Genomic DNA, 230,686 nt, shown 5'->3' with positions numbered 1-230,686 from the left:
TGCGCATGGGAACGAGTGATATGCTTAACATCATCAATCAAACCGACCATACCGACGATCGGTGTCGGGTAAATCGCCTGACCTCCGAATGATTCGTTGTACAAGCTGACGTTCCCACCGATGACTGGCGTTTCAAGGTTACGGCACGCCTCGCTCATGCCGTCGACGCTTTTTTCCATCTGCCAAAAGATTTCCGGATTTTCCGGTGATCCGAAATTGAGTCCGTCTGTGATTCCCAGTGGGCGACCACCCGAGCAGACGATATTTCTTGCTGCTTCAGCAACTGCGATTTTCCCACCGACTTCAGGGTCTACATAGAGATAACGGGAATTGCAGTCGGTCGTCATCGCAAGCGCTTTGTTTGTACCGCGTACGCGAAGCACAGCCGCATCAGATCCTGGTGTGACGACGGTATTCGTCTGGACCATGGAATCATACTGATCGTACACCCATTCTTTGCTGGCGATTGTCGGCTGTTTCAATAGATTCACCAATGTCTCCCGGTAATCTGTTATTTTCGGAATATAATTTTCCATTCTTTGAAACTCTTCATAGTACGCAGGGATACGGGACGGCTGATGGTAGACCGGTGCATCCTCAGCAAGGGAATCAACGGGAACGTCAGCAACAACTTCCCCGTGGTGCTCGAGGCGGAAGCGTTTCGTATCCGTCACTTCACCGACCGCTACCGCTTCAAGATTATACTTACGAAAAACTCTTGCAATCTCTTCTTCGCGTCCTTTTTCTACGACGAGCAGCATCCTTTCCTGAGATTCAGAGAGCATCATTTCATAAGCCGTCATATTTTCTTCGCGCTGCGGGATATGGTCGAGATTCATCGTCATTCCTGTGCCTGCTTTACTCGCCATTTCACTTGCGGATGAAGTCAGTCCTGCCGCTCCCATATCTTGAATACCGACAAGAGCATCGTGCTGGATGACATCAAGACAAGCTTCGATGAGCAGTTTTTCCATGAACGGATCCCCGACTTGTACGGATGGACGCTTTTCTTCGGACTCTTCCGACAATTCTTCCGATGCGAAAGTAGCGCCGTGGATGCCATCACGCCCGGTCTTGGCTCCGACGTACATGACCGTGTTACCGATACCGGCCGCAATTCCTTTTTGGATATCTTTATGATCGATCAACCCGACACACATCGCATTGACGAGCGGATTGCCATTGTACGCATCATCGAACTGGACTTCTCCGCCGACCGTTGGGACACCGACACAGTTGCCATAACCGGCAATGCCGCGGACGACTTCTTCAAAAAGGTACTTCACACGTGGTTGCTGCAACGAACCGAACCTGAGCGAATTCAGAAGCGCGATCGGGCGTGCGCCCATCGAGAAGACGTCACGCAGAATTCCACCGACGCCAGTTGCCGCCCCTTGATACGGTTCAACAGCAGACGGGTGATTGTGGCTTTCGATTTTGAAAACGACGGCCTGATCATCACCGATGTCGATGATTCCCGCTCCTTCCCCTGGACCCTGGAGCACGTGCGACCCTTCAGTCGGGAACTTTTTCAAAAGCGGTTTGGAGTTTTTGTAGCTGCAGTGTTCCGACCACATGACCGAAAACAAGCCGGTCTCTGTGTAATTCGGACGACGCCCGAGAATCGAGCGAATCGATGCATACTCGTCATCCTTCAGCCCCATCTCTCTATAGACGTGCTGTTCTTCGATTTGTTCTGGACTGATCTCAAGCATTGATGGCATGGTGTTCCCTCCAGTGTGTCAAAATCGATTGAAATAGACGAAGACCGTCATCGTGACCAAGAAGAGCTTCGACCGCCCGTTCCGGGTGTGGCATCATGCCGAGCACATTTCCTTGTTCATTGGTGATGCCGGCAATATCTCCGACAGATCCGTTCGGGTTCTGGTCATACGTAAAGACGATCTGCTTGTTGTTTTGGAGCTTCTGAAGCGTTTCTTCGTCACAAAAATAATTGCCGTCTCCGTGTGCAATTGGAATTTGAATTTTTTCCTTTTCCTCGTATTGACGGGTAAACATCGTGTCAGCATTTTCAACCGTCAGGGTTTCAAAATGGCACATGAACTTGAGCTTTTCATTCGGAAGCATTGCACCAGGCAGAAGTCCCATTTCGAGAAGGATCTGGAATCCGTTGCACACGCCAAGCACTGGCTTTCCTGCCTCTGCTGCTTCGCGGATTTGTGTGATGACATCAGAAGTAGAGGCAATGGCACCTGAGCGCAGGTAATCGCCATAAGAGAAACCGCCCGGCAGTAGAATCCCGTCATAGTTTGCTAGATTTGCTTCCTTATACCAGACAAGATCCGCTTCTGCTCCGAGTTGACCTTTAACAGCAAAGTACATATCACGGTCACAATTCGATCCTGGAAAAACGATGACAGCGAACTTCACGTTAACCCGCCTCCTCAATCGTGTAGCTGTAATTTTCGATGACAGGGTTGGCAAGAAGCTGGTCACACATGCGGTCGATTTCCGCTTCAAGATTGTCACTGTCTTCAACCATCACTTCCATGTATTTTCCGACGCGTACGTCCTGGACGTTGTTATATTCTAACGATTGCAGGGAGTTGTGGACAGCTTTTCCTTGTGGATCAAGGACCCCTTCTTTCAACGTGATGTGAATCTTTACTTTGCGCATACGCTCTCCTCCAGTCGATGTAGTATTTTGGTGTACGTATCGATCAAGTCACCGGTACTTTCCCGGAAGACGTCTTTATCCATTTTCTCGCCTGTTTCTTTGTCCCAAAGCCTGCACGTATCCGGGGAAATTTCATCAGAAAGGACGATAGTGCCGTCTTTGAGGCGGCCGAATTCCAATTTGAAGTCGACAAGTGTCAGCCCTGCCGAACGGAAAAGCTTTTGAAGTTCAATGTTGATGTCTAAGGCTTGCTGTTTAATAAACGTGAGTTCTTGTTCCGTGATGTCCGTAAGATGATACGCGTGGACATCGTTGATGAGCGGGTCATTCAATTCGTCTTTCTTGTAAAACAATTCAATGATCGGTGGAGTAAAGCTCGTTTTTTCCTCGATGCCGAGCCGGCGCGTAATACTGCCAGCAGCCTGGTTGCGGACGACGACTTCAAGAGGAATGATGTCCGTTCGTCTGACCAGCTGTTCGGTATCGTTCAGAGCTTTGATAAAGTGGGTCGTAATGTTGTGCTGGTGTAAGTATTGGAATACTTTCGAGGTAATCAAGTTGTTGAGACGTCCTTTGCCTGCGAACTCGTCTTTTTTCTTGCCGTTAAATGCTGTAGCGTCATCTTTATAAGATAAAACGAGCTGATCCGACTCATCCGCCGTATGATACACCCGTTTTGCTTTCCCTTCGTACAATAAAGAACCCTTCATACAGAAACACCTCGCTAAGGAATTGGGATTTTTTGTATGACCTGGTACACCAGATTCTGGTGTACCAGGTCATACAGTATTTTCCATTATCTGTCCGTCATCTTTCGTTACAGCGTTACAGTCCGATGCGGTCGAAGATGCGGTCGACTTGTTTCAGGTGGTGCTTGTAGTCGAAGCAGGCATCCAGCTGTTCTTCGGACAGGGTGGATGTGATCTTGTCGTCTGCTTCAATCAGTTCACGGAACGGGATGCCGCGCTCCCATGCTTCCATGGCTTTCGGCTGGACGAGGTCATAAGCTTCTTCGCGGACCAAACCTTCATCGATGAGCGTGAGCAATACACGCTGGGAGAAGATGAGTCCGTATGTTTTCTCCATATTTTCCTGCATCCGTTCAGGGAAGACAGTCAAGTTCTTCACGATGTTTCCGAAACGGTTCAACATGTAATTCAAAGCAATCGTTGCATCAGGCAGGATGATTCGCTCTGCGGAAGAGTGAGAGATGTCACGTTCATGCCATAGCGGTACATTTTCAAATGCCGTCAGCATGTTGCCGCGCAGGACGCGTGCCATTCCGGTCATATTTTCAGAACCGATTGGATTCCGTTTATGCGGCATCGCAGAGGAACCTTTTTGACCTTTCGCAAAAAATTCTTCCACTTCACGTGTTTCCGTTTTTTGCAGGCCGCGGATTTCCACAGCAATTTTCTCAATCGAAGTCGCAACCAAAGCAAGTGTGGATACATAATGAGCATGACGATCACGCTGCAGGGTTTGTGTCGAAACAGGTGCTGGCTTCAGGCCAAGCTTTTCACACACATACTCTTCAACAAATGGATCGATGTTCGCATACGTTCCGACCGCTCCAGAAAGCTTTCCGAATTGGATGTGGTCCATTGCAAGATCCAAACGCTCGAGATTACGCTTCATTTCTTCATAATAAAGGGCAAGCTTCAGTCCAAACGTCGTCGGCTCGGCATGTACACCGTGTGTACGGCCCATCATAACCGTGTGTTTGTGTTCCTTCGCTTTCTCACCAAGGATCTCGATAAAGTTGACGAGGTCTCTACGGATGATTTCATTCGCCTGCTTCAATTGATAGGACAGCGCCGTGTCCACAACGTCTGTTGAAGTCAGTCCATAATGCACCCATTTTCGCTCTTCTCCCACCGTTTCAGAAACGGCACGGGTGAAAGCCACAACATCGTGGCGTGTTTCTGCTTCAATTTCGTGTATGCGGTCGATGGAAAAGGATGCATTCTCGCGTAATTTCTTCACGTCATCTTTCGGGATGACCCCAAGTTCACTCCACGCTTCACAAGCTAAAAGTTCAACCTCGAGCCAAGCCTGGTATCTATTTTCTTCTGTCCAAATTGCACCCATTTCCGGGCGTGTATAACGTTCAATCATTGTCTTCCTCCTACCATAAATGGATCTGATTTTCTGTGATGACTTTGTCGATTTCTTTTAAATTTTCCCCCACAAAGGTTATGTGCCCCATTTTACGGGTCTGACGGGCTTCCTCTTTTCCATAGTCGTGAAAATGAAAGCCATGATAATATTCCAGACGATCCAGCAAAATGCTTCGATGTTTCCCGAGCACGTTCACCATCACCGCTGCCCCGAACGAATGGACCGGTAACAGCGGGAGACCGCAAATCGCACGGACGTGCTGTTCGAATTGTGACACGCTGCACGCCTCAATCGTATAATGCCCTGAGTTATGAGGCCTTGGCGCCATTTCATTGATGAAAATGTCCTTTCCTTTGACGAACATTTCAACAGCAAATGTACCGACCACTCCGATTCGTTCAGCTAATACTTCAACAGCTTCACGAGCGCGCTCTTCCACTTTCCCAGGAATGGTTGCCGGAACTCTTGACTCATGCAAAATGTGGTTCTTATGGATATTTTCCGCAATCGGGAACGGGATGATACGTCCATCCATCCCTCTAGTAAACACTTGAGAAATTTCAAGATCGAATTCAAGCCACTGCTCTACAATGTAGGTGCCGCCTTCTTTCATGAAAGACCGGACATCTTCGAGATGAGTTTCGCCTTCGATTTTCTGCTGTCCCTTGCCATCATAGCCGCCGCTGACCGTCTTGATGACAGCAGGATAGCCTGTGACTTCCATCGCTTCTTCCACCTCTTCAAAAGTGGTCACGATACGATACTCAGGAACGGACAGTCCAGCATCGACGGCAATCTCCTTCTCTTTGGCCCTGTTTTGGGTCACTTCAAGCGCAAATGCTCCTTGCGGCAGCTTCCCTTTTTCTTCGAAAAGCCGTGCCACATCGAGGTCGACGTTTTCAAATTCGTAGGTGATCACATCACTGACCTCACTCAATCGTTCCGCTGCTTGCAAGTCATCATATTCAGCGATGATGTGTTCCTCAGCGATTGAGGCACAAGGGCAATTTTCTGCAGGATCAAGCACAGCGATTTGATAGCCCATATGTCTTGCCGCGACAGCCATCATACGACCGAGCTGGCCGCCTCCTAAAATCCCGATCGTCCTTCCTGGTCGAATCACTTCAGGTTTCACGAAGATCCCTCCTCATTCCGTCGACTTTATCTACCATCTGCCGGCGATAGTCTGATAGTTTTGAAGCTACTTCCTGATCGAAAGCTCCAATCATTTCCGCTGCCAGAAGACCCGCATTTTTCGCGCCTGCCTTCCCGATCGCAACGGTAGCGACAGGAACGCCCCCTGGCATCTGCACGATGGATAAAAGAGAATCCAACCCTTGCAATGCTATCGATTCCACCGGAACGCCGATGACCGGTAGTGTCGTTTTAGATGCGACCATCCCAGGTAAGTGAGCCGCGCCCCCTGCCCCTGCAATAATCACTTTCAACCCTTTTTCCCGGGCCGTTTCCGCGTATGTGAACATATCTTCAGGTGTACGATGTGCTGAGATGATTTCTTTTTCATAATCGATTGAAAGCTCATCCAAAACGCTGCACGCTTCTTTCATCGTCTCCCAATCTGAAATGCTGCCCATGATTACGCCTACACTTGCCATCGAATCCCTCTTTTCTTTCGTAGCATGAAAAATGCCTGCTCGACGCCCCTCAAAAGATGAGAGGAGTCGAACAGGCACACGTGTGTCCGGTCTGAGAAAGCTTTTTCACAGCTTAAACTCCCCTCATAGTCCGGAAATTTACGGTTCCCAGGTAGAGACGTACGGGCCATATCCCCGTCATATATGAGGTCGTCTATGCAATTCTGCCTTCATCATATCAATTTCTGTTCCAACATGTCAACGCAAATATCGAACATTAATAAAAACGTTACAATTGATCGTTCGGTTTTATTCCTTTACCGCATGAAATACGATCGTTTTTCCTACAGGTTCCATCACTTTTTCCCCATTACGGGTTTCTTCACGGAAGACAGGCTCTTCCGCGCGACGGATCGGCGTGTATCCTTCTTTTTTCATTCGGTCGAGACATTGCCCGATCGATTCCTTTTCACCGACTTCAAAGCGCTTCTTGCTGTTCTTGTTCTTTTTGGGCATCACGAATCTTTCCTCTCTTAACGGATTTCGCCCAGAATCCACCATGAATCTGCTTCGGTTCATACGCCACGATAAAAGCTTTCGGGTCGATATAACGGATCGTTTCATACAACGCGAGTTCGTACTTCCGTGGTGTCAGGATCTGCATCGCCAAGCGGTCGCCTTCCATGCCATACGCGTACCAACTCGTAACACCATATCCCTTTTCACGAAGTCTGCGGGTGAATTCGATGTCTGGGTCTGAAGATATCACATTAACTGTAATATACCCGAGAGCAAGCTTCTCTTCAATCTTCATTCCGACAATGACACCGAGACCATACCCGACGGCATAGGCAATGACGTTTTCAATCTGATCCAGGCGGTCGAGGACGAGCCCCAGCCCGTAAATGTACGTCACGATTTCGAACATGCTGATAAACGCAGCAAAATAGCGCTGTCCCTTCAGCGTGAAAATCATACGGAGGGTAAAAAACGAAACATAGACAATATTGACAGCTAAAATAATCCCAACGAGCAATAATGGGTTTTCTAACATAGTTGAGAGCCTCCTACGCTAGGGTTTGCACAAACCGTGACATTCACCTAGACGATGTACTTTGCATACACTATAAACCATGAGAAGAGACGTGCACAACAAGTTTTTAACGCAATCTATGACATTTTTTGGAGGACGATGACATGAATCAATTTAAAGATTGGAAAACCAACCTCGACCGCTTCTTCGGGCAGGACTTCTGGGGAGACTTCGACGGCATGATGAAACCCGCCGTTCCAGCAATCAACATGTATCAATACGACAATGAACTGCTTTGCTTCGTCAACATCCCTGGAATGAATCACCCGAAAAATGTCGACGTTCTTGTTAACCATTCGACATTGACGTTAAGTGGAAAAATTGAAATCAATAACCGTGGGGGCCATCAGATCAAATCAGAGATCGCCGATGGAGCATTTGAAAGAAGTATCGATCTTCCCTTCCCCGTTCGGCATGACAAAGTGGAAGCGACGTATAAGCATGGACTGCTTGTGATCCAGCTCCACCGCTATATTTCAGATTCAACGAAACAGCGTCCGATCACGATCCGCCATTTGGAAGATGAATAAAACCGGCAGCCGTTTGGGCGACTTGCCGGTTTCTTTTTTTGCCGATTGAGCTGGGTAGCTCTAGCTTCTACTGACATATTAGCAGGTTCATCGAATATATTAGCAACTTTCAGCATATATTAGCAGGTCATCCTACTAAATTAGCCACTCCACCCATATCAACGGCTTCAGCTATTTTAACGGTAGCTTTGCACCATTTATCAGTCGGTTTCAGCAGTTTATCAGTGACTTCCGCATATTTATCGGTGAGATTCGCTGTTTTATCAGTATCTCCCTATGCCAGGAAAATAAAGTACAACACAAAGATAACAAACAGGAAGTACATAATCGGATGGATCTCTTTTCCGCGCCCCTTCAAAAGCATCGTAATCGGATAGAAAATAAATCCGATGGCAATCCCTGTTGCAATGCTGTAGGTCATCGGCATCGCTGCAATCGTAAAGAATGCAGGAACCGCGATTTCAAACTGATCCCAATCGATATTTTTCAAAGTGGAAGCCATGAGCACACCAACAATGATCAACGCAGGCGCCGTCACTTCTGCGGTCACCACAGATAATAATGGCGAGAAGAAGAGCGCCAAAATGAAGAATCCAGCTGTGACAACGGAAGTGAACCCTGTACGTCCACCAGCTCCGACACCAGCCGTAGACTCTATATAGGATGTCGTTGTGGACGTACCGACAGCGGCACCGACTACGGTTGCTGCTGAATCAGCAAATAACGCACGGTTGGCACGCGGCAATTTATTATCTTTCATAAAACCAGCTTGTGTCGCTACTGCTACAAGCGTTCCAGCTGTATCAAAAAAGTCGACGAATAAGAACGTTAAAATGACGACAAGCATTTCAATCGTGAAAATTTCACCGAAATGGGTAAAGGCAGCACCGAAAGTCGGCGCAACGCTAGGAGCTGTGCTTACAATATCTCCAAAGCCAGCCGGCGGAGCAATCAAACCTGTCACCATACCTGCGATGGATGTCAGGACCATTCCGTAAAAAATACCGCCTTTCAATCCCATCGCCATCAGCATAACACTGACGATGATTCCGAAAATGGAAAGCAGCGTCGGCCCTGCCGTCAAGTCGCCAAGCTGTACTAATGTCGCATCACTGTTCTGCACGATCCCGGAATTCTGGAAACCGATGAATGCGATGAACAAACCAATCCCGGCACCGACCGCGAGCTTCAAGTTCGCAGGAATCGCATCGATGATCATCGTCCGCAGGCCTGTCACGGTTAATACAATAAAAATAAGTCCAGAAGCCAAAACACCTGCGAGCGCTGTTTCCCACGGAATCCCGAAACCTAAAACGACGGTGTACGCGAAGAACGCATTCAAACCCATTCCCGGAGCGAGGGCAATCGGATATTTCGCGAACAATCCCATAATGAGTGTACCAACAGCCGCTGCAATCGCCGTCGCTGTAAACACTGCTCCTTTATCAATCCTTGTCACACCCTCAGGAAGCTGCTCAATTCCATCAAGTGCAAGTGTGGACGGGTTAACAAACAAAATGTACGCCATCGCAAGGAAGGTCGTTAAACCTGCCATAAACTCTCTGCGATACGTCGTCCCAAACTTTTCAAACTTAAAAAACTTACTCATATACGTTTCCTCCCCTTTTCCCTCTATTCATCTCACGCCGTATCTCTATTCGCACCCGGTACACAACAATAAATTTTCCATACCTGGCACTACGTTCACCTAGATCGGTACCGGGTACGCTTTCTCTTTTTTTCGTACCTGGTACCGGCCTGAGGCCATCTGGTACCAGGTACACATCAAGCATGCGGATGTACCTGGTACCAAAAAAAGACACTCTTGGAAGCTCCAAGAGTGTCTACATCTATACGAAGGAAACGGACGAAAGGTGAGACTATTATACAGGTCTCCCTCATCGTCTATTCACCAACGTAGTCAGACCGATTTACGGTAGTCTGGTAGAAACTCATGGGCCTTATCCCCAAAATTATACGACGGTGTTGCTTTATTCATTTGTCTCTATCTTACATGGTTCGACATCATTCGTCAACCCAAAATCCGAACATTAAAATATAAATATAAACTAACGTTCGATTATTCCCACTCAATCGTTGCAGGTGGCTTACTCGTCACATCATAAACGACCCGGTTGATGTGATCGACTTCGTTGACGATTCGCGTAGAGATCTTCTCTAGGACGTCCCATGGAATACGGGCCCAATCCGATGTCATTCCATCAATGGATGTCACCGCACGGATACCGATCGTGTAATCATACGTACGCTCATCGCCCATGACCCCAACGGAACGGATGTCCGGAAGCACGGTGAAGTATTGCCAAATGTCACGGTCAAGACCTGCTTTTTTAATTTCATCACGAAGGACATGGTCTGACTCGCGAACAATCTCAAGCTTCTCTTCTGTCACTTCACCAAGCACACGGATGGCAAGTCCCGGTCCTGGGAATGGCTGGCGCCAGACGATATGTTCAGGTACTCCAAGCTCTGTTCCAAGCGCACGCACTTCATCCTTGAACAGCGTGTTCAGCGGCTCGATCAATTCGAATTGCATGTCCTCAGGAAGGCCGCCGACATTGTGGTGAGACTTGATCGTTTGTGCGGTCTCTGTACCACTTTCGATAATATCCGTGTAAAGCGTTCCTTGTGCTAGAAAGTCGATGTCTTTCAATTTCTCTGCTTCGTCGTCAAAAACATAGATGAATTCATTGCCGATGATCTTCCGCTTCTTCTCAGGATCCGAAACACCTGCAAGCTTGCTCATGAATCGGTCTTTCGCATCAATTTTAAGGATGTTCATGTTAAAGCCGTCTCCGAGAGTGCGCATAACGTCATCCGCTTCATTTTTACGAAGCAGACCGTGGTCGACAAAAATACATGTGAGCTGATCACCGATGGCACGGTGGATCAAAGCAGCGACGACAGAGGAATCTACGCCACCACTCAAGGCGCACAACACTTTACGGTCGCCGACTTTTTCACGGATCTTCTCCACTTCCATTTCCACAACATGTTCCATCGTCCAATCATCGGTCGCCTCACATACGTCAAAAACGAAACTGCGGAGGATGTCGTTTCCGTATTCTGAATGGCGGACTTCCGGGTGGAACTGGACGCCATACATGCGTGCTTCATCGTTGCTGATGGCGGCTACTGGACAGGACGGGCTTGTCGCATCCACTTGGAACCCTTCAGGAGCTTCAATGACTTTGTCGCTGTGACTCATCCAAACCGTTTGTTCTCTCGGTGTTTTAGCAAAAATCACCGGCTCTTTCGCCACGTTGATATCCGCTTTTCCATATTCACGCTCTTTAGCACGTTCGACTTTTCCACCAAAATGATGGGTCATCAATTGCATGCCATAGCAGATCCCAAGGACTGGAATGCCAAGTTCGAAAATCTGCTCGTCACAACGGAAGCTTTCCTCCCCGTAGACGCTGTTCGGTCCACCGGATAGGACGATACCACTCGGGTTCATGTCTTTAATCTCTTCGATGCTCATTTTGTGAGAGTGAAGCTCACTATACACACCGAATTCACGAATTCTTCGTGTAATCAATTGGTTATACTGGCTCCCGAAGTCCAGCACGAGAATCATGCCTTGTACTTGTTCCATCTGTTCCACTCCTTGATCTATAGACTTTTATTTTCATAAAAAAATGGATGGATTCCCTGCCTCAAATCTACGACGACGAAGGCAGAAATCCATCCATGTACATACATGTCACGTGATTCCCACCTTCATAGTCAGGGCGTTTACGGTGCCCCGGTAGAGACTCTCGGGCCATATTCCCGAGGATATACGAAGGAAGAATGCATCTGATAATTTTCATTCATTCTACCAACCGCATGAAAAGGAATCAAGACAATGTCTTTTTGATTAAATTTTCCCATAATTCAGTGACTTTAGGCCAATGTGTACTTTGAGCATCATTTCGGTAGATGACACGTTCATAATGGTTGGTCAACCGCCGCATGTCATTCGACTGATAATGCTGATCGACCGATAGCGCAAACTCACGCAAGGTTTGTTCCGGCTTACGCTTGAATCCTTTATGATCAAGCACCTTCAAAAGGTAATGATAGGCTTTTTCGTACGTTTCTTCATCTTTGTTTTTCCTATACTTACGAATGAGCAGCGCCGTCATCCAACGATACCTTGTTAAGTAAAGAATGATCACTACTACAAGGATTGCGCTCAATAGCACCCATAACCATGTGTAACTTTGATCGGAAGAGCCTGCTGCGCCTGCAGCATCAGAACTTTCTTCCTCTTCCATTTGCTGTGGGTTCCCCATTTGATCTTCCGGTGTCTCACTATCCGGGGCTGCTGCTGGATCTTCCCCTTCTTCTGTTTCCACATCGGTATAGAAGTCCGTGTTGTTCGTAAATCCTTTGGTCGGCTCAAAAGGCACCCAGCCGATTTCAGGGAAATAAACCTCTACCCAGGAGTGGGCGTTTCCGCTTGTGACTTGATAAACATTTTGCAAATCATCACTAAGTCCGGTTTCACGCGTGTCTATACGCTCTCCTCCGGTAAATCCTTTCACCCAGCGGGCAGGAATCCCTTCAGAACGGAGCATGACGACCATGGATGTAGAGAAGTTATCACAATAACCAAGCTGGGACTCAAATAAGAACTGATCGACGTAGTCTTCATTTTCATCTGGCACGGGAACGTCGGTCGTCGAGTATTCAAAGCCATTGGAAGAAAAATAAGACTCGATCGCTTTGGCACGATCATATCGATTGTCTTCGGCCTCAACGATTTGAGCTGCCAAGTTCCTCACCCGGTTCGGCAATCCATCTGGAAGCTGAAGGTATTGATCACGAATTTCTTGAGGATCGTCATCTCCCGCTTCCCGTAATTGATTGTATTCAAAGGAAGGATACTCATAATTGGCGACGAATTCATTCACCTTCGCCGGAGAATCTCCTTTTACGGTATCCATCTCTCCCGTGTTCTCGTGGACCCGAAGCTCATAGTCATTCGGGAACCTTACAAGGGAAGATAAACCATAGGGATAGACCAGCTTTTGGAAAGAAGCCTGCCGTGACATTTCAATCATGACCGTCTGTTCTTCCACTTCCACATTGTCCGTATACAATTCGTAGCTGATGTTTTGCGGGTCCATGTTCGTCACTGGCTCTTCCAGCGTATCTTCCCACCCTTTTCCTGTGTACGTATCCTTCGACTCGATCCGCCAGTAACGTTGACCATCCGCTGTCGCACGGAACATCGGGGTATCATCTTGAATAAAAGAACCACCAAGCCGGCTGTCGTCTTCTCCATATCCGACTTTTTGAACGGTTCCACTGCCACTTCCACCTGGCCCAGCCCCGCCTGCTGCACTTTCGATATAAGGAACAGGGTCCGGCCATTTCGGATCAAGCTTCGGTGAAGCGTAAGCGGCCGCAGAGGAAAACAAAATGATCGCAAGAAGTGGGAGAGCCCACACCTGCGCTTTTTGCAATCCTTTAAAAGAAATCGATTCTTGATCCATCACTTTGGCGAAACTCGATAAGCCAAGCGCAACCATGCCCAGGATGAACGTTCTTACAATCGCCCATTTGCCATCAAAGATCGTAAACGTATCGACGACTGTGACGTAAATGAGTGTCAATACGACGAAAAAGAACATGCGACGGGCAACGACGAACCAATAATAAAGCAAATAGCTCATCAGCCATAGAAGAATCAAAAACAATAAACTGCGGAAAAGTGGCGTCATCTGCCACCATTCCTGTGACTGGATCATCTGGATGTTGAATAACACCTGTTCATATAAAACAGAAAACCAGTCACGTGAAAAGATGCGTTCCGCGATATAAAGTCCATCAATGATGAATGCAAGCCCCAGTCCTTTCAAGGGAATGGATAGATACCACGGCACTTGCAAAAAGGATATAAAAAAGCAGAACGTCGCGTAGATGAAGAACACACGCACATCATTCGTATCGGAAATCTGCTCCATCGGGCGCATCCATTCACAGAACAACAGAAAGCCAGTAATATAGAGAATCAGTTTATAGATGAACGATTGTCTCTCTTCCATCATGTGTTCACCTCAAATTGTTGTTTCGTCAACTGTTCCTCATTCAGTACATTGACAACGACGCCCTGACTTTTCATCTGCTTCACAGCTTGATGATCCTGGAACGACATTTGTCCATGAGGACGTACATAGAAAAAGACAACACGCTTACTCCTTTTTGCCAGTTTACTAATCGCAACCTGGACCTCCTTGTCCAAATGATGACTGACGATCATGAGCATCACACCACTTGGAATCAATGATTTTTCCCGCTCCAACTGTTGTGCAAAAGGAATACGCCCGACAGGACGGATTCTGGCCAAATGTCCTTGCATTTGCTGCTGGTGAGCGTGGTCCTGATGAAAAGGAAAGTATTTACGTCCGTCACCGAGGGACATGAAAGATAGCGGGGAAGATGTTTTATGGAACTCCTTCATTAAGGAAGCTGTGAATTCCACCGCCCCTTCAAAACTCAATTCGCTCATCTCCGGATGATAAACGCCATTCAGAATCAGCATCATGTCGACACTTTTTTCCTGTTCAAATTCTTTCGTCATCATCTCATTCTTCTTCGCCGTCGTTTTCCAGTCCACCCAGGCAAAGCGATCACCAGGCATGTATTCACGAACACCTGTTACCATGTTCGTGTTCTTTTCATTCAGCTTGAATGAAGGACTTGCCCCCTGCTCAAAACTGTACACCCGGTCTTTCATTTTCACAGGGCGGGTATATGGAAAAACAAGCAATTTGCTTTCTTGATGATAAACGTGCTCCTTTTTTACAAAACCGAAGAAATCTCCTGTCTTAATTCTGAGTGCCTTCAGCTTATGGTCTCCCCGGGGGACTTTCTCAAGCTGGTAACGGTAAGTGATCGTCTTACTGAACCAAGGAAAAACAACCTTTTTCACTTTACGTGGTTCATAGAATTGATCTGCTTTATCCATGGTCTTGTATTTATCCAAATGCTCGTCCACTTTCTTCAGCGATTCCGGTAAGTGTTCTTCGATAATACAATAATAGATTGGAAAAGGAACTTTCCGTTTCAACTTCACTTCGACATCGATGGTTTCACTTCCCATCGCCATTCGTTTAGAAAGATTCCGTTCGATTTTCCAATTATGGACCGGATAAATGAGGACAGCCGCCATATAAAGGAGAAACGGCAGAAATGCATAAAAAAGGAACCAGCTGACAAAACCACCCTGAAACATGGCGTAGGAAAAGAGGATGACGAAAAGGATCGCTACTACAAGGCTTCTAGCGATGATTCCAAGTTTCCGTCTCATTCACTGATGTTCCTCTTCACTGGAATGGACGTGGAGGATAGCAGGCTGTCAATGATCGCCTCAGCCGTCTGCCCTTCAAACCGTGCTTCCGATGTAAGAATCATACGGTGAGAAAGGACATACGGAGCCATGAATTGAACGTCATCAGGTACGACATAATCGCGGTCGTGAATAAACGCGTAAGCCTTAGCCGCTTTCATCAATGCAATCGATCCACGCGGGCTGACCCCAAGGTAAACGCCGTCATGAGTCCGTGTCCCTGTCACAAGATCGATGATATAACGGTTAACCGTACGATCGACATAGACCTCCAACACTTCTTTTTGCAAATCAACAAGCTCGTCCCTTGTCAGCACAGCGGAAATCCCCTCGATCGGGTGGCCGTTCGATGTCCTTGAAAGCATCTCCATTTCCTGTTTCGCTGAAGGGTACCCCATCTTCATTTTAATAAGGAAACGATCGAGCTGGGCTTCCGGCAGTGGATAAGTCCCTTCATACTCAATCGGGTTTTGCGTCGCCATGACGAAAAACGGATCGCTGAGTGGAACGGTATTTCCATCCACTGTAATACTCGTCTCCTCCATCCCTTCCAAAAGAGCAGACTGAGTCTTCGGTGATGTCCGGTTGATCTCATCCGCTAAGACGATATTGCCGAGAATCGGACCAGGCCTGAATTCGAATTCCATACTTTTCGGATTATATATTGATACACCCGTCACATCAGAAGGAAGCAAATCTGGCGTGAATTGGATGCGTTTAAAGTCACAATCCAGGGATTTAGCCAGCGTTTTCACAAGCATCGTCTTCCCGACGCCTGGAACATCCTCTAAAAGGACGTGCCCTTTCGCAAGTAAGGCGACAAGGCTCAACATCGCTGCTTCTTCCTTCCCGATCATGACCTTCCTCATATTTTTAAGTACTTCCGATATTTTCGGCTGATACAAAAATGTCTGCTGAGTCATTTGGTGTACCCCTTTCTCCCTAAAATACTATTTTTCAGAAAAATCAAGCTCATTTTAACTATACTATAACGCACAGGCATGAACAAAGGTTGTGAACCGTTGGATATTAAAGGAAATGGCGTCATTACAGTTTTTTTACTTTATAAAAAAAATTGTCGAGAGAAGAAGAAAAAGATTATCAAAGACTCCCCTTTTTCTGCAAAAAAATGGTTAACTTTCATTACTTTTTATGGTATCTTGAATTTGAGCCATCTTAATTAAAGATAAAAGAATTCAAAGAGACGAAAGTTTGTATAGGTATAGGTGGCGGGGCCTCAGCGTTGAGCTGGGGCTTTTCATATGTTTGAGTTTGTGAATGTATGAGCAGGAAGTCTGGCACCGTCGAAACCGGTTGTGGTGCCTGGCACCAGAAAGATCGAAAGCGATGAAACCTCACAATGCTGAAAAACCCCTACTCCGCCCAACAAAAAAAGCGCAAACTTTTCGTCTACGCTTGCATCGGTAATGTTATAGAAAAACAGTGATTCCGGCCGTCTGTTTCCAATTGAATCTGACCACCATGTCGTTCAACGATCTGTTTACTGATTGAAAGCCCGAGCCCAGAACGGCCATCTGAACGGGAACGATCCACGCGATAAAAGCGATCAAAAACTCGATCCTTTTCATTTAAAGGAATCGCTTTTCCTCCTCCTTTTACCTTGATCACGTATTTTTCACCTTCTGCTCTCCCTTCGATTTCCACTCCATCTGTGCCCTCATGGTACTCAAGAGCATTCCTCAATAAATTCGTCAAAACCTGCTGGATGCCTTGTCTATTTACAGACACTTCCGCAGCTTCAACCTCACTCTTCAACCCAATGCCCTTTTTCTCAAATTCCAACGTGAACATCTGACTTACTTGAGAGATCACCTGTGTCATTTCCTCTTGGCTGACCTCCAGTGGCTTCGAAGGGGTCAGCGTTGTCCAGGATTCCATGTCGTCCAGCCGGGAGAGCAGTTGAGAGACTCGATCGGTTTCTTCTGCAAGAGAACGGTAAATCGTCTGATCCCCTGAAATCACCCCTTTTTCAAGGGCCTCCAAATAACCTTGCAAATTGGATAATGGTGTACGTAATTCATGAGATAAGTCACGAAGCATTTGGTGACGAGAGCGCTCCTGTTGCTGCAAACGACGGTTCATTCGATTGAAGTGGTCCACAAGTTCTCCTATTTCATCATTGGTATGGACGTTCAAATCTCCTGGGTAGTTCCCGGATTTCATCGTTTCCATGGCCGAGCTCAACTCTTTAACAGGGACAAGCACTTTCCTTGTCACGGTTGAATATAAAAAAGCTCCCATCACGATGACGACGCCGCCGATCACCCATGCGTAAATGAGCAAAGAGTTGTTGAAGGTCAACTGGGCTTCACGCTCGACGCCTGTAATATCAGCAGCCAGAAAACAAGCCGTCTGATAGAGTGTCATTCCTGTAACGATGACGACTCCAATAAGAAGCGCAATGTTTACGATTGTCATCTTCACCCAAAGTTTCGGCGGCAGGACCCGTTCAATGAGACGCATATTTATACCCCATTCCTCTTACCGTCACAATTCTCTTCGGATCAGAAGCATCTGTTTCTATTTTTCGGCGGAGCTTTTTAATGTGCGCATCAATGGTACGGGCCATAATGTCCGCTTCGCCGTGCGGATGGATTTGTTCGAGGAGCTGTTCCCTCGTAAACACTTGATCTTTGTGATCCATCATAAAATAAAGCAGGTTGAACTCGTAGTGCGTCAACTCCAGTCGTTCACCGTCCAACCATACTTCTCCTTTCCGCGGCTTCACTTCAAGTCCTTCATGGGAGAGCTTTTGGCACACATGGCCCGTTCTCCGTAAGACCGCTTCCACGTGCGCCATCAATTCTTCCGGGCTGAACGGTTTCGTCATGTAATCATCAGCACCGAGACGCAGCCCTGAAATCCGGTCTTCCGTCGTTCCCTTCGCAGACAACATAATGACGCCAGGGGAGTCCTTGCTTTCTTCCTTAACAAAGCGGCATAACTCTTCCCCACTCCATTTCGGCAGCATCAAATCAAGGATCAGCAGGCAGGGACGGTGCAGAAGATAGAGCTCCTTGCCCTCTTCCCCGTCATAAGCCTGTTTGACGCCGTACCCTTCATTCGCTAAGTAAATGCTTATGAGATTTGAAATTTTCCGGTCATCTTCAACGATCAGTACTTCTGGTTTCATGTAATCACCCTTACATTTCTTCCATCCTTTGTACCATCATATCGTAATTCATCGCCCCAAGCATTACTGAGCTGATCTTCCCTTCTTCATTTACGAAGATAGAGGTAGGAACGGGATTGACCTCATACTGATTGGCTACGGAAACATCTTTATCAAGCAATATAGGGAACGTTAATCCAAATTCGTCTACAAAACTCTGAACACCCTGTTCACTTGCCTCTGTTTCTGTCAAATTGACGGCCAGTACCTTTATATCCTCGTTCTCGGAAAACTTCTGCATGTCCGGCATTTCTGCACGGCATGGCGGGCACCACGTCGCCCAGAAATTAATCATTACTTTTTCTCCACGATAATCAGACAAAGAAACCTCTTCGCCACCGAGCGTCTGCAGCGTGAAATCCGGCGCTTGCTGCCCTTTTTCCAACCCAATGTCGACTTCTTCCGTGGCCGGGCCCTCGGCGACCATCTTCTCGCCTTCAGCAACCGGCTCCTGGCTTTCCCCTTCATACACAAAATCATAAACAGCCCAACCAAATAAGGCGGTTACAATGACAATGAGCCCCCATTTCTTCATACAATCTCCTTCCTTTCTATAAAAAGATCATTCCTAGATTGGCAAGCCATGTATCCTGGACCAAATTCAACAGCAATGTCGAAACTCTCGTCATATAACCGGTATAAAGAAACGCACCAGCTAAAATCATCGCCACTCCACCGATTTTCAAGATCCGCTCACTGTATTTCAAGATTACTCTTGTTGATCCTATAAAAAAGGAGAATACGAGAAACGGCAGGGCAAATCCGATGACATAAACGACGGTGTACAAGATCCCCTGCGTCGGATTGCTTGCGGATAACAAAAGAATCGATGCAAAAATTGGCCCGATACAAGGCGTCCACCCTGCTGCAAAACCCATGCCTGCAAAAAAAGTTCCTGCCAGGCTAAGGGACGTTTTCGGTTTCGTCTGCACCCTTTTCGTTTTCATAAACCAGCCGATCTTCAACCATCCCGCGACGAACAGCCCCATCAAAATAATGAAAACTCCAGCCAGCCGCTGCAGTAGCAGCCCTGAGCTTCCTGTTAAGATATTTTGTGCAGCACTCCCTACATAAGAAGCACCAATTCCTAAACTGATAAAAATCGAAGAAACACCTAGAAGAAAGAGAATAGAATGCGTGAGTAACCTCTTCTTCACCTCAAGACTTCGATTCTCTTTCATCTCTTTCACACTCATCCCGGTAATATAAGATAAATAGGCCGGGAACAAAGGCAGGGTACACGGCGATAGAAAAGAAATGATTCCTGCGCCAAGTGCCAGCCAAAGCGTTACATCAGTCCCCATTTTTCAAACCTCCTTAAAATGTATTCCTCAGAACATCGACTTCCTTATGTCCTCCTATCTATGTAGACATGTTTTCATGCCCGTTTTCTCCCGCTTAAAATATAGCCCCATACCATCAGACTGAGGATGACATAAAACCAAACGCTGATCCTGTATCCCATGAGCTCCGGTGCTTGATACAGCCATCCACAGACCATTCCAATTGTGGATGCCGCGGCGATTTTCACAGCAGGTTTGATCAAAAATAGCACCAGAAGAAAAAAGACAAAAGCAAAAGCCACATCACCCAGATTCCCCTGAGCAAGCACAAGCTGACGTAAGAGCGCAAATGCCAGCAGACTAGTCGCAAGAACCAAAATGGAAGAGCCGGCATAACGACGGTGTACCATCCTTTTGCGCCATTCAAAAACAATAGTCAAACATGTGGCTATGTACAGTTCCTTCGCCCCACCAGGGTAAGAGAGGACTGATAAAGGATAGTCAAACACAAGCTCCCATCTCGTCACAAACTTCGCTCCTATAAAAGCGAAAATCCATGTGGTCAACAAGGATAAAAAGCTTTCGATGCTTTCCTTCTTCTCCTTCTCTTGCAAAATCCATAGAATTAGCACCCCGACGGCAATGGATACCGCCCGAATTACCAGTATAGGCTGTATAATCATAGGTTTCCTCCGCTCGAACCTGTTAAATTTACCGTTCCAAAATCCAGTATAAAACAAGTTTATGAAAATATGATGAAAGACAAAACCCTTTCACCTGGAATGGACCCGGCAAAAGGGGAAGTTTGCTCATCCTTTATCATTATTAAAATACATAAGAGGTCGCTTTCCGAGCCCTCTAATATTATCCGAATAGGTCAAAATCTCAGGCTTTTTAGCTTGCAAGAGATCGTTAATTCCTTTGACCGTATAGCTTCTACAGCCTCCATCTGCCTCTTCAAGAGCAGAAGACTCAATAAAAAGATGCTTGGAATGGGCGAATAGCACCTCTATGACTTCCTCGTAGTTATCGAAATGATGCAGGACACTCAAAGCGAGAATCACGTCAAACTTCTTATTCTTGCAGAGCTCTTTCAATTCCTGTACTTCCACACGCCTGTTGATGAGTGTTACATTCGGGTTTTCATTCATATCGTAAATCTTTCGGGCTTCCTTTTTCTCCTCAATCATCGTTACCGGCACATTAAAATCTTCCGCGATCCGGTAGGAAAAATAGCCGTTGTTAGCTCCGAGATCAAGGACCGTAAAGGGATCACTCCACCCCTTCATCTTTTCCTTTACTTTTTCATACCTGTTTGCACACTCTCTTTGACCCTTTTTGACAAGTTTCCCTTTCACCCATAGATCCTGATACACGAATCGATTCCCCCTAATAAAGTATTTCGTTTCTCCTGATTCCACCAAACCATACAAAGACGCCTTTTCCCTGCCATTGGACTCAAAGTACATATGAAACACGTGCGACGCCACTTCTAATGGGTAAACCCCATTCGCAACTTGCTCCCACTCCTTAATTTCATCCAGGTCTATGACTCTCTTTCTTTTCGGGGGAATTCTCGCCAAAATCGATTGACTCCCCAATACTGAAAGAGCTGCTATACGATGCTGTCCGCCTGTAATCAAAAAACGGTAGTCCTTTCCCTTCTTCAGAAAGTGGCCTTTAATGAATCCATCATGAAATTGTGTAGGTTGATACCCTTCTGTTTTCAATTTTTCATAGACATGAACCAATCGTTTGTACTCTTTTCTTATGAATGTTTTTGTATTGGGGCCATAGTGTTGGCTACCCTCTTTCTGTACGCGCCTATGATTCATCCCCCAAGGCAGTGGCACCCAACGTTCCTGATATATGGGGTTAAAGGCATCGCCACACATAAAGCATTCAAACATCGAGGCAGGTTGATAGAGAGAATAATATTTGAAGAGAAAGGAATCCCTGTAAATCATTTTCGGTTTTTTTCTGTATTCTTTGAGCGTTTCACACAAGTAATGCCAACCCTGCTCCGTATAAGAAAACCCTTGCCAATCCACACATTTGTTCAAAGGGACCTGAACTGTTGGTGAGGAGCTGATTAGAGCATCCTTTCCATAAGGTATAGTCATCTACCTGCGTCTCCCTTTTTAAGAAGTCCATATTTCTCAGCTTTCTCTTTCCCCGTCGTTTGAAAATAACAATGAAACACTTTCTGTGCTGCCCTCACACTATACGTTCCGTTTTTCACTTGCTCCCATTGATCAATATGACGAATATCGATGACCCTTTTCCAGTCCGGCTGAAGTTTTACATCCAAATCCGTTTGCCCCAGAACGCCTAAGACAGCCATCCGATGCTGCCCACCTGTCACTTTGAAACGATAATCTTCTCCGTTCCTCAAAAAATGCCCACGGACATATCCGTCACGATGATTCAAAGGCTGATATCCTTGCGCCCTCAACTTATGGTAAAGAGTAGTGATTCTTTCAAACTCTTTTTTTATGAATGCGTTGGAATTGGGCCCGAAGTGCTGATTATCCAATAATTTTACTCTAAACGATTGGTCCCATGGAAGTGGAACCCATGGCGTTGTGTGATGCTTTGAATTAAACTCTTCCTCACACAGAAAACATTCAAATGTGGAACGAGGCTGATATTTGTCATAGTACTCCTTTAGTATAGAAATGGAGTAATGGAGGTCAGGGTTTTTCTTGTATTCCCTTAATAATGCGCTGAAATAATGCCATCCTTCCTTTGCGTACATAAACCCCTGCCAGTCGCAGCACTTGTGCAAGGGAACATTGACAACCTCTAAAGAACTCTCCAATCCCGTTAGCCCTTTTGGAACAGTCACATCCATCCGCCCCTTAAGTTTCACCTTTCTGTTTGACTTGACGATTGATCTCCGTCCATTGCGGATTCTTCCTTAAAACATCCAAAAGGTCCTGAAAGGTAAACGCCGGGTTGGTTGGATACAGATGCTCGAGAACGGTAGAGACAAATTGGAAATCTTCCAATGTATCAACGGTCCAGCGGTGATGACTTTCATCCGTGTCATGAGTAACCTGCGCAATCCCCTGGTCTCCGACTCTCTTGACAATGAATGGCGTCACATGTTCAAGGTCATGGGGAGAGTTTGCATTCATATAGGCATCTTTTAGAACTTCATAAGTGAAAACTTCTGTATCCAGGCCTCTTGGATAGGAACGGGTCTTTGTGTTCGACACATACAGGTAATTTGGATAGTGATCTTGAAAATACGTGATGACTTTATCGATGACACCCGGATCAATGAATGGACAATCGGCAGTCAGCCTGACTACGGCATCTGCTTTATAATGTTCACATGTCCCATAAAACCTTCCAAGTACATCTTTTTCAGATCCTCTAAAAGTATCCACATTCAAATATTTGCACAAATCAATAATCGGTTCATCCAGGGCTTTCTTTGTTGTGCTGATCACCAGATGATCGATTTTTTTTGAACGCTTCATTCTTTCCACTTGATACTCAAGCAAAGATTTCCCATTGACTTTTTTCAGCACTTTTCCAGGGAGCCTTGTCGACCCCATACGAGCCTGAACAATAGCTATAACTTTCATAATTCCACCTCTTTTATTACCCGATAAGGTTCCACGACATCGGCGTCCCCCTAGGAACATTTTTATTTACTTTTTTACCAAGAAGCAATTCATAATATTTAGGAGACAGACCGAAACCAGGCCGGATGGATCGCAGGTTATCTTCCGTCAAAACGTCTCCTGCCTTGAGGTTTTCTGTAATGTATAAGGAACGCCGGTATTGACCTGACGCTTTTTCACTGTGGGTCGGACCGTAATTCACCGTCCCCAGAGCCAGCCAGGCTCTTTCTGTTTCTTCAACTAACCGGGCCATTTCATCGGGTTCCAATGAAAATTGTGCATCCACTCCACCGTCTTTGCGTGCGAGGGTAAAGTGTTTCTCGACAACGGTTGCACCGAGTGCTACGCTCGCAACTGCCACACCGGTGCCCAGCGTATGGTCGGACAAACCGACCTGGCACTGAAAAAGATCCCGCATATGGGGGATGGTGGCAATATGAGAATTTTCAGGTGTGGAAGGATAACTGCTTGTGCACTTCAACAGGATCAGATCTTTCCCTCCCGCTTCTCTGAAGGCTTGAGTCATTTCAACCATCTCCCCTGCCGTAGCCATTCCTGTCGAGATAATAAGAGGTTTCCCTGTTCTCGCTACTCTCCGAATTAAAGGGAGGTCGGTATTTTCAAAGGATGCGATTTTGTAGAGAGGGACATGCAGGCTTTCTAAAAAATCCACCGAGGATGCATCGAATGGCGTGCTGAAACCGATCATCCCAAGCTTCCGGCATCGATCGAATATCTTTTCATGCCACTCCCACGGGGTGTAGGCTTCCTTATAAAGATCATAGAGGCTCTTTCCTTTCCAAAGACTCTCCGGATCTTCAATTTGAAATTCGTCACCCTTATGCTTAAGCGTCATTGTATCTGCGGTATAGGTCTGGATTTTCAAGGCATGCGCCCCCGTCTCTGCTGCCTTATCTACGATTTCCAGGGCTCGAGCGAGTGACTGATTATGATTTCCCGACATTTCTGCAATGATGAATGGAGGATGATCAGGACCGACCTTTCTTCCTATGATTTCGATTTCCATCATCCTGCCCCCTTTTTAAGATTTCACGCCTTTTGAGCCACCCATCTTTAAATAAACCCATAGGAATAACATCTATGAATTTCCCTTCACGCACTATTTGTTCGATCAGCCGCCCTTCAGGAACGAATCCAAGTTTTTCATGAAACCGAAGACTGGCAACATTAACATCCAGGACTTCTGCACAAACTTTCCGGATGCCGACCATTTCGAACATAAAGTCCAGTCCCAGCATACCCATAGCCGTCCCGGCGCCTTTTGGTGCCTCAGGATCACCAATATAAAAACCCCATTCACACGTTCCCTGTTTTTGATCGATATTGGTGAACCTGACAACCCCGAGCGGGCGCTCTTTGTAAATGAATAACTTGGTGTAAGAAGAAGGGTTCTGCTGATCCCTTTCAAACCATGAAACATGGTCCTCCCAGGGAATCCACTGGTCATGATACATATGAATCCGGATGTGCTCGGCGTTCCGCCACTTCCAAATCATCGGCAGATCCGCACGCTCGACGTCACGTAAACGAAACTCATCCATCGCTTCCATCCCCCATCATCAACCGGGAAACGCCGTAAGGCTTATGGTCTTTCATCAAATGCTTTCCTGTTTCAATAGCCTTCTTTATCAGGTCTGGTTCAGCTATGAATCTTTGTAAATGTTGAGAAAGAAGGTTCACATCTACCTCTTCACTTTTCCCCAAGTAAATGACCACACCTTTTTCCTGGAGGATGGAGATGACTTCCCTTTGATTTGCCGCTGTTTCAATAATCAACGATGGTAGATTCATGTAACAACGTTCCCAAACAGAACTGCCCCCAGCTCCAACCGCAAGATCCGCATGTTCCATAAGCCGGGCCATTTCCTTCGTTTGTACGTGCAGCTGCATACCTTCCTTCCTCTCACAAAAACGAGCAATGTCTTGCCTGCACGAGTGAGAGCTCCCAATTACGATATCAACCATAAGCGGAACGTTTAACTTCTCAAAAGCCTTGAGTGTTTTCAACGTTTCATTGGTAGGATCACTACCGCCAAATGACACGAGGATGCGTCGTACGTTTCCATCCCATTTCCGGTTACACGTAGATTGTAAGAATTCTTCTCTTAAAAGGGTGAAAGACGGACCAAGAAGAAGTTTCGTCCGCTCAGGAACGAGTCCTTTGTACCTTTGTTCCATATTTCTATACAGATTCTGGTCAAGAAGCAGGTCACAATCATGAGGGCGATTCGCAAGATCATCGATGACCATTAATTTTTGAATATGATGTCCTACCGCTTTCTCCCAACGGGCGTCCAGCCCATAATGATCCACCACAAGCCATTCAGCAGTCCCAATGTTTTCTAAAATCTGGATCGTTCTTACTGCGTCTTCTTTCCAGGAGACATTGTAAGCCCCCGTCATTTCATAAACGCGGTAACCACTCTCCTGTATAAAGTCAACTAAATCTCCCGGCCGTCTTCTGCACATAAAAAAAACCTTTGCTCCAAGTGTTCGAAGCTCACCCGCGAGCGTGAGGCACCGCATCACATGTCCTGTGCCTTCTTTTGTAGAGGCATCTACCCTAAATCCTACTCTCATTGACCGGCACCTTCGGCCGTTTCATAATGACAGATCACTTTTTTCACTGCACACACAACATCTGCCACATCACTCTCTGTCATACCAGGAAATAACGGCAGGCTTACAATCCCTTCGTAAACCTCTTCGGCCACCGGACACATCCCTTTAGTATAACCACGGTCTTTGTAGTAGGGTTGAGTATGAACCGGCATGTAATGCACATTCACCCCGATATTTTCTGCACGGAGCGCCTCAAAAATCTCTTTTCGGAGGCCTTTTAGAGTTCCTGTCATGCGTAGAATATAAAGGTGTTGAGAAGAGTTGGCTTCCGGTAGTTGCTCGGGAGTGGTGACATTCTCCATTTGGCAGAATTCCTTGTTATAGACGTTGACGAGAGCCCTTCGCTTCGCTACGAAAGCATCCAATTTAGTCAGCTGACTGCTACCGAGGGCTGCCTGCATATCCGTCATGCGGTAATTGTATCCAAGAAACTGCATTTCATATTCCCATGGATGCCGCCTCTCGAGCATTTGCCCGGCGTCTTTCGTTATCCCGTGCGTGCGGAACATCATCAACTTCTCATAATACACTCGGTTATTCGTAGTAATAATGCCCCCTTCGCCTGTGGTAATATGCTTTACAGGGTGGAAGCTGAACATGGTCATATCACTGTATGATCCCACTTTTTCTCCTTTGTACTCCGCCCCTAAAGCATGAGCGGCATCTTCAATGACGACCAGTCCATGCTGATCGGCCAGCGCTTGAATCTTTTCATAATCCGCCGGCTGACCTGTAAAATCCACAGGAATGATCGCTTTGGTTTTGGATGTCACTAAGGAGGCAGCCGAAGATGGATCGATATTATACGTCTTCGGATCAACATCAGCGAACACCGGCTTCCCTCCGGTGTACAACACACAATTGGCACTCGCAACAAACGTCAGAGGAGTCGTGATTACTTCATCCCCTTTGCCGATTCCCGCAGCAAAACAAGCGGCGTGCAAAGCTGCTGTACCATTGGAAAAAGCTACGGCATACGAAGCTCCTACGTAATCAGCCACCCCTTTTTCAAATGATTCGATGGCAGGACCTGTTGTAATATAGTCACTTTTCAAGGCATCGACAACGGCTTTGACATCCTGATCATCGATGGACTGCTTCCCGTATGGAAGCAGCGAATCACGAACGGGTTCTCCCCCGAAAATCGCTAGCTTCTCTTCCACATTCTTGAACTCCTTTAAATTAAATTCGTGCTGTCAATCCATTCTTCTGTCCTCCGAATCCCTTCCTTTAAAGAAATAGAAGGCTCCCACCCCAGTAGACGTTTGGCTTTGTTATAGTCACAAAGCAGTTTAGGAATCTCACTTTGAGGGTGAATATGTTCGACATGGAGGATATGATCAGGACTCTTTGCAATTAATTCGGCAAGCTCATTAATTGCAATATCTTCCCCTAACCCAGCATTGACTATTTCGCCGTTCACTTCATCCCTGTAGCCTGCCTGCACCACAAACCGTGCGCAGTCTTCCACGTAAAGCAGATCACGGGTCTGCTTTCCATCTCCATAGATTTGCAAAGGGAGTCCGTTCAACTTATTTTTAATAAAGATGGCCACGACACCACCTTCTCCCCCTGTTTTTTGATAGGGGCCATACGTATTGAATGGCCGGATCACCGTTACTGGCAGCCCATACGCATAATAATAGGACAGAACCATATTTTCAGCGGCGATCTTCGCCCCTGCATAAGGGGATGCCGGCTTGATTGGATCTGTTTCAGATATCCCCCGTTCATCTTCTGCCCGGTCATAGACCATGCATGTGCTCATGAACACCATTTTGACCTTATGCTTCCGGCACTGCTCCAATAAATAAAACGTCCCGATCGTATCATTGTTGAAAGTTGTTTCTGGATCATCAATGCTATCCTGGACATTGATGCTTGCAGCCAGGTGATAACACAAATCAATGCCTGGATAAAAAAGACTCTCGACCGTTTTCCTGTCTTTGATATCCCCATGAATGAATGCCTTGAAATTTTTATGCACGAGTAGGTCCTCAATGTTTTCTATTCTACCGTTCGACAGGTCATCGAGCACCCATACATTGTACTGTTCATCCAATAATCTTTTCACGACCCACCGTCCGATAAAGCCGGCTCCACCTGTCACTAATATATTCACGGACACACCCCTCTCTTATATTCCCATTCATATTTTTCTATGCTTGGCCTTATGCTTGCTTTCGATCAAACCCATCTCTTTAATAGATTCATCAATCGTTCCCCTGATGACCGTTTTGCTGCGTAAGCATAAGCAACAAAATCTTTCACTTTCTGCTCCGCATACGACTTCATCTTATCTGCACGAATGTATTCAGAGAATATCCCCGCTAATTTTCCTGGATCCTTTTGAGCGAGATCCCCCATTTTTGTGTAATAACCTGAATAACCCCCAAAGGGACGATCCAGAATAAAGACTGTTTTGCCCGCAAGCATGGCTTCGAGAGCGACCGTTGAAAAATAGGTGACAACGACGTCGGCCATAGCAATGAGATCGTACAGTTCATATCCGACTGAGCTGTGAACGTAGGAATGGTTTTTGATCAGAGGATGATTGGAGCGATTAGGAAAATCTTTGAGGATGATGTTGAGCTTTTGTTTAACGGTAAGTTTTTTCAGAAACTGATCCCATACTTTGTATTTTTTCTGACTGCGGACGATTAACAGAACATTTTTTCTGGAGGGGTGTAACCTGAGTTTCTTCATCATCGAAGCCTGGCTTACTTTCGGGACTCTCGTAATTTCATCAAACCTTGGGTGCCCCACCTCCATGATTTCCTCTGCTGACACTCCCCTCGCCTGGAACCACTCCGTTTCAAAAGGACCGTAAACGGCATCAATGTCTGCAATCTTTGGAATAAAGCCCGATTCCCCTGATATGATGCCATGCTGCATTGAAACCGTCGGTATTCCATACTTGGATGCTACGATGACCAATGTTCTTGATTCAGGATAATGAGTAGAAGGAACCACGATGGCGGATACATGCACACGCTTAAACAATTGCATTGATTCATTGATTCGATTCATAATTTTCACGATCTGAAGCATCCATCGGGTTTGAAAGGTTTTGTGGGTGTACATGGGGTGATCAGGATGAGAGGCTATGATTTCTCTTGCTTTTCTTTTCACTTTTTTCACAGCAGTTGAGATATCCACTTGATAGTCCGTAAAGCATTTGTACTTAAATCCACTGGCACGTGGAAATGATTCTTTCTTCTTCTTCATTCCTTTTTCTTCAAAAATCAGCGTTTGGGATGGGTGAAAATGATTTTTCAGCGTCTTCTCCGGAAAACGAAGGAGGTCATAGACATCGTGAAGAACAATCATCCCGCCTTTTCTTACGCGCTGCATTTTTCTTACAGACGCTCTAAATGTATTAAATTTCTGCTGGACTGCTGCCGTTGACTGGATCTTATTCATTATGGTCCTGGTAAACTCAGGGGATTGTAAATCTCTCATCAATCTCTTATTCCCTATAATCAAACTCCGGTAATGACTCAAATAAGCAATAGGATAACCTTGATAGATCAGTTCTTTGAAGTCATCCAGGAAATCAAGGTACAGTCCCCAATAATTCTTAGAATACGTATCCAATCTCTCCCTCCTCTCTTTTCTTTAAATTAATCCCTGGCTTTTAAGAAGTTCATATAATTGAACAGCACTGATGGGGGACTGCCCGGAAGAACTGTACATTCCCGGAGCAGCTTTCTTGGCGTTTTTATAAGGAACATCTTTTTTAAAGGAATAAGGAATCACGTACATATCATCCAGTTCCCATGCGGTCAATGACTCTTCGTTCGTCATTAATTCTTCGTACATTTTTTCCCCTGGGCGCAGCCCTATTTCTTCCACTTTGATTTGTTCAGGGTCTTTGCCCAGCTGTGTACAGGTTTCTTTAATGACCAATGAAGCCAGGTCATCAAGTGCAACCACCGGCATTTTCAAAACAAAAATCTCTCCGCCGCGCGCTTCCTCAAGCGCTTTTATCGTTAAGGAGGTTGCTTGTTCCAAGGTCATCATGAATCTCGTCATCGTGCGGTCGGTAACCGTAATTTTCCCCTTATTGAGAATCTGTTTCTTGAACAGGGGGATGACTGACCCACGCGAGCCCATGACATTTCCAAAGCGAACACTCGCAAAAACCGTCTGTCCCCACCCTTTGCTGTATTCGGCAGCAGTGATCAGACGCTCAGCGGTAAGTTTGGTCGCACCATAGGCATTTGTCGGGGAAATAGCTTTATCCGTACTGGTGAACACCACCTTTTTCACTCCTTGCGCAAGTGCTGCCCTGACCACATTGTTCGTTCCATGAACATTTGTGAGCACCGCTTCATAAGGATTGTATTCACACGATGGCACATGCTTCATGGCTGCCAAGTGAAACACATAGTCGATGCCCTGCATCGCAGTATGGACACGATCGTAATCCCTGACATCTCCGATTAAATAACGGAGGTCTTCTCTTTTTCCCCATTCATTCTGCAATTCATGCTGCTTATGTTCGTCTCTGCTGAAAACACGGATGACATCCGGTGACTGCCCAAGAATCGTCTTGACGATTCCGCGGCCAATTGTTCCTGTACCTCCTATGACTAATACCTTTTTACCTTTAAAGAACACTTGCTTCCTTCTCCCTCTTCACGTAATCTAGTACCTTCACCCAGGGAAGGCATTCTATTTCATCGTTGCTGATACTATATATATTCAAAAACTAGAATTCGGTGAAAATAATAGGTTCCAACCTATTCAAAGATAAATACCAAGTGAATTCCTTTTCCTTTAAAAGCTCAGAGCACTTAAAAAAAGCGTTGAACTTCCTACGCTATTAGGTGCGTAAAGAAGCGATCAACGCTTTCAAGAGAAGGGTCGATTTTTGATGGGAGGGAATGTAAAACCGCTCACGAAGCTGAACCGACTGTTGTTCGGATCGGTCACTCCTTTTATCTAAAAAGGTTCGCACCTCCTCGACAAGAGGTTCGGCTGTTGAGTAGGTCAATACCGGAAGCTGGGTAAAATAGTCCGTCAAACCCGGCTGTTTCAATTTCCATACAAAGTTTTCTCTTCCATATAACATAGATTCCAACACAACGGTAGACTCGTAACTGATGACCGCGTCTACATTGGGGAGCATATCATAGAGGTGCATCCGTCGGATCAGGTGGACTCTTTTATGCTTGGCATAGCCATCAAAAGCACGGACCCCTTTCTTAATCTTGACGATTAGTTCTACTTCAGGGGCAGTGACTAGTAATAGGTCCAAAATCTGATGGGTCATTTTTTTATCCGTATGATGATCAATGAGAAGGATTCTTTTCCGTGAGGGATGAATCCCTAATGTTTTATTGAATGACGAAGCTCGGAGATTGTTCCTGGTTACCATTTCATCAAAACGGGGATGCCCGAGGATCGGCAGAAAATCAGGATCTACTCCACGACTTTCGTAGAGAGTCTGTTCATATCTCCCGTAAACCCCTTGATAGTCAGCCACTTTCGGCAGATAACCAAAGGGGGAGATGACCGCTCCGTGCTGAAGACAGAGGGTAGGGATCCCTTTTTTCCTTGCCGCCAGGGCGAGTGCTCTCGTGTCTATACTGTTTGTTTCACCAAAAACAATGAGAGAGGTATCCACCTCCATAAGGAAACGCTCGGTTCCTTCTATAAAATACAGGATTTTTTCTATCTGCTTCTTTATAGCTAAAAGGAAATGTCGGTTTCCGAACAACGGGTGGTTTTTATGCTTTCCTGCTATTGAATGAAAACGCTTGATTTCCTTCCTGGCCTCCCCTTCTATATCTACGGCATACTGACTTAATCCTTTTATGACGGCCCCATCGATCTGCTTCTTTTTCACATTGGTGATGTCCGGTTTAAGGATAAGTGATTCAGCCGGTGAGGACAGTTGTTTGTAACTAGAAGGAGGAATACCGAGCAATGGGTCATAGTAAACGACTTTCCCATGATTCACTTTTACTGCTTCTTTTATAGGAAGGAAGGCTTCAAACCGACCTTGAAGAACCTTTCCATCAGACCATGATTTTGCATAGGATGGATCTACAAGAGACTGTTCCAACCCCGCCATCCCATTGATCATGGTGGGAAAGTGTACACACAAGGAAAGAGGGAGGTTATGATACTTCCACTCACGAAAAGCGGTCAGGAAATCCAGGTACAGCCCCCAATAGTTTTTCTCATACGTATTCATGATGATTGCTCCGCTGTCATTAGGAACAAGCGGTCGGATAAAGGAATAATCTGGACAACCAGGTTATTTTGTTCCACTTCATTCACCTTTTGGAAGAATGTTTGAATTTCTCCTTTTGATAGAGAAGGAAAAAGATAACGTATTTTTCGTCTCTTGTCTTTCTGATAGCGGTACGGAATAGATGGAACCACGGCATGCAGGGGAGAATTAATGGTTCTCATTTGATTTAATATATTCTTATACGCATACTCTTCTTTTCCCAAGTTCCCATATGAGTCCATCAACAAGGAAGGTGGGTTTCTTTTTTTGACGGTTTTATCTTTCAATAGTAGAACAAGCGCTTCTAAATCTTTGATGGCTACACTAACGTCCCGTGGAAGGGGGACATCATAAAGAGGGGAAGTCACAGGTTCATAGGAATATACAGGGCGACCAAGAAGATACCCTTCAATACCAGTCGTACAACCATTATGAATCAATGCCTCAGCACCCATGATCCATGGAATGACTGCTCCTTCGTCTTTTACAAGGACATTTCCGTACCCTTTTAAATCTTCCTTATAGCTGTTTTTGCTCTCAGAAGGGTGGGGGCGTAAAATAATCTTCTTGTCCGGCAGCTCCTGGCTGATTCGTTTAATCAAACAAACAAAATGGCTGTAGAGGTCCCGGATGTATCGTGCCTGAGGCGTCAATCCATTCTCTTTCTTACCTTTTATCGTGTTGTACAAAGAGAATCTGGTATTTACCATAATGTATGGTCCATACGTTTTCTTCAGCTGATCCGCTTCCTTTTGATACATTCTTCTGTACTTAGATGTAAGCAAGTCGAAGCGTGGGTTTCCAGTAATCAGGCACCGTCCCTTTAGTGCAGGATACTCTTCTTCAATCATTCTCTGCTGCCTCGCCCCCCAGCAGTACACATAGTCATGATAAGGCACCCACTTCCTGTTCATCCTCGTTTTTAAATAAATGGATTCATCTGTATAAATCAATCCTTCCTCATCCAGATTCACTATGACATGACCGGCTTGTTTTGCCCCTACTACCACACGTTTCATATAACCACTGGGATATCCTTTGCACAGAAAAATACCGGTGGGATAGATGCGGGCCGCTTCTTCTACTTTGCTGTGCTCTCCGAGGATGACACTGTCCCCTCTCAGTAGAGCATGATAGGCAAGGAGGAGCTTTCCGTGCAGCTCCCTCGCCTTTACTTCAACAGGTAAATAGAGCATAGAACTCCTCCTTATCTCGCTGTATGCCGTTCTTTTGTTTTTTCATAAACAAAATTCCGCTTCCTTTACTCACTATTGAAACGTTTACCATCAGAAGCCAACAAAAGGCGTGATGAAGGAGAACCATCACGCCTTTCCCTGTCCTTTCGTCATCTCTGCAATCAGTTCGATCAATCTCTGGCCGGAACTCTTCACATTAGGATAAGCGTAGGCAAGGAACTTCTTCCTCTTCGAAGACTCCTTAGCACGAAACTTCTCACTGACAAAATAGCGATTCACCAGATTCGCAAGTCCTACGGGTTCTTTCTGGACCATCTGTCCAAGCCGGTCATAATAGCCCGAATACGTGGGTGCAGGGATAGATAACAGAAATACAGGTTTACCGGCAATCATCGCCTCTAGTCCTACCGTAGAAAGGTAAGCGACAACCACATCCACATGTGGGAGAAGCGTGTACAGATGATATCCCTTTGATGAAACAGCAAAGTCATAGTTTTCCGTCAAGGGATGAGGCGTTTGAGCAGGAAAATCCTTGATGATGACATTGTATTGATCATGCCCAGCCCATTCATCCAATAACTTTCTCCAATGCTTTATATAGGCATTACCGCGGACAATTAAGAGAATGTTTTTCTTCTTGGGATCAAGGCCCAGTTTTTTTGTCAGCGTCTCTTTTGTTATTGTCGCCTCTTTGTTGATCAAATCAAAGCGAGGGTGACCGATTACTTTCACTCCATCATCGGCTACCCCTATACTTTTGAACCAGTCGACTTCGAAATGCCCATAAACCGCGTCCACATCCGATATTTTGGGCATGTAGCCATTCTCACTTCCCACAATTCCGTGCTGCATGCAGATGGTTGGGATATTATGTCTCGCCGCTACGATTGCCAGTGTACGACTTTGATAATAATGAGTGGAAGAAAAAACGATACAGGAAATGGGTAATTTCTTAATCAAGTTCGTCGACTCAATAATACGATGAGCAATACGTTCCACTTGTGCGTTGAATGCTTCTTTGAAGGTGGGATGCCCGAATAAAGGGTGTTTTTTGTGTTTCTTGATAATCCCGGCCACCTGCTTTTGAATCAACTCTACATGATGGTCAATGGATTCATCGTAATCTATTAAAAAGTAGGCCGGCAGCCCCTCCGCAGTGATCGGTCTGGGTGAGGTTGTTTTCCCTCGAATGTCCCGAATAACAAAACTATGTTCCGGTTTAAAATGTTTCTTTGTAATTTCAATCGGAAAGCGAAGAAGGTTCGCTGCATTGTATAATGCCACTTTGCCGTTCGCTTTCCTTTTCACTTTGTTATTGGTATGCATCTTCTTAAATTCAGTAAACCTTTGTTGAAATAGTTTTTTGTCTTGGACCGTATGGGAGAGCTGCTGACTAAATGATTCCGAGGAAAGGTTCTGCTTCAATTCGTGATGGTTTGTAAAGAGACTTCGGAAATGACACAAATAAGGAATGGAGATGCCCTTATACTTGACCTCACTAAAAGCTTCTAAAAAATCTACATAAAGAGACCAAAAATTCCTCTCGAATGTATTCATCATTTCACCCTCTTATTTTGTAATCGAGTTCACCAAAGCTTTTAGTTTCGCGCTGCTGGTTCCTGATTTGTGTGGATAATGAGTAGCAAGAAACTGCTGCCTCTTTTTCAACCAGGTTTTATTCCTAGGAGCGTTCATAACAGCAATCATGTGATCGACAAGCTTCTGCGGATCATCATGGATATATTCACTGAGGTCTCTGTAATAATTTGTCGAACTCGCGTGCAGGCTTTTCAACCTCCATATATAAACAGGTTTATTCGCAAGCATAGCTTCTAGCACAATCGTAGATTCATAGCTCACCACAGCATCCACATTATTCAAGAGATCATACAGGTGCATGTCATCGGCAAATTTAACCTGGGGAAATTTCTTCTGCAAAGCCAATGTCTGAGATGTTTTCCCTTGTTTTCCATTCCTTTGTTTGATGATGATATTGACAACGCCTTTCCGTTCCAGTTCCTCAAGCATCGCTTGTGGAAAAGCTGTTTCAATATGATGAATTACCATTAATACGGATTTCTTAGTACTATCTAACTTAAAATGACTGGCAAATGCTTTTGGGTCGAGCGTCTTTCTTTTGACTAGTTCATCAAACCTCGGGTGTCCGATGGACTTTAATGACTGCTCAGGCACCCCCTTACTGGTGTACCATTGAATATCTTCAGGTCCATACACCGCCTGGTAGGTAGAAACTTTTGGAAGGTAACCAAATTCAAGCATCACAACCCCATGCTGGAGACAAACACTTGGTATTCCATTTAAGGCAGCTGTTAAAGTCAAAATCCTTGTATCACTGCTGTTCGTTGTACCTGTAACAAGGCAGGAGACTTCATTCTCTTCAAAAAACCCTTTCGCTGCAGCTATTTGTTTCATCATATTGGGGATCTGCTTAACAAACTCCGTTTGAAATCCCTTATTTTTATAAATAGGATGATCTTTCGCTTTCTTAAAATAAGTCCATGCCCGCCTTTGATAGGCCTGAATCGTTTTAGATTGAACTTTGTGATACCTTTCAAGACTGTCGACAGGAATTTCCTTTTGTGACTTTGCTCCATGAACATTCGATTTCCTCTTAAGAATGAGGGATTCAACTGGTGAGAAATTCGACCTCATAAGTAGATCAGGAAAGCGCAGGACATTATCATAGAAAACAACTTTCCCTTCCCTTTTGCTTTCCTTTTTCTTAAAAGCAGAGAAATGTGCATCAAACAATGCCTGGATTTGGTTAGCGCTGGTTATTTTTGCGTTCAACTTTGTGGCCTTATTTTCCAGCTTACTCAAAATATCCTTCTTCCCGTTTACAAGAACATAATAAGGACAAACGAGGGAAAGTGGTATCCCTAAATAAGCAAAATGTTTAAAATCCTGAATGAAATCCAGACAGGAGGACCAATAATTACGTTCGAAATGGTTCATCTTATCCTGTCCCCTCCTCCCACCCCATAAATAAGAATGGTTATTAGCTAACATCTATACTGAATCATCTTATGTAGAAGTGTTCGGAAAAATTAACCAAAGTAAAAAGCCAGGGTGCAACCCTGCACCCTGGCTTCCGTTCTTCCTATTCTTTTTCTATTTCTTTCGTACTCCTCACTGTGTCGATCGGACGTACATAATTCTCGATTTCTGTTCTTTTCGGTTCAAGTTTAGGTGGAAGGGATAATTTCTCTCCAAGAGTTTCATACGGCTCATCTCCCATGAATCCCGGTCCGTCCGTGGCCCATTCAAAGAGAATTTGCGGAGCAACTTTAGCGTATAAAGAACCAAAATAATGACGATTGACGAATCCTGAGTTCCTCAAACCGAACTTCGATAAACGTTCAATCCAAGCCTCCAGTGCCTTTTTATCTTCTACACGAAAAGCAGCATGGTGAACGGTGCCATATCCTTGACGGGCCGGCGGAAGAATCGTGTTGTATTCCACAATTACTGAAGCACCATTTCCACCTTCTCCCACTTCGAACAGGGTGAACGCGCCTTCTTCATCCGCTTCCCTGAAATTCATGACTTTTTCAAGCATTTCCTTGAAGTATTCCTTATTGTCGACTCTCACGTACAAGGGTCCAAGACCGGTAATGGCGTATTCTAATGGAACGGGACCTTTCTGCCATGGTGTACCTGGGGCTACTCCATCATCGTTTTCGTCGGATACCAGCTCATAAGCTTGATCATCAAAATCGACAAAAGGAAGAACCTTCTTGCCGAACCGTTCCTGAATTCCTTTGTGTTTCACTTCCAAACGATCAAATCTCTTCATCCAGTAATCCAAGGCTTCATCACTCGGAACACGGAAAGAAGTTTTCGCAATTTCATTCGTTCCGTGGGAGCCTTTCGGAATGCCTGGAAAATCAAAGAAGGTCATATCCGTACCTGGATTCCCTACATCATCTGCAAAAAACAGGTGGTACGTTTCAATATCATCCTGGTTGACTGTCTTTTTTACAAGACGCATGCCAAGGGTGTAGGTGAAGAATTCATAATTTTTCTCTGCACTGCTTGTTATGGCGGTGACATGGTGAATGCCTTTCAACTCACTCATTCGATCCCCTCCCATTTATTTTTGATTGCAACATAATTATCTCAGTTTCAAGATAAATATATATCATGAACCTTCTATTGTCAATTTATAAAGTTCATACAAGAGCCCCCCTGCTCATACCTTCTGTATATGGAGGCTCCATTTATTATTTTTCATGTTGACAGCTGTTAAATACTGGTGTAACTTTAAAGCCAACCTTTTCCATCGGTTTAATAAGTTAATGTCTAGAAGGAGGTAACAAAATCATGGAAACATTTCTTGTAATCGTCAACATCGCTCTTATTTTTGCGCTTATTCTTGTCCTCATACGTATGCAGCAAAAACACATTTCTTTCAGTAAACGTGTCTTCGCAGGGCTTGGGCTTGGAGTACTCTTAGGTGTGTACTTACAATTCGTATTTGGAACCGATTCCAGCATCACTGCACAGACAACCGATTGGTACAACATCGCAGGACGTGGGTACGTACGCTTACTTATGATGATTGTCATTCCGTTAATTATGGTGTCCATCATCCAATCCATTATCAATCTTGAAAAAACATCACAGTTAGGAAAAATATCCCTATGGATCATCGGTGTACTCGTAGGAACTACAGCGATTGCAGCACTTGTGGGCATCGGGAGCTCCTTTTTGTTCGATTTGAATGCAAGTGAAATTGAAGCCGGTCAAGCAGAAGAAAGCCGGGGGCTATATTTAGAAGAACGCCTGACAGAAGTTCAGGATATGTCCACACCACAAAAAATTCTTGAATTTATTCCAGCCAATCCATTTCTTGATATGACGGGAGATCGCGCAACATCTACTATTGCCGTGGTCATCTTCTCCGCTATTATCGGTATCGCTGTTCTCGGGGTACGCCGCAAACAGCCGGAACAAGCGGAATTGTTCGTCAAAATCGTCAACTCTTTTTACGCAGTAGTCATGCGTATTGTCACACTTGTCCTACGCCTCACTCCCATCGGGATTTTAGGACTGATGGCTACCACCGTAGCTCAGACGGATGTGGGAGGAATTCTGGAGTTAGGGAAATTCGTGCTTGCTTCCTATGTCGCATTAGGGGTGATGTTCATCATCCACCTTGTATTGATTGGGATCTTCGGGTTAAACCCATTCACATATTTACGAAAAGTGCTGCCTGTGCTTAGTTTTGCTTTCACATCAAGATCCAGTGCAGGTACGATTCCATTGAATATATCCGCTCAGAAAAACAGCCTCGGTGTGGAAGAAGGGGTCGCAAACATGTCTGCCTCTTTTGGTGCAACCATTGGCCAAAATGGCTGCGCGGGCATCTATCCAGCCATGCTCGCTGTCATGATTGCTCCTTCTGTGGGAATCGATCCGTTGAGCCCTGGGTTCCTGGTGCAACTTGTGTTGATTGTGGCTATCAGTTCATTTGGTGTGGCTGGTGTCGGAGGCGGAGCAACATTCGCTGCATTAATTGTTCTCTCTTCCATGAACCTTCCCGTTGCTTTGGCCGGATTGCTCATTTCAGTTGAGCCTTTGATCGACATGGGCCGTACCGCATTGAATGTCAATGGGGCGATGACTTCAGGAACCTTGACTTCACGTGTCTTGAAGACTTTGAACCTTGAACGTTTTAACGATAAAAAAGCAGTTGAGAAAGATATTGCTGTGTGAACCTGAAAAAGGTGACCTTATATAAGGTCACCTTTTTTTATTCAGCTTCTACACTTTCCTATTCCATTAAAAACAATGCATGTATAGCCGATTTAATCGGGAAGCATTTGGAGTAGAGGTTCCATTTTGTTCACCCATAATCGATCAATGCTTTTTAGCGTTCTCTTGGTAACAGGATAACCAGATAAAATTTCTTCCTTCACCATCTGAAGGGGGTCAAAGTCTGGAAAGGATGTCTTCATCGTTTGATACATCGGGTAGTTGATATGGATCATTCTCGGCTTATCCTTCAAGTAATGCGTCGGTACAACAGAGTCTCCAAGTCCACGAAACGTTTGCAAATGGCCGTACCCTCTTCCATCCTCTCCTAAAAGAAGACTGGGCTTCCGATTACGAAGGAACCAAATATGTCCATGCAGTCGGAACCCTACGTGAAGGTCAAAATCTTTGTAATAGGAAAGGTGATTGGCATCTCCAGCAAGATCCACCAGAGGGATGTCGTTATGTTTCCATAAGGCCCTTCTTTTTTCACTCCATCTGCTATGCAAGGTAATCGAAACATGACAGGAAAACTCCTGCTTGATTTTTTTCGCTAATTCGTAGGCATAGACAAAATGGGGTGGATTATGCGGCATAGAAACAGCTACTTTTTTGATTTCATCAGGAAGTTCCGGTTTAGCAAATAACTGATTCATATCAAATAGTGCACAGTCTCCTACTGTCCCGTAAGTTTTCACTCCATTATTCATGAGAAGTTGATCTGTCGGGTAATCTCTTGTAGAGAGAACGTTTTGTTGCAGAGGTCCATCCGCATCGCCAAAAGCCCGGACAAGCTGATCTATCTCCTTATCATCCAAATGAAGCGATCGGCTCTGTCCCTTTGTACCCGGATATACCGTCCAGCCCGATCCAAATACAAAGACCGGAATAGATCTTTTCACTGCCTCTTTGAAATAACGGTTACGATATTTTGGCGCCACTCCGGTCCCCTCAATTCGAGGTGCAAATCCTGCAAAAATCACCGCCTTATATTTATCGAAATCCTCCACCTGATCCACATCTTCCTCCGCCAATCGACGAATATCAATCAATGGATTTCCTTTCACATTTCGAATTAATTGCATAAGGCTTTGTGTGATGAAGGCATCACCCGAATTTCCAGAACCATTCGCAGGGAATGTAGAAAGTACTAGATAGGTCATGACATCCCCCTCCTTCCTGACCGCACCCTGTCTCTTCATTACTATTTAGAGAAAGGCGAAGCTATTCATATAAAAGCCCTCGGTGCTTCATAAAAAACGCCCCTCTATAAAAGATCACAAAAAAGCCCCCCTACAGGGAGAGGCCATTTTCATCTATTGTGCTGTACTCACATCATCCATACCATCCTGGTTCCCAATCTGCCATGTTCCTAAACGTCGAGGATCTCCGCCCCCGTACATTTGGAGGACATCCCCGTTCGTGCGGATTCCAAGTCCTTGGATGCCGCCATAGAAAACAGGAGAATCATGCTCAATGACAGAATAGCCTTTCAAATCCCTTAAGCGGGCGATTGGCTGCTGTTCAATCAAGTTTTCAACATGGACAACGTTATCTTCTGTATAAAAACGACTGCGACCGATGGCTTCCTGCAATGTCAGCTGCTCACCAGTGTCTTCATTCAATCCATATTCGTATTGAATCAAGGTTTGAATCAGCATCGCCGGGATCCTTTTCCCACCAGGGGAACCGATGCCGAGGACCGCTTTTCCGTCTTTTTCGAAAACCATCGGTGAGACGAACGACCGCGGGCGTTTGCCTGGTTCATAGGCGTTCATCGAATCTTCCGCTGTATCGAAATTGTTCATTTGGTGGTTTAAAAAGAAACCATCAATGTACAAACCAGAGCCGAAGAATTTCCCTAATGAGTTGGTCGCAGAAACCATCATCCCGTTCTTATCGACTACGACAAAGTGCGTCGTATTGCGGTGATCGGCTTTCTCACCTGGTGCGGTGTACAGGTCCGCGGAACTTGTCAGTGCACCCTCACCGACAGAAAATTCTTCTTCAAACAACTGATTTGTATATTCTGTAGAAGTCAATTTCTCCTGCTCCACTTCCTCAAATGCAGGATCGCCCAGGGTGTACACTCGATCTGTGTAGACCTTGTCGACGATTTTGTTCACAAGGTGGATATAGATATCTTGATATTGTGGATCATTGACAATCTGTTCCATGTTTTCTGGAAGGTTTCCATCCAGAAAAGCCGGCCATCCTCCACCAGGCAGGGCATATTCCTCTTCCAGTACTTCATCCAGGTTAGCTTCCAACTGTTCCAGCATCTTCAATGCCTGAATAACGATGATGCCTGATGTCGGAGAAGATCCGGCATACAAGGTCTGGCCTTTGAATTCTCCTTTTGGTGCAGGACGTTTACCGACTTCATAAGCTTCAAGGTCACCCGGTTGAAAACCGAGCTGACTTGTAAGCGAGTCAGCGATCTCCCCTTCATAGAAAGATTCCGCCCCTTCTCGCTGCAGTTTTTTCAATGTCTCTGCAAGCTCTGCTTGAACAAGGGTATCGTTGATCTGCAGCGGCCGATCTTCGGGGTAAAACATGTTGTAAACGGCCGGGTCTTCATTCCCTGACTGAATGAAACGTCTCGAGTTTTGAAGCTGCTCATTGAAAATTCGTCCGACTTTGATGCCTTCTTCACTATGAGTGACGGCATCTTCAAGCAGCTGATTCCACTCCATTTCATCTCCGTAATCTTCGTAGACTTTGCCCATCCCTTTCACAAAACCAGGCACAGCAATTCCGCGTTGAGGCCGCGCCCCACTTACAGGAGCTGCTTCGCGGTAATCGTACGTGATGGCTCCTTCATCCGGTTCGTGGACAATCATTTGTCCACCCCCGCCAATCCCAGAGCCATAAGGTTCAACGACATTCAGCACAAAGGAGACGGCTATAGCTGCTTCGGCAGCATTCCCTCCCTCGTTAAGCACCTTCATCCCAGCTTCAACTGCGAGAGGATGCACAGCACTGACGCCATATACAAAAGCTTCTTCCTCTGAGGAAGTATCTACTTCAACCGTCTCCTCACGACCTTGGACTTCATAAGGTTCACGGAACTGGTCAAACTCTTCTTCAAAATAAACATTCCATCCAACTAAGCCGACGAAAATGATGCCGGCAAGTATATAGGTCACCTTCAAATCACTCAAACCTGTGAACCTCCTATCCTTCAATGACGCCAGCTTTTTTCAAGTCGACCACGAGTCTGCCGTCTTCCATCCGCCATAGTTCATCGTCCAGTTCTTTCCTAAGTGTCCGGAAAATACGGTAATCGCGAAACGGCTTCAGAATTCCATCTGTCTCTCTCGGTCTCGTATCGGAAATTTGCATAGGTACGAAGGAAAGTTCCGCTCCCCCGTCCTGCAAAAAGTCAAGTTGAGCGAGTGTCGAATCTTTCGTACGCGACCAGCCCTGGTCAAAAACGAAATTTCCGAGACTGTTCATAACGATCGACGTCTTATCTTCACTTTCCGGGTCATCCGGGTCTCTCTCGATATGTACACGAGTGATGGGCTCAAGCACATGAGAGTGGTGGCCAATGATGACATCCGCCCCCATATCGGTCATCAAATACGCAAGCGTTTCCTGTGTATCATTAGAACCGACCTGATATTCATCGCCCCAGTGGGTATGGACCATGACGACGTCCGCCTGTTCTTTCGCTTCACGGATACGGCTTTGCAGCACACCAAGCCCCGCATTCGTCAAAACCCCACCGACGTACTCACTGGCGCTGTATCCTTGAACAAACACATCCGTAAAACCTAGAATGGCTACACTTCTTCCATTCGCATCAAAATAATGAATTTCACCGGCATCGGTCAACGTTTCCTCTTCCTCAAACATCCCCTCAGCAGGATCTAATGCACGGCCGATTCCGAGCAAATCAAGATCAACCTTTTCCATATGTTCCAAAGTTTCCTCTAATGAAAGGTTTCCGTAATCCATGATATGGTTGTTTGCTAGATTGACAGAGTCGAAACCAGCATCCACCAGCGCCTCTTCGGCTCCTTTTTCTGCATACAAATGGATATCCTTATTACGCAGCTCAAAATCTTCCATAACCGATTCGACTTCAGGATCTTCTGCATCAATGACCGGGTTTTCAAAGTTTCCCGTAACATAATCGGACTCTTCAAAATATGGAGTCACATAATCAAATACACGACCAATCGGTTCTCCACTTCTGACAGCGGCATCACGGACGTGACGACCGAGCATCATATCTCCGACCATCGAAATTCTGAAATCCACATCATCGGGGCGTGTATCTTCCGGCATCTCCGGCTTGTCGATCCATTGATGACCAAAGAAAGGCACAGCTAATAGAGCTGCGAGCACCATGGAATGGAGAGGCGCTTTCTTTTTATGCTTCTTCGTCCATACCTTCATCTTATATTTAAGATCTTTTTCTTCCATTGAAAAATCTCCTCTAAATCAAATGGTACGCCGTAATCAATACAAAAGTTGCGAACGCAATAAGGAAAGTGGCACTGAACGTAGGCAGCACTCCCTGCTTTTGTATTGAGTTTGCGATCAATCCGGGCACAATGACTCCGATTCCCCTTAATTCCATGACAGGAAATGGGGTGAGAGGATATAAATAATCCATCGACATCTTCATCAAAACCCCGACGGTCAACATCGCAGCAAATTTACGACGACCGTAAAGAACCGTGAACCTTGATAGAACTTGAGAAACGAGTAAGTATGTAACCAAGCTGATCATTCCAACAGCTAATACGTACATCACTTGATCGAATATCAAAGCTATGTAGCCCGGGACAACCAATCCCGCGGGCACAATCCCTGTTTTCTCTGCATACAACAAACTTAATAAAACACCTATGACAATCGCGATATATAAATCAGTACCGAACACGTGGACTCCAACTCCCTACCATTATTTGTTCGCCTGCAACACCTTACGAGAAAAAGATCGGCTCTCTTCCGACTCTTCTATAACGTCCCAGCCTGTGTCTTCTCGAGATGAAGGACGGAATTCAAGCTCTTCGACAGCGGCAGCCACTTTCTCACCAGCCCCGACGATGTTTCCGATTCCGTAAATGACACTATCATCAGGAAGCTCTTTCAGATGCTCGACAATAACCTCCGTCGATGCTTTTTCCAAGTTTATGAGATTAAGTGGCCTGATTTTCCCTTCTTCATAGGCTTTCGTAATCGGCCAAACACTTTCTCCCATGACAATCAACCGCTCCATTTCAATATGGGGCAGGACATTTTCCGCGAAATCGATGGTCCGCTCAACTCTGTCACTGCGGCAGCTCATGACGATTGTACGCTCCTGATCGGGGTAATCCAACTGTTGGATTCTTTCCCAAATGTTCAACGTTGATGTTGTATCATTCGCGGCAAATCCGTTGAAGAAGTATTTAGGCGCTTCTTCTCTACCGAAACGGTGCACGCGCATCGCTCCCGGATCGACAGGTGCCTGCAGCATTCCCTCAAGCGCGACATCACGATCGATATCCAAAATCTCAGCAACAGCCATTGCAAGGGCCGCATTTTGAGGGAAAATCATGAACGGGAACTTTTGTAAGTACGCTTCATCAATCCAGCTTTCATCCGCAACCACAACTTTTGAGTTCTTGCGGCGCGCGACTTTTTCAAAATACTTCTGATAAGGCGTTTCCGGAATGATGACATATCCGTTTTCCGGAATGGTCGAACCGAAAGCTTCCGCAATATCATCAAGGGTGGGGCCCATCACGTCCATATGGTCTTCAATAACATTGGCAATGATGGTAATATTCGCCTTCACCAGCCTCTCCTGGAAGACCTTCTGATATTCAGGATTCACAGCCATACATTCACTGACAAAAGCATCTGCCCGCCGTTTCACCACTTGTTCCGTAATCCTCATTTGTTCATTAATATTCGGACCTTGCAGACCACGGACAATCGGCTCTTCATCTTCCTGATCCCAATAAAACATCCGCGCTGACGTCCCTGTCGTTTTTCCAACCACTTTCCGCCCGTCATGTTTAAGAATTCCCATCACAAGACGAGTGACCGTCGATTTCCCACGGATCCCATTTACGAGAATCCTAGTAGGGATTTTCTTCAGTCGACGATCAAGCTTATATTTTTCCCAAAGACCTACAACGAGCACAAAAACAAAGAAGATCATCAGGTACGCTAACTCATCCACTAACTTTCACATCCTTATCTAGTTCCAAAGATACCATGAACTCATTCTTTCTAAAACTAACAGATTATTACAACATACGCCAACACTCGGCATAAGTCCTAGTATTCTACCATACCCTAATGCGGAAAATATAATTGGAATTTTCAAAAGAATTTTCGAGAAAATTTCAACTACATAACTTTCGTATCCGGTTTATTTTTTATGACTTCTCAATAACAAGAAAGCATACATCATTTATTTGACTTGAATCTTTCTATACAAAAAAAGAGTTCTGCCTCCTAAAGAAGCAGAACTTCATGACTGAATTTTGACCTTACAGTTACCGCAGAGCTTGAAAAACATTCTTCACTTTCGGCACAACATAGTGACTTCCACCTTCAGCATCTTCGATCATCATCGAAACCATAAGGTCCTGACTTTCTGTATCCCACGCAATGAACCATCCATTCTCCTGTCCATCCTCTTCCTGGGATTGTTTCAATTCCGCTGTTCCCGTTTTACCAGCGAGACTCAAGCCTTCCACAACAGGCTCATGAGCGGTCCCTGCTGGATCCTCGACAACAGCTTTCAAATCTTCTCGTATGACCGAAACCGTATCTTCACTCATCACGTTCTCATGCCATACTTGATCCTCATCTTCAGAAGAAACCAACCTCGGTCTCATTAAGTCCCCACCGGTCACAAAAGGCGTATAAGTGAGGGCTAAGTGAAGACTGCTCATTTGAATTTCTCCCTGGCCAAAGCCAGTGTCACCAAGTAACGCGTCCCGTTCGAATGTTTCTCCATTCAACAACTGGGAATTTTCGATTGGGAAAGTCAAAGGAAGATCTTCCCCAAAACCGAACTCGCGGGCTTCTTGAAGGAAGGTTTCCCCACCGATTTCGAGGATTTTGCGGGCAAAATAAATATTGTCTGAACGCACAAGCGCGTCTTTTAAATTCACTTGTTCATCTTCAGCCGCTCCTGGAACTCTTGTTACTGTGTATCCGTTCTGCTCATATGTCGTTCCCGTAATGGATAGTTCTTCTTCTGGTGTAATGACCCCTTGTTCAAGACCGATGGCAGCCGTAATTGGCTTGAAGGTCGATCCGGGTGAATAGGTGCGGTTGAATTTGTTCAAGGTCGACTTTTCGTCGCGACCGAGGACAACCGCATTTGGATCATAAGCAGGGGCGCTAACAAGAGCAAGGACATCCCCTGTCATGGGGTTTACACCTGAAGCGGCCCCTGATTCACCTGACAATTGTTCATGAAGGGATTTCTGCACTTCCGATGATATCGTGAGGTTGAAATCTTTTCCGTCCGTTGCCGCTGTTTCAGCTAAGGTTTCTTTCGTTTCTCCCGCGTCCGTCTGGATAACGACCTTTCCACCTTCCTCACCTCTCAATTGATCTTCGAGAACACTCTCAAGTCCTGTCTTTCCAAGTTGATCTGCCGCTGTATATCCTTCATCTTTCAACTCTTCAAGTTCCTCCGCTTGAATCGGTCCGACATATCCGATCAAATGAGCAGCTGCTTCTCCTAAAGGATAGCTCCTTGCTTCTTGATTGGGCTGGAACTTCACTCCCCTGGGCAGCTCTTCATCCTTAAGAGCCTCAATTGTCTCTTGATCATTTTCAGCTACAGCTCCCACAGGTACAAACGTATCCGTAGTGACCCAGGATTGGTTCAACTGCTGATCGATTTCCTCTACGGTCGTTTCCAAAATTTCAGCGACCTCTTTTTTCAGCGTTTCTGTTTCCTCTTCCGTGTGCTCTTCCATCCACCCCGGTACGAGACCAACATTAAGGACGCCTCCATTGACAGCCAGCGGGCTTCCATTTGCATCAAAAATTTCACCACGTTCGGGATCCAATGTCCATGCTCTTACCTTATCTCCTTCTTCCATTTCAGGAAAAATCATCGAAGAGTTCCACTGCACAGCCCATCGGTCACTCTCCTCCCCTTCTTCATAGACGAGCGTTGCCGCGTTCGAAAACTCAATCGGTCCTCCCAACGAATCCAGCCCACCTTCAAATTCAAAGGAAGGTGTATCTTCTGTTTCATACTCTTTCTCTTCTTCTGGAAGTTCGTATGTAAATGATAAGTTCGCCATGTCAATTCCCTCATAAATCGTTGTATATCGATCAACAAATTCCTCTTTGCTTATAAGTTGCTTTGAGTTCTCACTGAGAATCTCATACATTTGTCCATACTCACCGCTTTCCCAATGATCCATATAGGATTGAAAAGCATCTTCCGGCTTCGGTTGATCCGAGCAGGCCACTAGTAAAATCAAACCGATCCCAACAAACATGAGTCGCCACCACTTCATATTTACCTCTCCCCTTTACATATATAGACAAAAATACCTTATTTTCATCATAGTACATTCATGACTAAATGAACAGAAAGCCACATCCCATACAAAAACCCCCTTCATGAAAATATGAAGAGGGTTTACGATTCATCTTATATTATTGCTCCACGCACGATCTTCATCGATCATCCGCTTCGCAGCGTAAATGAGGATGAATTGAATGATGATGACAGGGAGACCCATCAATCCTGAAATGACCTCCAGTGGTGCCAATCCACCAATCCTCATCAGAACAAGAGCAAATCCAGTGATAATCCCGGCAATGATAATCCTTAATAGTTTCGGTGGTTCGAATTTACTCATGTCTCTTGTACTTGTGTAGGCGGCTACAGTATAAGTGGTAGAATCCAGTGTTGTCGTAAGGAAAATGAGCGCGACGACCATAAAGATGATGATGGCCAGTTCACCGAATGGAAGAGTAGAAAGAATATCCGGTATAGCAGCCATGCGATCATTTTCTTTAACTAGATTTAAAACGGAAAGATCGCCAGAGAGATAGCGATAGACACCAAGTCCACCAAGCACTCCTGTTGCTATCCAGGAAATCAGCGTAGGCGCAAGCAAGTAAGTCAAAATCATTTCCTTGATCGTGCGTCCTCTGGAAATTTTTGCAGCAAACACACTGTGCAGCATCGCCCATGTCGCACTGTATGCGTACCAGAATACAGTATTACTCTGAATGTGTGAAGCTTCTCCCTGGTGAACGGAGTCTGTATTCAGTGACATATTCAAATAATTGGATAATAAGAAGGATACGCTGTCTGAGAAATAATTGAGGATGAACACGCCAGGTCCTCCAATTAAAATAAACACAGCAAAGAACCCTGCGATATACATGTTCCACGTACTCAACCTTTTGATTCCCCGCTCGATGCCAAGATAGGCACTTAACGAGAATAAAAGCACCCATATGATTGTAACCGTAATCGTCAGTGTGAAATTCACTTCAATCCCGAACAAGTGGGATAAATTTTGCGTAATGATCGGTGCTCCAAGACCTAACGTTACTGATGCTCCGGCAAGAATACTGATCAGAAACAGAACATCCAGGAATCGGCCTCCGATGCCATCTGTAAACTTATCACCGAAAAGCACCCGGCAGGCTTCCGATATTCTCATCAATGGACGCTTACGGACATGGAGAATATACCCCATGGCAGGTGCAATCATGACGAAAATGGCGAATACTTGGAACCCCCATAAAAACATACTGTAGGCATTCCCCCACAGCAATGCCTCCGCAGAACCTGCTTCCACCCCTGCCGGTGGATCGTTAGCGACAGAAGTCCATTGCAGCATCCCTGTCCGCATGATAGTCGAACCGACGCCCATCGCAATTAAAATGGACGCATATTCAAACAGGGTAAAGCGAGGTTTTTCCTTGGGATCACCAAGGACCACCTGTCCATATTTAGAAAAAGATAAATACAACCCGGCTACCACTAAAATCACACCATACCAAAGATAGCCCCAACTGAAATTATTCACGATGGAATCAAAAATGGCATTCAGCAGTTCCAGTGACTCTGCCTCATACAAGGCAAATGGAATGCTGATGCCAATCATTATGATTAATGAAGGAACAAAAATTTTATAATCGATCAATTTCTTCTTTCTCATCCAATCCTCCTAAGTTACGTAAGATTCTCCTCCCCTTCTACCCGCTGGGGCCTTATCCATAACCTAAAAGAAACAATTTTCATATAATTTTTTGACTGGCAGGATACTTTACTTCACTTCACTCTCTTCAATTCTTGAGTGTCTTCCACCGTTTCACCATCTTCTCGTTTCTCTTCTTCCGCCTTCTTGATCTGCTCATAACGCTGGCGCTGTCGGTATCCATAAGTGGAAGAAAGAACCACCTCTTCTTTTTCAAGTGCAGAACCGAGGGCTCCGATAATTGTGGACACACTCGTTGCGGTCCAGGCGATATAAAAATAATTGATGTACCCTACCTCGCCTGTTAATTGTGACTTCAACATCCCCATTGGAATGAAGGCAATCACCGCAAGAGAGAAGATAAAGAACAGAAGCAGATAATATAAACTGACAGATACAAAAAGCGTCAATACTGTAGCCGCGTTATACAGCTTCCGTAAATACGATGCTCTTTTGTCGTTCGGTTTTTCCCATAGCTTGTGAGCAAGGATGATCCACCCGACCATCGCTACTATGGATACTACCGAAAGCATGAACATGCGCCATATGCCGTAATTGTTGCTAAGATTCCATAATGTCGGAAATACCAGGGCATAAGCACCTGTGGTAAAAGCAAAAACGATGACTTTCAGGAAAGCCGGAAACATTGCCCACGGACGATTAGCACGAACCATTCCGGTCAAAAGGCGCAAAGCTCCACTGATACGAGACTTCACAGTGAATCGGACATCAATGTTCGCGTCCTCTTCATGAGGAGTTTCTCTCTGAATCGGTGAAAGCCATTCAAATCCTCTCTTTCCCATCAGTCTTGTTGAGCTTTTATTTCTCAATTCTTCATGTTGATCATCATCTTTCGACTGAATCCTCTGTTCTGCGTGCTCACGATCTTCTTCAGAACTGCCATAATAGATTTCATTCACGAGTTGTAAAATAGACTCTCTCACTCTCTTAATCATAGGAGTCGATCCAAGACCAGGAAGACTGATCAAAGCTACATGGCCTTCTTCATAAGCTTCCGCTACAATTGGAAATTCCCCTTTGAATAAAGGCAAGTCTGTCAGGCATACAGCAAAGTCCCAGTTTTCCTTTTCACTCCTATCCATCGTCGCCTCCAGAACATCTACGGAGTTTTCCGTCACTCCTGTAAGCGCATCGACGGTATATTCCACTTCCCAGTTGTAATTGTCTTCCACATAATAGCTGAGGAGCTCCGGCAGCTCTTGCTCCAAAGCCTCTCCCAATTCTTTCGGATAGCCCGGTGCTGTAATCAACCCCAGTCGTTTCTCTGCTTGTCCCATAACCTTTCCTCCAAATCCCTACAAAACTATTTTTTAAAAATATATAACCGTAATAAAAGATTTTAAACGGGAAAAAGACACACCCTTCAAAAACAATCGTATTCAAGTTAATGGCAGGGTTGTGTAAGACTTGATTTCGAGATGTTAGTGAGACTCTAGGGGCTGGGGAAAAGGGTCGCTTTCCGTCCGCCCCATTGCCAAATGAGAGTCTCGAAACTCATCCTTCCACAGTCGGAAGCTTATACAGAAAAAAGACTACAGCCCTGGTAAAGTTGGGCTGTAGTCTTTTGTTTAAATTCCTATTTGGCAGAAAGTGAGTTTGATCATTCGCCGAATTGTTGAATTTGTTCGAGGAGACTTGTGAGCTCGTTGAGTGTCCGGAAGACTTCCGTATTTTCAAGCACCGACGGATCGAGCTGGCCATTTTCCATATTGGAGAGGTACACCTCAATCCCCTCAAGGGCCCGGTTATTCTGATCGACTACTTGTTGGTGCAAGTCAGAAGCGACTTCAGGGGCATTAAGCTCGTTGAATTCTTCAATATCTTCCTTCATACCTTCAAGCTTTGTTTCCAGTTCCTGCGCCGCTTGTGGATCTGTGATGGCGCGTTCGGCCAGCGCCGGAGCTTCCTCTGCAAATGTATTGGCTTCATTGGCATATTCTGTTGCTTCATTGACGTACGCGAGAGTATTGTTCACTCCATCAATCAGTCCACATCCTCCAAGAAGGGATGCACTTAATAAAACCGTAAGGGCGGCTTTCTTCATACGCCTTCACCTCTTCCCTTATATCCTTCGTGTACCTCTGATGTGAAGCACCCCACTATTTGTTAAACTCAATGATATTTCCATCTGGATCACTGATGTACACTTGATGCCACTCTGTTTTATTCTCAGGCTTGTTCAGCATTTCAACTTCATGCTCTTCCAAACGATGGATGAACGCCTCGATATCCTTCACTCTTACTGCAAAATGTCCGTCCCGGGAATCAATTTCTGTCGTGCCACGGAAAGTTCGTCCTTCTTTATGTACAATCAAATGGATTTGCGTTTCCCCCACCTCATACCATGCACCGGGAAATCCAAAATCAGGACGGTCCGGGCTCTCTTCGAACCCTAATACATCACTATAAAAATGCTTCGCTCTTTCGATATCTGATACTAATAAGGACACGTGGTGAATACCTTCGTACATCCCTTCCACTCCTTTTTACCTTTTCTATCAGTGTAATCGAAAAGAAGACGAGTAGCTACCTGAACCACTCCACAACCCCGATCATACTGAGAAGCCCCAGCAGGAAGGAAAAAGTAGCGAGCCTTTCATATCCATGGCCATGCGTTTCCGGAATCAGTTCTTTATATACGATGAATAACATCGCTCCCGCAGCAAAGGCAAGACCATAAGGAACGAGAGACAAGGCGGTATGAACCATGAAAAAACCAAAAACACTAGCTAAACATTCGATGACTCCTGTTAAAAAGGCCATCGCCACCCCTAAAGATTTACGGACGCCCTGATTCAACAAAAACAAAGCCACAAGAAAACCTTCCGGAGCATTCTGCAGCCCCATCGATAAGGCGACAACAAGTCCAAGATTTTCAACTTCACTCGCCAAACTTGCCCCAACGGATAACCCTTCAGGAATATTGTGGAGTGTCATAGCCGCAACAAACATATGCGCCTGCTGAGGAAGTTTCACATCACTTCGTTCATGATCGAGATCGATGTGAGAAATAATGTATTCCAACACGTTCAATAACAAGGCACCCACAAGAACCCCAAAACACAACACATACAAATTGGTTAACTTAAGCGAAGCAGGAATTAATCCATACGTTGAAGCGGCCACCATAATCCCCGCTGTATAAGCAAGAATGCTGTCCATCCGCCGGTGGGATATGGAACGTATGAATAATACAGGAAGGGCCCCGACACTTGTTGCAAACGCGGACATCACCATCACCCACAAACTCCACTCCATAGCATCCCCCCTGTCATAGACAAAGCTCACCGTTTCTTTTTCACCATATGACCAAGCTGTCCGAATTAGACTCCTCATACGGGCCAGTTCAAAACTTTTTCAAAGAATTCCGCTCATAGATTACGAGGGAAAGCACCTATTTTTAATGCCTATCGTCACTCGTCCATTCACCTTCCTTCATAGAGACATATAGTATTAATGAGTCAAAAGGAACTTGTCTGAAAGAAAGGTAGACTTTTGACAAAAATATAGAAGGAGTGAACAATATGAGGAAAAACACAGGATGCGGAAATGGGTATGGACACGGTAAAAAATGTCCACCTCTATCCAGCGATGTAGCCAAATCAAAGAGTCTCTTCACTGCATCAGAAGAGTTTTCTTCGGATGATACAGAAGAAACAATCATTCTTGGTGATGTGTTGATTCAGTCTCTTACTGAGGCGGACTTCGAACTACCATCGTATGCTAGAGCCATTAAAAACATCGAGAAAAACGTTTCCTTGACACAGTGTAAAGCGATTCCTGTTGTCGGAAACCCTGGGTACGTAAAATTGTTTGTTGAAGGGGTTGTACACAAAAACATCCAGTATGTGGAAGATGGGTATGGATATGTTAAAGATTACAGCATCGATATCCCGTTCAAAGCATACGATCAGGTTGAACTTGCAAACGACGTCCAGTATCCATTCGATTTCCCATACAGCGTGAAAGACAACGTCCTCCAACGCCGTGAGCTTTCTAAAGACGGCATGGGCGCTGACCGTTGCGAATTCGGTTCTTTGACGTTCGAAATCTACAACCAGCCAATCAAATGTAAGCTTCTTGCTTCTGCTGTTAACCAGTGGGACATTGTGCACCATTTTGATAACTGGGGTCGTTTCAACAAAGTGACGGAAAAAATGGACATCAACCTTGTCATCAAGTTGACTCAGAAACAACAAGATCTCGAATTCCCATCAGTCCCGCCAATGGATAATGGCGAAAACGGTGGAGAAGAAGATGCTCAGACTGCAACAACTCAACAACAAGAAACGGTTTACAGCCGCTTTCGAAAAATCATTGGTCAATAACAAATAAGAGATGCTCCTCTGAGGGCATCTCCTTTTTCTTATGATTAGAACTATATGTGTACATATTGTTTCTGTAAAAGGTCATAGACGATATGAGCGGATCCCTGAATATAGAGTCTTCCATCCGTGACAGAGGCATCGCTATGACTGACAAAGCTCACACTTTGCGTTTCTACTTCTACCGGCTCAACGAACGTCTCCACAAACTCATAGTGCACGTTTCCTGTTTCGTCACAGTCGAAGGTGTATTCCTTCCGATCTGAACATGGGATCTGCGGCTCTTTCTTCCAGTCCACGCAAACCGTCTCTTCCCATGGCACCGTCTGTTTGAGCTGCTGCAAGGATTCTCCATTGTCATAAATGACCTCCACCATGAGTACGCCACTAAGAAAAACATAGGAAGATGGCAGAACAACGGTTTCCTTTTGAGAGTGAATAGATAATTGGATATCAATGATTTCACATAGATCATCAGGAATGTTCAAGGTTTCCATCAGATTCACTTCAACCTTTTTAGTAGATAATAAGACAGGGACTTTTACAGTCATATTCCATGCTATGTTTGAAGATTTTTCTTCCTCTTCTTCACAATAGGATTCCAAAGATGAAGAACTCTCAATCATTTCCTGATCTTGCTCACAAGAAGACTCTTCTTCATCCTCCATCATACAGCCTCGGCTTTCATCGAGAGATTCGAGAATAGCTGAGGATTCTTCTTCATCATAAGACCATTCGATTTTTTCTGACCAAGAACTGGATTCATCCAGCATGGAGCAAACCTCATGGAATAGGTTGTCGGATGGGCCTTCATTCATTGATTTTTCTTCTTCTGGCAACATGGAATCCTCATCATCCAAAATGATATTTTTTTGAGCCTGGTAGTGATCTTTAAAACCTTGGCGATCGTCCGAGGACTCTCCCATGGAAGAAACGATATCTGTTAAGATCGAGTAGTCTTCAAACTCATCTTCTATCATTTCTTGAGGCTCATTCATTGAGCTCCAGTCCGGACTAGGCTCCTCTTTTAATAACGCTAGTATTTCTGGTAAGAATGGATTGTTTTTCTTCCTTTCCCTATCGGATCTCACCTGAGGACGATCCGATGATTCCCCAAAGAAATCTTCCCCCTTACTGGAACTTTCAACGATGGACATCGAGTCTTTCCGGAACGAAGACATTCGCTTCCGGTTCTCTGCCAACACATGTTCTTCCGTGTCATTATCCAAAATTTTTGAAGGTGGGGAAATGACGGGTCGAGGCATTTCTCCACCTGAGTCGTAAGGTGAATAGATGTCATGGTGATCTCCTGAAACAGAAGGATTATCCTCAAATTGAAAATCATAGGAATTATTTTCTCTTCTACGCTCATCCTTTGTTTGCGGTGGTTTTGGATGTGACCGTTTCGTCCAGCGTGTTTGATTGAACTTGATTTCATCTCTCTTCATATTACTCAGAAAGGTGCTTGCCCTTCAGCATCCTTTCTCCCCTCCTTTCTGTCCTATACTTGTCACTCAGCAATCATCATTGGAAGCTGAAGCTACGCGGATTTGCTGGTCCTGGAGAACTTTCAGGCAAATGTCGAGCACCATTTTTTCTTCGACCTGCGTGAAGTAGCCTTCATTGAATGGTGAAGATCCTGGAAGTGGTTGGCGGTCGAGCGCTTCATCCCATTCAATGATTTTACTGGTAAGCAATTCACAATAAGGAAGCTCATTATAATATTGGCTGCTCTCCTGATGGTATTGAGAAAGATCACTGCTCAACAGTTCATCCTTTTCAGGGAATCCGGAAGGTAAGGAGTGGGATACGGCAAAATCAAACTCTTCCCGCTTATTATTTTTCGGCATAACCGGCATGGATAAGAAGTCTTTGATTTCAATGACCGTATCGAATGGAATATCTACCGTGAACGAATGGAGATCTGAAGCGACCGTCGTATCTGTGCTCATTTCGATTTCGTTCGATGGGCTTGCATATTGGATGTTTTTACGGACGAATCCTTTAAGGAACAATTTTTTTGTAGGGAGAAGCAATCGACATTGAGTTAAAGCGACTCTCTTCTTAATATCTTTAATTTCAAGAACAGGTTCTGGGAAAGTGATGGTTTCATTTATGTTCAACTGGACATTGAGTTCGGCGAGGACGACTGGCACCTTTGTGATGATCTTACCAATGCTTACGTGAGGCTTGCATGGCTTACAATACCCTTTTTCACACTCATAGGAATCGTTATGTTTATCAGACATTCGATGGCCTCCTAAACGAAAGATATCCCCATCGTATGTAGGAAATCCGCTGATGTCTGGGCTCTTATCTCGATTCCGAGATACGTTCAAGCCAAGGGGGTTAATAAGAAGGAACCGGCAAAGGGCTATAGAATAATATAAAAAACACGATCCCTTCTATGAGGAATCGTGCTTTTGTCTTAACCCTTAGCCATTAAGTTCGACTTGTTGTTTTTGCAAAACTTTCACGCGGAATCTGAGCATCATTTTTTCAACGATGTGGTGGAAGTAGCCTTCATCAACAGGACTGTATGATTGACGATCTGTTGCTTCATCCCACTCGATGATGTCACTCGCGACAAGCTCACAGTATGGGAGCTCGTTGTACGCCTGTGTGCTCTCTTGGTGGTACTGGGAAAGATCACTTGATAGTGCTTGATCTTTCTCAGGGAATCCTTCACCCAAGTCCTGAGCACGGAAGAAGTCAAATTCTCTTCTTGTGTTTGCTACAGGAAGCTGAACGAGTCCTTCCAGGTCTACAGTCGTCATGCAGTCAAAGTGGATCTTTGTCGTCAATGACTTCATGTCAGAAGAGATACATTCGCCTGAAGCACCGTAAACAGGGCTTGCATATTGAATGTTTTTGCGGACATATCCTTTGATGAACAATGGGAATTCTCCACCTGTGAATAAGTCGTCGCTTCCTGTTGACGTACGTGTCATCAAACGACATTGAGTGATTACCACTCTTTTCTTAATATCTTTGATTTCCAGTACAGGGTGTGGAAACTTGATGTTCGCAACAAGGTGAGTCGTAACATCGTAGGCTCCGAGTTCAACAGGAACTTTGATTGTTAGTTCATCTGCAGGGTTTACTGGAGTAGCCGCTTCCGTGTTTGTGCAATTGTCAACTGAGGCTGACGCATTAAGGTTTACACAATTATCGTGACAATTATCTTTTTTCATCACTTTTTTCCTCCTTTATATTAACCTCACTGTATTCTATGCAATCTACTCTATTAAGCATGGTCAGATGAAGGAGTATAAACGTGGAACTTTGAACAAGTTCTCCATTTTTAATAGAAACCCCCCTTTTCTATCTATTAAACATAAGCTCCCTTTAGTTGAAGACTCAGTTTCGAGATAACCGGGTTCGTTTGCCGTATTTTGAGTCAGGGTTGGTTGGGAAGCTACTCGCTTTCCTGTGGGGGAGCGCCGAGCTTCCTCGGACTGCGTCCTGCGGGATCTCGCCTATCTCCTTCTCCCACGGGAGTCTCGCAGCTTCCGAACCACCCCATTCGATTTATTTGAGAAACGAACCCTTTACCAAGCTGGATTGTCTTCCACTATCCCACTGTTAGGAGTATAAAGCGCTCAGTATCAAGCTTTCAGGATTCAAACACCTCTGCACGGGAATTTGATCCTTATACTCTCATCGCTGAATTGTTGCTTATTCGAGAAGGAGGTTTCGAGACACTAATTAGGCAAAGGGGCGGAGGGGAATGGGGAGACTCCTGCGGGAAAAGAGTGCTAGGTGAGACCCCGCAGGACGAAGTCCGAGGAGGCTCACCACGCTCCCGCGGAAAGCGATCCATTCCCCGCAGCCCCATCCACTCAACAAAAGTCTCGAAACTAAGTCTTCCACAATCCTGACATATTCTTTAAGATAAGGCGTGGATTTGATGGGGAGGAAATGGGTATTCGCACAGGGACGGCCTCTTCGACATACGTTGTAGAATGAGGAGGTAGAAAATGAATAGAAATAATTTTCTTGCCGTAGATGTCGGAAACAGCTGGTACAAAGCGTTGGTATCAGACCAGGGAGAAATGTTTGATTATCAGATGCCGAACGCGATCGCATTGTTTGATGAGGAATTTTACGAAAAACCTTATGATGAAGAGGATGTGGAGCTTGAGGAGAATTTGATCGTTGAAATCAAAAGCCCTTCCATCCAGGATCGACGGGAGATCTTTTATATCGGAAAGTCAGCGATGCAGCAGAAAAACGTCAGCTTAACGTCATTCAACAATCAAAAGGTTGACGAAGAGCGCACCTACCTTCTGCTTTTTGCAACCGCTGCGTATCATGCTTTATTGACCAATCCTGCTGAAGAGGATCTCCAATTTACGATCGATCAGCTGGCGGTATCGTTACCAACCACCCAATACAAGGAAAAGAAGGAAATCTTCAAACAGCGATTGATTGGAAATCATACGGTCATTTTTCATAAAGTGCCGGGTATACGAGAACCGAAGGAAGTCGCAATCAAAATACAAATTGAGGATGTTATCGTAGGTGCGGAAGGCGCGCTTGCCTACTTAGCTTTGACGAGGGATCAGGAGACGCTTATGATCTCGGACGATTCACTCGTGAAGGATTCTTCTAAAGGCATTCTCATCGGAGACCTCGGCGGAGATTCGGTGGACTTTGTAGGAATTAAGAAGAATAAACCGGTCGCATCTGTCGAAGGTGAGCCGTTCGGAATCAATCAATTCCTCGACCATATCATACAAAAAGTAAGTAAAAATGAAATGTACAGCTTCAATTCACGTTCGGAGCTTGAAGAAAAACTCGTGGCCGGACAGTCCGAATGGTACGTTGAACCATTCGCAGGAGTAAGAAAAGATATTAGTAAATACATCACGCCACAGCTGCGTTTGATGGCGATCAAGTATCTCGAGCATTTTGACAGAGTGAGAAGCCGCTCCAATGAAATCAAGGGTGCATCCCGATACATTGCGGTCGGCGGAGCCGCTGAAATCGCTGAAAAACAAATTAAAGAAGCAGCCGTGAAATGGAATGAGCGCGGCCGTCCGATTGAATTACTTTTCCCTGAGAACATGTCGCAATTGAATGTCCAGGGATTGATGATTCTTGCTAAGATGCAGTGGATCAGCAAAAACAAAGAATATACGGACGATTATGCTTATACCAAAAGTTAGAGGGTGAAGGAATGTCAAACGTATATCACGATTATTTTAAACAAACCGTGCTTACGATCCCCGATTCCTTCATTGATGTAAAAACAGGGGACCATCACTCTGTCCCCCCTGAAATTTTAGAGGAAATTGCCTATCACTCAGAAAATAACACCCTGAATCATTTAATATTTTCCGCCTTAAGTCACTACTTCCATAAAACAGCGACTCCCCAACAAGAGGGAACAAATGGGGTCTTGTCAGAATTGCTGGAAATAAAGAGACTACTGGCCGGAGGCTCTTTCCAAAGGGGAAGTGTACCATCCTCTACCAACAAACCAACTGTTTCACAGGGAATGGACATTCAGGAAATCGAGGATCTGTTAGAAGCATTCGGCGGGTAAGCACATATGTACAGAAGGTAGACTCATGAGGCTACCTTCTTTTCTTTTACCGACGTGTGCATAGGAAAGGTAAATCGACGTTTCGCCTCATCTTAATCGTTTGGTTTACAAATGAACAGCTGGCAGACAGGTAATCGCACAAAAACAAGATAAATCCACAGTGATGCAGATGCCCGTTCCTACGAGATCATCAAGATTCTTATGATCCAGTTGATGACAGGCGTCCCCGTGTTTGCTGTGACAATGCTTCGGTTGCTTATCTTTCAAGTCTGACTTAAAGTCAAGAAGCTCCAGAACCGCACAGTCTTTATTCAATTCTTTAATTTTAAAAATGTGAGTATGGATACACTTGATCTTCTCTTTCTTAGAGTGACAGGAATAAGTGGCTACCCCTGTGCCTTTGAACGGTTCACATCCGCAATATAAAAGGAATGGAATCGTGTTTTTCTTTACACGCTTCTCTCCTAGCAGTTCATTGATTGATTGCTGGCAAGACGTGTGGCAATCATCTTTTTTTACTTTCTTTTGTGCATAAAGGATCGCCTCTAATACATCTTCTACACAATTTTTATAATGTTTCATTTTATGGTGTTTATCTTTTTTTCCACAGCATCCATCTTTATGGTGGTGATCATAGTCATAATCATAATCATACGCTCGATAACTCATTTTTTTCACTCCTTAATGATTCAGTTACCGTATTATACGTGTGGAAAGGAGTTTCGTTTGATATGTGCGCCCACAGCAAGGGAATTTTCTTTCATCTTCAATCCCTCATGGTTCCTGAATAATACTAATGACCCATTATAGGACTTTTTCATTATGAGCGTATCGTACCTTGGTTCACTTCTTTCCTTCACTTATACTGAGAATAATAGAAAGGAAAGGTCAGTGATTTTCATGCTTTACGTACGGCAGGTTGAAGACATTATTAAGGATACACTGCTTGAACATCAACTGGACATCAATTATGAAATCAATAATAAACTTCCAGCACCCATGAGCTATAATGTATCCACAAATACAGTGAATTTTAACTATCTACAAATCAACGGATATATGAGTAAAATAAAAGTAAATGAACCCGAAGAGAACGTTGTGAAAATCATCCTCTATCATGAAATCGGCTACTACCTCACATTCAAAAAACATAAACACGATTTGCGCACACTCATGTACGGAGGAGATGAGGAGATTGAAGAACTGAAGGCCGTCATTGAAACCAATGCTTGGAACTATGGACGTGCATTAGTCCCCGAACATTTGGTAGAAACTTATGATCTCGTTCGGGAAAAGGACGAGCGTCTTCTGCAAGGATTAAAATAAAAATTCCTTTATTCTACAAATTATCCTTGAAACTGGAAGGTCATCGCATCGATCTTGTAGAAATAGTTATACAGTCACTGCATGATTAGGCTTAATAAAAAAGGAAGGTGAATGGCATGTTCAAGAATCGTTTATTCAAGAATGTTCTATTCCGATGGATGCCACATAAAGAGCAAAGCATTTGTGAAAAAAGATTGATCAAAGTGGTCAAACGCCTGAAGGTTGAGAATTTCAATTTTAATTGGGACCGTAACAGTTGTTTTGTGGAGTTTACATATCAAGGGGAGAGCTATCGTCTCGAGCATTCCGTTGATAAAGCCAAAGAGAAAGGCATTATTTTAAGGAATGGTTTGGATTGCTTGAACGAATTGACACAGTCACTCGAAGACTTGGGATTGATTATCGACCGTGGCATGTACGACTTCGACACTTGGATTGCCGGCATGAAACAGTCACCTTCCGTTGAGGAACCGCCTGAAGTGCAGGATGAGTTTCAGCTCAAGTATAAATCCCTGGGAAAACAAGCTGGGGAAGAAACGATTGCGCTTAAACCGGAAACTTCTTTTAAAAAATACGAAGACAGCCATCCAACTTCGAAACGGACGCAAATCAAATAAAAGAATGACCTGCCTCTTAATCTAAGGAGCAGGTCATTTTTTATTAATCTTTTTCTTGCCGATGTACATCCACATCGCTAGATAACTCGAAAAAAGCAGGATCAAAAACATGGGGACAGATAACACATCACGTATGATCACGGCTGCATGACATCCTTTCTATTTTAAACTGTCCAAGGGAAACGGAAAGAATACGTAGAAAAGGACAACAATGGGCAGAGATACGAGAAGCCCCCGGACAGGGTTTCTGTAATGAAGATAAAGGACGAGGAATAATACGGCATTCAACGGAATGTTAAGCCAGTTGTTCCACCCATGATCATATACGTACATTCCTTTTAGAGAAAACAACCATTCTATTACCGTATAAAACGCGATCCAAACCGTGATATAGACGAATTGGTTGCTCCGGGTTTTGGGAATGCGCTGCAAATAGATAATTAAGCCGATCGGGCAGATGAAAAAAGTGAAAGCCATGTTGATGATGGAATGGTTCAGCCACTCCATCGTCACCCCGCGGAATGCCCACAGTGTGTGATTATAATAAAGGAAATTATAGGTCATGTTCACAGCAATAAAAAACAAGATCGTCGGGTATTGCTTCCCTACCTGCTTCCAATCAACAAATCGATAGGCAAAAAGAATCCATACCACTATGACTAATAATAAATACATTTCCCACCACTCCATGAAATCAATTATCCCCATTCTGCACCCACCCATTCACCTTTATACCTGCGCGATAAATTCCCAAAAATAGCCACACCAGGTCATCCAATATCTGGATGACCTGGCGTGGAAAATAATGTAAAAAATGCACAAGAAAACGCCTGCTTCGTTTTCGCTTGGAAGCGCTGGAAGCAGGCGTTTGTTAAGGGTGTTTCACCTTAGAGAATATTCTTAATAGGCAAGTGCGAATAGTCCCTTGATGTGGGATAGGTAACGCACGTTACTTGCTTCTTTCATGACAGAAGCTGGAAGACCTTTCAATGGTGTCTGGTTGGCACCGATGAAAGCTACCGCGTCTTTACGGCCAAGGCTTGCAAGCGTACCTGAGTTGACAGGTTCAAACTCTTCAAAGCTCTTGTCTTCAAGGTAGGCATATAGGTTATAACCGACAGTCTCACCCATTTGCCAAGCGATTTGTGCTGTCGGTGGTTGTGGACGTTCATCACCTGGTTTGAAATAAACCGCACTGTCACCGACAACAAATACGTCTTTGTGGGATACAGACTGAAGGTAATTGTTTACAGACGCACGTCCGCGATTCACTTCAATACCGGATTCACCGACAAGTGGGTTTCCAGCAACTCCACCTGTCCAAACGAACGTATTGGCTGTCAGCTTACGGCCGTCTTTCAACTCGATGATGTTTCCTTCCACATTTGTGACAGGAAGTTCTGTCAGGAACTCTACGCCACGTTTTTCAAGGCTTTTCGTTGCTCTTTCAATCAAGTGATCAGGAAGCATCGGCAAAATTTTCGGCATGGCCTCTACGAGTGTCAACTTAATTTCATCAGGGTTAACACCATATTTTTTAGCCATTGCTGGTGTTTCATCAGCCAATTCACCGACAAGCTCGACACCAGTCAAGCCACCGCCGCCGATGACGATGTGGGCATCTGCCTCGTTATTCGTCGCTGCATAATCACGAATGCGAGCTTCCACATGTTCACGGATTTTATTTGCATCTTCCGCAGATTTAAGGACCATGCTGTGTTCCTGCAGTCCAGGGATGCCGAAGTAGTTCGTTACACTACCTAGTGCCACGACCAAAGCATCATAGAACAGTTCAGAACCATCTTCTAGTGAGATCTTTTTGTCATTGACAGAAAAGGACTCGATGGTCGCAACCTTAAGGTTGATGTCTTTTCCTTTCAATAACTTCTCAAGAGGAAGCGCTGCCGCCTGCTCAGAAATGTTTCCTGCTGCCAAACGGTGCAATTCTGTAATGATTTGGTGTGTCGGGGTTTTATTAATGATTGTGACGTTCGCTTCTGAAGCGTCCATGTATTGGCGCACAGACAAAGCGGCAAGAAGCCCGCCATAACCGCCGCCTAGAATGACGATTTCTTTTGACATGTTGATTCCTCCATTTCCTACTCTTTGTGATTGCGTTCAGCGGATACTTTTAAGTATGCGTTAACGAAACGGAACATTTTTTGAGCTTGAGGGTCTTTCAACATCTTCATCAAGCCGAATAGTCCGATAACTTCTGAGCTGCTTTCCGCATGATCTTTCGCTTCGATTGCGTTCTGCGTTACTTCTTTCACGGAATGTTTAAGAGGCTCAGCCACTTCTGACATGAACTCAACCGTGTCTTTTTTCAGAACTTCATCCGTCGCAAGCGATTGAACGGTGTCGTAGGAGCTTGAAAGAATCTTCACCAATTCGGTAAGCTTCGGAAGCTCTTTCACAAGAACAGTCAAAGATTCCTGTACTTCTGGTTCCAGTAGTTGGTCGAGCAGTTCACGCTCGTCACGAGCAACGTTTGTCTGCCCGTCTTTTTCTGTTGTGAATGAATCTGCCATATCCACTTCTCCTTTTTTGAGCCCGGGGCTCATTTTTTATAAGTAAATAACTAGTACAAGCAACGAAAGCTCTACCTGTTATAAAACAGTAAGAGTGCCATTTTATAGCTAACGTTACTAGAGTAAAATATAATCTTGTGAAGCACAACACATTCTTACAAAATAAACGCTTTTAATCATAATTTTTTCATAATCCCCGTTCTTTTTACAGCATTTTCAATCAAAAAGACGGATTTATCGCTCTTATTATCATTCGCTAAAGATATTTTCTCATTCTAGAATATACCTATTTTATATGAGAAAAGGTTCTCCATACGAGGAGGAGGCTAACCATGAACCCGATTAGCCCCCTCCTCCAATCATTATTACGGTAAATCGTTACCAGCAGCTCGGTAAAGCTCGTACCATTCTTCTCTAGACAAGACAATATGAGAAGCTTTGGCAATGTCCTGCATTCGCTGCGTATTCATTGTGCCAACGACAGGTTGAATGTTAGCCGGGTGACGCAGAATCCAGGCTATTGCGATGGCAGAATCCGTCACCTCATACTTTTCAGCAAGTTCCTGAAGCTTGGCATTCACCTCTGGGAAAGCGTCATTGCCTACAAAAGGACCTTCGATCATTCCGTGCTGGAATGGTGACCATGCTTGAATGGTCATATCATTCAGTCGGCAATACTCCAAGACATTGCTGTCCCTGACGACGGCAGGATCGTTTTGCATGTTCACATTGAATCCAGCATCAATCATCGGCGTATGGACGAGGCTGAGTTGCAGCTGGTTGACGATTAAACTTTCTCCCACATACTTCTTCAAGAGTTCCATTTGCATCGGGTTTTGGTTACTCACACCAAAGTAACGAACCTTTCCGCTTTCTTTCAGTGCGGCGAACGCTTCCGCTACTTCTTCCGGCTCCATCAAAGCATCTGGACGGTGCAGCAATAAACTATCCACATACTCTGTATTCAACCGCTTAAGACTTCCGTCCACTGACTCCAAAATATGCTCTTTAGAAAAATCAAAGAACCCTTTACGAATGCCGCACTTCGTTTGAAGCTTGATGTCTTCACGTGGCACGCCGGTCGTTTTCAGTGCTTCAGCAAATACAGACTCCGATTCTCCTTTTCCATAGATATCGGCGTGATCAAATAAGTCGACCCCATTCTCGACCGCATTTGTGATCACTTCCGATGCCTCCTTCGTGCTCAGTTCACTCATTCTCATACAGCCGAGTGAAATCTCCCCGACCTCTAAATCACTTTTCCCTAATCGAATTTTCTTCACATTGCTTCCACCTTTCTTAACCTACCTATCCTTATCCTATCACTTTCCCTCAAAACCGTAAGGAATAACGCTTACAATAAAAGGAGTACCAGGTCATCCAGAATCTGGATGACCTGGTACTCCTTTTATTTCCATTTATCTTCAATCCCTTATATAATCCAAGATAGACAGATCATTTCAGAGGAGGAGATATGTAATGGGGAATTTGGAAACACTTCATCAGTCGAATTTTAAAATAGGAGCCTATTCGTTTTACGAAGATCTTCGCGAAGGGCAGCCAATTTTTCCAATGAACAGTGATGGAACGAACCACTCTTGGATGATTACCAAATACGATCACGTGAAAGAGCTATTAAAATCACCCAGTTTCATTAAAGACCAAAGCAAGTTATTCTCTTCTGCTTCTAAAGACACCGAACAAGACGACTTCAACATCTTCCAAAACATGATGCTGGACGTCGACCCACCTGACCATACACGCCTGCGCAAACTTGTCCAACCTTACTTCAATCCTAAAACCATTAAGCAGCTGGAACCAAGAATCTGTGAAATTGCGGATGATCTATTAAACCAAATGAAACAAAAAGAAACGAAGGTCGACTTAATTGATGATTACGCTTTTCCACTGCCCATTATCGTCATCAGTGAGATGCTCGGGGTCCCCGCAGAGGACCGGGATAAATTCAGACAATGGTCCAACACCATCGTCTCTGCCTCCAACGAAATGGACCCTGACTTTATGGTTGATGTAGAAGCTTTTACTACATACCTGACAGAGCTTTTTGAACAACGAAAAGCAGAACCTCAGGATGACTTGGTTTCCCACCTCATCCAAACTGAAGAAGACGGGGAGCAGCTGACAAGGAATGAACTCTACTCTATGATCGTCCTTTTGATCATCGCCGGCCACGAAACGACGGTCAATTTGATCGGGAACACCATGTTTGCCCTGTTTAAACATCCTGACCAATTTGAAAAAGTAAAAGATGATTGTACTCTCATTCCTGGTGCGATCGAAGAAGGACTTCGCTATTACAGCCCTGTCGATTTTTCGACCGCTCGCTGGGCAGATGAGGACATTGATTTCCATGGCCAGCTCATCCGGCGTGGGGATTTCATTGTCGCGTCGATTAGTTCAGCCAACCGTGATGAAGAAAAGTTTGAACGTGCCTCTCAGTTTGATATTACAAGAGAAAGAAATGCTCATGTCGCATTTGGGTTCGGGATCCACTTTTGTCTCGGCGCACCTCTCGCCCGCCTCGAAGGGAAAATTGCGCTGAAAAAATTACTAACGACATTCCCGGATATCGATCTGAACCGCGATGTAAACCCACCCGAATGGCGTTCCGTCTTCCTTTTAAGAGGCCTGGATTCCCTTCCTGTTTCTTTTTGAACAAAAAACAGCCACTTGATGAACGCATCAAGTGGCTCTTATTTTTTTCTGAATCCATATAAAATGGTGAGCACAAGCAGCAGTCCCGCAAGAATAAAAGCGGAGTTCACTACAAGAGGCACGTCGCTGCCCTGATTTTTCACCCCGATGCCGATAAACGCCCAGACAAAAACGAGCGGATACACCCAATCATCCTGGCTTTTCATGAAGTAAATAGCAAGCAGTGTGCCTACAATCATCAACAGTACCGTCCATACAGTCGCGGAAATTCCGAACCCATCCCAGCCGATGTAGGTTAAATAATAGCTGATGTTCGCGATGGTGGCGACGCTGATCCAACCGAGATAAACAGAAAACGGAAGACGATCGAAAAAAGAAGCCTCATTTTTCTGTAAGGTCTGATATAAACGGATCAATGTGAGCAACAATCCAATCATCACCAAGACGGAAATTCCGAAAAATTCATAGTGCCACATAAAGATCCAGAGACTATTCAGCAGGCTGCTTAAGACGAAGAGACCACTTGTCTCTTGGTAGATGGGCAGGTCCCGCCTACTTTTCGGAAACTGTCGAATCACCCAGATGCCTAGTAAAATGTAAATAAGTCCCCATATACTGAACACATACCCCGCAGGAGTGAATAACACGTTCAGACGGTTGGATATTTCACCTGTCGTCTGACCATTCAAGGGCAAAGCATTAGCAAGTCCATTCACAGTGACGACAAGAATGAACGCCAGAACGTTCATGATCCACTTCCCCATAAAAGTTCCTCCTCTATACTCCGATTGATACATAGTATTCCTTTTCATGCTCTGTTAAAACACCTTCCCCCGCATCCACAGTAAAACTCTTCTCCCATTTTCAGGTTATGCAAATCCAATTAAAGGGAACAGTATAAAGGGTAATTTTTCACACTACGAAAAAGGAGTGGAAAACATGAACAACAAGCAATTTGAAAAAGTGAAGAACGGAAATGGATTTATCGCTGCACTTGACCAAAGTGGTGGAAGTACACCGAAAGCGCTGGCCGCTTATGGCGTACCGGAGGATTCCTATTCAGATGAGGATGAGATGTTCGACCTTGTCCACCAAATGCGGACAAGAATCATTACCTCCCCTTCTTTCGATGCCGACCATATCCTCGGTGCCATTCTCTTTGAGCAAACGATGGACCGGGAAATCAAGGGTCAATATACGGCCGATTATTTAGCCAGCAAAGGGGTCGTCCCTTTCCTTAAAGTCGACAAAGGGCTTGCGGAAAAAGAAAACGGCGTGCAGCTCATGAAACCGATTGATGATCTTGATGAAACATTACGCCGTGCCAATGAACGTAACATTTTCGGCACAAAGATGCGTTCCGTCATCCATGAGCCAAATCCAAGCGGCATCAAAGAAGTCGTTCAACAGCAGTTCGACATTGGAAAAAGAATCATCGCTTCAGACCTTGTACCGATTATTGAACCAGAAGTTGATATTCACAGCAGTGACAAGGAAAAGTGCGAGGAACTTCTCCAAGATGAGATTTTGAAACACTTAAACGAGTTGTCTGATAGTGAGAACGTCATGCTGAAGCTTACGATCCCTACTCAGCCGAACGCATACAAAGAACTCGTCGATCATACCCGAGTCGTTCGTGTTGTTGCGCTTTCCGGTGGTTATTCCCGTGAAGAAGCGAACGAAAAGCTTAAGGAAAACGATGGCGTCATCGCAAGTTTCTCCCGCGCCCTGGCCGCAGACTTGAATGCCAATCAGTCTGATGAGGAATTCGACGCAGAACTGAAGAAAGCTGTAGATTCCATCTATGATGCTTCGGTTAATAAAAAATAGAGGACAAAAAAGGTGTGATCCAATGATCGCACCTTTTTTATATTATTTATTTCTTAATAGTCTCATACTGTTGAGAATAACAAGTAAAGCTGCCCCTGTATCACTTAACACAGCCATCCATAAAGTCAGGACTCCCGGAAAAATGAGCATCAAGGCCGCAAGCTTCGTCACTAACGAGAACCACACATTCTGTTTAATAATTTTCATCGCTTTTCTGCTCAAACGGATCGTGTGAGGAAGCTTCTCCAAATTATCGGCCATCAGGACAATATCTGCGGTTTCCATGGCTGTATCAGTCCCTGCTCCTCCCATAGCGATTCCAAGATCTGATGTCGCTAAAGCCGGGGCATCATTGATTCCATCTCCAACCATGGCGACATTCTTTCCTTCCGCTTGGAGCTTTTTCACAGCTGAAACTTTATCCTCAGGTAAGAGCTCAGCGAAATAGCGATCGACACCTGTTTCCCTGGCAATCTTATCTGCTGTTCCTTTGTTGTCCCCTGTGAGCATCACCATTTCCTGCATACCAACCTGCTTCAGCTTTTGAATCGATTGAACGGTGATATCCCGGATGGTATCAGCAACAGCGATGAGGCCTAGAACTTTGGTTGAAGTTCCTACAATGACAATGGTATGCCCCTCTTTTTGCAACTGGTCAATCCGACCTTTAATCTCAGAAAAAGGCACCTGCATCTCTTCAAACAACTTCGGACTTCCAGCAAAATATTCAACGCCACTCAACTTCGCCTTCGCACCTTTTCCTGGGATTGCTTGGAAGTCTTCGCCTTCTATCGCCGTCATGTTTCGTTCTGATGCATACGTCGTAATCGCCTGAGCAATCGGGTGAGTGGAATGTTCTTCAATGGTCCGCGTCACACGGATCAACTCATCCTCGCTCACAACTAATACGTGCACTTCAGAAACCTTTGGACGCCCTTCTGTAAGTGTCCCTGTCTTATCGAAAGCGATGGCTTTAATAGTTCCCGCTTTTTCCAGAAACGTACCGCCTTTGATGAGGACACCATTCTTAGCTGCATTTCCGATAGCTGAAACAATCGCGACCGGTGTAGAAATGACAAGAGCACAAGGACAGGCGACCACGAGTAATGCGAGTCCTTTATACAGCCACTCTCCCCACGTACCAAAGCCAAAGAGAGGCGGAATGATCATGACCAACAGAGCGAGAGTGAAAACAATCGGCGTATAGACACGCGCAAAACGATCCACGAAAGCCTGGGTGGGGGCCCTTTTCTCTTGAGCCTCTTCTACAAGGTGGATAATTTTTGCTATCGTTGTATCTTCTACGAGCTTCGTGACTTCAATCTCTAACGATCCACTTTCATTCACTGTACCTGCATAAACGATATCTCCCGTTTGTTTATCTACAGGCAATGATTCTCCCGTTATCGGAGCTTGGTTGACACTGGATGTGCCAGTCATGACGTCACCATCCAAGGGAATCTTCTCGCCAGGTTTAACGACGACGACCTCACCAATCCCAACGTCTTCTACCGCTTTACGGACGAGTTGGTTGCCTGATTTGACACTAGCTTCTTTGGGTGTGAGGTTAATCAAACTTCTAATCGATTCTCGTGTTCGTTCAATCGATCGGTTTTGGAGTGTATTTCCTAATGCGAACAGCCATACAACCATGGCTCCCTCAAACCACTCTCCGATCAAGGCAGCCCCGATGGCGGCGGATGCCATGAGGACGTTCATATCCAAGGAGCCGCTCTTGATTGCATAAAAAGCACTTCTCGCAGGCTTGAACCCGCCTATCAGTATGGCCACCGCATAAAAGGCAGGAATGAATTCAGCCGGAATATTTGTGAACGATCCAATAAAACCGAGACCAAGAAACAGACCAGATAAAGTCGTCGTCGATGTTCCTTTACCTTTGTCAGCTTTCTGATTTTGGTCGTCATCTTTTCCTTCCAAGGAAGCTTGAAACCCGGCTCTGCCTACTTCCTTTACAATTTCTTTCGCGGAGGTCGTATGTTGAATCTGCATCTTCCCTGTTGAAAATTGGACTTGAACGTCTTGAACGGCAGGATTTTTGCTCAAATGCTTTTCAATCGTCATAGCACAAGAACCACAGTCCACCCCCTCTATTTTATAGGTTTGTTTATTCTTAGAAGAATCCACCGGTTCCGCTTCAAAGCCCAATTTACGAATATGTTTCGGAATCTGCTCATAAAGAGATTCATTCTCAGCATCTATCGTCATCTTCCCTGTCCCGTACTGAACGCTGACCGATTGAACGCCGCTAACCTTCTGAAGCCCTTTTTCAATTGTAGCGGCACAAGAAGGACAGTCCATGCCTTTCACCTCGAATTTCGCCACGTTTAACCTTTCAGACCTTCCAACATCCCCACTTGAGCTACAACTAGAAATCTCTTCCTGCACATTTCCACAACAATGGTCTTGAGTCGCTTCAGGCTCCTTTTCCTCCTTAGCGCTCGAGCAACAATTCGTTTCCGTCTTATCATCTTGCTTAGCGCTGGAACTGGAACAACAGTCGACTTCCACCACTCGTTCCTCCTCCTTAGTACTGGAGCAACAAGACACCACTTCATCTTTTAAAACCTCTTCCGAACTTGAACAGCAGCTCGCTTTTTTCTCCTCACTCATTCCTCTCACCTCTGTTTCTCTCTATACTTCATTCGAGTGTTGAATCGCAATAGAAACCAACTGGTGTACATGCTCGTCAGCCAAAGAATAGAAAACGAGTTTTCCTTCCTTACGGTATTTGGCTAATTTCATATTTCGCAGTAACCGGAGGTGATGAGAAGCGGTGGCAGTCGTTGAACCAATAATGTTGGCTACATCACAGACACAGAGCTCGTTTTCAAGTGTCAGGGCATAAGCGATCTTTAATCGTGTGGCATCGGAAAGGGCTTTGAAAATCAGCTCCACTCCAAGGACTTCATCCATCTTCGGCTGGACTCTTTGGACAAGTTCTTCGTCATAACAAAAAGTATCGCACGTATCTTTCGGTGCTTTCTTCACAACATTTTCACTCAATATATTCACCTTCATTCAAATATTCGTTTTAATGTTTAATTATAGTGTATGCCCTCTTTTCCAACTTCGTCAATGATAATAATCAAACATTTATTTGAATATAAAAATAACCTGTTTTCCAAAAGTAGAATGCACTTTGGAAAACAGGTTTGACCAAAATTTCATTATTTTCTCTTCAACCCTTTGCCCAACTGGTCACGATCAGGAGCTGCAGGAGGCTCTTCCAGCCATTTATTCTTGATCATAATTTCCGCTCCGTCCTGCGCATACTGGCCGACTTCTGCAGATAACCGTTCATAATTCAAAGTGAGGTCGCTCCTCTGACTGGCAGCGGCTGCCGTAGCGTAATTCCCGAACCCTGCAGAGTTAAGAAGGCTCACTTGGAACATCATCAATTTATCAGAAAAAACAGGTGTCGTACTATCTGTAATCGCATGATTTGGAGAAATCGGGGAGGGATATCGTCTTTCATTAACGTCTTCGAAAGAATATCCATATGTTTTTTAGATATTTCTTTTCCGCGTTTCATGTATTGGCTGACCTGGTGAGATTGCGACGACTGCATAAAACTTGAAATGAGCATAATTCCAATTTGGTTTGTTTCGATATTCAAACTTAAATGGGTAATCTCAATCGCGTTAAGGATCCGGTGATTTTTCAGTGGATTTATCCCTTTCAAGTATCCGACATCATTAACGAAAGAAAACTGTTTCGGGTAGGGAATATAGGGCCTTTTTAAAAACAAACCTTTCTCTAAAGCCGTTTCTGAAGCCAATCGATATAAATCCTGCACCTGATGCAGGGCATGCCCGTAGAAATCCTGGATATCCCTTCTTGAAGCCACAGCCAAATTACCCGTATGAACGACCATCCCAACCCGTCCCATGTGTAACATAAAGGTCAGTTTAAAAGTATCTGTATAAAGGTCAGGTGCTTGAAGTTCTACATCCTTCTCCGAGAATCCATAAGGAATAGGTAAGTTTTCCTTCTTGAATATGGACTCAATCTTATAAACATGTTGTTCTGAAATTTTTACCGCCTTTTTAATAATCGGTTTGACATCCTCATCCCGCACTTTTTCATACATATATTTCACGAATTGAAGACTCATACTATCATACAAATAGGTCGTCCATAAGCTTCCTAATTCAGATGCAGTTAAATCAATCTTTTTATTGGTCATGATTAAACCCCTTTTTCTTTTGCCTGATCTACAAATCCTACCCTTAATTTGAGCGTGCAGTAGAGAATTCATACATCACTTCCTATGGTGCGGTGCTCGATTCCTTTGGGGGTGTTTCCCCCTCCTTTGGCGCGTCTCACACCCGCTTTGGCGCGATAACATTCTCTTCAGCACGGGGGTGTTCCTCCTTGGGGCAGTAAAAAAACCTCCTCTCAACAAAAGTTAAGAGAAGGCTTCCCGTTATCTGAACAAATCCAACAAGCGATCCCAGAAGCTTTTTTCCTCTTCTTTCTCTGGAGCCTCTTCTTGTTCTTCGTCCTTTTTAATGCTTTCTGTTTTAATGACAAACTGCACCGATCCAACCTTTTTATTCTTCTCTGAAACGAAGGAAGTTGGTTCGAAATCGGATTTATCGTATTCTTCAACCATTTGTTCAATCTCTGAATCCATCTGTCCAGGTAAATCGCTGGTGTTGGCTGCTAATTGGGATGTGCCGTCATGAAGTTTTGCGGCTCCATTCTCGAGCTCAGCGGTTCCGTTCGTTAGACTTCCAATACCGCTGTGGATGTCTGCATAGGATCCTGCCAGCCGGTCAACACCACTTGTGTATTCCTTGAGTCCAGAATGAAACTCCCCATACTTCGATGAAAGAGACTGCAAGCCTTCTTGCAACTGTTTAAAAGATTCGCCGATATCCATATTTTCCATGCTGCTACCGATTTGGTCTGACATCGTATTTAGGTTTGTACTCATTTCATTCAATGAGCCGGCACTCTGTTCCAATGCCGGTCCGACCGCCTGATACGCTTCTTTCACATCGGCATACGTTCCTTTAGCCGTCTGAGCGGCCTCGTACGTTTCTAACAGCTTGTTGACGACTTCCGGGTTGGCCCCACTTTCATGTAATGCCTGGATTTCCTGTCCCGTAATCTCATACTGAGGGATGGCTTCGATCGACTGACTCAATGCCTGATGAGCCTGACCATACTGTTCCTTCAAGTTTGTCAGGCCTTTTTCGACTTCACTCAGACCTCCAGCCAGTTGGCCCAGCCCCTCTTCCATTTTGGCAAAATCGCTCACGTTCACTTCGCCAGATCCTGAAGCGACAGCCTCGTTCATCTGTTGCAGCGCATTTTTGATCGAAGCTGATCCTTCCACAAGCTCTGAGGAACCATTACTCAACCCCTGGATGCCGTTATTGTATTGTTCTGATCCATCATAAATGCTTGCTGCGCCATCATTCAGTTCAGCGATTCCATTTTTGAGTTCTCCGACACCATTATTAATTTCGGCGGTGGCATTGGATAACGAGCCCATGTCGTTCTTCATTCCGCCGATATCCGGCGCGTCAATGGACATAGAGGATGGAATCGCTGCAAATTCAATGCTTTCCATCTCCAAATCGCTGACGTCCGCGGTCAGAGTGAAGCTCCCTTCTTTTTCCGGCATGACGGTGAAGGTCACTTGCCTGTTTTTTCCGGCGTTCGCGACCGTTCCTTCAGGAGCCTGAATGTTTTCGTAAATCATAGAGTCCAACTTCATCGTGATCTGCATCAAGTAGTTATTGAAGAAGCTCTCATCAGCCCCTTCGTTTTTTGTTGTATCAATGCTCACTTTGAGCTTGCCGTCTTTTCCGACTAGCTCTTCAGGTTTCATGGCTTCTCCATCTAATTGATAAGAAACATCTATATTCCAAGGCAGGGGCTTGCCTTCCAAATTCCCTTGATAGTAATACTCCTCTTCTTTTGCAGTCAACTCAATTTTTTCATTCTGCTGCTCTATTTCTGTGACATCTGTTAGATTTTGAACACTCGTATAAGGTCCATAATCAACGATTTCACCAGGCTCGTCGATTGTAAAATTGTTGACGACGTACATTTCTTCTTGATCCCCGGTAGCATCGAGCGTGGTGTACACGACTTCATGCTTTTTCGAGTAGGATCCTTTCGTTGCCGGTTCAGTTTTTCCATTTTCTTCTGCCGACACAGGAACGGTCGGCAAGACGAGAAGAAATGCTGTGAACATCGCTGTCGCACGTTTAAATTTCATACTCACTTCTCCTCCTTATAAAAGTTAGCTTTCCAAGTCGTTCTTTTAATCACACGGTCAAAGATGACAAGCAGGGCCGGAAGCACAAATACAACCATAAAGAAGGCAAGCAGAGCTCCTCGTCCTAATAACAATCCGATGGAGGATACAATCGGATTAGAGGATGTAATCCATAAAATGAATCCGACACTCGATAAAATGGCCGCTGATACGAAAATCGCAAAAATTTTATCATCAATCGTTTTTTTGATTGCCTTCAGGGCAGGCATTTCTTTTCTCAAATGATTATAGTTTTCCGTAAACAAAATCGCGTAGTCCACCGTAGCCGCCAGCTGGATGGTACTGATTAAGAGATAGCCGACATAAACAAGCGATGTATCCATAAAGTACGGGAACGATAAGTTGATCCATACAGATGCCTGAATCGTCACAAGCAGGACGACAGGGATGGAAATCGAACGGAACGTGAGCAGCAACACGAGGGCCACGGTCACAACCGTCAGAATATTGACGAGCTTGTTATCGTCCTGGACGATATTTTTCATATCATACAGGGTGACACTCTCACCGAGCATGTGCGCTTCTTGATAATAATTGTCGGTGGTTTCTTTAATTTTCTCTATGAGAGAAAAAGCCTCTTCCCCTTCGGCATCTGTTTCGGTGTACAGGGTGATCCGTGCATAGTTCTCCGAATAAAACGACTCCGTGATCGACTCTTCCAGGTAAGCTGGAGGGATCGCGGGGCTGACCATGTTGACGTAGGAGATGACACTGGAAACAAGCGGAAGGCTTTCCAACTCCCGTACAAGCTCCTCCTCCTTGGCCCGGTCGCCTCCAGGTACGAGCAGAACCATCGGCATGTTCTTTCCGAACTCCTCCTGAATCGCTCTCGCATCCTGCCCTGCCCTTGTGCTTTCAGGGTGTTCACCTGTTCCATAAATGAAAGAAGTTTCACTTTGCGCCAAAAAGGCAGGAACGATGATCAAGATAACGAAGATCAAACTAGGAATACGGAATTTCATCACACGTTTTCCGATCCCTTTAAAATCCGGAACAAACGGACGGTGCTGTGTGCGGTCAATCCAGTGATAGAACATCAGCGTCAACGCTGGAAGGAAAATCATGACACTGAGGAAGCTCAGCAGAATTCCTTTAAGTAAGTTGAGACCTAAATCTGCCCCGATGCCGAAATCCATGAACGTGAGAGCCGTAAACCCGAAGAAGGTCGTCGATGCACTGGCGATGATCGCAGGGAACGACCGTTTCATCGCAAGGAGCATCGCTTCCTTAGGGTCGGACACTTCTTTTCGATAATCAGAAAAGCTATGCAGTAGGAAGATCGCATAGTCGAGCGACACCGCGAGCTGTAAAATGGGAGCGACCGATTGCGTGACAAAGGATACTTCTCCAATGAAGATATTCGTCCCCAAATTGATCAGGACAGAAACTCCGATCGCCGTCAAAAAGAAGACCGGTTCCATCCACGACGTCGTGGACAAAACCAAAATAAGGATGATGATTGGAACAAGTAAAGCCGCCGCATACATCGACTCACTGCCTGCCATCTTCTGAGAAACCGCCGTGTTGACCGCTTCGCCTGCGACCGCATTTTCTTCTCCTATCAAGTCATAAATGGCATCGGTCGCTTCCACTTCGTAACCTTCCTCAATCGTTACAGAAAAAAGGGCTGAACGATCCTGGTAATACGTTTCGACGGTGTTTGAGTCTGCCATCTCGAGCGGTACTTTCAAATCGATGACATCATCGAGCCACATCACATTGGTGACACCCTCGATCGAATCAAGGTCTTCTTTATAACTTAATGCCTCAGTAACAGAGATGTCCTGGATCATGACCCGGGTATTTTCCACCGGCTCATCAAACTCTTCCTCCATCAACTCCATCGCCTGCATGGATGGAGAGTTTTTCGGCAGGTAATCGACCATGTTGTAATTGACCGATACCCCGAACTGCGCCACCGTACTGAGAATGGTTAAAATCATAAAAATGATGACAATGCTTTTCTTATGTTTAATTATTCTTGATGCCCAGCCAATAAGGCCTCACCTCTCTTGCAAATGACATTCATACATTCTATCATTTTATTAACACCGTGTTGGATATTCAACAAACAGTTTCTTAACTAGCGTCAGTTTCCCAACACAACTTTATTTTGTGTTGGATTGTCACAGAAATGTAACAAAAAGGGGCCAGAACTATGAACGAAAAACTTGACCGCAGAAAAAAATATACAAGGAAAGTACTAAAGGAAAGTTTAATCAGCCTTCTTGCAGAAAAGCCGATTTCCGACATTACTGTAAAAGAATTGTGTGCTCTTGCTGATATTAACCGCTCAACCTTCTACACCCATTACTCCGACCATTACGACCTGCTCAGCAAAATCGAAGAAGAAATCACAGAAGATATGAACCGCTACCTGCACAGCTATAACTACGAACATGAAGAAGAATCCATTCAAATGACAGAAAAAATATTAGAATATGTCATTGAAAACAAACTCATGTTCCAGACCTTGCTCAATAAAGAAGCTGCTCCGACTTTTGAAAAACGAATGATGGACTTGACACGGGGGTTCATGAGGAACAATTGGATGGACGAACATATGGCAAATAAGCATGAATCGGAGTACTTAAGCTCCTTCGTCATCAGTGGAGCCATCCATGTCATCAAAGATTGGATTGAAAAAGATATGGATCAGTCGCCGAGGGAGATGGCGGTCATGATCAATCACTTTATTAATTATGGTTTTTCTTATTTAGATTGACGCAGGGGCGTACGCTACTTCAGGACTTCATGGAATAGAATGTTCAAAAAAATAGACTCTCTGAAAGTACAAAATCCTACTCCCATTGAGCCCCCCCTTTTTTTCTAGCTTCTATACTTTTATTCATTTAGAATACAATTTGAATAAAGGTTGACTTTTATTGGTTTCACCTATATATTTTGCATCAAGGAAACTTTTTAAGTAATCTTCAATTTTGTCAACTTTCTTTGGTATCCCCCATATAGTAAAAGGACTATTTTTTTACCCAAAAAGTTGCACTAGGGAAAATTAAATGACTCGCACAAATTTTTGTGATAATACGACAAAACCATGAGTATATCTAAACCTTAAAGTAAGGAAAGATGATATTCATGTCAAAGGAGGAGAAAAGATGGCGAATGCTGCCCTATCCATAAAGAACCTGCACGTTTCGTACTATGGGAATGAAGCAGTGAAAGAAGTCAGCTTAACCGTGCACCCGGGAAATCTCGTCGGAATTATCGGTCCAAACGGTGCCGGAAAATCCACATTTTTAAAAGCCATGCTGAACTTGATTCCACGGGATAAAGGAGAAATCAAACTTCTAGGAAAAACGGTGAAAGAAGTACGGAAGAAAATCGCTTATGTCCCTCAGCGGAATGATATCGATTGGGATTTCCCGATCACCGTCCTTGATGCCGTACTGATCGGCACCTTTCCTAATTTAAAATTATTCAAACGCCCGAAAAAGAAAGACAAAGAGTGGGCCATGGAATGTCTCCGCCGGGTCGGTATGGAAGATTTCAGTAAAAGACAAATCGGTGAATTATCCGGCGGTCAACAGCAACGTGTCTTCTTGGCCAGGGCGCTTGCGCAAAAAGCCGAGTTGTTTTTCCTTGATGAACCGTTTGTGGGTGTGGACGTATCGAGTGAAGAAACGATTGTACGCATCTTAAAAGAATTGTGCTCTCAGGGAAAAACAGTCATTGTCGTCCATCACGACTTGAGTAAAGCCAATGATTATTTCAACCAGCTCATTCTTTTAAACAAAGAATTGATTGGTTTCGGCTCCGTCCAGGAAGTCTTCCAGACAGAAATCATCGAAAAAGCCTACCAAGGACAGTTTGCTTTCATGAAAGAGATAGGAGTGTAAGTCATGGCTTTTATTGAAGCGGTTATGCAATATGGATTTTTACAAAAGGCGTTATTAACGTCGATCATGGTCGGAATCATTTGTGGAGTGGTCGGTTGTTTCATCATTCTCAGAGGAATGGCCCTCATGGGGGACGCCATCTCTCATGCGGTCTTACCTGGGGTCGCGATTTCTTATATGTTCGGAATCAATTTCTTTTTTGGCGCTGTTTTCAGTGGTGTCCTCACAGCAATTGCCATCGGATTCGTCACTCAGAACAGCCGGATTAAACACGACACATCCATCGGCATCATGTTCACGGCGGCCTTCGCTGGAGGAATTATCATCATTACAATGTTAAAAAGCAGCACGGATCTCTATCATATTCTGTTTGGGAACGTTCTCGCGGTCAGAGCCTCTGATATGTGGATTACGCTCGGGATCGGAATCGTCATTTTAGCCGCTGTGTACCTTTTTTATAAGGAGCTCCTGGTCACCTCTTTCGATGAAACGATGGGAGCGGCTTACGGGTTGCCCGTACGACTCATTCATTATTTCCTGATGACCCTGCTTACGATGGGGACTGTCGCTTCTTTACAAACCGTAGGAATTGTCCTGGTTGTGGCGATGCTGATCACCCCGGCAGCGGCTGCTTACCTTTTGACCGATCGTTTGTGGGTGATGATTTTTCTTGCTTCTGGTATCGGTGTTCTTTCATCTGTTATCGGTCTCTACTTCAGCTTCACCTATAACCTGGCATCAGGTGCGACAATCGTCATGGCAGCAACAGCAATCTTCATCCTTACCTTCCTGTTCTCACCTAAACACGGATGGTTATGGAGAATGTTGAAAGTCAGAAAGAAAAAAGCATCCCTTGTCTAAATAGAAAACTTTCATATATAAAAGAGGAGGAAAATTTTCATGATTAAGAAAAAGTTTTTATTGTTAGCAGCCACCCTTTTCACCCTGCTCACGCTAGCTGCTTGTGGTGGAGAAGAAGCGAACGGAAACACGGAGCAAGAGGATGGGAAAGTCCAAGTCGTAACGACGTACTCGATTGTGTATGACATTGTAAAAAACGTCGGCGGTGATCTGGTCGACATTCACACCTTAGCCCCTATTGGCTCTAACCCCCACGAGTATGATCCGCTGCCGGAAGACGTGAAAAAGACTACGGATGCGGATGCTGTCTTCTACAACGGCTTAAACCTTGAAGCAGGGAACGCCTGGTTCAACAAATTGATGGAAACCGCAGAAAAAGACAGCGAAGATGCGCCCGTTTTCCTGATGAGTGATGGGGTTGAAGCGATGTACTTAACGTCAGAAGGGAGCGAAGGTGAAGAAGATCCTCACGCCTGGCTGGATATTCGGAATGGAATCAAATATGCCGAAAATGCAAGAGATGGCCTCATTAAAATCGATCCTGAAAACAAAGAGGTTTACGAAGAGAATGCGGAGGAATACATCGCCGAACTGCAAGCGTTGCACGACAAAGCTGTCGAACAGTTCAATGAGATTCCTGAAGAAGAACGTGTGCTTGTAACAAGTGAAGGGGCATTCAAGTACTTCAGTGATGCCTACGGGTTCCAAGCGGAATACATTTGGGAGATCAACCAGGAAAATCAAGGAACTCCAGAGCAAATTACGAGGATTGTAGATATCATCAATGAAAAACAAATCACAGGGTTGTTCTTAGAGACGAGTATCGATGCGCGCAGCATGGAAGCCGTCTCGGAAGAAACCGATGTTCCCATCATGGGCGATGTTTTCACTGATTCCTTAGCTGAACCAGGCGAAGAAGGCGATACGTACATTTCTATGATGGAGTCTAATATTAATACAATTAAAGAAGGATTGAGCAAATAACTCAAAAGCTGCCAGCAACTGTTTCAAGTTGGCAGCTTTTTTCACGTTTTTTCTTTTGCTATTATTTTTCATACATATATGGATTTTATTGGAATAACCTGGTATAGTTAAACTACCTTGCATAGCAAGTTATTTTTTACCCCCGCTACCTTGTTATGCAATATAGGTTAGAAAGTGGTGAAACTTTGTCTTCTAGTCAAATATTAAAAGGTATTTTAGAAGGTTGTCTACTCTCCATCATCGCTAAAGGTGAAACCTACGGCTACGAAATGATTGAAAAACTCGACCATTATGGATTCACGATGGTGAAAGAAGGAAGCATCTATCCCCTGCTTTTACGAATGAAAAAACAAGGTCTTGTCGAGACAAGTCAAAAACAACTCCCTTCCGGTGGTCCGAAGCGAAAGTATTACACGATTACAGAAAGAGGACGTGAAGAACTGGAAGCATTCAAATTACATTGGGATGCCATCTCCAGCAGTGTTGCCGAATTAATGAAGGAGGAGTTCCATGGAAACATTGTCAAAGAAGAGTGAAAGGTTCCTGGAAAGTCTGCACCTGTACCTGATATCAAGTGGGAAAAAGGAAGCCGAAGCCTATGAGATTGTTGAAGAGCTTCGCGATCATTTAACAGAGGCGGAAAAGGAAGGAAAGGATGTAAATGACATCATCGGTCAGTCCCCAAAAGAATATATGGAGCAAGTATCTAAGGAAATGCCATTTGATTTTCGTACGCTCATCAGTGCCTTTACCGTCTTTCTTCTCGGCACCCTGTCCTACCTTTTATTAGGGGATGTCATTCATGGAGGCGCACAATTGTCGTTGATCCAAATCATCGGCTATCCTGTTCTTATGATTGTGTACCTTCTTTCTCTTACTGCGCTCTTACGCTATACGGCCCTACACCAATTTGATAAAAGAAAAGAGTATGTGATGATCGGCATTTTCGGCTTTCTGAAAATTTCACTTTTCATCAGCGTCATTACTCTTGATCAAGCGATTGACTCTCCAGTTATTGTGCTGTCACCACTGGGCAATGTAATTGCTGCCTTATTGACCATCAGCTTCTTTATCGGAGCATCCCTCTGGGCAAAAACATGGGTGATGATCATCATTGCTTTGATCCTGGTAACGCCTGAAATTCTTGTTCAGATCCTCCAATTAAGCGAAGAAGCAAGCCTTATTACGAAAAGCATCTTAATCTTCGGTGCGCTGTTTGTTTACTTTTGGACGATCAATCGGCGTGAAAATGCAAGTAAAGCTTTCTCCTCCTAATGAAAAATGAGCCTCCACATGTGGAAACATACAGAGGCTCACCTTCTATTCCTGCTTTCTTGCTTCTCTTTCCTCCGAAACTTGTACGACTGGTTCATCCCACGGATGGTTCGGATAAATCCCTTCCTCAATCACCCTTCTTAATAAGGATTCATCCCTTGGAATAGAAAATTCAATCCGAAGCGAAGTGAGAGTCGTTTTTTCTCCGGACTCCCCCTCTGAAGGAACGGCTTCTTCCCCGGGGACAAACTGCTCCACTCCATCCTTCGACTGCCACATCACGTTTTTGTAATTTCCTACTCTCAAGTCATCAATGCTTAGTACTCCCTGTACCACTGCATCCACATATTCTGGAACCACAAAGGTTTTAACACGGTATATATCCACCAATTTCATTGAACCCAACCTCCTCCATACTTCTTTAAGAGTATTATCCTCCAGGATGAAGAACTTACCCTATCCACGGTTACTGAATGGAACTTTTCCTATTCTTAACCGTATAGAAAAGTATAACGTAAAAAGGAGATCATCAAATGACAACTTTACGCAGGATGTCCGAAGAAGAGTTTGTACAATACAATGATTTTTCAATTGCTGCCTATGCGAAGGAAAAGGTGGCTGCGGGAAATTGGACAGAAGAAGAAGCGCTTGAAAAAGCCAAAACCACCCATGCAGAATTGCTCCCTGAAGGAAGACATACAAAGGATCATTTTCTTTATACCATCCTGAATGAAAAGGGCGAAAATGTAGGGACCTTGTGGATTTGTAAACAGTCCCCTGATAAAGCCTTTATTTATGACATTCGAGTTTCAGATGATTATCAAGGTCAAGGACATGGAAAGAAAGCGATGATCCTGGCAGAAGAGGAAGCCAGAAAAATCGGGGTGCAGAGAATAGGTCTTCACGTATTTGGCCATAACACGGTCGCAAGAAAATTGTACGAGAACCTATCTTACAAAACGACAAATGTTGTAATGGAAAAAGACCTCCCTGCCAAAAATGAAGAATGTACACAAAAGAACCCTTGATTAAAGGGTTCTTTTATTGCTATTTTGCATTCTCGTCAGGTTGATGGACGCCGAATATATTGCCTTCTGTATCTAAATAATATCCCTGCCAGGCCATTCCAGACAGGGCGTATTTAGGCAAAGCGACCTTGCCGCCGTGTTCCAGGATTTTACCTTCAACCGTATCGTAGTCTTCCACTCCCATTGTACAGGCATAGCCATTCAACGCCTGGTTCAATTCTGGTGGTGCACTTTTCCGTTGCATTAAAGCTCCGTTGATCCCAGGCTCATCTTCTCCCCCTGTCACTACGCCGAAATAAGGCATTCCCGCGTACTCACTCCAGTCTTCGAATTGCCAATCAAAGATCTCACTGTAAAAACTCTTAGCTCGTTCCATGTCATCGACATGAACTTCAAAATGTACAACTCTCCCCACCATTTCCACCTGCTTTGTTTAGATTTTGATCCTCACTAGAAATTGCTCTACGCTTACATATTCGCCTAACCATGACCTACTCCTTCTTATTTTTCTAAGAACGTTATTCAATTAACTGGCAGAATTGTGGAAGACTCGATTTCGAGACTTTTCGGGGTTCGTTTGCCGTGTGGAGCGTCAGGGGTGGTTGGGAAGCCACTCGCTTTCCTGCGGGGATGACGGCAAGCCTCCTCGTGCTTCGCACTGTGGGGTCTCGCCAGCCAATCCATTCCCGCGGGAGTCTCGCAGCTTCCCAACCACCCCATTCGATGAATGTGAGAAACGAACCCCATTACTGTGTGGGGGGTCTTCCACTATCCTTGTGTTATATGCATAAAGCGCTACATAAAAAGCTTTCCGCACCCAGAATAGAGTGCCTACAAGTTCGTATCCTCCATTAAATCTGTGCATAAAAGCAACTTATTCTATAAGTGGTTTCGAGACACTTATATGGCAAAGGGGCGGAGGGAAACGGTGAGACTCCTATGGGACGTGGGGGACAGGTGAGACCCCGGAAGGCGTAGCCTGAGGAGGCTCACCGCCCGCCCCATGGAAAGCGAACCTTTTCCCGCAGCCCCTAAACTCACACAAAAGTCTCGAAACTGAGTCTTCCAGAAAAGTGAGCTTATATGTAAGAGGAATAGTGTTTTTAAAATAAAAAAGCTTGCAGAGAAACAGGTCGTTTCTCTGCAAGCTGGTGATTTATTTCTTCTCTTTTGAAGAATCCTTTTCTTCAATCATCTCAATTTCATCAAGGTAACGAAGTAAGTCTCCGTACACGACGGAATCAGATAAGGCAAGCTCTTCTTCTGCCTGCTTGAAGCCAGGCGCACATGCCTCTCCTTCTACGGGTTCCCCTGATTCTCTGTCATAACAGTTTCCATTCACACCGACATACTTTTCATTGGCGAAGTTTCCATCACGTGTGATCATCATTTCTCGACGATTTTTACTGAAGAGGTCCTGTCCGAATTGAACAGGGTTTTCATCTTCGACGCCTAGAAGGTTCATAAGCGTCGGGCGTAAATCGACCTGCCCACCAACGGTGTCGTTTTCCTGCGGCTCAATGCCTTCTCCTAGAACAAGGAGCGGCACACGCTGCAGTTGGAACTGTTCGTATTCATTGATGTCTTTATCGAGATACTCTCCCATCGCTTGCTTGTGGTTTTCGGAAATACCGAAGTGGTCCCCATAGATGACGAGAATTGTATCATCATAAAGATCGGATTTTTTGAATTCCTCGACAAATTGTTTCAGTGCTTCGTCCTGATAGCGAATCGTCTGGAAGTAACGGTTCAAGGTTTCACTGGACGTATTTCCTTCTTCGATGAATTTCTTATCTTCAGGCAATGTGAACGGATGGTGGTTCGTCAGCGTAATCATTTTGTTGTAGAAAGGCTGTTCCATCTGTTCCATTTTATCCAATGAGTCACTGAAGAAATACTCATCCAAATAGCCCCAGCCATAGGACTTCTCTTCGGTTACATCATAATCTTTCTTAGAGAAATATTCATCATAACCAAGAGAATCATACATGACGTTACGGTTCCAGAATGTTTCATCATTGGCGTGCATCGTTGAGGAAAAATATCCTTTTTCACCTAGCACTTCAGGAGTCGCTTGATATTCGTTTCCTGAATGGGTAAAGAAAGCCGCTCCACGGTTCAGTCCATACAATGAATTATCAAGTAAGAATTCAGAGTCGGACGTACGCCCTTGTTTGACCTGGTGATAGAAGTTGCTGAAATAAGCCCCTTCTTCTTTCAACTCATTAAAATAAGGCGTCAACTCTTTCCCGTTCACCGTATTATCGACAACAAAGGTCTGCGTACTTTCAAGGGACAACGCAATGACGTTTTTCCCTTCTGCTACGCCTGTCATCTCACTGTTCGGCTCTGTTTTCTGCTCATTAATATAGTTCAGAACAGGTGAAAGTTCGTTACTATCGGCAAATGTTTTCTTCGCTTCTGTCTGACCTTGCAGGACGATATCATACGCGTGGAAGTTCAGGACACCGATATACTTCACGAGCATGTTACGGTCAAAAGCACGTTCCAGTAGTTCTGTACGCTCGGTTGTCGCCCAGCCTAAGTTCACGAGGAACAGAGGAATCGCAAGGACAGCCAAAATCAAGCCTTCTTTACGCTTAGGCATGAAACTTTGGAAGCGTTCCGGCTTCAAATAGAATAATAGGAACGTAGCAATCAATACATCGACAAATAAGAAAATGTCTGTCACAGATAGAATTTTAGTGATACTCCCACCCATACCAGCCAAGTTCGCGGCTTGCCCTAACATCGGAATCGTCAGGAAGTCACTGTATTCTCTGTAGAACAGAACGTTTACATATAATAGAAGGGAACCAAATATATACGTGGCCAACATCCCTTTTCGACCTGCCAGCATAATCCCCACTCCGAATAAGAGGAAAATACTGCTCAATGGGTTAAAAGCTAGTATAGCCGCTTCATTGGCGTTTTCAATATCAAGCGTAAAAATACCGCCTTGAATGAAGTACATCTTCGCCCAGAAGATAGCCATCACTGCAGCGTAAATCATACTTTTCTTCTTAACCGCGGGGTCTTTCATTTTCATTTTTAATTTTGAAAACATGATCAAACCTCCGTTGATTTAACCTTTATCTAATTTTTTATCAGTCTTTCCATCATTAAGTCTCGTATACTATCATTTTTTCAAATGCATGTAAATGACGACGAAACTTATCATAACACATGTTTGATAGAATTATCCCATTATCATAAAACTGTTAAACTCATTTAAAGAGATGACATAACCGTTACATAGAAGTTAAAAAACAGACAAAAAATCCCACCAACAAAGATAAAAGGTCGGTAGGATTTCCTAATAAGTTCTTATGAATGCTGCTTTCACGCGTCCCTCTTTAAAAATTCAAACCACTTTTCATCACTAGGATCTGCGTTTTGCACCTCTGAGTTCTCCAATGACTCATCTTTTTTCGGCATGGATGCTCGTAAACTTTTTTGGATTCCATTTGCAATAGCAATCAAAGATAATACGAACAAGACGAGGAAAAGGAGTGGCACTCCAATCAGCCACGGCATGTTCGTCATGATTGTATCGTAGTACATGCCTATAATCGAAGCCCAATCAAAAGTAATCGGTGATGGAGGTTCAGCCCCAAGTCCATAAAATACACGCGTCCCTCCGAAGAACATCTCAAACACACCTAAATGAGTGAGAATCAAGGTAGCCTGAATCGACTGCATCAAAAGGAGACGAATCCAACTTCCCTTTAACTGAGGAGTCAAATGATTTTTGAAAAGGTGCCACCCCCTGCCTCCAAGCACACGACTTGAGGTGACATATTCCTTTTTCAGGATTTCACTCGTTTCGTTGGCCATCAAGATTGCTGCTGGAGGAACGAGCAACAAGGCTAAAACAATGACCTCTATCATAATCCGAAAAGTTAAGGTCGTATAAAACCCATCATAAGGTTCCATCATCATTGGTTTAAGAAATTTATAGGCGATCAAAGAAGCCGGAATGAAATACATCACAGAAATGACTTGCTCGGACCCATGAAAGAATTTCGCTTTTTGAACGAACCCTAAGGGAATCCCAATGAGAAACGCCAGACCAAAGCTGAGAAAAGCAACAGCCAGCGTCCCAAGTATCGTGTATTTAGCCCCCATTAGAATGTAAAAAAACAAATGATTCCCCGCCATATCCGTTCCTAAAAATGAATGATCGAACGGGGCAAAAGGCGGTGCTCCTTCCAATTTTCCATTCTCACCATAGGTGAAAGGAGTCTTCGGTATAGTCGAATCAAAGAAAAAGGCATGGATGAAACTACCAATAAGCATCACCATAATAAACAAAAAACCTAGCAAATACGTCGGTTGTTTCCAAATACGCTTCATTTAGAGAGAAACCTCCTGCTGTGTCGTAAGGTAAAGGATCCACTCGATGACTTTCAAACCTAAGTAGATAGGTAGAAAGAATAAAACCGCGGTCACAAAAAATACGGGAGGCTGGGTGTAATTCAATAAGAAAACAGTCATACCGAAGTTATTGAATAAATATTCGACAATCAGCAAGTTACTGATCATCAAACTGATAATGAATTTACTTTGATAGGCAAGACGGACCAACAAATTTCTAAGTATATGTACGCAAATGACCCGTAGTTTATGGAGACCTTTGCTTGTCGCTAAATCGACATAAGGTTCCCCTTCTTCTTCCTTCATCATAGCAAGGATGGTTTTTAAGAAATAGATGAAAGGCAAGATGGATAGGACCAGCCCCGGGACCAATAAAGCTTCTTCTGTGCCTGTTCCTGTAAACTTAGCAAATTTCACGCCCGTTTGTATGTACACCCATACGAGGGACATTTGTGAAACAAGCACATAAACGACATCCGGAATCGTTTGGAAAACCGAAGCGGTCGACATGATTCCTTTATATAATTTCCCTGAAGCAAACTTTAACAAAATGCTGAGCAACAGCGCCGAAGCCAAAGAAACAATGAGTGTGATCCCCAAGACAGACATTGAGCTCCAAAAGGGCTTAAAGATGATAGGAAACAAATCGCGCTCTACCCCTGACATCGGGTTGGTGTATATCAAGGAACCAGGGCTCAGAATTTTCTCTATGACCTCCCTTATTGCTGATAAACCCGGCCACTGCAGTCCAATAACTGAGGTAAACATCGGAGAGATGCTCACTAGGAATATACCGAACAACAAATAGAAAGGTCGGAGTACCTCACGGAATATGTAGGATAAAGACATCAGACTCTCCTCCTGAAAATATGAACTAGACGGTACATGTATAGGTATAAAGACTCTTCGATGTATCCACCTCATATCCTACCATTCAATTTTTAAATTGTAAAAAAATTCTAACTTATCCTTTAAGTTTTCTCCCTCCCCTTCATAGACATAAAAAAACACCGCCTGCCCAGACGGTATTTTCTCATCGCTTAACTAAAAAAACGTTTAACTTTTTCTAATGTTTTTTCAAGGTCTGAAGATGATTCATGGAAAGCTACATGACCATCAGGGCGGATAAGAAGGGCATGTCCTTTACTCATACCGAGCTTATTACCCAGATGCCGGTGCACGTCGTAAATGATCGGAAGCTCATCCCCATCTGTTCTCACCGTACCACCTTTCGCCACGAGGAAGACCTTGATTAGGCCTGCATACGTTTCGTCAACCTTTTTGGAGAAATTATAAGCTTCATCAATCAATGACTCATCCTGTGCGTCTATATAAATGAAGCAGACGTATCCATACGTTCGGATCAAAGGGTACACACTTTTATCGGTGGAACCATCAAAGAATAAAAGATGATCAGGCACCCGCTCACCTGCTCGTATCGCTTCCTTAGAAAGAGAAGAGTCTTGCAAGGCTTTGTTTTTGGAGGTCTCTTCATATTCGTTGTAAATATTGGAAAGGTGATTGGCAATCTTTTTTTGAACCCAGTCCTGCGTCAATGCTGCTTTTCCCGTCCAGTTCCGTATTTTCCCTTGGGCACCTTGAAGGTCGATGATTTTAAGCATGCGCGACGTTTCTTTCAGTACATCCAATCCGATCGGTGCTCGTTCGTGATGGTAGCTGTCGAGGAAAGAATCTTTTGCATAGCCTTTAAGAACGACATCCAGCTTCCAGACGATGTTTGCTGCATCCTGCAAACCAAGATTCATCCCCTGCCCCCCAATTGGATTATGGATATGTGCTGCATCCCCAACGAAAAACACATGCCCCTTCCTGTAGTTGGGGACCTGCCGATGGGCGGTTCCAAAGTAAGAGAGCCATTTAGGATTTTCTACTTGGTAAGGGTCCGACAAAACCGTATTCAAACTTTCTTGCAAATCCTCCAAAGACAATTCATCTTTTTGAGGCAGCCCTTGTTTGGCTCGATTCATTCCCACCACCCGGTAACTGCCGTCCTTATATGGAAAGAAAGCGACAGCACCGCGGTCATTCAAATGCATGTTAATATAAATTTCGTTTAGAGCAGAAACATCAACGTCCCCAAGGAAAAACGTGTACCCTTCATCTTCTCCTTCAAAAGGCACATTCAAATCCTGACGAACTTTACTATGAGCACCATCACAAGCAAGAAGGTATTTTGCAACATATCTCTTAAGCTCTCCATTATGTTTCGCTGTGACATATGCCCCCTCGTCAGCTTCTATCACCTCCACCACTTCGTGTTCCCTGTTGACACTCCCTCCTAATGAGGAAAGATGGTCTTCTAATATACTTTCGGTCTCACTCTGAGGAATAATTAGTAGATACGGATATTGACTATTGATATGATAGAGTTCCACCACAGAAGGATTTTCCCCACCGAGATGCAGCTTAGAACCAGGTCCCGGATAGCCTTTTTTCAAAAATTCCTGATGAACGCCTAAGAGTTCAAATATTTCAAGCGTCCTCGCCTGGATGCCGAGAGCTTTTGAGAGCTCTGAAGGACCAGATCTCTGCTCCAGGCAGATAAAATCCATGTCCCGTTTTTGCAACTCATTGGCTGCCATCAGTCCAGCCGGCCCTGCTCCAATAATCAGAACATCGGTTTCAATGACAGAAGTCATCCCTTACACCCCTTTCAATCTTATCTTCTGCACAACATGAAACAAAGAATGGCTTTACGATAAAAATAGATCCTCATTTACCTTACCCTTCTCCCTCTTACTAAACCATGTACAGACACATCCCGAAGCTGATTTGTGCACTGAAACTAGGGGTCATTCCTGGTCCGCTTTTTACACATAAAAAAGCAACCTGCATGATACCAGGCTGCTTTTTAACTCATCTATTTATTTTACAGGGAGTTGATCGCTTCTTTTACCGATTTCGTCCCACCTACGACCTGAAACTCTTTTCCAATCGTTGACTCATTCTCCAATGCAGACAAGATCACGCGTGCTACATCTTCTCGAGGAATTTCACCTCTTTCGACGGTTTCAGCAGCCTCGACGTTCCCGCTTCCCTCATCATTGGTAAGCATACCAGGATGAATGATTGTATAATTTAAGTCCGTTCTTCTCAGCCAATCATCCGCATAGTGTTTCGCTACGACATAGGGAGCGAATGACGAAGGGGCCCCTTGAATCGCTTCACGTGTCGTATCAAAGGAACTTATCATGATGTAGCGGTCCACACCTTTTTGTTTTGCTGCTTCTATCGTTTTCACTGCGGCATCCAGGTCGATCAGAACGGTCTTATCCGGTCCTGTATTCGGTCCGGAACCAGCCGTGAATACGACTGCATCCACACCATTATAGGCTTCGGCTATTGTTTCGGTATCATCCTCAAGATCCACCAAGACCGTTTCTGCCCCGAGTTCCTTGAAGTAAGAAGCTTGTTCTTCCTTGCGAATCATCGCTTTGGCTTCCATCCCATCCGTTTCTTGAATAAACTTGACGAGATGTTTCCCTACTTGACCATTTGCACCTACAACGAGTACTTTCATTTTCTTCATCCTTTCTATGCCTCTCGATTGATTGATTCTTATTCCTATCTTAAATGTTACCCAAACCGAAAGAAAGAAAACCAACTTGCGCTTTCAAGTACTTCACAAACGGAATCTCTCTACTATTATTTCAGAAACACAACTAAGAGACTATTTTATCCAGAGAAAAGGTTACAGGTGGGTAGAACGGGTATGAGCTTACTAACGGAAATTAAAGGAGGATACTTATCATGGATAGAAGAATCATAGGCGGTGTTTTCTCAAAAGTTGGACATGCAGAAAAAGCGATTACAGATTTACAGCATCACGGATATGGCTCGAACGACATCTCTGTTTTTGCCAGAGACAAAAGCAAAGTGAACGTGCTGGAGGAAGAAATGGATACATCGGTCACATCCAATAAAGGCGGCCGAGGCAAGAATGCCGGAAAAGGAGCAGGACTCGGGGCCCTATCTGGAGGGGCCTTAGGCGGTATTGGTGGATTAATTGCAGGATTAGGACTTCTCGCCATTCCTGGAATCGGACAGATTGCTGCCGCAGGCCCCATTGCTGCCGCTCTTACGGGGGCAGGCGTAGGCGCTGGTGGTGGTGGAATCGTCGGTGCGCTTGTTGGAGCAGGCATGTCCGAGAAAGATGCCCATCAGTACGAGAGCCATTTGAAAGATGGAAAAATCATTGTCATCGTTGAAGCGACAGAAAAATTACAGGACAAAGTTTACCGTACGTTCCTTTCCAATAAGACGGAAAACTCATCCATGTACCCAAATCATTATCAGAACCATGATCACTCTACTCGTCACGAATCCGTTTCGCGAGACCATGACCATCAAAGTAAAACAGATGTAGTGAAAGAAAAATCGTATGCCAGACATTCATCTAAGGATTCTACACCTAACTCAAACGAAACCCGTTCGCGAACGGCCAAAAGACACCGTTCCACCAAACACACCTGACTCGCAGCTTAAGCATTCGTATAAAAAGATTTTCTCATTAGAAAGTTGAACCTTTTCCTTCTGTTCTTTCGTATAATCAAAAGAAGGAGGAGATCCGCATGTTCAAAAAATTATTAGCGAGTGTAGGCGTAGGCGCTGCCAAAGTTGATACACAATTAGAAAAAGACCAATTCATCCCAGGTGAAACCGTCCACGGAAAAGTGGTCATCCAGGGAGGAGACGTTGAACAATCCATCGACTCCATCCATATCTTTCTCATGACCGAAGCCATCCGTGAATTGGATGATAAGAAAGTGAAAGAAAAAGTGGCGTTGCAAAAGTACCCGATCGCCGATCAGGAGACCATTAAGGAAGGGGAAACGAAAGAAATCCCATTCTCTATTCAGCTTCCTTATCACGTCCCCGCTTCGCATGGGAGACTTCCGATCTGGTTCGAAACAGGCCTCGACATCCCGATGGCGTTGGACCCGGAGGACCGCGATCCGATCAAAATCGCCCCACATCCATACATCGACCAAGTGCTGCAAGCTTTAGAAAGCCATTTGGGTTTTCATTTAAGAAAAGTCGAAATGGAATACTCCAAGCGCTACGGATATGTACAGGAATTTGAATTCGCCCCTGGTGGAGAATACCGTTCCTATTTGGATGAACTGGAAGCCATTTTCTTCCTACATGAAGACCGTATCGATGTGATGCTTGAAGTCGATCGCCGGGCACGCGGACTCGGAGGATTGTTTGCCGAAGCTTTGGAAATGGACGAAAGCCGTGCGAAAGTGTCGTTCACTGATCGGGAACTGAACGGTTCATTAGAAACAGTAGCCCGTAAGTTGCAGCAGACCATAGATCAATATAAAAAGTAAAAAAAGCGGATCCTCTCCATTTTTCGGTGAGGATCCGCTTTTATAGTTTCATTGATCAAGACAGAGCAAGCCTTTAAGGCTGTTGCTTTTCAGGGTGATATGTTTTTGTTCTTAGAATGAGGACCGTGAAGAAGACTCCACCAAAAATGAAACCAGCTCTCAACAACGGATGGGATGTGATATAAAATGCTGAAAACAGAAAGGAAAACCAAATCATAATGAGTAGCGATACCTTTGCCCGCACAGGAATTCCGCGTCCAGCTTTGTAATTTTTGATATAAGACCCGAACCATTTATTCGACATGAGCCAGTTATACAAACGATCCGAACTCCGTACGTAACAAGCTCCTGTCAAAAGTAAAAAGGGGGTCGTGGGAAGAAGTGGAAGCACGATTCCTAACACGCCCAGGACCAGGGATATACTTCCGATTATAATGAGTAATACTCTTTTCACTTGCTTCATAGATAAACTCCTTAACGCATCGTTACTCCTTTAAACTCCCCTAAAATCCCCACTGGTGATGATTGCTAGGGCAGCAAAGGCTCTTTTCCTTCTTTTCAGCTTACTCTACATTCTGCTCGTTGTTCAACCAATTAAATTCCATTACTGCTATTGATAACGTTTAGAGATAAATACAGCAGGGAATTTGATACTTGCTTGTCACCACTTATTACACAGAATAATTCTTTAAAAAGTAAGTACATAAGGAGGATCTGAACATGGTCGTATCTGGAAAGATTCATTATAAACATCACCAGATTGATTTTGAAGTACGGGTGAATCATGAGGACATAACAGAAGGCGAAATTGCCTCTGAAGAAGCAAAGCACGAACTTATTCATGCCATAAACCGCAAATTCCGAGTGAAATATCCACTCTCAAGTACCATCGACCCCGTTCATGTGCGTATGTTTTAGTCCATCTCTTTCAATGATTCTGAAAAAAGAGGTCAACCAGCGAATGGTTTGACCTCTTTTTTTAACCCCTATATTTGATCGTTAAACCTTTTAAGAAGTTTCTGGCGTATTGATCACCGAACTGTCTATAATTTTTATGACCTTCTTTTCTCAATAAGCCACTCAATTCCCCTTTAGTGATTTTCACGTCCGCTGCATCCAAAATATCAATGACATCCTCGTTCGTCAGCTTCAGTGCGATTTTCACTTTTTTCAACATAACATTATTCACACTGGAATAATTCTTGATCGAACGATCGGGTTTATTCGGTTGACCAGGCTTAGACGGTTGAGGCCCTCGCTTGAATGTGATGAACCCATTCAAAAAGGACTCCAGCATGCTGTTCGTGCATTTGATATGATCTTCGTCTTCATACGCTTCATCGTCATATTCTTCATCTTCGCTGTCTGACTTTGTGAGAACCTTTTGAACTTCTTCTTTCGTCATGTCGACGCCGCCCAGCTTAAAAATTTCAATCATATCTTGATCTTTAATATCGAGGGCGTAGCGTAATCGAATCAGTATATCATTATTATCCATATATAAACCTCCAAGCTATAGCCTTCACACTACAGTAATTTCAGAAAAACTTTCAAGTCCTAATCATAACATGTTCTACTAAAAGTTAGTGTAACCGAACGGGATAAGTTCTAAGCGGATGATGGATTGACCATCCACTGCGTGCCTTCTAATGAAAGGCGTTCCAAGAAAGATCCCTAACCTTCATATCTTCCATTAAAAAGAAGCCCCCCATTTAATGGAAGGGCCCCTTTTGCTTACCTTGAACATTCATCTAAACCTTACCCTATCTTATACACCCTTGCCTCAAACGGTTGTAAAAGGGAGTGCTCCAATGGACCAGTGTAATTACATAAAAGCACTTGATTCGCTGCAAATTCATCCGGCCAGTTAAAAAAGGCCCTTTCAGATGATAAATTAGCTAAAATCATGTACTTCCCTTCTTCACCCGAACGAATATAACTGAAAATCTGATCATGTTCCTCTAAAAAAGGTGTATAGTCTCCATAAATAAGTGCCTTTTCCTGGTTCCGTATTTGAATCATTTTTTGATAATAATAGTAAATGGAATCGCGATTATTCTGCTCCGCAGCAACGTTGATTTCTCTGAAATTCGGGTTCACTTTTAACCACGGTGTCCCTGTAGTAAACCCAGCTGAATCCTCGGCGGACCATTGCATAGGGGTCCGGGAATTATCCCTCCCTGTCCTCCATATGACGGACATCACTTCCTCATGAGGTACTCCCCTCTCCGTTTCCTTCTTATAAAAATTCTTTATGGCGACGTCATCATAATCTTCAATGGATGGGAACTGGACATTCGTCATTCCGATTTCCTGCCCTTGATAAATGAAAGGCGTTCCTTGCATAAAGAAGTAAAGAGTAGCCAGACATTTACTTGACTCTACTCGATACGTCCCATCGTCTCCGAGGATGGAGACGGTTCTCGGAAGATCATGATTTTCCAAAAACAAAGCATTCCATCCTTTCCCGTTCAAAGAGGTTTGCCATTTGGTGAAGATTTCTTTTAATTCATGGATGTCCACCTTTTCCTTGCTTCTCTCCCAAAGTCCAACATGCTCGAACTGGAAGATCATATCAAACTTGCCTTCCTTTTCACCGACCCACTGATCAGCCTCTTCCACAGTGACCCCATTAGCTTCTCCAACGGTCATGATGTCATATTGGGAAAATGTCTCTTTAACAAGCTCCTCAAGGAAAACATGAATGCCTTCACGATTCCTGTGGCCGTCATGGGAAGGAACAAAGGTCTGCCCATCCAATTCTGGTAAATCCGGGTAGCCAGGCACTTTTTTGATGTGGGAAATGGCATCGATTCGAAAACCATCAATCCCTTTGTCCAACCACCAGTTGACCATTTTGTACAGTTCTTGACGCACTTCAGGGTTTTCCCAATTCAAGTCCGGCTGTTTTTTAGAGAACACGTGCATATAATATTCTTCTGTATATTCATCGTACTCCCAAATCGATCCTTCGAAAATCGATGCCCAATTATTTGGTTCCTTCCCATCTTTCCCGGGATGCCATATATAGTAATCTCGATATGGATTCTGCTTGGAAGACCTGGACTCCTGGAACCATCTATGCTCATCAGAAGTATGGTTAATGACTAAATCCATAATCAACTTCATCCCCCTGTTATGAACTTCTCTCAAAAGTTCATCAAAGTCTTCCATCGTACCGAACTCATCCATGATTTTTTGATAATCACTAATATCATAGCCGTTATCATCATTCGGAGATTGATAGACAGGAGACAGCCAAATGACATCGATTCCAAGATCCTGCAAATAATCCAGCTTGCTTAAAACCCCAAGCAAATCTCCCGTTCCATCTCCATCTGCATCCTTAAAACTTCGCGGATACACTTGATAAACAACCGCTTCTTTCCACCATTGCTTCTCCATCCTTCTCCCCCTCTAAATCTATTTCACAGCGCCTTCCGAAACACCGTTGATGATTTGTTTTTGTGCAAAAAAGTAAAAAATGATAACCGGAATGACCGCAATACTAAGTCCCGCCAACGCTAGATGCCACTGTTTGGTGTACTGTCCGAAGAAGTAGAACATCTTCAACGGAATCGTAGCATTCGATTCTCCAAGGACAAGAGAAGGCAGTAAATAATCATTCCAAATCCAGATGACATTCAAAATAGCGACCGTAACTGAAATCGGTTTCAGCAAAGGGAAAATCACATACCAGAACAATTGGAAACGATTCGCTCCATCAATAATCGCCGCTTCGTCCAACGCTTTCGGTATACCCGTTAAGGCTCCGTGGTACAAGAAGATGGACAGGCTGCATCCAAAGCCTAGGTACATGAAAATAAGACCGGGCGCATTCAACATATTCACGGATCCAAACATGGAAATCAAAGGGATCATGACGGACTGGAAAGGAATTAGCATAGCCGCTACGAATACAAAGAAAAATACGCCACTCAGCTTACTTTTGTTTCGGTTCAACGCATAGGCAGCCATCGAAGAAAATAAAATGATGACCGCGATACTCAATGTTGAAATGAGAATCGAATTGAACAATGATTTCAGGAAAGTAAGCTCCTCAAAAGCTTGGATGAAATTCTCTATCGTAAACATTTCAGGCAGGCCCAGTACACCACTGAAAATTTCTCTTTTCGTCTTGAATGCATTGACGATCATCAAATAAAAAGGAGCAAGCCAAACTAAACCAAGGATGATTCCGAACACTTCCAGGCCTAATAAATTCCGACGCTCTTTACTTCTTCCCATTTACATTTCCACCTCTCGTTTCTTGTTGTAAAACACTTGCGTCAATGCGATGACAGCTACAATCAAGAAGAAAATGACCGCTTTTGCTTGTGCATAGGCCATTTCATTATCTGAAAAAGCTGTTCTCACAATTTCCATCGCCACCATCTGCGTCGAATTGAAAGGTCCTCCATTCGTTAAAGAAAGGTTTTGATCGTAAATTTTGAAACCCATCGATAATGTTAAAAACATACTTACAGTAAAGGCTGGTGCCACCAACGGAAAAGTGATATTTTTGAAACGCTGGACACTGCTCGCCCCATCGATCTTAGCCGCTTCAATCAACTCTTTTGGAATATTCTCTAAATAGGCAATATAGATAATCATGATATAGCCCGCCATTTGCCAAGCGGTCAAAATAACAAGGCCCCAAAATCCTGTACTCGTCGTAGATAGCCATCCTTGTAAAGCTTCCGACCCAATTCTATTTCCGATATCAGAAAAGACATTAATGAAAATAAACTGCCAGATGAAGCCTAAAATCAACCCTCCAATCAAGTTCGGCATGAAAAAGATCGTTCGAAGCCAGTTATTGGAGCGGATACTCCTTGTGACTAACAGCGCCAGTCCTAACCCCATGGCATTTAATAAAAGAACGGTGACGACCGCAAATTTGACGGTAAACCAAATCGAATTTAAAAATTCGGCCTCTTGAAATAACTGCACATAGTTTTGGAAGCCTACGAAAGAATTCGCTACAAGACCATTCCAATCTGTAAAAGAGAAGATAAAACCATAAACAAAGGGAACGACAACGACTAATAAAAGACTTAAAACCACAGGACTAAGGAACAACCAAAACCAAGGACTCCGATTACTCATACATTTCCTCCTCCTCTTTTTAAAAAAAGAGGCTAACATCTCAGATAAATACCGAATGTTAGCCGTTCTTAAATAACCTTCTATTGGTCCATTCTCGTCCACTCTTGCTTCGAATCTTCAACAAGCTCATCCCATGTCATTTCTCCGTCAATATATTTCTGAACGTTTGATCCTACATAATCGCCCCACGTACCAGGATATCCAAGAAAGACCCATCCAGTCGTTTGATCTTCAGAAGCGTATTGGTAGATCTCTTTGGACAATGGGTCAGAAATTTCGTCTGTATTATAGCCCTCATAAGCGGGTATGAATTTGAACTCGTTAAGCACGTAGTCCTTCCCTACATCGGAAGTGTACATCCAATCAAGAAAGTCTTTAGCCGCTTGAATCGTTTCATCATCACTGTTGTTATTGACCGCCCAGTAGTTCGGAACACCTACCGGAAGCTTGCCTTCCTCTCCATCTACAGGGATAGGGAGAATCCCCATTCCTTCTTTCGCAAAATCGGAATCCATCTGTTCAACAGATGGGTACACCCAATTCCCTTGTTGAATAATAGCTACTTCTTGGAGAGAGAAATATTGTTCTACTTGTTGTGAATAGTCCAAGCTCAACGTTGGTTGTATCGAATAATTATTTTGTAAATCAATCATACGCTTGAATTCTTTATTTCTTTCAAATTGAACACCTTCCGCCTTGTATGCCTCCATTACCATATGATTGAACTCTGGAGCAAGGTAAACATTTGATAAGTGATTGCCTGGCACCCACTTCTCTTTCGCAGGGAAAGCGAAAACTGCTTCGATACCCAGTTCATCCTTCTGGCTGTCCAGGGTTTGTACGGCTGATTCCAAATCCTCATACGTTAAAATTTCAGATGGATCAATTCCAGCCTCATTGAACATAGCCTTGTTATAGATCAATCCATATCCTTCTTGGTTAAAGGGAAGGCCATGTAATTCCCCGTCTTTCGTGACCGGGTTCAATGTTCCTTCTAGAGCTAAATCAGCGAGTTCCGTATCCGAGAGGTCCGCTAAATACTCTTCATAATTGGCAGCCTCCGTTGGCCCAGCAATACTAAAAATTTCAGGCTCATCTCCGGATGCAAACTTCGTCTTCAGTGACCCAGCATAGTCAGACCCTCCACCGACACTCGTTATTTTAATGTCGACCTCTGGGTTTTCTTCTTCGTACTTCTCTGCAAGTTCTTCAAACTGATCATTGAACTCAACTTTCCCTTGGAAGATTTCTATTGTCGTTGCATCCTCAGAGCTTTCAGACGAAGAATCAGCTCCAAAGGAACAACCAGCCAGAACACCAGCAAATAAGACAGACACCAACGCAGCACCTTTCTTTTTCATACCATCCACTCCTTTGTGATATCGGTTTCATACATAAGTAAAAAAATATTGCGTGAATCCAACAAAAAATCAAGACCAACAATTCGGCAGATGTGATATCGGTTTCACAAACGATCAAAATAAACGACTGCTTCCACCTGTTTACAAAATCTTACTATGCGCATCTTTATTAATTCGTATTATACACATATATGATAACGGTTTCAACAGTCGTTTTTATATTTTTTATGTGGAAGACCTAACGACTAGTTCCACGGAAAGTTCTTGGTCGGTTTGATCTAAGGGGTGATTTTTCAGTAAGCGCAAAAGCGTATCTACTGATTCCCTCCCCATTTCCTTAATCGGCTGCCGGATCGTTGTTAGCGCTGGATCAATCATTTCAGCAATCGGTTGGTCATCAAATCCTATGACAGCTAAGTCCTCTGGAATGTTCAGGCCCAAAGATTTAGCTTCCCTTAGTACACCCGCAGCAATTTCGTCACTTCCTGTGAAGATGGCATCAGGTCGGTCTCTCATTTCAGCAATCTGACGCATGACTTGTTTGCCGTCCTCAATCGTATGCTTATTGATGAAAACCCAACTCGTATTGATTTGGATATCATAGTCGTTCAGCGCCTTTTGAAACCCAACGTTCCGGTCTTTATCCTTTCCATCATCGACGAACAATCCACCGGTACAATAAGCGATTCTTCTATACCCCCGATCGAGCAAATGCTTCGTCCCTAAATAGGCCGCTTTCATTTGATCTACACGTACCACAGGTAAATCGGATTGGCTCATATATTCATTACAAAGCAGAATGGGGCCGAACTTCGTATAGGATTCAATTACTTCCCTGTCGTTTTCGATGGATGTCATAATCAGACCATCCACTTGCTTTGTCTTTAATAAGTTCAGAAAATATAATTCTTTATCTTTTTTTTCATCACTTTGAAACATAAGCACCTGGTAATTATTCTCGTAAGCTACCTGCTCAAGAGCGTCGACCAAATAGGAGAAAAAAGGGTTCACAATTCTCGGCACGATTACTCCGATTGTGTTGGTCAATTGTCCCCGCAATCTTCTAGCAGAGGGATTCGGGTGATAACCAAGCTCCTCCATCGCCTTGTACACAAGCTCACGTTTTTCCTTGGATATATAAGGATGATTATTGATGACGCGTGAAACCGTCGCTTTGGATAGTCCTGTCTTTTCGGCTACATCTGAAATTGTGGCCATATTGTTCACTCCATCGTTTTATGAAATCAGTTTCATATTTATCATATCTTATTATCCTTACAGGTTCAATGTTCTATAACATAGATGTGCCTACAGATGATTCATCTCTGTCCCCCTCATGCTCCAACGATCACATCATACCTATAGAAAAAAGACCGCAGGAAGCGGTCTTTTTTCTATACGTCTATTGATCTGAATGGGGGTAAAACATCACCTTAATGAAAGAACCGTTCTGATTAATCAGGCTCTCGAAAGTAGACGGCCCTTCTTCCAAAGATAATCGATGGGAAATCAGCGGCTGAATGTTCAGCTGTCCAGTACTCATATAGTGTAAAGTTGAACTCCATTCTTTCCCTGGAAAAGGGGCGGAGATGGCGTTCCAGGACCCAATGACCTTCAATTCATTACGGACAATCCTTTCAAAATAAAACCTTTCCATATCAACGTTTGCATAAGGGATGCCCATGTATAGCACTTCGCCTCCTTTTTTGGGAAGCGCCAGCACTTGTTCTGAAGTAACAGGAGAGCCAGCACATTCGACAGCTAGATCAACCCCCAACTGGTCTGTCACCTCTAGCACCCTCTCATGAGGGAGGACGTCTTTTGGGTTGATGAGCACATCTGCTCCGACTTTTGCTGCTATTTCAAGTTTTTGATCATCAATGTCTATGGCAATCACTTGTTCAGCTCCGAAAATCTTCGCCCATTGCACAGCTAGAAGTCCTATGCTTCCACATCCCATGATGGCCACTTTGGCTCCCGGCTGGACACTTGTACGGTAAAATCCGTGGGCGACTACAGATGACGGTTCCACCATGGCAGCTGCATCATAGTCCACATGATCAGGAAGGGAAAGGACATGGCTTGCAGGAAGGGTTACGAACTCAGCATATGCCCCCGGGTGACGCGCTCCAATGAGGGTCAACCTCTCACATTGGGCCAAATCCCCTTTCAGACAACTGTGGCATTCTCCACAATAGAATGTCGGACAACCTGCTACACGGTCCCCAGGTTTGATGCCTTCGACATAAGGTCCCGTTTCGACAACCTCACCGGAAAACTCGTGTCCGAAAGTCATCCCTTCTACATAAGGTCCCAATTTCTTATACCTTGAAACATCAGAACCACAAACACCAACAGCTTTCACTTTGATGACGACTTCATCTTCTTTTCTCACAACTGGATTCGGTTTTTCTTCGTACCGAATATCTTGCGCTCCATAAAGGTTCAAGGTCTTCATATGTCTCACCTTTTTCTTCCTACATATTTTCCGTATCATCCACGGGTTCGGAACCGGGGGATCTCTTATTCATGATTTTCAAACAGGCTCCACCTACAATAATAGAGTTGAAGATCATTTGGTTTTCAAAATAGACATCTCCGATAGACCGCATGGGGCCTAGCATAAATTCTAAGAATGCATCGACCATATACAACCCCTCTTTTCTTTACTCTTAATCGACAGGCGTCAATAGAACTTTGATTGCTTCCCCTTTTTTGATGGCCTGATACGCCTGTTCCCATTCCGTAATCGGAAATTCATGGGTTACCATCGAGCGAGCGTTCACTCGACCGCTGTTCATCAGTTCTAAAGACGGCTCCCAATCCGATGATTTTTGACTTCGACTTCCTACAACCCGGATTTCTTTTTGGATGATCTTTTCTAAGTCAAACTCGATTTCCGGTTTAGCGAATATACCCACTTGTCCATACTGTCCTTTTTTCTTCAACAAATCCAACGCCAGGCCAGCCGCTGGTATGGCTCCGGAACATTCGTACACGACATCTGCACCATAGCCATCTGTGAGCCCATGGACAAACTCCTGTAAATCACGCTTTTGAATATCGATGGCATAATCAATTCCCAGCTCTTCTGCCTTGCTCAACCGGATTTGGTCATGAGACAAGCCGGCAATGATCACGGTAGCTCCTCGACTTTTGGCTACCTGTGCCGTAAACAATCCTATAGGTCCCGGTCCAATGACGACCACCAGGTCTCCAGGATTGATGACTGTTTTTTCAACAGCATGATAGGTACAGGCAAGCGGCTCCGTCATTGCGCCCGAACGGTAATCGACTTGTGACGGAAGGTGGTGCACGCTTTCCTTCCGTGCAATCAAATATTTGGCGAACCCACCGTCCTGCTGGGTACCGAGACCTTTCCGATGGTTACACAGGTTGTAGTCCCCGCTTCTGCAATACTCACATTCTCCACATACATAAAAGGTCGTTTCAGACGTGACTCGATCCCCGATTTTAAATTCTGTAACGCCTTCTCCGACATCAACAACGACTCCGGAAAATTCATGTCCCAGTGTCACAGGGACCTTCACTTTATAGTGCCCTTCATACGTGTGGATGTCGGATCCGCAGATGCCCGTGTATTTAACTTCGATTTTCACTTGGTCTTTTCCGACTTCTGGTACTGGTTTATCTTGTACGACTAAATGACCGTATCCCAGTTCTGTCTTAACAAGCGCTTTCAAAATTACCCCTCCCTTTAATTGAACAAACTAAAGACTTTAAAGATGATCCAGTTGACTAAGTTTCCACCCTGGTCAATACTTGAAATCTTTGCAGACCCTTCCGGCATTTCAAAGTCAGCATTCACAGCCATTTCCGTGAATACAGGTGCCACGTCTGTAGCCATATAAAGAGATAAAGCGATCATCAATGTCCCTACAATGACGGAATGAACAATATTTCCTCGTGCAGCTCCAACGATGAAAGCGACTACAAATGGAATAGTAGCCAAGTCCCCGAACGGAAGCAAAGAGTTTCCTGGCAGAACGACGGCAAGAACAACCGTAACCGGAACAAGGATCAGAGCCGTAGAGATGACGGCAGGATGCCCAAGAGCAACGGCTGCATCAAGCCCGATATAAATTTCCCGATCGCCAAAGCGTTTAGATAACCATTCACGTGCCGACTCAGAAACAGGCATTAATCCTTCCATAAGGATTTTGACCATTCGAGGCATGAGGACCATAACCGCTGCCATAGCCATTCCGATTTCAATGACCTCCCCGACACTGTAGCCGGCAAGAATTCCGATGGTCGCTCCTAAGAACAATCCGATGAAGATCGATTCTCCGAAAATCCCAAACCGCTTCTGAATCGTCTCCGGATCAGCGTTCCAATTTTTCACCACCGGCACTTTATTCAGTAATTGCACTAAAAAGATACCAGGAGCATAAGAAATGGTACTTCCTGTGGCGATGGAAACACCCGGAAGGTCGAAGAATTTACTGACCATAGGTGCCGTCCAATCTGCGACTTTAAGGCATACGATTTGGAAAAGGACCGCTGCAATCAAACCCTGAATAATACTTCCCGAAACCGCATATACCATGGCGGCCATAAAGGTATAGTGCCAGAAATTCCAAATATCTACGTTCATCGTTTTCGTTGTTTTCGTTAAAAGCATGATGACATTAACGATAAGGCCCAAAGGAATGATGAATGCGGCGACTACGGACGCCCACGCGATTGATGAGGAGGCCGGCCAGCCTACGTCAATGACGTTCAATTCCACACCTAATCGATCCACCATGCCCTGCGCCGCTGGCCCTAAGTTATTGACCAGCAAATCTACAACTAAGAAAATCCCTACAAATGCCACTCCAATCGTTAAGCCGGATCGGAAAGCCTTTCCCGGTTTCTGTCCGAACAGTAAACCTAATAAGAAAATGGCGACAGGCAGAATGACTGTTGCCCCTAAGTCTAAGAATCCTTGTACGATGTCGACGAAACCCTGCATGAAAAATCCTCCCTCGTTCTATCAGGTGACCAATCGTCCGTTTACTTCTTTAGTTCCTGTAGAATTTCTTTTTTTGTCTCTTCTGTTCCAATTCCAGTCAAAAAGGATCTCGCGTTAATCACAGGGAAACGATAATCCTTCTGAGTCATAGCTGTCGTCACCAGCAAATCAGCTGTATCTTCATAACTGCCCACTTCTGCGATTTTGATTTGGACAAGATCGACGTCCAAGTTATTTTCTTTTGCCATATCTTCAATCGCTCCATTCACGACTGTAGATGTTGCGATTCCTGCTCCACATGCGACCAATACTTGTTTCTTTGCCATGATTATTTCTCTCCTTTTTTAGTAGATTCCTATTTTTGAAGCGCTGTCAAAATCTCTTTTTTCGTAGCATCCGTCCCGATTCCTGTTAGAAACGATCTCGCATTGATGACCGGAAACGAATATTCCTTCTGTGTCATAGCTGTCGTGACCAGTAAGTCTGCTGTGTCTTCATAGCCACCGACTTCTGCAATTTTAATTTGGACAAGGTCGACATCCAAATTGTTTTCTTTCGCCATTTCTTCAATTGCTCCGTTTACGACTGTAGACGTTGCGATTCCTGCTCCACATGCGACCAATACTTGTTTCTTCGCCATGATTATTTCTCTCCTTCAAGCGCATCAAAGTCCAGTTTTTCTTCCAACAGACCTCTGATGCTCGATTTATTTTTTTCTTTAAGAATTGATAACAAAACCTCTTCATTTTGGAAAACGGCCATCAACTGCTGCAACAAAGATAACTGGGAATGGGCTTCATCCATAGCTAACAAAAATACGATTTGGACTGGAATCGTTTCCTCATCATCACCCATGACGCCGAACTCGACCGCTCTGTCCAACACTCCTATACTCACTGTCTTCCGGTGAACATGTTCCACATCCGTATGGGGAATAGCCACCGCTACACCTGAAGTTGGCAGCCCTGTCGCGTATTCTTCTTCCCTTTTGATAATTGCGGGAATGAAGCTCTCCTTGACTAAATCTAAATCCACTAGATTCTGACCCATTTTCTCTAATACTTCTTCTTTGGATATCGCTTCTACGTTCAGTAGAATGACAGATTCATTAAAGTAAATATTGCTCATCTTATTCACCACTTATTTATAAGATATTGACTCCGTTCATTCACCGGAGTAACTCTGGATCAGTTCATGGATCTCTTTCGTTTCTTCCATTTGCATGAGTCGGTTCCGATCCAGCTCTGAGCTTGCTAAGTTCATCAATTGCATCAATCCATGCATATGCTTTTTCTTATCTTCAGCTGCGATGACGACGATAACGTGTACCTTTTCATCCGGATTAAAGGAAACCCCTTCCTTCACCTTCAATAGACTCATCCCTGCTCTATTCACTCCGTCTTCTGGAGCTGCATGGGGAATGGCAAAGTGAGGAGCGATAATGATATAAGGATCCCTCACCATCTGGTGGACCATCGTCTCCACGTACCTTTCTTCTACGTATCTCTTTTGTACGAGAGGTTCAGATGCGATTCTAAGAGCTTCTTCCCAAGAGTCCACTGACCTTCTTACTGTAATGTGATCCATTTGGATAAAATCATCTAAATGTAGGGATCTGCGCTCTAAGCTACGTTTGATGGATGACTCTTCATCACGATGAACATAAGAGTTGAGTTCTTCAATCAATGCTTTTTCATCATGGACTGTCGTGTGATTTTTAATAATATCCATGAGATGATCCACATGGATGTCATTCAGAATGTAGCCTTGCACATCCATCATGACCTGCTTTCTTAACCTCAAGCGGTCGTCCTGATTTAAAAATGCCTTGCAGACCATCACTTTTTCTTCACTTTCCAGCATAGTTGTGGAGAATACATAGTCGTAATCCAATTCATACTCCATGTATTCACGGACGGATAAAGAATCCAGAAAAACAAATTCCGGAAACAGTTCCGTCAATTGATTAAAGAGTAATCGTGATACCGAAACTCCTTGAGGGCAAACGACTATTGCCTTTACCTTTTTCTCAATACTTTCTCCTTGTCTCGTCATCCATCCTCCAATAAGCATAGTCACATAGGTGACTTCGTTATCTGGAATTTCTTCGTCAATATAAGCTTTCAGTGGAGAAATGGATCGCTTGACGAGATGATGGACTTCCTTGAGCTCTTCTGTAATGGAACCTTGAATGACTTGTGTTTCTGTAAGCCCGTATTTGATCCGGTAGTAAGCCGGGCGAATGTGTTGAAAAAGCTTTTCGACCAGCTGTGATCGATCTTGGAAGTTGATACAGGCACTTCTTTCGAAAAGCTGAAGCATTTGTTCTATGACTGGAATCAAGTCCCCCCTCGAACCTACATCGGACAGTTCTTCTGAACGATATACATTTGTCGTCAATAAATGAAGAGTCATGAATAACCGCTCTTCTTCAGGGATATCAATGGATTCAAAAATTCCCCCAATGACTTGATATTCGTTCGTACTCGATATATCTTCATGCTTCACAGGGAAGGTGGAGATGACGAACCCCCTCTCCATCCTTCTTAATATCAACGCAAGGATGTAAGGCATGGTTTCCATTTTTTCATCTGTGAACTGAATATTGAGCTGGTCTTCAAATTTTTCAATTTTTTGCGTGAATCTCCTCAATTGTTCTGAAGATAGAAGGGCCAATTCTTCCACTTTGCTTGCCCCGTTATGCACCAACAATTCGTAAGTCACCTTAATGAGGACCCGACGAATCTGGAACTCTTTCCCCTCCAGCATATAACCTTGTTTCCTTGTGTATTTGATGGTTACGCCATACGATTCCAAAAAGGATTGGGCCTGCTTCAAATCATTGAGAATGGTATTCTTGCTGAAATCCAACTCAAAGGTAAAATGATTCAGGGATAGCTCTTCTCTGCTCAGAAGCATCAAAATAATGAAATAAATCCTTTGTTTTTCAGATAAGACGGCTACGCCAACCGACGACTTCTGTTCGCCATTCACTTGAGCGAAGACCGACCGATCAATGATGAATTGCCCTTGTCTTGTACGCTCAATTTCAGGAAGGTTGTGAGACACTAACCAATCGTTGATTTTATTGAAGCTGTAACCAAGTTGCCTCCGTGTTAACTCGTACTTCTTTTCGAGTGTTGTACTTGTGATTCTCGGATTGACAACCAATTCTTGAAGAATTTTGTTGCTTCTTTCATTGAGTTCCACTCTCTGTCCCCCTTCCGCATTTTTATTGTAGCACCTATAAAAACGTCTATGTATACGCTTTCATCCCAAGATAGTGAATAGGGATTGTACATCATAGGGATTTACTTTTTTAAAATTCAAACATTTGTAGTGGAAAAATAGGCATCTCCCCCCCTTTTGAAGCCACGTGTCTATTCATTTGAGGGGTGCCATATATGGATGGAAAATAAAAAGACAACCTGCGTGATCGACAGATTGTCTTTCTTTGATCCTGTTAGGAAGAATTACAAAAGGTTATGGATTCGACCAGCAAAAGACTGCCCGTCCATCAGCCTCTTTCCTCCCCCTTGAACAAAGTTCGGTTTTCCTCCGCCCTTTCCTTCGATAAGGGGCATCACCTGCTTGGCGACCTCGTTCATATTCCTATCGATGTCCTCTCCGCGAGCAAGCACAAACTGTAACTGTTTCTCCTGTTCACTGATCAGAATGACATATGCTTCTGGAGCTTTTTCGATGATGGCTTTCCCTAGACACTGCAGCGTCTTTATTGAACGATCATTAAAGACACGCTGGATCACCGACTGCCTGTTGGACGCTGAAAGGATTTCTTCCGCTTCATAGTGAAGGAGTTGTCCCTCCAGCTCGGCAATTTTCTTATCCTTTTCCTTACTTGCATGGATAAGCTCACCAACTTCATCGACAAGCTGTTGTTCCGGCTTCGGAACAACAGCTTCAATTCGGTCAACACCTGATGCTTCTGACCGAGTTTTTGCAAGACACGATTACCGCACACGAACTCTAAGCGCACCTGGTGCTTGTTTTTTGTCCATCCTAAAAACTTGGCAGCCATGACTTCACCTGTGGAATGAGGGTGCGTACCCCCACAGCCGTTGTAATCGATCTCCGGGATGATAACAAGGCGCACATCACCCTTAACGGCGAGTGGTTTACGAAGCGGGTACTCCCCCGCCTCCGTGACCGACATCCACTTCGTTTCAACTGGGTAATTGTAGCGAATGATCTGGTTGACCTGTTCCTCCACTTTTACCAACGTTTCATTAGACAGCTTTCCCGTATCTAAATCAATCGTCACCGTATCTTTTCCTAAATGAAAGCTCGTGGTCGGGATATCGAACTGATCGTCGAAAACAGCTGAAATGATATGCTGGCCACAGTGCTGCTGCATGTGGTCAAGCCGTCGCTCTTGATTGACCTTCCCATGCACCCTTCCTTCTGTGGACAAATCTTCTTTTATGTAATGGCGTACTTCATCGTCCACTTCTTCGACACCGAACACCTCAACATCATTCAAAGTTCCTTCGTCGTGCGGCTGGCCTCCGCCTGTCGGGTAAAACGCTGTTTCTTCGAGCACTACATACAAACCGCGTTCATCTTCATCTGTTTGAACCATCTTTGAGTCAAAATCCATCGTATAAACATCTTCATAGTACAGTTTTCTCGTCATTGGACGTTCCTCCTATGTATTCTTAAGGGTATCGTAACACGTATAGAAGGTCGAAGTGTTTCACTCACCCTTTATGACCATTCCTTCATTAAAAAAAGAAAGGGCAAGCGTCTACAACGCTTGCACACATTCCGATTTAAATAGACAGCCTCCCTGACAACTCGTACATGCCTTCATCAATTTGAGACGTTTGTGAAAAGACATCATCAAATATGTAGCTCACAGGCGTATTGTTTTTAAGACCGACGACCTTGCCAGATTCTTTCGCGAGTAGCAGATCAATCGCATATGCACCTAACCGACTGGCCAGCACTCGGTCTCTCGCAGTTGGAGCTCCCCCACGCTGCGTATGGCCTAGAACGGTGACGCGGGATTCAATCCCTGCTTCTTCTTTCAACTTGGTGTTGAGATCGATTCCACTCACACCACTACCTTCCGCTACAATGATGATACTGTACCTTTTGTCTCGAGAAGGTCCACTTTTAATCTGTTCAAAAATGGTGTTGATGTCCTCTTTTTTCTCAGGAATCAAAATATTCTCTGCTCCACCGGCAAGCCCCGACCATAACGCCAGGTTCCCTGTATCTCTTCCCATCACTTCAATGATTGATGATTTTTCATGGGAAGATGCCGTATCACGAATACGATCAATATAATCAATGATTGTATTTAACCCTGTATCAAAGCCGATGGCCTCAGCCACACCCGGGATATCATTATCGATCGTGGCCGGGATGGCGATACATGGAAAGTTCTTTTTTTGCAATGAAGCAGCAATTGATAAGTCTTCTATTCCGCCAATCACAACTAAGGAATCGATTCCTTGTTTGTGCAGTTTTTCGATGGCTTTCTCCTGACCTGCATCCGTGTGAATTTCATCACATGTGTAGGATTGCAGGATCGTTCCTCCGCGTTGAATAATAGAGCCCACGGATGATGCATCCATTTTCTCCAACGTTTCATTCAATAGGCCTTGAAAACCATACTTGATTCCAACCATTTCAACGCCGTAATAGATTCCTGACCTTACGACTGATCGTATGGCTGCGTTCATTCCGGGAGCATCAGCTCCACTCGTCAACACACCGATTCTATCCATCGTCATCACTCACTTTCCTACGAATCAACACTATATATTCTATACCCTTCCAATGCCTGCCACAAGTCGGCCTTCTTCACCAATAAAGCAATGGTATGAGTTTAGAGGGAGGCCCAACGCCTCCAGCCATAGAATAACCTTATCCCAAACCGTTCATAATGAAACTAATGACAGGTAAAGGAGGGATTAGGAATGAAATCGAAAGCCCAAATTTCCAAAGAAAAAAGAAGTACATTAACCAAAGCACAAGAAGTAAAGTTCCAGCAAGAATTTAAACGAGCGAATAAAATCGTAGAAAACACAAGAATGAAGTAATGGTCCATACAGCGGTCTTCCCCTTACTGTCATAAGAAAACACCCAGCACTGCCATCCTTGGGGCATGCTGGGTGTTTCATTATGTTTAAATACGTCATTTTCTCTCTGTCGCTTTCCTTACCTATACTGTTTTCTCCGTACCCACATCGTCGCTGCCCATTTTTCTCCGATTGAGACGGGAGAGCCGCCGTGCAGGGTCCGTTCATTGATTACAGGGTCGGAATAAAAATATTCGAAATAGACCCCCATGCCTTTTTGAGGAGAGACAGATAAATTCATGTGCGGGAAGTACGTTTCCCCACCCTCTTCAACATCGTTCAAGTAAAGTACAAGCGTGCTGATTCTCGGGTTGTTCTTTGCCTGGACCTTCGATTTAAAATAGTCATAATGCACTTTATATTCCTGGCCTTGTTTATAATTCAAGATGTGAAGTCCTTCTCCATGTTCAACGGGTACATTCATAATGTGCGCCAACCGTTTTTCTATCCGTGTGGTCACATCGTCCTCTGGAAGGAACGTACTGCTGCTCGTCCGAATGTCACTTACTTCATGACGCGAGCCGATTTTCGACCGGTTCATCCGATCTTGAGAGAGACGGATAAGCTCGTCACATTCGGCATCACTGACGACATTTCCCAATATAGCAATCTTAGGATCTTCCATTTTGGCAATGATCGCAATCTCACGGTCTTCTGTCATAATCCTGTTGCCCTTGTGGTCAAAGATGGAAGCTTCTTTCACTGTTAATGTCAACTTTTCATCAACCTCTTCTTATTTTAATAAAACGCTTTCAAATAAACGGATATCCTTGAAGAAGATCGGATATGAGAAATATCTTACCACCTTTTTATGTTTTATTCCTGAGTTTTTATAAAAATTACAAAATTGTTCACAAATGACAAATGGTTTACTATTTTTATTTATCTGACCCCCAAAGAATGGTTGATTTTATTAAAAAAACACTACCCCTTCACGTCTTCCACATTGTAAGGAGATAGTGTTTTTACCTACCCAAGATTAAACTACTGCATCTTTTTACTTTGTTGAAGAAGCTTGGATTTTCCTGTCCTTTCCCATTCTTCTACTGTTTCATAGGCTTTTTCAGGAGTATATCCCTTCCCTACAAGCAATCCCATTAAGATGAACTCTTGAAGGATGTGCGTAGCATTGATCCCTCTTTTAACATCTTCTAACCCTTCCTTCACCAAGTATTCCGTGTACTTCACCCATTCGTCTGGAGTCTTACCATAAACAAGGGTATTTCCATTTCCTTGACCGTTGTCTTCTTCCGCAGTCATCGCTTCTGCTTTGGTTGCATGAACCGTACCAAATGTATGATTAGGAGGGGCGTATATCGAATAGAGTTTAAGCGGCGTATCACCTGTATTGGTTACATTATGCCACGTTCCAGCAGGGATCATGATGGCGTCATCATCATAGACATTTCTTTCAAAACTTAAATCATTTTTAGTCTCGCCCATTTGAACAATTCCCTGCCCCTGTTCAATACGTAGGAACTGATCGACATTTGGATGCACTTCTAACCCAATATCTCCACCTGGGGGTATACTCATTAAGGTTACTTGTAAGTTTGATCCTGTCCATAAAGCCGTTCGATAGGTTTGATTTTGCTTCGTCGCTTCATTGATATTTATGACGAATGGACCAGGCCCATAATCTTCTGCCATCACCCTGTTATAGTAAGAATATTCATATGCCTGGTTAGGAACAGGCCAATAATCTGTAGAATTTCTGTAGCCATACGCCGGATGATTCACATAGTATGGATATGGATGCGTGTAGGGTCCCACATACATTTTCTCAAATCCCTTCCCATTTGTTGATTTATCCTATGTACGGAAAGAGAAGAGTGTCCTTGATGTATGGTTTTGTAGTGAATGAAACCATTTCCTCTGATACACGATGGCACTCACTGCCTGTCCCCTTGAGAAGGGGGAAAACTAAATGAATATCCTACACTTCCTCAACAAAAAAAGCCTGCCTCCTTGTGCTAATGGGTTCACACAAAGAGAGGCAAGCACGAATAACATGTCTAACTTTTTTCTTCCGCTTTCTTTTTAAAATCGAATTTGATTTTGAAATCTTCATCCAGTGTTAAAGCCGTACTGAACGTCTTCTTTCCCTTAAACCCTTTCAACACCTTCGTCCGTTTCTTCTCACAAAGCGTTTTAATCATATTTGCACTCAGGGATTTCCCTGCCAATCTTTTCGGAAAGCTCACCTTACATCCATTTTTGTATTCGGAACAAGCATAAAATTTGTAACGGTCCATGATGGAGCCCGTCTGACATGCCGGACATTTGGCGATCGGCTGGTTCCACTTCTTCTTCTCGCCAGTATTTCGGATTTGAACCTGTTGAATGGAATCAGGAGTCTCTTGGATCAGTTTTTCAATAAACTGACTCGTCTGTTTGATGAACGTTTGTTTCGATCCTTCTCCGCTTCCGATTTTCTTCAAATACGATTCCCATTTGGCGGTCATGGACGGGCTCGATAACAGCGTCCCTTCAATGGCTTCACAAAGCGTGATTCCTTTGGCCGTGACGTAGACATTGTTCTTTTTCACTTCAATGTATTTTTGAGCCTTGATCGTTTCAATGATGCTTGAGCGGGTGGCTTCAGTACCGAGACCTTCGACTTCTTTCAGGATCTCCACGTCTTCCTCGTCATCCATTAGCTTTCCACACGTTTTCATCATGTTGATCAGCTGTCCTTCGGTGTACGGTTTCGGCGGCTGCGTCATACTTTCTTTTATATGAAGGCGTGCGCCTACCTCTTCCCCTTTTTGGACATTTGGAAGAAGTGCATCTTTATCGTGTTTCGCTTTGGACGGCTTAGGAAAAAGCTCTTTCCATCCTTGATGCACTTCCCTCCTGCCTGTCGATTTGAAAGGCAGGTCATGAACATGTGTGAAAATGGTCGTTTCTTCGTACACGTAATCGCTATGGAACATCGCGAGCGTCGTAGCCAAGACCTCTGTATAAATGTTGCGTTCCTCACGGCTCAGCCCATTCAGCTTCTTTTCCGTTGGGATGGACTTCGTCGGGATGATGGCATAGTGCTCCTGAACTTTCTTGCTGTCCACATACCGCTTTCGAGGTTTCAAAGAGATAGGTGTGAAAGAAACGTTCAGCGTATCCTGGTAGGACTTCAAGTTGTTCACTACATAAGAGAATTCGCTTTCCGTGATGTAATTACAGTCAGTCCTCGGATAGGAGACTAGTTTTTTCTCATAGAGTTTTTGCATCGTCTTCAGCACCTGCGACGGTGTGTACTTCCAGCGTCTGTTCGCAACACTTTGCAAGGTGGACAACGAATGCAGTTTCGGTGATTTTTGATGTTTGGTCTTTTTGTCTACCCGTTGGACCATTCCTGAATGGTCTTCTTTTTCTTTCAGCCCATGCTTGTCCATCAGCGCCTGAACCTTAGCTTTATCCTTTTCCTTAATTTCCGCTAAACCCTTATAGGAACCTGTCTCTGATTGAAAAAGTCCTTCGATTTGATAGAAAGGCTCGGACACAAAGTTCTCAATCTCCTTGTGTCTCTGGTAGATCAAGTAGACCGTAGGCGACTGCACCCGGCCGATGGACAGATAGCTTCCAAAGCCTTTTTTCTGTAAATGTAAGGTGAACAGGCGGCTGGCGTTGATCCCTACCATCCAATCACTAATTTGACGGGCCTTCGCTTCATCAAACATCCGCAGATCTTTTTCATTGTTTTGTAGATTCTTAAATCCTTTACGCACTTCATCCTTCTCAAGAGAATTGATCCACAAGCGGCGAACCGGCTTCCCTTTCACGCCTGTTAAACGGAGAATGCTGTAGAAAATGTTCGAACCTTCCCGGTCGACATCGGCAGCATTCACTAGCACGTCCGCTTGTTGGAACAAACGCTTGACCTCTTTAAACTGCTCCCACTTCCCTTTCGACACTTTTTCAAGAAATCGATCAGGTACAATCGGCAGTTGATCAAGCTTCCATCTCTTCCACTCCGGTTTATAGTCATGCGGTTCTTTCAATTCCACCAAATGACCGACGCCCCATGTTATCGTCGCCCCATTCGGGAAGGTATCATCTGGTTTTAGTACAATATATGTTTTCGTCTTTTCCTGTATTGTAAAAGCCTCTGCATATGCTTTTGCCTGAGAGGGTTTTTCGGCTAAGATGACCACTCGTGTCATGGTCTCCCACTCCCTTCATTGAACCCCAAGAGTACTATGGGATGAAGCTTAAAGCAAGGGTTTGACGTAGTTCTCTTGTTCTTTGGCGTGATGCGCTTGACCTTTTGGGCGGGTTGCTTTTCCTTTGGCACGACTCGCCACTCCTTTGGCGCGACTCGCTCTCTCTTTGGCGCGACTTGCTCTTCCTTTGGCGCGACTCGATGCTCCTTTGGCGCGACTCGCTCTTCCTTTGGCGCGACTCGCTCTCCCTTTGGCGCGACTCGCTCTTCCTTTGGCGCGACTCGCCACTCCTTTGGCGCGACTCGCTCTTCCTTTGGCGCGACTCGATGCTCCTTTGGCGCGACCCGCTCTCCCTTTGGCGCGACTCGCTCTCCCTTTGGTGCGACTTGCTCTTCCTTTGGCGCGACTCGATGCTCCTTTGGCGCGACTCGCCACTCCTTTGGCGCGACTCGCTCTCCCTTTGGCGCGACTCGCCCTTCCTTTGGCGCGACTCGCCTCCCTTTGGCGCGACCCGCTCTTCCTTTGGCGCGACTCGCTCTTCCTTTGGCGCGACTCGCTCTCCCTTTGGCGCGACTCGCTCTTCCTTTGGCGCGACTCGCTCTCCCTTTGGCGCGACTCGCCACTCCTTTGGCGCGACTCGCTCTCCCTTTGGCGCGACTTGCTCTTCCTTTGGCGCGACTCGCCACTCCTTTGGCGCGACTCGCTCTCCCTTTGGTGCGACTTGCTCTCTCTTTGGCGCCACGGAGGCTTTAATTAAAAAATTTTTCACTCCAATAGGAATCTCGCTTTTTTAGTAGAACCTCTTCTCTCCTTACAATAAGCGCTTAATAGTCGATAAACCACATGTCTTGAACTGATCCTTAAAAAGTCTCGAGCTTCTTTATTACTAATGATTTTCGCTACCAGCACAGCATATTCTCTCAATGCTTGTTCATGGGCATAGAGAGATATATGAAAACAAACAGGACATGCCCATTTCATTTTTGTTCTTTTCATCGAATACTTTCCACACGCCGGGCATCTGACTCCTTTTTGCAGATCAGAATAATTCAAATTGTACCGACTCATGTAGTCAGGGATATACTCCTTGTGGGCATCAACCAGAGCTTGTCCGATCCGGGAGAGTTCTTCCTTTCCAAACAGCCTCTTTGGATAAAAACCTTTTTTCTTTTCGATGGTATCAATCAAACTAGTGGCCCGTATGACTTTTTCATAGATACTAGAGTCTGAGGAGTCAAATTCCAACGTGCACCGTCGGTTTGTGAAGACGACCAGGAAGTCGATGGGCATACGGATTCCCAGGTGGTTATACAACCACTCGTCTAATAAATACTTTTGCCGTTCGGCCTGCTCTACAGGATCCTGGAATCCTTCCGTGTCACGACGCATCTCTCTTTTTTCGCGATGGATAGAAATCTGACCGATCATATTTTTAGCTTCAAGGATCAGGATGAATGAAGGGAATAAGATAACCGTGTCGATTTGGAAAAAGTGGTGCCCATCATTCAGGCGCAGGTTGTGAAGAATATAATGAGGGTCTTTCAAATAATCGAGGTGATAATCAAGGGATTGTTCGCCGCTCCAACCAGCTTGTTTTGCGGAGAGGATTTCCTCTAATTGAGGTATTTTCGTGTGGTGAGGTTTAATTCGATGAAGCAGCATTTCCAGATGAGCAATATCAGGTGGGATGATGCGGGGTTTGATGATCATAAGTCCGCTCCTTTCCATTCTATTAAAATGGATGCCCATATATTTGTCCAGAAAAAAGAGATCAATCCAATGGTGGATTGATCTCTATAAATCTTCTAATTAAAAATCAACTTCCTGGCCGTAGTAAGCGGCGACAAATAGTTTTTTCATTTCTTCCTCAGACGTTTCACGTGGATTTGTTCCAGTACATGGATCTTCTACCGCATTTTCTGCCATCTTATCAACGTGCTCATTAAAGAGCTCTTCGGATACCCCGAATTCCTGCAGTGTATTCGGTACTTCCATTTCACGATTTAACTCACGGACCCACTCAATGAGAGCGTCTACGAGTTCTTGATCATTTTGACCTTCTAAACCAATTCTTTTCGCCAATGCAGCAAAGCGCTCTTCTACTACACTACGGTTGAATTGGATGACATACGGAAGATAAATCGCATTGGCACAACCGTGCGGTACTCCGAATGTCGGACCACTCTTATGCGCTAAGCTGTGTACGTTACCTAATACAGCATTAGAGAAGGCCATACCAGCCATTGCCTGGGCATAGTGGACTTTTTCACGGCTATCCTTATCTCCTTTGTATGAAGAAAGAAGGTTTTCCCTCAGGATCTTAGCCGCTTCTTTGGCAAGAGCATCTGTAAATGTTGTTCGTGGTTTAGCTACATAGGCTTCAATGCTGTGGGTTACAGCATCCATTCCGCTGTAAGCTGTCACACGTTTCGGCATGGATTCAACCATAACAGGGTCGATGATGGCTAAATCCGGCGTTAGTTCAAAGCTTGCCAGTGGATATTTTACACCTGTTTCTGAGTCGGTAATTACAGAAAGGTTGGAGATCTCCGATGCTGTACCACTTGTTGTTGGAATACCGATGAATTTCGCTTTAGTACGAAGTTCAGGCAGCTCAAATGGTTTGGTCGCATCTTCGAAACTAAGATTCGGATGTTCATAGAACAACCAGAAGGCTTTGGCAGCATCCATCGGGGAACCGCCGCCGATCCCAATAATCCAATCCGGTTCAAAGTCCTTCACCGTCTCCAGATGTTCTTGCACAAGGTCTGTGGAAGGTTCTTCTTTGATCCCTTCAATAAGCTTTGTCTCTATATTCGCTTCTGACAGGTTATTCTCAATCGTTTCAAGGTTGCCATTTTCTTTGACAGAACCTCCACCGATCACCAGCAAGGCTTTTTTTCCTTCTAAAGATTTCAATATATCAAGAGCATTTTCACTGAAATAAATATCGCGTGGTATTGTAAAACGGTTCATGTAATCTCCTCCTATATATTCGGGCTACATTGGGGGATATTGCCGCTCTACTCTTTCATCAAACAATTTGGTAGGCTCAGCAACTACATTTAGTCATTTATACCTGCAAATCTAGTATGAAAGTATGGAGGGGTGACTTCTTAAAACATTATAAAAATGCCACTTTCCAAACCTCCTGCAGAAGAAATAGATCCTCAATTCTTTGAATAAGATTAAAAGAGGGTTTTAAATCTTATTCGAGGAAGAGGAACTCAGGAGGTAGGTCATGAAATTGAAAGAAGCTTATATTGAAGTAGAACCAGGTATTGAATTATTCGTTCAAGAAGCTGGATCGGGAGAACCTTTAGTGTTTATCCCAGGCTTTACATTCACGACGGAAGTCTTCTCTGAACAAATCCGTTACTTTTCAAAAACTCACCGAACGATTGTCATTGATCCTAGAAGTCACGGGCGATCAACCCTGACGGTGCACGGAAATGATTACGTCACGCACGGGGGAGATTTACAAAAAGTGCTCCATGCTTTAAAGGTTAAGAATGCAACACTTGTCGGCTGGTCATTCGGGTGCCTGACCGCCTGGGAGTATATTCGTCAGTTTGGCACGGAAGGAATCAAATCACTGGTTTTCATTGACATGCCGCCGAAATCCCTCTCTTTGAAGCAGGATACAGATTGGGTGGAAGGGCCGCTGGATGATTTAGCTGCCGCCTATACAAACTACCTTAGGCATCCAAAGGGACAGAGGGAATTTATTACAGCCTATGCATCCGGAGTGATGGTCCAGCGAAAATTAACGGAGAAAGAATTGTCGTGGGTTGTCGAGCAATCCCTTCGCACGCCATACTATATAGCGGCCAACTTATTTTCTTCAGGACTCTTCGCTGATTACCGGGAAGAAGCCTCAAAAAGCAGTGAAACTACACCGACATTGTATGTGGTCGCTGAACATTGGGCTCAAACAGCGATTCCCTATTTAGAAAAACTTGCTCCGAAAGCGTCTGTGAAAGCTCTTGGAGGTCACCTTATGTTCTGGGAACATGGGGAGAAATTTAATAAGATCGTGGAAGGATTTTTAAAAGGATCTCTGGATTGATATAAAAAAAGCAAAAGGAATCGTGAAGCGACCACGATTCCTTTTGCTTTTTTAACTTCTCACCTTCCACATCAGTAATCCGGGCACAAAACGAGCGATTGAATTTCGCTTATGGTACGATATGTAAGGTACATTTCAATAAAGAACGGAGCATTTACAATGGTACAAATCGCAAAGCGAGGGTATACCTTTTTTATCAGTCTATATGTCCTCATGCATTTTATCGTATATTTCATAGGTGGAGAAATGCTCTCCACCACTCTTTCCTTATTCGGTTTAGCGGCCTTTGTACTCGGATACTTCTTCTTGCCGGTGAAACAGGCAGCGATCTCCCTTCTGCTGTTGATTATTGCCCTGATTGTTCACATCTCGGCTGGCACTTCACTCGTAGAAGGTACTGTATCTGGGTTCACAGTGATGAGTGGACTGATTGCGCTCTTATTGATTGTTCCTACAATCAGTTGGGTTCTGGAAGAAAAGCCCTATATCGAATCAGTCATCAATTTCGCTCAGAATCTGCTTAATACTAGCCGGAAATTCTATTTTGGAATGATGGTAATCACCCAAATCATTTCTTACTTCTTACTATTCGGATCAATCCCTATGGTCTATAGCATGATCAACGACTTCTTAAGCAATCAAAAAGGAGAGGCGTGGGAGAATTATAAAGGAACGGCCCTCTTGCGTGCTTTCTCTTTAACGACGATGTGGGTCGTCAGCATCCCAAGCTTTATTTTTGCCGTCGATGCGCTTGGTGCATCATTAGGCTTATCGATTTTACAAGGATTTTTTATTTCATTCGCAGGTATCTTATTATCTGTCCTGTTCTCCTATTATCAGGAACGTCATTATGGCGTAGACCTTACGGCAGGAATCCAGGAACAGCTTGAGAAGATCACCGAACAAAAGAAACAGGATACAAAAGGGAACCAGGATGCACTCGAATTCGGCATACTTTTTGTAACGTTATTCGGTTCCATTTTTCTTTTCAACGCATTTTGGGACGTTCAGCTTCTGCTCATTATCCCGATCGTAATCGTGGCCTGGGTCATCCTTTACTTCATCATTCGTAAGAGAAGCAGCGCAATTACGGAGAATGGGAAGACCTATGTAGCGAAAAGTATCCCTAATAAAGCCCAGCAGTTCTCGATTCTACTGGCAGCTGGATTTTTAATCAATGCGGTGAACCAGTCAGGATATGGTGAGTATATAATAGACGGTCTCTTTTACATTACAGACGCCGTACCATTCTTGAACTTCTTATGGGTACTCCCATTTGTGGTGATCATTTTAGGGTTCATAGGACTCGGCCCCTTAACGGTCATCGTACTCGTTTCAGGAATTTTGCAAGGGGTCGAACTTCCCTATCCACCTGAGATCGTTGTACTAGGAATTACTTCAGGAAGCGTGATTTCGATCATGTTATCTCCACTGATTTTACCATCGATCATCTTGAGTTCTGTGAACAAGTTGAGCATCATTAAGAACGGACTGATGTTCAATTATAAATATGCCATTGCCTTTTATGTCATGGTCCAAATCTATCTCCAGCTGTTTGTTCTGTTTTTCTTATAACATAAAAAAATCAAAACCTACGAAAAAGTTGAGCATCCTATTATGGCTCAACTTTTCCTTTTTTCCAGGCTACCTTACTGAAACATAAAAAGAACGTTCACTTCCATAAAAAAGAAATGGCAGATGGGTTCTTCGCATATGATTTAAAACGGTCGTTTGGGTTCATATGCGCTTTGAACTCTACACTCAAGAGGGAAATCATGAACATGAATAAAGGTTAGTAAACGGAATTCATGACAGCACAATTAATAAGGATTGCACCCGTTTACCGGACATATGAATGTCTTTTATAAGGAGGTTTCCTTTGAAAAGGCTTAATCCAGATAAACTTTTCGTTGAGTTCAGGCATGGTGTTACAAAAACCGCTCCCCTGTTAGGACGCAGGTACACATTGACCCACTCAGACATCACAGCAGAGCTTTTTCTTACGCTGGGATTGTCGTATGCCTATGACAAGATTACCTCAATGAGAGATGAAGTACTTGCTGAATGGAGGATAGAAAACGGCTGCCCCTACCTCTTTGTCTATGTTTATGTGGATGGACAATATGGGTCTAACCAATCCGCTCTTCGCAATACTATTTTCAGGCGGGAACTCCCCTTAGCCCTTGAAGCCATCAGGTATGGAGACCGATATTATTTTGGATTTTATCCTGAATTGGATCATGCTCCCATTTTCATTCGTTTTGATTCCACAGATCCCCGTTACAATCGATATGAGTACTGGGGTACCCCAAAGGATTACCGGTAGATTCGATATAGGTCCTCTGCCCAAGTCATGCGAATATAGAAAAAGGTTCATCCACTGCTCTGGATGAACCTTTTTCTAGTTAAGTTGATTGTGATACGTGCCACAACCTTGTATTTAAGTAGTGACTACCTTTTCAACACTAACTTCGCCACGGATTCCACATGATACGTCTGTGGAAACATATCCACCGGCTGGATCCCTTCAACCTCATAACCGTTCTTGACCAAGTACTTCATGTCCCGCGCCTGCGTTTCAGGGTTACAGGAAACATACACGACACGCTTCGGCTTAAGTTTCACCACACTTGATAAAAACGCTTCGTCGCTCCCACTTCTCGGTGGATCCATAATCACGACATCCGCTTTCTCCCCGCGTGCAGCCATATCGACCATGAATTCGCCAGCGTCGCCTTGATAGAACCGTGCATTGGTCACGCCATTGCGCTTGGAATTACGGATGGCATCCCGTACGGCGTCCTTATTCACCTCTACGCCGATGACTTTCCCAGCTTTGCGGCTGGCCACGAGCCCGATCGTGCCAATCCCGCAGTACGCATCGATCACAGTCTCGTTTCCACTGAGCTCGGCCATTTCAATCGCTTTTCCGTACAACTTTTCTGTCTGGACCGGATTGATTTGATAGAATGACTTTGCCGAAATCTCAAATTCAAGCCCGCACAACGTGTCGGTAATGGTTCCTTTCCCGAACAATACTTTTTCCTGTTCGCCGAGAACAACACTCGTATCCCGTTTATTCACATTCAATAGCATGGTCGTAATATCTGGATGAGCTTTCCTCAGGGCCTTCACAAAATTGTTTTTCCCTTTGAACTCAGAGGAGGCTGCGACCAGCACGACCATGATCTCTCCACTGACTTTGCCGACTTTGATTAACACATGCCGTAAAAAGCCGCGTCCCGTGTCTTCGTCATACGGCTGCATTTTTGAGTTCTTGAGATAGTCCTTGATGGTATCGATGATTTCATCTGCCTTAGGGTCATGGATAAGACAACGATCCATCGGGATGATTTCGTGCGTATGCTGCGCATACAACCCGCCAATGACCTGACGCTTGTGATTCAAACCGAATGTATTATGGTTCTTATTCCGGTAATCATACGGATGGTCCATCGTGAAAATAGGATCCGGTTTTCCGAATGGCTTCATCAAGTGATCAATCGTTTCCTGCTTGAAAAGCGCTTGCGCATCGTTGCTCATATGCTGAAGCTGACAACCCCCGCACTCGTAATAATACGGGCAAGGTGGATCGACGCGTTCTTCTGCTGAAATGACCACATTCTTCAACTCTGCGTCCAAAAACCGTCCCTTTTGAATGATGTTTACCTCAGCCTTTTCCCCAGGCAACAGAAGAGGGACTTCCAATCGCTTGCCCTTCCACTCGGCAATTCCTTTTCCTTCATCCGTCAGACCTGAGCACGTGACCTCTGCGGTTATGGGTTTTTGTCCACGTGCAGGCTTACCTTTGGATGGTGCATGGGGAGAGGATTTCTGTTTCCCATATGGCTTCCCAGTCCTGTTTGGTTTCTTCTTCGTTTTTTTATATCCTTGATTCTTTCGTTTACTCATAGGCACTTCCTGTCTTTGCTTGTTTGCCCCTCATTATAAACTACCGGAAGCCGGCGGTAAAACACAGGGAAGAAAAAAGAGCTCCCTTTTGATCGGGAAGCTCTTTGCATTAATTCTTTCTAAGTTTTTGCACGATAAGGAAGCTGGCCGCTCCCGTGAAAAAAATAAGCAGCAGACCCGCAAAACCGTTGGTAAAACCGGTACGCTCAATCGCAAACCCGAACAACGGAAAGCTGATCATAATGATGAAGCTTTCCATTAAACCAATTAAGGAAAAGAAGGTAGACCTGACATTACTTTTTAATAAGTTTTGCACAAATGAACTGAAGATCGGTTCGAATAGACTCAACAGCTGCGCAAGGAATAGGAATGATAGTAGAATGGCCCAGTCCATGGCAAAGATGAATAGGATGAAAAATAAAAGGAACAGCCCTAAACCGTAATGTAAGATATTGAAGAACTCAAACCTCTTTTCGACCTTGTAGGCAATTTTCGCCATGACGACTCCCAAGAGCCCTTCTACTGTAAATAAAGCACCTACAACGACAGAGGAGTAACCTAACTGGATGAAGTACTCCTGGCCGTAAAACACGATAATCACCATGACTGCACTCGCCAAAATAAACAGCACCACAGGCCGGTGAATGACCGGGTTTTCCCTCCATACAACCACACCTAATTTAAATTGGTGGACCCACTGGTTATACCATCGACCGCCGATGTCCTCCGTCTTTTCACGTTCCGGCTCCTTCAATAAAAACAAAGGAATAAGGGCGAGAATATGGGTGAAAATCGTTGTTCCATACACCCATCCCCAGCTGATATCCGCCATAAAACCGCCGAGGAATTTGGCAAGGCTCAATGATAATAGAGCAAGAGCCGTCATGCTTCCGATCACTTTCGTATAGTCTTTCTCACGGTTTTCATTTTTCAACGTGTCATAAGCAAACGCCTGCTCAGCACCGGAATGGAAAGTGACCATCATCCCCATGGATAAAAAGGCGAGTGTGAATATGGAAAAAGTACCGCTGATCATCATAAAGAGTCCATAAAGAATACTGAACACATTCCCGATGACTAAACTCACTTTCCGGCCATACAAATCAGCAATCATCCCTGTAGGAACCTCAAAGAGCACAATTGCCAGGTGAAGAAAAGCTTCCAACAAACCAATTTGACCGAACGTCATCCCTCTGTCGCCAAGGTAGATGACCCACAAGGCCCGGTCAAAAAACAACTGGGCAAAAAAGATATAGAAATACAGCATATAGATATTGCGTTTTGTTTTAAACATCATCATTCGTCCTCTCTTATACATAAAAAAAGCCACACGTGATCATCCCGTGTGGCAGCTTCCGCTATTTAAAGGAAATCATACGTACGTTCACACTATGGAATTCAGCTAAAAAAGGACACACTTGTCCCTAGGACAGCTGAATTTCCAATAATAGACATCATAAAAAGCAGGTGTTTGTCCTCATTTTTGATGTCTAAGGTGAAAGTAGGCATGATTTTCCCTCCTTTATGTACAAGATTAATTTCCATTATATTACGCTTTAGAACTTTAGACAACTTGCTCTATTACACCGCCAAGCCACCAAGTCTTTTAACAATGACAATAAACGATCTTTTTGTTGTATCTATCCGCAAACAATGATACTATACTATTCAGTAATAGTATGTCACATTTATTCATTATCACAATATTAGTGTGACATATTAATCGGGAAAGTATGAAAAAGTAGTGAGCTGTACATACACACCAGCGATTTCATTTACTTCCTGTATGACTAATAGTGAGGGAGTTGGATTGTGACTAATCAAGAAATGGTTTATATCGTGTCAGATTCAGTCGGGGAAACAGCTGAATTAATGGTAAAAGCTGTGGCGAGTCAATTTTTTGGTCAGGATGTTGAGATCCAGCACTTTTCCTATGTGGAAGACAAGCAGGATATTAATAATGTCATCACTTTGGCGAAGTATCGTCCATCCATCATTGCCTACACCATCGTCCTGCCTGAGTTAAAGGAATACATGGACCACAGAGCTGAAGAAGAACAAATCATTGCTGTGGATTTAATGTATCCTTTGATGAATGCCTTCACTCAAAAGTTCAATAGGCAGCCTAACCGCGAACCTGGACAGATGAGAAAGTTGGATGAGAACTATTTCAAACGAGTGGAAGCCATTGAGTTTGCTGTGAAATATGATGACGGTCAGGAAGTTAGAGGATTGAAACAGGCAGACATTGTTCTCATCGGCGTGTCGAGAACCTCAAAGACTCCTCTTTCTATGTATCTAGCGAATAAACAATTCAAGGTAGCCAACGTACCTCTCATCCCGGAGGTCCCGCCTCCTGAAGAACTTTTTAAAATACCTAGGAAGAAATGCATTGGATTAGTCATCTCACCGGAAAAATTAAATGACATTCGTAAAGAACGATTAAAAAGGCTGGGACTAACAAATTCAGCCAGTTATGCCTCATTGAATAGGATCTTTGAAGAATTGACGTGTGCAGAAGACACTATGAAGAAGATTGGATGTCCAGTGATCGATGTCTCCAATAAGGCGATTGAAGAGACAGCCGACATCATTCTGGCCATGTTTAATAAAAGGGGGAGCTTTGCCTAATGGAAAACAATTTTGTATTCATGTTTGATCAATCTGAAAGTGGTATGAAGGAACTTCTGGGTGGAAAAGGTGCGAACTTAGCGGAAATGACAAGGATCGGTTTACCAGTACCTTATGGTTTTACGATTACGACAGCAGCATGTAACGCCTATTATGATGCAGAAAGAGTCATCTCATCAGAAGTCGAATCCCAAGTATTACAATCCCTTCAAGTCCTTGAAGAGAAAACAGACAAAAAATTAGGGGATCCAACCAATCCACTTCTCGTTTCTGTACGCTCAGGTGCCGTACATTCCATGCCAGGTATGATGGATACCGTTTTGAACCTTGGAATGAATGATGAAACGGTTAAAGGAATGGCGGAACTTACGAATAACGCTCGCTTTGCCTATGATTCCTATCGCCGGTTCATTCAAATGTTCGGAAATGTTGTCCTGGATATAGAAAACTACTTTTTTGAACAACAGTTGGAAGAAATCCGCGAAGAAAAAGGATACCAATCCGATACAGAACTCACAGCCGAAGATTGGAAAGAAGTGATTGAAGCGTTTAAATCGATTGTGCTCAAAAATACGAAGCGGAGCTTTCCTCAGGATCCAAAAGAACAGCTTTTCCTTACGATCCAAGCCGTGTTTGACTCATGGAATAACAAACGGGCCATCCTGTATCGCCGCCTTCATCAAATTCCGGGTCACCTTGGTACAGCTGTCAACATTCAGAGCATGGTTTTCGGAAATATGGGAGAGGATTCCGGCACGGGGGTTGCTTTCACACGCAACCCCTCCACCGGTGAGTCTAAGCTTTATGGAGAATATCTGATTAATGCCCAGGGAGAAGATGTCGTGGCAGGAATTCGTACGCCTCAGCCGATTGCGACGCTCAAGGATGAAATGCCGGATGTCTATCAACAATTGGTGAATACCTGCCAGTTATTAGAAGACCATTACAAAGATATGCAGGACATTGAATTTACAGTAGAACGCGGAAAGCTGTTCATTCTCCAAACGCGGACAGGGAAACGAACCGCCCAGGCAGCCATCCGGATCGCTGTTGAAATGGTAAAAGAAAAAATTATGGATCAACGCGAAGCCCTTTTACGTGTCGATCCCGATCAGCTCAATCAACTGCTCCACCACCGCATCGACCCTGAATACAAGAGAGAAAAATTAGCCGCAGGTTTACCCGCTTCTCCTGGGGCAGCCACAGGCCAAGTCGTTTTTGATGCTGATGAAGCCGATAAGCTTTCAAAGGATGGAAAAAAGGTCATCCTTGTTCGTCCTGAAACGACTCCTGATGACATCCATGGAATCGTCGCTGCTCAAGCTACGGTTACGAGCCGAGGCGGAATGACAAGCCATGCCGCCGTGGTAGCTAGAGGGATGGGGAAAGCATGCATATGCGGTTGTGACTCTCTTAAAATTCATTTAGACTCCAAACAGTTTGCCGTAGGGGATACGACTGTGAACCAGGGAGAGATCATTACGATTGACGGCTCGACAGGAGAAATCTTCCTCGGTGAAATTCCAATGATTGAACCGGAACTTTCCGATGAATTCCAATTGCTGCTTCGCTGGGCAGATGAAGAAAGAAAGATCGGAGTACGAGCGAATGCTGATAATCCAACAGATGCTGCGAAAGCCTTGGAATTTGGAGCCGGCGGCATTGGACTTTGCCGTACCGAGCATATGTTTATGGATGCCTCTCGCATTCCTACGGTTCAAAGCATGATTTTATCTGAAACAACAACGGAACGGAAGGAGTCACTCGATCAACTCCTACCCATGCAGCAACAAGATTTCGAACAAATTTTTGAAACGATGCAGGGACACCCCATCACCATACGATTACTAGATCCACCGCTTCATGAATTTATGCCGGACAAAGAAGAACTGCTCGTTGATGTGACAAAACTGCAAATCACTAGTCCTGACTCAAACGAGTTGCAGGAAAAACAAACCCTTTTACGAAAAGTACGATTATTAGAAGAATCGAACCCGATGTTAGGCCTTCGTGGCTGCCGCTTAGGTATGATCCATCCTGAAATTTACGAAATGCAAATCTTGGCCATTTTCCAGGCGATGTCTAACGTCATGAAAAAAGGAATCACAGTTAAACCTGAAATCATGATACCTCTGGTCAGTCATGTGAATGAACTGAAAGAAATGCGAGAGTTGGTCATCCGGATCAGCCAACACGTTCAGACGGAAACAGGCCTAGCATTCAATTACCTTATTGGTACCATGATTGAAACGCCGCGCGCGGCACTCACCGCCAATCAGATTGCTGAAGAAGCAGACTTTTTCTCTTTCGGAACCAATGATTTAACTCAAACGACGTATGGATTTAGTCGAGACGATGCAGAAGGGAAGTTTCTCCAGCATTATGTAGATAGCGATGTACTAAAAAGAAATCCATTTGTTTCATTAGATCAGGATGGTGTCGGGAAACTTGTGGAAAATGGTGTGAAACTGGGCAAAGCAATAAATCCCGCACTGAAAACAGGGATTTGTGGAGAACATGGAGGAGAAAAAGAATCCATCCAATTCTGCTTTGACTTAGGGTTGGAATATGTAAGCTGCTCCCCTTTCCGCGTGCCATCCGCCAGGCTTGCAGCCGCGCAGTCAACCATTCGCAGTGAACGGAAGAAGTCCCGAAAAGAACCACAGTACAGTTAATTGAGCGATGCTCCTTCTGTACAAAAAGCGTTCCATCCAAACAACGGATGGAACGTTTTTTTTCAAGAATGTTCCTTATGAAAGCCCATCAAGATTATTAAAAACAACAAAAAAGAGAAGGCTCTCCTTCATCCATGTACGCTTCACTAGCCATACATTTTGAAGAGACCTTCTCCATTTACGTTTTATTTTGTTACAGCTTTAGATTTGGATTTAGGAACTGTCCCTGCATCAGCTGGGTGAACACCGTGCTGGTAGTAATCCGCATCGATTGGATCCAGTGGCTTACGTCCAAGGATCAAGTCTGCTGCTTTTTCTGCCAACATTAATACAGGTGCGTGGATGTTGCCGTTTGTAACATACGGCATAGCAGACGCATCGACTACACGTACGTTATCAAGTCCGTGAACCTTCATAGATTCCGGGTCTACAACAGACATTGGATCTGATTCAGGTCCCATTTTAGCTGTACAAGATGGGTGAAGAGCCGTTTCCGCATCTTCTCTTACCCATTCAAGGATTTCTTCCTCTGTTTGAACCGTAGGACCAGGTGAAATTTCGCCAGCGTTATAAGGCTTCATAGAAGGCTGGGACATAATTTCACGAGTGATGTTAATCGCTTCGATCCACTCACGTTTGTCCTGTTCTGTAGAAAGATAGTTGTACACCATGCTCGGATGCTCTTTCGGATCTTTTGATTTAATCTTCAATGATCCGCGGGCATCAGAATACATTGGTCCGATGTGCACTTGGAAACCGTGATCTGTCGGTGCTTTCTGCCCGTCGTAACGAACCGCTACCGGAAGGAAGTGGAACATCAAGTTCGGGTAGTCGACCTCATCATTGGAACGGACGAAACCTCCGCCTTCGAAGTGGTTCGTCGCAGCTGGACCTGTACGTCCAAGCATCCACTGCAGGCCGATCCAAGGCATGCGTCGTTTCTGAAGGTTCGGCTGTTCGGAAACAGGAACCGGGCATGCGTGCTGGACGTAAACTTCAAGGTGATCCTGAAGATTTTCCCCTACACCCGGAAGATCAACGACTGGATCGATGCCAAGGGAACGAAGGTGCTTCGCATCGCCTACACCAGATAGTTGAAGCAGCTGTGGCGTGTTGATCGCACCACCGGCAAGGATGACTTCTTCCGCTTCTACTTGATGCATTTTTCCATTTCGCTTATACGTTAGCCCTTTTGCTTTTGTGCCATCAAAGTCAATGCTCGTAACAAAAGCACGTGTCTTAACAGTCAGGTTTTCGCGGTCCATGACCGGGTGCAAGTAAGCACGGGATGCGGACAAACGCTGCCCTTTGTACACATGCTTATCAAACGGGCCAAACCCTTCCTGACGAAATCCGTTAACATCAGGTGTGCGGTTATAACCAGCTTCTACAGCTGAATCAAAGAAGGCTTGGAATAGAGGATTTTTCGCTGGACCGCGCTCCAATTTGATTGGACCATCATGACCGCGCATATCATCATCAGGAGATGCCAATGCATTTTCCAGACGCTTGAAATATGGAAGGCAGTGAGCCCAATCCCAATTTGTCATACCTTCATCGGCACCCCAGCGTTCATAGTCCTTCGGGTTTCCGCGTTGGTAGATCATCCCGTTAATGGAACTGGAACCTCCGAGAACCTTTCCTCGTGCATGAGGGATGCGGCGTCCATTCATATATGGTTCTGGATCGGATTCGTACTGCCAGTCATAAAGGTTTTTACCTGAAGGGAACGGAAGAGCTGCAGGCATTTGGATCAATAAATCCCAAGAATAGTCACTGCGTCCTGCTTCTAGTACAAGTACGCTTTTTTTGCCATCCTCACTTAGACGGTTTCCCATTACAGAACCTGCACTACCGCCACCAACGATTACATAATCATAAGATTCAATCATAGCCATCTAATATTCCTCCTTGATGTTTTTAGTCGGGAAGAAGGTGCAAAAAACCCTTCTTCCTTTATCTGGTTTGTTCATGAATGTTTAAAATAAATGGTCAGCTTAGAACCAGTTGATTTGTTCTGGTTTAAGGTTTTGGAAAATATGCTTCGTTTCTGTATATTCTTCAATACCTAATTTACCTAGTTCGCGCCCAATTCCGGACTGCTTGTACCCACCCCATGGGGCGTGTGGGAAGTACAGGTTGAATTCATTAATCCATACCGTACCCATGCGCATCTTCGCAGCACAGCGCTCTGCTTTTGCGATATCATTTGTGAAGACACCGCCAGCAAGGCCATAGATGGAGTCATTCGCAAGTTTCACAGCTTCTTCTTCTTTCGTGAACTTCTCAACTGTAATTACCGGACCGAACCCTTCTTCTTGGACAACGGTCATGTCTGTTGTACAATCAGTGAAAATTGTCGGCAGGAAGAAGAATCCATTTTGTAATTCAGGGTCTTCCGGGCGTTTACCGCCAACGGCTAACGTAGCCCCTTCTTCAACTCCTGATTCTACATACTTCTCAACTTTCGCAAGGTGTTCAGCAGAAATCAGCGGTCCCATTTGGGTATCTTCGTCAAATCCGCTTCCGAGTTTGAATTTCTTCACTCGCTCGACAAGCGCGTTTACGAACTCATCGTGAATGCTTTCTTCTACGATCAGTCTGGTCCCAGCAGAACAGATCTGTCCTGCGTGGAAGAATACGCCGTTCAACGCTTGATCGACAGCAAGGTCAAAATCAGCATCAGCAAAAATAACATTCGGGTTTTTCCCGCCAAGCTCAAGAGCGAGCTTCTTCACGTTTGAGCTTGCCGCCTGCATGATTTTCTTCCCTGTCACGATACCTCCGGTAAAAGAAATAAGGTCGACATCTTCGTTGCTGGACAACTCTGCACCTACGGTAGCCCCTGAACCAAGAACGAGGTTCGCCACACCAGCAGGTACGCCCGCTTCTTCAATCAGTTCAAATACTTTGATATGCGTTAGCGGCGTGATTTCACTTGGCTTCATAATTAATGTGTTTCCTGTTGCAAGTGCTGGAGCCAGTTTCCAGGACGCTTGAAGTAGAGGATAATTCCATGGGGTAATCTGCCCGCAAACACCAACCGGTTCGTGAACAACTTTACTGATGGAGTTTGGCACTGGAGAATCGATGATCTCGCCGCCATTCTTATCAGCAATCTCTGCATAATAACGGAAGACGCCAGCGATATCGTCCATGTCTCCACGGCTTTCTTCTACTGTTTTACCAGTATCCAGTGATTCCAGATAAGCCAATTCTTCTTTATCTCTCTCGATAAATTCCGCAATCTTACGAACGATCGCTCCACGTTCCGTTGCCGGAGTCGTCGGCCATTCACCGTGATCGAAAGCTTCCCTTGCGGCAGCGATCGCTGCTTTTGTATCTGTTTCATCGCCTTCTGGAACAACGGCGATTGTTTCTTGGTTGAATGGATTGATAATTGTACGCGTATTCTCTGAATTTGCGTCTACCCATTCCCCATTGATGTATTGTTTAAGTTTTAAATTTACGTTCATTTGATCAACTCCAATTCTGAAGTGAATTAAGTTTGTTAAGAATTTATTTAACGTTTTTAACACTAACATGTCTTTTGAAGGCTGTCAAAAGGAATTCAAAGAAAAAAAGCGCCCGCACCCTTACATTAGCTTTCGTGTAGGGGACGGGCGCTTCCTGTGCTGAGATTCTTTTTTTCTACTTAACGAAGAATGATTATATCTCTCTCCCTCATAGTTTGAACATTTTCTTAAATGTCTCATAGGTTTGGACTTGCTTCTCCCGCGAACTTTCCGGCGCTCGGTCTTTCATAAATTTATTCATTAACTCAAGGTAGCGATTGAGAATCTTCATTTGCTGCAAGGCCATATGAATATGAATATTACGTACATTTGCCGCCTTCATCCTCAGTCCCGAATTGAAATTCTTGTTTGCCATCGTTTCTGCAGAAGTTTTGAGAATGGTAAGTGTACTTTCCGGCGTCATACCTATGGAAATTCCCTGGCAGCTAAATTGGACAGGTTCCCATTTATGTAAGTCTTTAATTCCGATCATCTGATTCTGAGATGGGTCCATAAGTGCAACCATCACTTTCACATGATTTTGCATAATCATATATTGTTCTGTCGCGACCTGTTTGATCTCTGGTTCTTGAATGCTGCAAATCAAAGACTCTAATTTGTCCAGTTCAGCTTTATGAACCGTTAAGTGCTCAGCCATCAAACTTAGATCGATCATTTTTAAGATCATATCCGTCACTTCCCCTCCATTAAAATGTATTCCATTGATTGGAGGAAATGACGAAAGTATAAAACAATCTCTTACTACTTCCTATTGTGAGAGCAGAATTGATCCGACGGTAAGGTATCTCTTCAATTAAAGTATTCTTATGAATGCTCCTTGAATAAAAAAGGTCGTCCACTAGGGATGACCTTTTCTGATTTATTCGTAACGATTCCACTGCACAACACTATCTAGAGGAAGACGTGTTTTCTGGAAACCTGCTTTGACCCCTTTACCAAGGGAGATCAGCATAACAGAAGTATATTCTTCAGGAACATTAAAGGCTTTTAGAAACTGTTCTTCATCATATCCTCCCATTGGTACGGTGTCATATCCTTTCGCTTTGGCAGCGAGCATGAACTGCATCGCAACGATCCCACCGTCAATGTGAGCAATTTTAGCAAGACGCTCTTCAGGGAAGTTCCCATAGTTGTCGAAGATACTATTCACGTACATGTCTTTTACATCTTTCGGCATATTGCCTTTTTCAGCAATTTGAGAATAAATTTGATCGGCATTTTTATACGCTTTCTTATCCCCAAGAACAACAATGACAGCTGAAGCATCCACAATTTGCTGCTGATTATTCGCTATGGGAAGCAGCCTCTCCTTCTCATCCTGCTCGTCTATGACAAGGAAACGCCATGATTGCAGGTTAGAAGATGAGGGTGCCAGCGCGGCGGTTTCCAACAACTCTTCAATTTCTTTACGTTCGATCTTGTAGCCCGGGTCGTACTGACGTACAGAGCGTCGTTCTTTAGCTATTGTAAGAAAATCCGTATCATCAAGGACTTTCGGCGCTTCCTTCGTCGTATCGATTTCTTTTACTTTATTAAGATATTCTTCTTTGGTCATTGTTTTGTGAGACATGAGTTTCCACTCCCTTAACTGTATCTTTAACAAATACAGTATAGAGCGTTAACTGTTACTTTGTCAAATACAGTTACTTATTAAAAGAAAACGAAACGGTCATCGTTTCGTTTTACTGTTCGGTATAATCCGATAAGGACTTTGACTGTAAACCTTCTACTATCCAAGACTCCATTTCTCTTTGTAAGTCACAAAGAGATTGTTGGGAAGTTCCTGAGAAACAGTGTTTCCCTTCCGTTTCAAAGTAATCCTTCACGACAGTCTCAGCACGAATCGCCTCATATACTTCAGATAGCTTGATGTCTTCTGTTTTTTTACTAAGGGCGTATCCACCATCCCGGCCTTCTTTTGCACTTATTATCCCCGCCTTAACCAGATGAGTCAGGATCTTACGAAGATAAACAGATTGAGACTCCAGCTTCTCCGCAAGTTTCCCGCTCGGGCAGCGGCTTTCATTCTCAGCTAAGACGATCAATGCTTTCAGGGCCATACTGAACCCACGCACATTATTCATTTTATCTGACATCGTTTCACCTCTTATCCAACCTATATTTTGGAACATGCAATACTAAAAGTCAAAGCTAAAAAGTCAAATGCCGCTGGATTTAAATAGACCTCCGCCATCTTCTTGTACATACTCATGATTTATTTTGCAATTGTAAGTATTTAAGAAAAACACATACATCCATACTGGAACCCTTTAAACCGCCTTCCATCAACTCCACCTTTCACTCATCATGAGTCTTCATTCTTTACTTGAGTCGATTATTTCCCTTCATGTAGGCATTTGGTTAAAACGAATAGCCCTCTATCACATAGGATATTGAAGGAATCTTTCATGCCGAACCAGTACTTTTCACCCACTACTTATCATCCTTATCCCATCTGCATGGGAGGAACGTATTAACAGGAAAGGAGCTTGTTAAGAATGAACCCAGACTTATGTGAGCTTTTAGCTAATGACGGGTTTCTCAGGTGCTATTTGACCAATATGGAAGGAATACCTGTGGACGCCCCCACTTGCGAAGAGCTCCAGCAGCAAGGTGGCCGTGAGAATATAGAGGTCCTCTTACCCGGAGGAGAACAGGCCATGCTTCAAATAGTGAGAATCAAAAGCGAAGGGTATGTCGTCATAGAAGTAGGAGATGAAGACTCCCTGTGCATATCAGACCCGATTCCTTTTTGTTTTGTAGAAACATTGATCCTCTGTGCGCAGGATGGTACAACGGTCTCCTGTGAGGTGATGGAGTTCGAATGCCAGCCTTGTGTCAATTGCCGTGATGGAGAGTTCGAGTCCTTGGATATCCAATTCAATGTGTGCCTTAGCGTACAGACAGAGGCAGATGTAGTCATCGAGGTTGAAGCTGGATTCTGCCAGCCCCGAGAACCAATCACTCCTCCTTCTTGCGATTTTTCTGTCCCCAATCAGTGCCCTCCATTATTCCCGCTGGGAAGGGAAGCTCAAGAAGTAGACAAGGAAGACGAGGAGGAGTGCAATTCTGACGTTGTAAAACCAAAGACACTAGCGCGCACACGCCTCCAGGAATCGGCCTGCGTATCAGTCGCAAAGGTGTACGATTGGGTCATACAGCAAAAAACACTGGAGAGAACGATCGACGCAGCAGATATTAATTTCATGTGTAACCCCTGTGAAATTCATTTGTTCGTTCCCGCCGATATTGTATGCGACCGTTTCCTTTCAGGTAAAGTGATTTGTGGAGATGTCGATGAAATTGAAGGAGCAGAAGTGACTTTTAGTGCTGAACCAGCCATTGTAGACTTCGTGCCGGACTCTGTGTTCACAGATGATCACGGAAACTTTGAAGTAGAGGCCATCATCGAGGCTGTGACTGAGCCGACTCCTGTTGTGATTACGGCTACAACAGTTGTCAATGGAGAAATGATTCAAACATCGCTCCCAACAATCGTTCAATGCTTGACAGACCCTTGTATCATTGAATTGTTTGCACCAGAGGAAATCTTCTGTGACGGGTTTGTCAGTGGACGTGTCCGTTGTGACGGCAGGGTCATCGAAGGAGTCGCCGTTACTCTTGAAAGCAGCAACCCTGCAATCGTGACGTTTGATCCGAACCCAGTGGTCACTGGTTCTTTAGGAGACTACTTTGCCGGTGTAATCTTAGAAGATGAAACACCACCTCAAACGATAACAATCACAGCTTCAGCGACGGTGGAAGGCCAACCGATCTCCAATTCTGTAGACGTATTTGTGGAGTGTGATCGACCATGTTAACAATAAATGTACCTGAATTGATTACTTGCGACGCCATCATCACAGGTAATCTCAGTTGTCCCCTGGGTACCCCTGTCGAGGGAGCGGAAGTGTTTTTCAGTGATTTTCCTGAGGATGTCGTTTTCTATGACCCGAACCCCGCCATTACGGATGCGAATGGAGATTTTTCCACCACAGTCACCGTTCTTCCAGGTACTCCCCTTGTAGCGATTGACGTTTCAGCTACTGCAGAAGCCTTAGGGTTCTTCTTCGAAGCCCACGCAGGAACAGAAGTTGAATGTCCGGAAGTCGAATGCCCTTGTAAATTCAGAATCGGAGTACAGGGGAACCGGGCGCCTGCAACTGTAGAAATTACCAATCAGGGAGTGCCTTCCACACTGGATGGGACCATAAACGTGACAGCGGTCCAATGTTTTACCGCAAGTCCGATGTGTAACCCTGCGGTGGATAACTTCAATGTCACCTTCGGTTCAGGTGGGACAACAATCAATTTCATTCAAGGAAGAAGAATTGAAATTGACTGCATCACTGATACTTTTGCGAGGGTTCGTGGAACAGCTTTAGGACGCGGGAACCTGTTCACCGGACTCTTTGAAGTACTGATTGAAGTGACCGTCAGTCCTGGGAATGTAGGGACATGGACAGTAATGGCTAACGATAATATGGGACACACCTTTTCAACGACATTTACAGCCAGGATGAATCCGATTACTTCAATCGGAGAGTGCGGTGTGCAATTTTAATCTGGTGATGGAAAACGTTTAGCTCAAAATTATAAAGAAAAAGGGGGGTCTATAGACCCCCCCCTTTCTTCATGGACAAAATGGCCAAGATTTGAAGGTAGAATCAACTGGGGCATCCTGCCCTGTGATAAAACCCTCCTCCTCTGCTGCAAAAAAAGCTACGAGCGCTGCTACTTCCTCCGGAGAGCCTGTAGGTCCTACATGATGGACGAATCAACGTATCAAAAGGAAAGGGCCGTGATATTCAAGGTGAGGAGATCTTCTCAAATGATCGTTATTTTACAAGGGAAATTGATTTTCCAAGTTCGTTCAGGGTGCAAAAAAACAAAATGAATCCTAAGTAACAGTTTTTTACAAGTTACATTTCTATATATCATCCTTTCCCCACGACGAACTATAATTTCGACATCCTCCCTCAAAATTCTTCTTTATCTTATAGGTAAGAAGGACAAGAACACCATCCGCCCTTCCCTATTCTACAAAAAACCAGATAATTACAATTCTGCTAAACTAGCAATAGTACGATTTTATTATGATATAAGAGGAGGACATTGAATTGTCTAAAAAAGCCATCCCCCTGATGTTGTCCGCTGGAATTGTTTTAGGATCCATGCCTGGTGTCACTTTTGCTAATCCGCCTGCTCCAAATGAACAAGCTGATCACGCCTTTGATAATAAGATGATTAAAAAAATCAGTGCCGAGCGTCTTTACGAACGGGTAGACCTGCTCTCTAAACAGCCCAGGGAAGCAGGAACCCAAGGAGAATATGATGCCGTACAGTACATTGAAAGCGAATTTGAAAGCTATGGATATGAAACAGAATTGCAGCCTTTCACCTTCCAAGCGTGGGACGGAGGAACTTCCACCATTTCAGTCAATGGCTCAGAATTTGCTGGTGCCGTTCACACCTTTAATGGATCTGTAAACGGCACAGTCGAAGCTCCCCTGGAGTACGCGGGTCTGGCTTCCGCTGAGGAAGTGCCGGATACCGTTTCTGGCAAAATCGCTTTGATTGAAAGAGGCGAAATCAGTTTTTATGAAAAAATTCAAAACGTGATCGATAAAGGTGCTGTAGGAGTCATTATGTTTAACCGGGAAGGAACAGAAGGCAATGATTTCGGTTCTACATATGAAGGACAGGACATACCTGCTGTTGCGATTGACCGGGAATCTGGTCTGTCCCTCGTAAATCAACTTCAGTCAGAAGAAGTCACTGCTGAAGTATCAGTACAAGATGCAGGACCCATCGATCAAACATCGTATAACGTGATCGCAACCATGAAACCACACAAAAATAAAGATACAGGACAAATTGTCACAGTTGGTGCTCACCACGACTCCGTAGCAGGCGGACCAGGCGCCAATGATGATGCTTCCGGTGTGTCCGGAGTTTTAGAATTGGCTAAAATCATGGCGAAAACTCCTACGGACACAGAGTTACGATTTATGACCTTTGGAGCGGAAGAAAAAGGTTTACTCGGTTCCTATCACTACGTCAGTACACTCAAAGATGATGAAATCAACCGAATAGCCGCTCACTTCCAAATGGATATGATCGGAAGCCGCGACTCTGGTGACCTGATTATGTTCACACCGGATGGAGAGAAAAATCTAGTCACAGATTTAGGCGCATCTGCAGGTGCAAGAGTGGCAGAAGTGGTCGAATACGGACAGCTTGGCCGCAGTGACCATGTGCCGTTTTATATGGAGGGAATTCCTGCCGCACTGTTTATCCACGCGCCTCTTGAGCCGTGGTATCATTCCCCTCAAGATACGCTAGATAAAATTAGTAAAGAGAAATTGAAAGAAACGACGCAAATCGTAGGAGCAGCTGTCTACCGAATCGCAAGACCAGATACTCCCGCGTTGGAAAATGCACGAGTTGCCCCTGGACCTGTTCATTATGAGTTTGATGATCGCCCACTATAACTTTATAACTTAAGTTGGTTTCACGGGACGCTTTCAGTCAATAAATATTCTGTATAAAAAGGTGCTTCTCCATAGGGGAGCACCTTTTGAATTCTGTTATGAGCTATTTAATTTAGCAACAGGATCAAAGATAATTAATCTCATTTCAGCTTTTGGACTCGGCTTTAACATTGTGTGATTACTAGTATTCAAAAGTTATAGGACAGATCCTCTCTCTACACACTCTCTAGTCCAGCCCGTACTATTGCTCTAATCCTGCTACCCCAAAGCCCCCGGCTCCAGAATGAGTCGATATCATACCGCCCGCTTGGATCCATCTTATATTTTGGAAGCCATTTCCTTTGGCAACTTCCTCCATCCGCTGCTTGATCCTTTCATCGAGTCCGATGGAGTAGATAAAATAAAGCTGCTGTCTATCGATGTTGAATTCATTTAAGTAATCATTCAAGAGTTTTTCCGTAGCTCTACTCATTTTCCCGCGGTACTTCTTTGTAGACACAAGCTTTCCATCCTTCAACTCTATGCATGGCTTTATTTTCAACAGAGCTCCGATCAGAGAAGCCATATTGCTTACCCGTCCTCCCGCTTTAAGAAATTCCAGGTTACCTGGGATGAAAGCCAGCCTTGATTTAGGAACGATCGCCTGTATTTTTTCAACTAAGCGTTTCGGTTCAATGCCAGGTTCTTTTTCTAATAAATCAGCGGCATACAATACGATCCCAGCTAATCCTCCAGTAACGTTCAGAGCATCAATGAGAAAAATGTCTTCAAATTCTTCCGCAGCAATGACAGCATTTTGAAAAGAAGAAGACGCTTTTGATGTATAACCAACATGGATAATGATGCAATTTGGGAAATTATTCCTTATCGTTGCGAAAAACTCTTGATACTCATGAGCATTTGTGGAGGTAGTAGAGGGTATTTTCTTCGTACGTCTGTAATAATCATAAATATCCTGAACTGGCAAAGAACCGTCTAAATAATCCTTTCCACCCATAATAATGTGCATGGGAACTACTTGAACCTTGTACTTTTCAGCTAAATCATCCGGTAAGTCGGCACCGCTTTCGGTCGATAAGATTATCTTTCGCATTCTATTTCCCCCTTGGTTATATTTCGGCCTGCGTTCACTTCCTGCATATACTTTAACTATACATGAGATAACCTCATTAGCATTGTGATAACTTTTATTTGCCGTATTTTTAGTGGGTTTGGATCTATAAAAACAAGCAGGAAGTAATCGTTATGGGGCGAGGGATTGCTTTTAATAAGCGGGTTGGAGAAGACATTGATGAAGATAATCACTATGGAAGACCAGGATATTACAAAGAAGTTTAAGATCCAATATACATTTACTTAACTTCTTACTCTCTTCATCTGACTAAACACCCCTATTACCTTACGTTTATTCGAATACTCTGTTTCGAATTTCATTTTTCACCACTTATGCCAAAATGAAAGGATAATGGAGTATATTAAACTTTATGTAAAATGTAAGCGTTTAAATGATTGATGTTACCGCTTACTCCAAGTTTGCAGGTCTTTTAAATATACTTAATAATCAGAATAATCAAATATATCAGGAGGATTGATTAGTTATCAGCATTGCAATCAAAAATGAAAAGAAGGTCTATTCAGTTTCTGGAAACGAAGTTCTTGGCTCTCTTCCTTTGATGTCCCAAGAGGAAGTAGACGATAAAATAAAACAGGCAAGTGAAGCTCAAAAGAGTTGGTCCGCAACAGAGGTATATAAGCGGGCAGATATTTTACACGAATGGGCAGATCGATTAGTTGAAAAACAAGATCAAATCGGTGACGTAATTTCTAAAGAAGTAGGTAAAAACCTGGATTCCGCTATTAAAGAAGTTGTACGGACAGCAGATCTAATCCGTTACACCGCTGAGGAAGGTTGCCGTATCCATGGTGAAATGTTGAAAGGGGATTCTTCCAGAGGCGGATCATCAAGCAAAATGGCAATGGTGGAGCAGGAGCCACTCGGTGTTGTCCTCGCCATATCTCCATTCAACTATCCGGTTAATTTAGCAGCTTCCAAAATTGCTCCCGCACTCATCTCCGGAAACGCCGTTGTTTTTAAACCAGCTTCTCAAGGGGCGTTGAGCGGTCAACTGATGACCGAAGCACTGCTCGAAACAAAACTACCTTCTGATATCATTCAATTTGTGTCCGGAAAAGGTTCAGAGATTGGTGATTTTCTAGTTACACACCCGAACATTGATATGATTACTTTTACAGGGAGTACAGAAACAGGACAAGCAATATCTCAAAAAGCAAAAATGATTCCTGTTGTATTAGAACTCGGCGGTAAGGATCCAGCGATCGTTCTGGAGGATGCTGACCTTGAGCTAGCAGCTGAACACATCGTCAGTGGTGCTTACTCTTATTCAGGTCAACGTTGTACGGCAATTAAGCGTGTTCTAGTAGCTGACACTATCGCTAATGATCTAACAGAGAAAATAAAGCAGAAAGTTGAAGCTCTCTCGGTCGGAACACCTGAAGACAATGCGACAGTCACTCCCTTGATTAATAACGATGCCGCTGACTTTGTACAACATTTGATCGATGATGCCATAAACAAGGGGGCAGAGCTCATTACTGGCAATAGACGTGAGGATAATTTAGTTTATCCAACATTATTAGATCATGTAAGTTCAGATATGGATGTGGCATGGGAAGAACCTTTTGGTCCAGTCCTACCGATCATTCGTATCAACGAAGAAGATGACTTTGTATCGCTTGCCAACCAGTCAGAATACGGTCTGCAAGCAAGTATTTTTACAAAAGATGTCCAAAAAGCCAGGGGAATTGCCACAAAACTAGATGTAGGTTCCGTGCAAATGAACGCCAAAACAGAACGCGGGCCTGACCATTTCCCTTTCATAGGAGCTAAAAATTCCGGCCTGGGGTCTCAAGGAATACGCCGCAGTATTGAATCCATGACACGCGACAAATTATTCATCTTGAATCTATAATATTAACGCTCAATGGTTCCTGATAAGTATATCAATGCTTAGCAGGGGCCTTTTTATATTATAGATTAGTAATTTTCCATTTCGGTGACGGACCTCAAGAAAAAATGCCTGCCTTATTTTTAGATAGGGTTTATTACGATGGTAGTTATCTTTGTTTATTTCTCAATAAATCAGCCATCTCAACCGGATAATCAATAAACGGGTTCCGATTTCCCTGAAGCTCAAAAATCGCCTGATTACGGTGCAGTTCATAAACTTCAGGTGGTTCATTCCTATGCCAATCAAGCATAAGACCCACATCTATTCTTTCTTTTTGATTCATTTCCAAACCATCCGGATATCTCACCAAAAAATAAAGCATCGCACGAGCCACCGTCCCTTTTGCGAACTCCGGTTCAAATAATTCATCCTCCGCTTTTCCGCATTGATCCTCGATTCGAAGAACCCCCGCCTCTTGTTCAGCTGGATAATCATGAAAATCATGATAAGGATAATTACTTCTGATTGAATTACAGAGAGGTTCACACGTAAATAAATGATGCAGGTCGCCTCGCATGGGCTCCTGCGCGTCATACCAGGATTGCGGAACGGCATGTTCACAATTGTATTTAAAGGTGGTAACGGCCTCTGCCATCACTTTCAGCAGATTCTCACCCTCGTCTTTGTTTGCTCTTATCTCTTGTTCACGTTTTTGGGAAGCAGCATAATCTTCCTGTATGACATCCTCCGGCTCTCTTATCTCTCCCGAATAGATGCTCTGCAGTTTGCCATCAGGTCGCAGGTCTACCCAAGGATAAACGTATGAGCTCGGGTCGTATCGTAAAAAATTATTATGTGTCGACTGGATTAGTTCCATTACCTTTTCTATTGCCGTGCTGTTGGCTGGATCCGAAAAATCAACAGACGCATAATATTCTTGTTTCGTTTGTTTGTTTTTACTTTCATCAAAGTACACCTGTTGATTCTTATCAATCGCTGCCTTGTTTTTCTTCGCTTGTTTTATGATTTCGTCTATTCGTTCCGGGTCCGTAGATACGGAAATTACTTCGCTGATCATTTTATCCACCCATTGTTTCCTCCTCCAATAATTTCTGCAAAAGGTTAAGTTTTCTTTACTCTCTTCCTCTATGCATTCCACTAATTCGTGTAATTCCCCTTTTATAAAAGAGGAAAGAATTATAAAAAAAAGATGACGAGCAAATTCCCGCCATCTTTTTTATAGAGTAGGGGAAGATGTAATTACATCATGCCGCCCATTCACTCGACTATTTAATAGGATAATAATAAGACCCTCAGAACCTTGTTATACCAAGGTTTCCATCGCAAAATGAATTTATAAACCACTATAAGCTTTAATACTTTATGAACAGTATCCAGTCACTAAAAACATCATCAGAATTCAGAATAAAAGAAATAGATCTTTACCCATTTGGGATAATGCGTTTTTTAAAATATTTGGTTCACAAACTAGAAGTAGTTACTAACGTCTGGGGTTTTATCTTTATTAGCTATTCCATCACTTTACCATTCATAAGTTCAACCCATTGATGGAGAAGGTTATTATACCGGGACAAATTTTTGTGGATTTTAATGGCCACTTCTTCATTATAGGTATGGACGGTCAAATTACGAGCATTTACCATTTCCAAAGCCAATACGGCCTCTTCATCCTCTAACAAGTGGACCTCCCTGCAACTGCGAATGACGCTCTTCGGAGAGCCGGCATCCAACCCTTCTATGTCATATAAATATTGCTAAATAAACGGATTTCATGCGATTACAATTCTAAAAATTTATAATAGAATCACTCTTATAAACCTAACTTAGTTTCGTCAAGCATCTTAATCATATCTGGGTCAGCATGTAAGAAAAACTGCCTTTCTTCAATATTTAAGGTCGCGATAGCTGCTTTATCTTCATCCGTTAAGCTGAAGTCAAAGACATCAATATTTTCTGCCTTATGTTCTTGTTGTCGGTGGCCGCCCCCACTCTGCTAAGTGTTAACGTGGTGTAGTAAGGCACTCACAATACGCTATTGCTTTAGTTGCATATCATAGTACAGTAAAAACTTTAGTAATAAAAAAAGATGACGAGCTAATGCTCGCCATCCTTTCATAGAATAGGGGTGATGGAATTACATCATTCCACCCATTCCCTGAGTATATTATATACATAATTAAAAGAGGTGAAAGCACCTATTCTATCTGTGTTTTAAACGTTACGTTTAAGAATGAGATTAAATAAGCTATCAATATTTATGAACAGTATCCAGTCAATATCCAGTCATATAAGAACAGCGGTTAGAAGTAATGCAACCCATGGTTTCATCAATTTAAATACATACAAATAACTTATATAAACTGAAAAAGTGCACTTTACCAAATTAAACAGGAGTATAGGGTTTGTTAGGATAAATATGCTATTAAATAAAGGTTTAAGTATGACAAAAAATCGCTTCCCATTTTTAATTAGAATAAATACTTATCATTGAAAGTAAATAGTTTTACTTGTCACAGGTTAAACAAGTTTTTAAACGTCTGATATGTTTCTTCCTGCTCTTTTCGGGAACTCACTGGAGCTGTATCTTTCGCTAATTTATCCATTAAGGCGATATAACGATTGAGGATCATCATTTGCTGCAGAGCCATATGAACATGAATATTACGGACATTTTCGACTTTCATCCTTAGTCCTGAATTAAAATTTTTATTAGCCATTGTTTCTGCAGTATTCTTGAGTTCAATTAATATATTCTCTTGACTCATGCCTACGGAGATTTGGTGACAGTTTATCTGAACCGGTTCCCATTTATGTAAGTCATTGATTCCAATGGTTTCATTTTGAACGGGATTCATAAGCTCAACCATAACCTTCACATGGTTTTTCATGATCATGTATTGTTCTGTAGCTACCTGCTTAATTTCTGTGTTTTGAATGCTGCATATATACGATGCTAATTTATCCATTTCAGCTTTATGAACAGGTAGGTGTTCAGCCATTAAACTTAAGTCTATCATTTTCAGAATCATAACAGTCATTCCTCCTTACCTTCATGTGTATTCCTCCAGATTTGAATAATGACTGAAGAAGGAGTTAATTAATACAAAGGTTATTTTAATCTTTACCAGAGAAGATTTACTAGGAAACATAGCCACCACATTTGAGGTCTATGGTTATCTATTTTCTTTAGTAAAGGGTTTATTAACGGAAGGGTATAACAGGTTACTAAACCAGGCTAGGATTTGTTGGTGGTATAACCGATGGCAAAGTAAGTTAGCTCGTCAACCATTAACAGGGGCTGTCCTAAAGTCGTGAGTATACTTTTCCGGACAGCCCTTTGTTAACTATTTAGTGATGGCCTCCGCCATTTTTATGCTCGATTTCTAATTTAATGTCAATTACCCCCTGGGTTTCATAGGAGATATCATCGAGAGCACCTAAGATAAACCCGTGATTATAAGGTCCCCATGGGGCTTTCTTCAAAGACAGGTTTTACTTTTGCAAGATACCTATCGACGTTCTCTGTTATATCACCTTTCTCTAAAACCAGTAATGGTGCATGCTTTCCTAGATGCGCGAGCGGTGCGGTAACCAGTGAAAAAATCGGTGTTTCGGATGATATAAACGAGAAACCATGACCCGGATTATTAATGCCCCACCCGAACCCGTTTTCTCCATCTTGGAATTGGGTAAATTCGAGACCAGCTTCACTCGGGTTCTCTCCCTTAATCCTTGTAACATTCCCTAATTTTTTCAGTTCCTTTTCTACTTTTTCAGAAACAACCAAGGTGGACCTAAAATATACATATTAGGATTTTCTCGTTTTTTAATTGCATCTTTGGTAGATTCAGGTATCTTGTCTTCTGAAACATATAGGACAGGTTCCGGCATGTGAGCGATCCAATAGGTAGCTATAATTGAAAAATCCTTATCTTTATCATTATTGTTTCTTCTGATGCAAAGCTTGCCGGGTTATCATCATTTATTTGATCAATGGAATAATCTTCGAGTGCACTTAATACATTTTCCGAAACATCCCCCATTACTTTCACTTGTGTTCCTTCACTGTTCCCTTTAGGCTGCAGGCGAATGATTTCATTCATCGTAGATTTAGGAATGGACTCGTCGTTAATCAATAGAACCGGTCCGTTGTTCGGATGATGAATTAAGTCCGCGCTTGCCAAAGTCAACTGCCAGCTGTCCACTGCTGAAAAAATAATGGTCCCAGGACGGTTTTCTTCATGCGTTGCCGTCCATATCAGCTGAGAGGTCATGACTGCTAATTCCACCGGGGCACTTATCCAGTCTGGTAATGTTCTTGGTGCTTAAATATTTCAAGTTGTTCGTTGCTTGTTCATTATTTTTCTTTGGCATACCTGCGAATTGTTTTTTGTGTTGGTTTAATTTGATCATTTTATCACTTCTAAAAATTATAAGTGTATAGATTATATATAACCTGCTATGGAACAGGTGAACATCAAATAGGTGTTTACCTATATCTTCTTCGGGGGAACGACTAGATATAAAAGAAATGAAAGGGAAGGGAAGGAGAAGAATAGCATGCCTACACATATAGAGAATGCCCGTATTGATGAGGCGGCCACAAACAAAGAAAAAATAAAAATAATCTTGGTCTTGGCGCTCCCAGCAGTTATTGAAAACTTCTTCCAGACGATTCTGGGATTTGTAGATACGTACTTTGTGTCCCAGATAGGACTTGCGGAAGTTTCTGCCGTAGGTGTGACGAATGCTGTATTGGCTATTTATTTTGCAGTATTCATGGCATTGGGGGTGGCAGCGAACGTCTATATCGCCAATTTTTTAGGAGCGGAAAAGATAGAAAAAGCAAGACATATTGCTCAGCAGTCGATTGTTGTAGCAGCTATTTTAGGGATATTAACAGGTTTAGTGACTTTATTCTTTGCGGAGCCTCTGTTGCAGCTGATGGGAATAGAGGAAAATGTGCTTGCAGCCGGTTCCCTGTACTTCCGAATTGTCGCCATTCCATCAATTTTTATGGCATTTATGTTTGTCCTTAGTGCAATTTTGCGAGGAGCGGGAAATACGAAGGCACCTATGTATGTAGCTATAGTAGTCAACTTGATTAATGCAGGGCTGGATTATTTACTTATCTTTGGTGTCTGGTTTTTTCCTGAATGGGGGATTGCTGGGGCAGCGGTAGCTACAGTCACTTCCCGTATTTTGGGCTCCATCGGTCTGTTCTGGTATATTCAGAGATCTGATATGCTTAAAGTGCGCAGTGACTATTGGCACTTGGACAAAGACCACCTGAAGGAGCTGTTTGTCCTTGGAAGTCCGGCAGCTGGAGAAAGATTGATCATGCGGGCAGGCCAGATTGTCTATTTTGGGTTAGTTGTAGCGTTAGGAACGAATGTCTTTGCAGCCCATCAAATCGCCGGAAATATTGAAGTCTTTTCCTATATGCTTGGGTTTGGCTTTGCCACGGCTGTCACAATCCTTGTCGGACAACAAATTGGTGCCGGAAAGTATCAGGAAGCAAAATTATATGCGAAGTTAGGGGTTTATCTGGCTTTCGGAATCATGACCTTATTCGGGGCCATTCTTTTCTTTTTCGGAGAGTGGGCCGGTTCTTTCTTCACGGAGGATGAAACGGTTGTCAATAATATCGGCACAGCCTTGAAAGTTTCCGGTGTCTTCCAGCCGTTCTTAGCGGTTGTCATTGTCCTGACTGGAGCCTTTCAAGGGGCTAATAATACAAAATTTCCGATGTATTTAACAGGAGTCGGCATGTGGGCGGTTCGTACATTATTTGTGTACCTGTTAGGTATCAAACTTGGCTGGGGACTCCTTGGCGTATGGATTGCAATCGGAATGGATATCACTTTCCGTGCGATTGTGTTAGCCATTCAGTTCTCCAGGGACAAATGGGTGGCACGTAAAGAAGAACCGGAAGAAGATCCAGAATCTGATTGTCATCCTCAAACGACCAAAGAGGACCTGCCTTCATGCGTCAACAGTTATTAAACCACTTTCCATTGAACAAGATGGTTGTACAATCGTCTTGTTTTTTTACGTTAAAATCACCAAACACCACAGCAGATAGGAATCCTCACAATGCAGCGGAAAACTTTTGAGGAGTTCCTTATTTATTACCTATATATCAACAGCTTCATTTAACACAGCCAAAATTTAAGAGAGTTTAACTATGTTTAGGGTTATAGAATAAGATAAACTTTGCTTTCCCCATTACAACTTGTTTTTCATAATCATAACCCGTTTAAGTAATTACCTTGAATATCGATACAAATAGAATATACTTTTCCATGCTATTTAGATTAATAGACCGTCGAGAAATATTGACAGACTAAATCAATGGTTTGCTGAGAAGTTATTCTATTACTTCTATAACAGTAAACATGCCGCCTGTATCACCATCCGCGTTCATGGTATGATGAGGTTTATGACAATGAATCGGCCATTTGCCTATATTTTCTGCTGTGAACTCAACATCCCAGGTTTCACCAGCAGCCACATTAATAGTATTCTTCGTGAGTTGTGCAGATTTATCAATGCGGTTGCCATCAGCAGCTACCACTTTAAAGTCATCGCCATGCATGTGCATTGGGTGAGAATTGCCACTGAGATTGGTAAACCGCAGACGTATTGTTTCTCCTTTTTTCACCTGAATCGGTTTTGTATCCGGATAAGCTTTTCCGTTAATGGTGAACGTATTCGGCTCCATTCCTAACGGGTTGATTTCATAGGCTTTTGAATCTTCGCCTGCTCTTTCTGTCACTTCTTCCATCACAGAATGTTCTTCCTCACTCATTTCGGACGTTGGAGTCGCCATTTCCATATCACCATGACCTCCCGCGCCTTCAAGGGTCCATTCCTGAAGCATCATGACAATATCTCTGTCCACTTGCTGGTTCTGTTTTTTCGGCTGTATGACAAAAGCTCCTCCGAGCCCCATCAATTCTTGTTTGGACACATTGGTGTGCGAGTGATACATATAGGTACCAGACTGTTCGAGTGTGAAGGAATACGTAAAGGAATCACCTTGTTCAATGGTCGGTGTATTCTGGATAGAGGTTACACCATCCATGTCATTCGGAACCTTAAGGCCATGCCAGTGGACAGATGTTACTCCTGGGAGGTTGTTCGTCACCGTAATTTCAACCTTATCGCCTTCTTCTGCGATCAGTGTCGGACCCGGCGTGCTGCCATTGTATCCCCACGCCTTTCCCTGATAGCCACTGGTGAAAGTCTGTGTCACCGGTTCAGCTGTCAATTCAAAACGTTTGACTCCGTCTTCCTCTTCGCCGTGCAATGTTTCTACTCCTGGCGATTCGACCAGAGCCGATTTAGATGTTGATGCAGTTGCACCGGTATCGGATGTCGAAGCCAGTGATAATTGCCGGTATATAAACGTAGAACCCATGACCGCTAATGCAACCAAAATAATAATCCATTTTCTTTTCATAGTACTGTCCCCTTTTATAAGATTTAGCTCTATAAACGTAGCACGCATTTATTGAGAAACTGTGCATTATTTCCAGCATAGATGTGATAAATTTGTGACATCATTGAAATTAAGTAATATTGATAGAGGTGTTACCAGAAGGTGGTAATATATGCTAAATCAAAAGAATTCGCCCTCAAAAACCTTTCAATAAATCAAGAAGAGCATTTTCAATGACCCGCCTTTCTGCACAAAAAATGCATATAAGGGGGATACATTAAAAAGGTGAACTTTACAAACAACGGGGAAGAATGGGAGGAAAATAAAGATGAAAAATTTGAAGTTTCTTTTAATCGTATTATTTGTGGTTTTATTGCTTGTATTAGCTGCTTGCTCAGGGGGAAATGAAGGAGAGCAGCAGGAATCGTCGGACCAAAATGAAAACCAAACCGAAGAACCATCTTCAGATGAAAATACGGAGGAAAGTTCGGAAAGCCATGAAGGTATGGGGCACTCGGGATCCAGTGAAGTACCGGAAGGCCTAAAAGCAGAAGAGAACCCGGAATTTGAAGAGGGCAGTACAGCGATCATCCAGGAGGCTCATATGAGTGGGATGGAAGGAGCACAGGCTACGATTGTAGGGGCCTATGATACGGTAGCTTATTCTGTTTCTTATGATCCTACCAATGGCGGGGAACGTGTGGAGAATCATAAATGGGTCATCCATGAAGAAATTGAAGAGGCTGGGGAAAAAGCCTTCGGACCAGGAGAAGAAGTGACCCTTAGTGCTTCCCACATGGAAGGAATGGATGGAGCAGAGGCTGTCATTGATTCAGCTGAGGAAACTACCGTTTATATAATTGACTTTACTCCAACGGATGGAGGAGAAGAAGTCACCAACCATAAATGGGTTACAGCGAATGAACTTTCAGCTGAGTAGTACAATCTCAACCGGAAGATTTTCCAGGCGAAATCAAAAGATTTCGCCCTTTTTTATGGCTGATAAAGGTTATAGGTATGTAAAAAGAGAGTGTTACAGGATTAGAATTATTGACTTAGATGAAATTTTGCTTTTCTATAAAATCTTATACGCTTCATCTCGATTCATTTTTTTCTCCTTAGAAAATAGACATAAAAGAAAAGATAGATGTTTATCGTAGTTGCCTTACTATTATCATTACTATTGACAAGAAAGTTCCATACCTCTCCACCATAACCAGCGCATGGTCATCTCAATGGTTTTTGGTACAAATTGTAACGAGTCAAAGAATCTTGCTGTTAGTCCCCCAGTTCTATGAGTACAATTACATTATTACTCTTACATAGTATGGGTATAAATATTAATATATCAAGAAAAAAGCCTAGCACAAGTGCTAGGCTCAATTAATGTTCTATTAGTAAGGAATTTATGCAATGCTTTTACATGTATCCGGACATTTAAAGCATGCTTCGGTACATTTTTGACAACGGTCATGTTTTTCACATTAATTCCCACACACTTCGTAAATTCTCGCACAAGCTTCTGCTAGTTCGGAAACAAATGGACTTCCACTGGAAAGGGATTTCTCAAGGAAAGCACAAATATCTGCGCATTCGCGGTCCATACGAATACACTGGGCCATCATTTTCACTTTTCACGTCGTCTTCCTGAGACATGCATCATAACAATGGTTGCAGGATTCCATACACTCATGTAAAAATTGAATAGCGGACTAATACTGTTCATGTGACATTAACAAAGTCCTCCCTTTAAAACTTATTACATAGGTATGGTTCAGTGAACTATTGAGTGAGCAATATTATATCAGTGTTTCAATTCTTACATTTAAAAACGAGGCTAAACAAGCTTTCTATAAGTGAACATTCCGGTCATTAAAATAAGCTATCACTATTTAATTAGAATTCACTTTCTTCCCTTCGTCCCTATAATAACTTTCAAACACTTCAGCAAATGCATCAACTGAGTTATAGAGCTCTGTTAGATTATTATCAACACCTCCAAACTCTAAAAGTAGAGCTCTTTCAGTCAAATCTTGGTTATAAACCCCATTACCTTCAGATTTCGTTTTGACAAACACACCACGACTAATTCCAGGATAACTCCTTTCCAAAGCATTATGGAGTTTTGTAGCAATATCCAAGTTCTTTTCATAGTTCTTATTCTCTTTACCAACTACGAAAAAGAGTCGAGCGTAGTTGATACCATTAATATTTTTAGTTGTAATTGTGCCCGGCTGTGAATCTCTATGAATATCTATCAAGTATGTCAGCTTTTCATTCTGAGCAATAGCTTCTTTTACTAATCCTCTTGAATATTCGTAAGAGTGATTATAATTCCAATTCTGTTCTTTTAATCCTTTGGTTACATCTAATTGATTATGATTAACACCTATTCCTTTGCTTTCTAATTCGTTCATTAACTTAGCTCCTACCGCAATGACATTGACGTCTTTATTCGTACTAGAGGCATCGGTAGAATCATCGCTCTTAATTAAAGGCTTAAATGCCTCCCAACTATGAGAATGGTAAATGTAAACCACTTTATCAGTTACTGTTTCCGTTTCTTTATGTGGGTTTTCCTCATTCGCCTTATCCACCTCTTCTTGTACAATATCTTGTTCATTTAACTGACCTTCAGAAGGTGGAGGCGATTCTGACGGGAGGTTCCCAATATCCGTTCCTTCACCGGCAATGACTATTTCAGTATGATACCTTTCTAAACCTGGAATTTCCCTCCCAAGTAAGCTACGAAAATCCCCAATTTCCACATTTGTTGCTAATTTCATCAAATCCATTGTTACTTTATCCTCGCTATATAAAATACCTAGGGGTTTTATCTCTTGTTGTATAAGAAACAGATAAACATTATCCGGGAGAATTTGCGAAATAGATTGCAGCGTCGGAGAATAGATATGTTTTTTTACAACACTGCTTGTCAGAATAGAAACCATCAAGAAACTGCATAGTATGGTAACTAAAGAAATCTTGAGAACAGTAAAAAAAGGACCCTTGTATTTATGATTATCGTTTGCCATTCCCCAACCGCCCTTCAACAGAAAGCTTATACTACTAACTCTATGCTGATGAAGGATAACTAGAATCTCTTATTTTTAATAGATTCAAATAATAAGAGTTGCTTATGCTCAGCAACGCCATAGAGGTGAGTACTATTAATAGTTCCCTTCCATACCTTTATACAGATTGCTTAATAAAAATAGTTTATACTCAATCTGTTTCTTACTTTCTATATGAAAATCCCAACATAAAAGACCTGCAATAAAAATACTCAAAAATAAACTCTCTTCCAAACATCATAAATTTAAATAAGATAAAAGCTGACCCGGATTCATGAATCCGGGTCAGCTTTTTTAATACTCATTGGTTATGTTCCATTTCTTTGAAGTTCTTGCTAGGCGCAGCTCCATTCGTACCATGCATGTTAATATACATCTCTTTTATTTCCTGATTCGTCATTTCCGGATGCATTTCTTCCACTAGATTTTTCGCCTGGCCAAAATTAATAACAGCATTTGACTCTAGCATCATTTGATGCATTCTATCCATGTCCATCATTTGAGCGCTTTTTTCTTGTGGCATTTCCATCTGCCCGCTTTTAGCGCTGACTCCCGTCACACCGCCAGCAGCAATTATTCCAAATGATAATGCTCCAATTATCAACTTTTTCATTTTTATCAGCTCCTTTTTGTTAATAAGCTTAGTATGAGATTAAATTATCAAGATTCTATGGAGAAGTGATTAAGATCTGTTAACAATATTGAATTTGCTCCATTTCTTACTTAATACTTTGTTTGACCAGCCGCCCATCAGCAGGTCAAGAAGCGAATGATTATTGCAATTTGCATCATGAACCAATTGAGGAGCTTCAAATAATACGAAGTATACCAGCGCCATCTATCCAACAAACCAATCCCGAAGGATCTATCCTTCACGAGGCATACGAGGGAGAAATGTCGATGTGTGGACTTTACGGGTTACAGCAATAAAGACACAGAGCCACTACCATTTATGATTGTGGCTCACTTAAGGTACTAGTGGGTCATATTCTTGTCCGAAGTGAAAAGGAAGAGGCGGCCCCTCATCTATACCTTTCCACAGCATCACAGTAGGGGAATCTTACCATCCCCATGATAAGTGTTTTATATAGAAGGATTAAATTTCCACACTTTCATCACAGCAAATAAAATCCCTCCAATAAATATATTAAAAGTGAAAATAATTCCCATCCAAACGTCATAAAGTTAAGTAGGTAACGATTATGGGTCACCAAAGGAGAATAGGAATGAGTGATTTTCAACTTTTTATTGTATTGGCTTTACTATTAATTGTTATTTTTTCACTTATATTAACGAAGAAATTTCATGCATCTCTTCATCATAGCCAGCGCATGGTCATCTCAATGATATCCGGGACAAGTATTGGGCTTGTTATTGGATTAATGCTGGGTTCGCTCTTTCAAGGAAATTTGTTCATTTCTACAGTTTTAAGTATATCAGCAGGAGCTTTTATCGGAGGGGTGTGTAACTGGAAACTAGGAATGGTTTCCTGTATTGAGGGGCTATCAGCTGGATTAATGGGCGGAATGATGGGAGCTATGCTAGGAGAGATGATCTCTATTACTGAATCCATTATTCTAATTAAACTATTCATAACATTAGCTGTATGTTCTCTGTTTTTATACCCTATGTTTGCATGCACTTCTTGTCCTGACCAATCCATCCCATCAAAGAAATGGTTTCTCAAACCTATCCTGTTATTCTTGCTGGTGATTAGTTTTTTATTAGGAGGAAGTTGGTTTGTCAGTGAGCCTACGCATCAGAAAACTCCACACATTCACCATTCATCATAAGGACGAGGCAAAGAAAATTTCTTTGCCTCGTTTTACTATTCTGCTTTTAGTAACTTCGCGTTAATGGCTACAACCACCGTACTCAAACTCATTAAAACTGCTCCTACTGCAGGACTGAGTACAATACCAATAGGAGCTAAAACCCCAGCTGCTAAAGGAATGGCAAATATGTTATAACCTGCTGCCCACCAAAGGTTTTGCACCATCTTCTTATACGTATTTTTAGATAAGCTTACAATGGAAACAATGTCTTTGGGATTACTTTTTACAAGGACAATATCTGCCGTTTCGACAGCCACATCCGTTCCACTTCCAATGGCTATCCCTACATCTGCAGTCGCCAAAGCCGGTGCATCATTAATTCCATCTCCAGTCATCGCGACTTTTCTTCCCTGGGATTGCACTTCTTTCACTTTATCAGCTTTGTGATCAGGTAATACTTCAGCGTACACTTCATCAATATCCAACTGTTTTGCCACCCAGTTCGCGACTTTTTGATTATCACCGGTAAGCATAACAGAATGAATATTATTTGATTTTAGTTCTGCTATCGCTTCTTTTGCCGAATCCCGAACCATATCAGCCAGAGCGACCATTCCTATAAATTGATCGTCAAGTAAAACAAATACCACTGTCTTACCTTCTTCTGATAATTCATTAAAAGAATCTGTATCATAAGAATAGCCTTCATCTTTCATATAACCAGGGCTCATGACTTTTACTTCCCTATCCTCAACAGATCCTTTCAATCCTTTTCCTGTGATGGATTCAAAATCCTTTACTTTTCCAAGAGATATCTCTTGTTCTCGAGCTTTTTCAAGAATACCTCTAGCTAAAGGGTGTTCAGAATTTTGCTCGACACTTGCTGCCCAATACAACACATCATTTTCCTCTTGTTCATTTGGAATAATATTCGTGACACCAAATTCACCTTTGGTTAACGTACCTGTCTTATCAAATATGACGGCGTCTATATTCCTTGCATTTTCGAATTGAGTCCGATTTCTTATTAATAGCCCTTGCTTAGCTGACAACGAAGTAGAAACGGCTACTACAAGTGGTGCTGCAAGACCTAAAGCATGAGGACAAGTGATTACCATAACGGTTACCATACGTTCTAAAGCTACATCAAAAGAATACCCTAGAGCTACCCAAATGATAAATGTGGTAATACCTGCGCCCAGCGCTAAATAAAAGAGCCACTTTGCGGCCCGGTTAGCGAAGTCCTGGGCTCGGGATTTTGAATTTTGAGCTTCTTGAACTAGTTCAATCACTTGAGATAAATACGTATCGTCTCCCGTTTTCTTCACTTGAATCGTGAGACTGCCTTCTTTGTTTATGGATCCACCGATAACCTCATCTTCTGCTCCCTTTTCTACAGGTACAGATTCTCCAGTAAGCATCGATTCATCAATAGCCGATTTACCTTCTGTAATTACTCCATCTACAGGAATCTTCTCTCCGGGTTTTACGAGTACAAGATCCTCCGAATGAAGTTCATTTAATGGGACATCTTCTGTTTCTCCATTTTCTTTTAATCGGTGAGCTTCATTAGGCATTAATTTCACTAACTCTTGTAAAGCATTCGATGCTCCCATTACAGACTTCATTTCAATCCAGTGACCTAGCAACATAATATCAATTAACGTTGCCAGTTCCCAAAAGAAGTTTCTTCCTGACCATCCGAAAACAACAAGAGAACTATATACATAAGCAACAACGATCGCTAGTCCTATCAGGGTCATCATGCCAGGATTTTTTTGTTTTAATTCATCTACTGCTCCCGTAAGAAAAGGCCAACCACCATAGAAAAACACAAAAGTTGCCAAACCAAATAAAACGTATTGATCGTAGAGGAAAGAAATATCCAGACCAATAAAATTCTGAATCATTGGAGACAAGATTAATATAGGTAAGGTTACGGTTAAAGATATATAAAACCTCTTTTTAAAATCTTCAACCATCGTCCCATGATCGTGCCCCTCGTGATCTTCATGCCCATGGTGATCGTGCCCATGATCATGTTCCTCATGACCATGTTCATCATGGTTTTCATTTTGCTTTTCATGTTTATGATGTTCGTGTCCCAATGTAAATCCTCCAATCTTTTTTTCTATGTGTTCATTCTTTCTTAATACTTTTACCTCGTAGGGGTATATCTAAACATTCATCTCAAGAAAAAAAGACTAGCAAAAGTGCTAGTCTTAGTTATTCGTAATTATGTTATGCAATGCTCTTACATGCATCCGCGCATTTAAAGCACGCATCTGCACACTTTTGACAATGGTCATGGTCGTGTTTTTTACATTCATTTCCACAATCTTCACAAATTTTTGCACAAACGCTAGCTAATTCTGCTGCAAAAGGAGTGCCTCTAACTAGAGATTGTTCAAGATAAGCACAGATATCTGCACACTCTCTGTCCAAACGAATACACTGAGCCATCATTTTTATGTCTTCTTCTTGTAGGCATGCATCATAACAATGGTTACAGGCTTCCATACACTCATGTAACGATTGAATTGCGGACTGGTACTGTTCATGTGACATTAATAAAGTCCTCCTTTTAAATTTAATTACATAGGTATGGTAACCCTATACCGGTATAATTAAACATCTTTTACAAAATTTATTTTTCCCATTTGTAACCGACCCCCCATATCGTTTTCAAGTGAGAATCAATAGGAAAATCCTGTTTTCGAATTTTTTCTCTCAGATTTCGAACATGAGAATCAATGGTTCTCCCCTCTGTTTCAGAGGCAAATCCCCAGACCAATTCTAATAGATCTTCACGTTCATAAACTTGATTCGGTCGTTTGAGGAGCAGCCCTAGCAATTTGAATTCTTTAGGGGTCAAACGAATTTCTCTATGTTTAAAATGCAGTTGATACGAATCTTGATTCCATACTAAACCATTTATTTCAATTTTCTTTTGATTCGTTCCTCGCCTTAAAAGGGCTTCTATACGAGCGAGCAAAATTTCCTCATCGAACGGTTTAGTAACATAGTCATCGGCTCCTAAATGCAAACCATGAAGAATATCATGCTTTTGATCTTTCGCCGTAAGCATGATAACTGGAATGTCCGTTCGTTCTTTTATTTTCTTACATGTCTCAAAGCCATCCATATTTTTCATCATGATATCTAATAGGATTAAATCATAAGATTTTTTATCCAGTTGCTTAAGAGCCTGATAACCACTCAAAGCCTGATCACAGGTCATCCCATGAGGGGTTAAATATAAGGAAAGTAAATTCAGCATTCTTTGTTCATCATCAACAAGTAAAATTCTAGTCATAAACTTCCTTCCTTTGGCCAAGATACTTGAATGCATAAGCCTTCTTGATTCATGGCTTCGACTTTTCCTCCGTGAATCTCGACTATCTCCTTAACGATGGCAAGTCCCAAACCTGTACCCCCTAAATCCCTCGATCTTGATTTATCAATTCGATAAAGGCGATCAAAAAGATAGGGAAGGAATTCTTCTGGGACACCAGACCCTTCATCTCTTACTTTAATAAGAACTCTCGTATGCAGGTTATTAACCTGGATATGGATTCTTGGTTGCTCTCCGGAATACCTTAGAGCGTTGTCTAATAGATTCATGATCACTTGCCTGAAACGAATTGGATCTGCATATATATCGATTCCATCAGAACAATCGATACTCACTTCAGCCTCATTATTCGTTATCAATGGGTACATTTTTTCTTTTGCTTCGAATAGTAATGGTTTAACTTCACGCACTTCTGGCTGAATAGCGAACGCATTTTCATCCATTTTTGCTAATTGAAAAAGTTGTTGAACCATAGCTGTAAGACTTTCGGTCTCTTCTTTAATGATTTCAAGGTACTTTCTTCTATCCTCTTCATCTGTTTGCTCCCGTGATGCAATATCGGCGTACCCTTTTAAGTAAGTTAATGGAGTGCGTAATTCATGTGCAATCGAAGACAAAAAGTCGTTACGTTCCTTCTTCATTCTTTCTAACTCTTCCGCTAAACGGTTGATGGAATGAGCTAAGACTCCAAGTTCATCATTATAATGCTCACTCAACTCCACATTTGTCTCTCCACTGCTTAGCTTTTCAGTTTCTTCTTTCATTCTAATAAGGGGCTTTGTAACCTGTTTCGAAAGAGTGAACACGACCACCAAAGTCACAACAAGGATGAGCACCATGACAAAAATAAACTGTTGAGAAAGATGGGACGTAAGATCCCGGATAATTGAAGAGGGAGAAAACATATACACGTTCCCTCGAAGCTCGCCGTTGATAATAATGGGAGATAAAGTGGCAACATAGGGCGAGTTTTTCCATTGCTCTTCAATAATCATCCCTTGATCATTAGGACTAGTTCTATATTTTTGAATCAGCTCTTTCTGAAATGAATCAATAGCTGATGAACTAGTAAGAATTTTGTCTTGGTTATCTGTAATGACTACATCTGTGACTGCCTCCGTTTCCATTAGCGCCACATGATTAAGCGTAGACTGATCGAACTTTTTTTCTAATACATTTCGGTGACTGCTTCCACGGCTTAAAAGCCCCTCTAACACGTCATCAATTTGGTAATTTGATATATTGGTATACAAAACAAAGAATAACGAGAGTTCAATAATGGTCATTAGGATAAAGAACAACAATCCTATTTTCAATGAAATACTTTTCTTCATACTGTCTCCTCAATTCCGATAGTTAGAAGCCAGTCCATCCTCCAAAGAATTGATTAGTAATGAAGGAGGTCAATCGTGTCATCCATCCAAAAAACAAAAATACCCCCATAATAATCATGACATAGCCGCCAAACTTAACAATTTTCCGATTATGTCTTTTGATCCACTTTATACGGCCAATAAACATAGCCATCAAGAAAAATGGAATGGAAAACCCTAGAACATAGCTGATCATGTAGAAGACAGCCTCATCAGGGGAGGAAACACCTAAAGCAATAACGGCAGCAAGAATCGGCCCTGTACATGGGGTCCATCCAGCCGCGAAAGCCATTCCCACAGCACTAGAGCCTAAATATCCAGGAGGTCGATTTTTCAACGATACTTTATATTCTTTCATGAAGAGTGTAGGTTTATAAAAGCCGACGACAACCAACCCTAAAAAAATGATTAGGATGGCTCCCAATTGACGAATCAGATCGTCATAACGAATGAACCACCCTCCGATCCATGAGGTAGAAAAACCAATCGCAATAAAAATGATTGAAAAACCAAGAAGGAAAAAGGTTGTGTGGAGCATCGGCTGCTTTTGGAAAAACTTTTTTCTTTTTTGTAAATCATCGACAGACATACCCGTAATATAGGATAGAAACGCCGGATATAACGGGAGACAACAAGGCGATATAAAAGATAAGAACCCCGCACCGAAGGCTAAGAACACATTCACATCAGCCATCTGACTCCCTCCATTTTTCCGGCTGAATTTTCTTCATATAATCACGAACTTGAGGTTCCGTCAATCCCGCGGTAATACGATCGACTACTTTGCCGTTTTTATCAATTAAAAAAGTAACAGGAATTGGTCCAATACCATAAGCATCAAGAAGCTCTTCACGTCTATCCATCAATACAGGGAATGTCATCCCTTTCCGTTCCACAAAGGAGGATACTGTTACGTCGTTTTCTCCTACATCTACGGCTAAAACTTTCACCCCTTCATCCTTAAACTTTTGATACTGGCTCTCAATATAAGGCATCTCTTCTTCACAAGGTTTACAATACGTAGCCCAAAAATTGAGAAACACTCCTTGTCCTCTATAGTCACTCAGCTGTACGGTTTCTCCAGATAAAGTTTTTAATGCGAAATCTGGTGCCATATCTCCTGCATTCACAACTTCTGAATCTTTCGTGAAATTTTGGTATAGGACAAACCCGACTACAAACATAAAGAGACTCAATACCACAATTCTCATCCATAAACGCCGCTTTTTTTTCTTTTTCAAAAATAACCTACCTCTCTATAGTAAATTTCACTTTTTATTTCGTTTTCCCTTGGTCGATAATTTGTTTCCATGCTTCTCCAGAGTTTGTAGTCATGTAACTGTTCCCTTTAATTGTGAAGATAACAAACTCACCATCCGTGTCTGGGTTTTTGGAGATATACATGACAGCATCTTCCTTCAACTCAGGGAGTTTCATATTTTCTTTTGATTGATCATTCCAATCATATTTCTTCAATAAAGGCTCTCCGGTATAAAGACCGTAGAATAATCGATCTTTTGTGAAATACAAACCGCTCCCTTGTCCTTGTTCAGAAATCATCTTGAAGGTCTCTCCTCCATCTTCACTGAAGTAAATCCCTGTCGCACTTGCCACCGCCACGATATTCTCATCATCCGGATGCACGGCAATTTGAAAGATTTTCTCTCCTAAGTTTTCAGCCTTGATTTTCTTCCAAGTCTCCCCTTCATCCGTGCTTTTATAAAGACCTTTGTCCATCTCAGAATTAGGCCTCTCGTTCAATACATAAATCGCATGATTGATTGCCCCTACTCCCATTGCATGAAAATCGACTTCTCCTTCAAAAGCAAGAGCTGATAGGTCTTCATCGGTCAAATCTCCTTTTTGAAGTCCAACAGGGTTAGGTAAATCACTTTGTTTACCAGGATGACCAGAAGTATAAAAACCATCGTCGACTGCATTAAAACCCATATAATCATTTTTGTGGTATTTAGATTCCATCCAATCCCCATCTTGGAAAAGCTTAACCCCTGAATGTGCGGCGTATGCAATTGTCTCTCCATCAACATACCCCATACCATGCACATGCTCTATTGATCCATCAAATGATTCTGTAGCTGTTTGTAGGGATTCTTTTCCCCCTTCCTTTTGGTTACTTTCTTGTTCTGATTGGCTACACCCAGCAATAGCTGTAATCGATGCCAATATCAAAAGGGTAAATCTCATTTTCATTTCAAACACTCCTTGAAGAAATCTCAACTCATCCTCTCAAAAAATTATCGAGAAAATGTGAAGAAATTCTATATTTTTTTGAACCTCTCTCCAAATAGAAAAAAAGCCTGAAGATACAACCTTTGTCGTAGCTTCAGGCCTTTCGTATTTTTCTCTCAATGGTTATTGAGAAACGACATCGTACCCCTGTTCTTCGATTGCTTCAGTCATTTCTTGTTTACTAACATTCCCATTTGCAGAAATGTCAACGTTCCCTGTTTTCAAATCTACTTGTACTTCTTGTACTCCCTCAACCTCTTTTAAGGCACCTTTAACCGCTTGTTCACAATGTCCACACGTCATTCCTTCTACTTTAATAGTCGTTTGCATTCTTGATTCATCCTTTCTAATTTAATTATATCTTCACACGCTTCAAACGAAGCGAATTACTAACGACACTTACAGAACTGAACGCCATCGCAGCACCAGCCACCCATGGGGCTAATAATCCAATTGCAGCTACAGGAATACCCGCTGTGTTATAGGCAAGTGCCCAGAACAGGTTCTGTCGAATATTCTTCATTGTCTTACGACTTAGTTGGATGGCCTTACTCAAATGTTCAAGATCTCCACCGATTAGTGTGATGTCGGCTGTTTCAATGGCGACATCTGTTCCAGTCCCAATAGCAATACCAATATCAGCTGTAGCTAAAGAAGGAGCATCATTGATCCCATCTCCTACCATAGCGACTTTCTGACCCTGTTTTTGCAGCTCCTTCACTTTCTCAGCTTTTTCTTCAGGTAAAACTTCGGCAATGACACCATCGATTCCAACTTGCTCCGCAATGGCTTTAGCCGTCCGTTCATTATCCCCTGTGACCATGAAGACCTGGATCCCTAACTCTTTCAGGTCGGCAATCGCTTGCTTAGAAGTTTCTTTTACCGTGTCAGCAACCGCGATATACCCTTTGATTTCTTGGCCAATCGCAATAAACATGGCTGTTTTACCTTCAAGTTCTAACTTTGAAAAAGCCTCTTCATATTGTTGATAAGGTAAGCTCTCACGTTCCATCAGTTTTCTAGTCCCAACAAGGACTTTTTTATCTTCTACTTTCGCTTGAATCCCATATCCAGGAATCGCTTCAAAGTCTATAGCTTCCTTGAGTTCTACGTTCTGCTCATTTCCGTAGGCGACAATTGCCTCGGCTAGTGGGTGTTCAGATGCCTTCTCGGCAGCGATTAAATCAGCCAGCCACTCCTCTTTATCCTCACCAAATGCAACGAAATCGGTAACTTCAGGCTTACCTTTCGTCACTGTACCTGTCTTATCTAATAGAACAGTGGTTATGCTTTGTGTCCCTTCTAAATATTCACCGCCTTTAAAAAGGATACCCTGTTCAGCCCCTTTTCCGGTACCTACCATGATTGAGGTGGGCGTTGCAAGACCTAGTGCACAAGGGCAGGCAATAACGAGTACAGCAATTGAAGCTTCAAGGGCTGCAGGCAATTCGCCTGGGGTTACAAATACAAACCAGCTAATAAACGTAAGAACGGCGATTCCAACGACAATTGGTACAAAGATTCCAGATATGATGTCTGCCGTTCTTTGGATAGGGGCTTTTGAGCCTTGTGCTTCTTCAACAATTTTAACAATTCCTGCAAGAGCTGTATCTTTCCCAACCCGCTCAGCTTTCATTTGTATAGTACCGTTTTTGTTGATGGTTGAGCCGATAACAGAATCTCCTTCATTCTTTTCAACTGGAATGGACTCTCCTGTAATCATGGACTCATCTATAGACGATTTCCCTTGAACTAAACTTCCATCTACGGGGATTTTCTCCCCTGGTTTAACTAACAATATATCGTCAACTTCTACTTGATCCACAGGGATCTTTACCTCTTCACCATCTTTTAGGACCGTTGCTTCTTTCGCTTGGAGGTTCAATAGCTTCGTTAAAGCAGCCGTAGTACGCCCTTTTGCAAGGGATTCGAATAATTTCCCAACAAGGATCAAGGTAATGAGAACAGCACTTGTTTCAAAATAAAGCTCAGGCATAATTTGAGAGTTTATCTGCCAGCGAACCGCCTCGACCAAACTATAAAAATAAGCTGCCGATGTACCTAATGCTACTAGCACATCCATATTGGCACTCTTATTCCGTAAGGAGCGATATGCGCCTACATAAAACCGAGCACCAATATAGAATTGCACAGGAGTTGCAAGAATAAATTGAAACCAAGGATTCATTAGAATTTCAGGAACTGGCAACCCAATCTCCCACGGCAAGTGGGCAATCATGGTATATAACAGTGGAAATGAAAGGAGAACAGACATCCATAAATGGCGTTTCTTTTTCTTGATTTCCTCTTCCTTATAATCTTTCTGTTCCTCACGATCTTGTTTGATCACTGCATCATAGCCAAGCTTCTTCACTTTGGCGATGATATCGTCAACGCTAACTCGGTTAGGTTCGTATTCAACAAAACCAGCCTCAGTTGCTAAATTGATCGTGGCCTGGTCAATTCCATCCATCTTGTTCAATACTTTCTGAATCCGTGATGAACATGCAGAGCAAGTCATCCCGTGAATGTCCAATTCTACTTGCTCTTTCTGGACACCATACCCTAGCTTTTCAATTTTGGCAGTAATGTCGGAAGATTGTACTCGCTCTTCATCGTAATGGATACTTGCTTTTTCCATCGTCAAATTCACATTGGCCTCAACGCCGTCCATTTTGTTCAAGACTTTTTCAATACGCGTTGAACAAGCCGAGCAGGTCATACCGGTAATTCCTAAATTCATATCTTTTTGCTCACTCATAGACACGACCCTCCTATTTGGAGAATTGTTGGACCACCTTCATTAATTCATCAATTGCTTTCTCGCCCTCTCCATTTTTAATGGCACTTGCTACACAATGATGAGTGTGACGTTCAAGTAACGAATGGCCAACTTTATTTAAGGCTTTATTTATAGCTGAGATTTGGATAAGAATATCAACACAATACCGATCCTCTTCCACCATTTTTTGTATTCCTCTTACTTGTCCTTCTATACGTTTCAACCGGTTCATAACAGCTTCTTTTTCTTGAACTGTTCTAGGTTTTACAGGTTTTTTATTACTGTTTTCCGGTAAGTATTGGTCTTCCATGTTTGAATTCCTCCCTTAGCATTAAATATACCCCTATGTGGTATTGTTAGTCAACAGTAGTGTTTTAATATTAATTCTCGTGCTAGTTATGTTTGGGAAAATACCATTACTGGGTATGTCAACAATATTAGAGGTGATTATATGTTAGTTACAGTCTCATGGATTGCACTAATAATCGACTTATCTCTTCCCTTATCATCATAGTTGATGACATCCGCGATCCACAAATGATGAAGGTTATGAACTTTGTATAGCCTATAAACGGATGGTTTTTTGTTCCATTCGCGCGCTGGACATACTTTAAATGGGGCCGATTAAAAGCTAAGAACTTGGATATAGACTATCATCGCGGACGCCCAGCAAAAGTGTTCATTTTCACTAGCCATTGCTCAGCAGCCTGTACTCTCGGAGATCCAGTTACCGTTCCAATTGTAGCTATAACTGGATTGACGATTATTTGCTCATTATATGGTTGAATTCATCTTAGCGTATATCTTTGAAATCAATAAAAATAAGGGAGTCATAGGCTTAATAAAAGCTGCTGTTAAAGCAAATTCACTTTCTTTAATTGCCTATGAAGAAGTAAGAATTTTCGGTTGGATAGCTATTGCTCACTACATATTATTTACAGACCAACTGAGATTACGTAATGGTTCATGATGCAAATTGTTATGATCCTTGGTTTCCTTACTAGTTATCCAGTCAATTGGTTGCTTGTAGATCTAATCTGTCATTAAATGGGGGAAATCATATGGACAAAAAACAAACGGAAAAAATTAAACAACGGTATAATCGAATATCCATTGTGTTCGATCTAATGGACCACATGATCCGTGATCAATGGAGAGAAAACCTTCTTAAAAAGGCTTATGGAGAAACACTGGAAGTAGGTGTAGGTACCGGGACTAACCTGAAGTATTACAATGATCAAACTAATGTAACGGGTATAGATTTCAGCCCCAACATGCTTCAAAAAGCTAAACAAAAAGTCAATCAACTTTCAGGTCACTTTGAATTATTAGAAATGGATGCTCAAAACCTAAAATTTAATGATGATACTTTCGATACTGTAGTATCTACTTGTGTTTTTTGTTCGGTGCCTGATCCTATTCGAGGTTTAAAGGAAATCAGACGGGTGACAAAACCTACCGGACAAATTATAATGCTTGAACATATGAGAAGTGATGTGGAATGGGTAGGAAAGATCATGGATATTTTAAACCCAATTGGCCTATCTATTATTGGCGCAAATATAAACAGGAGAACAATGGATAATATTGAAGTGGCCGGTTTAAAAATTACTCAACAAGAACAATTAATGTCCTCTATTATGAGAAGAATCAAGCTCTCCCCCAACAAAAAATAAAGACGATTCCCAAAAAGGAATCGTCTTTATTTTTGTTTTGTTTCATGGCTGGTTACTATTTTCCCCACCTAATCCAAACGGTGAATAAACACCCTCATAATCAACGATAGTCACCATTCCGCGATCAGCATGGTTATTATCGTGACAGTGAAATAACCACTCCCCCTTGTTATCAGCTTTAAAGTAGACTGTGTAAGTTTCACCAGGCTTCACATGAATTAAATCTTTAACGATCGGAGCATCATAAGGTTTCCCGTTTCTCGATTGCACTTGAAAACGATGCCCATGTAAATGCATCGGATGGTTAAGCATACCAGTGTTTTTGATTTTCACCTTGACAATGTCTCCTTCTTCTACGGAAATCATAGGGGTATCAGGGAAAACTTTATCATTAATTTGAAAGGCCATTCCTTCTCCCATATTCATCCCCATACTTAAATCCATTTGGTAAGAAACATCGGTTTCAGGCACCTTATCGAATAATAATTGTTCACTTCCTTTAGATGTGCCACTTCCTATGGAGGATGCAGTCTCTACATTCAAATCATTGCCATCTGACATGTTCTCTTTTCCATTGGAAACAACCGGGATTTTCATTTGGTCAGCATTTTGCAATTGAGGATCTTCTCCAATAACCTCTAGACCTTTCTTTTCTTTTGTATAGGCCACATCAATACGTTCACCAGGTGCAATTTCCAAAGTGTTTATTGATTCTCCAACTTGCTTCACATCTTCAGCATCCGTTGCTAATACCTTCATAGAACCTTTCGGAAAAACTAATCGATGTCGTTGATAACCAGCATTAACAAAACGCAAACGTGCGGTTTCTCCTGCCTCCAACTCTAATGGCTGAATGGCTGAACCCGATTTACCATTCACCGTTAACGTATCATACATCTGCTTTGTATCAGCTTCTCCGTCTCCAGACATGGACCCCATCATCATTCCACCCATATTCGATAAGCTTTGCTTCTCTTGATTCACAGCCCACTCATCTAGTATGAACGTTTTATCTTTTTCAAATTTCTTGCTTTTTTCTTCAATTACTAATGGTCCATATAGCCCTTTATCTACTTGCTTTGAACTATGCTGATGTGAATGATACCAATAGGTACCTGCATCGTTAGCTATAAACTCATAAGTAAACGTATCCCCAGGCTGAACAGCATCTTGAGTCAGCCCAGGCACCCCATCCATTTGGTTAGGCAAAATCATTCCATGCCAATGGATCGTCACAGGGACATCCAGTTGATTTTTCAAACGCACCTTCACATAATCCCCTTCAGTGACATGAATGGGCTCCCCAGGAACCTTTCCATTATACGTCCAGGCTTCCACTTCTTTGCTCTCATTTATTTTCCAGATTGTTTCTTTGGCTTTTAGTTCAAAGGTTTTGACAGGTCGATTTCCAGCTTTTTGTGTCTCCAGATCCATAATGCTTACCCCATCTTGTTGGACTCCTGCCGGTAAGGATTGCTGGGTCGAGCCTGAAAATGGAGATTGGAAAAACATCCATACTCCAAAACCTAATAAGACAGCTATAAGAATTGATCCAATGATCTTTCGGTTCATTTGTTTCACCTCTCCAGACTTTCACTACTGTTCTAGTTTCTTTTTTAATCGGTCGTATTCTTCTTCAGATATTTCTCCGTTTGCCAATCTGCGCTTTAAAGATTCTAAGGATCCATCTTGAGGAGGTTTTTTACTCGTATTTGGTTTCATCATCCACACGACAATTAAAATAATGGCCACTAAAATAATAAGACCTAATAATCCATAACCGAAAAAGCCGCTCCCCATACCGCTTCCGTTCATCATTCCATTCATAAACAATACCTCCTTTTCATTTTACATACCTATACCACGGACCGTATAAAATTAATCTGTTTAAAAACGTCGTTCTATTGTAAGTACGACGTTTTTAAATAATTCATTTGGTTTGGTTTCATTAGTGTTTAAATCATCTTAATTTACTTCAATGATTCATATATTTTGAAATACCGGAAAAAAACATAAGCACATTGAATGTAAACTTATTTCTAATGATAAAGTACACACGTGCATAATTTGTGCAGAATAAATTTTGTACACTCAACCAGTAAGAAACACCCTTCTATATTTTAATAATGGTGTTTTTATTGTGCTCTGTTTTATTAATGAATTGGCTCACTTCGCTGGTCTGTTCTTCAAAAACAAGTGTTCACCAATAAAAATTAATACAATAAATAATATAGAGACAGCTACGATCAACCAGTCGGTATTCAACTTCACCCATGTGAAAGCCAACAATACAATAGCATCTAACAATAAAGCAGTTAATACAATTCCGGAATTAGCATTAACTTTCTTTCGTAAATGTTTGAAAACTCCCCAGTGGACAATCATATCCATGACAAGATATAAAATAGCCCCTACAGATGCAATCCGAGTTAAATCGAAGACGACTGCTAGAAACATCGCCAACACCACTGTATATACAAGGGTGTGTTTTTGAACTCTTCCTGGCATGCCAAAATGCTTATGAGGAATTAATTTCATATCCGTAAGCATAGCCAACATACGTGAAACAGCGAAAACACTTGCAACAATACCTGAAATGGTAGCTATAATAGCAATAGCAACTGTGAACCAAACCCCGAAGTCACCAAAGGCAGGCCTAGCTGCTTCTGCAAGGGAATAGTTCTTCGCTTCAATAATATTACTCAAGGATAAATTGCTTGAAACAGCCCATGCTACAAGCAGATAAACAACAAGGCTAATTAAGATGGTAGCTATGATCGCTCTTCCAATATTTTTCTTTGGATTCACAATCTCTGAACCGCTATTAGTAATCGTTGTGAAACCTTTAAATGAAAGGATGGTTAAAGCTATAGCAGCAATCATACTAGCCACCGTCGAATCAGGCGTACCGCTTCCTCCCCCTGCTGGAACAACAGAAAAACCGGCCACCCATAATCCTCCCATAGCAAACACGACTAAACCTATTATTTTTAGGAGGGAAATAATGGACGTAAACGTTTGAATAAAGCTATTACCCGAAATATTTACTATAAAAGCGAATAAAAGCAATCCTACACCGAGAACAGGAACAAGGAAGCTCCCTTCATCTATATTAAATATTTGCAAAGTATAAGTTCCAAAAGTCCGGGCCACTAAACTTTGATTGATCACCATCGATACGGCCATCAGCATAGCAGCTGAAGCAGTCAATGTACCCTTTCCATAAGCTTTTACTAGGAACATTCCTATTCCACCAGCAGAAGGATACTCATTGCTCATTTTAACGTAAGAGTAAGCGCTAAATCCTGTCACTATCCCCCCTACAATAAACATGAGTGGAAACCATGTTCCAGCTAATTCTGCAATCTGTCCTAGTAAAGCAAAGATTCCCGCACTTATCATAACTCCTGTTCCAAGTCCTATTGCCCCTATAAGCGAAAGGCTATTTTTTTTATACTCTTCCATAAAATCACTCCTTTGACACAGTCTACTTACCGTAACTACCCATTCTTTGTGCAGATTTTATGCATTTTCCATATCTGCCATTCATAAATCCAATACTTTATCGTAAAAAGAAGAATGATACCTATTTAATCAGGCATCATTCTTAAAATAGATTGAACATGAATTTTTATCACTTTATATACTTCAGTGATGTCATCATACCTCCGTGCCCCTCTGCGTGATTATTTGACATATGATGTGGCGTGTGACAATGAAACGGCCACTCCCCTGGATTATTTGCGTCAACTATCAAGTCAAAAGTTTCACCCGGTGACAAGGTAACGCTGTTCCTCTTCATTTTCATTGCATCCGGAAGTGGATTTCCATCTTGGTTTTCAACTTCGAACTGATGGCCATGGATATGCATGGGATGGGGGCTGTGACCAATACTTCCTAGCCGGATTCTCACCTTTTCCCCTTCTTCTGTTTCCATCGGGCTAACATCAGGAAAGCAACGTCCGTTTATGGTGTAGAAATTAAATGCGTGGGAGTGTGGGTTTATTTCATATGTTCCTTTTTCCACACTACCATGCTCTAAATCCTTTAAAGCAAATTCTTGCAATAAAAGGAAATAATCATGCTCAACAGGATCATTTTCCTCTTTGATTATGAAACCTCCTCCAAGTCCCATCATTTGCTGTTTCATTGAGTTGTAGTGAGAGTGATACATATGGGTGCCTGGGGCATTCATTACAGTAAATCGATAATCATAATACTGTCCTGGCTTTATCTTAGGAGAAGGTTGTAAGTTCACACTACCGTCCATTTCTACTGGAATATCCAGTCCGTGCCAATGGACACTGGTTGACTCCGGAAGCTCATTATTCACCCTTATGTTCACTTGGTCACCCGGGTTTACTATGATAGTTGGCCCTGGTATAGAACCATTATAACCCCATCCTTCAATAAACACTCCGTTCAACAATTCTTTTCGGACTGGTTCAGCTGTTAGCTCAAAATATTTTATCCCATCCTTTTTCTCCCCATAAAGTTGTTGCTGATCTGGTGTATGCATTTAAAATACCTCCCTGTAGTATTTATCCTTTCCATAACCTCATCCTTACTGTATTAAACCTAGAAAGCCATGTTTGTTCACCAATAAGTTAAAGCATCCAAAATACCAACCGCAATTAAGATCCATCCAGCAGCTTTCTGAACTAGCCCACCAATCTTTCGCCCTTTTTTCATGAATGATCCTCCTAAATTGAAGTACCAAATTAGGAAAATGGAAACAATTAAAGGAATAGAAGTTCCCACTGCAAAAACGGAAGGTAGCACCGCCCCGTATGACGTAGATAAGACGACCGGCATTAACGTCATAAAGAACAAAATAAACATAGTTGGACAAAAAGCCAGAGTAAAACTCACGCCCATAAGAAAGCTTCCCCAATAACTATCTCTCAAAAATCTTTCGGGAATTTCAGCTAATTTTATACTCCATCTCATACGGAAAATGCCCAGCATGAATAATCCGATGACAATTAGAAACGGACCAATCATTTTCCTAATAAACGGTATGTACGAGGTTAAACTGGACTGAATTTCTTTTCCAAGCATCCAAACGATTAACCCTAAGGTGGAAAATACGAAAATTTTCCCTATGATAAAGAGCAAAACATGAAGCCAGGGTACGTTGGATTGCAATGATCGATTCCCATAAATAGTTATGGCTCCAATATTACCTGTAAATTGACAAGGTGCTATGGCTCCCACTAAACCGAGTAAAAAAGCAGAGAGAAGAGGAACACCTTCCCACTGTAAAGCTAAGTTAAAAAAAGGTTGACTAAAGACATTACTTATTTCACTAAAAAATTGATACATCCCTTACCTCCACGCTTTAAAGTCATTTAGAATCTTCAACATGTGCGCACTAGTAAACGTCCTTCATAACGTTCAAATAAAAAAATATTTTTCTAAAGTCTCTTTTCACCCTACATTGATGTTGTGCAGATTCTGTGTAAATTTCAATATTATTTTAGGACAGAAAAAGCCACCCATAATAAATGGGCGGCAATCTATTTTATCTTTTTTATTAAATTGCTTTTTCAATCGATGATTGCAAGCGCTGTTCAACATCTTCAGCAATTTCAGCTAATTTTTCATCATCAGCCAACCCAATTAATTTTGTTGGTTTCGGCATACCTACTTTCACTTGTCCTTCTTCTTCATATACGACTATTTTACACGGAAGAAAATAACCGACCATTTTGTTCTCCTGAAGGACACGATCCGCTTCAACTGGATTACAGACTTCTAATACTCTATAAGGAGTATTAAATTCCATCCCTTTTTCTTGTAACTTACCCGTTAAATCAAAGTTCCAAAGAACACCGAATTTTTCTTCTTTTAAAGAGTTTTCCAGAGAAGAAATAACCTCATCTACGGTTTTGGATGTTTCTTTCGTAAAATCAAATTGCATACCTTCCACCTCTCTTAATTTTTCATTCTATTATACACATACCCAGTTCCGTATAAACAAAACTAAAAAAATCTTCTTCTAAATCTATTAAGCTATGACCTTAATGTATAAACTGTAACCTAAGTGTCAATTATAGGTGATATATACAAGCTATTAAGATTAAGGGAGATTAATTATGAAGGTTCATAATCAGATTTTTCTGGATATCATTACTATCGGGTTGTCTTTTTCCCTCATATTTTTTGGATTATCCTTTCATATAATTTCAGCACGTGCATTCGAATTCCCGAAAGAACTAGTAACGTTAGTAAAAGATGATCAAGAGACTGGTTCTATTCAGTACATTATTTCTCACAGTAACAAGGAAGAAGTATACATGAATAAAAAGGATTTTTTTCAAAAAGCCTCTAAACTAGAGGATGCATTTACAATTACTTTATTACAAGTGGGGCATGATAACGGTCATCACATTTTAGAATTTACAGGCGAAAAAAAGTTATCGAACAGTGCCTACCTACAAATGAAATGGGTGGGAGTAGAAAAAAAAGGTTTAGACCAATATGAAGTGTACTTATTAGTAAAGATAAAGGGGCAGTGGGTTGATGAGCAGAATGCTCTCAAGCGTTGGAAAACGTTAAAACACCAACTAGGTATTACAGGCTTTTCTCCAAAATTGAACCTTATGATTGAAAAAAAGTTCTACAAAAGAGTACCAGAAGAAAGATTAGATAAATATGCTAAACTTCTCGTTGAGGAACTGGATGGAAAAATCACAAATAAATACTCCGATAGCAGCCAAACAATTTTGGAAGGTTACTCTCCTCTGATTAAGGATACAGCCGAGACAGCTTTTCCAAAAAACAATGTGCAATTGGCCATTAGCAATAAGGCTATTCAAGTGGGCTCTCCACTCCTTGTTCTAAATTAATTTCAGAGCATATTATATTTCTATAAAACTAGTATAATCCTTCATAGAATATTACTAAGTTCTCCACAATTTCTTGATAATTTTTCTTCATCTTTAAAGTGAACAGAACTATATTCTACATTCATGAAGGAGGAATTTAGGTGAATTATGAGGCCGAACCTTTAAGTCGAGTATTTATCGAATTGGGGCCTTTAACTATATATTGGTACGGTATCATCATTGCTGCTGGGGCCTATTTAGGATTGGTTCTCGCTCTACGAGAAGCAGAGCGTATTGGTGTAAGCAAAGAAACATTCGTCGACCTGGTGGTTTATGCAATTCCAATTGCAATATTATGCGCACGAATCTATTATGTAGCATTCGAGTGGGAACGTTATGCTGAGAGGCCTCTTATCGACATAGTTGCAATATGGGAAGGTGGTATCGCCATTCATGGTGCTATAATCGGAGCCACCTTAACAGGTTTGATTTTTGCAAGGGTGCGTAAGGTTTCTTTTTGGAAACTCGTAGATATTGCTGCCCCAAGTATTATTCTGGGTCAAGCAATTGGACGCTGGGGGAACTTCATGAACCAGGAAGCACACGGGGGACCTGTATCTGAAGAATTTTATAATAATTTCATGCAACACTTGCCAAATTTCATTATCAACCAAATGGCCATTGATGGTATTCTATACCATCCAACTTTTTTATATGAATCTTTGTGGAATATTACAGGATTCACCCTATTAATAATACTTAGAAAGTACAATCCAATTAGAGGAGAGGTTTTCTTAAGTTATGTCATCTGGTATTCATTTGGTCGTTTCTTTATAGAAGCGATGCGTACAGATAGTTTATATATGATTTGGAATCTTCGCACTGCGCAAGTTATCTCTGTTGTGCTCATTGTTTGGGCTATTTGTACAATCATCTACCGTCGTTATTACCTTAAAATAAGAGTACATTATAATAGAATAGATCAAAAATAACTTGTAAAGACCAGTCACTAACTTATATTAATTTATTTCGCCGCCTAACTTTATTTATAAGAGGGCGGCCATATTTATGTGGAAATAATCTTGTAATTCTATATGAATTACACACATTGTAAAATTGTGTGTTATTTAAACTAAATATTTCAATAAAAGCCACCCTAATGAAATAAAAACACCGAATGACATAAGCAGTATGGTTATTAGGATTCCGATTTCTCTTTTACAATACCATAAATATTCATAATAATTTATTTCGCCCTTTTCAAAGCGTAATCCATTCAGATTTGATTTTATAGAGTAAAGTTTCCCATCATCGTCTGATAAGATTATTTTATCAATTAAAACAGTGGAATTTAAAAATTTGAATTCAGTATTATTCTGGACTAATATAGACGTTCCGTCAGCCAAAATTAACTTAATCGGTTTATAGATTGAATTTTTCTGAATTTCTATAAAGCAGCCTTTTGCCTGTTGTTCAATTGCACCGTTGTCCAAACACACCATGATCACCTCTGCATTATTTTATTTCAAATTGGAAAATACGTGAATCTTATCTAAATCCGCTACTAAAATAATCAACCCTTTTATAAAAAAACATAACAGAAGGCGGCAAACTCCTTATCATAAGGAGCTTTATTACATTCAACAAAGCACTCTTAATATCCTCTCACAAGTTTCATGACTCGTAAGAGGATATTAAGAGTTACAGCGGGATTTAAATATCCATTCATTTTCATTTGTAGAGTTTATCTAATAGCATGGAAGATATTACAGTAAGAGCATGTCAAAAGTTATGTTAAACATCTTATATAATCAATAAATATAGTTCAGTTAAGAAGTCGCTAACACTTTAATTTTGTTATTCTTCTTTTTCATTTAAAAAATACAACGCAGCCTCTTCATCATCTTGAACAGGATAATAATAACGTTGTTGGTACTTTTCATACCCTTTACCTGTAATGAGAATCCAGTCTCCTGTTTCAGCCATATTTATGGCACTTTCAATTGCTAATGTACGATCTGTTATCACCTTTCCCTTTTCGTTCCCATACTTTTCTTGAAGTCCAATTAAAGTATTCTTCATCTCTATCTGGGAAGCAGAGTTAAGATCATCGAAGGTAAGGATATAACAGTCACTCATCTCAGACGAGATCGATATCATCTCCCTTCTTTTGGTAGGGTCTCTGTCCCCTCTAAATCCAAATACATGAATAACCTTGTTCGAAACCTGCTCTCTCACTGTATTCAAGCAGTGAAAAAGAGCATCGGGAGTATGAGCATAATCAATGATCAGGGTAGCTCCATTATTAAGATGTTTAACATTAAATCTGCCCTCTACACCTTCAAAACGTTCAATCGATTGGACAATACCTTCTTTCTCAACTCCTATTTGTTTCGCTGTCCCATAAGCTATCGCGATGTTATACATGTTGTGAAGTCCGTACAGCAAAGGTTTTATGGAAATTATTTCGTTATTTTCTTTCAAAAGTAAACTCCTTGGGTTAGAAGTATAGCTTTCCAGTTTCACATCCCTTTTCCCATATTCACCTATGGTTATCGTGGGTACACCATGACCCACAAGCTGACTTGCCAATTTCCGGCCCCAATAATCATCCGTGTTAACGATAGCTTTTCCTTCTCCTTTCAACATCTCAAACAGCTTTCTTTTAGCTTGGAAATAGGCTTCCATAGAACCATGATAATCTAAATGATCGTGAGAAAGGTTGGTGAATAAAGCATAATCGAACAAAAGCCCTTCAATTCTATGCTGTGTTAAAGCGTGGGAGGATACTTCCATGACCACCACATCATCTTTACTTCCGGCTAATAGTCTATTTATTTCTAGTAAGTTAGGTGTGGTATTGATTGTTGGATAAACCTTTCCATTAATAATGTTTTTTGTGCTACCGAAAAAAGCACAAGAAGATCCATTATTTTCTAAAATATGTGTTATAAGAGAACTGGTGGTGGTTTTACCGTTTGTACCTGTGACGCCTATTAGTATCTTGCCATCTGTAGGAAAGTCATAATAATGGTCACTAATCAACCCTAAAGCTTTACGACTATTCTCCACTTGAAAATAGGGAACAGATAAATTCGGCCACTTTTCTTCCCCGATGATCGCACAAGCTCCATTATCAATCGCTTGTTGAATATAAAGATGTCCGTCCTGTTGATATCCTTTGATTGCAACAAATAGATATCCTTCCTGGACATCTTGTGATTTATAGGATATTCCCCTTATAATCGTTTTGGAGTGTTCCATTACACTGTCTCTTGTCTCAATATTCAGGATGGACCCTACTTCATGAAGTTCCATTCTTGTACTCCTTTAAAATCATTATCTTTTTTTCTGACATATGTTTGCTAAATACATTCACGACTTTTGTATAATTACGGCTCTACTACCCATTTCTTTGTAACTTTTAAATAGTTTCTCTTCATCATAGACCACTTTACCCTTAAGTGGATTCATTACATGTATCTTACCATTCTCCCATCCAGTTAATACCATAGCGTGTAAATTAGTATAAGATGAATGGAATTCTTCTGTCCCATACACATACCACCCTCCACTTTTAACAGGAGTTGAGAGATCTAGCGTCGTCCACACCATAACAGGAGTGCCGGTCTCAATGTAATTCAATATTTCTTCTTTAGAGCTACCGCTGACTTTCTTTGCAGTCAAATTTTTATCCGTGGAGGCTATTAGCTGATTTGCTGCGTCGACAATCGGATCCTCAAAAACATACCATCCACTATTTTCACTTCGAGGGTTACCTCCATATGCCTTATCAGGGTCAGCCCCAAACCGCTTGCCTTCCTTGTAGCTAAGTGGTTTTTTAATGAGATAATCATCGGACATTTTACCTTTTGTTACATCAATGCCTTCGTAGTTAAGAATTGATGTAATCGAAGTTATTTCACATCCATTTGGTAATTCAGGCTCCTGCATAACTGTAGGAAAGTCTAAAAAGTTGGGTTTCCTGTCACACACGGATAGTGAGGTTCTAATCCATGGGTATGAAGAATATCGTATTATTCATGGAGGTCCAGATTCATCAGGAGTGTTTTTAGACGAAGAAGCGCTTCCGGCGATTAAGTATTATTGACTTAGACCATGGAAGCCAGCCGATTTATAACGAAGATGGATTACTCGTTCTGATATATAATGGGGAAATTTATAACTTCCCTAAGCTGAGTCATTTGTTCTATAACCACCAAATCGTTATTTGTACTTCCAATAAATCCTGTAAATCCACACATTTCCCCTTCTCCTCCACTATTTTACTAACATTATTATTCTAATGGAAAAATATTGAGAAACTATGAAGAAGGGTGAATTATTTGAGTGGTTTTTTATTTTCATCAACCACTGTTACCTTCCCTCTTTCTTCAATGGTTCTCCTTTACGCTCAAGATAGTCTATGAGATCCACATTATGAGCAACCTCCACTTGGTCCGCGCTTACATGTTTGGCCATGCACTTCCTCCTTTCTAAAATTAGCTATAAAAAAAGACAGGGAGATAACTCCCTGCCTATCGTTCAACCTCTACTTTTTCTTTTTGCTTTTCTTTTTGCTGAGAAGCCTCTTTATTCTCCTTTTCATTTTTCATTTCCGATGAAGTACTATTTCTTTCTCTTCCTAGATCTCTCGATCCAACTTACTTTCGATTTGCGATAGTCGCTGCTCCCCACGATCCCGTCACAATTTTTACTAAAATAAAAATTAACATCCAATATGCCACCACTCTGGTCTATCCAAATGAAAAAAGCCTCGCAAAAGTTCAGTGAACTAATGAGAGGCTTTTATTTTTGAATGACAAAAAGTATGTCAATTAGTGATAATGACGGGCAATAAACCCTTTCACAACAGGGTTTTGGGCGTTATTACATCATGCCGCCCATGTATTCACCTCAGTAAATAAACGAAAATAGCATCTAATTAAAGTGACAATCACAACTTTCCTTAGACCCACGTTCATTTCAAATTTATTAAGTCATGAACTTAAGTGAGCAGTAGTATGTCAAAAAGTATGTCATTTTCATTTATTAAATAATATTTTTGAATCTATTGTTTTTTGCTTTAAGTCATGGTGTTTAAACCCGTATTACTAAAAATGACGCTTAATATTCTTCCCTTCTATCCTTTTGTTAGAATAAAAAAACGAGGCTTTATTTACCCCGTTTTTTTATTCAATTCATTTTTTATTCTTTTTTAATCGGTGGCAATCAGGGCAGCCACTCCCTCGGGTACGAGAATTAATAGTTGCTTGCCACTCATGTCCATCACTGCATACCCACCATACTTTCTTTGTGGAACCATACATTACGTCCGTTGGTTTCAATGATCCATTTTTAATATAACTCCATTGATTTGATAACGTAGGGTGAGTGGTTAATAAACAGTTATCTAGACAAACTTTTCTATTAGCGCAATAAGGACACCCATTTTTATTACTAGTCCTACTATTAACTGTTGCTTGCCATTCATGATTTTTAGAGCACTTCCACCACACTTTTTTTGTACTCCCGTACGTTACCTTTTTGGGAGAAATAATATTATTTTGAGGATGCCACTCTTTCACTAAGTCTGGATGCGTGGAGTATAAACTATTCTCAAGATTTACTTTTCTTCCTGAACAATATGGACAACCTTGATTTCTATTAACCCTATGGTGAACAGTACTTAGCCATTCATGGTTATTTTGGCACTTCCACCACACTTTTTTTAATGATCCAGGGACTACATGATGAGGTGTCAACTCTCCGTTTAATGTGGGATGCCATTCACTAACTATGTTAGGGTTTAATGCAAACAGTGAATTATCAGAATTAACTTTTCTATTAGCGCAAAAAGGGCAACTAGATTTTTTTGTTACTCTGTCACTAATGGAAGCTTTCCATTCATGATTTTTACTACATTTCCACCACACTTTTTGTTTTGAACCTTTCAATAACATATAGGGCTCCAAATCACCATTTTTCTCAGGATGCCACTGTTCCACTAATAAACTTATATCACCAACTGTCTTTTCTAATGGAATAACGCCCATTTGTTTCACAATTGATCCGTAGTCTCTTTCTATATCAATTGAGATTGAATGTTTCGGAGCAATTAAATTGAATAATTTTCGTGTAGCTTCTTCAATATTTATAAAGTCGCTATCATTTTTTATAGGAATCACAATAGAATCATACATAATAATTTCTGGCGCATTTGGATTTCTAATTCGAATTAATTTAATACCACTATCTCTTAATCGTTTGTTTTTTTCTTCATCACGTTTTATGTTTTCTGTCTTACTATGATAATACAGCCCATCATACTCGATTCCTAAGTTAAGAGAAGGTATAAAAATATCTAATTCTACTTCACCATCCAGGCGAAATCTATTTGCTGCATCCTCAAAGACCTGTTTCACATAATAGTAAACCGCTTGTTCACTAAAGGAAGTAGCTCCATAACACCTTGGACATCTTGACCTTTTATGCACTCTATTATTAATAGAAGCTTTCCATTCATGACCTCTATCACATTTCCACCAGACAACCTTCATCGAACCTGGCAAATAATTTTCAGGTTTTTCTCCTTCATTTTTACCATAATTCCATTCACTAGAAATCGAAGGGAATGTATGCTTTATAGAATCTTCAAGCAGAACCCTTTTCCCAGTACAATATGGGCAACCATTTCCTCTTACTCGATTACTGATTCTACTGTCCCACTCGTGTCCACAACTACCCTTCCACCAAACTATTTCACTTGATTTAGGTGTAAAATCAGTTGGTAACAAACCAGCGTTTTTTTGCTGGTGCCATTCTTTTGCCAACTCTGGGCAAGAAATTAAAAGATTGTAATTGTTTGATGCCTTCTTTTCCAAACAATAAGGACAACCTATGCCAGAAGTTCTTTGTTTAACAGTCGAGTACCATTCGTGACCTTTTTTACAAATCCACCATACTTTTTTTTCTGATTTAGAAGTAACTTCCTCAGGTCTTAACGTTTTGTTTCTTTTATAATTCCATTCTTTGGATTCCTCTGGAAATAAAAATTTTAAGTTATTAGTAGGAGATGCATACCTTCCAGAACAATAAGGACATCCATAGCCTCTAGTCCTTTCTGATACTGCCGTTTTCCATTCGTGATTGTTTTCACATCTCCACCATATCTTTTTACCTGACTTTAAAGAAACATCTTCAGGTCCTAACGGTTGATTCTCAGTAGGATGCCACTCTTTGGCTATCTCTGGTGCTTTTTCAAGTAGACTATTCTCTTTAGATACTTTATTTCCTGTACAGTAAGGACACTTTGTCCCCTTCACTCGGTCATAAATATTAGTTTTCCATTCGTGACCTTTACCACACTTCCACCAAACTCTTTTCTTTGATCCATATGTAAAATCAGATGGTTTTAAATCACCATTTTTGTTAGGGTGCCACTCTTTAGCTACTTCGGGATTCACTTCGGATAGCATTTTTGATAATGTCAAATCTCCACCCCTATAAAATCACATTATTGTTATTTTTTTCTATTATAACATTTACTGTGATCATGTACTTATATAATAGTTAACTTCATTTAATAAGACATGGACTAGTTTTATGTAACACAATAACAAACCCTTAATTAAATTTTGGCGGGGAGATGTATTAATAGTGTTCTGCATTAGTCGATCTTGCGCGATCGTACCGTCTCCAACAGCCCTCTAAGGTTGCATCTTGCACAATTTATTTAATACTTAGACTACCTCCTTCGATGAGGGGTAAATAAGGAATCTCCAACGTCATGTCGTCCATGTAATATTCAAAATTGACATGCTTTAAGGAAGACCTTTATTGAAGACCACTCATATCCATTAGAAGGTATAGCTCAAAATAGTATTTAGAATTTAAATTAAAACCACCGTAGAGTCGGTGGTTTTAATTTATTATTAAGTAGTAAAATATTGGAATACCTGTGAAACAGACCTCACTACTATAGCATTTAGCTTTTTCACTCAAATCGTTCATTTCGTTCAGTCTCTTGTTTTAATTCATTTTTTCTAATTGAATTAATTGCTTTTTCAAAATCTCTTTCTTCTAAAATCGCCCAGTTTCTCACTTTAGAATCTTGATGAGTTTTCAGTTCATTAAACAAATTTAATCTTTCTTCCATTACAACCGCTAAAGATCCACTCCAAGACCGAGGATGTAAATTAGTTTTAAAAGTATTTAAGATAGGAACAGGATCAATTGCATTATTTATTATTTTCTCTGCTAGAGAAGTCCATACTATACACCCTTCAATCTTACAATAAGGCACTATACATGCCGCTAAAGCCTGGTATCTGTCTTCAGGCTTTTCTTCACACCAGTCAACTATTACAGCTTCGTCTATATTAGGAATGGGGCCACCGTTTTCTATCAAGACACTATGAATCCTTCTTTGTAGCTGATGATCAGTTTCTAAGAAGGACTGAAGAAAAACCGTAGGTTGACTTTTGGCAATTGCCTTCAAAACTTTATTAAAATCTGTGGTATAAATATCATACTTATCATAAGATTTAATAAGCTTATGACATAAATCTTCTGTGACTTCTTTTGCTGTTTCTACAGAAAAGCATATTTCAATTACTTTAGCCAACCTATGGTTGTCTCTTTGTGTTGATTGGAATCCTTTATTGGTAAATCGATAATTTAATATCAATTGTTGACCTAAATTAGTTATATCATTACTAATAGACGCAGGAGAATGAGAATAAATTCTCATATAAAAAATATTAAGAGCTACTTCTATACCTCCCTGTTTTAAAGATATAATTCTTAACAAGTCGCAAAAATCGGTATCACTAATTGTTTCATGAGCTCTTCCATACCCTATATGATTAAATTGCGTAATTGGCGCTTTTCCAGCCCTCAAGGAGCGCTTTAGTCGAACGATACCAACTTGGTTAATTTCTACGGTAGTTTGTAACCAAGGATAAATTTCACCTAGTATATCGCTCTTTACGGCTTCATCTAAGAATTGCTCTAGAATCCCTGTATTACTTTGAGATAAACCATTTAAAAAACCACCAATAAGTTGATATACACGTGCAGATTCATCTAATTTTGACAATGTTTGCAAGATAAAACGCCAGACTTTTTCGTGGTTAACACATCCATCAGCTATTCCTTGCCCAAAGCTAAATAACGTATCGCTATGCTGACTTAAAAGGTCTGGTAGCAACTCAGCTAATATATCAGCTTCTATAACTTCGCGACCCAGCTGCCTAGAGATGTTCTGCACTTTCGTATAATCGTCCCCTGAGCTTTCTTGAACCTCACTGGCATTAATTAAGTCGAATGAATCGCTAAGAGCATATAGCCTAGCTCTATTAATAAGTGAAGATGGTTTAAGAATCTTATCTAGGTCTTTTAGTCGTGCTAAAGATTCTTCATCGATATCTTCCCCGTCATAACTAATAGTTCTTTTAACCGCTAACCAACCTTCACTCCATGGACCATTACTGTGGATTTTTTTTGCTGCCATTTCCAATTCTTCATACATACCTAGATCAGTCCACAATCCTCTAAATTTATCTCCTAATAGTTCTTTTGCTTTTATTGAAGAGGGAGAGGAAGAAACTGCTAGAGATACTGTGTAATCAATAAATAATCTAAACCAATGATAGACCTCTTCTTTATTTTTGGGTGAATAGCCATAATTTCTTGGATGAGAGCCGAAACTAAAGTCATAAGAAGAGGTAAAGCGTGTACTTTCTAACGTGGCATCCAATAAAAAATAACCTAATTCAACTTTTTCTTCGTCATTCGTTTCTATTAAGGACATTATTATTTTAAGTCTTAGCTCTGGCGTAGCATGAGTACCAGACAAATAAATATAGAAAAGGGATTTTAACAGATCTCTTATAGAATTCACATTTTCATTAGGTCTTTCAGATAACGCAAAGAGAATAAGTAGTTTTGCTGATGGTACAAACAATTCTATATCATAGGCAAGTGACCTAAGGAGTCTAGTAATGTCAATATAATTTCTATTCTTACGAGTGAAAAAGGTTTTATCTTCTGTATATTGCACCTTTTCAATTTTTGATAGTGTTAATTCAGGATTAACAGGAGCAATATTTTCAAGTATCTTTATTCCGGTTTCATCTAGGTCGTTTACATCCCCTAATAACCCTTGATCATCTAACCACCTCTCTGAAATACTAATTGCACCTTTACTTTTATGAAGATAACTTAGACGCTTAGAAAAAGACTGTAACAGCCTACCCGATCCACCTTTTTCAAACACATTACATATAAAGTCTATTGGTATATTTTCTAAAGCTCTTTGTGCAAGTTTATTAGCAATAGCATGAGGTAAAACTGCCCTCCAATTACTTCGCTGTTGAACTAAATCTCGACGAATTAATTCACTGACGTTTTCATAAAGATCTCTGATACTTACATCTGCAATTGAACTTAAAAGTCGTAACTCTATATTTGAGCCTTGCTCTGTCCTGCAATCAAAAGAATAAACTAGTGCACAGGCCTCCGCTGCTCTTATTAGTAATTTTTCTGTCTCATTTCTTTGATGAAATAGTCTATTAAATAAATCTGCGTCTCTAAGATCAGAAAGATTCTCGCCTTGCTTAACTGTATTTCCAAGAGCAATAGCTATCCTTGAGTTTCCTCCAGAAAACTCAGCAATACTTCGAGCTGATATTTTACTGATGTGCTTGAATCGAGTCAAAACAATCTTTTCAATTAAATTAGGCGAAGCTGGTTCTAACCTAAAAACTTTAGTTTCTTCAGGCTGATCTTCCCGGACATCATATTCAACTGTAATTAAACTAACGAAACTTCCGGAGGTTGAGCATATAGAGGTTAGACGCCGATGTAGATTTGGAGGACAGTTATCCACAGCAAGAATTGCAGGTTTTTTTTGAGCAACTAAACGTTCTGCAAAGTTACTAGGATCAGGAGTCGGGCTATCACTAATATCCGTATAGATTACCTGAGCTTTATCTAGTGAATTTTCTCCAACACGTTCATCGAATAGGGCTTGAAGTAGCCTTGTTTTTCCAACCCCCGAAAGGCCAACCAATCGTACTGAGGAACCCGGTTTATGAAGTACATAACGAAGTTTATTTATTCCTTCTGTAGCTGACATACCCTTTAAGTCAGTCTGAACATTACTATCATGTAAACGGACATGCTCATCAAGGATATACTCATGATCAACTCCTCCAGGAGACTTAGACCAGTTATCATAAGATCTCCACCCCTGTATAGGACGCCCTATTTTATCCCTAATCCATAAGGCAAGTGAAGGATAATTTCGAACCCATCCTGCAATCCTCTCACGGTCATAAAAGTCCACCATAAAATTCGTTTTTTTATGTTCACCCAGTGCTTCCACCATCGCTGCCCTCCTATCTTTAAGAGCGGAATCAGAAGTTGAACCCTGACTGCTAACGATAATATAAGCTCCTTTATAATCTACTAATTCTTTAATAACCTCTCTCAAGCTACCTTTCGGTCGCATTTCATTAAGAATAGATGATCTATTCATATCAGGCTTTTTAACTTGAAATCCAGTTTTTTCTTTTGGTATAAACCCATCTCGGTGAAGAGAGGTCCCCAAGTCCACTCTTACATCAATTCCTCCATCTTTAGCATTATGATGCCCTCCCCAAGTAACGCCAGCAGTAGGCAAGCCTATTTTACGAAGATCGGCTTCACAAAGAAGACCTACAAGTGCTCTTAAATCCAAATCACTTAGTTCACTAATGTCTTGTCCACTTATTTCAATCATAATAAAATCTTTACTCCCCTTTATAACAGTAATGATATCCCTCGAGTAAATAATTGGTATATGATTCTAATATATCACTTTTTTAACTAGATCTATTATATTAGATTTTGTACAAAAAGTTTTAGACATTGGTTCTAATTAAAAAGTTTGTTTAACGTGCTCTTTATCTTTATAAGGAATACACTAAAGGGTACGCAAGAAAATATCCTTCAATTGAATATCTCACCCACTCTCACGACTTGCCGGATATTTAGATAAGGAAGAGACGTATTTCCCACTTTGTATTTTTTTTAGCTCATCATTCCAATCTGTTTTTTTAGGAAACATAATATTAGACAAATCTTTTGTCATTAAATATTGGTACTTATAAGCAAACTCCCTTCCAGCCTTATCATTATCTGTACAGAAAGTTATCTGATTCACCTGATGACCTTCCTTACCCATACGTTTAATTTCATCAATCATAGTTTGACGCTTAAGCCCAGACATGGAAACTAACCGAGTGTTTTGCAGCTTCTCTTTCTTAATACTCCAATAAGACAGTGCATCAATCGGGCTTTCAAAAAGGTGGATGGAATTGGGTTTACCTATATCCAGCGAAAACCCTGCCGAACCATGGCTGTTCCTATCAATGCCTTTGAACATTCGCCCGTCTTTCATTGGAGAGGTTCCTTGGCGGTCTGCTCCTACGATCTCTCCTTGCTGCATCCACTTAAACACCACATTCCCGAGCTTGTCCTGTGCGATTAAATCTTTTTTAACAAGCCAATTGACTATGGTGGGATGAATCTTCCGCTCTTTTGTAAGATAACCTTTAGCTTTTGTCCTATCGTTCACTTCATAATGAGAAGGATATTGATAAGGCTCTTTAGGCTTTTGCTCATGAACAGTGTCTTTCACTTTATAACCTTGCTCATTCAAATCGAGAACAGCTTCTGGAAAGCTCATCCCATAAAACATTTTGGCAAAGTTAATGACTCCAGCACCTTTTTCGTCTCTAGAGTTCCAGGCATACATTTGGTCTTTAATCACTAGGCTGTCATGCACTTGGTGCCGATAGTATCTCCCCTCTTTCTTTAGTGGTTCTCCTTTACGCTCAAGATAGTCTATCAGATCCACATTCCGAGCAACCTCCACTTGGTTCGCGCTTACATGTTTAGCCATGCAGCACTTCCTCCTCTCTAAAATTAGATATAAAAAAGACAAGGAGAAAACTCCCTGCCTATCGTTCAACCTCTACTTTTTCTTTTTGCTTATCCTTCTGCTGAAACGTCTCATTACGCTCCTTTCCATTCTTTATTTCTGAAGTGGTGCTATCTTTTTCTTTCTCTTCATGGAACTCTCGGTCCAACTTACTTTCGATTTGAGATAGTCGCTGCTCTCCACGATCCGTTAAAGGCAGCTCTTTTAATTCTTGAAGAGATTCCTTCTTAAGCTGGTACACTTCCTCCTTACTATGAGTATCTTGGAAAGCACGCATCTGATTTAAACGTTCTTGCCTGTCATTGTTTTCTTCTTTATCCAATTCTTTTCCGACGGTCGGTTCAATAAAGTTCATGAGCTCTTTTTTATATGCATCTTTGAAGTCTTGATGAGAATATTCCTCTTCAGCCTTTTCTTCCTTACCAAACGGCCCGCTATCCTTCTCAGCTTTGCTCACTTGGCTTCTGTACATATCTCTAAGTTTTTCTGAGGGTAACATCTCCACTTCTTGTTTCTCCTCTTCCATTTCATGTTTTGGCTGCTTAACACTCATAGTTTTCTCCCCTTCCTTCTCTTGGCCCATGGATTCTTCAATGGTTGTAATAAATTCTTTAGCTGTTGACTGAACCTCTTGTAATAAGCTTTCATGATCTTTAAATTCATGATCCTTGGTCCAGTGATGCAGATAATCTAATGAGTAGTCACTGGTATCAATATTGAAATAAGAGGAAACCGTATAAGCTGTCATTTCCGCCTGAAATTCTTTCTCTGGTTTGGAGTAGTCATTTATGTTTTTCTTTGTGTGAAGTTTGGCATGAGTCAGTTCATGTAACAGAGTTTTTGTATCTTGACGCTCAGAGTTACGCGGATTCAGAGCCACTTCTCCTTTCCCGGTGTAACTTACTCCTTTCGCTGCCCCTAACTCTTCATAAGGCTCCACAATTTGAATATTGTTTTTATCAGCTATAGCCTCCATCCCTTTACGAAGTTGACTGTAGTTTTCAACCTTTCCATCAATCCATTTGTTAGGAAAGATTTGAGGCAGATCCTTTTGAGTAGCCGTTGTCTGGGAAACATCAAATACACTCCCGGTAGAATAAACAAGACGGCCATCTCGTTTGTCGAGTTGACCGTCTTTGACTTGTTGCTTTTCTGTTTTCGTTGCATATTTCAAGGGTTTCCATTCGCCCTCTTCATTTTGAAACTGCTTACCTAACAGATTGGGCACGAGAACCTTTAGACTTTTCTCTCCTTTGTTTACGGAAAACCCTTTTTCTTTCCAGAAGGCGTAAGAACCTACAGCTTCAGCACCTGGAAACTGAGAATCGATTAACGCTGTATTGCGTGGAGAATATCGGTGGAACTTTCCCATAAAATCTAGATATTCTTTCATTTGTTTAGGAGAATGAAAGTGCTGAGAAATACTTTCTTCCATCCCCTCTGTCAGTCGATTGATCTCTTCTTTGACCTTTTCCGGTGATTTCTGTTTATAGAATTGTTTAGTCTTCGCCATGATCTTCAGCTCCTTCACTGATGTTCATGAGTTCTTCCATTTCTTCCTCATCGTAATTGGGTTCTGTATTTAATATCAGTTCCTTTGTTTTCTTATGAAAAGGAATGAGTAGATTCTCTTGATTCACTAAATGTTGCTCAAGATCATCCATTTCCTCAGCACTTAACGTTAAGGTATATTCATGGTGGCCCACGTCCATCACGAGCTCATTATTTTCACTTAAACGCTTAAACACACCTACTTCATAATTACTATTAAACATCAGCATTCCTTCCACTCCTTTGTTGGATAATTACTCATTCATACCATTAGCTTGATGCTGGTTGAGTCTCTCCGGCACTTATTCTCTTCTGACGCTGATGACTGATCCTTTCTTCCACCGCTTGTTTCGCATCCTTCATTGCTTGGCTTTCAAAGATTGGCGTGGTAACACAACTTTCTAAGTTCTGATCCATCGCAAAACCATTCATTAATTCTAGAAGGACTTGTGTATTTTTATCGCTTCGATTGGCTGCTAACCGCAACCGTTTCATCTCTTCAGAAAACACGTCTTGAAAATGTTGAGCCATCAAACTCATGAGATATTCTTGTGATTGTTCCTTCGCATTCTTTGCTTCCCATTCCTCAATCATACGATCCAAAGCTTCACCTGGATAACGAATATGGTGCTGTTCTTGATACTCTTTAATTAACGCAATTGTCTCTTCATGCAACGTGACATTTTGACGTTTTCTCATTCATGACCCCCTACCTTTCTCTTTCGATTTCTCGTTCCAACTTTTGATGATCCAAGTCATTGATAAACTGGTCATACGTTTGCCCCAACGAACGTTGAATACTTCTCAAGGAACGTTGCAATTGAATCCCGGAAGGCATGGAATTATAAGGGGCATTTGTATTGGTAGTTTGTCTAGGATACTGCTGACGATCGTACCGTTTCATTTCTTGTAAGAAAGCATTGCCCATTCGTTTATAGAGGTCATCCAACTTGTTTTGTTTGTAATGCTGATATCGCTTCTTATCCTTAGGTCCATCCCCATAGGCTTGTTTTAATTCGTTGACTTCTTGATCCAATTTTTCATGTAGCTGGTTCATATCTTTGGCGTGATACTTATCTAAATACCTTGTCGTTAGTTCATCAATCTTCGGTCGAATAGGATTCAGCGTTTGATAGCCATAGTGCCACTGTCGCTTATCCTTAGGCAAGTGATTATACACGTCGAGAAACAAAGGTTTCATTTCTCTATTGCTCCATCTCATGCTGCTATTCTCTTTCTTTGAACTTACGATATGGTCACGGATCAACGAGTTGATTTGATTTCGTTCTTGTGTTCGATCTAACAATCCATTAACCACTTCACTTTTCATCGCGTTTAGAGTTTTCGGCTTCCTCTTACCACGTTCACGAGTCGGGTTTGGTTCGACGGTGGCCACATGAATATGAATGTTATCGGTGTTATAGTGAATGGCCGCCGACCAAACAGCACTCTCTTGTAGTCCCTCTTTTTTCATCATGGCCTGCATGGATTTTCTTGTCACTTGCTTCAAAGCATCTTCATCTAAGGTGTGTGTCTTTGAATCATAAACGCCTCGGTTTTGAAGCCAATCATTATCAAACGTAATGACGTCCTGCCACATGATACTGTTCTTCTTTTGAGCTTGTTCAAACAAAGATTTAATACCCTGCTTTCCTTCCACCGATAAATTGTCCGACTGCTGAGTAAACAAAGCAGATGTTTTATCTGGATCGTCCATATAGTGATTATATAAACTAAACATGGACCGATGAGCATCCCCCTTTCCTTTGGCCTCTTCACGGTCCACGTATTGCACATAATCTTGGAATCCTTTTTTATTTGCGGTCACGAATTTTGTTTTTAAAACCACTCCAGGCGTTACGGTTTCACTCATGCTTCTTCACCTGGTTCTTCAATCTGCAAGAGATCATTCATTTCTTGAATCGCTGTATAACAATGAGCCATCGTTTGAATGTTTCGACCGACTAATTGCTGGAGTCTTTGTTCACGATTGTTCTCTTCTTGAAAGACAGCCAACTGATGCAACTGAGCATGTAAAAACTCTTGCCGACTTAATCCTTTTTCTTCCGCAAGTTCGTCAATGCGTTGAACGGTTTTCAGATCCATATAACGAATTCTTACTTCCATTACCATCACTCCTTTTGATGAAGGTCCTAAAACTAGTGAATAAAGAGAAGAGCATAAGGGGTTTTTGTTCCCACTTGGCGTGTGAATCCCGGCAGAGCCGGGCAAAACGAGGGAACAAGAAAATCTCCAGATGTGCGGTCGCTGTGAGGCTAAAACAGGAACGTTCATTCGTGTATTCGCCGTGATGTGTGGTCCCTGCACAGGAGATGTGCGGCCCCTGTGTTGTCCTTAATAACAACCTTCGTCCTTTTTAGTTCGAAATCATTTCTCTTTTTTCTTCTAACATCTCAATCTTTTCAACGATGGTTTGAATAGTTAGTTCATGTTCAGCTGCCTCTTGATTGATCTGGTCTTTCTCATTTTCTAGGTGATGAATTCTAGCCTCCGTTTGCTTTTTCTCTTCCTCCGTTTCGTAAAGAAGCTCTGATTCTAATTCAACGGTTTTCTGTTCAATTTCTCTGATTCGTTCATCGATCATTTGAATACTTTCCTTCTTCTCTTTTATTGTTTCTTTTGCCTCTTCGATCTGTTCAGATACAGCAGCCACTTCATATTTCTGCTCCGTTAAGATGGTTAATTGTTTGTCCATTTCCACTCTACGTTGATCTGTATAAATACGTGCCAGCTCTTTCTTTTCCTCACCCCCTTTCAAGGAATTTTGAGTACTCTCTTGCGTTAAAAGCGTATTGGCATTTTCCTTATTTAAATCTAAGGCCATTACATCAAAGGAAGGACTTACCTGTTGGATGCTAATGACATATCTGCTTTCATCGTTATACTCAACGTGCGTTGGTAAATCGCGTTTTGGATGCTCTTTTTCCTGAGCCGTGAAGCTTAACTTTTCATCTAATAAAGTGGTTGATTTATTAAGGTTTAAGGTGACAACCATCAACTTTTTCGTTGGATTATAAACCCAGTCTTTTATGGTCAGTTCGCCTGATCCTTGTAAGTTCAGAGGTTCATTGACAGGCGTTTGTTGAACTTTACTCTGCTCTTCATCACCAAATATAAAACCAGAAAACAAGAAAAAAAGAAGCGCCATAGCCATGACGCTTAATCCAATAAGATATTTTTTTGAGGTTCCTTCCGTGATGTGTTTCGTTTGTTTCTTCATGAATAGCCCTCCTCTTCTACGTCTTGAAAATCTGTTATTATCCAGTGCCCTTCTTCTCTATGAGCATTTATTCTGAGGAACACAGGAGACACCTGTTTTTGATCGCTCTGTAAAGAATAGAGCGTGTGTTTAAACTTAACTAATACGCTAGCTTTATTGTTTGTGAGATTACCTGTTTTGATGAATATTTCTACTTCATCCGCCTCCGTTTTCCTGTCTCCTTTATAGGTATCTGTAGGAAAGAAGGTTGCAGCTAAATCTTTACTCATCACCTTGTGTGCTTCTTTTTTCCTTTCTTGGTATGTCTCTTTATCCTGTGTAAAAGCAACCTCTATAAACACAGAAACCTGCTTCACTAAAGCGTCATATCTCGCTTGAATGTCAGCAGGTTCCTGTTTTTGTAACGTCATCTCTAATTCGGTTTTTTCTTCCATAACCTTTTCGTTTTTCACCTTTAATTGATGCAAGCTTTCCTGTAGATCATCACTCGATGCTGTGCGTGCAGCATATATGTTAACCGATGTGAGAACGATTAACAGAACGACAAACAGGACAAAAAGAACACGTCTATTCATCAACGTTCTCCTTTCTTAGAGCCCAAGATAAGGGGCAGGATTCACATCAGAACGATACTGTTTTTTGGTCCGAACTTCAAAATGTAGATGGGGACCTGTAGAGTTTCCTGTCGAACCACACTTGCCTACTTTTGTTCCTTTTTGAATCATCTCCCCGTTTTGTACACTTATCGTATACAAATGAGCATAGTGACTATAAAGTCCCTCATCATGTTTCACAAGAACGTTATTTCCATATCCAGAGTTTTTTCTTACCACTTCAACCACTTGACCGTTATCTACGCTTTGAATAGGCGTTACGGCGTTCGTACAAGCAAAATCAATACCTCTATGCATGTCCGGTGTACCATCAAAGGGATCTGAGCGCATTCCGTAATTAGATGTTTGTGTGAGTGCTCCTTCAACGGGCATAACCCAATCTCCTGTTGGTTGTAAATCTGCTTCAATAACTCCGCCTTTAAGGTAACTTAAAACAGCCTCAACATAACCAATATCCCCATAACAAGCTCCTGTTTCTGCCGACTCAGGTCTAATGCAGGTATACATGCCTGTATGCTTCAATTTCTGGTACTTCATTCTTGAAAATTCGATCGCTAACTCTTTGCTGTATTCTCCATTGTTGTGTTCGTTTGCGTAATCAATAAACCCTCCACCGAAGTTATAAGCTTGGAGGGTTAGCTTAATATCTCCCCCTGCTTTATCCAGCATTTCAGAGAAGTATCGGATCCCGACATTAATACTTCTTTCAGGATCCTCTATCGTGTTTGGAGGTAGACCGAGAGACTCACTTGCTTGCATCACATCATCCAGACGTCCACCAGATTCCTGCATCGTTTTGGCCAAGAGAAGCTCCACATACTTGGACACCCCATACTTTTCAGCATATTCTTCAAACAAAGGACGGTACTCTTCTAGTGCGGCTGAAACTTGCGCTGTTCCATTTACCACATCAATGGACCTCACGTCCTCACTGGAGGAAGACTTTTGATAACCGATCAACCCTGTAATGACTGAAGCATACAAAAGCATTTGTAGAAGGAAAAGAGCTACCAGAATACCAATCAACCAAAGCCATACTTTCCGAGGGACTAACCCCAGGAGGAGGGACCAAGGCATCCTTATGCACCTCCTCCAAACAAGGCTAATTCTTCGTCCGATACCTCTACCTTGAAACGAATGTTTTCAACCGCACGGATGCTTAACATCGTCTCCCCTGTTTGTAGGTAAGGGATATCTTTTAATTCACTTTGGCTTAACTGCCCCATGAATATTTGCTGCATCATCTCTAAGTTGTTACTATCTTGCTGCATAATAATTTTGTATTGGGTCAGTTCAAAAAGCTTCTTGATTTCCTCTACCATACTCTGATCCGAACCCTCAGGAACAAAATCACGGATGGTGTGACTGGCATAGAGAAGAGCACCAAAATACTTCCTGGCCTCTCGGCTAAACTTTGTAAGAAAATCAAGAGCACTCTCACTTTTCTTCTTTGTATTAATGATGTGGTGAGCTTCATCCATCAAGATGAGATATCGTACAGCGTCTTCAAAAGCTAATTCTCCTCGATTATAAGCATCAAACTGAGGTGAACCGTTCGTTAGCATGGAGTCCCACAGGAGGTTGAGTACATTAAACAATTGCGCTTGGAAAACCTCTGCCCTCATTTGCGATAGGCCCCTAAGGGTAAACGTAACGACCTGTTGCTCATCAAAGTGTTCGATGGTTGATACTCCATTGAAGAGATGCGCGTAAGTCTCTACAAGGTTACGAATGTTTAATTCGATGCTTTCCAGGCGTCGTTTCCTTTCCTGACTCAACTTCTCCTTTTGCTTCCCTTCCTTGATATTTTCATAGAGTTGTTCTTCGATAAAGGCAAGAAAATCGGTGAAGATAGGGTACTCATGGACAGAAAGTTCGGTTATATTTGAATTTGAATCATCGTTCCATAAGCCAAGCTTTTCATAGAGCTTTCTTAATAGATTTTCATATTCTTTTAGTTCACTATCATTCGCTTCAGGTGCTAAGAATTTATAGAATGTCGTCAATTTGGATAAATGCTGAGTAAAGGACGTATATTCGTCCTCTGCCGTTCGATACACCTGCAAAGGGTTGATGACCCCATCTGAACCATCGAGAGCAATCTGCTTCCCACCTAAAGCTTCCGTTAACTCCACAAATTCTCCTGTGACATCAAACGTCCGGACCTTATATCCTTTAATCGCATTATCCAGCATGATCTTCTTAAGAGTAGTAGATTTTCCTGCCCCCATCGCTCCTACCATGACTCCGTTATAACTTTTACGCTGCTGATCTCTATGAAAAAGATCAAAGACGACGTTTCCTCCTGTGAGTGTCGTTCCATAGAATGTACCGTAAGGATCGTTTAAGCTAGTAAAATGAAAAGGAAAGCCACCAGCTAACCCTAATGCGGGTATCGGATGACCTTCCCTTTTGTTTCGATAAGTGGATTGTTCTGTATAATTCGTGAGTAGTGATTTCCATTCGAATTCCTGTTCGTTTAAGAAGATAGATCCTCGAAAATTCTCGTCCTGTAAAGTCGATAAGACGACTTTCACTTTGTCTTCCAGCTCTTCTCTTGTTGGTGCACTTACATAATGCCTAAGGTGAACACGTTTAACGATCTCTCCTTCTTCAGACACCTGATTGTACAGCTGCCGCAAATCATCGTAGTTATTTTGCGCTTCTATGATTCCTGCATTATCTTTTTCATTAATCATTCTGGAACTCTGTTCAGCCATCCCTTTGTTCAAACCATCTCGAACTTTGTAACGATCGTCAGAGACAATATCCATCGTAGTAATGACATTCTCCATATTGAAAATAGGCTCTAACCAAAAATCTGAAACATTTTTAGGGAAGGAATAGACATGGACACAAACTTCATAACCGTCTCCTTTCCGGGTGAAGGTTTCGTGAAATTTAATTCCTCCTTGCGGTTGAATATGGGCCAGTAAGAAAGGGTTATATCCTTTTTCTTGTGTTTCTTCGGCATCACTTTTCTTCTTTAAAAATGAGAACATTCCTTAACCCCTCTTTTCTAATTTAGAATTTTGATTGTTTAGCTTATAGAGCAAATCAAGCTTCTTTTCATCGGTTAACTCAATGACCGGAGCGACTCGCCCAAGATAACGCCGACAATTGTTTCTATACTCAGCAAGCTGTTTAAGGCTAGTCGCGTAAATATATAAATAAAATTCTCTATTCGTCCGGTAGGTCTCTAAAAAATGCAGCTCCTCTCTTTTTCTAATTAAAAAGCGTTCATATAGAGGAGCTTTGTTTTGAGCAATCTTGTAATTAATCGCATCCAGTTGTTTTTTCATATTAACCGGAAAATTCATAGATACGATCTTGATATCCGGCGCATACGATTGAAAGAACTTGGCCATCTTCATGATGTCGTATTCGGTTTCCTGGGTAGATGGAGAATAAATATCCTTACTCTGAAGTTGTACCACGTCCATATAGCCCCCATCTCCTTTTAATTGAAAGGATCCTTCCTCGGTCATGTCTTGAATGGGAAGAACCTCAGCTATGGACGGAATGGCCACCTCTCTCTTTTTCTTTTTAACTTTCGACCTTTGCAGCTTCTTGTTTTTCTCAGTAGTTTTTCGTTCATCAAAAAGAGCCATTTTTTCGGAATTGTCTTCTTTAAAGAAAGGGTGGCCTTTCTTATTCTTCTTCATTTAAAGTCCTCCCTCATTTTTCTTTCCTGCTACTTCATGAATCAGGTCAAAAAATACGCCGACCGTCTCATGCTCCCATCCAGACAACCACCGAATCTTCCGTGCTTCTATTTTTGTTAAGTCTCGTCCAAGCTGTTCTTCAAGAAGTGCCTTAAACTTTTGAAACATATTCTTCATCATTTAACTCTTCATATTTGATCACCATTCCTACCATCCTCCCGTTCTTTTTTATCGATGGCACAATAAGCAATTCGGTCCCTTGTGACAGCTAAGAACAAGGCTTTGACCATACGGAGTTTAGGGTTCGTTTTGGGGCGGATTAACCAAGCAACCATCAATATGATCCAAAAAATCGCATAGTACCAAACGAATGAAGAATGAACGACATATCGGAATGTAAAGCCTATGCCGCCTAAGATGAGTACCACAAGTAAGTCTGTAAGATAAAATAAACGGTTGATCTTCAACTCACTTCCAATTTCGGATGGTATCTTGTATTGCAATAAAAACCCTCCTTCATAAAAAAACGCGAACCAAGTTAAGACTCAGGCCCGCGTTTCTTAATTTTATTTATCCAGTTCTCTGTAGTGTTTCGAGATAAGTTATACGTCCGTTTTGCACTCTGAATCTTAGGATTATGATTGAATCGCTCACCAAGGCGATCTTTCATATAATTCCCTATCGTTCGCTGCTCTGTTCTATATTGATTCGGCATCGGAATGTCATCTGTACTTTCTGGAGCTTTCACACCTGATGTTTCTGTTTTTGTGCTTGCAGCTATTTGGTCTGTCTCTTCCTTAGGTTCATTATCGTTCGCATCTAAACGTTCGCTTCCTTTTTCACTACTACCTATATTTCCTTGTCTTGTTTCTTTCATAGGTTTATTAGATAAAGTTTGCTCATAGCTGTGGTTTGGAGATGGGACATCCAATCCTCCTGGGGAGCCTTCTTGTAGAGAGGCCATAGAGGATCTCTTCTCCGGAGAAGGCTGTGATTGCCCCTGATTTTCATGGGTAGCAGGACTATTTATTTCCTCAGATCTTCTGGTTTCCTTTCCTTCCAAAGAACCTTTTTGGCTTTTCTGATTGTATGTCATTGGACTTGGCTCTTTCTTTTGCGAGTTTCCTTGAATTCTATTTCCTTCTTTTGAAGAGAAACTAGATGACGGATCACTTTTTCCATTTGTCTGCGCTTTTCCTTCACCTTTGCGCCCATAGATACCAGCGACTGCTCCAGCTGTTCCGGCACCTGTATTCATCAAGGCTGATACACCACCACTTGTAATAGCTCCTGCAGCTTTCTTCACGGGAGGTCCGAGTGTTTTAGAAGCTAGGTAACCACCCATCGCAACATGCCAGGCATTTTTCAATCCAGCATCTATTCCAAAGAGTTTTTGCACGATATTAGGACCATCAATGACAGCCAAACTTCCTGCAGTTAAAGCAATCAGATACCCAAGTCCTTCAAGATTATTATTTATAAAAGTTGTGTAATACATATACACACGTAAGCTTAAGAAAATCATGATAAGCGAAGCAAAAATGCTTCCAATATTCTTAATGATCGCTTTCAATCGCTGGCCCGTGGATATATCAGAATACGCCATAATTAGCGCCACGATATGATTAAAGCCAAGCTCAAAACAGAGCTTGGCTACTTTAATCGATATTAATATCATGGTAAAAGCCATCACGGAAAGAGTTACGATGGCAGTAAACCAATCCACATGCCACCTGTAATAATTTTCTGGAAGAAAATCAAACAGCCCGCTCTTGCCTAACTCAACAAGTCCTTCTTCACCATTTGATTCTAACCCTACCTTATTCATTACGATTTCTTTCCCTTTAGATGTGAGTTGGTCTCCATTTGCTTTTTCGAATTCCTTAGTCATCGTCTCATTTATAGAAATTTTATCAATGTTACTAGGAGCAACATGGTGCCGGTTTTCCACTTCTGGGTCTTCCCATCCATATTCATCATAGACAGAAATATCCGTAATATGGTCTTCCATTACTCGATCAGAAGTGGTAAAAGAATCTGTTTGTACTTTCGCTACGTCCATTGCATCTCCAGTAAAGTCATTAACTTTCCCCATTCCAAAAGACAACAGAGTAATCGTCATGATCGATATAAATAGGTTCATTGGAATGTCAGATCGATTCTTTTCTTTATTAAAGATTAATCGAAAGCCGATCATTCCCAATGAAATGGCCAGCATGATATAGAGAACAGGCTGGATGGTTTCGAGAAAGTTAGTCACGGGATCGCTCGAAAAGAAATCCGTTAAGGTTAAGACCTGATCAACCATTCCTTCCAGACCATCAACAATCATTTTCAAGAATAATATCGTTCCCCACCCTACGATCCTTAACCCAGATGTAAAGATATTATTCGTTGATAAGACTTCGGAAAACCTTAACAATATCTCTAACAGCTCTTCATCGGACACTCCATCACCACCTTTATTATTTTTCCATTTTTCATCCCTGCTCCACTGGTGTTTCCTGTTCTTCAATTAACTTATCTATTTGTTTGCGAATGTGACTATACACTTGTCGGTTAATTTCTTCATGATCACCTAAAAGCTTTAAGTTATAAAGAAAAGCTTCCATAGGTTCCTCATTCATTTCCTCCTCACTGTGTTCTAAATGAGGAGCAACTTGTTGATGGATCAGGGAGAATGTGCTTTTATCGAAGAACTCACCGACTTTTTCCTTCCTCCACCATTCCGTAGATTGTTCTGAATCACTGAATGGTCCATTTTGCGAGTGATTTTCCATATCCTCTACCGCCTCGTCTGTCTGTGCTTTATTAGAATAGCCAGTTTGAAAATCAATAACTAAGTCTGCTGGATGAACATGGCGGTGTGGGGTCGAAATCTCTTCTTCCGTAATGGATCTACCTGGACGGAATTCTGAACTAAGATACGTGTGAGCATATTTCATACTGTACTTTCCTGTATTATAAATAGGAAAGGCACGAATTTTTCGTCCTCTCTTATCACGTCGTAATAATACTCGGCGTACTACCGTATCTCCTTCCTCTAATTCCTGCAGTTCATTGGCCGTTAGAAGGTCTCTTCCTTCCGTACTTTCCGTTTTCGACTTATCCAGGGAAAAAGTAGATCCAGACCGCGTTTGAGTATTTAACGTTTTCTTTCCTAACTTAGAAGAAAAATAGGAAGCTGAATCATAGTCAGCACTCAATATATAAATTTCATTCCCGCAGTTACCTCGGATGGTCGCTTGTCCATCTTCTCCATACAAGTCTTTTAATTGAGCATAGGATTGAACAACTAAGTGGAAACGAATGTTTCTTCCCAAACATACCGTTATTTTATTTTCCATATCTGCTATCGCAGGCATATTTCCAAACTCATCTAACATGAAGACCACTTCTCGTAAGCATTTTTGTCCTTTGGCAATGGCTGCATTTTTTGATAATACATAATACAATTGGCTAACGAAAATAGACGGTATAGCATGAGTGGACGTATCATAATCCGGTGTGACCATAAACACTGCAATAGGCTTAGTGGAGTAAGTAATTTCTTTCACTTCCATAGTGTTGCTGGCGGACGTGTAAGAAAAATAAACCTTGCCCGTTTCTTCATCTACTTTATCAACCCGAATCGTCGAGCTATCCTTTTGAACTTCTTTATCTTTTGAAGTACCAGGAGCCGAGTTTTGAGAAATAACTAATTGATCACCGACTTCTAATGAGGTTTTAAAGTTAATGGTCCATGTCCCACTCTCACCTGATTGATTGACTTCAGTGGATCCATCCGGGAATGATATCATCACTTTGGAAAAAGGATCACCTCGCCCCTTAATACTTTGACCGAAGCCCACTCTTTTTAAATCTAAAGAGTTTTTTGCTGTCATCTTAGCTGTTTCACTCATTGTAAACTTCGTCAATCCATTCATCGCTGTCGTAAAAATGCTTGATCGAGTATTCCCTTTGGAAAAATTACTCGTTGCATATTGACCTTTCGCTACATGTGATTGGGGTAGTTCTTGGAAAAATTGATCCAATGCATTGTATTCTTGACCCTCTTCATCCATTTCATTTCTGGTCCCTAACTCTGAGAGCATGTTGGCGACCGTGTACATCGTAATTTTTTCTTCCATCCCTTCGGTTATGCTTTTCTCTGTAACCGCAAGGATCATAGCATTTACAAGTGATTTAGCTGAATCATCCCACATAGGTTCTTTAGCATTCGGATTGTGATAAAGCATATGAGTAATGGTTTCGCAAAGCGTTTGAGCTGTAGAATAATCACCATCTTTATATGATTGTTTAACCAGTTCTAGTAAATTAAAGCTCATGCTTTGCATTGGGTTCATTAAGTTTAAAACCTCAACCTCATATCCTCTTCTCTCCAGCGTCTCCCGGCTAGAAGCAAATAACTCCCCTTTGGGGTCATTGATGACTAAAGAAGGCTGATTTTCAGCACGAGTGTAAGCATCTATTGTTGGTATTACATAGGTTTGACCCTTACCACTCCTTGTCGTACCAATAATCAAATTATTGACAGGTGACGGATCAATAAAAGCTTTGTTTCCTTTTCTAGATAACACAGGGCCACCTTGACCTTTATATGGTTGCTTTCGATCAGGAATGGCCTTGTACTGTTGTTGAATTTCATTTCTAGTTGCAAATCTCTGGGAACCTTTTTCGTCCGTGCCTACGGGTTTAAAGTTACTTCTAAGTTTGTAAATCATGTGGGCTATACCGACTAAGCCGATTAAGGCCGCTATTCCATAGTAGAGAGGTTGTTCTTGCATATGAAAATCTGTCAAAAATGAAGCTTTAATTTCTATTGGTTCACTGAATTCTGGGAAAGTCTTTAAGGTTGACCACATGGCATATCCCAAATTCCATACGAAAGTACTGACCAGCATCGTGGATATAAAAAAACAGATGCTTAGGAGAATAAGCACCTGTTTTTTAGCAATGACTGATTTCAAATGAATCACCCTCTTATATATTGTTCTTTTGGCTCTCCAGCTCATCTTGTTGTTCCTTAAGCGAATCGATTTTAGATTGATTTTGATCTTCTGACTTTTTCTCTGTTTCTATTTGGCTGTTTATCTTAGTCAACTGTTCCTCAATTTCTTGATACTCATTAATCTTTTTATTCAGTTCATCATTTTTCGCTTCACTGGCCATCTTTTTTGCATCTTCCAATTGACCAAGCCTCAAATAAGCGATCCCCTTTTGTTTATACAGTTCAGGAGACATCGCCATATCTTGAATATCCACCGCCTGTTTGTATTCCCCATTATGAAAGGCTATTTTAAATTCACCCAAAGGACTTGGATAAGCTTCTTGAAAGGAAACCAATTCTTCCAGACCATGAACTTTCATGACTTGCTCAGCCAGTGAAGAAGTTCTTTCCTTTCTTACATATTGCAAAGCTTGATCATACTTTTTAAGTTCCACAAGAAAATGAAGCAATGTTTGGCGCTCCGATTCCGTTAAGGTTTCCATTCCTTGTAACTGATCTACAGCTTTTTTCTGATCACCTGTCCAGTAACCTTCATAAGCCGTTTTTACATTCTCCATTTTTTCCAGCTCTTGTGTCGTGGCTTTTAGGTCTTTGCCTTGATTGCTTAGAAGTATAAATAGAGTAATGGATGTAACTATAGCCACCATTAATGTGGTGCTGATCACACTCACAAAAATTTTGCCACGCTTACCAAGTTGCTTCCAACTCGACTTTTGTTCTTCCTTCTCTTTCAATACTTCTGTCATATCAATTTGATAAGATGCTGGTGTATTAGAAGTTAATTGTTGAAGAAAGACATCCCTTTTTGTTTCTTCATTTTTATTTTCCATGGGTAACTGTAAAAGCTTTTGACAAACATGGTCATAAATATTGGATGTCTCTTCTTTCCCCATTTCATATGAGCCGTTGTACAGCTTGTCTCCTTCTTCATTAAATATCATGAAATCTAGCAGAATTGGCTTTGCATTTTTCTTCTTTAATTTAGCATCCAATTCTGCCGTTAAAATGACAATTTCCTGGAAGGAATAAGGGTGGAAGCTTGAAATTTCACCATCCATTTTTGATGTGAATAATACCCTCATGAATCTACTCTCCTTTAAAAGATCACCTGACTGTCAATGTATTCAGCGATAGCTGTAGCTCCCATTAGAACGACAAGTCCAACGGCACCACCAATAAACCACACGATAGAGCTTTGGCGACCTCTAACTCCACCCCATATAAGATGGTAGGCTCCTATACCAAAAGCAATGGCAGCCGAGATAATACCCAAAAGCTGCATGGCGGTTAGAATTGATGCCCCAGTAGATTGTAAATTACTAATGGCAGCAAGCATGGAATGATCTGCAAAGTACTTCATTAAAATCTCCCCTTATTAAATATTTTTGTTCTTGTTTTCTTCATCCACCCCTTTGTAATGGAGCAATGACTTCATAACGACATCTTGGTTTTGTTGAATGTAGTCTTGATGCTTTTCATGAAGCCAATCATTGTAAGAAATGTCTTGGATGGTCAGCAACGTCTGAACTAAGTCTTTTGATTGCTTAAGTTCACGATTAGTAACGCCCATTAACATTCACCCCCTTTCAAGGTTTTCGTCCATAAAAAAAGAAGCGACCTATTAAAAGATCACTTCTATCACGATTAATTATTTTTTATGAATTTTTCTAATGCATCTTCTTTCTCACCAGTTGAGGAATAATCAACATCCCTCAGAGAAACATACTTTTTCAAAATTCCATTTTCATAAAAACCTAGAGTCTCGAATTGAATATCCTTGAGTCCTAAGTCTCTAGGTTTCAAATCCTTATCCAACATTTCATCTGACTTAGCATTAATTTCTTTTACACTAATTTCATCAATTTCTTTCTCAACTAATGAAATATTATCTGTTCGCTCTGTTTTATCTTCCGTATTATTAAGTAATATAAAAGCTTCATCATTGCCTTCAATATATTCGCTTAGTTCCTCTGGTGATAAAGACTCGACTTGACCTGTGGCTCCTTGTGACCCGCAACCAACCAGGATTAGAACCATAACAAATCCAGTCAAACCACCGATCCAACACTTTGCCATCAGATCAATCTCCTCTCAAGTGATTTGTATAACGATTCTAACACCTACTTAAATATAAATCCATGATTTGGAAGATTATCTTGATGGTTTAAAGATTGTTTTTGGCAAGATACAATCAACCCTATGCAGCATTCCCTAATGATTATAGTGTACTGCAAAGCACAACGTTTCTAGCATATACGAAGAACTTTATATATCTAGGTCTTAATATTAAAAGTTTCATCAGTAGTCCCCTCACTTTAAATAGAAAAACCATCGTTGATATAACGCTTACCCGGTCACTAGATGCGTTTCGAGTAACACGCACCCAACACTCATCAACAGCTAGGAAAATTCTGTGACCTTTCTTTTCCTAGCTTAGATATGTAGTTTTCAAGGATCTAAATGTGCTATCTAAGCACGTATTAAAATCGTTATATTTACTTAACAGGTTTCAGTTCACTCATAGGGTTTTTACGTTTAGCAATGGTTCTAAATTGACCATCCTTAACAGTTCGAATTCGATAATAGATACTAGACAGCTTTTCAGCAGTACCATGGCGATCCACCGCCCAAATGCCATGCACATTATACCTTTTTCCTTCAAAGGTTTTTACATTGTCAGCTTGTGAAGAAATATCATAGTAAGCAAAGTGCTTTTTATTGGTTTTCAACTTACCACCTCCCATGTTTATGGCTCGCCAGCTACTCTAAGCTTTAATTGTTCTAATAAAATATTTTTCGCTGAGCGTTTTCCTTCCCGAATAGAAGCTATATCTTCTTCAGAAAGGTTATATCGATCATCAATAGATTCAAGAATATTCTCCCTCGATCTTTTTAGCTTAATCGCTAACTCAATGGTCCGAGCTGTATCATCAATGCTAGGTTGTTTTTTTATATCCTGCTTTTTTTGTTCTTCGTGGTTGTTGAACCATTCAGGAATTACTTCCTTTTGGGAAGACCTATTAGTTACTGAACCATTTCTATTCTTTTTATTTTTATATTCCACCTCTTCTGTCTCTGCTTCTTCTATTGTTCGAATGCCTTTATTGATCCAAGACTGAAGAATACTCTTCGCATATCCCCACGTTGGTTTATTACGGTCCAACGAACGCCTCATAGCTTCCAAGATTAATGGTTCTCCAAGGTCCTCACTCCAGCTCACTATATCTTCTGAAATTTTAGGACGTATAACGCCAAAGTTGTTTTGATAAAATTGAATGGGACATTCCATCTGTTCTGAAGTAGTCGTAGTAGTAACAAACTCTTTTACATTCTTAACTTCTTTAAGTTCTCTTCCATTCTTGTATGTGTCTTTTTGCTGTCTATCTGATGGTAAAGTGTTGTTCTTCTGCTGGTTATATGGTGTTGTTCTGTTGTCATTTTCTTCATCGTTTGATTGATAAATTGCCCAGTTATCAACGGTTATGACACTATATTTGTTGGTGGATTGTACAGAAATAACTCCATCTTCTTCGAGTATTTTCAAGTAATCACGAACAGTAGACTCATTCATATTCAATTCAGAAGCAGCTTTCTTACGACCGAATATAAACTGTCCAGGTTCCAGTTTTACACTTTGCCTCCCCACCCTTGATTCCGTACTTTTATGACTTGACTTTGTAAGACAATATATGAAGATTTTTAGCATCTTTTCATTTTCAAAAATTTCACTATGAAGGATTTTCCGATGAAGCTTCAGCCACCCTTGCATTATTTCACCTTCTTTCTATACATGTGATAATCAGATGATATAGCCTTTAGATTTTAAACAGGTGTGGTGTTTTTCCCATATTTTCAACCAACTTATATCGTACTCATCACACAAAGTTGCCAGATACACAGTAGAGAAGTGAACTACACTAGCCATTATATCTGCAGACCTATGGATGTCTTGTAAATCCATAGAGTGGATACTATATAAGTCTTCTGTCCATTTCACTTGAGCAATGCGTCTAAGTGCTTCCTTTAACTCTTTCTCTAATATCAATTGGAGAAAGTATTTATCGTTAGTGGCTCTAGGAATACTATCTAACTGTGTAATCCCCCATCCGATATATTCATTAACAGCTTCCAGAGCTAGCCATGGACTATTATATTTTTCGATAAAGTATTTGGTGGTTACAGGGGGGATCTTCCGTTCTCCTCTTTCTTGCTTAGAGATATACTCCCTAGATTGAAACATGTCAATTGCCAATTGCTGCTGTGTTTTATTAATACCCTTTCTCTCTGCTCTCATATAATTTGCAGACTTACTAAAATTAATTGAACTCCCCCCTTGTTTTGTACCATCAGCTATATTCTGGTTAATTTATGATAGATTTATAGAGTTATATCACACCAAAGCTTCTTTCTGGTGCTGTTTTTTCGGAGATCTCAACATGATCTCTAATCCAACTCATTACTAAATCTTTAGGATAAAGTGTTCTACCTCCAACATGAATCTTTGGAAAGTCTTCTCGCTTTAGAATATGAGCGTCTAATGACTGTACACTTACATTAAAGACATATTCGGCTAACTTAGTGCGGTCCAATAAATATGGCAACTCTGCTTCTCTTTGGACATCTTCTTGAGCCTTTTTTGCAATATCATAAAAGATATCGTACACCTTATTATTAAAATCGGCTTCAGGTTGTAATTTTGCTTCAAACAATTAAATCATTTCCTTTCTTCAATTATTTTAATACTTGAGAACTAAAAGTATGAGTTTCTTGTACTTTTTGACCGAATAAATAACTGATATCTTTTCCCAATAGTTCTGATAAACGAATAGCTACTTTAAGAGTTGGTGTTGAATATCCATTTTCCCAATTAGCTACACTTTGTTTTCCCTTATACCCCAAACATTCAGAGAGTTGAGTTTGACTCATGTTAGCTTTAATCCTTGCTTCTTTCAAACGTCTATTTTTCATTATCTCACCTCCCTTGTATGAATAACTTGTACTTAAAAGTATATGTACAAGTTACTTGTATGTCAACACATAAAAACAAGATTCTTGTACTTTAGTTAAAAACATCAATAAATAACTCTAAAGATGGTACAATAATCTTGTACCTAAAAAAGTGAAAGGATTCTAAAAATGCTCTCACAAAGACTTAAATATTCTAGAAAAACCAAGGGACTCACTCAAAATGAATTAGCAAATAAGATTAAAACGACCAAGGGTACAATTAGTAACTACGAAAATGGTTATAGTACACCTTCAAATGAGATGCTTATTAGTCTTGCTAATGCATTAGATGTGAGTGTTGATTATTTATTAGGTAGGTCTGAGACTACAGTAAACCAAACAAAAGAAAATGAATACAATACTATCAATGAAATAAATAAGCTCATGGATAAGTACGGGATTGAAGATGCTGCATTTTTCGATTTAGAAAAATGGAAGGCTATGGGGCCGGAACAAATTCGGGAGTTGGAAAGTTATTTTCAATATCTGTTAAGAAAGTCAAAAGAGCTTGAACAGGAAAACAAAAAATAGAGCGTATCCGAAGACACGCTCTATTACTTCAGGCGATTTTTATTGAAACCAACCTTTACTCCAGAGAATTCTAAATTGATATAAATATAAAACTTGCAAAACAGACATGTTCTGCGTTCATTTATTTGTTCTCAGCGTCCAGAAAATTTACTCCCCAACCATACCATCTCCATCATTATCTCTCATGTATTGATATAACCAATGATCACTCGTAATCGGCATACTGAAACCAGCATCCTTTGCTTCCTGGATCGTCACCTGACCATTGCCATTCGTATCAACGCTAGAAACGTCCCCTTCCTCGGTGGAGCCGTTGGAATTGGAGGAATCGTCATTAGTTAGTCCGAGTGATTCATTCACTTCGTCTGGATTTACATTGTCGAAGGTATCGATGATTTCATTACCATGTAACGTGTAAGTATATTGATAATCGGAAGGAACTTGCGTTTTCGTATCAGGATAAGTGATTATTGCTTCAAAATTTGTAGCGCCCCCTGCCTTCCGTATAGCATCTTCCAAGTACGCTTGATCCCCATGCCGGTTCAGGGTGCTTTCTTGTGGGGTAATATTATATGCGTTAGAAACCCCTCCTAGAGAGTCGGCAATGATATGTCCTTCATCTAACTTATCACTTTCGACACCAGGTACTTTTGCTTCGTCTGAGAAATATCTGCCGGATGATAAGACCGGTTCCGCACTATCGTCCTGCAGAATGATTTCATCAGCCACGACTTTCACTAACTGTCCGTACTCATTCGTAAAGGCCCAGTACTCCCTGTCTCCGTAACCTATATCTACTACGACATTAGAGGCTCGATCTCCACTGAGGTCCCCACCATCTACTTCCAGTCGTTCATATCCTGAAAATAGGTCATCCTGTGTTTGTGTTTCAGTTGAGTCTTCCTCTGTGGGTTCCTCCTCAACAACAGTGCTTTCTTCTTTTTCACCACTAGTAGTGGTATCAGCAGATGAATTTCCTTCTTGTATATCTGTTTCTCCGTCTGATTCATTATCTTTCGTTGCATCATCTGCGGTTACTTCTTGTGTTTCTATTTCCACCTCTCCTTCTGAAGTGGCTGGATCTTCGACATTGGTGCAACCAATCATAAAAAAAATCATCAAAAGTAAAGTTAAATAGTTTATTTTCTTTTTCATTTTGGACACTCCTACATAGTTTTTCCGCTCTGTACCTTCATTCATTAAATTCTAATAAACTAACATGTCCTACTTTTTCTTATTATACATTTGTAGGTTGTAGGCAAAATATTAAGTTAAGCTTTTTATTTAACACAATTCTAGGTCTAATATTATTTTACAGTAAATGCTCATTTTTTGGTGATTTTTCACTGAAAAATACTGCCCATTAATAAAAAAGCGATTGCTCTTATTGAACAATCGCCCCCTATAGTTGAAGACTCGATTTCGAGATATATTGCAACAAATCTTGCTATAATTAACCCGTGGATTATACATCTTACACAAAGCTTTGACGAGTAACTTCCCAAACTGCAAAGGCAAATGGAATGATAGATAGTAATTTAATCCATTTTTTCTTCAAAATATACCCAATTGCTAAAATCGCCAACCCTACTAATATTACTATTAAAAGATTTACAAAAGTCATAACTCCCCCCCTAAACGCCTTTCAACACATTTATCTAATAGTTTTATTACATTATCCTGTTCCGTATAGCTCCTTAAGCGATAGCTACAATGGAAGAAGCGCCCCCTATTCAAGTTCTTGAGATAGTTTAACAACATAATTGTAATTAGATCCGTTTAGATATGCGTCATACATCTTTTGTCTTTTATCTTCTATTTGTTTCTTTAAGACATCAGGGTTACTCATAACTATCCTCCTAAACAGATTTTAAAACGATTATAACTATATCTCTAAACTCGCCCTTTATAAACTCATTCTTTCTTAAAGTGCCTTCATAGTTCATGCCTAACTTTTTCATTACCCTTTGTGAACCGAAATTATCTGTATCGGACTTACGGAATTGATCCAGTTTAGTTTCATAAAGGTGAATGTTTTGAAGTTGAGTCTTCAACAATTTCTCAATACTTTAGTAAAAAAAGGCGACTATTCTTATTGAATAATCGTTAGCAATAGGTAAGCGTTTGAGGTTATCTCCGGCTTTTCCCCTGCTCCACACCGAACATGCTAGTTTCCCAGCATTCGGCGTTCCATCTAAAGGTGTGTACTACATTATAAGTTCCTTTGTTACTCTTCGAGACTGGATGCGTCGATCCCTTCCACCCCACATACCTTTCGGTATTGATTGATTTTATCTAAGATCAATCGATTCTGTGGTAATTGGTTAAGATAAAACTTTATCTTCTCTATATCTTTTACATGAATCAGTCGATGAATATCCTTATGAAGAATACGCAGGTTTTGAAATTGATCGCTTCCTCCAAGATTCTTTGGCACATAGTGGTGACAATGAACATCTGAAGCGTGAAGATATTCGCCTGTAATTTCGCATTTCCCCATCTTCATACTATACCGACTAATACGATTATCCAGGTATTCGACACTTCGATTCGGTAAAGAAGACTTCATTAAATGCCCAATTTCTTTCTGGATATCCGGGCGAAGACTTTTGTGTATCTGTTCTCTGCCTTTCTTCGTGTAAAGCGAAAGCTTTGAACTGAAGCTCATCGCATGAAATGTTTTCACATTTCCGATGGGAAATAGATACGTACCATTGATATAGATCGTTTTTGTTCCTAAACTAAAGGTTCTCTTATAAAAAGGCGGTGGCTTAAAAGGATGTTTTAGCGTTCCAACCGGTCGAAGGCGGTTCACTAAAAATGGTTTAAGATCGTAAGCAAGACGTGAAAACACGAGACTTACATGAGTAGCTCGCTTAAAGTATTGGTGAAGTCCTAGAACAAAGCTATTGTAACGATGAATATTCTCAGCAGAAGGCGAAGCTTTCATTCTTCGAATGAGTTTCTTCGCTTCCTGTTTGATTTTCTCGCTTTTTGAAGAAATGACCCCAGTATGGGCCACTCGTTTCTTTCCCTTTTTATTCGCACGAATGTTGAACCCTAAGAACTCAGATTCTCGTTTTCTTAAGTTTACAATTTGAGATTTCTCTGGTGAGATGTCCAGCTTCAAACGCTCTTTGAGGTACAGGCGTACCGCATGGTACCACCTCTGCGCTGTCTTTCCATCCCGACACAGAATTTTAAAGTCATCAGCATACCTGACCAGATATCCTTGTTTCAAATTCGTTTGTTTTCTCGCTCGCCTTCTTGCATCATCTGAACTGTAGGATTTCGTCAGGGGAAATACTTCCCACTGGTCTGCAACCCATTGGTCTAGATCATTTAAGACGACATTAGAAAGAAGGGGAGATAAGATTCCACCTTGTGGTGAACCCTTATCGGGCACACCTTCACCATCTATTTCCGATGTAATCATTTTAGAAATACATGCCAATACCTTTCGGTCTTGGATGCCGATATTCCAGAGTTGCTTCTTTAATAGGCGATGATTTACGTTATCAAAGAAACTTTTAATATCTACATCAACGACGTAATGAAGTTGACTATGGTTAATCAAGAACTGTATCCTTGCCATAGCATGATGAGCAGACCGCAGGGGTCTGAAACCGTAGCTATGTTTGAAGAATTGAGATTCTACAATCGGTTCGAGAACTTGTTTGAAGCATTGTTGGATCACTCGATCCAAGATGCATGGAATCCCTAGAGGTCTCCATTTTCCATTCTCTTTTTGAATCCATTCTCTTCGAACCTTCTTCGGGTGATAGTTTCTAAGTTTGGTTCGGACTTCGTTTACCAGATCTTTCTCGGATAGCTCTTTCATGTCATCGATGGTCTTCCCATCGGTTCCTGGTGTTTTTGATCCCTTATTGGTTTTAATCATGCGAAAAGCGAGCAGGATGTTTTCTCTCGATATGATGGTTTCATATAAATGAGAGAACGCATTTCCCTGACTCGCTTTTTCATGAAGATCCGTAAAGGTCTCCGTCATATTATAATAATCCCAGTTTCGCAGCGTTGACACTGTGGCATCCCTCCTTTGGAGTGATGTTCCCACGTTCCTACCCGATCGGTGCCATTCACGTTAGGAAAATAATCGTTCCATACTCTAGACTTGGGGCTATTCCTTCACTTCCATTACAGAAGTTTCATCAGTCATTCCCCTACCCTCACAAGGATAAATGCTTTTCAGCATGGCTTTATAGCAACCGTTTCAGGTGACAGCCTTTGATTCAACGTCCCTTGCTTTCCAAGTACCCTACAACGTAGCTATCCATACTAGACGTAGATGCTTCCTATAAGCCTGTGAGCTCGATACCGCCATCGTTCGGTATAGCGTCTTTCAGAGGGGGCAGTTTTACTCCACACCACTCACGTCATCGTAAGATGACACGTAAGTTTCCTTACGTTCGAAACTATAGACCCTTACCTTCGGAAGTTCGTCAGTTCCTATCTCAAAGAACGATTCTCACCCTATCTAGTTTTACAGCCGTGAGGCATATCCGTCGGCATACCTTAATTATGGCTTCAGCCTTCGTTCTGCCCAATCTACCTGTGCTTCACACCCTAAGACCTGTCCGTCTTAACGCATGCAGGAGTGTTGACGGGATGGTTTCAGGAAACATGGATCCTTCATTCCCACCCTCCGTTGTACAGTTGAAATTTAATGAAATAAACTTCCTGCCTTTCACGCTGAAAAGCGTTTATAGCAGAACTTGTCGCGCGCCCCCGTTAGTTGAAGATTTGAAATCGAGACATATTGTTAAGTTTTTCTTCACCGCACTACCCTCACCATAAACTTAAATAATGGAAGAATTTCAGAGTAACTTATCGACTCGAACCCTTTTCACTCTTCTTTTTGTTAGTGGCGCGTTCCAATATAATTAAACATGTACCCACAAACAAAGTTTGTAAGGCATTCTCTTTCAAAGTAACATTACCTGACTGGATTAGGTCAGCTAGTAGAAGAATAGAAAATAGAAAAATAAACAGTGAGGAATATAATATTATCTTTATAATAGGTCTTCCCCCTCCCTTAGATACCACACTTAATTCAGTAAAAGGTATGTTAAAATTTTTAAAAATTTTATGGCATAGAAGTAACTGTTGCATGGATCAATCCTGTTAAAATAACTAAAAAAACCATAAAGTAAGTTGAATATATAAGAACTTTCTTTTGAAAGTTTCCTCTAACTTTTGAGTAAAGCATAAAGCCTAACACAATTGAACTTCCCCACGCAGACATACCCCAAGCAGAGAATAAGTAAGGTGAATTAGCTATCCAAAGTACAGTCACAAACAAATAAAACGTGATTATAATCCAAATGAATCCTTTCATGATTACTCCCTAATTTTTATGTATTTTAATTCCCGTTCAAAAACATTTCATTGTTGAATCAGTTGTTCATTTTAAGTAAGAGCAATGATTCTTATTGAACAATTGCCCCCGTTTGTTTAAGACTCGATGTCGAGATAATTAAGGTATATATTATTGTCTATAGTTAAAAGCCTTAACATCAACTTCATCTATATCGCACAATCCATTGGTGATTCATTCTCTTCCCTCTGACCAAGCGGCAATTCCCACCGATTCCTTAAGGTGTTATAAAATAAAAAATACTTTTCATCACACTTGATTGCTGCATAAGAACCACCTAATCTTTGATCATCGTGAATATTATGTTCGTTGACTACAAGAAAACCAAGAAATCTAAAGCCAATATTTTATATAAAAACACTACAGGTAATATGTAATTCCTAACACGCTAGATCCACCACTAATTGTTTCGGAACTTTTTCCCTAACAAAAGTGCTGCAATTATAAATGTCACGACAAACAAGGACTGTGCAATATTTGGTCCCCAGTTTAAAGTGTCATGTCTAATATAATCCGCTATAACTAACCAGGCAGTAAGAAGAAAAACCCCTGCAATATAAATTATACTTGTTCTAATAATAATTCCCTCTCAATCAATTTCATTTTTGAAATTTCATTTACTTAATCGAAAAAGCTCATCACTCGTAGATAAATCCATGGTTATTAGTATTCAGTTGAGCTAACCTGCCATGAAAGGCAAGAAAATCACACCTAATACAATACTCAATAAACAAGTAATAATCCAGTCTCTCTTGCTTCTCATATTAAACAAAAAGTTAATTGTAGAACTTATGATAAAGCATACTGAAAATGCAAATAAGAAATATGCTATGTATTCCATTTCATCACCTCTTTTAAATACTTTTCACCCTATCGTTTGAATGAATTCCCTCGTCTTCATGAAGTGAAATAAAAACCGCATGTACTCCTGACCCAATTCTTGAAGACTCAGTTTCAAGATAACTTCATTAGCCCCTCTATCTCTAATTATCTCTAAAATAGATTTTATAATAAAAGAACACACATAGTGCATAGAAGGGGGCAGCCAAACAAATAAATATTATTCCAGATTTTAATTCATCAATAGTATATAGGTGAGAATAAAATAAAAAATATAACAGCCAAGAAATCAAGGTTATAGACGCTATCAAATAATGAAATACTTCGTCTTTTTTTCTATAATCCATTACATCACTCAAGGTGAAGCCCCTTTCAAAGATATTTGAAAATCCGATATAACTTATGTACGAGACAAAAAGATTTTAGTTTCAAAATGACTGTTATATCGAAACTGAGTCTTTAACAACCCCCTGTGCAATCAATATTAAGAGGGCAATTCCATAATTATAGAATTGCCCCCGATACGGTAAGACTCGATTCCGAGATAATTTCCACTTCAGATAAAACCTAATTGAATACCTCCCATAGTTTGCTGTTCTCCATCTCAATCAAATGACCGAACACACCTAAAGTTCTTATTATTATTTCCCCTCCATCCGGATCTTCAAATTTTTGTTCTTGCGAAGCAAATACTCCAGCGTTCTTAAAATGAGAGGAACTAAACCTTATCTGACTTTTTCCATTCAAACAATTTCCATCTGCTTCACAATTAATATTGTGTTTTTCGGAAACCCATTTGTTAAAAGCTGCTTCGGATGGTGTAGTTACCACCATTCCAAGAACCAACACAACAATTGCTATACAAACCAAAGATATCACTTTTTTTAACAATCAAAAAACCCTTTCGTTACGACTAATATTCCACATAAGCCCCCATTACTTGAAGACTCGATTTCAAGATAAAAAGGTAAATAATTCAACATTGACAATCCATTCTTCCAAATTTAGAATAACAACAATATACATAAAAAGGAAATCCGATAGATAAAGGAGGATTTAATTGCGACTAACTAAGAACTATGCAATGGTTGGAACTGCTTTTTTAATTGCTTCAGCGTTTTTAACTTCCGGAAGCAACGTTTACTATTCCAACAAAGTACAAGAAATAAGTCCCTTCTTCTTCACTTTTATTAGCTTTCTTATTACTGCATTCTTTTTTCTCGGAATACAACTGAAACAATCATCCCAATACATGAAAATAAATAAAAGCTTTCTTAAGGATATAGTTGGGATTAACCTTAGTACTGCAGGTGCATTCATGAGTTTTTATTTTGCCTTAAAATACATAGAACCTGCAATTGTAGGTGCAATTGAAATAGGAATTGGTCCAGTCTCTTCCTTAATCATTGTAAGGCTAATTTATGGTAGTAAAATGAATAAATTAGACCTCTGGATAGGATTGGGTGCCTTAATAGGCAGTCTATTTTTGATTATCAGTACATTACAGGGGAGTTCGGGAATTAAATTTGAATCTCTACCAGTCACACTTTTAGGGTTGTTCTCCTCTATACTGTGTGGATTCTGTGCAGCTTTAGCAGCTATTTTCTCCAAACGACTAAGTATTGCCCAATGGAGTTCCTCTAAAATACTTGCGCACAGATTTTATGCCATTGTTGGATTATCCCTCTTTCTATCAATTCAACAGGGTAATTTATTGCAACAATTATCTGCAAATTGGTTATGGATCCTGATTGTATCAATATTAGGCGTTACAATGCCCCTCTATTTTTTGCAGATGGGGATTCAATATTCTGATAGCTTTTTTGTCATGATGTCTCTTTCATTTATACCGGTGTTTACTTATGCTTTTCAGTTACTTGATCCCCGAATATCTATGTCTTACCATTCATTATTTGGTATATCGATTATCTTGTTATTTGCTTTATTTAGTGTCATGTTAAATAATTCTCGATACAAATTGATCCCCAAAGAAAAAAGGAAGGCAGTGTAATTTACTCTTCTTCCTTTTTTCTTTATTTTATATAAGCCCCTGTTATTATATAACTTGGCTTCGAGATATTTTGAACAGACAATAGCTAACGCACACGATAGTTTAAGAAAGAAGCTATTTATTTTCTGCTTTTTTTCCATAATGACTGATATGTTTTTCTCTTTCTTTCAAACCCTAAAGTGTATCCTAAAGGGACAGAAATATTGCAATTGGAATAAATACAATGGTACATAAAACAAATATTATTGCATCAGTTCTCAATAGAAATCCTCCGTTTATTTAGCTATTTTCTTAAACTAAACCACTCCGTTAGCTCAATAAGGGATAGCCACTGTGTAACTATCGCCCCTTGAAAGTTGAGGACTTGAATTTAAGGTATTTGAAGTGATTGACTACCCTACTATTTAAAAATTATGAAATACAAAGAAAGAGTTATTAATCCAGACCCTATAATTGCGAAAACTACCCTTAGTACCCACCAAGGTAATTCGGAGAGTATCTCCTTAGATAGAGTTCCCGCCCAATATTGATTCTCCCAATCCATTTTTTCATGTTCATTTTTATTGTATTTGTATGAAGCATATAACATTAAGAACCCTACAGATAAAATAAAAATAGGGCCCACAAATTTCCAAAAATCTTCTTGTGTCATATAGACAGTTCCCCCATTATACTATCCTATGCTTTTACATCTTTGAAGCTAAATATAGAGTGGTATCTAAACTCATTTATAGAAATCTCATTGTATCATTATCAATCTTTATACACGAAACTTTGTATAATTGATGTGGTGTTATTATATGTATTTGATTTCAATTATGGGGGCAATTATCTCGAAACTGAGTCTTCAACTAACCTGCCCTTTTCTTGAAGACTCAGTTTCGAGATAATCTTTCTAATGCTTAATAACAATTATTTCAAATTGACCCCTTCCCCACAAGCATTATTTACAAAAAATAGAAGCCGTGTCTTCTCACAGGAACGGCTCCTAAAAATATTTACTATAGAAATCCTGTCTTAACTTACCACTTAGTTGAGCATAAATTTTCGTTGTTTCACTTTTCTCATGCCCTAACAAGCTTTGGATAACTTCGATTGGCGCTCCATTATTAAGCAAATGGGTAGCGTAACTGTGCCTTAATTGATGAGGGTGTATTTCTTTATTAATGGCTGCGCGTATGGATATACGTTTAATAATATATCGGATGATCTCAATACTCATTCTCTTTTTAGGTCTTCTGTCTGTAATAAATAAACATTCATCATGATCCTTGCGTCCCTCTATATATTTCTGTAGCCATAGTGAACAACGAATACTGAAATAAACTTCTCTTTCTTTATCTCCTTTTCCTTTTACAATAACCGATCTTGCTGAGAAATTGATATCCTCCCTATTCAGGTTTACTACCTCTCCGATACGGCAACCAGTTGAATAAAAAAATTCGAAAAGTGCCCTTTCCAGGGAAGTTAAGCACGAGTCCCTTAGTTGCTCAATTTCCATCTCCGTTAGAAACTTAGGGATTCTCTTGCCAACTTTAGGTTCTTTTAATTTAATAGCTGGATTTTCATTAATAACACCCTCTTCATGTAGCCACTTGAAAAAAGATCGAAGGAAACGAACCTTGTTTCCAAGACTAGAGGGTTTTAGATGTCCGCCCACCTCAACCAAGTAACTCTTTAGCTGATCGATAGCCACCTCTTCTGTATCAACATCTCCAAAGTATTTCACCAACATATTGAATTGTAAGCAGTATGTTTTCAGTGTTAGTAGCGAGTAACCTTCAATCTTTTTATCGACATAATACTTTTCCCAAGCTTCTGTTAGGAACATTTTCTATCACTCTCCAAAACTATGAATCTTAACTTCATTATGGTTCTGGAGATAAATTCCTATACTTTAGTTTCTTTGCAGAATAAGTAATCCTAATCCCCCTTTAATTAATCCATTTTTTGTAATTATTTATTGAATAATAGAACACTTGTTCGTATAATGCTTATAAGGATGGTGATTAGTTTGAGGTTTCCTTGCTACACAACCACAATTTTAGAAGATCTTGTAACTCAGTGGTATAAAAATCACAATTTTAAAGAACCCACTGACTTAAGTGTTCATAACATTGGATATGAAAACCAAATCTTTGTTCAATGTAGACCGACTCAAGCTAGTTATATGAAAGTAGGGAAGTTTCAAGAAATTGTTTTAGATAGTCGCCTTCCCCAGATAAACCAACGAGAGCAATTCTTCCACGAGCTATGCCACGCATTGAGACATGCTGGAAGGCAGTTAATAATGCCTAAAGATTTTTATGATCTTCAAGAAAGAGATGCAAGGCACTTCACTCTTTATGCCTCGCTACCCTATCACATGATTAAAGAGTATACGTTGAATGATCCTGAAATCATTGATGTATGGTCTCGAGATTTTAAAATTCCGTTAGATATATGCCAAGAACGACTGGAAAAAATAAAGCGACGTCCTATTGTACCAGTCAAAACCATTTTATAACTTACAGTTTAGATAGGAGGTAATACTATGGCATATCTAAGAAAAAGAGGTAACAAGTGGTCCTATCAATTAGAATGGTTAGATCCAGTCACCGGAACAAGAAGAACAAAGTCTAAGGGTGGTTTCACAAGAAAATCAGACGCAAGAGTCGAAGCAGAGGAACTAGAAAAGGAGTTAAGAGAAGGTTCCTTTGTGGAAGAAAACAATATTACTCTTAACGAATTTGCTGATGAATGGCTTAATTTCTATGCTAAAAATTCTAAGGTTAGCTCGCATCGTGCACGTACTAAAGAATTGAAGCACTTCAGAAGATATTTTTCAAAAATGAAGTTATCTCATATTACAAGAAAACATTATCAAGCATTTCTTGATGACCTACACGAAAAAGGATACGCCCATAATACCCTGGATGGGATCCATACTACTGGCCGAATGTTATTTAAGAAGGCATTAGAATATAACCTTATTAAAACAAACCCAAGTGAATTCGCAAAAATCCCAAAGAAAATTGAAACGGTGGAGGAAATTGAGCAGAATGAAGAGGTAATAAAATTTTTAGAAAAGAATGAGCTGATAACTTTTTTAAAAACAGCTAAAGAAAAGGGATTAGATAGGGACTTTATTATGTTTCTCACCCTCGCTTATAGTGGCTTGCGTGTTGGAGAAATGCTGGCACTCAAATGGGCCGATGTGAACTTTGATAATGAAACTATCCGCATTACAAAAACCTATTACAACCCAAACAATAATACGAAGAATTTTCAGCTGCTCACGCCTAAAACAAAAGGATCTATACGGACGTTAAAAATGGACAAGCAAGTGATGAATGAGTTCAAGAAGCATTTAACTTACCAAAAAGAAATTAAAATGGCTCTTGGAGATCTGTACAATGATTTTGGATTTGTATTTGCAAAAGAGATTAATAATCCAGGTTATCCTGATTTTATAAAAACGGTTGAAAACCGTATGAGACGTCTGTTAAAGCTTAGTGAAATCGATAAGAATGTTACACCACATTCCTTTAGGCACACTCATACCTCTCTTTTAATTGAGGCAGGTGTAGGGACAAAGGAAATTCAGCAAAGATTGGGTCATGGAGATATAAATACAACTATGAACATCTATGCTCATATTACAAAAAACATGGAACAAAAGGCTTCAGATAAATTCAGTGAACTAATGAAAGGCGCATTGGATTAATTAAAACAGCCCGATCATTCACTAAAGAAGTATTTAGTATAATCGGGCTCTAATAAACTAAAATGTAAATAGGTAGATCAACTACAATTCTAAGAGTAGTATTTTTCTTGCCTTTTACGAAACGCTTCCTCTGATCCTTCCATGATATCTAAGATAGACTCTCTTACATCCTCGTTATCTATACCACCTTGGTTTCTAACCATACCGTTCCCCATCTCTGTCCTCAATGCATAAACTAACTCTGCGTCTCCATTTACTGGTAAGTTTGCATTATGAGATGTCACAATTACTTGTCTATTATTTTTAATATTTCTAATCAGTGGAACAAGTTGGTTATAAATAAAATCTGAGTCCAATTCATCCTCTGGTTGATCAATGATAATCGGACTAGTTCCTTCGGTAAACAATAGTGTCAATATTGCAGTGTTTTTCTGACCATCAGACAAACCATTATCTAATAATGAACCAGCTCTGGAACCATCATCTCTAAATAAAGTAATGTCGATTTCGTCATTAATTCGTTGTATCATTAATTCATCCCAGATTTGAGCATTGCTCAACAACTCGACCAACTGGTCATAGTGTTCTTGTAGCTCAGATGGAACTTTATCTTTATTCTCAACCCATTGCAACAATAACTCCCATGGGGTAGAAAACGATTCCTCTTTCAAGAATTTAGCAAACAAAGCACCTCCTATTTCCTCCCAGTTCCTTCCCAATCTTGTGTTTCTTTTTACCTTAATATTGTTCCAATGTCTTAAGAAGCTTGTTTCGTCCCCCATATGGTTAATTTCAACTTTAATAAAAGGTTCGTTATTGGCTTCTATTCTCGGTATCGCACCACGTTCAATTAATGAGTGAATTTTTTCAATTCTTTCTTTCGTCTCCTGATTCCATACCTGATATAACGTTTCAAATAGTTCTTCAAGTTTTTCCACACTTTTTTGCAGCTCACTTATTTCTATTTCTAGCTCTTCTAGCTGTTTTTCCTTTTTATTTTTCTGTACATTAACATCTTTTAAAATTTCTAGTTCTTCAGGTTTTAAGCCCTCACGTTCACACGCCTTTAGAAATTCAGCTTCTGATTCTTCGAAACTATTATGGACCATTCCCCACCATTTATCATTCTCTATTGTTAGCATAGCTATTTTTTCTTTGTATTTTTGAAGAGCTCCCTTTACTTCTCTAGCAAGGTCCCCATTAGCTTGCTGTACACCAACATTTAATTCGTTAAAAAAGTCTTTATTACTCCAACTTTTGTCTTCTAAATTTACTAACTCGTAACCTTTTATGACAGAATTCACTTTTTCATCCCACTCTAATACTATCTCTTCTGTATCTGAAAGTATTGTTTCTAAATATTTTTTTGCTTCTTGATTTGCTAACCTCTTTTCATTTTCTTTCTTAACTGCAACAAATGAATCCCAACGGCGTTGTAATTCATTAATTTCTTGATTTAGACTTCTTCTCTCACTAATTTTTCTATAAAGTTTATTCTTTTCATGTTGATATGAGCGAATATCTTCTTTTATTGAGCTTTCTTGTTGCTTCAGAGCATCTATGCTAGCTCCTGTAATTTGATCGATTATACGTAAGAGGTTTTGAGTGTCATTTGCAATATTTGAAATTTCTCTTTGACTATATATTTGAACACCTAATTTTTTAAAGATTGTTTCTGGATCATCAATATCTTCTTCTCTACTTATAATCTTACTTTCACCATCTGACATATCATGTTTAAAGGTATCTGAACCACTTATGTCTCTCCATGTCAATTGTAATTTTGATTCTGGACCTAAAGTATTTCTTATTCTATCTAAATTTTCAATATTATCTCTTTCAATTTTATAGTTAGCGCACAGTCTTATGTACTCAAGTATGGAGGATTTACCGGCCCCTCTACCACCTATAATGCAATTAAAATTTGGCGAAAAATTAATAGTTTGGTTTTCGAGAAAAGCTACATTTTCAATTTGTAATGATTCAATTCTTCCATAACGTATATCCTCCGAAGGATTTGGGTCTTGTAAAAGAATTCTAGATTGGTGATCCTTTAAGGCTTGTCTTAAAGCTTCTATTGTATTCTCTGACATACGAATCCATGAGTGTCGTTTTCCAATATAGCCCTTTCCACTCTCAGTTAGGCTGTAACAATCTGAGGACATCACAGTAGCTATGGGGTTTTCCCTCCTCCAATCTGGATGACAATCGGATCCAGATAATAATAACCTTTGCCACCCTTTTGAAAGTGAACTTATAGGGCCTGGCACTTCAATGGCCAGTAATCGATTATCTGTTAGCATATACTTCTGAAAATGCTCTGATAAAAAACGGTCGTTCAACATACCACTCTCTGATAAAGGATGAGCAGCAATTACAATACCTTGATAAGTAGGATCTTCCTGAACTGCATTAATCACTTGGTCAAATGTACATGGAGAAGGTAAGATTTTTCCATCATTTGTCCTCCCAGTATAATGGAGACCAAGTGCTGTCACTTTATCATCAATAAATCTTAACGGGGTGGATGGCCCATAAAGACAAAGTAAATGAACACCATTCCCTTGAGAGATTTCAATTTCAAATCCTGGGAAGATAACTAGAGGGTCCCTTCCAACTTCTTCTGCAATCATTCTATTACGAGAAATCAAACCTTCTAAAAACCGCATTCCTATAAAATTATGATCAGTTATACCTATCACATCTAATTCTACTTCGTGACATCGCTTTAAGTACATATCTACTGATTCATTCAGCTCTTCATCAGTACAATTTCCATTTATGAAACTTGGGTCTTTTCTCAGCCAATTTAAATGATCCCCAGGAGTCTGCATTTGCAAGTCACATTTATACCAGTTCATCCCCTTATACATAACAACTCTCCTTAATTATATGAAATTCACTATACGTATCCAGCAACTAACTTTTACCTTAAGTAAAATTATACTAATTAAACCTAATTACTACAATTAATCCATTATTATCTAATTAAAATGAATTTAGGTTCTATCTTCGTCGTATATATAATATATATTTAAGTGATTGCCTTTTAGAGGAGGATATAAATTGGAAAAAAAATTATTAATTGCTGTATTAGGTCATCGAAACTCAGGAAAGTCGGAAACATGGAAAAAATTATTTAATGACCAAAATATTAGAACTGCTCAAAAATCAGAAAGAAAGCTTTGCGTAGGACCTAGCGGTGAACGCACCGGGGTATTCTTAATAAATGGCTCTCCCCAAGAGCGTGGAAAATCAGTTGAAGAAATTATTCAAGTCAACTACAGCCCTAAAATTGTTCTATGTTCTATCCAATTTAAAAAAGATGCTTTGAACACCTTAAAATACTTTCAAGATAATGAATATTCCATCTATCTACATTGGCTTAATCCTGGATTTAAAGACCCTTACGAATATATTGATTCTGAAAACATAATACATGAAATTCTAAACATGAAAGCTTTAGTAGGTAAAAGGGATGGAAAATGCAACGCCGAAGGTAGAGTTAAAGAAATAAGAAATTATATTTATAGTTGGGCTAGAACAAATGGTTGCTTAGAATAAATCATTTGCGAATGAACACATAAATAAATAGAAGAATAAAGCCTCCCTAGAGTTTTATAACTCTAGGGAGGCTTATATGATTTAAACTTAATTTCATAGAAATCCAGTCAAAATCCAGTCAATATTCATTTATAGGGTATCAAATCCCTGTGTAGCAAAGGGTTTGAGGACAGCTTACATCATTCCACCCATTCCGCCCATGCCACCCATGTCAGGCATACCGCCGCCTGCATTATCTTCTTCTGGGTGATCCGCTACAACCGCTTCAGTAGTCAAGAACATTGCGGCTACGGAAGCTGCGTTTTGAAGCGCAGAACGTGTAACTTTTGTTGGGTCAACGATTCCTTGTTCAACCATATTCACCCATTCGCCTGTTGCAGCGTTGAAGCCTACGCCTACTTCTTCAGCTTTCAGACGCTCAACGATGATAGATCCTTCAAGACCTGCGTTGTGAACGATTTGGCGCACTGGCTCTTCAAGTGCACGTAGAACGATGCTTGCACCAGTTGCTTCGTCGTCTACAAGGCCAAGGCCTTCCACAGAGTTAATGATGTTTACAAGGGCTGTACCACCACCGGCAACGATTCCTTCTTCTACTGCTGCTCGCGTAGAGTTCAGGGCGTCTTCGATGCGTAGTTTACGCTCTTTCAATTCTGTTTCTGTTGCCGCACCGACTTTGATGACAGCTACGCCGCCAGAAAGTTTTGCAAGGCGCTCTTGTAGTTTTTCTTTATCGAATTCAGAAGTTGTTTCTTCTGCTTGTGCGCGGATTTGAGCAACACGGGAAGAGATCTGCTCAGGGTTTCCTGCACCTTCGACGATTGTCGTGTTTTCTTTTGTGATGACTGCTTTAGACGCGCGTCCAAGCTGGTCAATTGTTGTATTCTTCAATTCTAGCCCAAGATCTTCTGTGATTACTTGGCCACCTGTAAGTGTTGCGATATCTTCAAGCATCGCTTTACGACGGTCACCGAATCCAGGAGCCTTAACAGCTACAGCGTTGAATGTACCGCGAAGTTTGTTCACAACAAGTGTTGCAAGCGCTTCGCCTTCAACATCTTCAGAGATCAATAGAAGTGGCTTGGATTGTTGAACCACTTGCTCAAGTACAGGAAGAACTTCCTGGATGTTGTTGATCTTCTTATCTGTAATTAGAATGTAAGGATCTTCAAGAACCGCTTCCATCTTATCCTGGTCTGTGACCATGTAAGGAGAAGCATAGCCGCGGTCGAACTGCATACCTTCAACCACTTCTAGTTCTGTGTTGAAACCTTTAGATTCTTCAATCGTGATTACACCGTCGTTACCTACGCGCTCCATTGCTTCAGCAATCAACTGGCCGACTTCATTGTCAGCAGCAGAGATGCTTGCCACTTGTGCGATTGAATCGCGGCCTTCGATCGGCTTGGAGATTTTGCGAAGCTCTTCTGTTGCTACGGCTGTCGCTTTCTCGATTCCTTTACGGATACCTACTGGGTTTGCACCGGACGTTACGTTTTTAAGACCTTCACGGATCATCGCTTGTGCAAGGACCGTTGCAGTAGTCGTACCGTCACCAGCGACATCGTTTGTTTTAGAAGCTACTTCAGAAACGAGTTGTGCACCCATGTTTTCGAAGTGGTCTTCGAGTTCGATTTCTTTAGCGATTGTCACACCATCGTTTGTGATGAGTGGAGAACCGAATTTCTTATCTAATACGACGTTACGTCCTTTTGGTCCAAGTGTAACTTTAACAGCATTTGCTAATGTATCTACACCACGCAGCATAGAGCGGCGCGCGTCTTCACTAAATTTGATTTCTTTAGCCATTTAAAATGCCCTCCTCATTAAAATCGTATCTCTTAAGTATTTTTATAGAAAAAGTGACTACTGGATAACAGCTAGTACATCAGATTCGCGCAGAATCAAGTATTCGCTGCCTTCATACTTTACTTCTGTACCTGCGAATTTAGAATAGATCACGCGGTCGCCTTGTGCGACTTCCAGTGCTACTTTTTCACCGTTGTCTGTGATGCGGCCTGTGCCGACAGCAACAACTTTACCTTCTAGTGGCTTTTCTTTCGCAGAGTCAGGAAGTACGATTCCGCTCGCAGTAGTTTGTTCTTCTTCAACTAGTTCAATAACAATACGATCACCAAGTGGCTTTAACAATTAGGACACCCTCCTTGATATGGTTGTTCAAATTTTTGTCGGTTATTAGCACTCGTCGATGATGAGTGCTAACACAATTATTATAATAAGCAATTCGCTATCGTTTTTCAAGTAGAAACTATAGAAATTTTGCACTTCTTTTTCGACAAAATTCTTACACTGACCCTTATTCCTTACGTCTGGTTTTGAAACTGTGATAGAATACATAAAGTATGTATATTGAAGCAATTAAAAGGGATTTATAAAAGGAGTCGTGCCTTTATGCCGAAACATTATTGGTACATTATCGTTACCTATCTCATCGCACAGATTTCTGCGATTCCAGCTGTCTGGTTAATTGTACAGGCGTTGGAAATTTCACGTTTTGATGCGATTGCCATATGGTCTGTGTTCAGCTTTACCATCGCGACCATCATCATCCTTCTCCTGCTCCGGCGGAATCCACAGGATGCTTTAGCCCGGAGCGAGGATAAAGCAGGACCGGGAAAAGTCGTGCTCTGGTCGATCGCCGGTGTCTTTTTAGCTTTGTTCGCCCAGGCCATCGCCGCGACCATTGAACGTGAATTGTTCGGGGTATCACCGGGATCTGAGAATACGATGGGATTGATGGAAATCGCACGTGAATCGCCGCTGTTCATTCTCCTTCCTGTCGTGTTTGCACCGATCACGGAAGAGATTATTTTCCGTAAGATCATTTTCGGTACGATTTATAAGCGGACGAACTTCTGGCTGGCCGTGCTCGTATCCGCTCTCTTCTTTGGAGCATTCCATTTCGATTTCAGCCATATGTTAGTGTACTTCTCCATGGGAGTCGTCTTCGCCTTCCTATATGTCAAAACAAAACGAATTATTACACCAATCGTGGCTCATATGGCGATGAACTCGTTTGTTGTCGTTTCACAGTATTTCCTCACCGAAGAGGATATCCGCCGCATGCAGGAACAGCTGGAGACCATCTTTATTGGAGGCTTTTTATAATATGAGAACATCACCCTTATTCATGGCTTTTCTTTACATGATGATGGGCGTAGCATTCACCTACATCGCCGCACAGTCGGCAGAAGAGACGGTGTGGAATGCGATGACCATCATCCTGGCCATTGTCGCGACATTCAACATTGCCGTAGCGATTCGGCTTTTCAATCTACACAACAAGATTAAGAATGCAAAAAAGAAATAATGTCGCAAAAAAGCAGGTCCACGAGTGTGGGCCTGCTTTTTTCTATGCTTCCTGTTCCTCTTTGTCATCCTGTACACCTTTCAATATGAACGAAAACGGAATCGCGATGATCAGCACGATTGCAGATACGAGAAACGCTTCATTAAGCGTCTGCAGGGTGGCTGCCTGCATATCGATATCCGGGTTCGCCGACACTTGAGCCCGCCTCACTTCATAATAAATGGAGAAAAAGACAATACCGAGCGAAGAAGAGATCTGCCGGATGATGTTGTTCATCGCAGACCCTTGAGCAACCAAATGTTCCGGAATGCTGTTCATGCCTGATGTCGTCGCCGGCATGTTCCCCATTCCCATCCCAAGGCCTCTCACCGTATTCAACAAGAGAATCAGCCAGTATGGTGTTGACAGCTGTAAAAAGCTTAAGCCCAAGGTTGCGAGCGCCATGATCGTAAGGCCCGGTGGCACGACGTATTTCGGTCCTTTTTTATCAAGGATGCGTCCACCGATGGACATGAACACCCCACTCGCAGCGGCTGCCGGCAGGAACAACAGTCCAGTCATCACTTCGTTCAGCCCGTACACATTTTGAATCAGCAATGGCAGCAAGAATATCCCTGAAAACAAGCCGATGGATGCGGCTGAAGTGACGACGATTGAAACGGAATAGGTCGGCACTTTGAAAACGGACAAGTTCAGCAGTGGATCCTCCTGGCGGTTTTCGTAAAAGACGAAAAGGACGATGGCGATCAATCCACCTACGATCAATGCAATGTTCAAAGGGTCGAACAACGTTTCAAGCGTCCGGCCCCTCCCCAGGGCAAACAGCACTGAGCCGATGCCGGTCGCTATGATCAGAAAGCCGACCAGATCAAACCGCTTCGTCGGATCGGTTTCGGTACGCTCAAGAAATTTCGAAGATAAAATGAGTCCAGTCAATCCGAATGGAATGTTGAAGGCGAACAACCACGGCCAGTCAAAATATTGAATCAGAAAACCACCGATGGTTGGTCCAATGGCTGGTGCGACCATGGCGGCAACGCCGTACACGCCGACCGCAAGTCCCCGTTCATAACGGGGAAACGAATTAAAGATGAGCGCCATGGCGATCGGCATCATCAATCCGCCAGCCATGCCCTGAATCGCCCGGGATAAGATAACCATACCGAGCGTCGATGAAAAGAATCCGAGTGTGGAACCTGCAAGGAAAATACAGAGCCCGACGAGGTACACTTTCTTTTTCCCGAACCGGTCACCGAAATAGCCGGTAAGCGGCATCGTCATCCCCATCGATACCATGAAGATCGTCAAAATCCATCCTACCGCTACGGCATCGGATTCAAAAATCTCGATGAACCGCGGCAGAATAGGGTTCAGCATACTATTGTTCAAAATGACCGTGAACGTCCCGAACAGGACAGACACGACCACGAGCCATTTATGAGGCAGTTTACTCAATCGTCTCACCCGCTTTCTTTCGATACGCGAACTAGTATTTACTATACCACCTCCGCTGTTCCTTAACCATGATTCCGCACGTTTCGACTGTAAGCGCCTTCTGTGCTGACAAAGGTTTACAACGATTATAGAAGGGGGTAAGAGTCATAGCAACGAACAAAAGGAGGTTCTTTTTATATGGGACGTTTAGATAATAAAATCGCGGTCGTTACCGGTTCCGCGACAGGGATCGGTGCGGCGACCGTCAAACGATTCGCAAGTGAAGGTGCAACGGTCGTTTGCGGGGATATTAATGTAGAAGAAGTACAAAAAACCGTGGATGAAGTAAAGAACGAAGGTGGAAAAGCAGAAGCTGTCGAGCTTGATGTTTCTGAGGTGGATAGTGTCCAGCAGTTCGCCAATTACGTAAAAGAACATTACGGGAAGGTCGACATCCTATTCAACAATGCGGGCGTCGATCAGGAAGGCGGAAAGGTCCACGAATATCCTGTGGAACTCTTTGATAAAATCATTGCCGTCGATTTGAGAGGTACGTTCTTGACGAGCAAGTACATCCTCCCGCTCATGCTTGAAAATGGAGGATCTGTCATCAATACATCATCCATGTCCGGCCAGGCCGCAGATCTCGACCGCTCCGGATACAATGCAGCCAAGGGCGGCATCACCAACTTTACAAGAGCGATGGCGATCGACTATGCGCGTGAAGGCGTCCGTGTCAACTCGATTTCTCCAGGAACCATCGAAACTCCGCTCGTTCAGGAACTTGCAGGGTCCAAGCAGGAAGAAGAAGGCCGGGAGTTCCGTGAAGCGAATAAATGGGTCACTCCGATGGGACGTCTGGGACGTCCGGAAGAAATGGCAAACGTCGCCCTGTTCCTTGCTTCTGATGAGAGTTCGTATGTGACAGGTGAAGATATCACCGCTGACGGCGGCATCATGGCCTACACGTGGCCGGGCAAGATGCTCATGGACAAAAGCTGGAAAGAAAATACCGAATAACATAAAAAGAAGCTCAGCGTCAGGCTGAGCTTCTTTTTTATTCTGCATTTTTATAATAAATCAAGTTGTCCGTCCATTCCCCAAACTCATGGATGAACCCTTTCCGGGTGCATTCATACTCAAGGCCGATACCCTCTGCCATCTTGATGGAAGGCGCATTATCCAAATTGATATGGGCCTCGACCCTGTGGTAATTCAATTGATCAAAAGCAATCCTTAACGCTTCAGCAACCGCTTCCTTGCCATAACCCTTCTCCCAATGCTGATTATGCAGCGCATACCCGATTCTTCCCCACTGGAAATCATATCTTACTAAGGTAGAAAAATCGATCATCCCCACATGGGTACGGTCTTCTTTCAAAAAAACACCGAAGACATAGGCGGTATCGTTCATCGCCAACTGCTGATGTTTCTCCACGAGCTCATCAAACCACTCTTCCGTACAAACACTCATATCAAGACGGCCTTCATCATGACGGCGCTTTGACGGAAAACGCCCCTCATATCCTTGAAGCCAGCTTTCATAATCGCTTTTCTCAAGCGGTCTAATGACCAATCTTTCTGTTTCTGAACCAAACGTTAACGTTTCCAAATCCTTTCCTCCTAAAAAAAGAGTGAGAAATCAAAATGATTTCACACCCGTTTGTCTTTCTTATTGTTCTTCCTCTGCTTCCTCTTCGTTCAGTGGGTAATGCTTCAGGAAATAGACGAGAGCCTGCAGTTCGATGGCAAGGTCGATATGATGGACCCTGACATTCGAGGGCACGCTGATCCTCGCTGGTGTAAAGTTAAGAATCCCTGAAATCCCAGCTTTTACAAGCCTGTCCGCAATCCCTTGAGCGGCAGAGGATGGAACCGTGAGAATGGCAACAGAAATGTCGCCGAGCTTTTCTTCTAAATCGTCAATGTGCTCGACACCGACGCCACCGACCTCAGAACCGACTCTCTCCTCGTTCGCATCGAAGGCGATTTCGATTTTCGTATTGTTGTTTTTCGTGAAGTTGTAGTTCAAAAATGCCGTCCCCAAATTCCCGACACCGATCAACGCGACACGTGTCGTTTCATCCTGATCGAGCGTTTTTCTGAAAAAGGAAAGCAAATACTCGACGTTGTAGCCGTACCCTTTTTTGCCGAGTGCTCCGAAATAGGAAAAATCGCGGCGGATCGTCGCTGAATCGACTTTGACCGCATCGCTCAGTTCCTTCGAAGACACACGCAGTTTGCCCTGGGTATGGAGGTTGTTCAAAAAGCGATAATAGAGCGGCAGCCGCTTCGCTGTCGCCTGTGGAATCTTCGTTTGTTCGATATCCATTAGCACCGGACTCCTTTACCTGTTTCTCGTATAGTCGCCGTTTTTCCCGCCTGTCTTTTCTTTCAAATAGGTCGGGCCGATGACCATTCCTTTATCTAACGCTTTGCACATATCGTAAACCGTGAGGGCTGTGGCTGAAGCGGCCGTTAGCGCTTCCATTTCCACCCCTGTGCTTCCCTTCGTCTTGACAGAAATCTCGATGTTTAATGTCGGCTGGTCTTCTGTTTCCCAATCGAAGGACACATCGATGCCTTTTAATGACAACGGATGGCACATCGGAATCCAGTCAGATGTCTTTTTCGCTGCCATAATCCCTGCGACCTGGGCCACAGAAAGCACATCCCCTTTTCCAATCTCATGGTTCGTGATTTTATGATAAACCTCTTCATTCACTTGTACACTCGTTGCTGCGACGGCCGTCCGCACGGAATCGTTTTTGTCTGAAATATCCACCATACGGGCGCGGCCCTGGTCATTAAAATGACTGAACTCCGCCATTTTCTTCTACCCCTTTTTGTTAACAGTACTGATTGAAACACTACTCTTATTCTACCAAAAAATCAAACGTTAGTCGTTAAAGATTTCACATACTTGGAGACCATTGTGTTGCTAGGGGGCTCGCCTATGAGATACACTGATTTTATTGAGGTGAAACGACATGATTCTCATGCAATTGAACCAATTGACGAAGCGTTTCGGCGCCGAGTTGATTTTATCGAATATCAAATTGGAAGTGCAGATGAACGACCGGATCGCCATCGTCGGTCGGAACGGAGCAGGAAAATCAACCTTGCTCAAAATGATGGCTGGTGAAATGAGCCACGATGAAGGAAATATTTTCAAACCGAAAGAAACAACAATGGGCTACCTGGCCCAAAATACAGGGCTGCAGTCTGAGGAGACCATTTGGAACGAGATGGAGAAGGTGTTCACCCATCTGAAGGACTTGGAAAAAGAACTCCGCTCCATGGAAGTGCAAATGGCGGACCCAGACTTGCTCGACGATCAAAAACGTTACCAGCAGCTGTTGGCGGATTACGACCGCAAACAGGAATACTTCAAGACGGCTGGCGGCTACCAGTATGAAGCAGATATCCGCGGCGTGTTGAACGGGTTGAATTTCAAAAACTTCAGCTGGGATACACCGATCAACTCCTTGAGCGGCGGGCAGAAAACACGCCTGGCACTCGGAAAGCTTTTGCTCACAAGTCCTGATGTCCTCATCCTCGATGAGCCGACGAACCATTTGGACATCGATACCCTGAGCTGGCTTGAAGGGTACTTGCAAGGCTATCAAGGAGCGGTCGTCATCGTCTCCCACGACCGGTACTTCCTGGACAAGATCGTCAATACCGTGTATGAAATCGCGTTTCAATCATCCAAGCGATACCATGGCAACTACAGCGATTATTTGCAAAAGAAAGAAGCGGACTATGAGCAGGAACTCAAACGCTTTGAGAAGCAGCAGGAAGAAATTAAACGGATGGAAGATTTCATTCAGAAAAACATCGTCCGCGCGACGACAAGTAAGCGGGCACAAAGCCGCCGCAAGCAGCTGGAGAAAATGGACAAGCTCGAAAAGCCGAAGGACGACAACCAATCGGCGAAGTTCAGTTTCCAGACAGCAAAACGAAGCGGGAACGATGTGCTGAAGCTGCGCAACTATGCGTTTCGTTACGATGACAGCGACGATTACCTTTTCGACAATGTATCCCTTGATTTGAATCGTGGCGACGCTGTTGCGCTCGTCGGACCCAACGGGGTTGGAAAGACAACGTTATTGAGAACACTCATCGGAGATTTGGAACAGTCGAAAGGTGAAAAGTTAATCGGAACGAATGTGCAGATCGGTTATTACGATCAGGAACAGACGAAGCTGAACTCAAAGAAAACCGTCTTGAACGAACTTTGGGACGAATATCCGATGAAAAACGAAAAAGATATCCGCACCATCCTCGGTAACTTCCTTTTTTCAGGAGAAGATGTGCTGAAGCCTGTCTCAGCGCTGAGTGGTGGCGAAAAAGCGAGACTTTCTTTAGCGAAACTGATGATGCAGGAAGCGAACTTCTTGATTCTCGACGAGCCGACCAACCACCTCGATCTCGACAGTAAAGAAGTGTTGGAAGCAGCGCTTGTGGACTATCCAGGTACCCTCTTGTTCGTTTCCCACGACCGTTACTTTATCAACAAGATCGCGACACAGGTTGTGGAAATGAATCCTGAGGAAACACGACTGTTTCTTGGGGATTATGACTACTATGTAGATAAGAAACAGGAAGAATACGAGTTGCAACAAATCGAAGAAGCAGAACGACTTCAAAACGAACCAAAACAGCAGGAAGTGCAGCAGAAGAACAGCTTTGAAGAAGACAAAGCGGCAAAGCGTGAAGAACGAAAGAAAAACCGCCGCATTGCTGAGATTGAAGAAGAAATTGAACAGTTGGAAGCGAGACTCGAAGAAAACGAAGAGCTCCTCTGTGACCCGGACATCTATCAGGACCACGAAAGATCACTCGAGATCACAGAAGACAACACCCAGCTCCAAACCAAACTAGAAGCCCTCATGGAAGAATGGGAAACCCTCCATGACTGATACTGAAAGAAACAGGTGTACCAGGTCGTCCAGAATATGGATGACCTGGTACACCATTTTTTTCCAAACAGATAGTGTTAGAACGATATTCCGCTTTGAATGAACGGAAGTAAAGGTTGATTAATATCTACTTTTAATGATGAACCTAACGCAAATGCATAAGCGTGTATGAATGATGATTCAGTATCCACATAGTTTTCAACAGTCGAATAGCTTTATTAACAGTTTTCAACAAGGTTATACACATTATCCACAAAAATAATGATATTTATCCACAGAATTGGTACCGTTTTCTTTACTATTTCTACTTATCCACTAATGAATTGTCCACTGTATGTTTATACACATGTGGATAATTCATTTTCTTAATCCATCCTCACACTTATACACACTCCCGTTAATAAAAGGGAAAAGCCCTCCTTATCTATAAAAGAGAGCTTTAATCGTTCTTGTTACGACCTTATTTTTTTCGTCCACCAAAGAGTTCAAGATCCAGCCCTGGATTGGCATTCAAGTCCCATCCAGCCCGGTGTCCCTGATTGTACGCAACAGCTCCAGCTGCAGCAATCATCGCGGCATTATCTGTGCACAAATGAAGCGGTGGAATGAGCAATTCTGTTTCGCTGCCTTCAAACTTCTCCTGAAGCGCAGCTCTCAGTCCCTTATTGGCAGCGACACCCCCCGCCACAATCATTTGTTTCACACCATACTCCTCAGCAGCTCGTAAAGCTTTTGTGGATAGCACGTCCACAACACTTGCCTGAAAGCTTGCGGCTACATCCTCAGGTTTCAAATGTTCATCCCGCTGCTTCGCTTTGTGAAGACGGTTGATCACTGCTGACTTCAATCCGCTGAAACTGAAATCATAGGATCCATCTTCAAGCCAGGCACGAGGAAAATCGATTGTTTCTTCCCCTTCTTGAGCGAGACGGTCAATTTGAGGACCTCCTGGATATGGAAGCTTCAGCGTCCGTGCTACTTTGTCATACGCTTCCCCTGCGGCATCATCCCGCGTTTCACCGATAATTTCAAAGGATCCATGTTCACGCATCAACACAAGCTCCGTGTGCCCGCCGGAAACGACGAGAGAAAGGAGCGGAAATTCAAATTCCTTTTCCAAACGGTTCGCATAGATGTGACCGGCAATATGATGCACGCCTACGAGCGGCTTTTGTTTTGCAAAAGCGATCGATTTCGCTGCATTAACACCGACAAGAAGGGCGCCGACCAGTCCAGGTCCCTCCGTCACGGCAATGGCATCCATATCGTCTAGTGTCATCCCCGCGTCTTCCAGGGCTTCTTCAAGTGTAATGGTCATCTGTTCGATATGGTGTCTGGAGGCAATTTCCGGTACCACCCCTCCGAAACGCTTATGACTTTCAATTTGAGAGGCGACGATGTTCGTAACCAATTCTGTTTCGTTTCTTACAATTGCCACGGCCGTTTCATCACAACTCGTTTCAATCGCTAAAATGTATTGATCTTCCTTCATTTTAATCCCACCCACATCACTAACGCATCTTCACCGTTGTCCGAGTAATACCTTTTGCGGATGCCTCCAGGTACCATGCCGAACTTCCGGTACATATGCTGCGCGGCTGTATTTGAAACTCTCACTTCAAGCGATAGCTGGATCGCTCCATGCTTGATCGCTTCGTTACACGTATGGCGGAACAATCGCTCTCCATACTTATTTCCTCTATGGTCCGGATGAATGGCGATATTCGTGACATGCGCCTCATCAATGATCAACCACAGACCACAGTATCCAATGATTTCGTCTGCTTTTTCTACGACATAATAATGCGCATAAGGGTTGTCTTCCATCTCTTTTTTAAAGGT

At 42.2% G+C, this 230,686-nt stretch carries 213 protein-coding genes, 2 pseudogenes and 3 riboswitches (2 of these 218 only partly in view); of the genes and pseudogenes, 47 read left to right on the top strand and 168 right to left on the bottom strand.

Annotation, left to right across the window (positions count from 1 at the left end; translation table 11 throughout):
* The 9 genes from purL to ACJA3J_RS03415 all read right to left on the bottom strand — a co-directional run.
* Nucleotides 1–1,724: the 5' portion of a phosphoribosylformylglycinamidine synthase subunit PurL gene (gene purL, locus ACJA3J_RS03455; protein ID WP_406945530.1), read on the bottom strand. Its footprint begins 502 nt before the window's first position; 1,724 of the gene's 2,226 nt are visible here — the first part of the coding sequence; the start codon lies at nt 1,722–1,724; the stop codon falls past the left edge of the window.
* Nucleotides 1,708–2,391: a phosphoribosylformylglycinamidine synthase subunit PurQ gene (gene purQ / locus ACJA3J_RS03450; protein ID WP_406945529.1), complete on the bottom strand. Its 684-nt coding sequence runs from the start codon at nt 2,389–2,391 to the stop codon at nt 1,708–1,710. Before purQ ends, purL begins: the two co-directional genes overlap by 17 nt.
* A gap of 1 nt (nt 2,392) precedes the next feature.
* Nucleotides 2,393–2,638: a phosphoribosylformylglycinamidine synthase subunit PurS gene (purS, locus tag ACJA3J_RS03445; RefSeq protein ID WP_089651512.1), complete on the bottom strand. Its 246-nt coding sequence runs from the start codon at nt 2,636–2,638 to the stop codon at nt 2,393–2,395.
* Nucleotides 2,626–3,348, bottom strand: coding sequence for a phosphoribosylaminoimidazolesuccinocarboxamide synthase (gene purC / locus ACJA3J_RS03440; RefSeq protein ID WP_089651513.1), 723 nt, complete (start codon nt 3,346–3,348; stop codon nt 2,626–2,628). The genes purS and purC overlap by 13 nt, the downstream gene beginning before the upstream one ends.
* Before the next feature lie 115 nt (nt 3,349–3,463).
* Nucleotides 3,464–4,756 (bottom strand): adenylosuccinate lyase, encoded by a 1,293-nt coding sequence (gene purB / locus ACJA3J_RS03435; RefSeq protein ID WP_089651514.1) that lies wholly within the window; start codon nt 4,754–4,756, stop codon nt 3,464–3,466.
* 10 nt (nt 4,757–4,766) lie between these two features.
* Entirely contained in the window at nt 4,767–5,894 is a 1,128-nt protein-coding gene (gene purK, locus ACJA3J_RS03430) for a 5-(carboxyamino)imidazole ribonucleotide synthase (protein ID WP_406945528.1), read from the bottom strand.
* Nucleotides 5,884–6,375: a 5-(carboxyamino)imidazole ribonucleotide mutase gene (gene purE / locus ACJA3J_RS03425; protein WP_406945527.1), complete on the bottom strand. Its 492-nt coding sequence runs from the start codon at nt 6,373–6,375 to the stop codon at nt 5,884–5,886. The genes purK and purE overlap by 11 nt, the downstream gene beginning before the upstream one ends.
* Before the next feature lie 106 nt (nt 6,376–6,481).
* Nucleotides 6,482–6,582, bottom strand: a riboswitch (purine riboswitch).
* 81 nt (nt 6,583–6,663) lie between these two features.
* Entirely contained in the window at nt 6,664–6,870 is a 207-nt protein-coding gene (locus ACJA3J_RS03420) for an NETI motif-containing protein (protein WP_089651517.1), read from the bottom strand.
* On the bottom strand, nt 6,833–7,408 hold the full coding sequence (locus ACJA3J_RS03415) for a DUF2179 domain-containing protein (protein WP_089651518.1): 576 nt from the start codon (nt 7,406–7,408) through the stop codon (nt 6,833–6,835). The genes ACJA3J_RS03420 and ACJA3J_RS03415 overlap by 38 nt, the downstream gene beginning before the upstream one ends.
* A gap of 143 nt (nt 7,409–7,551) precedes the next feature.
* On the opposite strand from ACJA3J_RS03415, the gene ACJA3J_RS03410 reads away from it, so the two are divergent.
* Complete coding sequence (locus ACJA3J_RS03410; RefSeq protein ID WP_406945526.1) at nt 7,552–7,977, top strand: Hsp20/alpha crystallin family protein; 426 nt, start codon at nt 7,552–7,554, stop codon at nt 7,975–7,977.
* Between the two features lie 274 nt (nt 7,978–8,251).
* Here ACJA3J_RS03410 and ACJA3J_RS03405 read toward each other — a convergent pair whose 3' ends face one another.
* From ACJA3J_RS03405 to ACJA3J_RS03285, 25 genes are all read right to left on the bottom strand, one after another.
* Nucleotides 8,252–9,586, bottom strand: coding sequence for an NCS2 family permease (locus tag ACJA3J_RS03405; protein WP_089651520.1), 1,335 nt, complete (start codon nt 9,584–9,586; stop codon nt 8,252–8,254).
* Nucleotides 9,587–9,875: 289 nt separating this feature from the next.
* A riboswitch (purine riboswitch) is annotated at nt 9,876–9,978 on the bottom strand.
* Nucleotides 9,979–10,057: 79 nt separating this feature from the next.
* Nucleotides 10,058–11,596: a glutamine-hydrolyzing GMP synthase gene (gene guaA / locus ACJA3J_RS03400; protein WP_406945525.1), complete on the bottom strand. Its 1,539-nt coding sequence runs from the start codon at nt 11,594–11,596 to the stop codon at nt 10,058–10,060.
* 108 nt (nt 11,597–11,704) lie between these two features.
* Nucleotides 11,705–11,806: riboswitch (purine riboswitch) on the bottom strand.
* A gap of 34 nt (nt 11,807–11,840) precedes the next feature.
* A complete protein-coding gene (locus ACJA3J_RS03395) occupies nt 11,841–14,036 on the bottom strand; it encodes a DUF3488 and DUF4129 domain-containing transglutaminase family protein (RefSeq protein WP_406945524.1) in 2,196 nt (731 codons plus the stop codon).
* Complete coding sequence (locus ACJA3J_RS03390; protein ID WP_406945523.1) at nt 14,036–15,301, bottom strand: DUF58 domain-containing protein; 1,266 nt, start codon at nt 15,299–15,301, stop codon at nt 14,036–14,038. The genes ACJA3J_RS03395 and ACJA3J_RS03390 overlap by 1 nt, the downstream gene beginning before the upstream one ends.
* Nucleotides 15,298–16,263 carry a MoxR family ATPase gene (locus ACJA3J_RS03385; RefSeq protein ID WP_089651525.1) on the bottom strand — a complete coding sequence of 322 codons (966 nt, stop codon included), beginning with the start codon at nt 16,261–16,263 and terminating at the stop codon, nt 15,298–15,300. The genes ACJA3J_RS03390 and ACJA3J_RS03385 overlap by 4 nt, the downstream gene beginning before the upstream one ends.
* A 487-nt stretch (nt 16,264–16,750) precedes the next feature.
* A complete protein-coding gene (locus ACJA3J_RS03380; protein ID WP_089651526.1) occupies nt 16,751–17,824 on the bottom strand; it encodes a HAMP domain-containing sensor histidine kinase in 1,074 nt (357 codons plus the stop codon).
* A complete protein-coding gene (locus ACJA3J_RS03375) occupies nt 17,811–18,494 on the bottom strand; it encodes a response regulator transcription factor (RefSeq protein WP_089651527.1) in 684 nt (227 codons plus the stop codon). Before ACJA3J_RS03375 ends, ACJA3J_RS03380 begins: the two co-directional genes overlap by 14 nt.
* A gap of 10 nt (nt 18,495–18,504) precedes the next feature.
* Nucleotides 18,505–19,068, bottom strand: coding sequence for a redoxin domain-containing protein (locus tag ACJA3J_RS03370; RefSeq protein ID WP_089651528.1), 564 nt, complete (start codon nt 19,066–19,068; stop codon nt 18,505–18,507).
* A 16-nt stretch (nt 19,069–19,084) separates the two neighbouring features.
* A complete protein-coding gene (locus tag ACJA3J_RS03365; RefSeq protein ID WP_406945522.1) occupies nt 19,085–19,837 on the bottom strand; it encodes a cytochrome c biogenesis CcdA family protein in 753 nt (250 codons plus the stop codon).
* Nucleotides 19,838–19,911: 74 nt separating this feature from the next.
* Nucleotides 19,912–20,499: a hypothetical protein gene (locus tag ACJA3J_RS03360; protein ID WP_406945521.1), complete on the bottom strand. Its 588-nt coding sequence runs from the start codon at nt 20,497–20,499 to the stop codon at nt 19,912–19,914.
* Between the two features lie 126 nt (nt 20,500–20,625).
* Nucleotides 20,626–21,567 (bottom strand): class I SAM-dependent methyltransferase, encoded by a 942-nt coding sequence (locus ACJA3J_RS03355; protein WP_406945520.1) that lies wholly within the window; start codon nt 21,565–21,567, stop codon nt 20,626–20,628.
* 368 nt (nt 21,568–21,935) lie between these two features.
* On the bottom strand, nt 21,936–22,247 hold the full coding sequence (locus tag ACJA3J_RS03350; RefSeq protein WP_406945519.1) for a hypothetical protein: 312 nt from the start codon (nt 22,245–22,247) through the stop codon (nt 21,936–21,938).
* A 430-nt stretch (nt 22,248–22,677) separates the two neighbouring features.
* Complete coding sequence (locus ACJA3J_RS03345; protein WP_406945518.1) at nt 22,678–23,412, bottom strand: cytidylyltransferase domain-containing protein; 735 nt, start codon at nt 23,410–23,412, stop codon at nt 22,678–22,680.
* Nucleotides 23,413–23,428: 16 nt separating this feature from the next.
* Nucleotides 23,429–24,481 carry a pseudaminic acid synthase gene (gene pseI / locus ACJA3J_RS03340; protein ID WP_406945517.1) on the bottom strand — a complete coding sequence of 351 codons (1,053 nt, stop codon included), beginning with the start codon at nt 24,479–24,481 and terminating at the stop codon, nt 23,429–23,431.
* Nucleotides 24,441–25,013, bottom strand: a complete 573-nt coding sequence (pseH, locus tag ACJA3J_RS03335; protein ID WP_406945516.1) for a UDP-4-amino-4,6-dideoxy-N-acetyl-beta-L-altrosamine N-acetyltransferase — start codon at nt 25,011–25,013, stop codon at nt 24,441–24,443. Before pseH ends, pseI begins: the two co-directional genes overlap by 41 nt.
* Nucleotides 25,006–26,052 (bottom strand): UDP-2,4-diacetamido-2,4,6-trideoxy-beta-L-altropyranose hydrolase, encoded by a 1,047-nt coding sequence (gene pseG / locus ACJA3J_RS03330; RefSeq protein WP_406945515.1) that lies wholly within the window; start codon nt 26,050–26,052, stop codon nt 25,006–25,008. Before pseG ends, pseH begins: the two co-directional genes overlap by 8 nt.
* Nucleotides 26,049–27,257: a UDP-4-amino-4,6-dideoxy-N-acetyl-beta-L-altrosamine transaminase gene (pseC, locus tag ACJA3J_RS03325; protein WP_406945514.1), complete on the bottom strand. Its 1,209-nt coding sequence runs from the start codon at nt 27,255–27,257 to the stop codon at nt 26,049–26,051. Before pseC ends, pseG begins: the two co-directional genes overlap by 4 nt.
* Before the next feature lie 14 nt (nt 27,258–27,271).
* Nucleotides 27,272–28,216, bottom strand: coding sequence for a dTDP-glucose 4,6-dehydratase (locus ACJA3J_RS03320; protein ID WP_406945513.1), 945 nt, complete (start codon nt 28,214–28,216; stop codon nt 27,272–27,274).
* A gap of 65 nt (nt 28,217–28,281) precedes the next feature.
* Entirely contained in the window at nt 28,282–29,691 is a 1,410-nt protein-coding gene (locus tag ACJA3J_RS03315; protein ID WP_406945512.1) for a CDP-glycerol glycerophosphotransferase family protein, read from the bottom strand.
* 21 nt (nt 29,692–29,712) lie between these two features.
* Nucleotides 29,713–30,717: an SDR family NAD(P)-dependent oxidoreductase gene (locus ACJA3J_RS03310; RefSeq protein ID WP_406945511.1), complete on the bottom strand. Its 1,005-nt coding sequence runs from the start codon at nt 30,715–30,717 to the stop codon at nt 29,713–29,715.
* 205 nt (nt 30,718–30,922) lie between these two features.
* Entirely contained in the window at nt 30,923–32,299 is a 1,377-nt protein-coding gene (locus ACJA3J_RS03305; RefSeq protein ID WP_406945510.1) for a hypothetical protein, read from the bottom strand.
* Nucleotides 32,296–33,534, bottom strand: coding sequence for a surface carbohydrate biosynthesis protein (locus ACJA3J_RS03300; RefSeq protein WP_406945509.1), 1,239 nt, complete (start codon nt 33,532–33,534; stop codon nt 32,296–32,298). The genes ACJA3J_RS03305 and ACJA3J_RS03300 overlap by 4 nt, the downstream gene beginning before the upstream one ends.
* Before the next feature lie 126 nt (nt 33,535–33,660).
* A complete protein-coding gene (locus ACJA3J_RS03295; protein ID WP_406945508.1) occupies nt 33,661–35,091 on the bottom strand; it encodes a hypothetical protein in 1,431 nt (476 codons plus the stop codon).
* A gap of 12 nt (nt 35,092–35,103) precedes the next feature.
* Entirely contained in the window at nt 35,104–36,510 is a 1,407-nt protein-coding gene (locus tag ACJA3J_RS03290) for a hypothetical protein (protein WP_406945507.1), read from the bottom strand.
* Between the two features lie 145 nt (nt 36,511–36,655).
* The gene (locus tag ACJA3J_RS03285) at nt 36,656–37,633 is read right to left on the bottom strand and encodes a ring-cleaving dioxygenase (protein WP_406945506.1); all 978 of its coding nucleotides are present in this window, start codon (nt 37,631–37,633) and stop codon (nt 36,656–36,658) included.
* Between the two features lie 245 nt (nt 37,634–37,878).
* Between ACJA3J_RS03285 and ACJA3J_RS03280 the strand changes: the two genes are divergently transcribed.
* Nucleotides 37,879–39,273, top strand: a complete 1,395-nt coding sequence (locus ACJA3J_RS03280; protein WP_406945505.1) for an L-cystine transporter — start codon at nt 37,879–37,881, stop codon at nt 39,271–39,273.
* Between the two features lie 92 nt (nt 39,274–39,365).
* Here ACJA3J_RS03280 and ACJA3J_RS03275 read toward each other — a convergent pair whose 3' ends face one another.
* From ACJA3J_RS03275 to ACJA3J_RS03225, 11 genes are all read right to left on the bottom strand, one after another.
* Nucleotides 39,366–40,475 carry a polysaccharide pyruvyl transferase family protein gene (locus ACJA3J_RS03275; protein ID WP_406945504.1) on the bottom strand — a complete coding sequence of 370 codons (1,110 nt, stop codon included), beginning with the start codon at nt 40,473–40,475 and terminating at the stop codon, nt 39,366–39,368.
* Between the two features lie 153 nt (nt 40,476–40,628).
* Complete coding sequence (locus ACJA3J_RS03270; RefSeq protein WP_406945503.1) at nt 40,629–42,476, bottom strand: gamma-glutamyltransferase family protein; 1,848 nt, start codon at nt 42,474–42,476, stop codon at nt 40,629–40,631.
* Between the two features lie 13 nt (nt 42,477–42,489).
* Nucleotides 42,490–43,746, bottom strand: coding sequence for a CapA family protein (locus ACJA3J_RS03265; RefSeq protein ID WP_089651535.1), 1,257 nt, complete (start codon nt 43,744–43,746; stop codon nt 42,490–42,492).
* A gap of 13 nt (nt 43,747–43,759) precedes the next feature.
* Entirely contained in the window at nt 43,760–44,209 is a 450-nt protein-coding gene (gene pgsC, locus ACJA3J_RS03260) for a poly-gamma-glutamate biosynthesis protein PgsC (RefSeq protein WP_089651536.1), read from the bottom strand.
* A gap of 21 nt (nt 44,210–44,230) precedes the next feature.
* Nucleotides 44,231–45,478, bottom strand: coding sequence for a poly-gamma-glutamate synthase PgsB (gene pgsB, locus ACJA3J_RS03255; protein ID WP_181898651.1), 1,248 nt, complete (start codon nt 45,476–45,478; stop codon nt 44,231–44,233).
* 340 nt (nt 45,479–45,818) lie between these two features.
* On the bottom strand, nt 45,819–47,813 hold the full coding sequence (locus tag ACJA3J_RS03250; RefSeq protein WP_406945502.1) for a penicillin-binding transpeptidase domain-containing protein: 1,995 nt from the start codon (nt 47,811–47,813) through the stop codon (nt 45,819–45,821).
* 132 nt (nt 47,814–47,945) lie between these two features.
* Nucleotides 47,946–49,478 carry a BCCT family transporter gene (locus ACJA3J_RS03245; protein WP_406945501.1) on the bottom strand — a complete coding sequence of 511 codons (1,533 nt, stop codon included), beginning with the start codon at nt 49,476–49,478 and terminating at the stop codon, nt 47,946–47,948.
* Nucleotides 49,479–49,591: 113 nt separating this feature from the next.
* Nucleotides 49,592–50,815, bottom strand: a complete 1,224-nt coding sequence (locus ACJA3J_RS03240; protein ID WP_406945500.1) for a hypothetical protein — start codon at nt 50,813–50,815, stop codon at nt 49,592–49,594.
* Between the two features lie 323 nt (nt 50,816–51,138).
* Nucleotides 51,139–51,582 carry a DUF6376 family protein gene (locus tag ACJA3J_RS03235; protein WP_406945499.1) on the bottom strand — a complete coding sequence of 148 codons (444 nt, stop codon included), beginning with the start codon at nt 51,580–51,582 and terminating at the stop codon, nt 51,139–51,141.
* A 55-nt stretch (nt 51,583–51,637) separates the two neighbouring features.
* Nucleotides 51,638–52,009, bottom strand: coding sequence for a VOC family protein (locus tag ACJA3J_RS03230; protein ID WP_115894415.1), 372 nt, complete (start codon nt 52,007–52,009; stop codon nt 51,638–51,640).
* A 55-nt stretch (nt 52,010–52,064) separates the two neighbouring features.
* Nucleotides 52,065–52,796, bottom strand: coding sequence for a ZIP family metal transporter (locus tag ACJA3J_RS03225; protein WP_406945498.1), 732 nt, complete (start codon nt 52,794–52,796; stop codon nt 52,065–52,067).
* A gap of 266 nt (nt 52,797–53,062) precedes the next feature.
* On the opposite strand from ACJA3J_RS03225, the gene ACJA3J_RS03220 reads away from it, so the two are divergent.
* The gene (locus tag ACJA3J_RS03220) at nt 53,063–53,866 is read left to right on the top strand and encodes a CsxC family protein (RefSeq protein WP_181898649.1); all 804 of its coding nucleotides are present in this window, start codon (nt 53,063–53,065) and stop codon (nt 53,864–53,866) included.
* A 50-nt stretch (nt 53,867–53,916) separates the two neighbouring features.
* Here ACJA3J_RS03220 and ACJA3J_RS03215 read toward each other — a convergent pair whose 3' ends face one another.
* The 3 genes from ACJA3J_RS03215 to ACJA3J_RS03205 all read right to left on the bottom strand — a co-directional run bounded on the left by ACJA3J_RS03215 (nt 53,917) and on the right by ACJA3J_RS03205 (nt 57,057).
* A complete protein-coding gene (locus ACJA3J_RS03215; protein ID WP_406945497.1) occupies nt 53,917–55,311 on the bottom strand; it encodes a hypothetical protein in 1,395 nt (464 codons plus the stop codon).
* Nucleotides 55,312–55,377: 66 nt separating this feature from the next.
* Nucleotides 55,378–56,112 (bottom strand): CsxC family protein, encoded by a 735-nt coding sequence (locus ACJA3J_RS03210; RefSeq protein WP_406945496.1) that lies wholly within the window; start codon nt 56,110–56,112, stop codon nt 55,378–55,380.
* Between the two features lie 186 nt (nt 56,113–56,298).
* Nucleotides 56,299–57,057 carry a CsxC family protein gene (locus tag ACJA3J_RS03205; RefSeq protein ID WP_089651566.1) on the bottom strand — a complete coding sequence of 253 codons (759 nt, stop codon included), beginning with the start codon at nt 57,055–57,057 and terminating at the stop codon, nt 56,299–56,301.
* 786 nt (nt 57,058–57,843) lie between these two features.
* Here ACJA3J_RS03205 and ACJA3J_RS03200 point away from each other — a divergent pair.
* Complete coding sequence (locus ACJA3J_RS03200; protein ID WP_089651567.1) at nt 57,844–59,034, top strand: ParM/StbA family protein; 1,191 nt, start codon at nt 57,844–57,846, stop codon at nt 59,032–59,034.
* Nucleotides 59,035–59,045: 11 nt separating this feature from the next.
* Nucleotides 59,046–59,414, top strand: coding sequence for a dehydrogenase (locus tag ACJA3J_RS03195; protein ID WP_406945495.1), 369 nt, complete (start codon nt 59,046–59,048; stop codon nt 59,412–59,414).
* Between the two features lie 105 nt (nt 59,415–59,519).
* Here ACJA3J_RS03195 and ACJA3J_RS03190 read toward each other — a convergent pair whose 3' ends face one another.
* The gene (locus tag ACJA3J_RS03190) at nt 59,520–60,083 is read right to left on the bottom strand and encodes a CotY/CotZ family spore coat protein (protein WP_244157100.1); all 564 of its coding nucleotides are present in this window, start codon (nt 60,081–60,083) and stop codon (nt 59,520–59,522) included.
* Nucleotides 60,084–60,236: 153 nt separating this feature from the next.
* Between ACJA3J_RS03190 and ACJA3J_RS03185 the strand changes: the two genes are divergently transcribed.
* Both ACJA3J_RS03185 and ACJA3J_RS03180 read left to right on the top strand, forming a co-directional pair.
* Nucleotides 60,237–60,740: a hypothetical protein gene (locus ACJA3J_RS03185; RefSeq protein WP_309545188.1), complete on the top strand. Its 504-nt coding sequence runs from the start codon at nt 60,237–60,239 to the stop codon at nt 60,738–60,740.
* Nucleotides 60,741–60,856: 116 nt separating this feature from the next.
* Nucleotides 60,857–61,357, top strand: coding sequence for a hypothetical protein (locus ACJA3J_RS03180; RefSeq protein WP_115894411.1), 501 nt, complete (start codon nt 60,857–60,859; stop codon nt 61,355–61,357).
* Between the two features lie 159 nt (nt 61,358–61,516).
* Here the strand turns inward: ACJA3J_RS03180 and ACJA3J_RS03175 are convergent, their stop codons facing one another.
* The 4 genes from ACJA3J_RS03175 to ACJA3J_RS03160 all read right to left on the bottom strand — a co-directional run bounded on the left by ACJA3J_RS03175 (nt 61,517) and on the right by ACJA3J_RS03160 (nt 65,171).
* Nucleotides 61,517–62,065, bottom strand: a complete 549-nt coding sequence (locus ACJA3J_RS03175) for a CBO0543 family protein (protein WP_115894410.1) — start codon at nt 62,063–62,065, stop codon at nt 61,517–61,519.
* A gap of 192 nt (nt 62,066–62,257) precedes the next feature.
* Nucleotides 62,258–63,439, bottom strand: coding sequence for an NAD(P)/FAD-dependent oxidoreductase (locus ACJA3J_RS03170; RefSeq protein WP_406945494.1), 1,182 nt, complete (start codon nt 63,437–63,439; stop codon nt 62,258–62,260).
* Between the two features lie 17 nt (nt 63,440–63,456).
* Complete coding sequence (locus ACJA3J_RS03165) at nt 63,457–63,888, bottom strand: DUF1641 domain-containing protein (protein WP_089651572.1); 432 nt, start codon at nt 63,886–63,888, stop codon at nt 63,457–63,459.
* Nucleotides 63,889–64,253: 365 nt separating this feature from the next.
* Nucleotides 64,254–65,171, bottom strand: a complete 918-nt coding sequence (locus ACJA3J_RS03160) for an aldo/keto reductase family oxidoreductase (RefSeq protein ID WP_406945493.1) — start codon at nt 65,169–65,171, stop codon at nt 64,254–64,256.
* A gap of 196 nt (nt 65,172–65,367) precedes the next feature.
* On the opposite strand from ACJA3J_RS03160, the gene ACJA3J_RS03155 reads away from it, so the two are divergent.
* The gene (locus ACJA3J_RS03155; RefSeq protein WP_406945492.1) at nt 65,368–66,564 is read left to right on the top strand and encodes a cytochrome P450; all 1,197 of its coding nucleotides are present in this window, start codon (nt 65,368–65,370) and stop codon (nt 66,562–66,564) included.
* Between the two features lie 38 nt (nt 66,565–66,602).
* Here ACJA3J_RS03155 and ACJA3J_RS03150 read toward each other — a convergent pair whose 3' ends face one another.
* Complete coding sequence (locus tag ACJA3J_RS03150) at nt 66,603–67,328, bottom strand: TspO/MBR family protein (RefSeq protein ID WP_089651575.1); 726 nt, start codon at nt 67,326–67,328, stop codon at nt 66,603–66,605.
* Nucleotides 67,329–67,503: 175 nt separating this feature from the next.
* Here ACJA3J_RS03150 and ACJA3J_RS03145 point away from each other — a divergent pair, with 175 nt between their 5' ends.
* Complete coding sequence (locus ACJA3J_RS03145; protein ID WP_406945491.1) at nt 67,504–68,394, top strand: fructose bisphosphate aldolase; 891 nt, start codon at nt 67,504–67,506, stop codon at nt 68,392–68,394.
* A gap of 42 nt (nt 68,395–68,436) precedes the next feature.
* Here ACJA3J_RS03145 and ACJA3J_RS03140 read toward each other — a convergent pair whose 3' ends face one another.
* From ACJA3J_RS03140 to ACJA3J_RS03120, 5 genes and pseudogenes are all read right to left on the bottom strand, one after another.
* A complete protein-coding gene (locus ACJA3J_RS03140) occupies nt 68,437–71,025 on the bottom strand; it encodes a heavy metal translocating P-type ATPase (protein ID WP_406945490.1) in 2,589 nt (862 codons plus the stop codon).
* Nucleotides 71,026–71,046: 21 nt separating this feature from the next.
* Nucleotides 71,047–71,418: a metalloregulator ArsR/SmtB family transcription factor gene (locus tag ACJA3J_RS03135; protein ID WP_089651578.1), complete on the bottom strand. Its 372-nt coding sequence runs from the start codon at nt 71,416–71,418 to the stop codon at nt 71,047–71,049.
* 164 nt (nt 71,419–71,582) lie between these two features.
* A pseudogene (locus tag ACJA3J_RS03130) lies at nt 71,583–72,601 on the bottom strand (DUF3231 family protein).
* Nucleotides 72,602–72,841: 240 nt separating this feature from the next.
* Nucleotides 72,842–74,650 carry a YhgE/Pip domain-containing protein gene (locus ACJA3J_RS03125; protein WP_406945489.1) on the bottom strand — a complete coding sequence of 603 codons (1,809 nt, stop codon included), beginning with the start codon at nt 74,648–74,650 and terminating at the stop codon, nt 72,842–72,844.
* A 2-nt stretch (nt 74,651–74,652) separates the two neighbouring features.
* Entirely contained in the window at nt 74,653–76,653 is a 2,001-nt protein-coding gene (locus ACJA3J_RS03120; protein WP_406945488.1) for an RND family transporter, read from the bottom strand.
* Nucleotides 76,654–76,868: 215 nt separating this feature from the next.
* Between ACJA3J_RS03120 and ACJA3J_RS03115 the strand changes: the two genes are divergently transcribed.
* The 6 genes from ACJA3J_RS03115 (at nt 76,869) to ACJA3J_RS03090 (ending at nt 81,687) form a co-directional block, all read left to right on the top strand.
* On the top strand, nt 76,869–77,435 hold the full coding sequence (locus tag ACJA3J_RS03115; protein ID WP_115894401.1) for a TetR/AcrR family transcriptional regulator: 567 nt from the start codon (nt 76,869–76,871) through the stop codon (nt 77,433–77,435).
* A gap of 391 nt (nt 77,436–77,826) precedes the next feature.
* On the top strand, nt 77,827–78,567 hold the full coding sequence (locus ACJA3J_RS03110) for a metal ABC transporter ATP-binding protein (RefSeq protein ID WP_406945487.1): 741 nt from the start codon (nt 77,827–77,829) through the stop codon (nt 78,565–78,567).
* 3 nt (nt 78,568–78,570) lie between these two features.
* Nucleotides 78,571–79,428, top strand: coding sequence for a metal ABC transporter permease (locus ACJA3J_RS03105; protein ID WP_115894399.1), 858 nt, complete (start codon nt 78,571–78,573; stop codon nt 79,426–79,428).
* A 39-nt stretch (nt 79,429–79,467) separates the two neighbouring features.
* Nucleotides 79,468–80,412, top strand: coding sequence for a metal ABC transporter solute-binding protein, Zn/Mn family (locus tag ACJA3J_RS03100; protein ID WP_406945486.1), 945 nt, complete (start codon nt 79,468–79,470; stop codon nt 80,410–80,412).
* A gap of 185 nt (nt 80,413–80,597) precedes the next feature.
* Nucleotides 80,598–80,948, top strand: a complete 351-nt coding sequence (locus tag ACJA3J_RS03095; protein WP_406945485.1) for a PadR family transcriptional regulator — start codon at nt 80,598–80,600, stop codon at nt 80,946–80,948.
* Entirely contained in the window at nt 80,923–81,687 is a 765-nt protein-coding gene (locus ACJA3J_RS03090; protein ID WP_406945484.1) for an HAAS domain-containing protein, read from the top strand. Before ACJA3J_RS03095 ends, ACJA3J_RS03090 begins: the two co-directional genes overlap by 26 nt.
* A gap of 45 nt (nt 81,688–81,732) precedes the next feature.
* On the opposite strand, the gene ACJA3J_RS03085 is transcribed toward ACJA3J_RS03090, so the two are convergent.
* A complete protein-coding gene (locus tag ACJA3J_RS03085; protein WP_406945483.1) occupies nt 81,733–82,083 on the bottom strand; it encodes a hypothetical protein in 351 nt (116 codons plus the stop codon).
* 137 nt (nt 82,084–82,220) lie between these two features.
* Here ACJA3J_RS03085 and ACJA3J_RS03080 point away from each other — a divergent pair, with 137 nt between their 5' ends.
* Nucleotides 82,221–82,715 carry a GNAT family N-acetyltransferase gene (locus tag ACJA3J_RS03080; protein WP_406945482.1) on the top strand — a complete coding sequence of 165 codons (495 nt, stop codon included), beginning with the start codon at nt 82,221–82,223 and terminating at the stop codon, nt 82,713–82,715.
* 19 nt (nt 82,716–82,734) lie between these two features.
* Here the strand turns inward: ACJA3J_RS03080 and ACJA3J_RS03075 are convergent, their stop codons facing one another.
* The 6 genes from ACJA3J_RS03075 to ACJA3J_RS03050 form a co-directional block, all read right to left on the bottom strand.
* Entirely contained in the window at nt 82,735–83,130 is a 396-nt protein-coding gene (locus ACJA3J_RS03075; protein WP_406945481.1) for a VOC family protein, read from the bottom strand.
* Nucleotides 83,131–83,871: 741 nt separating this feature from the next.
* Complete coding sequence (locus ACJA3J_RS03070; RefSeq protein ID WP_406945480.1) at nt 83,872–85,782, bottom strand: LTA synthase family protein; 1,911 nt, start codon at nt 85,780–85,782, stop codon at nt 83,872–83,874.
* A 275-nt stretch (nt 85,783–86,057) separates the two neighbouring features.
* Nucleotides 86,058–87,071 carry an ABC transporter permease gene (locus ACJA3J_RS03065; RefSeq protein WP_406945479.1) on the bottom strand — a complete coding sequence of 338 codons (1,014 nt, stop codon included), beginning with the start codon at nt 87,069–87,071 and terminating at the stop codon, nt 86,058–86,060.
* Nucleotides 87,072–87,941, bottom strand: a complete 870-nt coding sequence (locus tag ACJA3J_RS03060) for an ABC transporter permease subunit (RefSeq protein ID WP_406945478.1) — start codon at nt 87,939–87,941, stop codon at nt 87,072–87,074. It lies immediately after the preceding gene.
* Between the two features lie 191 nt (nt 87,942–88,132).
* Entirely contained in the window at nt 88,133–89,752 is a 1,620-nt protein-coding gene (locus ACJA3J_RS03055; protein ID WP_406945477.1) for an FAD-dependent monooxygenase, read from the bottom strand.
* A gap of 230 nt (nt 89,753–89,982) precedes the next feature.
* Nucleotides 89,983–90,633: an SDR family oxidoreductase gene (locus ACJA3J_RS03050; RefSeq protein WP_406946263.1), complete on the bottom strand. Its 651-nt coding sequence runs from the start codon at nt 90,631–90,633 to the stop codon at nt 89,983–89,985.
* A gap of 230 nt (nt 90,634–90,863) precedes the next feature.
* Here ACJA3J_RS03050 and ACJA3J_RS03045 point away from each other — a divergent pair, with 230 nt between their 5' ends.
* Together ACJA3J_RS03045 and ACJA3J_RS03040 are read left to right on the top strand one after the other, a co-directional pair.
* Nucleotides 90,864–91,586, top strand: a complete 723-nt coding sequence (locus ACJA3J_RS03045; protein WP_406945476.1) for a low temperature-induced protein — start codon at nt 90,864–90,866, stop codon at nt 91,584–91,586.
* Between the two features lie 98 nt (nt 91,587–91,684).
* Nucleotides 91,685–92,446 carry a sporulation protein gene (locus ACJA3J_RS03040; RefSeq protein ID WP_406945475.1) on the top strand — a complete coding sequence of 254 codons (762 nt, stop codon included), beginning with the start codon at nt 91,685–91,687 and terminating at the stop codon, nt 92,444–92,446.
* A gap of 73 nt (nt 92,447–92,519) precedes the next feature.
* Here ACJA3J_RS03040 and ACJA3J_RS03035 read toward each other — a convergent pair whose 3' ends face one another.
* On the bottom strand, nt 92,520–92,909 hold the full coding sequence (locus ACJA3J_RS03035) for a YbaN family protein (RefSeq protein ID WP_406945474.1): 390 nt from the start codon (nt 92,907–92,909) through the stop codon (nt 92,520–92,522).
* A gap of 257 nt (nt 92,910–93,166) precedes the next feature.
* On the opposite strand from ACJA3J_RS03035, the gene ACJA3J_RS03030 reads away from it, so the two are divergent.
* Nucleotides 93,167–93,364 carry a hypothetical protein gene (locus ACJA3J_RS03030; protein ID WP_089651597.1) on the top strand — a complete coding sequence of 66 codons (198 nt, stop codon included), beginning with the start codon at nt 93,167–93,169 and terminating at the stop codon, nt 93,362–93,364.
* Between the two features lie 61 nt (nt 93,365–93,425).
* On the opposite strand, the gene ACJA3J_RS03025 is transcribed toward ACJA3J_RS03030, so the two are convergent.
* The 17 genes from ACJA3J_RS03025 to ACJA3J_RS02945 all read right to left on the bottom strand — a co-directional run bounded on the left by ACJA3J_RS03025 (nt 93,426) and on the right by ACJA3J_RS02945 (nt 109,647).
* Entirely contained in the window at nt 93,426–93,944 is a 519-nt protein-coding gene (locus ACJA3J_RS03025; RefSeq protein WP_089651598.1) for a DUF1456 family protein, read from the bottom strand.
* Nucleotides 93,945–94,204: 260 nt separating this feature from the next.
* Entirely contained in the window at nt 94,205–95,851 is a 1,647-nt protein-coding gene (locus tag ACJA3J_RS03020; RefSeq protein ID WP_406945473.1) for an alpha-glucosidase, read from the bottom strand.
* An 18-nt stretch (nt 95,852–95,869) separates the two neighbouring features.
* Nucleotides 95,870–96,694 carry a carbohydrate ABC transporter permease gene (locus ACJA3J_RS03015; RefSeq protein WP_089651600.1) on the bottom strand — a complete coding sequence of 275 codons (825 nt, stop codon included), beginning with the start codon at nt 96,692–96,694 and terminating at the stop codon, nt 95,870–95,872.
* Nucleotides 96,695–97,555, bottom strand: a complete 861-nt coding sequence (locus ACJA3J_RS03010) for a carbohydrate ABC transporter permease (RefSeq protein WP_089651601.1) — start codon at nt 97,553–97,555, stop codon at nt 96,695–96,697.
* Between the two features lie 80 nt (nt 97,556–97,635).
* Nucleotides 97,636–98,916, bottom strand: a complete 1,281-nt coding sequence (locus ACJA3J_RS03005) for an ABC transporter substrate-binding protein (protein WP_406945472.1) — start codon at nt 98,914–98,916, stop codon at nt 97,636–97,638.
* 225 nt (nt 98,917–99,141) lie between these two features.
* A complete protein-coding gene (locus tag ACJA3J_RS03000) occupies nt 99,142–100,134 on the bottom strand; it encodes a LacI family DNA-binding transcriptional regulator (protein WP_089651603.1) in 993 nt (330 codons plus the stop codon).
* A gap of 184 nt (nt 100,135–100,318) precedes the next feature.
* The gene (locus ACJA3J_RS02995) at nt 100,319–101,374 is read right to left on the bottom strand and encodes a galactitol-1-phosphate 5-dehydrogenase (RefSeq protein ID WP_115894422.1); all 1,056 of its coding nucleotides are present in this window, start codon (nt 101,372–101,374) and stop codon (nt 100,319–100,321) included.
* 19 nt (nt 101,375–101,393) lie between these two features.
* Nucleotides 101,394–101,564 (bottom strand): hypothetical protein, encoded by a 171-nt coding sequence (locus tag ACJA3J_RS02990; protein ID WP_167356018.1) that lies wholly within the window; start codon nt 101,562–101,564, stop codon nt 101,394–101,396.
* Between the two features lie 24 nt (nt 101,565–101,588).
* The gene (locus tag ACJA3J_RS02985; protein WP_406945471.1) at nt 101,589–102,620 is read right to left on the bottom strand and encodes a zinc-binding dehydrogenase; all 1,032 of its coding nucleotides are present in this window, start codon (nt 102,618–102,620) and stop codon (nt 101,589–101,591) included.
* A 14-nt stretch (nt 102,621–102,634) separates the two neighbouring features.
* A complete protein-coding gene (locus ACJA3J_RS02980) occupies nt 102,635–103,894 on the bottom strand; it encodes a galactitol-specific PTS transporter subunit IIC (RefSeq protein ID WP_089651606.1) in 1,260 nt (419 codons plus the stop codon).
* A gap of 41 nt (nt 103,895–103,935) precedes the next feature.
* A complete protein-coding gene (locus ACJA3J_RS02975; protein ID WP_089651607.1) occupies nt 103,936–104,220 on the bottom strand; it encodes a PTS sugar transporter subunit IIB in 285 nt (94 codons plus the stop codon).
* A 29-nt stretch (nt 104,221–104,249) separates the two neighbouring features.
* On the bottom strand, nt 104,250–104,534 hold the full coding sequence (locus tag ACJA3J_RS02970; RefSeq protein ID WP_089651608.1) for a PTS sugar transporter subunit IIB: 285 nt from the start codon (nt 104,532–104,534) through the stop codon (nt 104,250–104,252).
* 2 nt (nt 104,535–104,536) lie between these two features.
* Entirely contained in the window at nt 104,537–105,022 is a 486-nt protein-coding gene (locus ACJA3J_RS02965; RefSeq protein ID WP_406945470.1) for a PTS sugar transporter subunit IIA, read from the bottom strand.
* A gap of 36 nt (nt 105,023–105,058) precedes the next feature.
* Nucleotides 105,059–107,104 (bottom strand): BglG family transcription antiterminator, encoded by a 2,046-nt coding sequence (locus ACJA3J_RS02960; RefSeq protein WP_406945469.1) that lies wholly within the window; start codon nt 107,102–107,104, stop codon nt 105,059–105,061.
* A gap of 263 nt (nt 107,105–107,367) precedes the next feature.
* Complete coding sequence (locus ACJA3J_RS02955; protein ID WP_406946262.1) at nt 107,368–107,724, bottom strand: DHHA1 domain-containing protein; 357 nt, start codon at nt 107,722–107,724, stop codon at nt 107,368–107,370.
* Nucleotides 107,658–108,548, bottom strand: a complete 891-nt coding sequence (locus tag ACJA3J_RS02950) for an alanyl-tRNA editing protein (protein ID WP_406945468.1) — start codon at nt 108,546–108,548, stop codon at nt 107,658–107,660. The genes ACJA3J_RS02955 and ACJA3J_RS02950 overlap by 67 nt, the downstream gene beginning before the upstream one ends.
* A 136-nt stretch (nt 108,549–108,684) precedes the next feature.
* Nucleotides 108,685–109,647 (bottom strand): ATP-dependent 6-phosphofructokinase, encoded by a 963-nt coding sequence (locus tag ACJA3J_RS02945; RefSeq protein WP_406946261.1) that lies wholly within the window; start codon nt 109,645–109,647, stop codon nt 108,685–108,687.
* Nucleotides 109,648–109,839: 192 nt separating this feature from the next.
* On the opposite strand from ACJA3J_RS02945, the gene ACJA3J_RS02940 reads away from it, so the two are divergent.
* Nucleotides 109,840–109,962 (top strand): YfhE family protein, encoded by a 123-nt coding sequence (locus ACJA3J_RS02940; RefSeq protein WP_115894528.1) that lies wholly within the window; start codon nt 109,840–109,842, stop codon nt 109,960–109,962.
* A gap of 118 nt (nt 109,963–110,080) precedes the next feature.
* On the opposite strand, the gene ACJA3J_RS02935 is transcribed toward ACJA3J_RS02940, so the two are convergent.
* The 6 genes from ACJA3J_RS02935 to ACJA3J_RS02910 all read right to left on the bottom strand — a co-directional run bounded on the left by ACJA3J_RS02935 (nt 110,081) and on the right by ACJA3J_RS02910 (nt 117,140).
* Nucleotides 110,081–110,662, bottom strand: a complete 582-nt coding sequence (locus tag ACJA3J_RS02935; RefSeq protein ID WP_406946260.1) for a 2OG-Fe(II) oxygenase — start codon at nt 110,660–110,662, stop codon at nt 110,081–110,083.
* A 323-nt stretch (nt 110,663–110,985) separates the two neighbouring features.
* Nucleotides 110,986–111,780 carry a cupin domain-containing protein gene (locus ACJA3J_RS02930; protein ID WP_406945467.1) on the bottom strand — a complete coding sequence of 265 codons (795 nt, stop codon included), beginning with the start codon at nt 111,778–111,780 and terminating at the stop codon, nt 110,986–110,988.
* Between the two features lie 236 nt (nt 111,781–112,016).
* Nucleotides 112,017–114,164, bottom strand: coding sequence for a DNA topoisomerase 3 (locus tag ACJA3J_RS02925; protein ID WP_406945466.1), 2,148 nt, complete (start codon nt 114,162–114,164; stop codon nt 112,017–112,019).
* Between the two features lie 48 nt (nt 114,165–114,212).
* Nucleotides 114,213–114,599, bottom strand: coding sequence for a hypothetical protein (locus tag ACJA3J_RS02920; RefSeq protein ID WP_406945465.1), 387 nt, complete (start codon nt 114,597–114,599; stop codon nt 114,213–114,215).
* Between the two features lie 330 nt (nt 114,600–114,929).
* Nucleotides 114,930–115,874: a nuclease-related domain-containing protein gene (locus ACJA3J_RS02915; RefSeq protein ID WP_406945464.1), complete on the bottom strand. Its 945-nt coding sequence runs from the start codon at nt 115,872–115,874 to the stop codon at nt 114,930–114,932.
* 99 nt (nt 115,875–115,973) lie between these two features.
* The gene (locus ACJA3J_RS02910) at nt 115,974–117,140 is read right to left on the bottom strand and encodes an iron-containing alcohol dehydrogenase (RefSeq protein WP_406945463.1); all 1,167 of its coding nucleotides are present in this window, start codon (nt 117,138–117,140) and stop codon (nt 115,974–115,976) included.
* Nucleotides 117,141–117,405: 265 nt separating this feature from the next.
* On the opposite strand from ACJA3J_RS02910, the gene ACJA3J_RS02905 reads away from it, so the two are divergent.
* From ACJA3J_RS02905 to ACJA3J_RS02895, 3 genes are all read left to right on the top strand, one after another.
* Nucleotides 117,406–118,233 carry an alpha/beta fold hydrolase gene (locus ACJA3J_RS02905; RefSeq protein ID WP_089651616.1) on the top strand — a complete coding sequence of 276 codons (828 nt, stop codon included), beginning with the start codon at nt 117,406–117,408 and terminating at the stop codon, nt 118,231–118,233.
* A gap of 159 nt (nt 118,234–118,392) precedes the next feature.
* Nucleotides 118,393–119,808 (top strand): hypothetical protein, encoded by a 1,416-nt coding sequence (locus ACJA3J_RS02900; protein ID WP_406945462.1) that lies wholly within the window; start codon nt 118,393–118,395, stop codon nt 119,806–119,808.
* A gap of 304 nt (nt 119,809–120,112) precedes the next feature.
* Nucleotides 120,113–120,559 carry a staygreen family protein gene (locus ACJA3J_RS02895; protein ID WP_406945461.1) on the top strand — a complete coding sequence of 149 codons (447 nt, stop codon included), beginning with the start codon at nt 120,113–120,115 and terminating at the stop codon, nt 120,557–120,559.
* 125 nt (nt 120,560–120,684) lie between these two features.
* Here the strand turns inward: ACJA3J_RS02895 and rlmD are convergent, their stop codons facing one another.
* Both rlmD and ACJA3J_RS02885 read right to left on the bottom strand, forming a co-directional pair.
* Complete coding sequence (rlmD, locus tag ACJA3J_RS02890) at nt 120,685–122,145, bottom strand: 23S rRNA (uracil(1939)-C(5))-methyltransferase RlmD (protein WP_406945460.1); 1,461 nt, start codon at nt 122,143–122,145, stop codon at nt 120,685–120,687.
* Between the two features lie 109 nt (nt 122,146–122,254).
* Nucleotides 122,255–123,442, bottom strand: coding sequence for an MFS transporter (locus ACJA3J_RS02885; RefSeq protein WP_406945459.1), 1,188 nt, complete (start codon nt 123,440–123,442; stop codon nt 122,255–122,257).
* Nucleotides 123,443–123,957: 515 nt separating this feature from the next.
* Here ACJA3J_RS02885 and ACJA3J_RS02880 point away from each other — a divergent pair.
* Complete coding sequence (locus ACJA3J_RS02880) at nt 123,958–124,776, top strand: pyruvate, water dikinase regulatory protein (RefSeq protein ID WP_115894521.1); 819 nt, start codon at nt 123,958–123,960, stop codon at nt 124,774–124,776.
* Nucleotides 124,776–127,451, top strand: a complete 2,676-nt coding sequence (ppdK, locus tag ACJA3J_RS02875) for a pyruvate, phosphate dikinase (RefSeq protein ID WP_406945458.1) — start codon at nt 124,776–124,778, stop codon at nt 127,449–127,451. The genes ACJA3J_RS02880 and ppdK overlap by 1 nt, the downstream gene beginning before the upstream one ends.
* A 185-nt stretch (nt 127,452–127,636) precedes the next feature.
* On the opposite strand, the gene betA is transcribed toward ppdK, so the two are convergent.
* From betA to ACJA3J_RS02850, 5 genes are all read right to left on the bottom strand, one after another.
* Nucleotides 127,637–129,343, bottom strand: a complete 1,707-nt coding sequence (gene betA, locus ACJA3J_RS02870; RefSeq protein WP_406946259.1) for a choline dehydrogenase — start codon at nt 129,341–129,343, stop codon at nt 127,637–127,639.
* 105 nt (nt 129,344–129,448) lie between these two features.
* The gene (gene betB, locus ACJA3J_RS02865; protein WP_406945457.1) at nt 129,449–130,927 is read right to left on the bottom strand and encodes a betaine-aldehyde dehydrogenase; all 1,479 of its coding nucleotides are present in this window, start codon (nt 130,925–130,927) and stop codon (nt 129,449–129,451) included.
* A 208-nt stretch (nt 130,928–131,135) separates the two neighbouring features.
* Nucleotides 131,136–131,654: a hypothetical protein gene (locus ACJA3J_RS02860; RefSeq protein ID WP_406945456.1), complete on the bottom strand. Its 519-nt coding sequence runs from the start codon at nt 131,652–131,654 to the stop codon at nt 131,136–131,138.
* Between the two features lie 192 nt (nt 131,655–131,846).
* A complete protein-coding gene (locus tag ACJA3J_RS02855) occupies nt 131,847–132,557 on the bottom strand; it encodes a nitroreductase family protein (RefSeq protein ID WP_406945455.1) in 711 nt (236 codons plus the stop codon).
* A gap of 112 nt (nt 132,558–132,669) precedes the next feature.
* Nucleotides 132,670–133,083: an RrF2 family transcriptional regulator gene (locus ACJA3J_RS02850; protein WP_406945454.1), complete on the bottom strand. Its 414-nt coding sequence runs from the start codon at nt 133,081–133,083 to the stop codon at nt 132,670–132,672.
* Nucleotides 133,084–133,485: 402 nt separating this feature from the next.
* Between ACJA3J_RS02850 and ACJA3J_RS02845 the strand changes: the two genes are divergently transcribed.
* The 3 genes from ACJA3J_RS02845 to ACJA3J_RS02835 all read left to right on the top strand — a co-directional run bounded on the left by ACJA3J_RS02845 (nt 133,486) and on the right by ACJA3J_RS02835 (nt 137,481).
* On the top strand, nt 133,486–134,808 hold the full coding sequence (locus ACJA3J_RS02845; protein ID WP_406945453.1) for a hypothetical protein: 1,323 nt from the start codon (nt 133,486–133,488) through the stop codon (nt 134,806–134,808).
* Nucleotides 134,802–135,551, top strand: coding sequence for a hypothetical protein (locus ACJA3J_RS02840; protein ID WP_406945452.1), 750 nt, complete (start codon nt 134,802–134,804; stop codon nt 135,549–135,551). Before ACJA3J_RS02845 ends, ACJA3J_RS02840 begins: the two co-directional genes overlap by 7 nt.
* A gap of 556 nt (nt 135,552–136,107) precedes the next feature.
* Nucleotides 136,108–137,481, top strand: coding sequence for a M28 family peptidase (locus ACJA3J_RS02835; protein WP_406945451.1), 1,374 nt, complete (start codon nt 136,108–136,110; stop codon nt 137,479–137,481).
* Between the two features lie 241 nt (nt 137,482–137,722).
* On the opposite strand, the gene ACJA3J_RS02830 is transcribed toward ACJA3J_RS02835, so the two are convergent.
* Nucleotides 137,723–138,574: a DegV family protein gene (locus tag ACJA3J_RS02830; protein ID WP_406945450.1), complete on the bottom strand. Its 852-nt coding sequence runs from the start codon at nt 138,572–138,574 to the stop codon at nt 137,723–137,725.
* Between the two features lie 122 nt (nt 138,575–138,696).
* On the opposite strand from ACJA3J_RS02830, the gene ACJA3J_RS02825 reads away from it, so the two are divergent.
* Both ACJA3J_RS02825 and ACJA3J_RS02820 read left to right on the top strand, forming a co-directional pair.
* On the top strand, nt 138,697–138,819 hold the full coding sequence (locus ACJA3J_RS02825) for a CAT RNA binding domain-containing protein (RefSeq protein ID WP_406946258.1): 123 nt from the start codon (nt 138,697–138,699) through the stop codon (nt 138,817–138,819).
* A 260-nt stretch (nt 138,820–139,079) separates the two neighbouring features.
* Nucleotides 139,080–140,471, top strand: a complete 1,392-nt coding sequence (locus tag ACJA3J_RS02820) for an NADP-dependent glyceraldehyde-3-phosphate dehydrogenase (RefSeq protein WP_406946257.1) — start codon at nt 139,080–139,082, stop codon at nt 140,469–140,471.
* Between the two features lie 145 nt (nt 140,472–140,616).
* Here ACJA3J_RS02820 and ACJA3J_RS02815 read toward each other — a convergent pair whose 3' ends face one another.
* From ACJA3J_RS02815 to ACJA3J_RS02795, 5 genes are all read right to left on the bottom strand, one after another.
* A complete protein-coding gene (locus ACJA3J_RS02815) occupies nt 140,617–141,528 on the bottom strand; it encodes an endonuclease (protein ID WP_406946256.1) in 912 nt (303 codons plus the stop codon).
* 451 nt (nt 141,529–141,979) lie between these two features.
* Nucleotides 141,980–142,201 (bottom strand): nucleotidyltransferase substrate binding protein, encoded by a 222-nt coding sequence (locus ACJA3J_RS02810; RefSeq protein ID WP_406945449.1) that lies wholly within the window; start codon nt 142,199–142,201, stop codon nt 141,980–141,982.
* Between the two features lie 780 nt (nt 142,202–142,981).
* Complete coding sequence (locus ACJA3J_RS02805; protein WP_153464249.1) at nt 142,982–143,500, bottom strand: hypothetical protein; 519 nt, start codon at nt 143,498–143,500, stop codon at nt 142,982–142,984.
* Nucleotides 143,501–143,925: 425 nt separating this feature from the next.
* The gene (locus ACJA3J_RS02800) at nt 143,926–144,258 is read right to left on the bottom strand and encodes a hypothetical protein (RefSeq protein ID WP_406945448.1); all 333 of its coding nucleotides are present in this window, start codon (nt 144,256–144,258) and stop codon (nt 143,926–143,928) included.
* A gap of 124 nt (nt 144,259–144,382) precedes the next feature.
* Entirely contained in the window at nt 144,383–144,760 is a 378-nt protein-coding gene (locus ACJA3J_RS02795) for a hypothetical protein (protein ID WP_153464247.1), read from the bottom strand.
* 271 nt (nt 144,761–145,031) lie between these two features.
* On the opposite strand from ACJA3J_RS02795, the gene ACJA3J_RS02790 reads away from it, so the two are divergent.
* Nucleotides 145,032–146,477: an MATE family efflux transporter gene (locus tag ACJA3J_RS02790; RefSeq protein ID WP_153464245.1), complete on the top strand. Its 1,446-nt coding sequence runs from the start codon at nt 145,032–145,034 to the stop codon at nt 146,475–146,477.
* Between the two features lie 364 nt (nt 146,478–146,841).
* Here the strand turns inward: ACJA3J_RS02790 and ACJA3J_RS02785 are convergent, their stop codons facing one another.
* Nucleotides 146,842–147,936, bottom strand: a complete 1,095-nt coding sequence (locus ACJA3J_RS02785; RefSeq protein WP_237648677.1) for a multicopper oxidase family protein — start codon at nt 147,934–147,936, stop codon at nt 146,842–146,844.
* A gap of 307 nt (nt 147,937–148,243) precedes the next feature.
* Here ACJA3J_RS02785 and ACJA3J_RS02780 point away from each other — a divergent pair, with 307 nt between their 5' ends.
* Nucleotides 148,244–148,855, top strand: coding sequence for a YdhK family protein (locus tag ACJA3J_RS02780; RefSeq protein WP_153464243.1), 612 nt, complete (start codon nt 148,244–148,246; stop codon nt 148,853–148,855).
* Nucleotides 148,856–149,321: 466 nt separating this feature from the next.
* Here ACJA3J_RS02780 and ACJA3J_RS02775 read toward each other — a convergent pair.
* The 3 genes and pseudogenes from ACJA3J_RS02775 to ACJA3J_RS02765 all read right to left on the bottom strand — a co-directional run bounded on the left by ACJA3J_RS02775 (nt 149,322) and on the right by ACJA3J_RS02765 (nt 151,602).
* Nucleotides 149,322–149,600: pseudogene (locus ACJA3J_RS02775) on the bottom strand (four-helix bundle copper-binding protein).
* 207 nt (nt 149,601–149,807) lie between these two features.
* A complete protein-coding gene (gene spoIIP, locus ACJA3J_RS02770) occupies nt 149,808–150,950 on the bottom strand; it encodes a stage II sporulation protein P (protein ID WP_153464241.1) in 1,143 nt (380 codons plus the stop codon).
* Between the two features lie 340 nt (nt 150,951–151,290).
* Entirely contained in the window at nt 151,291–151,602 is a 312-nt protein-coding gene (locus tag ACJA3J_RS02765) for a hypothetical protein (RefSeq protein ID WP_153464239.1), read from the bottom strand.
* Between the two features lie 613 nt (nt 151,603–152,215).
* Between ACJA3J_RS02765 and ACJA3J_RS02760 the strand changes: the two genes are divergently transcribed.
* Nucleotides 152,216–152,782 carry a hypothetical protein gene (locus ACJA3J_RS02760; RefSeq protein ID WP_153464237.1) on the top strand — a complete coding sequence of 189 codons (567 nt, stop codon included), beginning with the start codon at nt 152,216–152,218 and terminating at the stop codon, nt 152,780–152,782.
* Nucleotides 152,783–152,817: 35 nt separating this feature from the next.
* Here ACJA3J_RS02760 and ACJA3J_RS02755 read toward each other — a convergent pair whose 3' ends face one another.
* From ACJA3J_RS02755 to ACJA3J_RS02710, 10 genes are all read right to left on the bottom strand, one after another.
* On the bottom strand, nt 152,818–154,872 hold the full coding sequence (locus ACJA3J_RS02755; RefSeq protein ID WP_153464235.1) for a heavy metal translocating P-type ATPase: 2,055 nt from the start codon (nt 154,870–154,872) through the stop codon (nt 152,818–152,820).
* Between the two features lie 133 nt (nt 154,873–155,005).
* Nucleotides 155,006–155,332, bottom strand: a complete 327-nt coding sequence (locus tag ACJA3J_RS02750) for a four-helix bundle copper-binding protein (RefSeq protein ID WP_153464233.1) — start codon at nt 155,330–155,332, stop codon at nt 155,006–155,008.
* A 79-nt stretch (nt 155,333–155,411) separates the two neighbouring features.
* Nucleotides 155,412–156,080: a response regulator transcription factor gene (locus ACJA3J_RS02745; protein WP_153464231.1), complete on the bottom strand. Its 669-nt coding sequence runs from the start codon at nt 156,078–156,080 to the stop codon at nt 155,412–155,414.
* Nucleotides 156,077–157,453, bottom strand: coding sequence for a sensor histidine kinase (locus ACJA3J_RS02740; RefSeq protein WP_406945447.1), 1,377 nt, complete (start codon nt 157,451–157,453; stop codon nt 156,077–156,079). The genes ACJA3J_RS02745 and ACJA3J_RS02740 overlap by 4 nt, the downstream gene beginning before the upstream one ends.
* Nucleotides 157,454–157,475: 22 nt before the next feature.
* Complete coding sequence (locus ACJA3J_RS02735; protein ID WP_406945446.1) at nt 157,476–158,186, bottom strand: cytochrome c biogenesis CcdA family protein; 711 nt, start codon at nt 158,184–158,186, stop codon at nt 157,476–157,478.
* Nucleotides 158,179–158,703: a thiol-disulfide oxidoreductase ResA gene (gene resA, locus ACJA3J_RS02730; protein ID WP_406946255.1), complete on the bottom strand. Its 525-nt coding sequence runs from the start codon at nt 158,701–158,703 to the stop codon at nt 158,179–158,181. The genes ACJA3J_RS02735 and resA overlap by 8 nt, the downstream gene beginning before the upstream one ends.
* Before the next feature lie 64 nt (nt 158,704–158,767).
* Nucleotides 158,768–159,703, bottom strand: a complete 936-nt coding sequence (locus ACJA3J_RS02725; protein WP_406945445.1) for a F510_1955 family glycosylhydrolase — start codon at nt 159,701–159,703, stop codon at nt 158,768–158,770.
* 162 nt (nt 159,704–159,865) lie between these two features.
* Nucleotides 159,866–160,072: a cation transporter gene (locus tag ACJA3J_RS02720; RefSeq protein WP_406945444.1), complete on the bottom strand. Its 207-nt coding sequence runs from the start codon at nt 160,070–160,072 to the stop codon at nt 159,866–159,868.
* Between the two features lie 25 nt (nt 160,073–160,097).
* The gene (locus ACJA3J_RS02715) at nt 160,098–162,503 is read right to left on the bottom strand and encodes a heavy metal translocating P-type ATPase (RefSeq protein WP_153464221.1); all 2,406 of its coding nucleotides are present in this window, start codon (nt 162,501–162,503) and stop codon (nt 160,098–160,100) included.
* Nucleotides 162,504–162,516: 13 nt separating this feature from the next.
* Entirely contained in the window at nt 162,517–162,834 is a 318-nt protein-coding gene (locus tag ACJA3J_RS02710) for a metal-sensing transcriptional repressor (RefSeq protein ID WP_153464219.1), read from the bottom strand.
* A gap of 656 nt (nt 162,835–163,490) precedes the next feature.
* Between ACJA3J_RS02710 and ACJA3J_RS02705 the strand changes: the two genes are divergently transcribed.
* Both ACJA3J_RS02705 and ACJA3J_RS02700 read left to right on the top strand, forming a co-directional pair.
* Nucleotides 163,491–163,571 (top strand): DUF4396 domain-containing protein, encoded by an 81-nt coding sequence (locus tag ACJA3J_RS02705; protein WP_337189842.1) that lies wholly within the window; start codon nt 163,491–163,493, stop codon nt 163,569–163,571.
* Between the two features lie 14 nt (nt 163,572–163,585).
* Nucleotides 163,586–164,200 (top strand): class I SAM-dependent methyltransferase, encoded by a 615-nt coding sequence (locus ACJA3J_RS02700; protein WP_153464217.1) that lies wholly within the window; start codon nt 163,586–163,588, stop codon nt 164,198–164,200.
* A gap of 42 nt (nt 164,201–164,242) precedes the next feature.
* Here ACJA3J_RS02700 and ACJA3J_RS02695 read toward each other — a convergent pair whose 3' ends face one another.
* From ACJA3J_RS02695 to ACJA3J_RS02670, 6 genes are all read right to left on the bottom strand, one after another.
* A complete protein-coding gene (locus tag ACJA3J_RS02695; RefSeq protein ID WP_237648688.1) occupies nt 164,243–165,772 on the bottom strand; it encodes a multicopper oxidase family protein in 1,530 nt (509 codons plus the stop codon).
* Between the two features lie 24 nt (nt 165,773–165,796).
* Entirely contained in the window at nt 165,797–166,027 is a 231-nt protein-coding gene (locus ACJA3J_RS02690) for an SHOCT domain-containing protein (RefSeq protein ID WP_153464213.1), read from the bottom strand.
* A 339-nt stretch (nt 166,028–166,366) separates the two neighbouring features.
* The gene (locus tag ACJA3J_RS02685; RefSeq protein WP_153464211.1) at nt 166,367–167,665 is read right to left on the bottom strand and encodes an APC family permease; all 1,299 of its coding nucleotides are present in this window, start codon (nt 167,663–167,665) and stop codon (nt 166,367–166,369) included.
* A gap of 169 nt (nt 167,666–167,834) precedes the next feature.
* Entirely contained in the window at nt 167,835–168,719 is an 885-nt protein-coding gene (locus ACJA3J_RS02680) for a multicopper oxidase family protein (RefSeq protein WP_406945443.1), read from the bottom strand.
* A gap of 77 nt (nt 168,720–168,796) precedes the next feature.
* Complete coding sequence (locus ACJA3J_RS02675) at nt 168,797–169,525, bottom strand: sulfite exporter TauE/SafE family protein (protein ID WP_153464206.1); 729 nt, start codon at nt 169,523–169,525, stop codon at nt 168,797–168,799.
* A 211-nt stretch (nt 169,526–169,736) separates the two neighbouring features.
* On the bottom strand, nt 169,737–170,123 hold the full coding sequence (locus tag ACJA3J_RS02670) for a DUF302 domain-containing protein (protein WP_406945442.1): 387 nt from the start codon (nt 170,121–170,123) through the stop codon (nt 169,737–169,739).
* A gap of 175 nt (nt 170,124–170,298) precedes the next feature.
* Here ACJA3J_RS02670 and ACJA3J_RS02665 point away from each other — a divergent pair, with 175 nt between their 5' ends.
* Both ACJA3J_RS02665 and lgt read left to right on the top strand, forming a co-directional pair.
* A complete protein-coding gene (locus ACJA3J_RS02665) occupies nt 170,299–171,051 on the top strand; it encodes a YwmB family TATA-box binding protein (protein WP_406945441.1) in 753 nt (250 codons plus the stop codon).
* A 140-nt stretch (nt 171,052–171,191) separates the two neighbouring features.
* Nucleotides 171,192–172,022 (top strand): prolipoprotein diacylglyceryl transferase, encoded by an 831-nt coding sequence (gene lgt, locus ACJA3J_RS02660; protein WP_406945440.1) that lies wholly within the window; start codon nt 171,192–171,194, stop codon nt 172,020–172,022.
* A 135-nt stretch (nt 172,023–172,157) separates the two neighbouring features.
* On the opposite strand, the gene ACJA3J_RS02655 is transcribed toward lgt, so the two are convergent.
* The 3 genes from ACJA3J_RS02655 to ACJA3J_RS02645 form a co-directional block, all read right to left on the bottom strand.
* Nucleotides 172,158–172,523, bottom strand: a complete 366-nt coding sequence (locus ACJA3J_RS02655; protein WP_406945439.1) for a hypothetical protein — start codon at nt 172,521–172,523, stop codon at nt 172,158–172,160.
* Nucleotides 172,524–172,887: 364 nt separating this feature from the next.
* Nucleotides 172,888–174,348: a UDP-N-acetylmuramoyl-L-alanyl-D-glutamate--2,6-diaminopimelate ligase gene (locus ACJA3J_RS02650; RefSeq protein ID WP_406945437.1), complete on the bottom strand. Its 1,461-nt coding sequence runs from the start codon at nt 174,346–174,348 to the stop codon at nt 172,888–172,890.
* A 57-nt stretch (nt 174,349–174,405) separates the two neighbouring features.
* Nucleotides 174,406–175,026, bottom strand: a complete 621-nt coding sequence (locus ACJA3J_RS02645; protein WP_406945435.1) for a C39 family peptidase — start codon at nt 175,024–175,026, stop codon at nt 174,406–174,408.
* Nucleotides 175,027–175,133: 107 nt separating this feature from the next.
* Here ACJA3J_RS02645 and ACJA3J_RS02640 point away from each other — a divergent pair, with 107 nt between their 5' ends.
* Complete coding sequence (locus ACJA3J_RS02640; protein ID WP_406946254.1) at nt 175,134–175,337, top strand: hypothetical protein; 204 nt, start codon at nt 175,134–175,136, stop codon at nt 175,335–175,337.
* Between the two features lie 894 nt (nt 175,338–176,231).
* On the opposite strand, the gene ACJA3J_RS02635 is transcribed toward ACJA3J_RS02640, so the two are convergent.
* The 26 genes from ACJA3J_RS02635 to ACJA3J_RS02510 form a co-directional block, all read right to left on the bottom strand.
* Nucleotides 176,232–178,523: a zinc-ribbon domain-containing protein gene (locus ACJA3J_RS02635; protein ID WP_406945434.1), complete on the bottom strand. Its 2,292-nt coding sequence runs from the start codon at nt 178,521–178,523 to the stop codon at nt 176,232–176,234.
* Between the two features lie 503 nt (nt 178,524–179,026).
* Nucleotides 179,027–182,815: a hypothetical protein gene (locus ACJA3J_RS02630; protein ID WP_406945433.1), complete on the bottom strand. Its 3,789-nt coding sequence runs from the start codon at nt 182,813–182,815 to the stop codon at nt 179,027–179,029.
* 222 nt (nt 182,816–183,037) lie between these two features.
* Nucleotides 183,038–183,979 carry a toprim domain-containing protein gene (locus ACJA3J_RS02625; protein WP_406945432.1) on the bottom strand — a complete coding sequence of 314 codons (942 nt, stop codon included), beginning with the start codon at nt 183,977–183,979 and terminating at the stop codon, nt 183,038–183,040.
* Between the two features lie 58 nt (nt 183,980–184,037).
* Nucleotides 184,038–185,531 (bottom strand): ImmA/IrrE family metallo-endopeptidase, encoded by a 1,494-nt coding sequence (locus tag ACJA3J_RS02620; RefSeq protein WP_406945431.1) that lies wholly within the window; start codon nt 185,529–185,531, stop codon nt 184,038–184,040.
* Nucleotides 185,518–185,799, bottom strand: a complete 282-nt coding sequence (locus ACJA3J_RS02615; RefSeq protein WP_406945430.1) for a hypothetical protein — start codon at nt 185,797–185,799, stop codon at nt 185,518–185,520. Before ACJA3J_RS02615 ends, ACJA3J_RS02620 begins: the two co-directional genes overlap by 14 nt.
* A gap of 40 nt (nt 185,800–185,839) precedes the next feature.
* Nucleotides 185,840–186,268, bottom strand: coding sequence for a hypothetical protein (locus tag ACJA3J_RS02610; protein ID WP_406945429.1), 429 nt, complete (start codon nt 186,266–186,268; stop codon nt 185,840–185,842).
* Nucleotides 186,269–186,278: 10 nt separating this feature from the next.
* Nucleotides 186,279–187,442 carry a MobP2 family relaxase gene (mobP2, locus tag ACJA3J_RS02605; protein ID WP_406945428.1) on the bottom strand — a complete coding sequence of 388 codons (1,164 nt, stop codon included), beginning with the start codon at nt 187,440–187,442 and terminating at the stop codon, nt 186,279–186,281.
* Entirely contained in the window at nt 187,439–187,696 is a 258-nt protein-coding gene (locus ACJA3J_RS02600) for a hypothetical protein (protein ID WP_406945427.1), read from the bottom strand. The genes mobP2 and ACJA3J_RS02600 overlap by 4 nt, the downstream gene beginning before the upstream one ends.
* Nucleotides 187,697–187,946: 250 nt before the next feature.
* Nucleotides 187,947–188,810, bottom strand: a complete 864-nt coding sequence (locus tag ACJA3J_RS02595; RefSeq protein WP_153464174.1) for a hypothetical protein — start codon at nt 188,808–188,810, stop codon at nt 187,947–187,949.
* The gene (locus ACJA3J_RS02590) at nt 188,807–189,385 is read right to left on the bottom strand and encodes a hypothetical protein (RefSeq protein WP_153464172.1); all 579 of its coding nucleotides are present in this window, start codon (nt 189,383–189,385) and stop codon (nt 188,807–188,809) included. Before ACJA3J_RS02590 ends, ACJA3J_RS02595 begins: the two co-directional genes overlap by 4 nt.
* A 15-nt stretch (nt 189,386–189,400) precedes the next feature.
* The gene (locus ACJA3J_RS02585; protein WP_153464169.1) at nt 189,401–190,501 is read right to left on the bottom strand and encodes a lysozyme family protein; all 1,101 of its coding nucleotides are present in this window, start codon (nt 190,499–190,501) and stop codon (nt 189,401–189,403) included.
* Nucleotides 190,502–190,503: 2 nt separating this feature from the next.
* Nucleotides 190,504–192,426 (bottom strand): VirB4 family type IV secretion system protein, encoded by a 1,923-nt coding sequence (locus ACJA3J_RS02580; RefSeq protein ID WP_153464167.1) that lies wholly within the window; start codon nt 192,424–192,426, stop codon nt 190,504–190,506.
* Nucleotides 192,427–192,429: 3 nt separating this feature from the next.
* Complete coding sequence (locus ACJA3J_RS02575) at nt 192,430–193,089, bottom strand: hypothetical protein (protein ID WP_153464164.1); 660 nt, start codon at nt 193,087–193,089, stop codon at nt 192,430–192,432.
* Complete coding sequence (locus ACJA3J_RS02570; protein WP_153464161.1) at nt 193,090–193,266, bottom strand: hypothetical protein; 177 nt, start codon at nt 193,264–193,266, stop codon at nt 193,090–193,092.
* Between the two features lie 11 nt (nt 193,267–193,277).
* A complete protein-coding gene (locus ACJA3J_RS02565) occupies nt 193,278–193,592 on the bottom strand; it encodes a DUF5592 family protein (protein ID WP_153464159.1) in 315 nt (104 codons plus the stop codon).
* Between the two features lie 35 nt (nt 193,593–193,627).
* A complete protein-coding gene (locus ACJA3J_RS02560) occupies nt 193,628–195,538 on the bottom strand; it encodes a pLS20_p028 family conjugation system transmembrane protein (RefSeq protein WP_153464154.1) in 1,911 nt (636 codons plus the stop codon).
* A gap of 31 nt (nt 195,539–195,569) precedes the next feature.
* Nucleotides 195,570–198,059, bottom strand: a complete 2,490-nt coding sequence (locus tag ACJA3J_RS02555; protein WP_406945426.1) for a VirD4-like conjugal transfer protein, CD1115 family — start codon at nt 198,057–198,059, stop codon at nt 195,570–195,572.
* 13 nt (nt 198,060–198,072) lie between these two features.
* Nucleotides 198,073–199,182 (bottom strand): hypothetical protein, encoded by a 1,110-nt coding sequence (locus ACJA3J_RS02550; protein WP_153464146.1) that lies wholly within the window; start codon nt 199,180–199,182, stop codon nt 198,073–198,075.
* A gap of 14 nt (nt 199,183–199,196) precedes the next feature.
* Entirely contained in the window at nt 199,197–199,460 is a 264-nt protein-coding gene (locus ACJA3J_RS02545; protein WP_035541924.1) for a hypothetical protein, read from the bottom strand.
* A 15-nt stretch (nt 199,461–199,475) separates the two neighbouring features.
* Nucleotides 199,476–199,670 (bottom strand): hypothetical protein, encoded by a 195-nt coding sequence (locus ACJA3J_RS02540; protein ID WP_153464141.1) that lies wholly within the window; start codon nt 199,668–199,670, stop codon nt 199,476–199,478.
* 74 nt (nt 199,671–199,744) lie between these two features.
* Nucleotides 199,745–200,176, bottom strand: coding sequence for a hypothetical protein (locus ACJA3J_RS02535; protein ID WP_153464137.1), 432 nt, complete (start codon nt 200,174–200,176; stop codon nt 199,745–199,747).
* A 419-nt stretch (nt 200,177–200,595) separates the two neighbouring features.
* Nucleotides 200,596–200,829, bottom strand: coding sequence for a hypothetical protein (locus tag ACJA3J_RS02530; RefSeq protein ID WP_237648674.1), 234 nt, complete (start codon nt 200,827–200,829; stop codon nt 200,596–200,598).
* Nucleotides 200,830–200,846: 17 nt separating this feature from the next.
* Nucleotides 200,847–201,869, bottom strand: a complete 1,023-nt coding sequence (locus ACJA3J_RS02525) for a DnaD domain-containing protein (RefSeq protein ID WP_153464130.1) — start codon at nt 201,867–201,869, stop codon at nt 200,847–200,849.
* A gap of 30 nt (nt 201,870–201,899) precedes the next feature.
* Entirely contained in the window at nt 201,900–202,394 is a 495-nt protein-coding gene (locus tag ACJA3J_RS02520) for an XRE family transcriptional regulator (protein ID WP_153464127.1), read from the bottom strand.
* Nucleotides 202,395–202,485: 91 nt separating this feature from the next.
* Complete coding sequence (locus tag ACJA3J_RS02515; RefSeq protein WP_153464123.1) at nt 202,486–202,809, bottom strand: DNA-binding protein; 324 nt, start codon at nt 202,807–202,809, stop codon at nt 202,486–202,488.
* 22 nt (nt 202,810–202,831) lie between these two features.
* On the bottom strand, nt 202,832–203,068 hold the full coding sequence (locus ACJA3J_RS02510) for a helix-turn-helix transcriptional regulator (RefSeq protein ID WP_153464118.1): 237 nt from the start codon (nt 203,066–203,068) through the stop codon (nt 202,832–202,834).
* A 168-nt stretch (nt 203,069–203,236) separates the two neighbouring features.
* Here ACJA3J_RS02510 and ACJA3J_RS02505 point away from each other — a divergent pair, with 168 nt between their 5' ends.
* Nucleotides 203,237–203,638: a helix-turn-helix domain-containing protein gene (locus tag ACJA3J_RS02505; RefSeq protein ID WP_153464115.1), complete on the top strand. Its 402-nt coding sequence runs from the start codon at nt 203,237–203,239 to the stop codon at nt 203,636–203,638.
* A 147-nt stretch (nt 203,639–203,785) separates the two neighbouring features.
* Here the strand turns inward: ACJA3J_RS02505 and ACJA3J_RS02500 are convergent, their stop codons facing one another.
* The 5 genes from ACJA3J_RS02500 to ACJA3J_RS02480 form a co-directional block, all read right to left on the bottom strand.
* Entirely contained in the window at nt 203,786–204,793 is a 1,008-nt protein-coding gene (locus tag ACJA3J_RS02500) for a DNA/RNA non-specific endonuclease (protein ID WP_406945425.1), read from the bottom strand.
* A 319-nt stretch (nt 204,794–205,112) separates the two neighbouring features.
* Entirely contained in the window at nt 205,113–205,262 is a 150-nt protein-coding gene (locus ACJA3J_RS02495; RefSeq protein ID WP_406945424.1) for a hypothetical protein, read from the bottom strand.
* 105 nt (nt 205,263–205,367) lie between these two features.
* Complete coding sequence (locus ACJA3J_RS02490) at nt 205,368–205,487, bottom strand: aspartyl-phosphate phosphatase Spo0E family protein (protein ID WP_406945423.1); 120 nt, start codon at nt 205,485–205,487, stop codon at nt 205,368–205,370.
* A gap of 378 nt (nt 205,488–205,865) precedes the next feature.
* Nucleotides 205,866–207,680, bottom strand: a complete 1,815-nt coding sequence (gene ltrA, locus ACJA3J_RS02485; RefSeq protein ID WP_089654486.1) for a group II intron reverse transcriptase/maturase — start codon at nt 207,678–207,680, stop codon at nt 205,866–205,868.
* A 2,760-nt stretch (nt 207,681–210,440) separates the two neighbouring features.
* Nucleotides 210,441–210,764 (bottom strand): hypothetical protein, encoded by a 324-nt coding sequence (locus tag ACJA3J_RS02480; protein WP_406945422.1) that lies wholly within the window; start codon nt 210,762–210,764, stop codon nt 210,441–210,443.
* A gap of 169 nt (nt 210,765–210,933) precedes the next feature.
* Between ACJA3J_RS02480 and ACJA3J_RS02475 the strand changes: the two genes are divergently transcribed.
* Complete coding sequence (locus tag ACJA3J_RS02475) at nt 210,934–211,884, top strand: DMT family transporter (RefSeq protein WP_406945421.1); 951 nt, start codon at nt 210,934–210,936, stop codon at nt 211,882–211,884.
* Nucleotides 211,885–212,284: 400 nt separating this feature from the next.
* Here the strand turns inward: ACJA3J_RS02475 and ACJA3J_RS02470 are convergent, their stop codons facing one another.
* On the bottom strand, nt 212,285–212,536 hold the full coding sequence (locus ACJA3J_RS02470) for a hypothetical protein (RefSeq protein ID WP_406945420.1): 252 nt from the start codon (nt 212,534–212,536) through the stop codon (nt 212,285–212,287).
* A 336-nt stretch (nt 212,537–212,872) separates the two neighbouring features.
* On the bottom strand, nt 212,873–213,715 hold the full coding sequence (gene xerA, locus ACJA3J_RS02465; protein WP_153464093.1) for a site-specific tyrosine recombinase/integron integrase: 843 nt from the start codon (nt 213,713–213,715) through the stop codon (nt 212,873–212,875).
* Nucleotides 213,716–213,889: 174 nt separating this feature from the next.
* On the opposite strand from xerA, the gene ACJA3J_RS02460 reads away from it, so the two are divergent.
* Together ACJA3J_RS02460 and ACJA3J_RS02455 are read left to right on the top strand one after the other, a co-directional pair.
* Nucleotides 213,890–214,390: an ImmA/IrrE family metallo-endopeptidase gene (locus ACJA3J_RS02460; RefSeq protein WP_237648673.1), complete on the top strand. Its 501-nt coding sequence runs from the start codon at nt 213,890–213,892 to the stop codon at nt 214,388–214,390.
* Between the two features lie 27 nt (nt 214,391–214,417).
* Complete coding sequence (locus tag ACJA3J_RS02455) at nt 214,418–215,590, top strand: tyrosine-type recombinase/integrase (RefSeq protein WP_153464090.1); 1,173 nt, start codon at nt 214,418–214,420, stop codon at nt 215,588–215,590.
* An 89-nt stretch (nt 215,591–215,679) separates the two neighbouring features.
* Here the strand turns inward: ACJA3J_RS02455 and ACJA3J_RS02450 are convergent, their stop codons facing one another.
* Nucleotides 215,680–218,463: a TrlF family AAA-like ATPase gene (locus tag ACJA3J_RS02450; RefSeq protein ID WP_406945419.1), complete on the bottom strand. Its 2,784-nt coding sequence runs from the start codon at nt 218,461–218,463 to the stop codon at nt 215,680–215,682.
* A gap of 193 nt (nt 218,464–218,656) precedes the next feature.
* On the opposite strand from ACJA3J_RS02450, the gene ACJA3J_RS02445 reads away from it, so the two are divergent.
* Nucleotides 218,657–219,154 (top strand): hypothetical protein, encoded by a 498-nt coding sequence (locus ACJA3J_RS02445; RefSeq protein ID WP_153464081.1) that lies wholly within the window; start codon nt 218,657–218,659, stop codon nt 219,152–219,154.
* 174 nt (nt 219,155–219,328) lie between these two features.
* Here the strand turns inward: ACJA3J_RS02445 and groL are convergent, their stop codons facing one another.
* Nucleotides 219,329–220,963 carry a chaperonin GroEL gene (gene groL / locus ACJA3J_RS02440; protein ID WP_089654973.1) on the bottom strand — a complete coding sequence of 545 codons (1,635 nt, stop codon included), beginning with the start codon at nt 220,961–220,963 and terminating at the stop codon, nt 219,329–219,331.
* 57 nt (nt 220,964–221,020) lie between these two features.
* Nucleotides 221,021–221,305: a co-chaperone GroES gene (gene groES, locus ACJA3J_RS02435; RefSeq protein WP_089654972.1), complete on the bottom strand. Its 285-nt coding sequence runs from the start codon at nt 221,303–221,305 to the stop codon at nt 221,021–221,023.
* A gap of 261 nt (nt 221,306–221,566) precedes the next feature.
* On the opposite strand from groES, the gene ACJA3J_RS02430 reads away from it, so the two are divergent.
* Nucleotides 221,567–222,283 (top strand): lysostaphin resistance A-like protein, encoded by a 717-nt coding sequence (locus ACJA3J_RS02430; RefSeq protein ID WP_406945418.1) that lies wholly within the window; start codon nt 221,567–221,569, stop codon nt 222,281–222,283.
* A gap of 1 nt (nt 222,284) precedes the next feature.
* Nucleotides 222,285–222,485 (top strand): YdiK family protein, encoded by a 201-nt coding sequence (locus ACJA3J_RS02425; protein ID WP_089654970.1) that lies wholly within the window; start codon nt 222,285–222,287, stop codon nt 222,483–222,485.
* A 42-nt stretch (nt 222,486–222,527) separates the two neighbouring features.
* Here the strand turns inward: ACJA3J_RS02425 and ACJA3J_RS02420 are convergent, their stop codons facing one another.
* Entirely contained in the window at nt 222,528–223,940 is a 1,413-nt protein-coding gene (locus ACJA3J_RS02420; protein ID WP_115824371.1) for an MDR family MFS transporter, read from the bottom strand.
* Nucleotides 223,941–224,117: 177 nt separating this feature from the next.
* Here ACJA3J_RS02420 and ACJA3J_RS02415 point away from each other — a divergent pair, with 177 nt between their 5' ends.
* Entirely contained in the window at nt 224,118–224,939 is an 822-nt protein-coding gene (locus ACJA3J_RS02415; protein ID WP_406945417.1) for an SDR family oxidoreductase, read from the top strand.
* 37 nt (nt 224,940–224,976) lie between these two features.
* Here ACJA3J_RS02415 and ACJA3J_RS02410 read toward each other — a convergent pair whose 3' ends face one another.
* From ACJA3J_RS02410 to moaC, 3 genes are read right to left on the bottom strand one after another with little or no spacing between them, the layout of a single operon-like run.
* Complete coding sequence (locus ACJA3J_RS02410) at nt 224,977–225,531, bottom strand: GNAT family N-acetyltransferase (protein WP_406945416.1); 555 nt, start codon at nt 225,529–225,531, stop codon at nt 224,977–224,979.
* Nucleotides 225,532–225,591: 60 nt separating this feature from the next.
* Nucleotides 225,592–226,251 (bottom strand): redox-sensing transcriptional repressor Rex, encoded by a 660-nt coding sequence (locus ACJA3J_RS02405; protein WP_089654966.1) that lies wholly within the window; start codon nt 226,249–226,251, stop codon nt 225,592–225,594.
* A gap of 15 nt (nt 226,252–226,266) precedes the next feature.
* On the bottom strand, nt 226,267–226,749 hold the full coding sequence (gene moaC, locus ACJA3J_RS02400) for a cyclic pyranopterin monophosphate synthase MoaC (RefSeq protein WP_406945415.1): 483 nt from the start codon (nt 226,747–226,749) through the stop codon (nt 226,267–226,269).
* A 160-nt stretch (nt 226,750–226,909) separates the two neighbouring features.
* Here moaC and ACJA3J_RS02395 point away from each other — a divergent pair, with 160 nt between their 5' ends.
* Nucleotides 226,910–228,844: an ABC-F family ATP-binding cassette domain-containing protein gene (locus ACJA3J_RS02395; RefSeq protein WP_406945414.1), complete on the top strand. Its 1,935-nt coding sequence runs from the start codon at nt 226,910–226,912 to the stop codon at nt 228,842–228,844.
* A gap of 460 nt (nt 228,845–229,304) precedes the next feature.
* On the opposite strand, the gene tsaD is transcribed toward ACJA3J_RS02395, so the two are convergent.
* A complete protein-coding gene (gene tsaD, locus ACJA3J_RS02390) occupies nt 229,305–230,336 on the bottom strand; it encodes a tRNA (adenosine(37)-N6)-threonylcarbamoyltransferase complex transferase subunit TsaD (protein WP_089654963.1) in 1,032 nt (343 codons plus the stop codon).
* A protein-coding gene (rimI, locus tag ACJA3J_RS02385; protein ID WP_089654962.1) for a ribosomal protein S18-alanine N-acetyltransferase crosses the window boundary here: on the bottom strand, nt 230,333–230,686 show its 3' portion. 90 nt of this gene lie beyond the right edge of the window; 354 of the gene's 444 nt are visible here — the last part of the coding sequence; its start codon lies beyond the right edge, outside the window — the gene reads right to left on this strand; its stop codon occupies nt 230,333–230,335. Before rimI ends, tsaD begins: the two co-directional genes overlap by 4 nt.

Origin of the sequence: Halobacillus sp. SY10, from assembly GCF_045401165.1 — a bacterium.
Lineage (GTDB): Bacteria > Bacillota > Bacilli > Bacillales > Halobacillaceae > Halobacillus > Halobacillus aidingensis.
The sequence above is the reverse complement of the archived record's forward strand: the minus strand, read 5'-3'. Positions and strand labels throughout refer to the sequence as shown.

What these genes read in the sequence shown, in the direction of transcription:
- purS (WP_089651512.1), bottom strand. Translation starts at nt 2,638, where the DNA reads ATGCGCAAAGTAAAGATTCACATCACGTTGAAAGAAGGGGTCCTTGAT.
- purC (WP_089651513.1), bottom strand. Translation starts at nt 3,348, where the DNA reads ATGAAGGGTTCTTTATTGTACGAAGGGAAAGCAAAACGGGTGTATCAT.
- purB (WP_089651514.1), bottom strand. Translation starts at nt 4,756, where the DNA reads ATGATTGAACGTTATACACGCCCGGAAATGGGTGCAATTTGGACAGAA.
- purE (WP_406945527.1), bottom strand. Translation starts at nt 6,375, where the DNA reads ATGGCAAGTGTAGGCGTAATCATGGGCAGCATTTCAGATTGGGAGACG.
- ACJA3J_RS03420 (WP_089651517.1), bottom strand. Translation starts at nt 6,870, where the DNA reads ATGCCCAAAAAGAACAAGAACAGCAAGAAGCGCTTTGAAGTCGGTGAA.
- ACJA3J_RS03415 (WP_089651518.1), bottom strand. Translation starts at nt 7,408, where the DNA reads ATGTTAGAAAACCCATTATTGCTCGTTGGGATTATTTTAGCTGTCAAT.
- ACJA3J_RS03410 (WP_406945526.1), top strand. Translation starts at nt 7,552, where the DNA reads ATGAATCAATTTAAAGATTGGAAAACCAACCTCGACCGCTTCTTCGGG.
- ACJA3J_RS03405 (WP_089651520.1), bottom strand. Translation starts at nt 9,586, where the DNA reads ATGAGTAAGTTTTTTAAGTTTGAAAAGTTTGGGACGACGTATCGCAGA.
- guaA (WP_406945525.1), bottom strand. Translation starts at nt 11,596, where the DNA reads ATGGAACAAGTACAAGGCATGATTCTCGTGCTGGACTTCGGGAGCCAG.
- ACJA3J_RS03395 (WP_406945524.1), bottom strand. Translation starts at nt 14,036, where the DNA reads ATGGAAGAGAGACAATCGTTCATCTATAAACTGATTCTCTATATTACT.
- ACJA3J_RS03390 (WP_406945523.1), bottom strand. Translation starts at nt 15,301, where the DNA reads ATGAGACGGAAACTTGGAATCATCGCTAGAAGCCTTGTAGTAGCGATC.
- ACJA3J_RS03385 (WP_089651525.1), bottom strand. Translation starts at nt 16,263, where the DNA reads ATGACTCAGCAGACATTTTTGTATCAGCCGAAAATATCGGAAGTACTT.
- ACJA3J_RS03380 (WP_089651526.1), bottom strand. Translation starts at nt 17,824, where the DNA reads ATGCGTCTCATTGAACGGGTCCTGCCGCCGAAACTTTGGGTGAAGATG.
- ACJA3J_RS03375 (WP_089651527.1), bottom strand. Translation starts at nt 18,494, where the DNA reads ATGAAACCAGAAGTACTGATCGTTGAAGATGACCGGAAAATTTCAAAT.
- ACJA3J_RS03370 (WP_089651528.1), bottom strand. Translation starts at nt 19,068, where the DNA reads ATGAAGAAATGGGGGCTCATTGTCATTGTAACCGCCTTATTTGGTTGG.
- ACJA3J_RS03365 (WP_406945522.1), bottom strand. Translation starts at nt 19,837, where the DNA reads ATGGGGACTGATGTAACGCTTTGGCTGGCACTTGGCGCAGGAATCATT.
- ACJA3J_RS03360 (WP_406945521.1), bottom strand. Translation starts at nt 20,499, where the DNA reads ATGATTATACAGCCTATACTGGTAATTCGGGCGGTATCCATTGCCGTC.
- ACJA3J_RS03345 (WP_406945518.1), bottom strand. Translation starts at nt 23,412, where the DNA reads ATGAAAGTTATAGCTATTGTTCAGGCTCGTATGGGGTCGACAAGGCTC.
- pseI (WP_406945517.1), bottom strand. Translation starts at nt 24,481, where the DNA reads ATGATGGAAATCGAAATCATAGGAAGAAAGGTCGGTCCTGATCATCCT.
- pseH (WP_406945516.1), bottom strand. Translation starts at nt 25,013, where the DNA reads ATGGATGAGTTTCGTTTACGTGACGTCGAGCGTGCGGATCTGCCGATG.
- pseG (WP_406945515.1), bottom strand. Translation starts at nt 26,052, where the DNA reads ATGAGAGTAGGATTTAGGGTAGATGCCTCTACAAAAGAAGGCACAGGA.
- ACJA3J_RS03305 (WP_406945510.1), bottom strand. Translation starts at nt 32,299, where the DNA reads ATGAATACGTATGAGAAAAACTATTGGGGGCTGTACCTGGATTTCCTG.
- ACJA3J_RS03300 (WP_406945509.1), bottom strand. Translation starts at nt 33,534, where the DNA reads ATGCTCTATTTACCTGTTGAAGTAAAGGCGAGGGAGCTGCACGGAAAG.
- ACJA3J_RS03295 (WP_406945508.1), bottom strand. Translation starts at nt 35,091, where the DNA reads ATGAATACATTCGAGAGGAATTTTTGGTCTCTTTATGTAGATTTTTTA.
- ACJA3J_RS03290 (WP_406945507.1), bottom strand. Translation starts at nt 36,510, where the DNA reads ATGAACCATTTCGAACGTAATTATTGGTCCTCCTGTCTGGATTTCATT.
- ACJA3J_RS03285 (WP_406945506.1), bottom strand. Translation starts at nt 37,633, where the DNA reads ATGAGTGAGTTGAAAGGCATTCACCATGTCACCGCCATAACAAGCAGT.
- ACJA3J_RS03280 (WP_406945505.1), top strand. Translation starts at nt 37,879, where the DNA reads ATGGAAACATTTCTTGTAATCGTCAACATCGCTCTTATTTTTGCGCTT.
- ACJA3J_RS03275 (WP_406945504.1), bottom strand. Translation starts at nt 40,475, where the DNA reads ATGACCTATCTAGTACTTTCTACATTCCCTGCGAATGGTTCTGGAAAT.
- ACJA3J_RS03265 (WP_089651535.1), bottom strand. Translation starts at nt 43,746, where the DNA reads ATGGAAGAAAAAGATCTTAAATATAAGATGAAGGTATGGACGAAGAAG.
- pgsB (WP_181898651.1), bottom strand. Translation starts at nt 45,478, where the DNA reads ATGATCTTCTTTGTTTTTGTGCTCGTTGTAGGTCTTTGGGAAAAATAT.
- ACJA3J_RS03250 (WP_406945502.1), bottom strand. Translation starts at nt 47,813, where the DNA reads ATGAAGTGGTGGCGACTCATGTTTGTTGGGATCGGTTTGATTTTACTA.
- ACJA3J_RS03245 (WP_406945501.1), bottom strand. Translation starts at nt 49,478, where the DNA reads ATGAGAAAGAAGAAATTGATCGATTATAAAATTTTTGTTCCTTCATTA.
- ACJA3J_RS03240 (WP_406945500.1), bottom strand. Translation starts at nt 50,815, where the DNA reads ATGGGACAAGCAGAGAAACGACTGGGGTTGATTACAGCACCGGGCTAT.
- ACJA3J_RS03235 (WP_406945499.1), bottom strand. Translation starts at nt 51,582, where the DNA reads ATGAAGAAAGCCGCCCTTACGGTTTTATTAAGTGCATCCCTTCTTGGA.
- ACJA3J_RS03230 (WP_115894415.1), bottom strand. Translation starts at nt 52,009, where the DNA reads ATGTACGAAGGTATTCACCACGTGTCCTTATTAGTATCAGATATCGAA.
- ACJA3J_RS03225 (WP_406945498.1), bottom strand. Translation starts at nt 52,796, where the DNA reads ATGGAGTGGAGTTTGTGGGTGATGGTGATGTCCGCGTTTGCAACAAGT.
- ACJA3J_RS03220 (WP_181898649.1), top strand. Translation starts at nt 53,063, where the DNA reads ATGAGGAAAAACACAGGATGCGGAAATGGGTATGGACACGGTAAAAAA.
- ACJA3J_RS03215 (WP_406945497.1), bottom strand. Translation starts at nt 55,311, where the DNA reads ATGAAGAGAGATGAAATCAAGTTCAATCAAACACGCTGGACGAAACGG.
- ACJA3J_RS03210 (WP_406945496.1), bottom strand. Translation starts at nt 56,112, where the DNA reads ATGTCTGATAAACATAACGATTCCTATGAGTGTGAAAAAGGGTATTGT.
- ACJA3J_RS03205 (WP_089651566.1), bottom strand. Translation starts at nt 57,057, where the DNA reads ATGAAAAAAGATAATTGTCACGATAATTGTGTAAACCTTAATGCGTCA.
- ACJA3J_RS03200 (WP_089651567.1), top strand. Translation starts at nt 57,844, where the DNA reads ATGAATAGAAATAATTTTCTTGCCGTAGATGTCGGAAACAGCTGGTAC.
- ACJA3J_RS03195 (WP_406945495.1), top strand. Translation starts at nt 59,046, where the DNA reads ATGTCAAACGTATATCACGATTATTTTAAACAAACCGTGCTTACGATC.
- ACJA3J_RS03190 (WP_244157100.1), bottom strand. Translation starts at nt 60,083, where the DNA reads ATGAGTTATCGAGCGTATGATTATGATTATGACTATGATCACCACCAT.
- ACJA3J_RS03185 (WP_309545188.1), top strand. Translation starts at nt 60,237, where the DNA reads ATGAGCGTATCGTACCTTGGTTCACTTCTTTCCTTCACTTATACTGAG.
- ACJA3J_RS03180 (WP_115894411.1), top strand. Translation starts at nt 60,857, where the DNA reads ATGTTCAAGAATCGTTTATTCAAGAATGTTCTATTCCGATGGATGCCA.
- ACJA3J_RS03175 (WP_115894410.1), bottom strand. Translation starts at nt 62,065, where the DNA reads ATGGGGATAATTGATTTCATGGAGTGGTGGGAAATGTATTTATTATTA.
- ACJA3J_RS03170 (WP_406945494.1), bottom strand. Translation starts at nt 63,439, where the DNA reads ATGTCAAAAGAAATCGTCATTCTAGGCGGCGGTTATGGCGGGCTTCTT.
- ACJA3J_RS03165 (WP_089651572.1), bottom strand. Translation starts at nt 63,888, where the DNA reads ATGGCAGATTCATTCACAACAGAAAAAGACGGGCAGACAAACGTTGCT.
- ACJA3J_RS03155 (WP_406945492.1), top strand. Translation starts at nt 65,368, where the DNA reads ATGGGGAATTTGGAAACACTTCATCAGTCGAATTTTAAAATAGGAGCC.
- ACJA3J_RS03150 (WP_089651575.1), bottom strand. Translation starts at nt 67,328, where the DNA reads ATGGGGAAGTGGATCATGAACGTTCTGGCGTTCATTCTTGTCGTCACT.
- ACJA3J_RS03145 (WP_406945491.1), top strand. Translation starts at nt 67,504, where the DNA reads ATGAACAACAAGCAATTTGAAAAAGTGAAGAACGGAAATGGATTTATC.
- ACJA3J_RS03140 (WP_406945490.1), bottom strand. Translation starts at nt 71,025, where the DNA reads ATGAGTGAGGAGAAAAAAGCGAGCTGCTGTTCAAGTTCGGAAGAGGTT.
- ACJA3J_RS03125 (WP_406945489.1), bottom strand. Translation starts at nt 74,650, where the DNA reads ATGAAATTTAAACGTGCGACAGCGATGTTCACAGCATTTCTTCTCGTC.
- ACJA3J_RS03120 (WP_406945488.1), bottom strand. Translation starts at nt 76,653, where the DNA reads ATGATTTTAACCATTCTCAGTACGGTGGCGCAGTTCGGGGTATCGGTC.
- ACJA3J_RS03115 (WP_115894401.1), top strand. Translation starts at nt 76,869, where the DNA reads ATGAACGAAAAACTTGACCGCAGAAAAAAATATACAAGGAAAGTACTA.
- ACJA3J_RS03110 (WP_406945487.1), top strand. Translation starts at nt 77,827, where the DNA reads ATGGCGAATGCTGCCCTATCCATAAAGAACCTGCACGTTTCGTACTAT.
- ACJA3J_RS03105 (WP_115894399.1), top strand. Translation starts at nt 78,571, where the DNA reads ATGGCTTTTATTGAAGCGGTTATGCAATATGGATTTTTACAAAAGGCG.
- ACJA3J_RS03100 (WP_406945486.1), top strand. Translation starts at nt 79,468, where the DNA reads ATGATTAAGAAAAAGTTTTTATTGTTAGCAGCCACCCTTTTCACCCTG.
- ACJA3J_RS03090 (WP_406945484.1), top strand. Translation starts at nt 80,923, where the DNA reads ATGGAAACATTGTCAAAGAAGAGTGAAAGGTTCCTGGAAAGTCTGCAC.
- ACJA3J_RS03085 (WP_406945483.1), bottom strand. Translation starts at nt 82,083, where the DNA reads ATGAAATTGGTGGATATATACCGTGTTAAAACCTTTGTGGTTCCAGAA.
- ACJA3J_RS03080 (WP_406945482.1), top strand. Translation starts at nt 82,221, where the DNA reads ATGACAACTTTACGCAGGATGTCCGAAGAAGAGTTTGTACAATACAAT.
- ACJA3J_RS03070 (WP_406945480.1), bottom strand. Translation starts at nt 85,782, where the DNA reads ATGTTTTCAAAATTAAAAATGAAAATGAAAGACCCCGCGGTTAAGAAG.
- ACJA3J_RS03065 (WP_406945479.1), bottom strand. Translation starts at nt 87,071, where the DNA reads ATGAAGCGTATTTGGAAACAACCGACGTATTTGCTAGGTTTTTTGTTT.
- ACJA3J_RS03060 (WP_406945478.1), bottom strand. Translation starts at nt 87,941, where the DNA reads ATGTCTTTATCCTACATATTCCGTGAGGTACTCCGACCTTTCTATTTG.
- ACJA3J_RS03055 (WP_406945477.1), bottom strand. Translation starts at nt 89,752, where the DNA reads ATGACTTCTGTCATTGAAACCGATGTTCTGATTATTGGAGCAGGGCCG.
- ACJA3J_RS03050 (WP_406946263.1), bottom strand. Translation starts at nt 90,633, where the DNA reads ATGAAAGTACTCGTTGTAGGTGCAAATGGTCAAGTAGGGAAACATCTC.
- ACJA3J_RS03045 (WP_406945476.1), top strand. Translation starts at nt 90,864, where the DNA reads ATGGATAGAAGAATCATAGGCGGTGTTTTCTCAAAAGTTGGACATGCA.
- ACJA3J_RS03040 (WP_406945475.1), top strand. Translation starts at nt 91,685, where the DNA reads ATGTTCAAAAAATTATTAGCGAGTGTAGGCGTAGGCGCTGCCAAAGTT.
- ACJA3J_RS03035 (WP_406945474.1), bottom strand. Translation starts at nt 92,909, where the DNA reads ATGAAGCAAGTGAAAAGAGTATTACTCATTATAATCGGAAGTATATCC.
- ACJA3J_RS03030 (WP_089651597.1), top strand. Translation starts at nt 93,167, where the DNA reads ATGGTCGTATCTGGAAAGATTCATTATAAACATCACCAGATTGATTTT.
- ACJA3J_RS03025 (WP_089651598.1), bottom strand. Translation starts at nt 93,944, where the DNA reads ATGGATAATAATGATATACTGATTCGATTACGCTACGCCCTCGATATT.
- ACJA3J_RS03020 (WP_406945473.1), bottom strand. Translation starts at nt 95,851, where the DNA reads ATGGAGAAGCAATGGTGGAAAGAAGCGGTTGTTTATCAAGTGTATCCG.
- ACJA3J_RS03015 (WP_089651600.1), bottom strand. Translation starts at nt 96,694, where the DNA reads ATGGGAAGAAGTAAAGAGCGTCGGAATTTATTAGGCCTGGAAGTGTTC.
- ACJA3J_RS03010 (WP_089651601.1), bottom strand. Translation starts at nt 97,555, where the DNA reads ATGAGTAATCGGAGTCCTTGGTTTTGGTTGTTCCTTAGTCCTGTGGTT.
- ACJA3J_RS03005 (WP_406945472.1), bottom strand. Translation starts at nt 98,916, where the DNA reads ATGAAAAAGAAAGGTGCTGCGTTGGTGTCTGTCTTATTTGCTGGTGTT.
- ACJA3J_RS03000 (WP_089651603.1), bottom strand. Translation starts at nt 100,134, where the DNA reads ATGGCCACAATTTCAGATGTAGCCGAAAAGACAGGACTATCCAAAGCG.
- ACJA3J_RS02995 (WP_115894422.1), bottom strand. Translation starts at nt 101,374, where the DNA reads ATGAAGACCTTGAACCTTTATGGAGCGCAAGATATTCGGTACGAAGAA.
- ACJA3J_RS02990 (WP_167356018.1), bottom strand. Translation starts at nt 101,564, where the DNA reads ATGGTCGATGCATTCTTAGAATTTATGCTAGGCCCCATGCGGTCTATC.
- ACJA3J_RS02980 (WP_089651606.1), bottom strand. Translation starts at nt 103,894, where the DNA reads ATGCAGGGTTTCGTCGACATCGTACAAGGATTCTTAGACTTAGGGGCA.
- ACJA3J_RS02975 (WP_089651607.1), bottom strand. Translation starts at nt 104,220, where the DNA reads ATGGCAAAGAAACAAGTATTGGTCGCATGTGGAGCAGGAATCGCAACA.
- ACJA3J_RS02970 (WP_089651608.1), bottom strand. Translation starts at nt 104,534, where the DNA reads ATGGCGAAGAAACAAGTATTGGTCGCATGTGGAGCAGGAATCGCAACG.
- ACJA3J_RS02965 (WP_406945470.1), bottom strand. Translation starts at nt 105,022, where the DNA reads ATGAGCAATATTTACTTTAATGAATCTGTCATTCTACTGAACGTAGAA.
- ACJA3J_RS02950 (WP_406945468.1), bottom strand. Translation starts at nt 108,548, where the DNA reads ATGACGAGAAAACTGTACTATGAAGATGTTTATACGATGGATTTTGAC.
- ACJA3J_RS02945 (WP_406946261.1), bottom strand. Translation starts at nt 109,647, where the DNA reads ATGGATAGAATCGGTGTGTTGACGAGTGGAGCTGATGCTCCCGGAATG.
- ACJA3J_RS02940 (WP_115894528.1), top strand. Translation starts at nt 109,840, where the DNA reads ATGAAATCGAAAGCCCAAATTTCCAAAGAAAAAAGAAGTACATTAACC.
- ACJA3J_RS02935 (WP_406946260.1), bottom strand. Translation starts at nt 110,662, where the DNA reads ATGACAGAAGACCGTGAGATTGCGATCATTGCCAAAATGGAAGATCCT.
- ACJA3J_RS02930 (WP_406945467.1), bottom strand. Translation starts at nt 111,780, where the DNA reads ATGTATGTGGGACCCTACACGCATCCATATCCATACTATGTGAATCAT.
- ACJA3J_RS02925 (WP_406945466.1), bottom strand. Translation starts at nt 114,164, where the DNA reads ATGACACGAGTGGTCATCTTAGCCGAAAAACCCTCTCAGGCAAAAGCA.
- ACJA3J_RS02915 (WP_406945464.1), bottom strand. Translation starts at nt 115,874, where the DNA reads ATGATCATCAAACCCCGCATCATCCCACCTGATATTGCTCATCTGGAA.
- ACJA3J_RS02910 (WP_406945463.1), bottom strand. Translation starts at nt 117,140, where the DNA reads ATGAACCGTTTTACAATACCACGCGATATTTATTTCAGTGAAAATGCT.
- ACJA3J_RS02905 (WP_089651616.1), top strand. Translation starts at nt 117,406, where the DNA reads ATGAAATTGAAAGAAGCTTATATTGAAGTAGAACCAGGTATTGAATTA.
- ACJA3J_RS02900 (WP_406945462.1), top strand. Translation starts at nt 118,393, where the DNA reads ATGGTACAAATCGCAAAGCGAGGGTATACCTTTTTTATCAGTCTATAT.
- rlmD (WP_406945460.1), bottom strand. Translation starts at nt 122,145, where the DNA reads ATGAGTAAACGAAAGAATCAAGGATATAAAAAAACGAAGAAGAAACCA.
- ACJA3J_RS02885 (WP_406945459.1), bottom strand. Translation starts at nt 123,442, where the DNA reads ATGATGTTTAAAACAAAACGCAATATCTATATGCTGTATTTCTATATC.
- ppdK (WP_406945458.1), top strand. Translation starts at nt 124,776, where the DNA reads ATGGAAAACAATTTTGTATTCATGTTTGATCAATCTGAAAGTGGTATG.
- betA (WP_406946259.1), bottom strand. Translation starts at nt 129,343, where the DNA reads ATGATTGAATCTTATGATTATGTAATCGTTGGTGGCGGTAGTGCAGGT.
- betB (WP_406945457.1), bottom strand. Translation starts at nt 130,927, where the DNA reads ATGAACGTAAATTTAAAACTTAAACAATACATCAATGGGGAATGGGTA.
- ACJA3J_RS02860 (WP_406945456.1), bottom strand. Translation starts at nt 131,654, where the DNA reads ATGATCTTAAAAATGATCGATCTAAGTTTGATGGCTGAGCACTTAACG.
- ACJA3J_RS02855 (WP_406945455.1), bottom strand. Translation starts at nt 132,557, where the DNA reads ATGTCTCACAAAACAATGACCAAAGAAGAATATCTTAATAAAGTAAAA.
- ACJA3J_RS02850 (WP_406945454.1), bottom strand. Translation starts at nt 133,083, where the DNA reads ATGTCAGATAAAATGAATAATGTGCGTGGGTTCAGTATGGCCCTGAAA.
- ACJA3J_RS02845 (WP_406945453.1), top strand. Translation starts at nt 133,486, where the DNA reads ATGAACCCAGACTTATGTGAGCTTTTAGCTAATGACGGGTTTCTCAGG.
- ACJA3J_RS02840 (WP_406945452.1), top strand. Translation starts at nt 134,802, where the DNA reads ATGTTAACAATAAATGTACCTGAATTGATTACTTGCGACGCCATCATC.
- ACJA3J_RS02830 (WP_406945450.1), bottom strand. Translation starts at nt 138,574, where the DNA reads ATGCGAAAGATAATCTTATCGACCGAAAGCGGTGCCGACTTACCGGAT.
- ACJA3J_RS02815 (WP_406946256.1), bottom strand. Translation starts at nt 141,528, where the DNA reads ATGATCAGCGAAGTAATTTCCGTATCTACGGACCCGGAACGAATAGAC.
- ACJA3J_RS02805 (WP_153464249.1), bottom strand. Translation starts at nt 143,500, where the DNA reads ATGATTCTGAAAATGATAGACTTAAGTTTAATGGCTGAACACCTACCT.
- ACJA3J_RS02790 (WP_153464245.1), top strand. Translation starts at nt 145,032, where the DNA reads ATGCCTACACATATAGAGAATGCCCGTATTGATGAGGCGGCCACAAAC.
- ACJA3J_RS02785 (WP_237648677.1), bottom strand. Translation starts at nt 147,936, where the DNA reads ATGAAAAGAAAATGGATTATTATTTTGGTTGCATTAGCGGTCATGGGT.
- ACJA3J_RS02780 (WP_153464243.1), top strand. Translation starts at nt 148,244, where the DNA reads ATGAAAAATTTGAAGTTTCTTTTAATCGTATTATTTGTGGTTTTATTG.
- spoIIP (WP_153464241.1), bottom strand. Translation starts at nt 150,950, where the DNA reads ATGGCAAACGATAATCATAAATACAAGGGTCCTTTTTTTACTGTTCTC.
- ACJA3J_RS02765 (WP_153464239.1), bottom strand. Translation starts at nt 151,602, where the DNA reads ATGAAAAAGTTGATAATTGGAGCATTATCATTTGGAATAATTGCTGCT.
- ACJA3J_RS02760 (WP_153464237.1), top strand. Translation starts at nt 152,216, where the DNA reads ATGAGTGATTTTCAACTTTTTATTGTATTGGCTTTACTATTAATTGTT.
- ACJA3J_RS02750 (WP_153464233.1), bottom strand. Translation starts at nt 155,332, where the DNA reads ATGTCACATGAACAGTACCAGTCCGCAATTCAATCGTTACATGAGTGT.
- ACJA3J_RS02745 (WP_153464231.1), bottom strand. Translation starts at nt 156,080, where the DNA reads ATGACTAGAATTTTACTTGTTGATGATGAACAAAGAATGCTGAATTTA.
- ACJA3J_RS02740 (WP_406945447.1), bottom strand. Translation starts at nt 157,453, where the DNA reads ATGAAGAAAAGTATTTCATTGAAAATAGGATTGTTGTTCTTTATCCTA.
- ACJA3J_RS02735 (WP_406945446.1), bottom strand. Translation starts at nt 158,186, where the DNA reads ATGGCTGATGTGAATGTGTTCTTAGCCTTCGGTGCGGGGTTCTTATCT.
- resA (WP_406946255.1), bottom strand. Translation starts at nt 158,703, where the DNA reads ATGAGAATTGTGGTATTGAGTCTCTTTATGTTTGTAGTCGGGTTTGTC.
- ACJA3J_RS02725 (WP_406945445.1), bottom strand. Translation starts at nt 159,703, where the DNA reads ATGAAAATGAGATTTACCCTTTTGATATTGGCATCGATTACAGCTATT.
- ACJA3J_RS02720 (WP_406945444.1), bottom strand. Translation starts at nt 160,072, where the DNA reads ATGCAAACGACTATTAAAGTAGAAGGAATGACGTGTGGACATTGTGAA.
- ACJA3J_RS02715 (WP_153464221.1), bottom strand. Translation starts at nt 162,503, where the DNA reads ATGAGTGAGCAAAAAGATATGAATTTAGGAATTACCGGTATGACCTGC.
- ACJA3J_RS02710 (WP_153464219.1), bottom strand. Translation starts at nt 162,834, where the DNA reads ATGGAAGACCAATACTTACCGGAAAACAGTAATAAAAAACCTGTAAAA.
- ACJA3J_RS02705 (WP_337189842.1), top strand. Translation starts at nt 163,491, where the DNA reads ATGATGCAAATTGTTATGATCCTTGGTTTCCTTACTAGTTATCCAGTC.
- ACJA3J_RS02700 (WP_153464217.1), top strand. Translation starts at nt 163,586, where the DNA reads ATGGACAAAAAACAAACGGAAAAAATTAAACAACGGTATAATCGAATA.
- ACJA3J_RS02695 (WP_237648688.1), bottom strand. Translation starts at nt 165,772, where the DNA reads ATGAACCGAAAGATCATTGGATCAATTCTTATAGCTGTCTTATTAGGT.
- ACJA3J_RS02690 (WP_153464213.1), bottom strand. Translation starts at nt 166,027, where the DNA reads ATGAATGGAATGATGAACGGAAGCGGTATGGGGAGCGGCTTTTTCGGT.
- ACJA3J_RS02685 (WP_153464211.1), bottom strand. Translation starts at nt 167,665, where the DNA reads ATGGAAGAGTATAAAAAAAATAGCCTTTCGCTTATAGGGGCAATAGGA.
- ACJA3J_RS02680 (WP_406945443.1), bottom strand. Translation starts at nt 168,719, where the DNA reads ATGCATACACCAGATCAGCAACAACTTTATGGGGAGAAAAAGGATGGG.
- ACJA3J_RS02675 (WP_153464206.1), bottom strand. Translation starts at nt 169,525, where the DNA reads ATGTATCAATTTTTTAGTGAAATAAGTAATGTCTTTAGTCAACCTTTT.
- ACJA3J_RS02670 (WP_406945442.1), bottom strand. Translation starts at nt 170,123, where the DNA reads ATGCAATTTGATTTTACGAAAGAAACATCCAAAACCGTAGATGAGGTT.
- ACJA3J_RS02665 (WP_406945441.1), top strand. Translation starts at nt 170,299, where the DNA reads ATGAAGGTTCATAATCAGATTTTTCTGGATATCATTACTATCGGGTTG.
- ACJA3J_RS02650 (WP_406945437.1), bottom strand. Translation starts at nt 174,348, where the DNA reads ATGGAACTTCATGAAGTAGGGTCCATCCTGAATATTGAGACAAGAGAC.
- ACJA3J_RS02630 (WP_406945433.1), bottom strand. Translation starts at nt 182,815, where the DNA reads ATGATTGAAATAAGTGGACAAGACATTAGTGAACTAAGTGATTTGGAT.
- ACJA3J_RS02625 (WP_406945432.1), bottom strand. Translation starts at nt 183,979, where the DNA reads ATGGCTAAACATGTAAGCGCGAACCAAGTGGAGGTTGCTCGGAATGTG.
- ACJA3J_RS02620 (WP_406945431.1), bottom strand. Translation starts at nt 185,531, where the DNA reads ATGGCGAAGACTAAACAATTCTATAAACAGAAATCACCGGAAAAGGTC.
- ACJA3J_RS02615 (WP_406945430.1), bottom strand. Translation starts at nt 185,799, where the DNA reads ATGCTGATGTTTAATAGTAATTATGAAGTAGGTGTGTTTAAGCGTTTA.
- ACJA3J_RS02610 (WP_406945429.1), bottom strand. Translation starts at nt 186,268, where the DNA reads ATGAGAAAACGTCAAAATGTCACGTTGCATGAAGAGACAATTGCGTTA.
- mobP2 (WP_406945428.1), bottom strand. Translation starts at nt 187,442, where the DNA reads ATGAGTGAAACCGTAACGCCTGGAGTGGTTTTAAAAACAAAATTCGTG.
- ACJA3J_RS02600 (WP_406945427.1), bottom strand. Translation starts at nt 187,696, where the DNA reads ATGGAAGTAAGAATTCGTTATATGGATCTGAAAACCGTTCAACGCATT.
- ACJA3J_RS02595 (WP_153464174.1), bottom strand. Translation starts at nt 188,810, where the DNA reads ATGAAGAAACAAACGAAACACATCACGGAAGGAACCTCAAAAAAATAT.
- ACJA3J_RS02590 (WP_153464172.1), bottom strand. Translation starts at nt 189,385, where the DNA reads ATGAATAGACGTGTTCTTTTTGTCCTGTTTGTCGTTCTGTTAATCGTT.
- ACJA3J_RS02585 (WP_153464169.1), bottom strand. Translation starts at nt 190,501, where the DNA reads ATGCCTTGGTCCCTCCTCCTGGGGTTAGTCCCTCGGAAAGTATGGCTT.
- ACJA3J_RS02580 (WP_153464167.1), bottom strand. Translation starts at nt 192,426, where the DNA reads ATGTTCTCATTTTTAAAGAAGAAAAGTGATGCCGAAGAAACACAAGAA.
- ACJA3J_RS02575 (WP_153464164.1), bottom strand. Translation starts at nt 193,089, where the DNA reads ATGAAGAAGAATAAGAAAGGCCACCCTTTCTTTAAAGAAGACAATTCC.
- ACJA3J_RS02570 (WP_153464161.1), bottom strand. Translation starts at nt 193,266, where the DNA reads ATGAAGAATATGTTTCAAAAGTTTAAGGCACTTCTTGAAGAACAGCTT.
- ACJA3J_RS02550 (WP_153464146.1), bottom strand. Translation starts at nt 199,182, where the DNA reads ATGAGGGTATTATTCACATCAAAAATGGATGGTGAAATTTCAAGCTTC.
- ACJA3J_RS02545 (WP_035541924.1), bottom strand. Translation starts at nt 199,460, where the DNA reads ATGAAGTACTTTGCAGATCATTCCATGCTTGCTGCCATTAGTAATTTA.
- ACJA3J_RS02540 (WP_153464141.1), bottom strand. Translation starts at nt 199,670, where the DNA reads ATGGGCGTTACTAATCGTGAACTTAAGCAATCAAAAGACTTAGTTCAG.
- ACJA3J_RS02535 (WP_153464137.1), bottom strand. Translation starts at nt 200,176, where the DNA reads ATGGCAAAGTGTTGGATCGGTGGTTTGACTGGATTTGTTATGGTTCTA.
- ACJA3J_RS02525 (WP_153464130.1), bottom strand. Translation starts at nt 201,869, where the DNA reads ATGCAAGGGTGGCTGAAGCTTCATCGGAAAATCCTTCATAGTGAAATT.
- ACJA3J_RS02520 (WP_153464127.1), bottom strand. Translation starts at nt 202,394, where the DNA reads ATGAGAGCAGAGAGAAAGGGTATTAATAAAACACAGCAGCAATTGGCA.
- ACJA3J_RS02510 (WP_153464118.1), bottom strand. Translation starts at nt 203,068, where the DNA reads ATGAAAAATAGACGTTTGAAAGAAGCAAGGATTAAAGCTAACATGAGT.
- ACJA3J_RS02505 (WP_153464115.1), top strand. Translation starts at nt 203,237, where the DNA reads ATGCTCTCACAAAGACTTAAATATTCTAGAAAAACCAAGGGACTCACT.
- ACJA3J_RS02500 (WP_406945425.1), bottom strand. Translation starts at nt 204,793, where the DNA reads ATGAAAAAGAAAATAAACTATTTAACTTTACTTTTGATGATTTTTTTT.
- ACJA3J_RS02495 (WP_406945424.1), bottom strand. Translation starts at nt 205,262, where the DNA reads ATGACTTTTGTAAATCTTTTAATAGTAATATTAGTAGGGTTGGCGATT.
- ACJA3J_RS02490 (WP_406945423.1), bottom strand. Translation starts at nt 205,487, where the DNA reads ATGAGTAACCCTGATGTCTTAAAGAAACAAATAGAAGATAAAAGACAA.
- ACJA3J_RS02470 (WP_406945420.1), bottom strand. Translation starts at nt 212,536, where the DNA reads ATGACACAAGAAGATTTTTGGAAATTTGTGGGCCCTATTTTTATTTTA.
- xerA (WP_153464093.1), bottom strand. Translation starts at nt 213,715, where the DNA reads ATGTTCCTAACAGAAGCTTGGGAAAAGTATTATGTCGATAAAAAGATT.
- ACJA3J_RS02455 (WP_153464090.1), top strand. Translation starts at nt 214,418, where the DNA reads ATGGCATATCTAAGAAAAAGAGGTAACAAGTGGTCCTATCAATTAGAA.
- ACJA3J_RS02450 (WP_406945419.1), bottom strand. Translation starts at nt 218,463, where the DNA reads ATGTATAAGGGGATGAACTGGTATAAATGTGACTTGCAAATGCAGACT.
- groL (WP_089654973.1), bottom strand. Translation starts at nt 220,963, where the DNA reads ATGGCTAAAGAAATCAAATTTAGTGAAGACGCGCGCCGCTCTATGCTG.
- ACJA3J_RS02430 (WP_406945418.1), top strand. Translation starts at nt 221,567, where the DNA reads ATGCCGAAACATTATTGGTACATTATCGTTACCTATCTCATCGCACAG.
- ACJA3J_RS02425 (WP_089654970.1), top strand. Translation starts at nt 222,285, where the DNA reads ATGAGAACATCACCCTTATTCATGGCTTTTCTTTACATGATGATGGGC.
- ACJA3J_RS02415 (WP_406945417.1), top strand. Translation starts at nt 224,118, where the DNA reads ATGGGACGTTTAGATAATAAAATCGCGGTCGTTACCGGTTCCGCGACA.
- ACJA3J_RS02405 (WP_089654966.1), bottom strand. Translation starts at nt 226,251, where the DNA reads ATGGATATCGAACAAACGAAGATTCCACAGGCGACAGCGAAGCGGCTG.
- moaC (WP_406945415.1), bottom strand. Translation starts at nt 226,749, where the DNA reads ATGGCGGAGTTCAGTCATTTTAATGACCAGGGCCGCGCCCGTATGGTG.
- ACJA3J_RS02395 (WP_406945414.1), top strand. Translation starts at nt 226,910, where the DNA reads ATGATTCTCATGCAATTGAACCAATTGACGAAGCGTTTCGGCGCCGAG.
- tsaD (WP_089654963.1), bottom strand. Translation starts at nt 230,336, where the DNA reads ATGAAGGAAGATCAATACATTTTAGCGATTGAAACGAGTTGTGATGAA.